This window comes from Sphingomonas sp. QA11, from assembly GCF_028473665.1.
In the GTDB taxonomy this organism is placed as follows: domain Bacteria; phylum Pseudomonadota; class Alphaproteobacteria; order Sphingomonadales; family Sphingomonadaceae; genus Sphingomonas; species Sphingomonas phytovorans.
In genome coordinates, this window is record NZ_CP098774.1 from 4,197,330 (window position 1) to 4,428,015 (window position 230,686).

194 protein-coding genes, 3 tRNA genes and 2 pseudogenes (2 of these 199 only partly in view) are annotated in these 230,686 nt (G+C 65.4%); 88 read left to right on the forward strand and 111 right to left on the reverse strand.

Annotated features, from left to right (window positions below):
- Both NDN01_RS19355 and NDN01_RS19360 read right to left on the reverse strand, forming a co-directional pair.
- Window positions 1–14, reverse strand: partial view of an NAD(P) transhydrogenase subunit alpha gene (locus NDN01_RS19355; RefSeq protein ID WP_272623400.1) — the 5' portion only. 1,108 nt of this gene lie to the left of the window's left edge; only the first 14 of its 1,122 coding nucleotides appear in the window; the start codon lies at window positions 12–14; its stop codon lies beyond the left edge, outside the window.
- Between the two features lie 6 nt (window positions 15–20).
- Entirely contained in the window at window positions 21–149 is a 129-nt protein-coding gene (locus NDN01_RS19360; protein ID WP_272623402.1) for an aa3-type cytochrome c oxidase subunit IV, read from the reverse strand.
- A gap of 143 nt (window positions 150–292) precedes the next feature.
- Between NDN01_RS19360 and NDN01_RS19365 the strand changes: the two genes are divergently transcribed.
- Window positions 293–1,714 (forward strand): sigma-54-dependent transcriptional regulator, encoded by a 1,422-nt coding sequence (locus tag NDN01_RS19365; protein WP_272623404.1) that lies wholly within the window; start codon window positions 293–295, stop codon window positions 1,712–1,714.
- Window positions 1,715–1,750: 36 nt separating this feature from the next.
- Here the strand turns inward: NDN01_RS19365 and folP are convergent, their stop codons facing one another.
- From folP to glmM, 6 genes are all read right to left on the reverse strand, one after another.
- Complete coding sequence (gene folP, locus NDN01_RS19370; protein WP_272623405.1) at window positions 1,751–2,818, reverse strand: dihydropteroate synthase; 1,068 nt, start codon at window positions 2,816–2,818, stop codon at window positions 1,751–1,753.
- 113 nt (window positions 2,819–2,931) lie between these two features.
- On the reverse strand, window positions 2,932–4,068 hold the full coding sequence (locus NDN01_RS19375; RefSeq protein WP_272623406.1) for a site-specific DNA-methyltransferase: 1,137 nt from the start codon (window positions 4,066–4,068) through the stop codon (window positions 2,932–2,934).
- 201 nt (window positions 4,069–4,269) lie between these two features.
- On the reverse strand, window positions 4,270–4,884 hold the full coding sequence (locus NDN01_RS19380) for a ribonuclease HII (RefSeq protein WP_272623408.1): 615 nt from the start codon (window positions 4,882–4,884) through the stop codon (window positions 4,270–4,272).
- Complete coding sequence (thiD, locus tag NDN01_RS19385) at window positions 4,869–5,999, reverse strand: bifunctional hydroxymethylpyrimidine kinase/phosphomethylpyrimidine kinase (protein ID WP_272623410.1); 1,131 nt, start codon at window positions 5,997–5,999, stop codon at window positions 4,869–4,871. Before thiD ends, NDN01_RS19380 begins: the two co-directional genes overlap by 16 nt.
- A 130-nt stretch (window positions 6,000–6,129) precedes the next feature.
- Window positions 6,130–6,360: a DUF1272 domain-containing protein gene (locus NDN01_RS19390; RefSeq protein WP_272623412.1), complete on the reverse strand. Its 231-nt coding sequence runs from the start codon at window positions 6,358–6,360 to the stop codon at window positions 6,130–6,132.
- 50 nt (window positions 6,361–6,410) lie between these two features.
- Window positions 6,411–7,751, reverse strand: a complete 1,341-nt coding sequence (gene glmM, locus NDN01_RS19395) for a phosphoglucosamine mutase (protein ID WP_272623414.1) — start codon at window positions 7,749–7,751, stop codon at window positions 6,411–6,413.
- 132 nt (window positions 7,752–7,883) lie between these two features.
- Between glmM and NDN01_RS19400 the strand changes: the two genes are divergently transcribed.
- Complete coding sequence (locus tag NDN01_RS19400) at window positions 7,884–9,146, forward strand: dicarboxylate/amino acid:cation symporter (RefSeq protein WP_272623416.1); 1,263 nt, start codon at window positions 7,884–7,886, stop codon at window positions 9,144–9,146.
- A 905-nt stretch (window positions 9,147–10,051) separates the two neighbouring features.
- Here NDN01_RS19400 and NDN01_RS19405 read toward each other — a convergent pair.
- From NDN01_RS19405 to NDN01_RS19425, 5 genes are all read right to left on the reverse strand, one after another.
- A complete protein-coding gene (locus NDN01_RS19405) occupies window positions 10,052–10,699 on the reverse strand; it encodes a class I SAM-dependent methyltransferase (protein WP_272623418.1) in 648 nt (215 codons plus the stop codon).
- A 2-nt stretch (window positions 10,700–10,701) separates the two neighbouring features.
- Entirely contained in the window at window positions 10,702–11,946 is a 1,245-nt protein-coding gene (locus NDN01_RS19410) for a DUF3419 family protein (protein ID WP_272623420.1), read from the reverse strand.
- A gap of 258 nt (window positions 11,947–12,204) precedes the next feature.
- Window positions 12,205–12,759, reverse strand: coding sequence for a fasciclin domain-containing protein (locus NDN01_RS19415; protein WP_272623422.1), 555 nt, complete (start codon window positions 12,757–12,759; stop codon window positions 12,205–12,207).
- A gap of 81 nt (window positions 12,760–12,840) precedes the next feature.
- A complete protein-coding gene (locus NDN01_RS19420) occupies window positions 12,841–13,590 on the reverse strand; it encodes an anti-sigma factor (protein WP_272623423.1) in 750 nt (249 codons plus the stop codon).
- A complete protein-coding gene (locus NDN01_RS19425; protein ID WP_272623425.1) occupies window positions 13,587–14,171 on the reverse strand; it encodes a sigma-70 family RNA polymerase sigma factor in 585 nt (194 codons plus the stop codon). Before NDN01_RS19425 ends, NDN01_RS19420 begins: the two co-directional genes overlap by 4 nt.
- 181 nt (window positions 14,172–14,352) lie before the next feature.
- Between NDN01_RS19425 and rpiB the strand changes: the two genes are divergently transcribed.
- The 5 genes from rpiB to NDN01_RS19450 all read left to right on the forward strand — a co-directional run bounded on the left by rpiB (window position 14,353) and on the right by NDN01_RS19450 (window position 18,964).
- Window positions 14,353–14,805, forward strand: coding sequence for a ribose 5-phosphate isomerase B (rpiB, locus tag NDN01_RS19430; RefSeq protein ID WP_272623427.1), 453 nt, complete (start codon window positions 14,353–14,355; stop codon window positions 14,803–14,805).
- Window positions 14,802–16,118 (forward strand): serine hydroxymethyltransferase, encoded by a 1,317-nt coding sequence (gene glyA, locus NDN01_RS19435; protein ID WP_272623429.1) that lies wholly within the window; start codon window positions 14,802–14,804, stop codon window positions 16,116–16,118. The genes rpiB and glyA overlap by 4 nt, the downstream gene beginning before the upstream one ends.
- A 122-nt stretch (window positions 16,119–16,240) precedes the next feature.
- Window positions 16,241–16,702, forward strand: a complete 462-nt coding sequence (gene nrdR, locus NDN01_RS19440; protein ID WP_272623431.1) for a transcriptional regulator NrdR — start codon at window positions 16,241–16,243, stop codon at window positions 16,700–16,702.
- Window positions 16,703–16,826: 124 nt separating this feature from the next.
- A complete protein-coding gene (locus NDN01_RS19445) occupies window positions 16,827–17,915 on the forward strand; it encodes a TrmH family RNA methyltransferase (protein WP_272623433.1) in 1,089 nt (362 codons plus the stop codon).
- Window positions 17,916–18,001: 86 nt separating this feature from the next.
- Window positions 18,002–18,964: a TauD/TfdA family dioxygenase gene (locus NDN01_RS19450; protein WP_272623435.1), complete on the forward strand. Its 963-nt coding sequence runs from the start codon at window positions 18,002–18,004 to the stop codon at window positions 18,962–18,964.
- Window positions 18,965–18,970: 6 nt separating this feature from the next.
- Here NDN01_RS19450 and NDN01_RS19455 read toward each other — a convergent pair whose 3' ends face one another.
- Window positions 18,971–19,276: a chorismate mutase gene (locus tag NDN01_RS19455; RefSeq protein ID WP_272623436.1), complete on the reverse strand. Its 306-nt coding sequence runs from the start codon at window positions 19,274–19,276 to the stop codon at window positions 18,971–18,973.
- A 196-nt stretch (window positions 19,277–19,472) separates the two neighbouring features.
- Between NDN01_RS19455 and NDN01_RS19460 the strand changes: the two genes are divergently transcribed.
- Both NDN01_RS19460 and rpsD read left to right on the forward strand, forming a co-directional pair.
- Window positions 19,473–19,724 (forward strand): hypothetical protein, encoded by a 252-nt coding sequence (locus tag NDN01_RS19460; protein ID WP_272623437.1) that lies wholly within the window; start codon window positions 19,473–19,475, stop codon window positions 19,722–19,724.
- 175 nt (window positions 19,725–19,899) lie between these two features.
- Complete coding sequence (rpsD, locus tag NDN01_RS19465; protein ID WP_272623438.1) at window positions 19,900–20,514, forward strand: 30S ribosomal protein S4; 615 nt, start codon at window positions 19,900–19,902, stop codon at window positions 20,512–20,514.
- A 63-nt stretch (window positions 20,515–20,577) separates the two neighbouring features.
- Here rpsD and NDN01_RS19470 read toward each other — a convergent pair whose 3' ends face one another.
- Window positions 20,578–22,551, reverse strand: a complete 1,974-nt coding sequence (locus NDN01_RS19470) for an alpha/beta hydrolase family protein (RefSeq protein WP_272623439.1) — start codon at window positions 22,549–22,551, stop codon at window positions 20,578–20,580.
- Between the two features lie 162 nt (window positions 22,552–22,713).
- On the opposite strand from NDN01_RS19470, the gene NDN01_RS19475 reads away from it, so the two are divergent.
- Genes NDN01_RS19475 through aguB form a run of 3 tightly spaced genes read left to right on the forward strand, consistent with a single transcriptional unit; the run spans window position 22,714 to window position 26,201 of the window.
- The gene (locus NDN01_RS19475; RefSeq protein ID WP_272623440.1) at window positions 22,714–24,342 is read left to right on the forward strand and encodes a M28 family peptidase; all 1,629 of its coding nucleotides are present in this window, start codon (window positions 22,714–22,716) and stop codon (window positions 24,340–24,342) included.
- A 5-nt stretch (window positions 24,343–24,347) separates the two neighbouring features.
- Window positions 24,348–25,310, forward strand: coding sequence for an agmatine deiminase family protein (locus tag NDN01_RS19480; protein WP_443025259.1), 963 nt, complete (start codon window positions 24,348–24,350; stop codon window positions 25,308–25,310).
- Window positions 25,311–25,352: 42 nt separating this feature from the next.
- Window positions 25,353–26,201 carry an N-carbamoylputrescine amidase gene (gene aguB / locus NDN01_RS19485; RefSeq protein ID WP_272623442.1) on the forward strand — a complete coding sequence of 283 codons (849 nt, stop codon included), beginning with the start codon at window positions 25,353–25,355 and terminating at the stop codon, window positions 26,199–26,201.
- 57 nt (window positions 26,202–26,258) lie between these two features.
- Here aguB and NDN01_RS19490 read toward each other — a convergent pair whose 3' ends face one another.
- Genes NDN01_RS19490 through NDN01_RS19500 form a run of 3 tightly spaced genes read right to left on the reverse strand, consistent with a single transcriptional unit; the run spans window position 26,259 to window position 28,808 of the window.
- Window positions 26,259–26,831 carry a hypothetical protein gene (locus NDN01_RS19490; protein WP_272623443.1) on the reverse strand — a complete coding sequence of 191 codons (573 nt, stop codon included), beginning with the start codon at window positions 26,829–26,831 and terminating at the stop codon, window positions 26,259–26,261.
- Window positions 26,832–26,842: 11 nt separating this feature from the next.
- Window positions 26,843–27,367, reverse strand: a complete 525-nt coding sequence (locus NDN01_RS19495; RefSeq protein WP_272623444.1) for a hypothetical protein — start codon at window positions 27,365–27,367, stop codon at window positions 26,843–26,845.
- Between the two features lie 25 nt (window positions 27,368–27,392).
- Window positions 27,393–28,808 (reverse strand): hypothetical protein, encoded by a 1,416-nt coding sequence (locus NDN01_RS19500; RefSeq protein WP_272623445.1) that lies wholly within the window; start codon window positions 28,806–28,808, stop codon window positions 27,393–27,395.
- A 420-nt stretch (window positions 28,809–29,228) separates the two neighbouring features.
- Between NDN01_RS19500 and NDN01_RS19505 the strand changes: the two genes are divergently transcribed.
- Window positions 29,229–32,369: a thioester reductase domain-containing protein gene (locus NDN01_RS19505; RefSeq protein WP_336298311.1), complete on the forward strand. Its 3,141-nt coding sequence runs from the start codon at window positions 29,229–29,231 to the stop codon at window positions 32,367–32,369.
- Between the two features lie 53 nt (window positions 32,370–32,422).
- Here the strand turns inward: NDN01_RS19505 and NDN01_RS19510 are convergent.
- Window positions 32,423–32,908: pseudogene (locus NDN01_RS19510) on the reverse strand (phosphatase PAP2 family protein); the annotation flags it as partial.
- 215 nt (window positions 32,909–33,123) lie between these two features.
- Between NDN01_RS19510 and NDN01_RS19515 the strand changes: the two are divergent.
- A complete protein-coding gene (locus tag NDN01_RS19515; protein WP_272623447.1) occupies window positions 33,124–33,399 on the forward strand; it encodes a hypothetical protein in 276 nt (91 codons plus the stop codon).
- Here NDN01_RS19515 and NDN01_RS19520 read toward each other — a convergent pair.
- On the reverse strand, window positions 33,396–34,055 hold the full coding sequence (locus tag NDN01_RS19520; RefSeq protein WP_272623448.1) for a uracil-DNA glycosylase: 660 nt from the start codon (window positions 34,053–34,055) through the stop codon (window positions 33,396–33,398). The genes NDN01_RS19515 and NDN01_RS19520 overlap by 4 nt on opposite strands.
- 21 nt (window positions 34,056–34,076) lie before the next feature.
- Between NDN01_RS19520 and folK the strand changes: the two genes are divergently transcribed.
- Both folK and NDN01_RS19530 read left to right on the forward strand, forming a co-directional pair.
- Window positions 34,077–34,562, forward strand: coding sequence for a 2-amino-4-hydroxy-6-hydroxymethyldihydropteridine diphosphokinase (folK, locus tag NDN01_RS19525; RefSeq protein ID WP_272623449.1), 486 nt, complete (start codon window positions 34,077–34,079; stop codon window positions 34,560–34,562).
- Between the two features lie 16 nt (window positions 34,563–34,578).
- Window positions 34,579–34,654, forward strand: a tRNA-Lys gene (locus NDN01_RS19530).
- A gap of 4 nt (window positions 34,655–34,658) precedes the next feature.
- Here the strand turns inward: NDN01_RS19530 and NDN01_RS19535 are convergent.
- Entirely contained in the window at window positions 34,659–35,345 is a 687-nt protein-coding gene (locus NDN01_RS19535) for a LysR family substrate-binding domain-containing protein (protein WP_272623450.1), read from the reverse strand.
- Between the two features lie 161 nt (window positions 35,346–35,506).
- Between NDN01_RS19535 and NDN01_RS19540 the strand changes: the two genes are divergently transcribed.
- The 5 genes from NDN01_RS19540 to NDN01_RS19560 all read left to right on the forward strand — a co-directional run bounded on the left by NDN01_RS19540 (window position 35,507) and on the right by NDN01_RS19560 (window position 43,413).
- On the forward strand, window positions 35,507–39,025 hold the full coding sequence (locus tag NDN01_RS19540; protein WP_272623451.1) for a GAF domain-containing protein: 3,519 nt from the start codon (window positions 35,507–35,509) through the stop codon (window positions 39,023–39,025).
- The gene (locus tag NDN01_RS19545) at window positions 39,022–39,855 is read left to right on the forward strand and encodes a response regulator (protein WP_272623452.1); all 834 of its coding nucleotides are present in this window, start codon (window positions 39,022–39,024) and stop codon (window positions 39,853–39,855) included. The genes NDN01_RS19540 and NDN01_RS19545 overlap by 4 nt, the downstream gene beginning before the upstream one ends.
- Before the next feature lie 461 nt (window positions 39,856–40,316).
- Entirely contained in the window at window positions 40,317–41,222 is a 906-nt protein-coding gene (locus tag NDN01_RS19550; RefSeq protein ID WP_272623453.1) for a sugar phosphate isomerase/epimerase family protein, read from the forward strand.
- A complete protein-coding gene (locus tag NDN01_RS19555; protein ID WP_272623454.1) occupies window positions 41,219–42,370 on the forward strand; it encodes a Gfo/Idh/MocA family protein in 1,152 nt (383 codons plus the stop codon). Before NDN01_RS19550 ends, NDN01_RS19555 begins: the two co-directional genes overlap by 4 nt.
- Window positions 42,367–43,413, forward strand: coding sequence for a sugar phosphate isomerase/epimerase family protein (locus NDN01_RS19560; RefSeq protein WP_272623455.1), 1,047 nt, complete (start codon window positions 42,367–42,369; stop codon window positions 43,411–43,413). The genes NDN01_RS19555 and NDN01_RS19560 overlap by 4 nt, the downstream gene beginning before the upstream one ends.
- A gap of 181 nt (window positions 43,414–43,594) precedes the next feature.
- Here the strand turns inward: NDN01_RS19560 and NDN01_RS19565 are convergent, their stop codons facing one another.
- Window positions 43,595–44,911 (reverse strand): NAD(P)/FAD-dependent oxidoreductase, encoded by a 1,317-nt coding sequence (locus NDN01_RS19565; RefSeq protein ID WP_272623457.1) that lies wholly within the window; start codon window positions 44,909–44,911, stop codon window positions 43,595–43,597.
- Between the two features lie 149 nt (window positions 44,912–45,060).
- Between NDN01_RS19565 and NDN01_RS19570 the strand changes: the two genes are divergently transcribed.
- Window positions 45,061–45,858, forward strand: coding sequence for a hypothetical protein (locus tag NDN01_RS19570; protein ID WP_272623459.1), 798 nt, complete (start codon window positions 45,061–45,063; stop codon window positions 45,856–45,858).
- 32 nt (window positions 45,859–45,890) lie between these two features.
- Here the strand turns inward: NDN01_RS19570 and murA are convergent, their stop codons facing one another.
- Entirely contained in the window at window positions 45,891–47,174 is a 1,284-nt protein-coding gene (gene murA, locus NDN01_RS19575; RefSeq protein ID WP_272623460.1) for a UDP-N-acetylglucosamine 1-carboxyvinyltransferase, read from the reverse strand.
- Window positions 47,175–47,359: 185 nt separating this feature from the next.
- Between murA and NDN01_RS19580 the strand changes: the two genes are divergently transcribed.
- Window positions 47,360–48,058 carry a Crp/Fnr family transcriptional regulator gene (locus NDN01_RS19580; RefSeq protein ID WP_272623462.1) on the forward strand — a complete coding sequence of 233 codons (699 nt, stop codon included), beginning with the start codon at window positions 47,360–47,362 and terminating at the stop codon, window positions 48,056–48,058.
- 36 nt (window positions 48,059–48,094) lie between these two features.
- Here the strand turns inward: NDN01_RS19580 and clpS are convergent, their stop codons facing one another.
- The 3 genes from clpS to NDN01_RS19595 form a co-directional block, all read right to left on the reverse strand.
- Entirely contained in the window at window positions 48,095–48,430 is a 336-nt protein-coding gene (clpS, locus tag NDN01_RS19585; protein ID WP_272628318.1) for an ATP-dependent Clp protease adapter ClpS, read from the reverse strand.
- A gap of 162 nt (window positions 48,431–48,592) precedes the next feature.
- Entirely contained in the window at window positions 48,593–49,429 is an 837-nt protein-coding gene (locus NDN01_RS19590; RefSeq protein ID WP_272623464.1) for a phasin family protein, read from the reverse strand.
- 124 nt (window positions 49,430–49,553) lie between these two features.
- Window positions 49,554–51,287, reverse strand: coding sequence for a PHA/PHB synthase family protein (locus NDN01_RS19595; RefSeq protein ID WP_272623466.1), 1,734 nt, complete (start codon window positions 51,285–51,287; stop codon window positions 49,554–49,556).
- 111 nt (window positions 51,288–51,398) lie between these two features.
- On the opposite strand from NDN01_RS19595, the gene NDN01_RS19600 reads away from it, so the two are divergent.
- The 3 genes from NDN01_RS19600 (at window position 51,399) to NDN01_RS19610 (ending at window position 54,935) form a co-directional block, all read left to right on the forward strand.
- The gene (locus NDN01_RS19600) at window positions 51,399–52,604 is read left to right on the forward strand and encodes an LL-diaminopimelate aminotransferase (RefSeq protein ID WP_272623468.1); all 1,206 of its coding nucleotides are present in this window, start codon (window positions 51,399–51,401) and stop codon (window positions 52,602–52,604) included.
- A gap of 72 nt (window positions 52,605–52,676) precedes the next feature.
- Window positions 52,677–54,455, forward strand: a complete 1,779-nt coding sequence (locus NDN01_RS19605) for a sensor domain-containing diguanylate cyclase (protein ID WP_272623470.1) — start codon at window positions 52,677–52,679, stop codon at window positions 54,453–54,455.
- Window positions 54,456–54,509: 54 nt separating this feature from the next.
- Window positions 54,510–54,935 carry an acyl-CoA thioesterase gene (locus tag NDN01_RS19610; RefSeq protein ID WP_272623472.1) on the forward strand — a complete coding sequence of 142 codons (426 nt, stop codon included), beginning with the start codon at window positions 54,510–54,512 and terminating at the stop codon, window positions 54,933–54,935.
- Window position 54,936: 1 nt separating this feature from the next.
- Here NDN01_RS19610 and NDN01_RS19615 read toward each other — a convergent pair whose 3' ends face one another.
- Window positions 54,937–55,434: a winged helix-turn-helix transcriptional regulator gene (locus tag NDN01_RS19615; protein WP_272623475.1), complete on the reverse strand. Its 498-nt coding sequence runs from the start codon at window positions 55,432–55,434 to the stop codon at window positions 54,937–54,939.
- Between the two features lie 112 nt (window positions 55,435–55,546).
- On the opposite strand from NDN01_RS19615, the gene NDN01_RS19620 reads away from it, so the two are divergent.
- Together NDN01_RS19620 and NDN01_RS19625 are read left to right on the forward strand one after the other, a co-directional pair.
- The gene (locus NDN01_RS19620) at window positions 55,547–55,864 is read left to right on the forward strand and encodes a CC_3452 family protein (RefSeq protein ID WP_272623477.1); all 318 of its coding nucleotides are present in this window, start codon (window positions 55,547–55,549) and stop codon (window positions 55,862–55,864) included.
- An 80-nt stretch (window positions 55,865–55,944) separates the two neighbouring features.
- A complete protein-coding gene (locus tag NDN01_RS19625) occupies window positions 55,945–58,035 on the forward strand; it encodes a RelA/SpoT family protein (RefSeq protein ID WP_272623479.1) in 2,091 nt (696 codons plus the stop codon).
- A 410-nt stretch (window positions 58,036–58,445) separates the two neighbouring features.
- Here NDN01_RS19625 and NDN01_RS19630 read toward each other — a convergent pair whose 3' ends face one another.
- From NDN01_RS19630 to NDN01_RS26020, 5 genes are all read right to left on the reverse strand, one after another.
- Window positions 58,446–59,015 (reverse strand): hypothetical protein, encoded by a 570-nt coding sequence (locus NDN01_RS19630; protein ID WP_272623481.1) that lies wholly within the window; start codon window positions 59,013–59,015, stop codon window positions 58,446–58,448.
- A 146-nt stretch (window positions 59,016–59,161) separates the two neighbouring features.
- Complete coding sequence (locus tag NDN01_RS19635) at window positions 59,162–60,238, reverse strand: IS5 family transposase (RefSeq protein ID WP_272621981.1); 1,077 nt, start codon at window positions 60,236–60,238, stop codon at window positions 59,162–59,164.
- A gap of 177 nt (window positions 60,239–60,415) precedes the next feature.
- On the reverse strand, window positions 60,416–60,757 hold the full coding sequence (locus tag NDN01_RS19640; protein WP_272623482.1) for a hypothetical protein: 342 nt from the start codon (window positions 60,755–60,757) through the stop codon (window positions 60,416–60,418).
- Between the two features lie 129 nt (window positions 60,758–60,886).
- Window positions 60,887–61,411, reverse strand: coding sequence for a hypothetical protein (locus NDN01_RS19645; protein ID WP_272623484.1), 525 nt, complete (start codon window positions 61,409–61,411; stop codon window positions 60,887–60,889).
- Window positions 61,350–61,853 (reverse strand): ankyrin repeat domain-containing protein, encoded by a 504-nt coding sequence (locus NDN01_RS26020; protein WP_443025147.1) that lies wholly within the window; start codon window positions 61,851–61,853, stop codon window positions 61,350–61,352. The genes NDN01_RS19645 and NDN01_RS26020 overlap by 62 nt, the downstream gene beginning before the upstream one ends.
- Window positions 61,854–62,228: 375 nt before the next feature.
- On the opposite strand from NDN01_RS26020, the gene NDN01_RS19655 reads away from it, so the two are divergent.
- Window positions 62,229–63,245 carry a glycosyltransferase family 2 protein gene (locus NDN01_RS19655; protein WP_272623488.1) on the forward strand — a complete coding sequence of 339 codons (1,017 nt, stop codon included), beginning with the start codon at window positions 62,229–62,231 and terminating at the stop codon, window positions 63,243–63,245.
- A gap of 168 nt (window positions 63,246–63,413) precedes the next feature.
- Here the strand turns inward: NDN01_RS19655 and NDN01_RS19660 are convergent, their stop codons facing one another.
- Complete coding sequence (locus tag NDN01_RS19660; protein ID WP_272623489.1) at window positions 63,414–64,145, reverse strand: class I SAM-dependent methyltransferase; 732 nt, start codon at window positions 64,143–64,145, stop codon at window positions 63,414–63,416.
- A 1-nt stretch (window position 64,146) separates the two neighbouring features.
- A complete protein-coding gene (locus tag NDN01_RS19665) occupies window positions 64,147–64,578 on the reverse strand; it encodes a GtrA family protein (RefSeq protein ID WP_272623491.1) in 432 nt (143 codons plus the stop codon).
- Window positions 64,579–64,619: 41 nt separating this feature from the next.
- On the opposite strand from NDN01_RS19665, the gene NDN01_RS19670 reads away from it, so the two are divergent.
- Window positions 64,620–66,452, forward strand: a complete 1,833-nt coding sequence (locus NDN01_RS19670) for an AcrB/AcrD/AcrF family protein (RefSeq protein ID WP_272623493.1) — start codon at window positions 64,620–64,622, stop codon at window positions 66,450–66,452.
- Here the strand turns inward: NDN01_RS19670 and NDN01_RS19675 are convergent.
- The 7 genes from NDN01_RS19675 to NDN01_RS19705 form a co-directional block, all read right to left on the reverse strand.
- Entirely contained in the window at window positions 66,439–67,059 is a 621-nt protein-coding gene (locus NDN01_RS19675; RefSeq protein WP_272628320.1) for a MarC family protein, read from the reverse strand. The two genes, NDN01_RS19670 and NDN01_RS19675, sit on opposite strands and share 14 nt — an antisense overlap.
- Window positions 67,060–67,070: 11 nt before the next feature.
- The gene (locus tag NDN01_RS19680) at window positions 67,071–67,664 is read right to left on the reverse strand and encodes a hypothetical protein (RefSeq protein WP_272623495.1); all 594 of its coding nucleotides are present in this window, start codon (window positions 67,662–67,664) and stop codon (window positions 67,071–67,073) included.
- 13 nt (window positions 67,665–67,677) lie between these two features.
- Window positions 67,678–68,553, reverse strand: coding sequence for a bifunctional methylenetetrahydrofolate dehydrogenase/methenyltetrahydrofolate cyclohydrolase FolD (folD, locus tag NDN01_RS19685; RefSeq protein ID WP_272623496.1), 876 nt, complete (start codon window positions 68,551–68,553; stop codon window positions 67,678–67,680).
- On the reverse strand, window positions 68,550–68,852 hold the full coding sequence (locus NDN01_RS19690; RefSeq protein ID WP_272623498.1) for a DUF167 domain-containing protein: 303 nt from the start codon (window positions 68,850–68,852) through the stop codon (window positions 68,550–68,552). Before NDN01_RS19690 ends, folD begins: the two co-directional genes overlap by 4 nt.
- 3 nt (window positions 68,853–68,855) lie before the next feature.
- Complete coding sequence (locus NDN01_RS19695; protein WP_272628322.1) at window positions 68,856–69,161, reverse strand: YggT family protein; 306 nt, start codon at window positions 69,159–69,161, stop codon at window positions 68,856–68,858.
- Between the two features lie 75 nt (window positions 69,162–69,236).
- On the reverse strand, window positions 69,237–70,136 hold the full coding sequence (gene argB, locus NDN01_RS19700; protein ID WP_272623499.1) for an acetylglutamate kinase: 900 nt from the start codon (window positions 70,134–70,136) through the stop codon (window positions 69,237–69,239).
- A gap of 64 nt (window positions 70,137–70,200) precedes the next feature.
- Window positions 70,201–70,839: a queuosine precursor transporter gene (locus tag NDN01_RS19705; RefSeq protein ID WP_272623501.1), complete on the reverse strand. Its 639-nt coding sequence runs from the start codon at window positions 70,837–70,839 to the stop codon at window positions 70,201–70,203.
- Between the two features lie 129 nt (window positions 70,840–70,968).
- On the opposite strand from NDN01_RS19705, the gene NDN01_RS19710 reads away from it, so the two are divergent.
- Entirely contained in the window at window positions 70,969–72,228 is a 1,260-nt protein-coding gene (locus NDN01_RS19710) for a NupC/NupG family nucleoside CNT transporter (protein WP_272623503.1), read from the forward strand.
- Here the strand turns inward: NDN01_RS19710 and NDN01_RS19715 are convergent.
- Together NDN01_RS19715 and NDN01_RS19720 are read right to left on the reverse strand one after the other, a co-directional pair.
- The gene (locus tag NDN01_RS19715; protein ID WP_272623505.1) at window positions 72,221–72,826 is read right to left on the reverse strand and encodes a DedA family protein; all 606 of its coding nucleotides are present in this window, start codon (window positions 72,824–72,826) and stop codon (window positions 72,221–72,223) included. The genes NDN01_RS19710 and NDN01_RS19715 overlap by 8 nt on opposite strands.
- Window positions 72,827–72,872: 46 nt before the next feature.
- Window positions 72,873–73,313: a winged helix-turn-helix transcriptional regulator gene (locus tag NDN01_RS19720; protein WP_272623507.1), complete on the reverse strand. Its 441-nt coding sequence runs from the start codon at window positions 73,311–73,313 to the stop codon at window positions 72,873–72,875.
- Window positions 73,314–73,386: 73 nt separating this feature from the next.
- Here NDN01_RS19720 and NDN01_RS19725 point away from each other — a divergent pair, with 73 nt between their 5' ends.
- On the forward strand, window positions 73,387–74,205 hold the full coding sequence (locus NDN01_RS19725; protein ID WP_272623509.1) for an SDR family NAD(P)-dependent oxidoreductase: 819 nt from the start codon (window positions 73,387–73,389) through the stop codon (window positions 74,203–74,205).
- Between the two features lie 171 nt (window positions 74,206–74,376).
- Here the strand turns inward: NDN01_RS19725 and NDN01_RS19730 are convergent, their stop codons facing one another.
- From NDN01_RS19730 to NDN01_RS19755, 6 genes are all read right to left on the reverse strand, one after another.
- Complete coding sequence (locus NDN01_RS19730; RefSeq protein ID WP_272623511.1) at window positions 74,377–75,975, reverse strand: rhamnogalacturonidase; 1,599 nt, start codon at window positions 75,973–75,975, stop codon at window positions 74,377–74,379.
- 57 nt (window positions 75,976–76,032) lie between these two features.
- Window positions 76,033–79,143, reverse strand: a complete 3,111-nt coding sequence (locus NDN01_RS19735) for a TonB-dependent receptor domain-containing protein (RefSeq protein ID WP_272623513.1) — start codon at window positions 79,141–79,143, stop codon at window positions 76,033–76,035.
- A gap of 312 nt (window positions 79,144–79,455) precedes the next feature.
- Window positions 79,456–81,681 carry a hypothetical protein gene (locus NDN01_RS19740; protein ID WP_272623515.1) on the reverse strand — a complete coding sequence of 742 codons (2,226 nt, stop codon included), beginning with the start codon at window positions 81,679–81,681 and terminating at the stop codon, window positions 79,456–79,458.
- The gene (locus NDN01_RS19745; protein WP_272623517.1) at window positions 81,678–83,162 is read right to left on the reverse strand and encodes a UxaA family hydrolase; all 1,485 of its coding nucleotides are present in this window, start codon (window positions 83,160–83,162) and stop codon (window positions 81,678–81,680) included. Before NDN01_RS19745 ends, NDN01_RS19740 begins: the two co-directional genes overlap by 4 nt.
- A gap of 28 nt (window positions 83,163–83,190) precedes the next feature.
- Complete coding sequence (locus NDN01_RS19750) at window positions 83,191–83,952, reverse strand: SDR family NAD(P)-dependent oxidoreductase (protein WP_272623519.1); 762 nt, start codon at window positions 83,950–83,952, stop codon at window positions 83,191–83,193.
- Between the two features lie 7 nt (window positions 83,953–83,959).
- Window positions 83,960–84,805, reverse strand: a complete 846-nt coding sequence (locus tag NDN01_RS19755; RefSeq protein ID WP_272623520.1) for an IclR family transcriptional regulator — start codon at window positions 84,803–84,805, stop codon at window positions 83,960–83,962.
- 187 nt (window positions 84,806–84,992) lie between these two features.
- Between NDN01_RS19755 and rhmD the strand changes: the two genes are divergently transcribed.
- The 6 genes from rhmD (at window position 84,993) to NDN01_RS19785 (ending at window position 91,576) form a co-directional block, all read left to right on the forward strand.
- Window positions 84,993–86,177 (forward strand): L-rhamnonate dehydratase, encoded by a 1,185-nt coding sequence (gene rhmD / locus NDN01_RS19760; protein WP_272623522.1) that lies wholly within the window; start codon window positions 84,993–84,995, stop codon window positions 86,175–86,177.
- 13 nt (window positions 86,178–86,190) lie between these two features.
- Window positions 86,191–87,057: a fumarylacetoacetate hydrolase family protein gene (locus tag NDN01_RS19765; protein ID WP_272623524.1), complete on the forward strand. Its 867-nt coding sequence runs from the start codon at window positions 86,191–86,193 to the stop codon at window positions 87,055–87,057.
- A complete protein-coding gene (locus NDN01_RS19770) occupies window positions 87,054–87,803 on the forward strand; it encodes an SDR family NAD(P)-dependent oxidoreductase (protein ID WP_272623526.1) in 750 nt (249 codons plus the stop codon). Before NDN01_RS19765 ends, NDN01_RS19770 begins: the two co-directional genes overlap by 4 nt.
- 57 nt (window positions 87,804–87,860) lie before the next feature.
- Entirely contained in the window at window positions 87,861–88,751 is an 891-nt protein-coding gene (locus NDN01_RS19775) for an amidohydrolase family protein (protein WP_272623528.1), read from the forward strand.
- Between the two features lie 168 nt (window positions 88,752–88,919).
- A complete protein-coding gene (rhaT, locus tag NDN01_RS19780; protein ID WP_272623530.1) occupies window positions 88,920–89,978 on the forward strand; it encodes an L-rhamnose/proton symporter RhaT in 1,059 nt (352 codons plus the stop codon).
- Window positions 89,975–91,576: a glycoside hydrolase family 43 protein gene (locus tag NDN01_RS19785; protein ID WP_272623532.1), complete on the forward strand. Its 1,602-nt coding sequence runs from the start codon at window positions 89,975–89,977 to the stop codon at window positions 91,574–91,576. Before rhaT ends, NDN01_RS19785 begins: the two co-directional genes overlap by 4 nt.
- A 220-nt stretch (window positions 91,577–91,796) precedes the next feature.
- Here NDN01_RS19785 and NDN01_RS19790 read toward each other — a convergent pair whose 3' ends face one another.
- Window positions 91,797–92,192, reverse strand: a complete 396-nt coding sequence (locus NDN01_RS19790; RefSeq protein WP_272623534.1) for a YbaN family protein — start codon at window positions 92,190–92,192, stop codon at window positions 91,797–91,799.
- A 532-nt stretch (window positions 92,193–92,724) separates the two neighbouring features.
- On the opposite strand from NDN01_RS19790, the gene NDN01_RS19795 reads away from it, so the two are divergent.
- From NDN01_RS19795 to NDN01_RS19810, 4 genes are all read left to right on the forward strand, one after another.
- Entirely contained in the window at window positions 92,725–93,057 is a 333-nt protein-coding gene (locus tag NDN01_RS19795) for a hypothetical protein (protein ID WP_272623537.1), read from the forward strand.
- 178 nt (window positions 93,058–93,235) lie between these two features.
- Entirely contained in the window at window positions 93,236–93,652 is a 417-nt protein-coding gene (locus tag NDN01_RS19800) for a PDZ domain-containing protein (RefSeq protein WP_272623539.1), read from the forward strand.
- Window positions 93,642–94,328 carry a winged helix-turn-helix domain-containing protein gene (locus NDN01_RS19805; protein WP_272623541.1) on the forward strand — a complete coding sequence of 229 codons (687 nt, stop codon included), beginning with the start codon at window positions 93,642–93,644 and terminating at the stop codon, window positions 94,326–94,328. Before NDN01_RS19800 ends, NDN01_RS19805 begins: the two co-directional genes overlap by 11 nt.
- Window positions 94,329–95,714, forward strand: a complete 1,386-nt coding sequence (locus NDN01_RS19810; protein WP_272623543.1) for a sensor histidine kinase — start codon at window positions 94,329–94,331, stop codon at window positions 95,712–95,714.
- 2 nt (window positions 95,715–95,716) lie between these two features.
- Here NDN01_RS19810 and NDN01_RS19815 read toward each other — a convergent pair whose 3' ends face one another.
- Window positions 95,717–96,235, reverse strand: a complete 519-nt coding sequence (locus NDN01_RS19815; protein WP_272623545.1) for an RcnB family protein — start codon at window positions 96,233–96,235, stop codon at window positions 95,717–95,719.
- Window positions 96,236–96,847: 612 nt separating this feature from the next.
- Here NDN01_RS19815 and NDN01_RS19820 point away from each other — a divergent pair.
- On the forward strand, window positions 96,848–97,093 hold the full coding sequence (locus tag NDN01_RS19820) for a hypothetical protein (protein ID WP_272623548.1): 246 nt from the start codon (window positions 96,848–96,850) through the stop codon (window positions 97,091–97,093).
- A 79-nt stretch (window positions 97,094–97,172) separates the two neighbouring features.
- Here the strand turns inward: NDN01_RS19820 and NDN01_RS19825 are convergent, their stop codons facing one another.
- Both NDN01_RS19825 and NDN01_RS19830 read right to left on the reverse strand, forming a co-directional pair.
- Window positions 97,173–98,096 (reverse strand): hypothetical protein, encoded by a 924-nt coding sequence (locus NDN01_RS19825; RefSeq protein ID WP_272623550.1) that lies wholly within the window; start codon window positions 98,094–98,096, stop codon window positions 97,173–97,175.
- A 165-nt stretch (window positions 98,097–98,261) separates the two neighbouring features.
- Window positions 98,262–99,524, reverse strand: coding sequence for a hypothetical protein (locus NDN01_RS19830; RefSeq protein WP_272623551.1), 1,263 nt, complete (start codon window positions 99,522–99,524; stop codon window positions 98,262–98,264).
- Between the two features lie 248 nt (window positions 99,525–99,772).
- On the opposite strand from NDN01_RS19830, the gene NDN01_RS19835 reads away from it, so the two are divergent.
- Window positions 99,773–101,074, forward strand: a complete 1,302-nt coding sequence (locus NDN01_RS19835; protein WP_272623553.1) for a cation:proton antiporter — start codon at window positions 99,773–99,775, stop codon at window positions 101,072–101,074.
- Window positions 101,075–101,130: 56 nt separating this feature from the next.
- Here the strand turns inward: NDN01_RS19835 and NDN01_RS19840 are convergent, their stop codons facing one another.
- The 6 genes from NDN01_RS19840 to NDN01_RS19865 form a co-directional block, all read right to left on the reverse strand.
- The gene (locus NDN01_RS19840; RefSeq protein ID WP_272623554.1) at window positions 101,131–102,012 is read right to left on the reverse strand and encodes a phytanoyl-CoA dioxygenase family protein; all 882 of its coding nucleotides are present in this window, start codon (window positions 102,010–102,012) and stop codon (window positions 101,131–101,133) included.
- Window positions 102,013–102,205: 193 nt separating this feature from the next.
- Window positions 102,206–102,565, reverse strand: a complete 360-nt coding sequence (locus NDN01_RS19845; protein WP_272623555.1) for a hypothetical protein — start codon at window positions 102,563–102,565, stop codon at window positions 102,206–102,208.
- 265 nt (window positions 102,566–102,830) lie between these two features.
- Complete coding sequence (locus tag NDN01_RS19850; RefSeq protein WP_272623556.1) at window positions 102,831–103,715, reverse strand: HlyD family secretion protein; 885 nt, start codon at window positions 103,713–103,715, stop codon at window positions 102,831–102,833.
- A 15-nt stretch (window positions 103,716–103,730) separates the two neighbouring features.
- A complete protein-coding gene (locus tag NDN01_RS19855) occupies window positions 103,731–104,444 on the reverse strand; it encodes an ABC transporter ATP-binding protein (RefSeq protein WP_272623558.1) in 714 nt (237 codons plus the stop codon).
- Window positions 104,441–105,592 (reverse strand): ABC transporter permease, encoded by a 1,152-nt coding sequence (locus NDN01_RS19860; RefSeq protein WP_272623560.1) that lies wholly within the window; start codon window positions 105,590–105,592, stop codon window positions 104,441–104,443. Before NDN01_RS19860 ends, NDN01_RS19855 begins: the two co-directional genes overlap by 4 nt.
- Window positions 105,592–106,731 (reverse strand): radical SAM protein, encoded by a 1,140-nt coding sequence (locus tag NDN01_RS19865; RefSeq protein WP_272623562.1) that lies wholly within the window; start codon window positions 106,729–106,731, stop codon window positions 105,592–105,594. Before NDN01_RS19865 ends, NDN01_RS19860 begins: the two co-directional genes overlap by 1 nt.
- A gap of 297 nt (window positions 106,732–107,028) precedes the next feature.
- Between NDN01_RS19865 and NDN01_RS19870 the strand changes: the two genes are divergently transcribed.
- The 11 genes and pseudogenes from NDN01_RS19870 to NDN01_RS19930 all read left to right on the forward strand — a co-directional run bounded on the left by NDN01_RS19870 (window position 107,029) and on the right by NDN01_RS19930 (window position 132,234).
- Window positions 107,029–107,757 carry a hypothetical protein gene (locus tag NDN01_RS19870; protein WP_272623564.1) on the forward strand — a complete coding sequence of 243 codons (729 nt, stop codon included), beginning with the start codon at window positions 107,029–107,031 and terminating at the stop codon, window positions 107,755–107,757.
- Window positions 107,758–107,807: 50 nt separating this feature from the next.
- Window positions 107,808–109,814 (forward strand): polyketide synthase, encoded by a 2,007-nt coding sequence (locus NDN01_RS19875; protein WP_443025148.1) that lies wholly within the window; start codon window positions 107,808–107,810, stop codon window positions 109,812–109,814.
- Window positions 109,815–109,828: 14 nt separating this feature from the next.
- Window positions 109,829–112,993, forward strand: coding sequence for a MupA/Atu3671 family FMN-dependent luciferase-like monooxygenase (locus NDN01_RS19880; protein WP_272628324.1), 3,165 nt, complete (start codon window positions 109,829–109,831; stop codon window positions 112,991–112,993).
- Window positions 112,990–116,418, forward strand: a complete 3,429-nt coding sequence (locus NDN01_RS19885) for a non-ribosomal peptide synthetase (protein WP_272623568.1) — start codon at window positions 112,990–112,992, stop codon at window positions 116,416–116,418. The genes NDN01_RS19880 and NDN01_RS19885 overlap by 4 nt, the downstream gene beginning before the upstream one ends.
- Window positions 116,408–119,593, forward strand: a pseudogene (locus tag NDN01_RS26025) (condensation domain-containing protein); the annotation flags it as partial. The gene NDN01_RS19885 and the pseudogene NDN01_RS26025, both read left to right, overlap by 11 nt.
- A 348-nt stretch (window positions 119,594–119,941) precedes the next feature.
- Window positions 119,942–126,034 carry a condensation domain-containing protein gene (locus NDN01_RS19905; RefSeq protein WP_272623575.1) on the forward strand — a complete coding sequence of 2,031 codons (6,093 nt, stop codon included), beginning with the start codon at window positions 119,942–119,944 and terminating at the stop codon, window positions 126,032–126,034.
- On the forward strand, window positions 126,031–126,978 hold the full coding sequence (locus NDN01_RS19910; RefSeq protein WP_272623576.1) for a TauD/TfdA family dioxygenase: 948 nt from the start codon (window positions 126,031–126,033) through the stop codon (window positions 126,976–126,978). The genes NDN01_RS19905 and NDN01_RS19910 overlap by 4 nt, the downstream gene beginning before the upstream one ends.
- Window positions 126,956–127,981 (forward strand): phytanoyl-CoA dioxygenase family protein, encoded by a 1,026-nt coding sequence (locus tag NDN01_RS19915; RefSeq protein WP_272623577.1) that lies wholly within the window; start codon window positions 126,956–126,958, stop codon window positions 127,979–127,981. Before NDN01_RS19910 ends, NDN01_RS19915 begins: the two co-directional genes overlap by 23 nt.
- Complete coding sequence (locus NDN01_RS19920; protein WP_272623578.1) at window positions 127,978–129,567, forward strand: efflux transporter outer membrane subunit; 1,590 nt, start codon at window positions 127,978–127,980, stop codon at window positions 129,565–129,567. Before NDN01_RS19915 ends, NDN01_RS19920 begins: the two co-directional genes overlap by 4 nt.
- Window positions 129,564–130,271 carry a 4'-phosphopantetheinyl transferase family protein gene (locus tag NDN01_RS19925; RefSeq protein ID WP_272623584.1) on the forward strand — a complete coding sequence of 236 codons (708 nt, stop codon included), beginning with the start codon at window positions 129,564–129,566 and terminating at the stop codon, window positions 130,269–130,271. Before NDN01_RS19920 ends, NDN01_RS19925 begins: the two co-directional genes overlap by 4 nt.
- 154 nt (window positions 130,272–130,425) lie before the next feature.
- Entirely contained in the window at window positions 130,426–132,234 is a 1,809-nt protein-coding gene (locus NDN01_RS19930) for an ABCB family ABC transporter ATP-binding protein/permease (protein ID WP_272623585.1), read from the forward strand.
- A 265-nt stretch (window positions 132,235–132,499) separates the two neighbouring features.
- Here NDN01_RS19930 and NDN01_RS19935 read toward each other — a convergent pair.
- Window positions 132,500–132,574 (reverse strand) — tRNA-Thr (locus tag NDN01_RS19935).
- Window positions 132,575–132,789: 215 nt separating this feature from the next.
- The gene (locus tag NDN01_RS19940) at window positions 132,790–134,586 is read right to left on the reverse strand and encodes an aminopeptidase P family protein (protein ID WP_272623586.1); all 1,797 of its coding nucleotides are present in this window, start codon (window positions 134,584–134,586) and stop codon (window positions 132,790–132,792) included.
- Between the two features lie 184 nt (window positions 134,587–134,770).
- Here NDN01_RS19940 and NDN01_RS19945 point away from each other — a divergent pair, with 184 nt between their 5' ends.
- Genes NDN01_RS19945 through NDN01_RS19955 form a run of 3 tightly spaced genes read left to right on the forward strand, consistent with a single transcriptional unit; the run spans window position 134,771 to window position 138,613 of the window.
- A complete protein-coding gene (locus NDN01_RS19945) occupies window positions 134,771–136,132 on the forward strand; it encodes a hypothetical protein (protein WP_272623587.1) in 1,362 nt (453 codons plus the stop codon).
- A gap of 31 nt (window positions 136,133–136,163) precedes the next feature.
- Window positions 136,164–138,224, forward strand: coding sequence for a S9 family peptidase (locus tag NDN01_RS19950; RefSeq protein ID WP_272623588.1), 2,061 nt, complete (start codon window positions 136,164–136,166; stop codon window positions 138,222–138,224).
- Window positions 138,224–138,613: an acyl-CoA thioesterase gene (locus NDN01_RS19955; RefSeq protein WP_272623589.1), complete on the forward strand. Its 390-nt coding sequence runs from the start codon at window positions 138,224–138,226 to the stop codon at window positions 138,611–138,613. Before NDN01_RS19950 ends, NDN01_RS19955 begins: the two co-directional genes overlap by 1 nt.
- 25 nt (window positions 138,614–138,638) lie before the next feature.
- On the opposite strand, the gene ppc is transcribed toward NDN01_RS19955, so the two are convergent.
- Together ppc and NDN01_RS19965 are read right to left on the reverse strand one after the other, a co-directional pair.
- The gene (gene ppc / locus NDN01_RS19960) at window positions 138,639–141,314 is read right to left on the reverse strand and encodes a phosphoenolpyruvate carboxylase (RefSeq protein ID WP_272623590.1); all 2,676 of its coding nucleotides are present in this window, start codon (window positions 141,312–141,314) and stop codon (window positions 138,639–138,641) included.
- An 89-nt stretch (window positions 141,315–141,403) separates the two neighbouring features.
- Window positions 141,404–141,970, reverse strand: coding sequence for an HNH endonuclease (locus NDN01_RS19965; RefSeq protein ID WP_272623591.1), 567 nt, complete (start codon window positions 141,968–141,970; stop codon window positions 141,404–141,406).
- A gap of 94 nt (window positions 141,971–142,064) precedes the next feature.
- Between NDN01_RS19965 and gluQRS the strand changes: the two genes are divergently transcribed.
- The 6 genes from gluQRS to NDN01_RS19995 all read left to right on the forward strand — a co-directional run bounded on the left by gluQRS (window position 142,065) and on the right by NDN01_RS19995 (window position 147,124).
- Window positions 142,065–142,967 carry a tRNA glutamyl-Q(34) synthetase GluQRS gene (gene gluQRS / locus NDN01_RS19970; protein ID WP_272623592.1) on the forward strand — a complete coding sequence of 301 codons (903 nt, stop codon included), beginning with the start codon at window positions 142,065–142,067 and terminating at the stop codon, window positions 142,965–142,967.
- A 9-nt stretch (window positions 142,968–142,976) separates the two neighbouring features.
- Window positions 142,977–143,210, forward strand: a complete 234-nt coding sequence (locus tag NDN01_RS19975; RefSeq protein WP_272623593.1) for a twin transmembrane helix small protein — start codon at window positions 142,977–142,979, stop codon at window positions 143,208–143,210.
- Between the two features lie 19 nt (window positions 143,211–143,229).
- Complete coding sequence (locus NDN01_RS19980; protein ID WP_272623594.1) at window positions 143,230–143,814, forward strand: cob(I)yrinic acid a,c-diamide adenosyltransferase; 585 nt, start codon at window positions 143,230–143,232, stop codon at window positions 143,812–143,814.
- A gap of 43 nt (window positions 143,815–143,857) precedes the next feature.
- Window positions 143,858–145,117, forward strand: coding sequence for an ergothioneine biosynthesis protein EgtB (gene egtB / locus NDN01_RS19985; protein ID WP_272623595.1), 1,260 nt, complete (start codon window positions 143,858–143,860; stop codon window positions 145,115–145,117).
- Window positions 145,117–146,094, forward strand: a complete 978-nt coding sequence (gene egtD, locus NDN01_RS19990; RefSeq protein ID WP_272623596.1) for an L-histidine N(alpha)-methyltransferase — start codon at window positions 145,117–145,119, stop codon at window positions 146,092–146,094. Before egtB ends, egtD begins: the two co-directional genes overlap by 1 nt.
- 160 nt (window positions 146,095–146,254) lie before the next feature.
- Window positions 146,255–147,124 carry a 3-hydroxybutyryl-CoA dehydrogenase gene (locus tag NDN01_RS19995; RefSeq protein WP_272623597.1) on the forward strand — a complete coding sequence of 290 codons (870 nt, stop codon included), beginning with the start codon at window positions 146,255–146,257 and terminating at the stop codon, window positions 147,122–147,124.
- Window positions 147,125–147,160: 36 nt separating this feature from the next.
- Here the strand turns inward: NDN01_RS19995 and NDN01_RS20000 are convergent, their stop codons facing one another.
- Both NDN01_RS20000 and NDN01_RS20005 read right to left on the reverse strand, forming a co-directional pair.
- Window positions 147,161–147,616, reverse strand: coding sequence for an SRPBCC family protein (locus NDN01_RS20000; protein WP_272623598.1), 456 nt, complete (start codon window positions 147,614–147,616; stop codon window positions 147,161–147,163).
- Complete coding sequence (locus NDN01_RS20005) at window positions 147,609–148,196, reverse strand: NADPH-dependent FMN reductase (protein ID WP_272623599.1); 588 nt, start codon at window positions 148,194–148,196, stop codon at window positions 147,609–147,611. Before NDN01_RS20005 ends, NDN01_RS20000 begins: the two co-directional genes overlap by 8 nt.
- A gap of 196 nt (window positions 148,197–148,392) precedes the next feature.
- Here NDN01_RS20005 and NDN01_RS20010 point away from each other — a divergent pair, with 196 nt between their 5' ends.
- The 3 genes from NDN01_RS20010 (at window position 148,393) to NDN01_RS20020 (ending at window position 152,539) form a co-directional block, all read left to right on the forward strand.
- On the forward strand, window positions 148,393–150,504 hold the full coding sequence (locus NDN01_RS20010) for a transglycosylase domain-containing protein (protein ID WP_272623600.1): 2,112 nt from the start codon (window positions 148,393–148,395) through the stop codon (window positions 150,502–150,504).
- Window positions 150,505–150,546: 42 nt separating this feature from the next.
- Window positions 150,547–151,548: a threonine aldolase family protein gene (locus NDN01_RS20015; RefSeq protein WP_272623601.1), complete on the forward strand. Its 1,002-nt coding sequence runs from the start codon at window positions 150,547–150,549 to the stop codon at window positions 151,546–151,548.
- 73 nt (window positions 151,549–151,621) lie between these two features.
- Entirely contained in the window at window positions 151,622–152,539 is a 918-nt protein-coding gene (locus NDN01_RS20020; RefSeq protein ID WP_272623602.1) for a DMT family transporter, read from the forward strand.
- Here the strand turns inward: NDN01_RS20020 and NDN01_RS20025 are convergent.
- Together NDN01_RS20025 and NDN01_RS20030 are read right to left on the reverse strand one after the other, a co-directional pair.
- Window positions 152,449–153,270, reverse strand: a complete 822-nt coding sequence (locus tag NDN01_RS20025) for an NAD(P)-dependent oxidoreductase (protein WP_443025149.1) — start codon at window positions 153,268–153,270, stop codon at window positions 152,449–152,451. The two genes, NDN01_RS20020 and NDN01_RS20025, sit on opposite strands and share 91 nt — an antisense overlap.
- A gap of 14 nt (window positions 153,271–153,284) precedes the next feature.
- Window positions 153,285–154,955: a M28 family metallopeptidase gene (locus tag NDN01_RS20030; protein WP_443025150.1), complete on the reverse strand. Its 1,671-nt coding sequence runs from the start codon at window positions 154,953–154,955 to the stop codon at window positions 153,285–153,287.
- 125 nt (window positions 154,956–155,080) lie between these two features.
- Here NDN01_RS20030 and pepN point away from each other — a divergent pair, with 125 nt between their 5' ends.
- On the forward strand, window positions 155,081–157,678 hold the full coding sequence (gene pepN, locus NDN01_RS20035) for an aminopeptidase N (protein ID WP_272623603.1): 2,598 nt from the start codon (window positions 155,081–155,083) through the stop codon (window positions 157,676–157,678).
- Window positions 157,679–157,684: 6 nt separating this feature from the next.
- Here pepN and NDN01_RS20040 read toward each other — a convergent pair whose 3' ends face one another.
- The 8 genes from NDN01_RS20040 to NDN01_RS20075 form a co-directional block, all read right to left on the reverse strand.
- Entirely contained in the window at window positions 157,685–158,431 is a 747-nt protein-coding gene (locus NDN01_RS20040) for a DUF72 domain-containing protein (RefSeq protein ID WP_272623604.1), read from the reverse strand.
- The gene (locus tag NDN01_RS20045; protein ID WP_272623605.1) at window positions 158,412–158,783 is read right to left on the reverse strand and encodes a tRNA-binding protein; all 372 of its coding nucleotides are present in this window, start codon (window positions 158,781–158,783) and stop codon (window positions 158,412–158,414) included. Before NDN01_RS20045 ends, NDN01_RS20040 begins: the two co-directional genes overlap by 20 nt.
- A complete protein-coding gene (locus NDN01_RS20050) occupies window positions 158,783–159,460 on the reverse strand; it encodes a glutathione S-transferase family protein (protein WP_272623606.1) in 678 nt (225 codons plus the stop codon). The genes NDN01_RS20045 and NDN01_RS20050 overlap by 1 nt, the downstream gene beginning before the upstream one ends.
- A 227-nt stretch (window positions 159,461–159,687) precedes the next feature.
- Window positions 159,688–164,205 carry a glutamate synthase large subunit gene (gltB, locus tag NDN01_RS20055; RefSeq protein WP_272623607.1) on the reverse strand — a complete coding sequence of 1,506 codons (4,518 nt, stop codon included), beginning with the start codon at window positions 164,203–164,205 and terminating at the stop codon, window positions 159,688–159,690.
- 4 nt (window positions 164,206–164,209) lie between these two features.
- Window positions 164,210–164,968 (reverse strand): DUF2059 domain-containing protein, encoded by a 759-nt coding sequence (locus NDN01_RS20060; protein ID WP_272623608.1) that lies wholly within the window; start codon window positions 164,966–164,968, stop codon window positions 164,210–164,212.
- Complete coding sequence (locus NDN01_RS20065) at window positions 164,965–166,407, reverse strand: NAD(P)-dependent oxidoreductase (RefSeq protein ID WP_272623609.1); 1,443 nt, start codon at window positions 166,405–166,407, stop codon at window positions 164,965–164,967. Before NDN01_RS20065 ends, NDN01_RS20060 begins: the two co-directional genes overlap by 4 nt.
- A gap of 162 nt (window positions 166,408–166,569) precedes the next feature.
- Window positions 166,570–167,379 (reverse strand): undecaprenyl-diphosphate phosphatase, encoded by an 810-nt coding sequence (locus tag NDN01_RS20070; RefSeq protein WP_272623610.1) that lies wholly within the window; start codon window positions 167,377–167,379, stop codon window positions 166,570–166,572.
- 53 nt (window positions 167,380–167,432) lie between these two features.
- Window positions 167,433–168,365: a complex I NDUFA9 subunit family protein gene (locus NDN01_RS20075; RefSeq protein WP_272623611.1), complete on the reverse strand. Its 933-nt coding sequence runs from the start codon at window positions 168,363–168,365 to the stop codon at window positions 167,433–167,435.
- 101 nt (window positions 168,366–168,466) lie between these two features.
- On the opposite strand from NDN01_RS20075, the gene NDN01_RS20080 reads away from it, so the two are divergent.
- From NDN01_RS20080 to NDN01_RS20095, 4 genes are all read left to right on the forward strand, one after another.
- Window positions 168,467–168,553 (forward strand) — tRNA-Leu (locus tag NDN01_RS20080).
- A gap of 164 nt (window positions 168,554–168,717) precedes the next feature.
- Window positions 168,718–169,983, forward strand: a complete 1,266-nt coding sequence (locus NDN01_RS20085) for a tyrosine-type recombinase/integrase (protein WP_272623612.1) — start codon at window positions 168,718–168,720, stop codon at window positions 169,981–169,983.
- Window positions 169,984–170,339: 356 nt separating this feature from the next.
- A complete protein-coding gene (locus tag NDN01_RS20090) occupies window positions 170,340–170,687 on the forward strand; it encodes a helix-turn-helix domain-containing protein (RefSeq protein ID WP_272623613.1) in 348 nt (115 codons plus the stop codon).
- A 3-nt stretch (window positions 170,688–170,690) separates the two neighbouring features.
- Window positions 170,691–172,010: a type II toxin-antitoxin system HipA family toxin gene (locus NDN01_RS20095; protein WP_272623614.1), complete on the forward strand. Its 1,320-nt coding sequence runs from the start codon at window positions 170,691–170,693 to the stop codon at window positions 172,008–172,010.
- An 82-nt stretch (window positions 172,011–172,092) separates the two neighbouring features.
- On the opposite strand, the gene NDN01_RS20100 is transcribed toward NDN01_RS20095, so the two are convergent.
- Genes NDN01_RS20100 through trbL form a run of 6 tightly spaced genes read right to left on the reverse strand, consistent with a single transcriptional unit; the run spans window position 172,093 to window position 176,778 of the window.
- A complete protein-coding gene (locus tag NDN01_RS20100) occupies window positions 172,093–172,293 on the reverse strand; it encodes a helix-turn-helix domain-containing protein (RefSeq protein ID WP_272623615.1) in 201 nt (66 codons plus the stop codon).
- The gene (locus tag NDN01_RS20105; RefSeq protein ID WP_272623616.1) at window positions 172,290–172,502 is read right to left on the reverse strand and encodes a DUF2274 domain-containing protein; all 213 of its coding nucleotides are present in this window, start codon (window positions 172,500–172,502) and stop codon (window positions 172,290–172,292) included. Before NDN01_RS20105 ends, NDN01_RS20100 begins: the two co-directional genes overlap by 4 nt.
- A 1-nt stretch (window position 172,503) precedes the next feature.
- Entirely contained in the window at window positions 172,504–173,727 is a 1,224-nt protein-coding gene (locus NDN01_RS20110; protein ID WP_272623617.1) for a TrbI/VirB10 family protein, read from the reverse strand.
- Window positions 173,724–174,671, reverse strand: a complete 948-nt coding sequence (trbG, locus tag NDN01_RS20115; protein ID WP_272623618.1) for a P-type conjugative transfer protein TrbG — start codon at window positions 174,669–174,671, stop codon at window positions 173,724–173,726. The genes NDN01_RS20110 and trbG overlap by 4 nt, the downstream gene beginning before the upstream one ends.
- On the reverse strand, window positions 174,668–175,474 hold the full coding sequence (trbF, locus tag NDN01_RS20120; protein WP_272623619.1) for a conjugal transfer protein TrbF: 807 nt from the start codon (window positions 175,472–175,474) through the stop codon (window positions 174,668–174,670). Before trbF ends, trbG begins: the two co-directional genes overlap by 4 nt.
- Window positions 175,474–176,778: a P-type conjugative transfer protein TrbL gene (gene trbL, locus NDN01_RS20125; RefSeq protein WP_272623620.1), complete on the reverse strand. Its 1,305-nt coding sequence runs from the start codon at window positions 176,776–176,778 to the stop codon at window positions 175,474–175,476. Before trbL ends, trbF begins: the two co-directional genes overlap by 1 nt.
- Window positions 176,779–177,415: 637 nt before the next feature.
- Here trbL and ltrA point away from each other — a divergent pair.
- Entirely contained in the window at window positions 177,416–178,942 is a 1,527-nt protein-coding gene (gene ltrA, locus NDN01_RS20130) for a group II intron reverse transcriptase/maturase (protein WP_272623239.1), read from the forward strand.
- Between the two features lie 244 nt (window positions 178,943–179,186).
- Here the strand turns inward: ltrA and trbJ are convergent, their stop codons facing one another.
- From trbJ to NDN01_RS20165, 7 genes are read right to left on the reverse strand one after another with little or no spacing between them, the layout of a single operon-like run.
- Window positions 179,187–179,927, reverse strand: coding sequence for a P-type conjugative transfer protein TrbJ (trbJ, locus tag NDN01_RS20135; protein ID WP_272623621.1), 741 nt, complete (start codon window positions 179,925–179,927; stop codon window positions 179,187–179,189).
- A gap of 5 nt (window positions 179,928–179,932) precedes the next feature.
- Complete coding sequence (gene trbE / locus NDN01_RS20140) at window positions 179,933–182,371, reverse strand: conjugal transfer protein TrbE (protein WP_272623622.1); 2,439 nt, start codon at window positions 182,369–182,371, stop codon at window positions 179,933–179,935.
- A complete protein-coding gene (locus NDN01_RS20145) occupies window positions 182,365–182,637 on the reverse strand; it encodes a VirB3 family type IV secretion system protein (protein ID WP_272623623.1) in 273 nt (90 codons plus the stop codon). The genes trbE and NDN01_RS20145 overlap by 7 nt, the downstream gene beginning before the upstream one ends.
- Window positions 182,634–182,960 (reverse strand): TrbC/VirB2 family protein, encoded by a 327-nt coding sequence (locus NDN01_RS20150; protein ID WP_272623624.1) that lies wholly within the window; start codon window positions 182,958–182,960, stop codon window positions 182,634–182,636. The genes NDN01_RS20145 and NDN01_RS20150 overlap by 4 nt, the downstream gene beginning before the upstream one ends.
- A gap of 2 nt (window positions 182,961–182,962) precedes the next feature.
- Window positions 182,963–183,949, reverse strand: coding sequence for a P-type conjugative transfer ATPase TrbB (gene trbB, locus NDN01_RS20155; protein WP_272623625.1), 987 nt, complete (start codon window positions 183,947–183,949; stop codon window positions 182,963–182,965).
- On the reverse strand, window positions 183,946–184,347 hold the full coding sequence (locus NDN01_RS20160) for a CopG family transcriptional regulator (RefSeq protein ID WP_272623626.1): 402 nt from the start codon (window positions 184,345–184,347) through the stop codon (window positions 183,946–183,948). Before NDN01_RS20160 ends, trbB begins: the two co-directional genes overlap by 4 nt.
- A gap of 1 nt (window position 184,348) precedes the next feature.
- On the reverse strand, window positions 184,349–186,370 hold the full coding sequence (locus NDN01_RS20165) for a conjugal transfer protein TraG (protein WP_272623627.1): 2,022 nt from the start codon (window positions 186,368–186,370) through the stop codon (window positions 184,349–184,351).
- A 471-nt stretch (window positions 186,371–186,841) separates the two neighbouring features.
- Here NDN01_RS20165 and NDN01_RS20170 point away from each other — a divergent pair, with 471 nt between their 5' ends.
- Complete coding sequence (locus NDN01_RS20170) at window positions 186,842–188,353, forward strand: glycosyl hydrolase family 28-related protein (protein ID WP_272623628.1); 1,512 nt, start codon at window positions 186,842–186,844, stop codon at window positions 188,351–188,353.
- A 385-nt stretch (window positions 188,354–188,738) separates the two neighbouring features.
- On the opposite strand, the gene NDN01_RS20175 is transcribed toward NDN01_RS20170, so the two are convergent.
- The 5 genes from NDN01_RS20175 to NDN01_RS20195 form a co-directional block, all read right to left on the reverse strand.
- Window positions 188,739–189,371, reverse strand: a complete 633-nt coding sequence (locus NDN01_RS20175; RefSeq protein ID WP_272623629.1) for a tyrosine-type recombinase/integrase — start codon at window positions 189,369–189,371, stop codon at window positions 188,739–188,741.
- Between the two features lie 287 nt (window positions 189,372–189,658).
- On the reverse strand, window positions 189,659–191,131 hold the full coding sequence (locus NDN01_RS20180) for an MFS transporter (RefSeq protein WP_272623630.1): 1,473 nt from the start codon (window positions 191,129–191,131) through the stop codon (window positions 189,659–189,661).
- A 1-nt stretch (window position 191,132) separates the two neighbouring features.
- Complete coding sequence (gene psrA, locus NDN01_RS20185) at window positions 191,133–192,239, reverse strand: iron-containing alcohol dehydrogenase PsrA (RefSeq protein ID WP_272623631.1); 1,107 nt, start codon at window positions 192,237–192,239, stop codon at window positions 191,133–191,135.
- Window positions 192,236–193,081, reverse strand: a complete 846-nt coding sequence (gene phnX / locus NDN01_RS20190; RefSeq protein WP_272623632.1) for a phosphonoacetaldehyde hydrolase — start codon at window positions 193,079–193,081, stop codon at window positions 192,236–192,238. The genes psrA and phnX overlap by 4 nt, the downstream gene beginning before the upstream one ends.
- Before the next feature lie 120 nt (window positions 193,082–193,201).
- Complete coding sequence (locus tag NDN01_RS20195; RefSeq protein WP_272623633.1) at window positions 193,202–194,104, reverse strand: LysR substrate-binding domain-containing protein; 903 nt, start codon at window positions 194,102–194,104, stop codon at window positions 193,202–193,204.
- Window positions 194,105–194,293: 189 nt separating this feature from the next.
- On the opposite strand from NDN01_RS20195, the gene NDN01_RS20200 reads away from it, so the two are divergent.
- Window positions 194,294–197,524, forward strand: coding sequence for a TonB-dependent receptor domain-containing protein (locus NDN01_RS20200; protein ID WP_272623634.1), 3,231 nt, complete (start codon window positions 194,294–194,296; stop codon window positions 197,522–197,524).
- Window positions 197,525–197,578: 54 nt separating this feature from the next.
- Window positions 197,579–198,838, forward strand: coding sequence for an alkaline phosphatase family protein (locus NDN01_RS20205; RefSeq protein ID WP_272623635.1), 1,260 nt, complete (start codon window positions 197,579–197,581; stop codon window positions 198,836–198,838).
- 286 nt (window positions 198,839–199,124) lie between these two features.
- Here the strand turns inward: NDN01_RS20205 and NDN01_RS20210 are convergent, their stop codons facing one another.
- Entirely contained in the window at window positions 199,125–199,757 is a 633-nt protein-coding gene (locus NDN01_RS20210; protein ID WP_272623636.1) for a tyrosine-type recombinase/integrase, read from the reverse strand.
- A 282-nt stretch (window positions 199,758–200,039) separates the two neighbouring features.
- On the opposite strand from NDN01_RS20210, the gene NDN01_RS20215 reads away from it, so the two are divergent.
- The gene (locus NDN01_RS20215; RefSeq protein ID WP_272623637.1) at window positions 200,040–200,546 is read left to right on the forward strand and encodes a YfbU family protein; all 507 of its coding nucleotides are present in this window, start codon (window positions 200,040–200,042) and stop codon (window positions 200,544–200,546) included.
- Window positions 200,546–201,064 (forward strand): hypothetical protein, encoded by a 519-nt coding sequence (locus tag NDN01_RS20220; protein ID WP_272623638.1) that lies wholly within the window; start codon window positions 200,546–200,548, stop codon window positions 201,062–201,064. The genes NDN01_RS20215 and NDN01_RS20220 overlap by 1 nt, the downstream gene beginning before the upstream one ends.
- Before the next feature lie 529 nt (window positions 201,065–201,593).
- Here the strand turns inward: NDN01_RS20220 and NDN01_RS20225 are convergent.
- The 13 genes from NDN01_RS20225 to NDN01_RS20285 form a co-directional block, all read right to left on the reverse strand.
- Window positions 201,594–204,542 carry a DUF6493 family protein gene (locus NDN01_RS20225; protein ID WP_272623639.1) on the reverse strand — a complete coding sequence of 983 codons (2,949 nt, stop codon included), beginning with the start codon at window positions 204,540–204,542 and terminating at the stop codon, window positions 201,594–201,596.
- Entirely contained in the window at window positions 204,539–205,735 is a 1,197-nt protein-coding gene (locus NDN01_RS20230; protein ID WP_272623640.1) for an SWIM zinc finger family protein, read from the reverse strand. The genes NDN01_RS20225 and NDN01_RS20230 overlap by 4 nt, the downstream gene beginning before the upstream one ends.
- Window positions 205,736–206,172: 437 nt before the next feature.
- A complete protein-coding gene (gene rlxS / locus NDN01_RS20235) occupies window positions 206,173–208,137 on the reverse strand; it encodes a relaxase/mobilization nuclease RlxS (RefSeq protein ID WP_272623641.1) in 1,965 nt (654 codons plus the stop codon).
- A gap of 255 nt (window positions 208,138–208,392) precedes the next feature.
- The gene (locus NDN01_RS20240) at window positions 208,393–208,749 is read right to left on the reverse strand and encodes a hypothetical protein (RefSeq protein ID WP_272623642.1); all 357 of its coding nucleotides are present in this window, start codon (window positions 208,747–208,749) and stop codon (window positions 208,393–208,395) included.
- 220 nt (window positions 208,750–208,969) lie between these two features.
- Window positions 208,970–209,563: a lytic transglycosylase domain-containing protein gene (locus tag NDN01_RS20245; protein WP_272623643.1), complete on the reverse strand. Its 594-nt coding sequence runs from the start codon at window positions 209,561–209,563 to the stop codon at window positions 208,970–208,972.
- Complete coding sequence (locus tag NDN01_RS20250) at window positions 209,551–210,141, reverse strand: S26 family signal peptidase (protein WP_272623644.1); 591 nt, start codon at window positions 210,139–210,141, stop codon at window positions 209,551–209,553. Before NDN01_RS20250 ends, NDN01_RS20245 begins: the two co-directional genes overlap by 13 nt.
- Entirely contained in the window at window positions 210,138–210,365 is a 228-nt protein-coding gene (locus NDN01_RS20255; RefSeq protein WP_272623645.1) for a helix-turn-helix domain-containing protein, read from the reverse strand. The genes NDN01_RS20250 and NDN01_RS20255 overlap by 4 nt, the downstream gene beginning before the upstream one ends.
- A gap of 106 nt (window positions 210,366–210,471) precedes the next feature.
- On the reverse strand, window positions 210,472–210,771 hold the full coding sequence (locus NDN01_RS20260) for a DUF736 domain-containing protein (protein ID WP_272623646.1): 300 nt from the start codon (window positions 210,769–210,771) through the stop codon (window positions 210,472–210,474).
- Between the two features lie 408 nt (window positions 210,772–211,179).
- The gene (locus NDN01_RS20265; RefSeq protein WP_272623647.1) at window positions 211,180–211,332 is read right to left on the reverse strand and encodes a hypothetical protein; all 153 of its coding nucleotides are present in this window, start codon (window positions 211,330–211,332) and stop codon (window positions 211,180–211,182) included.
- 120 nt (window positions 211,333–211,452) lie between these two features.
- Window positions 211,453–213,237: a ParB/RepB/Spo0J family partition protein gene (locus NDN01_RS20270; RefSeq protein ID WP_272623648.1), complete on the reverse strand. Its 1,785-nt coding sequence runs from the start codon at window positions 213,235–213,237 to the stop codon at window positions 211,453–211,455.
- Between the two features lie 101 nt (window positions 213,238–213,338).
- A complete protein-coding gene (locus tag NDN01_RS20275; RefSeq protein ID WP_272623649.1) occupies window positions 213,339–213,737 on the reverse strand; it encodes a DUF2958 domain-containing protein in 399 nt (132 codons plus the stop codon).
- A complete protein-coding gene (locus tag NDN01_RS20280) occupies window positions 213,734–214,699 on the reverse strand; it encodes an ArdC family protein (protein WP_272623650.1) in 966 nt (321 codons plus the stop codon). The genes NDN01_RS20275 and NDN01_RS20280 overlap by 4 nt, the downstream gene beginning before the upstream one ends.
- Window positions 214,700–215,227: 528 nt before the next feature.
- Window positions 215,228–216,742, reverse strand: coding sequence for an ArnT family glycosyltransferase (locus NDN01_RS20285; protein WP_272623651.1), 1,515 nt, complete (start codon window positions 216,740–216,742; stop codon window positions 215,228–215,230).
- Window positions 216,743–216,919: 177 nt separating this feature from the next.
- Here NDN01_RS20285 and NDN01_RS20290 point away from each other — a divergent pair, with 177 nt between their 5' ends.
- Together NDN01_RS20290 and NDN01_RS20295 are read left to right on the forward strand one after the other, a co-directional pair.
- Window positions 216,920–217,162, forward strand: a complete 243-nt coding sequence (locus tag NDN01_RS20290) for a DUF7662 domain-containing protein (protein WP_272623652.1) — start codon at window positions 216,920–216,922, stop codon at window positions 217,160–217,162.
- A gap of 168 nt (window positions 217,163–217,330) precedes the next feature.
- Entirely contained in the window at window positions 217,331–220,585 is a 3,255-nt protein-coding gene (locus NDN01_RS20295) for a restriction endonuclease (protein ID WP_272623653.1), read from the forward strand.
- Window positions 220,586–220,604: 19 nt separating this feature from the next.
- On the opposite strand, the gene NDN01_RS20300 is transcribed toward NDN01_RS20295, so the two are convergent.
- Both NDN01_RS20300 and NDN01_RS20305 read right to left on the reverse strand, forming a co-directional pair.
- Window positions 220,605–221,147, reverse strand: a complete 543-nt coding sequence (locus tag NDN01_RS20300) for a DNA -binding domain-containing protein (protein ID WP_272623654.1) — start codon at window positions 221,145–221,147, stop codon at window positions 220,605–220,607.
- Between the two features lie 34 nt (window positions 221,148–221,181).
- On the reverse strand, window positions 221,182–221,394 hold the full coding sequence (locus NDN01_RS20305) for a transcriptional regulator domain-containing protein (protein ID WP_272623655.1): 213 nt from the start codon (window positions 221,392–221,394) through the stop codon (window positions 221,182–221,184).
- Window positions 221,395–221,605: 211 nt separating this feature from the next.
- Between NDN01_RS20305 and NDN01_RS20310 the strand changes: the two genes are divergently transcribed.
- From NDN01_RS20310 to NDN01_RS20325, 4 genes are all read left to right on the forward strand, one after another.
- Entirely contained in the window at window positions 221,606–222,349 is a 744-nt protein-coding gene (locus NDN01_RS20310) for a LuxR family transcriptional regulator (protein WP_272623656.1), read from the forward strand.
- Between the two features lie 77 nt (window positions 222,350–222,426).
- The gene (locus NDN01_RS20315; protein ID WP_272623657.1) at window positions 222,427–223,035 is read left to right on the forward strand and encodes an acyl-homoserine-lactone synthase; all 609 of its coding nucleotides are present in this window, start codon (window positions 222,427–222,429) and stop codon (window positions 223,033–223,035) included.
- Complete coding sequence (locus NDN01_RS20320; protein ID WP_272623658.1) at window positions 223,035–223,922, forward strand: phytanoyl-CoA dioxygenase family protein; 888 nt, start codon at window positions 223,035–223,037, stop codon at window positions 223,920–223,922. The genes NDN01_RS20315 and NDN01_RS20320 overlap by 1 nt, the downstream gene beginning before the upstream one ends.
- A 4-nt stretch (window positions 223,923–223,926) precedes the next feature.
- Window positions 223,927–224,523: a GntR family transcriptional regulator gene (locus NDN01_RS20325; protein WP_272623659.1), complete on the forward strand. Its 597-nt coding sequence runs from the start codon at window positions 223,927–223,929 to the stop codon at window positions 224,521–224,523.
- A gap of 139 nt (window positions 224,524–224,662) precedes the next feature.
- On the opposite strand, the gene NDN01_RS20330 is transcribed toward NDN01_RS20325, so the two are convergent.
- On the reverse strand, window positions 224,663–225,799 hold the full coding sequence (locus NDN01_RS20330; protein ID WP_272623660.1) for an HNH endonuclease: 1,137 nt from the start codon (window positions 225,797–225,799) through the stop codon (window positions 224,663–224,665).
- A 242-nt stretch (window positions 225,800–226,041) separates the two neighbouring features.
- Here NDN01_RS20330 and NDN01_RS20335 point away from each other — a divergent pair, with 242 nt between their 5' ends.
- From NDN01_RS20335 to NDN01_RS20350, 4 genes are read left to right on the forward strand one after another with little or no spacing between them, the layout of a single operon-like run.
- Window positions 226,042–226,239, forward strand: a complete 198-nt coding sequence (locus NDN01_RS20335; RefSeq protein ID WP_272623661.1) for a CopG family transcriptional regulator — start codon at window positions 226,042–226,044, stop codon at window positions 226,237–226,239.
- Window positions 226,226–227,386, forward strand: coding sequence for a DNA cytosine methyltransferase (locus NDN01_RS20340; RefSeq protein ID WP_272623662.1), 1,161 nt, complete (start codon window positions 226,226–226,228; stop codon window positions 227,384–227,386). The genes NDN01_RS20335 and NDN01_RS20340 overlap by 14 nt, the downstream gene beginning before the upstream one ends.
- A gap of 33 nt (window positions 227,387–227,419) precedes the next feature.
- On the forward strand, window positions 227,420–228,361 hold the full coding sequence (locus NDN01_RS20345; protein WP_272623663.1) for an Eco29kI family restriction endonuclease: 942 nt from the start codon (window positions 227,420–227,422) through the stop codon (window positions 228,359–228,361).
- Entirely contained in the window at window positions 228,333–228,797 is a 465-nt protein-coding gene (locus NDN01_RS20350; protein ID WP_272623664.1) for a very short patch repair endonuclease, read from the forward strand. Before NDN01_RS20345 ends, NDN01_RS20350 begins: the two co-directional genes overlap by 29 nt.
- 33 nt (window positions 228,798–228,830) lie before the next feature.
- Here NDN01_RS20350 and NDN01_RS20355 read toward each other — a convergent pair whose 3' ends face one another.
- Window positions 228,831–230,686 carry the 3' portion of a DEAD/DEAH box helicase gene (locus NDN01_RS20355; protein ID WP_272623665.1) on the reverse strand. It continues 4,039 nt past the right edge of the window, so the window shows 1,856 of its 5,895 coding nt (coding positions 4,040–5,895); its start codon lies off the right edge, out of view — the gene reads right to left on this strand; it ends in the stop codon at window positions 228,831–228,833.

A 230,686-nucleotide genomic window follows, 5' to 3' on the forward strand; every position in this document is an offset into this window, starting at 1 on the left:
ACCGCGATCTTCACCCGGCGCTACTTGCCGGAGATCAGCCAGATCACCAGCGCGGCGATCAGGAAGCAGGCAATGGCGCCCCATTTCAGGAGACCGATCACCTTGTGATACGTCTCTTCGTGAAACTTGATATCGCCGTTTCCGGCCATCGGTCGTCCCCTGCCTGTAACTCTGTGCAGGCTGCTTAGCGGGCAGTGCGCTGTCCCTCAAGTCCCGCCTTGGGGCGTTTAAGGCCGCTTTTACACCTAAGGCCTATGGTTACCGCTTGGACCGGGACGATTGGACAAGCGGAATGACGCGCAACGGACAGCGGCTGTTGATGCTGATCGATGACGAACCGGCGCAGCGCCGCCTTGTCGCGGCGCTCGCCGCGCGGCGTGGATGGCGCGCGGTGTTCGCCAATGACGGCGAGATGGCGATCGCCATGCTCGGCACGCAGGACGGCATGCAGCTCGACGCGATCCTGCTCGATCACTGGGCGCCGGACGCGGACGCGACCGCGCTGATCACCGAGATCCGCCAGCGCCGCCCGGCACTGCCCCTGCTGATGCTGACCGCGAACGGTTCCGTGGCACATGCCGTCGCGGCCATGCGCGCGGGCGCCAGCGACTTCCTGGTCAAGCCGCTCGCGCCCGAACGCCTGCTCTGCGCGCTCGACGCCGCCGTCGCCGGCAAGGCAGCCGGCGAGTTGCGCCCGCTGACCGAGAAGATCCCCGCCCTGCTCGCCTTCGACGAGATCGTCGGCTCGGCCCCCGATTTCCGCGCCGCGCTCGCCATCGCCGCCAAGGCCGCCCGCGCGCGTGTTCCGGTGCTGATCGAGGGCGAAAGCGGCGTCGGCAAGGAAGTGGTAGCCGAAGCGATCCACGCCGCCTCCCCGCGCGGCAAGAAGCCGATGGTTGCCGTCAATTGCGGGGCGATCCCCGCCAACCTCGTCGAATCCGAATTGTTCGGGCATGAAAAAGGCGCCTTCACCGGCGCGTTCGAACGCAAGATCGGCCGGTTCCAGGAAGCTGACGGCGGCACCCTGTTCCTCGATGAGATTGGCGAGATGCCGCTGGAGGCGCAGGTCAAGCTGCTCCGCGTGCTTCAATCGGGTGAGATTCAGCCGATCGGCGCGCGCCACACCCGCGAGGTCGATGTGCGGGTTATCGCGGCGACCAACAAGCGCCTGATCGAGGAAGTCGAGGCCGACCGCTTTCGCGAGGATCTCTATTACCGCCTCAACGTCGTCCAGGTAACGATCCCGCCCCTGCGCGAACGCACCGGCGACATCCCGGCGCTCGCGCGCCATCTGCTTGCGCGAATCGCGGAGCAGCCGGGCCTGCGGGAACTGGGCATCACCGATGACGCGCTGGCACTGCTGGGCAAATATGACTGGCCGGGCAATGTCCGGCAGCTCCAGAATGCCCTGTTCCGCGCCGCCGTTCTCTGCGACGGCGACGCGCTGACCAGGCTCGATTTCCCGCAGATCGCGGCGCTCGGCTCACAGCGCCACACCACGCCCGGTCCGTCGCCCATGGCGACCAGCGGCGGCGTCACCCTGTTCCACGCCGACGGCAATCTGCGCGCGCTCGAGGAGATCGAGGCAGATGTGATCCGCCTCGCCATCGGCCATTATCGCGGCCGCATGACCGAAGTGGCACGGCGGCTGGGGATCGGCCGGTCGACGCTGTACCGCAAGCTCGGCGAGCTTGGGATCGACAACGCGGCCTGAGCAGCCGCGCCTCCTCCAGTCCGCTATCCGGTCGTGTCAGCGTTGCGCCACCAGCGCCGCGTCCTTCAGCCCGCGCCACACCCGCAGCGCCTGCACCGTTTCCGCAACGTCATGAACGCGGAGCAACTGGATGCCTGCCTCGACTCCCCTGAGCGCCAGCGCGATCGACCCGCCGAGCCGCTGGTCGGCCGGGGCCTCATTCGACAGCGCGCCGATCATCCGCTTGCGGCTCGCGCCGAGCATGATCGGGCAACCCAGGCCGTGGAACAGCGCCAGTCCGTTAAGCAGCGCCAGATTGTCCTGCAGCGACTTGCCGAAGCCGATACCGGGATCGACGATGATCCCCGCCCGATCGACGCCGGCCGCGGCCACTACCGCAACGCGCGCCTCCAGCCAGTCGAACACCTCGGTCAGCACGTCGCGATAGCCTTCGCCGCCATGTGGCCCCTTTTTCGGGTCGGGCGAGTGCATCAGGATCACTGGACACCCGGCGCGGACGACGACATCGAGCGCACGGTCGTCCCACAACAAGGCCGCCACATCGTTGACGATCGCGGCACCGGCGGCAAGCGCCGCCTCCATCACCGCCGCCTTGCGGGTATCCACCGAGATCAGCGTGCCGCTCTTCGCCAGCCGCTCGATCACGGGCACCACGCGCTTAGCCTCGTCGCCTTCCCAGACGAGCGGTGCCCCGGGCCGGGTCGATTCGCCCCCGACATCGATCAGCGCGGCACCTTTGATGGCGAAATCGAACCCGGCTTCGGCGGCTGTCTCATCGACATTCCTGCCGCCGTCCGAGAAACTGTCCGGCGTCACGTTCAGGATGCCAGCGACCGAAGGCTGGTCGAAGCGGAGGACACGCTCGCCCAGCGTCAGGGCGGGGCGCGGCGCGGTAATCCGCGCGTGGAGTTGCGCTGCGCGTTCACTCTGCCCGGCGAGGGTCGCCTCGAACTCGGCGATCGGCACCGTGCGGCGCTTGCCGACCTCGATCACCTCATAGGCCGAGAACCACGTCATCCCGCCCGCCAGCCGCGCCACCTCGCCGTCGCGACCGACCGGCGTATCGACGAACTGGACGGGGCGGAGGTGGAGCGCGTTGGTCATGTCTCTTCCTTCCTCATGCCGGACCTGTTCCGGCATCCGCCGTTCCGCAAATAATGCGCGATCGATTCTTGCGGCACGGTGGCCCCGGAACAAGTCCGGGGTGACGGAGAGGATCAGGGTTGCGTCGCCAGCAGATATTCCTGCCGCAGCGCGTCGATCGGCTTCAGCCCCTCGGGCGTCTCATAGTGCCAGAAAGTCCAGCCATTGCAGGCCGGCGCGTTCTGCAACGTCGCGCCGAGCTTGTGAATCGATCCGGTCGCGTCGCCGCTCATGACTGAACCATCGGCGCGAACCGTCACGCGGAAGCGGCGTTTCGCATCGGTGAGCACCGCCCCGGCCGTCAGCATGCCGTTCTCGACGATCGTCCCGAACGCGACGCGCGGGGCGGCCTTGGGCGACTGCATCGTCACCAGCGCTGATTCATCGAGCGGCAGCGCCGCCTCGATCCGCTCGAGCGCGGCGGCGCAATAACCCGCCTCGCGCTCGATGCCGATCCAGCGCCGGCCGAGCCGCTTCGCCACCGCGCCCGTCGTGCCGGTGCCGAAGAACGGGTCGAGCACCACGTCCCCCGGCTTGGTGCAGGCGAGCAGGATTCGGTAGATCAGCGCCTCGGGCTTCTGGGTCGGGTGGACCTTCACACCGTCGCGCTTGAGCCGCTCCTGCCCGCCGCAAATCGGGAATTCCCAGTCGCTGCGCATCTGAAGCTCGTCGTTCAGCGTCTTCATGCTGCGATAGTTGAAGGTGTAGCGTGCCTTCTCGCCCATCGACGCCCAGATCAGCGTTTCGTGCGCGTTGGTGAAGCGCGTCCCCTTGAAGTTCGGCATCGGATTGGCCTTGCGCCACACGATATCGTTGAGGATCCAGTAGCCCAGATCCTGGATCGCGCTGCCGACCTTGAAGATGTTGTGATAGCTGCCGATCACCCAGATCGCGCCATTGTCCTTCAGGATGCGCTTCGCCTCGGCCAGCCAGGCACGGGTGAACATGTCATAGGCATTCAGCGAATCGAACTTGTCCCAGTCGTCGGTGACGGCGTCGACATGACTGCCGTCCGGCCGGCTGAGATCGCCGCCGAGCTGGAGGTTATAGGGCGGGTCGGCGAAGATCAGGTCGACCGACTTCGCCGGCAGGGCGCGCATCGCGGAGATGCAATCCTGCATGATGATGCTGTCGAGCGGCAGCCCGGCATGCGCCCGCTGTTCCGTCGCCGGCTCAGCCGCACGCGCCTTAACCTTCTCGATCACACCCATCACTAGCTACCCCCGTTGAAGAGCGGCGCATCCCTGCGGATGTACGGACTCGGGTCAAGCAGAGTTTAGTTAACGAGAATGCCTGCCAAATCGTTAACAAACCGGAACATTTTAGGAAGTTGCCCAGATATTGAGTCGAGTTATCCACAGGGGCTCAATCCATGGTGTGTGGCCTAAAAGACTCACAAATCCAGATACGGGCTAAAAATCGAGCCAGGCCTGGGCGACCGGGGCGAAGCTGCGCCGGTGAAGCGGTGTAGGGCCATGAGCACGCAGCGCATCAAGATGCGTGCGGCAGCCATAGCCCTTGTTCGAGTGCCATCCGTACTGCGGATGCGATTCGGCATGAGCGATCATGATGGTGTCGCGGGTGTGCTTGGCGATGATCGACGCAGCGGCGATCGACAGCGAGATCGCATCGCCCGAGACGATCGCGGTCGCCTGGTGTGTCCAGCGCGGCAGGCGATTGCCGTCCACCAGCACATGACCGGGCGACTGGCCGAGCGCCTCGACCGCCAAGGTCATCGCCTTCATCGTCGCCCAGTAGATGTTGAGCCGGTCGATCTCGTCAGCCTCGACGATTCCGACCCCGACCATGGCACAGGCGCGCAACCGGTCATGCAGCCGGCCGCGCTCGGTGGCGCTAAGCTTCTTCGAATCATCGATCCCGCGCGGAATGCCCTTGGCAGGCAGGATTACCGCCGCCGCCACGACCGGCCCGGCCAGCGGCCCACGTCCTGCTTCGTCCACGCCGGCGACCGGCGCGAGGCAGAGCTTTTCATGCTTGAGCGAGGGCCGCGTCACGGCAGCCGCCATGCCGGAAAGCGGCGATTCTCGCCAGCCTGGTAGAGGCAGAGTGCATTGCCGGCGGGATCGGCGAGCCGCGCCTCGCGCCAGCCCCAGCTCTCCGCCACGGGATCGGAAATGACGATACCGGCTTCGCGCACCCGCACGACCATCGCGTCCAGATCCACGCATTCGAAGAACATCACCGGCCTGCCCGCGATCTCGTCAGCCGTCTCGATCGACAGGGTGCCGCCGCCAGCACTCTCGAACCGGGCGTAGCGCGGCGCTGACTCAACGATCTGGCGCAGGCCGAGCAGGCGATAAAAGGCAGCGCTCGCCTCGTAGTCCGCAAGCGGCACGGTGATCTGGTTGAGCATCGCCCCGCCGAGATCGCCGTCGAGCCGCACCGCCTGATGTCCCATCGGACCATGGCCGCCGCCGAAGCCGGGCGCCTCACGCAGGGCAAGCCTGACGAACACCCGTGCCCGCGCGACTGAATCCGCCAGCGTCATACCCCGCCCCAGGCCGGTCGCGATGGCGCTCGCCAGGGTGCAACCGGTGCCATGGCTATGACGCGTCTCGATTCGCGGATCGGCCCAGCGGATTTCGCCGCCATCGGCGAGCAGCAGGCGGTCGACCACCTCGTCGCCGTCGCCATGCCCCCCTTTCACCAGCAGCGCGCCCGTGGCCCGGCGAACCGCGGCCTCCCCGCCCAGCACCTCGAGCTCGGGCAGGTTCGGCGTGGTCACGGTGGCGATCCGCATCAGCCGGGCGAACGCCGCAATCGTCGCCGCGTCGGAGAGGACGGCACCGCTGGTCGCCACCATCACCGGATCGAACACGATCGACGCGCCCGGCATCGCCTCCAATCGGTCAGCCACCGCGTTCGCTGTCTCGGCCGATCCGATCATCCCAATCTTCACCGCGTCCACGCCGATATCGGAGACGACGGCATCGATCTGCGCCAACACCATGTCGGTCGGGACCGGGTGAACGCCCTGCACGCCAAGCGTGTTCTGCGCGGTGATCGCGGTGATCGCCGTCATCGCATGCCCGCCGAGCATGGTGACGGCCTTGATATCAGCCTGGATGCCGGCACCGCCGCCCGAATCGGAGCCGGCAATGATGAGGATGCGGGGGGTCACGCCGCGGCGCCTGCTTCACCGTCACCCCGGACTCGTTCCGGGGTCGGTCCCGCAGGCCAGCAGGCCGAAAAGCAGATGGAACGGTGGATGCCGGAACACGTCCGGCATGACGTTATGGCGTGGGGCAACATCACGCCCGCCCCTTGAATTTCCGCTCCGTCGACGCCGGATAGCGCTCCAGCGCCTCGTCCACCCGTGCCGGCCGGTCCATCAGTTCGCCGCCGCAATTGGGGCAGCGATCGTCCATCGCCTCGGCGCACGGCGCGCAGAAGGTGCATTCGAACGAGCAGATGAACGCGCCTGCCTCGTCGGCGGGCAGCTCGGCGCCGCAGCGTTCGCAATCGGGGCGCATCTCAAGCATCGGAACTCCTCTCTCCGGTCATTTCGAACGAAGGGTTGGTACGATTCACCTTACGCAGCCGCCACGCGCACCGCGTCGCAGATCCGGTCAACCACGCGCTCGACTTGCGCCGGATCGTCGCCCTCGGCCATCACCCGGATCACCGGCTCAGTCCCGGAGGGCCGGATCACCAGCCGGCCCTTGCCCTCAAGTTCGGCCTCGACCTCGGCGATCACTGCCTTCACCGCCTCGGCTTCGAGCGGCTTGCCACCCTTGAAGCGGACATTCTTCAACAGCTGCGGCAGCGGCTCGAACCGGTGCAGCAGCTCGCTCGCCGGGATGCCGCTCTCGACCAGTTCGGCCAGGATCTGCAGCGCCGCGACCAGGCCGTCGCCGGTCGTCGCATAGTCCGACAGGATGATGTGGCCCGATTGCTCGCCCCCGACATTGTACCCCTGCGCCCGCATCGCCTCGAGCACATAGCGGTCGCCGACCTGGGTGCGAATGAGCTTGATCCCCTGAGTCGCGAGATGCCGCTCCAACCCGAGGTTCGACATCACCGTCGCGACCAGCCCGCCATTGGCCAGCCGGCCCCGCCGCGCCCAGCCGCTCGCGATCGTCGCCATCAGCTGGTCGCCGTCGACGACACGCCCCTGCTCGTCGACCACGATCAGCCGGTCCGCGTCGCCGTCCAGCGCGATGCCGATCGCCGCGCCCGAGGCCACCACCGTCTCGCACAGGACCTGCGGCGCGGTCGAGCCGACGCCGTCGTTGATGTTCTTGCCGTTGGGCGTGGTGCCGATCGCGATCACCTCGGCGCCGAGCTCCCACAGCGCCGAGGGCGCGACTTGGTACGCGGCGCCATTGGCGCAATCGACCACGATCTTGAGGCCGTCGAGCCGCAGATGTTCAGGAAAGGTCGATTTGGCGAAGTGGATGTAGCGCCCGCGCGCATCCTCGACGCGGCGGGCCCGGCCGATATCGGGCGACGGTGCCAGCGGCACCTCGCCGTCGATCAGCGCCTCGATCGCCAGTTCGTCGGCATCGGACAGCTTGTAGCCGTCGGGCCCGAACAGCTTGATGCCGTTATCGGCATAGGGATTGTGGCTGGCCGAGATCATCACGCCCAGATCGGCGCGCATCGACTGAGTCAGCATCGCGACCGCCGGCGTCGGCATCGGGCCGACCAGCACCACGTCCATGCCAACGCTGGTGAAGCCGGCGACCATCGCATTCTCGATCATGTAACCCGAGAGGCGCGTGTCCTTGCCGATCACCACGCGGTGCTTGTGGTCGCCGCGCACGAAATGCGCGCCGGCCGCCATGCCGACCTTCATCGCCATCGCCGCCGTCATCGGGGAGACATTGGTCGCCCCGCGAATACCGTCGGTGCCGAAATATTTTCTTGCCATGCCCGCGTGTCCGATCCGCCTGTGTGCCCCGCGCCTCCCGGTATCGAAAACCGGTTCCCACTTTTCCGGGAAGCGCTATGCCGTCTGTTTGTCGTAGCGGCGTGATAGCGCCGGATAGATCGAAGGGCGAGCATGTCGCAAGCAACCCGCATTCTCCTTGCCCTTGTCCTGGGTCTCGCCATCGGCGTCGGTCTCGCGACCTTGTCGCCGACCACGGCCGAAGACGGGCTTGTCGTGGCGCAGCCGATCGGCACCGCCTGGCTCAACGCGCTTCAGATGACGATCGTCCCGCTGGTCGTATCGCTGCTCATTACCGGTGTCGCCGCGACCGCCGAAGCGGCCCGCGCCGGACGGGTCGCCGGCCGCGCGCTTGGCCTGTTCATCGGCCTGTTGTGGTTCTTCTCCGCCTTCGCCGCGATCCTCACGCCCTTGCTGCTTGGCTGGTTCCCGCTTCCGACCGATGCCGCGACCGCGTTGCGGGCCGCGCTCGGCGCGACGGCGCCGGTCGGCCCGGTGCCGCCCTTCGCCGATTTCATCGTCTCGATCGTGCCGACCAATCCCGTCACCGCCGCGGCCACCAACGCCTTCCTGCCACTGATCGTCTTCACCATGGTGTTCGCCTTCGCGCTCACCCGACTGCCCGCCGAGTCGCGCGAATTGCTGACGAAATTCTTCCAGGCGGTCGCCGATGTCATGCTGATCATCATCGGCTGGATATTGTGGCTTGCCCCGATCGGCGTGCTGGCGCTGGCCTATGTCGTCGGCGCGAAAGCCGGCACCGCGGCGTTCGGCGCGCTGCTTCATTATGTCGTGATCATCTCGTTGATCGGCATCCTGGTGTGGATCGCGGCCTACCCGATCGGCGCGATCGGCGGGCGGATCGGCCTCGTCCGCTTCGCCCGCGCGACCGGCCCGGCCCAGGCAGTGGCGATCAGCACGCAATCCTCGCTTGCCTCACTGCCCGCGATGCTGCGCGGCGCCGAAGGACTTGGCGTGCCCGTCGCGACCTCCGGCGTCGTGCTGCCGCTCGCCGTCGCGATCTTCCGCGTCACCGGGCCGCCGATGAACCTCGCGGTGGCGATCTATGTCGCCTACTGGTTCGGCGTGCCGCTCGGCCCGGCGCAGCTCACCGCCGGAGTCGCCGTCGCCGCGATCACCACCATGGGCGCGGTCAGCCTGCCCGGCCAGATCAGCTTCGTCACCTCGATCGCGCCGATCTGCATCGCGATGGGCGTGCCCGTCGCCCCGCTCGGCCTGCTGGTGGCGGTCGAGACGATCCCCGACATCTTCCGCACGCTGGGGAATGTGACGATGGACCTGGCGACGACGGTGACCGTATCGGCACGCAGCGGCAAAGTCCCCGAGACGGAAGGGGATGCGTTGCTTCGGGCATAGACGGAACCGATCCTCCATAAGGGCTGTTTCATGCCCGATACGAAAATGCCCGATACGAAAATGGAGGTCACGACGTGGGAAAAGGCTGTCTGCTCTGGGCGATCGGCGTACCGATCCCCGTCATCATCATCCTGTACCTGCTGTTCGGCCACTAAGGCGGATCGACATTCAGAACCGACCCGTCGGCCGCCCAAAGATGATGGTTCGCGCAGAGGCGCGGAGGACGCTGAGAAGCTGCAGCCAGCAGTTCGGGCGGTTTGCAATGACAAGCAGGTTCGCAAACAGACAGAGTACGAGCGCCCGATGATCGAGTTCATATCAGCTCAGCGTCCTCCGCGCCTCTGCGCGACCCTTCTCCGCGCCAACGGGAATGTCGACCCGACGTAGAACACAGCCGCCGGGGTCGAGGATCGACGCAGCGAAACCGACAAGTCGCGCCGTTTTTCCCCATCGTTGCGCCAGAAATTTTTACCGCTGTTATGTTGGATTTCGAGTCAGAATTTCTGATTGTTTTTCAATATCTTGCTGGCCACTTTCCCTGTTATCGAATAATGAGGTGGAACAGGGGTAAATCGGGACGATAACAGCGGACTATTCCGCTGTTATCGCCGGAAACGGAGACGCGAATTCCCCTGCGATCTTCAAGCTGAGAAAGAGCGAGACAGTGCCGGAACTGCGCGCCGCCCGATGCTACGCTGGCATGGTCCGACGCGTCATTGAATCGAACGCCCCAGCACCGGTCCGGCGCTGGACCACCCTGTGTAAACCCGTTCCGTTCTTGCCAAGCAGCCATCGAGCTTGTGGAGTGGCGTATCGAGGGACAAGTGTCATGCGCTCAACCGTACCTCGATACGAGCCCTCCACTCGGCACGAACGGATTGGGTGGGTCCGATGCGCTCGGCGGGCTAAGCCCGGCTCAGCGCCGCCGACCAGGCATAGCCGCGATACAGTGGCTGGAATGTCGCACTCAGCCCTTGCGCGGCAGCGGCGGCCTGCACCGCCGACCACAGCTTCGCACGCGGCGACACATCGAACTTGGCCAGCCACGCGAGCAACAACCTGTGGAAGGCGCGTGGCAGCCCTTCCTGCTGGCCGAAATCGACGATGTCGAGCCGCCCGCCCGGCGCAACCTTTCCCGCGCCCTCACGGATCGCGCCAAGCCAGTCGGGGATCATCGACAGCGTATAGCTCTGGAACACCCGGTCGAACTGCGCCGTGCCGAACAGCGCCTGCGCGTCGAACGCGGTCGCATCGCCCTGCGCGAAGACGATCCTGTCGGCGAGCCCGGCCTTCGCAACGTTCTTGCGCGCCGTCTCAAGCATCGCCTCCGAGATATCGATCCCGAAATAGCGTGCGTTCGGCCACGCCCTGGCCGCGACGATCAGGTTGCGCCCGGTGCCGCAGCCGATCTCGATCACGCTGCCGCCCGGCGGGGGCGCCAGCTCGCGGATCAGCCGGTCGCGGCCGAGCAGATAATATTTGCGGGTCAGGTCGTAGAAATGGCGCTGCGTCCGGTAGATCGCATCCATATGCCCCGCATGGCCGCCGTCCATGCTCAGGCTGCGTCGCCCAGCACGTAGAGATGCACGCCGCCATAAATCGAGGAACGATCGCGCCGGGTGTAATCCAGCGAATCCTCGGCGCGGTAGTCCCAGCGGCCCAGCACCGCGTCCGGCACCCGGCCGGGCAGGATCGTCGCGGTGCCCGCCGTGCGGAACAACACGCGCGCGCCGGGCTTCGCCGTCCGCGTGATCTCGGTCCACAGGTCGGTCAGCTGCTCGTCGGTCATCCAGTCCTGCGCGTCGAGCAGGATATAGCGGTCGAGCGAGGCGTTCTGCCGGCCGCGCAGATAATCGGTGAAGTTGATGTGGCGCACCTCGATCCGGTCGACGCGCTCGACGATCTCTTCGTAATGCTCGCGCTGGAGATAGGGCGGCAGCGGCGCCGAAGGGCCATCGCCATAACCGCGGTTGAACGCCTGCCAGGCGAAATAATTGTCCTTCAGGTCGAAATCGCAGGCGAGCTTCTCAAGCCGCTCGCGCAGCACCGTCGCCATCTTCTCGTCGCCGGCCAGCGCCTCATATTGCGCCGGCGGGATGCCAAGGCCGAACAGCGACGCCGGCTGGTCGGTAAGCCAGCGGATGAAGCCCTTGTCGAACATCGGCGCAAAGTGGCGATCGAAGATCTCGCGCTGCTCCTCGATCGAGTTGGCCTTGAGCAGCACTTTGGGGTTCAATCCGTTCAGCCGCGCCAGGATATGGGCGACGCTGATGAAATTGCCCAGTAGCCCGCGCTTGTACACGCCGCGCGCGAAGCCTCCGATGCGACGGCGGCCGATCATGTCGCGCCCCTCCCAGTAGCGCCGCGTCGTCTCGTCGAGATGCGGTCGCACATGGGTGCGATAGGCGAGGATGTTGGCGCGGCTGTTAGCGTTGCCGAAGAAGCGGTGGAACGCCTCATATCCGGGCAGGCGCCGCGCCGCGACCAGCTTGAGCTTGTTGAGCGCGATATGCGCCGTGTTCAGGTCGACCGCGGTGATCGCGCGCGGATTGGCCGTCAGATACGACAGGACGTTGCAGCCGCCCGAGGCGATGGTGACGACATGGCTGTCGGGCGTGATCGCCAGCGCCTCCATGTCGACCGCCGGGTCCTCCCAGATCTGCGCGTAGACGAGGCCGCGGAACGCGAAGGTGAAGGCGCGTTCGAGCAGGCCCTGCTTCGACAGGTGATCGTGCCGGTGCACGGCGGCGCGCACCGCATTGTTCTTGGACGCATTGGGCGATCGATCGGCGATGGCCATGGGAATACTCTCCTGCGGACCTGAAACAGGCGGGGCCCACGCCCCGCTAGGACAATCCGATGACGCTTCCATGACGAGCTTGCGTCGAAATGAAAAGGACCTGCCGGCGAAGGGGGCCGGCAGGTCCGGTACGCACGGCACCGCAAAGGAGGGGGAATGGCGGCGCCTGGTTACTCGCCTTTCGCTTGGGAAGGAAAGACAAAGGCTAATACGCGCGTGGAGTCCGCTCGGATGCATACCCGCGCATATTTTTTCTGATCAGGGCATCATCACCGTGTCGATGACATGGATCACGCCGTTCGACTGGATCACGTTCGCGATGGTGATCCTGCCCTTATGGCCCTTGGCGTCCTCGATCGCCCAGCCCGTGCCGCTCTTCATGAAGGTCAGCGTGCCGCCCTGGACGGTGGCATAGGTCGCCTTGCCCATATGCGCCCTCGCCTTGGCCGCGATATCGGCCGCGGTGATGCGGCCGGGCACCACATGATAGGTCAGCACGCTGGTCAGCGTGCCCTTGTTCTCGGGCTTCAGCAGCGTCTCGACGGTACCCTTCGGCAGTTTGGCGAAGGCAGCGTTGGTCGGCGCGAAGACGGTGAAGGGGCCAGGCCCGGACAGGGTGTCGACCAGCCCGGCGGCCTTCACCGCGGCGACCAGGGTAGTGTGATCCTTCGAATTGACCGCGTTCTCGACGATGTTCCTGGTCGGATACATCGCCGCCCCGCCAACCATCGGATTGGTCTGGGCACTGCTTATTGAAGCGCCACTCACCGCGACGGCGGCAGCGACGATGGCGATTCGGACGGATCGGTGCATGGATGCTCTCCTGTACGGGCGCCCGGCTGGGGCGCGGTACAGATACGGCCGGACTCCGATAAGGACGCAGGCGCGCCGGTATCAAACTTGCGAGAGGGCACCCGTCGCGACGACCGGGCCGGTCGGCAAGCCGGTCGGCGAGCCGCCGATCGGCTCGAGCGACACCGCTAGAGTCGCCCCCGCGGCAAGCCGCGCGCGATTGGCGCTGTTGACCGCGAGGGAAGATCCGCCGGCCGAGCGCAGCAGGCCAAGCGAATGCGGCACGCCGTCGCCGCCGATCACCCACAATTCGGCGCTGCGATTGGCGTCGGCAAGCGCCGCCGCGGTAAGGCGCAATGCCCCCGAGCCCGGATCATAGACCGCGGTCACCGGCGTTCCCTTCTCGACCGGATCGATCGAGGCGACGAGCATCTTCGCCGGCACCGCGGCGACCGGCGCGGTCGGCGTCGCAGCCGGCCGGACCGGATGCGGCACATAGCTGATCGGACGCAGCACCACGAAGAGCAGCAGGGCGGCGGCCGCGACGCTTGAGACGCCTGCTATCGCCGGCCAGAAGAAGTGGCGCCGCGGCGGCGTCGGGACGGCCATGGCGGCCGGCCCGTCGATCGACCATTCGACCCGCTCGAGCACGCCAGCGGGCGCGGGGATCGCCGGCCAGAGATCGAACAATTGCGCAAGATGGCCGCGCCACCGCTCGACATCCTGCGCGAAACCGGTCTCGGCAAGCACCCGGCGCAACGCGCGCGAGCGCTCCTCGCCCTCGAGCAGTCCCAAAGCGAGTTCGGCCGCGGCCATGTCGGGCGTGTCGTCCAGGGTGCGATCGTCGCTCACCGGTCGAGACACTCCCTGAGCTTGGCAAGACCGCGCCTGACCCAGCTCTTCATCGTGCCGAGCGGCACGGATTCACGTTCGGCGAGTTCGGCATAGGTCACGCCGTCGAAAAAGGCGGTACGGATCGCGCCGCGCTGGCGCTCCTCAAGCCCTTCGAGGCATCCGTGGAGCCGGTGCGCCTCCTCGTCTGCCGCCAGCGTCTCGCTGACCAGCGGGGCTTCGTCCGCAATCGGCGGCGCGTCCTCGATCGGGGTCGACCGGCGGATGCCCTGCGCGCGGCGCCAGTCGATCGCGCGGTTGCGCGCGATCGTGGCGAGCCACGTTATCGGGCTCGCGCGGTGCGGCTCATAGGCGCCCGCCCGTTTCCAGATCGTCAGATACACGTCGTGCAACACATCTTCAGCCGCCTGCCTTTCGCCGCAGATACGGTAGCAGATGCCGAAAAGCTTCGCGGAGGTGAGCGAATAAAGATCGCGAAAGGCACCGCGATCCTCATGCCCGGTAAGGACCAGCGCCTCGACCAGCCGAAGGCGGGCATCGCCTGCGGACCGTAGCTGGGGTACTTGGGGCAAATCCGTCACATCCCGAGGCTAGCCTGCGCGGGAGGGCGCGGCAATCCCACGCTCTCCCAATCGGTTATTTCTCGGCTGGCGCTGATAGCTGAGCTTCGCGCCGCAACCGACTCTAGCCTGTAGCGTTCGCCGCGCGCTTTGCGTAAAGGGCCCCGCATCCGCTTTCGCCGAGTAAAGGAGCGCGTCGTTCATGCGCATCGCCATAGCATCCGATCATGCCGCCTTCGCGCTGAAGGAGATGCTGGTCGCGTGGCTGGGCGAACAAGGGCATGAGGTCGCCGATCTCGGTCCGCATTCGGATGCGCGGGTGGACTATCCCGATTATGGCTATGCGCTTGCCGGCCATGTCGCGGCCGGCAAGGCCGATCGCGGCATCGCGCTGTGCGGCTCGGGCATCGGCATTTCGATCGCGGTCAATCGCCATCCCGCCGCGCGCTGCGCGCTGGTCGGCGAGCCGCTGTCGGCCGCGCTCTGCCGCGAACATAACGACGCCAATATTCTTGCCATGGGGGCCCGCCTTACCGGCGAGGACATGGCAAAAGCCTGCGTCACCGCTTTCCTGACCACCGAATTCGCCGGTGGCCGCCACACCCCGCGCGTCGAGATGCTCGGCGCGCCCAGCTTCGCGAAGGAACCCGCATGAGCACGAACCCCCGCAGCCTCAACGACGTCCAGCCCGACGGTTTCTTCACCCGCGGCCTCGCCGAGGCCGACCCGGCCGTGTTCGGCGGCGTCGCCCATGAACTGAAGCGCGAGCAGACCCAGATCGAGCTGATCGCGTCCGAGAACATCGTCTCCAAGGCAGTGCTTCAGGCCCAGGGCTCGGTCTTCACCAACAAATATGCCGAAGGCTATCCCGGCAAGCGCTATTATCAGGGCTGCGAACCGTCGGACGAGGTCGAGAGTCTCGCGATCGAGCGCGCGAAGAAGCTGTTCAACTGCAACTTCGCCAACGTCCAGCCGCATTCGGGCGCTCAGGCTAACGGCGCGGTGATGCTCGCCCTGGTCAAGCCGGGCGAGACGATCATGGGCCTCAGCCTCGATGCCGGCGGCCATCTGACTCACGGCGCCAAGGCGGCGATGTCGGGCAAATGGTTCAACGCGGTGGCTTACGGCGTCGACCCGGTCACCCACCTGATCGATTTCGACCAGGTCGCCGCCCTCGCGCGCGAGCACAAGCCGAAGCTGATCATCGCCGGCGGCTCGGCCTATCCGCGCCAGATCGATTTCGCCAAGTTCCGCGCCATCGCTGACGAGGTCGGCGCGATCTTCATGGTCGACATGGCGCATTTCGCCGGCATCGTCGCGGGCGGCCTGCACCCCTCGCCGATCGAGCACGCCCATGTCGTGACCACCACCACGCACAAGACGCTGCGCGGCCCGCGCGGCGGCATGGTGCTGACCAATGACGAGGCGATCGCCAAGAAGATCAATTCGGCGGTGTTCCCGGGTCTCCAGGGCGGCCCGCTGATGCACGTCATCGCCGCCAAGGCGGTCGCGTTCGGCGAGGCGCTCCAGCCCGAGTACAACAGCTACATCGCCGCGGTGGTGGAGAACGCCAAGGTGCTGGCCGCGACGCTCAAGGAGCGCGGCGCCGAGGTCGTGTCGGGCGGCACCGACACGCATCTCGCGCTGATCGACCTGACCCCGCTCGGCGTGACCGGCAAGGACGCCGACGAGGCGCTGGAGCGTGCCGGCATCACCTGCAACAAGAACGGCATCCCCAACGATCCGCTGCCGCCGACCAAGACGAGCGGCATCCGCGTCGGGTCGCCGGCCGGCACGACGCGCGGCTTCGGCCCCGCCGAATTCCGCGAGATCGGCAACATGGTCGCCGACGTGCTCGACGGCCTGCGCAAGAATGGCGAGGCGGGCGACGGACAGGTCGAGGCAGCCGTGCGCGAGCGGGTGCTGGCGCTGTGCGCGCGCTTCCCGATCTACCCGGAAGGCATCTAGCAACTTCCGTTCGCGCGGGGTAGCGAACGAGCGACGTCGAGCGCGGGTATCGAGGGCATGTCCCTCGATACGACGCCTCGACGCGCCAGACACCACCTCGACACGAACGGGATATTGATCCGATGCGTTGCCCCTTTTGCGGCCATGAAGACAGCCAGGTAAAGGACAGCCGTCCGACCGATGACGGCGCAGCGATCCGCCGGCGCCGCCAGTGCGAGGGCTGCGCCGCGCGTTTCACCACCTTCGAGCGCATCCAGCTCCGCGAGCTCCATGTGATCAAGAGCGAGGACAAGCGCGAGCCGTTCGACCGCGAGAAGCTGCTCCGCTCGGTCTCGATCGCGGCGCGCAAGCGCCCGATCGACGCGGTGCGGATCGAGAAGCTCGTCTCCGGCATCCAGCGCCAGCTCGAGACTCAGGGCGAGAACGAAATCCCCTCGAAACGTATCGGCGAGATGGTGATGGAGGGGCTCAAGGGCCTCGATTCGGTCGCGTACATCCGCTTCGCCAGCGTCTACAAGGATTTCCGCGAGGCCAGGGACTTCGAAGAATTCGCCGGCAATGTGAACGAGGTGGCCAAGGGGTGAGGCTCCCCCACCATTCTGCCAGCCGTTGCCTTTCCTTTACGCTACTGCCATTCGCCCAACCCGTTGCCGTTCGTCCTGAGTAGCGGCTGAGCGAAGTCGAAGACGCGTATCGAAGGACAGGTTCTTGAGCTTCTACGCCTACATCCTCCGCTGCTCTGACGGCAGTTATTATGTTGGCCACACCGACGGTCTCGAACAGCGCATGGGCCAACATGATCGCGGCGAAGTCGCCGGGTACACGCAGAACCGGCGGCCCGTGACTCTCGAATGGTCGCAGGATTTCCCGTCCCGGATCGAAGCGCTCGAAGCTGAACGCCAGATCAAGGGCTGGACCCGCGCCAAGAAGGAAGCACTGGTCGCTGAAGACTGGGACACCATTCGCTCCCTGGCGCGCAAATCCTTCGATACGGGTCTTCGACAGGCTCAGCCCCTACTCAGGACGAACGGGGAAGGGGAAACAGAACCTCACGCCCAATCCTCCGCCCCGCCCCCGATCATCGTCCTCGTCCGCCCGCAGCTTGGCGAGAATATCGGCAAGGCAGCGCGCGCCATGCTCAATTTCGGGCTGACCGAGATGCGCCTCGTCACCCCGCGCGACGGCTGGCCGAATCCTTCGGCCGGCCCGGCCGCGTCAGGCGCCGATATCGTGCTCGAACGGGCGCAGGTGTTCGACAGCGTTGCCGAGGCGGTGGCCGATTGCACCCAGGTCTATGCGACCACCGTGCGCAAGCGCGGCGTGACCAAGCCGGTCATCACCCCCGACGAGGCAGCGACCGCGATCCACGCGAGCGCAGGCCGGACCGCGATCCTGTTCGGCCCCGAGCGTTCGGGGCTCGAAACCGACGATGTCGCGCTGGCGCGCACCATCATCACCGTGCCGATCAATGCCGAGTTCGGTTCGCTGAACCTCGCCCAGGCGGTGATCCTCGTCGCTTACGAATGGTCGAAGCGAATCGCGCTCGCCTCCCCGCCGGAGACCGACCTGCCCGAGCCGGCGCCGCAGGAGGAGCTCGAGGGAATGATCCTTCAGCTGGACGCGATGCTTGAGGATGCCAACTTCTTCTTCCCGCCCGACCGGACACCGGTCACGCGACGGACGTTGCGCACGCTCCTGACCAAGCCCGGCTGGTCGAGCCAGGAGGTACGGACGCTGCGCGGCGTGCTATCGGCGCTGGCGGGCGCGAAACGGCCCAAGCCCCCGCGTCAGCACTGAGAGCATGACGACACACCGGCTATCCCGTGCCACGGATTGCGATTATGCCGGTGTGGTTCACCCCAGCGAGAGCCCGACACCCGCCGATGGCCGACCTGATTCCGCCCGCGGCGGGCATCCCCTATCTCACCATTCGGGCCAGCGGCGAGAAGAGCCCGCTCGAGATTCCGGCCGACACGATCATCCAGGCCTATAAAAGCTACGGCGCGCTGCTGCTGCGCGGCTTCACCACCGATCTCGGCACCTTTGCTCGGTTCGCCGAGCAATTCTGCTCGAGCTCGGTCTTCAACGAAAGCCGCAGCCGCCAGGTGCTCGACGATTTGCGCAACATCCAGTCGGTCGACCTGGGCACTGCGGCCTTCCCGCTCCACCCCGAATTGTCGCGCGAGCCGTGGAAGCCCGATGTCTGCTTCTTCGCGTGCCTCAATCCGCCGCGCCGGTTGGGCGCGACCACGGTCTGTGACGGCAGCGACCTCGTCGACCGCCTTCCGCCCTCGCTTCGCGAGGAGATGGCCGCGCGGCGCCTGCGCTACACGCGGCATACGACGCCCAACGAACTGCTCACCTGGTTTGGCGACGCAGAGCCGTCCGATGCGCAGCTTGCCGATCCGCCCGCCCGCTGCCCCTTCACTTTCCGGCGCAACGGCGACCAGATTCAACGCAGCTTCAGCCGTCCCTTTCTACACAAGCCGATGTTCACTGATCGACTGGCCTTCGGCAATTTCCTGCTGTTCGCCCGCTACGGGATCGATCGCTGGGATTTCCCGCTGTTCGACGATGGCTCGCTCGTCCCGCCTGCCTGGACTCATGTCGTCAGGGATGTGGGCGACGAGATCACGGCGACAGTGTCGTGGCGGCGTGGCGATATCCTGATGCTGGACAATACGCGCTTCCTGCATGGCCGGACGACGGTGGTGCCGCGCGACGGACGGCTGATCGCCTCTTATTTCGGCTATCTCAGTTTCGCGCGCGCCAACGAGGAGGATCCGCCGGAAGCGTCATGGCGGCACGGCGGATTCTGGCCGCCGCGCCCCGTATCGGACAGCTGATGGCGATTATTGGCGGTCGAACGCCGCCATCTCATAGGCGATCGAGACCTCCACGAGCCGGTCCCACAAATCCGCGATCTCCGCGCCGGGCAGGCCGGCCGCCTCGGCCGCCGCACGCGCATTGGCGATCACTCTTGCCTTTCGCGCCTCGTCGCGCACGGCACCACGCTCGGTCTTGATGCGCGCGGCGGCATCCATATAGGCGAAGCGGCGGGCGAGCAGATCGATCAGGTCGCGATCGACCTGATCGACCCCCGCGCGCACCTCGATCATCGTCGTACAGTCAATGCCGGGCAGGATCGTTTCAGTCATGCCGCCTGATAGCGTCGTCGAAACGCGTGTCCAGCACCGGCACGCCCGGCGATTGGAACCGCCACGCCGAAAACGGCAGAGTCGTTATTTAAACGCCGTTTTTTCAACTCTTGCGGCCATTCACGCGTGACGATACCTCCTGTCGCCATGCTGCCTGGCGGCGACTTTCGACTCTTTCTTGAAACTGGGGATAATCATGCGGACCTTTGCCACCCTGGCCCTCACCTGCGTCATGCTCTCGTCGGTTCCGGCGTTTGCCAAGGGCGAGGAACCAGTCAACGCCGACAAGAAGATCTGCCGCCGGGACCAGGCGACCGGATCGAGGGTGCGCAGCAAGCCGCAATGCCACACCGCGGCGGAGTGGAAGGCAATCGACGACGCGAACCGCGATTCGTCGCGCTGGTATGCCGACCGGCGCGGGGGCAGCGCGTCAAGCGACCGCCAATAGAAGGTTGACCGCGGCGGCGCTTTCTGCAAGAGGCCGCCCCTTCGCAAAAGGCCCCGCACTCCGGTGAAGCGGCGGCCCTGCCTGATTTCCGAATCAACCGGGCAGAGCGATGACCGGATATCGATCGGCACCGCCAGGTGCTGGTCTTGTTGTTGGCACTTGCAAAGGAATACACATGTCGAAGCGCTCCAGCGCCAAGTACAAGCTCGATCGCCGCATGGGCGAGAACATCTGGGGTCGTCCGAAGTCCCCGGTGAACAAGCGCGAATACGGCCCCGGCCAGCACGGCCAGCGCCGCAAGGGCAAGGTCTCCGATTTCGGCATCCAGCTCCGCGCCAAGCAGAAGCTCAAGGGCTATTATGGCGACGTGACCGAGAAGCAGTTCCGGGCATGCTACCATGAGGCCGCCCGCATGAAGGGCGACACCGGCCAGAACCTGATCGGCCTGCTCGAGCAGCGCCTGGACATGATCGTCTATCGCGCCAAGTTCGCCCCAACCGTTTTCGCCGCGCGCCAGCTCGTCAGCCACGGCCACATCAAGGTCAACGGCGTGAAGTGCAACATCGCGTCGCGCCGCGTCTTCCCGGGCATGGAGATCACGCTCGGCTCCAAGGCGCAGGAAATGGCGCTGGTGATGGAAGCGCAGAGCCTCGCCGAGCGCGACATCCCCGATTACGTCGCGCCGGACGGCAGCGCGAAGGTGACTTTCACCCGCGTGCCGACCCTGGACGAAGTGCCCTATCCGGTGAAGATGGAACCGAATCTGGTCGTCGAGTTCTACTCGCGCTGATCCACCGGCCTTACGACAAGAAACAAAGGGCGGTCCCGCGAGGGGCCGCCCTTTTTCTGTCGGTCAGAACTTCATCGATGCCCGAAGGAACGTGTCCATCTTGTCGAGCATCCCGGTGCGGACATTGCTGTCGTCGAGATAATGGTCGAGATTGTGGAACTCGACCAGCTCGACCGGCTTCCCCGCCTCCTTCAGGCGCGATGCCATCATCCGCGATTCGCGGATGCCGACATTCCGGTCGCGGTCGCCGTGGAACATCAGCACCGGCGCGACGATTCGATCGACATTCTGGGCGGGCGACCCTTCCCGCACATGGAGACCGTGGCCGATAAAGGCGTCGACCCGGTAATAGTTCGTGAAACTCTGCGATTCGGACCGGAGGGTCTCAAGATCGGTGACCGGCGCCACCGCCACGATCGCCTTGAACAGCCTCGGATCGAGCACCGGGGATTGCAGAGCGGCATAGCCGCCATAGGACCAGCCGACGATCCCCAGTTTCGCCGGATCCGCGATGCCCTGCTTGATCAGCCAGCGCCCGCCATCGTTGACGTCGCCGACGGCGATCTTCCAGGATTTGAAGCCGTTCTGCTTGAACCAGGCTGAACCATAGCCGGCCGATCCACGGAAATTCGGCTGAAGCACTGCATAGCCGCGATTGGCGAAATATTGCGACAGCCAGTCGAAACCCCATTCATCCCGGTCGCCCGGCCCGCCATGCGGCATCACGATCGCTGGCAGGTTCTTGCCGTCGCTGCCCGGCGGCAAGGTCAGATAACCCGGAATCTGCGTCCCGTCGGCGGCGGGAAAGCTGATCGGCTTCACCGTGGCCAGGGTCGTCTTGGCAAGCTGCGGCCTCTTGGGAAGAAGCTCCTCGAGTTTACGCGTCTTCTTGTCGAACAGATAATAGCGCCCGGGATCGACATCGCTGCCGGCGAACAGGAGCAGCCTGCTCTCGTCAGCACTGGCATCAACGACCGACACGAGCGGCAGGCCGGGCAGCGCCTTGGACAGCGACGCCGAAAGCTTCTTCAGTTCCGGATCGAAGAATTCCACCTGGCGCCGCTCGGTCGCATAGCTTGCGCCGACGACACGCTGTTGCCGGCCGATGCGGATCAGGTCGTCGACATCCACATCGGGCCGCGCCAGGACCAGATTGCGCTGCAGCGTTCCATCGAGGGCGATCGAATAGAGCGCCATATGCCCCGCATTGTCATCGAAACCATAGACGACGTTGAGGTCACGATCGACTGCATAGGGATCGAATCCATTCGCGGGACCGGACGAATCCTTGACCGAACCGAGCGGCGACCAGTCGCGACTGCCCGGTTTGCGATACAGATAGTTGATCTTCGTCTGATCGTACCCGTCAGCCGTCTTGGGGCGCATGCCCATGATCCGCACCGTGCCATGACCGTCGGAAATATACTCGGCCGCGTCCACCCGCGGAGTCTCCACCATGGCCCGCTTCAGGCTGTTGGTATCGACTCGCTCGATACCGAGCCCGTCGTGCGAGTTGGCAAGCCTGGTGCCCGTGCTCTCCTCCGGGACAAACTGGCGCGTCATCAGCACGCTGCCATCGGCACTGTCGCTCAGCCAGTCGATGACGGTGCCGCCATTCTGCGTGATGTCCAGCGCCCTTGATGAATCGCGTGCGCTGAGCACTTTAAGATTCTTGCCGTCGGCGTCGATGCCGATCATCCGCGTGAAGCCCAGCACGCCGATCCCGCTCGGCACGATCATGTAGATGCCGCAGATGAGACGCTTGCTGGTCGACCAGCGACAATAGCTCAGCCGGTCGGGATCGCCCGACGAATTCAGGATACCCACCGGCTGGGCAGTCGCCAGATTGACGATGTAGAGCGAGGCGCCCCGCCCGGCGGTCGGCTGGATATAGGCGATGCTGTTGCCGTCCGGCGACAGGCTGATCTGCTGGACACCCTCGCGCGCGCCAAAGCTGGCCGCCGCCTCATTCGCGACAGGCGCGGCCTGTGGCGCGGCGAGCACGCCCGCGAGCGCCCCCAATATCCAGAATGTCACCAGCCTTATCCCCCAAACTCACTATGCTATACTTCATAGTACCGGCGGATATGGCGGGAACAATCGAGCAATTCATCCGAATCGGTTGCATTTCCGGATCGCTTGCGCCCGCCCCGGCGCGCTGTCAGAAAGCGGCCCATTACGAAATCCCGAGGAGCCGTCATGCGCCCCCTTCTCCTTCTGTCCGCTGCCGTCATCCTCACCGCGGCTGCACCCGATTCGCCCGAGATCCCGCTGCAGACGCTGAAGGACGTGACGAAGACCCTTTCGTCCGACGCGTTCGAGGGCCGCGCCCCGGCCACCCCCGCCGAGGACAAGACCACCGCCTATATCGTCGAGCGCTTCAAGGCGGCCGGGCTGAAGCCGGGCAACAAGGGCAAGTGGTTCCAGGACGTGCCGCTGGTCGAGATCACGGCGCAGAATGTCGGCCCGCTCGTCTTCACCGGTGGCAAGGCGCCGGTCAGCCTCGCCTACCGCACCGATATCGTGATCGGGACCTATCAGGTGGTGCCGAAGGTCGATCTCAAGGACAGTGAGGTCGTCTTCGTCGGATACGGCGTCAATGCGCCGGAGCGGGGCTGGAACGACTATGCCGGGGTCGATGTGAAGGGGAAGACCGTCGTCATCCTGATCAACGATCCCGACTGGCAGACCATGACGCTGAACGGCGATTTCGGCGGACGCGCCATGACCTATTATGGCCGCTGGACCTATAAATTCGAGGAAGCCGCGCGGCAGGGCGCGGCTGCGGCGATCATCGTCCACGATACCGAACCTGCCGCCTATGGCTGGGGCGTCGTCCAGTCGAGCTGGACCGGGCCGCAGCTCGAACAGGATACGCCGGGCAACCATATGGATCAGTCGAAGGCGATCGGCTGGATCCAGAAACCGGCCGCCGAGGCGCTGTTCGCCAGCGCGGGCAAGGATTTCGCCGCCCTTGCCGCGGCGGCGAAGGTCAAGGGCTTCAAGGCAGTGCCGCTGGGGCTGAAGGCCAATGGGAGCTGGACCAACACCATCCGCCGCCAGGCGTCGAAGAACGTGGTCGGCGTGCTGCCGGGCACCGAACGGCCCGACGAGGTCGTGCTCTATTCGGCGCATTGGGATCATCTCGGCCGCTGCGACGCGGTCAATGGCGACGATATCTGCAACGGCGCGGTCGACAACGCGTCGGGCGTCGCCGCCCTGGTCGCCCTGGCCGAGGCCAACGTCAAGGCGGGCGCCGCGAAGCGTTCCCAGGTGTTCCTCGCGGTCACTGCCGAGGAATCGGGGCTGCTCGGTTCCAAATTCTACGCCGAGAATCCGGTCTATCCGCTCAACAGGACCGTCGGCGGCGTCAACATGGACGCGCTGAAGATCTACCCCGAGGCGCGGGACTTCGTGATCGCGGGTGCCGGCAAGTCAGAGCTCGAGGACATGGTCAAGCCGATGGTCGCGGCACAGGGCCGGCACATCGCGCCCGAGCCGTCGCCTGAGCGCGGCTACTATTATCGCTCCGACCATTTCAGCTTCGCCAAGCTCGGCGTACCGATGCTCGACGGCAGCGCGGGCGAGGATCTGGTCGTCGGGGGCCCGGCCGCCGGCAAGGCAGCGTCGGACGATTACAACACCAATCGCTATCACAAGCCGCAGGACGAATATGATCCCAACTGGAACTGGGGCGCCGCGCTGCAGGACGTGAAGCTCTATTACACGATGGGCCGTACCCTTGCGGACGGCACTGCATGGCCCAACTGGTATCCGACCGCCGAATTCCGCGCGGTCCGCGACAAGAGCCGCGCGGAGGCAAAGTGAAACGCATTACCCCGCGCGCCGAATGGGCCCCGCACAAGGCGGTCTGGATCGGCTTTCCGAGCCATCCCGATCTTTGGGAGGAGGATCTCGACCCCGCCCGCGCTGAAGTCGCGGCGTTCGCACGCGCGGTCCATGCCGGGGGCAAGGGAGAACGCGTGCTGCTCGTCGCCGCCGACGAGGAAGCGGCCAGGGCCGCCAGGGCGCTGGCGGGCGACGCGGCGCAGGTCGTGGTTGAACCGTTCGGCGACATCTGGCTGCGCGATACGGCGGCGATCGTCACCGGAGACGGCCATGCGCGGGATTTCCGGTTCAATGGCTGGGGCGGCAAATACGACTTGCCGGGCGACGACGATATCGGCCTGCGCCTAGCCGCGCGGCGGCATATCCAGACCGAGACGTGCGGCTGGATCCTCGAAGGCGGCGCGATCGACGGCGACGGCACCGGCCTGGTCGTCACGACCGAGCAATGCCTGCTCAATCCCAACCGCAACCCTGGCCTGTCGCGTGCCGATATCGAGGCGCGGCTGGCGGAGGATCTCGGCTATTCGGAGGTCATCTGGCTCGGCGACGGGCTGATGCACGATCATACCGACGGCCATGTCGACAATCTCGCGCGCTTCGTCGCGCCCGGAAAGCTCGCCATTCCCGAGCCCGACGACAATGACCCCAACTGGCTGGTCTATCAGAACGCAGCGCGCGACGCGGCGCGCCACGATGTCGAGATCGTGCGCATCCCCTCGCCCGGCCGCGTCCTGCGCGACGAGGAGATCATCCCCGCGAGCTACATGAACTTCTATATCGGCAATGCCGCGGTGGTCGTGCCGCAATATGGCGCCGCCAATGATTCGGCGGCGGTTGCGGCGATCCAGGCCCTGTTCCCCGACCGGCACGTCGTCGGCCTCCATGCCGACGCGATCCTGACCGGCGGCGGCAGCTTTCACTGCATCAGCCAGCAGATTCCGGCCTGAACGGGGTGCCGTTTCCCCACGAAAGCCGCTAAGGGGCAGCGCATGACCGAAATCACCGTCGCCGCGCTCCAGCTCGCCTTTTCGAGCGATATCGACGCGAACATCGCCCATGTTTCCGAGCTCGTCCGCGAGGCGGCGTCGAAGGGCGCGCAGGTGATCCTGCCGCCCGAGTTGTTCGAGGGCGAATATTTCTGCCGGGTCGAGGACGAAGGCCTGTTCGCCAACGCGAAACCGGTCGGGCAGCACAAGGCGGTGCTCGCCATGCAAACCCTCGCCGCCGAACTCGGCGTCACCATCCCGACCAGCTTCTTCGAGGCTGACGGGCCGCATCATTACAACAGCCTGGCGATGATCGGCCCCGATGGCGGCCTGATGGGCGTCTATCGCAAGAGCCACATCCCGGATGGCCCGGGCTATGAGGAAAAATTCTATTTCCGCCCCGGCAACACTGGCTTCAAGGTCTGGCCGGGTCCGTCGGCGACGCTTGGCGTCGGGGTGTGCTGGGATCAATGGTATCCGGAGACCGCCCGAGCGATGATGCTGATGGGCGCCGAGATCCTGTTCTATCCGACCGCGATCGGCAGCGAGCCGCACGACGCCGATCTCGACACGAGCCGGCTATGGCGCCGGGCGATGGTCGGCCATGCCGTGTCCAACGTCGTGCCGGTGGTCGCCGCCAACCGGATCGGCACCGAGCATGGCCAGCATTTCTACGGCCACAGCTTCATCACCGACGAGCGCGGCGACCTGATCGCCGAGTTCGGCGCGGACGAAACCGGCGTTCTGGTCGCGACGCTCGATCTCGACCGGGTCAAGCGCCACCGCGCGGCCTTCGGCTTCTTCAGGGACCGGCGGCCCGACCTGTACGGACGGCTGGCCGAGGATATCTGACGCCTCGGCGCGCCAGCGCCCGCTTGACCCCGTTCCTCCGCCGATCGGCGGAGAGCGTCACTTCGGCCGCGTGTCGCCCTTGGGCTTGGGCAGATCGGGCAGCCTTGGCTGGCCGACCGGCTTTGGCCTGGGGCACGGGACATAGGAACAGGCCGGGGGCGTGGTTTCCGGCGGGCAGCAACGATGAATCTCGGCGCGCAGCGCGGCAAGCCGCTCGCTTTCGAGCGCCGCCGCCGGGTTGGTGGTCTCGGCGATCGCCAGCAGCGCATCGAGATCGTTCCGCATCCCGGTCTGGAGCCCGGTCTGCACCGTTGCCTGGGTAAGGATTCCGCAGGTGTTCTGCGAGATATGCTCAAGCGCGCAGATCATCGTGTCCGCCTGTTCCGTCAGATGGAACATGAGCTTCACTTCCTCGACCTCGATCGCAGCGATCACCGATAGGACGGCGACTGCCTGATCGAGCGCGGCGACAGTGGCGGCAAAACCCGATTTCACGTCGGTATCGAGCTTGTCGACCGATGCTTTCACCGCGTTGGTGGCGCTGGTTCCAGCGATGACATTGGTGTTGATGCTTGCCAGCGCCGAATTGACGGTGACCAGCTGATTATAGACGTCGTTGATCGAGGCCATGTCGAACTCTCCTATTTGCGGCTTGTCGGCCGGGCAGGTTCCGCCTTCACCCGGGCGGAAAAGGTTTCGCTGCCGCTCAGGGCGCGGGCGCGATATTCGGTGCCGGTTTCATGCTCTTTCACCGCGGGCAGCGGGTCGGCGCTGTGCTGTACGCGGATGTCGACGGAATCGACCGGCCCGATGGGATCCTCGACCCAACCCACCCCATTGGCCGCAGGCTTGCGGATCACCGAAGGGATGAGGGCCTGCAATGTCGCCTTGCCGCCCGGCGCGACCTCGACCTGCTTTGGCGTACGGGGATGGTCCGAAATCATGATGAGGCCAGGCGGCAGCGCCGGCGCCTTTTCTTCGAGATGGACCGTCAACACCCGGGTCGCCGCATCATAGGCATAATATCGGGGAGTGCTGTTCGCGTAGCGCCGGGTGGCGCTGGTGTTCTCGACCGCCACATCCAGGGCGATCGGGGCGCGCGAGCCCGCGGCCACGTCCGGAGCGGTTATCGCGATCTGGTTCACCTTCACATCGTTGCTTGCCATGATGACTGTCCGCCTTCTTCGCCGATCAGGAAATGAAACCGTGACGGCACAGCGCGTCGCGTTTTCCGGGCCATGCCGCCGCGAGACGCATGCCCAGCCGCTGCCGCGCATGCGGCGCAAAGGCGAGCAGGTGCGCGAGCGCGCCGATCTCATCGTCAGCCGGGTCGCTCACTGTCTCGAGCCGGTCGATCGGAGCAGCGGCGAGCCAGGCGGCGACTTTCGCGATCAGGCCATCCTCCGCGCCCGTGCTATCCGCGGGGATGCGCCACATCGCCGCCAGCGGCTCAAGCAATGCCCAGCGCGCGAACGGCAGTCCCGCGAGCTGACGAAGCTCGGGCGCAAGGGCAAGCAATGCGGGATCGATCTCGCCCCGCGCCGCCCGTTCGAGCAGCGGTGCGAACAGCACCGCGCCGTCGGTGTCGCGGGCCCTGCCCGCCATGTTGAGCCATTTTCCTACGGCGGCGGGGTCAGCCGGATCGCGCGTCAACTGGTCGGCCAGGTTGAACCAGGCGAAGAGCGGGCTGACGACCAGGTCTCCCACCGCGCGCTGCGCCGCGTTCGCCGTCGCGATCCGCGCGGCGATGCCGATGCTGAAACGAAAATATTCGTCATAGACCGCGCCGATCAGCGCCGCGGCGATTGCCGAACGCGCCGCCAGCCCGTCGCGAAGCGCCCGGAGTGCCAGGATTTCCGGCGCCTGGCCTGATCCGGCGGCGGCGGTGACGATGAAGCAGCCAGTGTCCTCGTCGGGCGCATCGCCATCAGCCAGCGGCGGGCCGGTGGGCGTCGCCCGCCCGCCGCACGCCTTGCCCCAGCCGATCCCGCCATTGTGGTTGCACACGTCGCGCTGGCACAGGCCGAGCTGAGTCCGCAGCACATTCTCATCGATTTCCGCCGCCGGTTCGTCGGACGTGTTGCCCGGACAGGCACTCTGCGGAAAGGGAATCTGGTTAAGCGCGTTGTGAAAGGCGTGGGACATTTCGTGGTAGAGGATCACGGCATTGGGTGTCTGGATGGCGTGGCCGCCTACGTCATAGAGCGCGAGGCCCTGTCCGTTCGCCTGGCTGGTATCATAGGCGATATGGATGACGTTCGGGGTGACATTGGTGTCGACATAAGTGAGGCCGTTGCCGGTGATATCCTCGCCGGAATAGGGATCGATCCCGCCAAACAGGCCGGTGATCACGATTGGGTCGGCCCAGTTCAGGCCGGTGGCGGTGGTGACCATCTGCGACAGGCGGCTAGCCGTGGCCATGCCCGTCGTCACCCCGCCGGCATAGGTTACCGGCGCGACCGGAATTGAGCTCACGCCGCCGAGGCCACTGGCAACGGTGGTGTTTGTCCCCTGGCCGAGATTGCCGTCGTTCCACGATATCGTGAACAGATCCATCGTGACATTGCCGGTATCGGCGCCCGACGACTGATCGACAAATACACTCATATTCGCCACCCGCGCTGAAGATATTCATGAATCTTCCGCACCTGAAACAATATCAGGCACAGACCATGAAGTATCTGCTGGAGATACTATCTATCTTGCGACCGGAGATATGTCGTTTCTATACAACAAACTATATTGCAGAAACGATCTGAAACTTAGATACAAATCGCATTTCTGATTCGCAAGCTTGATTATTAAGCCGATTTTCGTTGCAAATTGAGTTTTTCCAGCAAAATCAAAAAGATATTTATTCACGCTTCGATAAGAATGCGACGAAGCAGTTTTTCAAATGCTCAATCTCGACAATTTTCGAATTTTCTGTCGAAGATGATCATCAATATCTCGATTCGTGAATTACACCCATATTGGATTAATGCCCCGTTATACAGAGATCGAAATACCGGAGACCGCAGACGATTCATGGGAAACATTCTATCATGCCTGGATGATCGGGCGCGCCAGCAAGGCGACGCACTGCTGTTCGCCTTTCACGATGGTGCCGGCCATGAAACAGCGCGTTATGATTATGCCGGCACCGCCGAACGTTCGAAACGACTGGCGGCGCATCTGCGCCGACACGGGCTGAAACGCCTGCAACGGACAATATTGCTGCATCCGCCAGGAATCGAGCTGATCGTCGCCCTTCTCGCATGCTGTCGGCTGGGAGCGATCCCGGTGGTGGCGCCGGTTTCCTCCCCGCGCGGCTGGCGCAGTCCGGCGGTGCGCGGGCGTATCGCCGCGATCCTCGGGGATTGCGCGCCGGCGGTCGGCCTGGCGCTTCAATCGCAGATCGCTGAGCTGGCCGATGACGCTGCTTTGGGACTGTCCCTGATGCTGCTGGCCAGCGATGGGCCGCTCGAACCAGCGCCCGCCTGGTGCGACGAACCGGGCGAGATCGCCCTTCTGCAATATACGTCGGGTTCGACGAGCACACCAAAGGGCGTGATCGTCACTCACCACAACATCATCGCGAACGCGCGCGCGCTGCTCGATCATGCGCCGGTCGGCGTGTCGTGGCTGCCGCAGTTTCATGACATGGGCCTGATCGGTTTCGGCCTGTTTCCCATCGTGATGGGCGGCCGCTCGCACGGCTTCGCGCCAGCGGATTTCCTGCGCCGGCCCGCATCGTGGCTGCGGCTGCTCTCCACACAGCGCGCAACCTTCGCGGCGGCGCCCAATTTCGCGTATGAGCGCGCGCTCGCACCGGATTCGATCGACGAGGAAGAGTTGGCGGATATCGACCTGTCGGCGCTGCGGGTAATGATCAACGGTGCCGAACCGGTTCGGCCCGAGACCTGCCGGCGCTTCAGGGCGCGCTTCGCCGCGCAGGGCCTGCACCCCGATGCGCTGGTCGCTGCCTATGGGCTGGCCGAAGCGACGCTGGCGGTGACTCGCGGGGGGCGTGGAAGCCGGACGGTCGATGCGCACCAAATAGCCATCGGGAAAGTGGAATCTCCAAGAGCAGCCGACGGACCGAGCGTCGAACTGGCCAGTTGCGGGGCCCCGCTCCCCAATCTGGACATCATCATCGGGACCGTCGGAGATCGCTGCCACGCGGGGGAAGTGGGCGAAATCCATGTCCGTGGCCCAAGCATTACCCCGGGCTATTGGAACCGGCCGGCGCGGACGGCGGAGGAATGGCTTGCCACCGGCGACCTGGGTTTCCTGTGGGACGGCGAGCTCTATGTCACGGGGCGCGCGCGCGAGCTGATCATCCAGGCAGGCCGCAACTTCCATCCACATGACATCGAAGCGTTGCTCGGCAATGATCCGCGCGGGATCGCGGTGCAGGACGACGACGGAGACGTCCTGTTATTGTGTGAGCCGTCGCGCAGCACGCCGCCGGTCGATGCTGCCGCCCTGGCCGACCGGATCGCGGCATCGAGCGGATTGCTGATCGACCGGGTGATCCAGTTGCCGGCGCGCAGCATTCGCCGCACCACTTCGGGCAAGCTCGCGCGGCGACGCATGCTGGAGGAATTGCAGGCCGGGCTGCTTCGACCGGTTTTCGACCATCGTGTGACGGCGGGCACGTCACGCGAGGCACGGGAATCAGCGCTCGACTGGCTGAGGCGTCGCGTGAAGCACGCGCCGGAGCTAGCCGGACAGTCGCTCGAGTCGGCCGGAATCGACTCGCTCCGGCTTGTCCAGCTTCAGCTCGAGTTCCAGGATATGGTCGCGCCGGATGCCGGGGAGGCCGGCGATGGCCTTGATGGCCCTCAGCTTCAACAGGCCTGCTGCGGCGAGCTTCTCGAGCTTGCCGACGCATTTGCCGGGGGGCACGCAGCTCGCGCCCATAGTGCCGCCGCGCGAATAGCCTCGGGCGCGGCGCTGGGCCGGGCGGCTGAACAGGAGCGGATGAGCAGCGATGCCGCGATGCCGCTGGCGCGCGCGACGCCGCGTCCGTCCGTTGCCGGGCGTAGCGAGGCAGTGTTGCTGACCGGCGCGACCGGCTTTCTCGGCCCGTTTCTGCTGGCTGAGCTGCTCGAACAAAGCCCCTTGCCGATCACCGTCCTGGTCCGCGCGGAGGATCGCGACATGGCGCGGCACCGGGTCATCGCTGCGCTCGACCGCGCCGGCCTGACGCACCGGGCAGTCGCCGCCGGGGTCGCGGAACGGCTCACCGTCTGGCCGGGCGACCTGACCCGTCCGGCGCTTGGCCTCGACCCGGTGCAGCTCCAGGGCATCGCCGGGACTCGATACGACATCGTCCATAACGGCGCGATGGTCGACTATGTCCGCACGTATGACGCGCTCCGCCCGGCGAATGTCTGCGGCACGCGGTCATTGCTCGACCTTGCCGCGCGCGGTGCCCCAAAGCGTTTTCACCATGTGTCGTCGACCTTCGTTTTCGGCTGGACTCGCGCCGGGGTGCTGCGCGAAACCGACTGCAACGAGACGATGGAGGCGCTCGACTTCGGCTATTCGCAGACCAAATGGGTCGCCGAGACGCTGGTCCGCCGGGCCGGCGCGCAGGGGCTACCGGTGGCGGTCTACCGACCATCACTGATCTCGGTCGGCGCCGGATTGCAGGGCGACAGCCACGACGTGGCGGCCCGGCTGCTGGCCTTCATGATCCGCCATGGCGTGGCGGTCGATACGCCGAACCAGGTCAGCCTGCTGCCCGTCGACGTGGTCGCGCGCAACCTGGTGGCGATCAGCCAGCGGCCGATCAGGACGACGGCGAGCCTGCACCTTACGGCGGATCGCTATTACAGCCTGACCGAACTGGTACGCCAGATCGAGCGGGATTTCGGTTTCCGCTTCCACTATTTGCCGATCCTGCCCTTTGTCGCGCGGTTGAACGCGCTGGCGACGCCGGACGAACCGGTGTTTCCGCTGCTCGATTTCTTCAACCGTTCAGCACCGCACATCGCGGCGATGAGCCTCAAGCGCTACGACAGCACCGCCTATCGCTCAGCGCGGGCGACGATCCCCGGAACCTTGCCCGATCCGTCGCTTGAAGTGATCGCCGGCCGCATGGTCGGTTTTCTCGAACGACAGGGCTGGCTGTCCGATACCCCCTCCCGCCCGGCGGAACCGATGGCGGCGAGCCGATAGGCAATCAGCGCCAGCAAGGCGCCGGCAGCCGCATCGGCGAGGAAATGCTGCTTGGTGAGGCAGACCGCCACCATCTGCAGCGCCGCCATGGCCACCGCCAGCCACCGCCAGCGCGAGCCGGCATGGCGGAGCCACAAGGCGGTGAGCACCGCATAGCCGACATGCAGCGAGGGCATCAGATTGACCGGCGGGTCGAGCCGCTCGACAAGGCCGAGAACCCCGCCGCTCTCCGCGGCGCATTGCGCGCGGAGAGCGCTGCCGTCGGTCGGAAAGGCCAGGAAGAGAATACCGGCCATGGCGCTCAGCACCACGAAGGCTGCAAGGCCGCGGTCGACCAAATATCGCGGCAAGAGAAACGCCAGCGTGAACGGCCACAGCACCCCGACGGCATAGACCCACGCCATGGCGGGGATGCAGGGAAGCCGCCAGTCGATGGGCAACGCGGGATTGACGCGGGTCGCAACGGGGCCAAGCGCCTGCACCCCGTAATAACAGGCCACGAAACAGGTCGCGCCGATCGCGGCCCGCCCCGCCCTCATCGACAGATCATAGGGCGACAGCGTCGCGCTCCAGATCGGGCGCAGTGGCCATTATGACGGGCAAGGCGAAAAGCGCGACGACAAGCATGAATCCACTCCATCGACGACGAAGCGAGCTTAGCATGCGCCGCGCCGAAAATCGAACTGGAGTGTCCTATACATTGGGCAGGCCGCGTTTCGGCTGAGTTCAGACAGGCCCGTCCATTTGGCGGGCAATGCCGAAAACCACGCACATCCTGAACGCCGCGTCGAATCTGCTCGGGATCACCCTGCTGATCATCGCCGGGCTGCACATCACCGACCAGGCCCAGAAATCCTTCGCCGACGAGATCGCCTGGTTCAGCGCCGTTTGCTTCAGCATGAGCTGCGGCCTCTCCTACCTGTCAATCCGCGCGACGCCCGAGATCGACCGGTGGGAAGTCTGGGCCGATCGAATCTTCCTCCTCGGGATCGTCACCCTGCTCGGCGCGGTCCTGGTGCTGGCGCTTTAGCCGGGCATGAGCTCGAGCGCCCGGGCGAATACCGCGTCGAACATCTCGTCGGTCAGCCGGCCGGTATTCTGGTTGTAGCGCGAGCAATGATAGCTATCGATCAGGATTCGCCCGTCGGGAACGCGGTGCTGGGCAAGATGCGCGAAGCGGCATTTCGGCAGTTTGCCACCCAGGATCTTCACCGCAGACTGGTGCGCGATCTGGCCGAGCGCGACGAACACCCGTGCCCTGGGCAATGCGGCAACCTGGCCCTCGAGAAAATCGCGGCACGTACGGATCTCCTCCGGCACCGGCCTGTTCTGCGGCGGCAGGCATTTGACCGCGTTCAGGATCATCACGCCGTCCAACTTCAGTGAATCCTCCGGCGTCCCTTCATAATCGCCGCTGGCGAGCCCGTGCGCGGCGAGCGTCCTGAACAGCAGCGTGCCCGACCCGTCGCCGGTGAAGGGCCGGCCGGTGCGGTTGGCGCCCTGCCTGCCCGGCGCCAGCCCGACGATCACCAGCCAGGCGTCGGGATCGCCCCAGGCAGGCACCGGCGCGTTCCACCAGCCGGGCTGCTCAGTCCGAAGGGTTTCGCGAAAAGTGGCGAGACGTGGACAGCGCGGGCAATCGCGCGGCGGCTCGGTATCGGGGATCGGGCTTGGGGAGAAGATCATGCCGCGCTAGTGCACGTCCCGGTGCCAGTAACAAGATATGCCATCGCGATCGGATCGAACCGCCCCGGGCGCCACGGCCCCCCCGAGGCGATGGTGCGCGCGGCGATCGCGGCGCTTGGGCCGGTCGTCGCGGTATCGCGATTCTTCGCCACCGCCCCGGTCGGCCCGTCGTCGCGTCGCTTCGTCAATGCCACGCTGATCCTCGATTCGGCCGAATCACCCCGCGCCCTGCTCGACCGGCTCAAGCGCATCGAGCGGGATTTCGGGCGCCGGCCCGGGCGCCGCTGGGGTGCCCGGGTAATCGATCTCGACATCGTCCTCTGGTCGGGCGGCGTGTGGACCGATTCGGCGCTGACGGTACCGCACCGCGCCTTCCGCGCACGCCGCTTCGTGCTCGATCCGATGGCGACGCTGGTGCCTGCCTGGCGCGATCCGGTCACCGGTCTGACGGTTCGTCAGCTCCTGGCACGCGCACGCGCGGTTGACCGGCGCCCGCGTCGCTCGTAACGCGCGTCCCTGGTCGGGGCCCGTAGCTCAGTTGGTAGAGCAACGGACTTTTAATCTGTAGGTCTCGGGTTCGAATCCCGACGGGCCCACCACATCCTAACAAGCATCGGCGCTGAACGTGTCTGATCGCTCCTTCAGGCTCCGGATCAGCCCTGCCAGCGGCTCGGCCGGTTCCTCCGCGATCCAATAGGCGCGCACCGGGAACAACGCGCCCGGCGCGTCGACCGGCCGCACCACGATCCCGTCGCCGACATGGTCTTCATGGCTGCCGCTGATCAGCGCGACGCCGGCACCCTGCGCGACGCGGTCGAGGATTTTCGGGGGGCCGAGATCGATGATCGTCGCGTTGAGCGCCGACCCGGGCGGCAGGATGCGCCGCGCGAGAAAGCGGTGCATGTCGCCGCCGAACTGCTGCTGCGACGTCAGGAAGAGTTCGTCGCGAAGCTCGGACGGCTCGACCCCCGCCGACGCGGCCAGCCTGTGCCCCGCCGCCATCGCGACCAGCACGCGGTCCTGCCACAGCCCGATCGACTGAGTCCCTGGCTCGGGCCCGCCGGGCAGCACGGCCAGCGACAGGTCGCCGCCGCGTAGCGCGGGCAGGAGGGCGCCGCGCGGCATCTCGTGCACGCCGATATCGATGTCGGGACAGCGCCGCGAGAACAGGAGCAATTCGTCCGCCAGCCGGTCGCGGCAAATCGAGGCGAAGCAACCTACCGCAAGACTTTGCAACGATTCCGGGCCCTTGGGTGCAGTGGAGCCGGATGCGGCGGATACGCTTTCCATGCTATTAATCCTGCGCGATCCGGCGGCCGGGTGGCCACGGCTTGCGACGAAAGCGACGAAGCTGCGACGAACGCTACGCGGCCAGCGACCGGGCCGCGACCGCGCCCTTCTGCAAGCCACCGAAGTGGCGCTATCATGCGGCGCAGAGGGGCAGAGCAACCATGCAGGACCGACACGGCGTCGACGCCAATCCCGAATCCGATTCGGCGGGCAGCGCGGCGCCCGACGCGCTCGGCGGGCATCGTACCGTCGCCGAGCTGCGCGAGAGCGAAGAACAATTCCGCATGCTCGCGGAGAACCTGCCCGGCCTGTGCTGGGTCGGCGACGAGAATGGCGTGCTGCGCTGGGCGAATCGCCAATGGCACGAGATGTTCGGCGGCACGAGCGCCGAGCAGGGCGATCCGAGCGGGATCTGCCATCCCGACGACCTGCCGCTCGCGCTCGAGACCTGGAAACGATCCTGGGACGAGGGGGAGACCTCGACCCTGCTGCTGCGGATGCGCTGCCCCGACGGGAGCTATCGCCCCTATCTCAGCAAGGCAGTCCCGATCCGCGATGCCGATGGAACGGTCGTGCGCTGGTGCGGCGTGCAGATCGATTTCAGCGACAAACAGGCGCACGACCGGCGCCAGGCCGTGCTGCGCACCTTTCACGACCAGTCGCGCGACTTGGCCGACACCGATGCGATCCTGATCATGCTGTCGCGCGTCCTCGCCGAACATCTCGGCGTCGCGCGCATGCTCTATGGCGAGATCGGGGACATCGGAGCCGACCCACCCGACATCTTCCACGCCGCCGGTGGCGTGCGCCAGCACGACGCCGCCAGGCTTCTGGCGCTGGGCGAGGCCCTTGCCGGCCTCGCCGGACGGCATAACGTAAGCGAAAGCCGGGTGGTGGAGGACAATCACGGCCCCGGCCGAGATCCCGCCGATCCGGTACGGCGCGTCGCCGAACTGATCGGGGTGCGTTCGAGCATCAACGTCCCCATCGTCAAGGAAGGCAGGCCGGTCGCCATGCTGGCAGTACTCGACACCCTGCCGCGCATCTGGACTCGCGACGAGATCGAGCTGTGCGAGGAACTGGCCGAGCGAGTCTGGGCAACGCTTGCCCGCGCCCGCGCCGAGACGGCCCTGCAGGAACGCGAGCGCAACCAGGCCTTCCTGCTCGCCTGGAGCGACAAGGTGCGCGGCGAGGCCTCGCCCGACGCGATCATGGCGACCACGCTCGAATGGCTGGGCAGGCATCTCGGCGCCACCCGCACCACTTATGCCGAAGGCGATGCGGCAGGCCGGATGGTCACCGTGACAGGCGAATGGCGCGACGGCGTCGCCAGCCTCCACGGCAACAGCTTCCTGCTGGAAAGCATCGGCGCGGCGGCCGATCGCGAATGGAACGCCGGCGAGATCATCCGGTACGAGGACGTCGAGGCCGATCCCCGGCTCGAACCCCGGGCGGTTGCGCGCTACCTGGATGCCGACATCCGGGCCTTTGTCACCGCGCCGATGGTTCAGGGCGATCGGCTCCACTCAGCCCTGTCAGTCCACCACCATGAGGCGCGCCGCTGGCATGTCGGCGAGATCCAGCTCATGCGCGACATCGCCGAGCGTACCTGGGTCGCGCTTGAGCGCGCTCATGCACAGGCGGCGCTGCAGGAACGCGAACGCAACCAGGCCTTCCTGCTCGCCTGGAACGACCGTATTCGCCAGCAGGCGACCGCGCGCGACATCCTGGCGCAGACGCTGGCCGCGCTCGGCGAGCATCTCGGCGCGATGCGCACCAACTTCGCCGAGAGCGAGGATAACGGGATCACGCTCTGCATCCTGCAGGAATGGACGACTGGCCGGCCAAGCATCGTCAACCAGCGCTACGCCTCGGCGGCGCTCGGCACGAGGCTGGCCGCCGCCCACATGGACGGGCAGCCGGTGCGCGTCGACGATGTCGCCACCGATCCCCGTTTCGACGAGCGCAATCGCCCCTTGTTCGAATCCCTCGGCATCGGCGCGGTGCTAACCCTGCCGATGATGCGCGGCGGGAAGATCGTCGCCGTGCTCTCGGTCCAGCACGGCAGCCCGCGGCGGTGGACCGACAGCGAGGTCGATCTGGTCCGCGATCTCGCCGACCGAACGCTCGCGGTGCTCGAACGCGCCCATTCGGAGGAGCGGCTTGCCGAAAGCGAGGCGCAACTCTCCGCCTTCCTGGAGAATGCACCGGTCGCGATGCATCTGAAGAACGGGGACGGACGCTATGTCCGGGTCAATCCCGAATTCGCCAAGACGCTGGGTCGCATGCCGGAGGATCTGCACGGCGCGCATTCCGACGAGATCTTCCCGCCGGCGATCGCCGCCGAGCTCGCCCGGCTTGAAGAGCTCGGACGGGACGGACAGGTCGCCAGCGCCGAGATCGCCCTTGAGGGCATGGGGGAGAATGGAGACCGGGCCGCCAATGGCGACCGCCACGTGCTCTCCATGGTCTTCCCGATCACCGGCGCTGGCGTCGCCCGGACCGGCGGCTTCACCCTCGACCTGACCGAGCGCAAGCGCGCCGAGGCAGCGCTCGCCCGATCGCGCGAGGCGCTCTACCAGACCGAGAAGCTGTCGGCGCTCGGCTCGCTGCTCGCCGGGGTCAGCCACGAGCTCAACAACCCGTTGTCGATCGTCGTCGCCCAGGCAGTGATGATGGAACGCCAGTCGCGCGGCAGCGAGCTGGCCGAGCGCGCGCAGAAGATCCGCCGCGCCGCCGATCGCTGCGCGCGGATCGTCCAGACCTTCCTCGCCATGGCACGACAGAAGCGGCCGGAGCGCGAGCCGGTCGATCTCAACGCGGTGGCCAACGCCGCCTACGACCTGGCCGAATATGGCCTGAGGAACGACGGCATCGCCGCGACCCGCGATCTTGCCCCGGCGCTGCCCGGCATCTCGGCCGATTCGGACCAGCTCCACCAGATCATCATCAACCTGATCGTCAACGCCCAGCAGGCATTGGTCGAGGCGCGCGTGCCCGACCGCGCGTTGACGGTCCGCACCGCGATCGGCGACGATCCGGGCACCGTCATCCTCGAGGTCGCCGACAACGGCCCCGGCATTCCCGAAGAGGCGCGGCGCCGGATCTTCGAACCCTTCTTCACCACCAAGCCACAGGGCCAGGGCACCGGCGTCGGCCTGTCCTTCTCCCAAGGCCTGGCCGAGGCCCATGGCGGCCGGCTTGACCTGGTGCCGGCCGCGCGCGGTGCCTGTTTCCGCCTGACGCTCCCGATCGACGCCGGCCCCGTGCTGCCGCCCGCCGCGGCCGAGCCCTTGCCGCAGGTCGAGGCGCCGGTGCGCAAGGCGCTGGTCGTCGACGACGAGCAGGAAATCGCCGAATCGCTCGCCGACTTCCTCTCCATCGAGGGGTTCGTCTGCGATATCGCGGTCGGCGGCGGCGCCGCGCAGGAGAAACTGGCACAGGGCCAGTACGACCTCGTCGTCAGCGACCTGCGCATGCCCGGGATCGACGGCCCGCATCTCCATGCCTGGATCGCGGCGGAGAGGCCCGACCTGCTCGACCGGGTCGCCTTCGCCACCGGCGACACGCTGGGCGTCTCGGCGGCGCGCTTCCTCGAGGAGGTGAAGCGCCCGGTCCTCGAAAAGCCCTTCACGCCCGACGCGGTACACCGATTCCTCAAGCAGATGGATCTCGCATGACCTCCTCCGCCAATCCACGCCCCATCAATCCGCATCCCGCCAGTCCGCACGCCGCCAATCCGCACAGTGTCCCCCACATTGTCGTGGTCGATGACGAGGAAGACCTGCGCGAGCCGGTCGCCGCCTATCTGCGCGAGCAGGGCATGGATGTCGACGAAGCCGGCGGTGGCGCCGATCTCGACATCATCCTCGGGCGCGGCATGCCGACGCTCGTCGTGCTCGACGTGACCATGCCCGAGGAGGACGGCTTCAGCATTGCCCGCCGGCTGCGCGCGCTGAACCCGACCATCGGCATCGTCATGCTCACCGCGCGCCGCGACGTGATCGACCGGGTCGTCGGGCTCGAACTGGGCGCCGACGACTATATCATGAAGCCGTTCGAGCCGCGCGAACTGCTCGCCCGCATCCGCTCGGTGCTGCGCCGCCTGGGCGCCACGGCGCCGTCAGGAACCGCCGACGAGACGACGGGCGACGCTGAAACCGCCCCGCCCCTGCGCAGCACCTATCAGGAAGAATTCTGGATCCCCACCTCGCGCGGCGAGATCCGCGTGCCGGTCGATACGATCGAATGGATCGAGGCGGCCAAGGATTACGCGCTGCTCCACACGCCGGAACGAAGCCATATGATCCGGATCACCATGGCAGCGCTCGAACAGGGGCTCGATCCAGCGCACATGATCAGGGTGCATCGCTCCGCCTTTGTCAGGCCCGAATCGGTCCTGCGAATCAGCGCGATCGGGCGGCACATGGTGCTTGAGCTGAAGTCAGGCGCGGTCGTCCGCGTCGGCCCGCGCCACTGGGGCGAGGTGCGGCACCGCCTCAAGGCTTAGACCGGAGGTTTCGCCGCACCGCAGCAGATTCGTCGCGCTCCTGTCGCAGCGCGACGGACAGCGCGGGACGAATGAGTCACAAGACTCCGTGTACCGTCACTCCAAAAGCCCCCCCGGCGACGGCGGTACGCCCGGCCCGTCTTTGCCCCTCACTGACGGGCCGGTATCGACCATCCGGACCTCGTGTCCGGATGGCCGATGTGCACCGATCCCGTCCCCTTGGGTGCCAGAGGAGAAACCCGTGAAGCGGATCGTCCCGCTGGTTCTGGCCAGCTTTCCCCTCGTCATCATGATCGGACTGTGGAGCGGCGGCATCTGACGGCGCGCCGAGTCGTCCAGCGCGGCCAATGGCTGTTCTTGCGGCTTGCATCGCCGCGCCTCCCGGTCAATCATATAGGATGGGAGCGCACCACATGGTGCGGCAACGGCATAAGTCCGTGGCTCCCGACAGGAGGGGTCCGATGCTCGATCGCCGTATGTTTCTCGGTGCCGCAGGCGCTGCTGTTGGTACTGCATTGCTGCCGGTATCCGCCGGTGCCATGCCGCTCGGCCTGCCGCCTGGCCTCCAGCTCTGGACGGTCAAGGAAGACCTCGCGAAGGATTTCGCGGGCACGCTGAAATCGTTGAAAGCGATCGGCTATGACAGGGTCGAGGCAGCCGGCTGGACCGGCCTGTCGCCGGCCGATTTCCGGAAAGGCGTCACCGCCGCCGGGCTCGACTGTTTCTCCTGCCACTATTCGATGATGGAATTGATGGGCGAGGTCGATGCGCGGCTCGCCGCTGCGCGCGATGTGGGCGTGCGCTATTTCGTCGCCTCCTCCCCTGCCTGGCGAAAGCCGCTGGCCCCCGGCCGCCCCTGGGTCCAGGCAGTCGCCGAGGCGATGACGCTCGACGACTGGCGCCGCAACGCCGCACGGATGAACGAGGTCGGCGCCCGGGCAAAGGCGCTCGGCATGCGCTTCGCCTATCACAACCACCCGGCCGAATTCCTTGCCTATGACGGCAAGGTCGCGTTCCATGAGCTCCTCGAGCATACCGATCCGGCGCTTGTCGCGTTCGAGCTCGATCTCGGCTGGGTCGCGGCGGCCGGATATGATCCCGCGCATGTGCTGAAGGAGCATGGCGCGCGGATCGAGCTGCTCCACGTCAAGGATATCGCGACGAAGGAACGCAAGACCGGCACGATCGCCAGTGACCTGACCACCGTGCCGATCGGCAAGGGCAGCATCGACTGGCCGGCGGTATTCGCGGCGGCCCGCGCCGCGCCGATCAAAAGCTGGTTCGTCGAGCAGGAAGCCCCCTGGGTTCAGCCGCAACTCACCGCTCTCACTGAAAGCCTCGCCTATCTGCGGACGCTTCCCGCGTGACGGCCGATCCAGTCAGATACGCCATGATCGGCGGCGGCGAGGGCGCGTTCATCGGCCCGGTTCACCGCACCGCGGCGGCCATCGCTGGCAATTGCCGGCTGGTCGCGGGCGCGCTGAGCAGCGATCCCGAGCGGGCGAAACGCTCCGGCATCGCGACGGGTATCGCCCCCGACCGGAGCTACACGAGCTACCGGGCGCTGATCGACGGCGAGAAGGCGCTGCCGGAAGACGAGCGGGCCGAATTCGTCGCGATCGTCACGCCCAATCATGTCCACGCGCCCGTCGCCATCGCCGCGCTCGAGGCCGGTTTGCACGTCCTCACCGACAAGCCCCTGACCGACACGCTCGACGCGGCGCTCGCGTTCGAGGCGGCCGCCATCCGCACCGGCGGGCTGGTGGGCGTCACCCATACCTATCTCGGCTATCCGATGGTGCGGCAGGCGCGCGCGCTGATCGCGGCGGGCGATCTCGGCGCGGTGCGGCGCGTATCGGTGCGCTACACCCAGGGCTGGCTTGCCCAGGCCGACGACGCGGTCGGCAAGCAGGCCGAATGGCGGATCGACCCCGCGCGCTCCGGCCTGGCCGGGGCGTTCGGCGATATCGGGACCCACGCCTTCAACCTGGTCGAGTATATCACCGGCGATCGCATGACCCGCCTCTCGGCCGAGTTGCGCGCGGCGGTGCCGGGCCGGGCGCTCGACGATGATGGCGCCGCGATGTTCCACCTCGGCGGTGGCGGTCGCGGCACGCTGGTCGCCAGCCAGATCTGCACCGGCGACGCCAATGGCCTGGAGATATCAGTCTGGTGCGAGCATGCCGGGCTTCACTGGCATCAGGAACATCCCAACCATCTCCGCGTCGCGCGGCGCGGCGGGCCCGAGGAGATCTGGACCCCCGGCGTCGACCGCTCCTACCTCGGCGAGGCCGCGATGCGCGTCACCCGCGTGCCGTCGGGCCATCCCGAGGGTTATCTCGAGGCGTTCGCCAACATCTATCGCGATTTCGCCGACGCGGTGCGGGGCAAGACGCCCGACCTGCCCTGCTATGCCAGCCTTGCCGACGGCGTCGCCGGCATGCGCTTCATCCAAGCGGCACATGACAGCAGCGCCGGCGACGGCGCGTGGACCAATCTGGGAGAACATGCATGAAGGGTCCCGCCATCTTCCTCGCTCAGTTCGCCGGCGACGCGGCGCCGTTCGATACGCTCGGCGGAATCGCGCAATGGGCCGCCGGTCTCGGCTATGTCGGGGTGCAGATCCCGACCTGGGATTCGCGCCTTTTCGACCTGAAGCAGGCAGCGGAAAGCCAGGACTATTGCGACGAGGTCGCCGGCATCTGCGCCGAGGCCGGGGTCGCGATCACCGAGCTGTCGACTCATCTCCAGGGCCAGCTCGTCGCGACTCACCCCGCTTATGACGAGCTCTTCGACGCCTTCGCCCCTGCCGAGGTGCACGGGAAACCCACCGAACGCACCGAATGGGCCAGGGACCAGGTCCGCATGGCAGCCCGCGCCAGCCGGCGGCTCGGGCTGACCGCCCACGCCACCTTCTCCGGCGCGCTGCTCTGGCACACCATGTATCCCTGGCCGCAACGCCCCGCCGGGCTGGTCGAAGAAGGTTTCAGGGAGCTGGCACGGCGCTGGACGCCATTGCTAGACGTCTTCGAGGAAAACGGCGTCGATGCCTGTTTCGAGATTCACCCGGGCGAGGATCTGCACGACGGGATCAGCTGGGAACGCTTCCTCGCCGCGGTGAATCATCACCCGCGTGCCAACATCCTCTATGATCCAAGCCATTTCGTGCTGCAGCAGCTCGATTATGTCGAGTTCATCCACCTCTATCACGACCGGATCCGCATGTTCCATGTGAAGGATGCCGAGTTCAGGCCCAATGGCCGCGCCGGCGTCTATGGCGGCTATGCCGACTGGGCCGACCGCCCGGGCCGCTTCCGCTCCTTGGGCGACGGCCAGGTCGATTTCGGCGCGATCTTTTCCGCCTTCACCAGGCACGACTATGCCGGCTGGGCGGTGCTCGAATGGGAATGCTGCTTCAAGCACCCCGAACAGGGTGCGGCCGAAGGCGCGCCGTTCATCGAGGCCCATATGATCCGCAAGGCCGACCGCGCCTTCGACGACTTCGCCGGGACGGCACCGGATGCGGCGCGCAACCGTCGCATTCTGGGGCTGGACTGATTCCGCTTCCTGAAAGGAAGGAGTGCGTGGCGCCGGACGCGATCTGAGATCCTCTTCCGTCCTGCCGGACTCGTTCCGGTATCCACTGCTCCGCGCACCTCGCGCTCGCTGGATGCGCGGCGCGATGGGGCCCGGACAAGTCCGGGATGATGGCAGCGGCTGGGGCAAACGCCCCGGCTCGTCAGTGCAGCTTCAGCCTCGGCCGGATGATGGTGTTGACCCGGCCGATCACGATCAGCCCGATCCCGCGCAACCAGCCGTGGATCGCGATCAGGTGCATGCGGTAGAGCGAGACATAGACGAATCGGGCCAGCCGCCCCTCGATCGCCATGCGCCCGCCGACGAGATTGCCCATCAGGCTGCCCACCGTCGAGAAGCGGCTGATCGACACGAGCGAGCCATGGTCGTGATAGGCGAAGGGCACCATGCCCCGCCCGTCCATCAGCCGGACGAGGTTGCCGAACACGCTCGACGCCATCTGGTGCGCCGCCTGAGCGCGGGGCGGGACCGGGCGACCGGTCGCCGGATCGAGACAGGAGCAGCAATCGCCCATTGCAAAGATGCGGTCGTCAAGCGTGGTCTGGAGGGTCGGCCGCACGAGAAGCTGATTGGTGGCGTTGGTTTCAAGCCCGCCGATATGATCGAGCGTGGCGGCACCGCGAACGCCCGCCGCCCAGACGCGCAGCTCGCTCTCGATACGTTCGCCGGTGCCGGTGACGATCGCCCCGGCGGTAACCTCGGTCACCCGCGTGCCGGTCAGCACGCGCACGCCAAGCGCTTCGAGCTCATCCTGCGCCGCCGCGGCAAGCTTTTCGGGAAGTGCCGGCAGGATGCGCGGGCCGGCCTCGATCAAAGTCACCTGCAGCCGGCTCTCGTCGAAAGTCTCCAGCCCGTAATAGCGCAGCGCGGCCGCCGAGTTGAACAGTTCGGCGGTCAGCTCGACGCCGGTGGCGCCGCCGCCGACGACAGCGACGCGGACATGCTCGTCCGAGGCCGGATCGAGACTCATCGCGCGGGAAACGCGCAGGCAATGGTTGAGCAGGCGGTTGCGGAACCTGTCCGCCTGGGTGCGGTCGTCGAGCACCATGCAATGCGCGCGGGCGCCGGGCGTGCCGAAATCATTGGTCTCGGCGCCGACCGCAATCACCAGATAGTCGTAGCGGATGGCGTGGCGCGCGATCAGCTCGCTGCCGTCCTCGTCGAGCAGGGGCGCGACGACGATCTCCCCCTGTTCGCGATCGATGCTTTCAAGCGTGCCAAGGAAGAAGCGATAGCCCCAGCGGTGGCAATGGCTGCGATAGCCGACCTCATCGAGATTGGCGTCGAGCGATCCGGCCGCGACCTCGTGCAGCAGCGGCTTCCAGATATGGGTGCGGTTGCGTTCGACGAGGATGATGTCGTGGCGCCTGCGTCCATATTTCGCGCCGAGCCGCCGCGCGAGCTCGAGCCCGCCCGCGCCGCCCCCGACGATCACGATCTGGATCTTGCGCTCGGCCACGTTGCCCCCCCGGATATCCCGCTGCGGCGCACGATAGCAGCGGCCGGAAACTTGGCGAGCGGAATTGGCCGCGATGCACCCGGGCGCTTGAACTCCATCGCAAAGTCGATACCCGTGCGCCATCCCATCCCCTTCAAGGCGAACCCCGGATGACATCAGCCGACGACGCAGGAATCGACCCTCGTCTTCTCCTGGGCGATTTTTCCAGCAGCCTGTGGATTCCCCGCTACCGCGCCGGCACCTGGGGCCCCTGGACACTGAGCGTCATCCTGATGACGGGCGCGCGAGGCTATTGGGGCAAGACCTATGGCATGGCCGGCACCACGATCCTGACGGGACCGTCGGAGGGCAGCGATGCGAGCTGGATGTCGATCGTCCCCGCCGAGATCGAGAGCCAGGAGATCGGGATCGCGGCCGCCTATGGCCATACGGCGGTGCTGGGCATGGGCATGGGCTGGTGCGCCGCGAATGTGGCGCTCAACCCGGCGGTCGAGCGCGTCACCGTGGTCGAGCGCGATCCGCACATCATCGAGCTGATCGACACGCTCGGCATCCTCGACCAGCTACCGCCCGAGGCCAGGGCCAAGATCACCGTGGTGGAGGACGACGCGCTGGCATGGCGCCCCGACAGGCGGGTCGACAGCGTTCAGGCGGATATCTGGGCGAAGTTCGTCGAGCCGCAGAAATGGGACGATGTCCGCCGCATCCAGACCAATACCGGCGCGACGTCGCTCTATTTCTGGGGCCAGGAGATGGAGCTGTACCGGCTCGCCTGCCGCGAGCTCGGCCATGAACCGGAGCGGCTCGACCGCGCGACGATCATACGCCTGGCCGAGTCGACGGGCCTTCCGCTGGTGCATCCGGACTGGCCCGATTATGCCGACCGAATCGTCGCGGCAGCGCCGTGGTGGACACCGAAGGACGGAAAATGGTGGCGGGCTGAATAGAGCGCCCGGCGTCGGAACGCCGGTGGCCCCGGTCAGCCGTCGCTGACGCGCTCGATATCGGCACCGACCGCGCTGAGCTTTTCCTCCAGCCGCTCGTACCCCCGGTCGAGGTGATAGACTCGCTGGACCTGGGTCTCGCCCCCGGCGGCGAGCCCGGCGAGGATCAGGCTCATCGAGGCGCGCAGATCGGTCGCCATCACCGGCGCGCCGACGAGCTTGTCGACGCCGCGCACCACGGCGGTGCGCCCGCGCACCTGGATGTCCGCCCCCATGCGGGCCAGTTCAGGCACGTGCATGTAGCGATTCTCGAAAATCGTCTCGGTCAGCACGCTCGCACCATCCGCCAGCGCCAGCATCGCCATGAACTGCGCCTGCATGTCGGTCGCGAAGCCCGGAAAGGGCGCGGTCGACAGGGTCAGCGGACCGAGCCGGCCGGTCGCCTCGACGAACAGGCCGTCGCCGCGTTCCTCGACCGTGACGCCCGCCTCCATGAGCGCGGCGACGGTCGCGCGCATATCGTCGATCGCGACACCGGCCAGTTCGAGCGCGCCGCCGGTGATCGCCGCGGCGCAGGCATAGCTTCCTGCCTCGATCCGGTCGGGCATCACCCGATAGGTCGCGCCGTGAAGCCGGTCACGCCCTTCGATCTCAAGCGTTTCAGTGCCGATGCCATTGATCGACGCGCCCATCGCCACGAGCATGTTGCACAGATCGACGATCTCCGGTTCACGCGCGGCGTTCTCGATGATCGAGCCACCCTTTGCAGTTACCGCCGCCATCACCGCATTCTCGGTCGCGCCGACCGAGACGATCGGGAAGGTGACTCGTCCGCCCGGCAGCCGCCCGCCCGGCGCGGTCGCCTTCACATAACCAGCGGCGAGCTCGATCTCGGCGCCAAGCGCTTCCATCGCCTTCAGGTGAAGGTCGATCGGCCGGTTGCCGATGGCGCAGCCGCCCGGCAACGAGACGGTCGCCTCGCCGGCGCGCCCGATCAGCGGGCCGAGCACCAGGATCGAGGCGCGCATCTTGCGCACGATGTCATAGGGTGCCTCGGTCGCGGTCAGCTTGCCGGCGCGGATCGTCATCACCCGGCCGAAATCCTCAGGGCGCGCACCCTCGATCTGGGTCGAGCAGCCGAGCTGGTTGAGGAGATGTCCGAAACTGTCGACATCGGCCAGCCGGGGCAGGTTGCGGAGCGTCACCGGTTCTTCGGTGAGCAGGGCGCACGGCATGAGGGTGAGCGCTGCGTTCTTGGCGCCGGAGATGGGCAGGCGGCCCGAAAGACGGTTGCCGCCGCGGATGAGGATACGGTCCATTGGCGGCTTCTATCGCCTGCGCGTGGCCACGCAAGTAGCCCCTTCGCGTAAGCCGAAGATGTTGCGTGTCAGTGACAGCGCTTGATCGACTTTAATGCACTGATTCTCCTGCAATGCTCTGGCTCGTCGGGGTTGGGGGGAATGTTTGCGTGCCGGGTAGCTGCTTCGCCGAAAGATTGAGCGACATGGTCGCACTGACGCCTGGCGAGCACCACGCGCTGGGGCAGCTGGAGGAGCGCGAGCGCCAGCTCCGCCGTGGCGCCACCCTGCAACGGGAGAATGATCGCTGCAGCGAGTTGTTCGTCCTGCGCAAGGGCACGATGATGAGTTCGGTGCTGCTCGACGACGGCAGTCGCCAGATCCTCCGCTTCCTGTTTCCCGGTGACATGATGGGGGTCTCCTCGCTGGTCTATCGCGAGGCGCCCGAGACGATCACCGCGCTGACCGATGCCGTGGTCTGCCCGTTCGAGCGCACCGCGATGAGCAAGCTGATCACTGACCATCCGCGGCTCGCCGCGCTGATCATGGTCTATAACCAGATCGAGCGCGCGGCGCTGACCGACCGGCTGGCGGCGCTCGGCCGGACCTCGGCCAAGGCGCGGGTCGCGGGCATCCTGCTCGAGATGCGCAACCGCATGCGCATGCTCGACAAGGCGACCAACAGCAGTTTCACGCTTGGCCTGACCCAGGAGGAGATCGGCGACGCGACCGGCCTGACCGCCGTCCATGTCAACCGAATGCTTCGGCAACTCGAGGAAGAAGGCATCATCGCGCGCGAGGCGGGACGGGTGACCCTGACCGACGAGCGGGCGCTGCAGCGCGCGGCGAATTTCGTCGATCGCTATGCCGGGCTCGACCTGGGGTGGTTGCCCGAGGCGCGGTGAGCCTTTGCTCCTCCCTGTGCCGGGAGGATTAAACGATCACGCCTTTTCCAGCGTGCATTGCAGGGGGTGCTGGTTCTGCCGGGCGAACTCGATCACCTGGGCGACCTTGGTTTCCGCCACTTCGTAGCTGAACACCCCGCATACCCCCACGCCCTTCTGGTGGACGTGAAGCATCACGCGGGTCGCCGCCTCCATGTCCATGCGGAAGAAGCGCTGGAGCACCAGCACGACGAATTCCATCGGCGTGTAATCATCGTTGAGCAGCAGCACCCGGTACGGCGTCGGCTGCTTGGTCCGCGTGCGGGTGCGGGTCGCGATGCCGAGGCCGGTGCCTTCGTCATCGCCGCCTTCCCCGTCGCGGCGCTCGGCCATTGCCGTCGGTGTAAGCTGATTGATCATGTGAAGCGAAAATATGGCAAGCCGCGCCCCAAGGGCAAGAGGTAGCGCGCCATCAACCTTGAATGTGGCGCAGATAAACGAAAAGGGCGGCCCCGAAGGACCGCCCTTTCCTTTTCCCGACGATCGTGCGCGAGATTACGCGGCGATCTTCGCCTTCTCGGCGGCAAGCGCGACGCGGTTCGAGATCGGCTGGGCGACCTCGCCGGCCAGCTTCAGCACTGCTTCGGTGTTCTTCGAGGTCTGCGCGACGATCGAGTCGAACGACGAGCGGACATAATCGCTGTGCAGCTTGAAGAAATCGGTCGGCGACTTGACGGTCGACAGGCTCTTCAGCGCCGCGGTCGCGCCTTCGAACTGCTTGCGGCTATACTCGGCAGCGTCCTGGCCGAGCGTCTCGAAGCCCTTGGCTGCGATCTTGCCCGATTCGACGAGGGCTTCGATGTTGCCCTTCGAGAATTCATTGGCTTCCTCGAACAGCTTGGTGCCCTTCTCGACGGCGGCCTTGGCGCGCTCGTTTGCTTCGGCGAACAGGGTCTGGGCCTTTTCGGCGGCGTTCTTCAGATTGGCTTCCATGGTGTTCACTTCCTTCTGGATGATGGCGACCGGCGCTTCGACGGCGGCGGGCGTGACGGTTTCGATGATCGCTTCGGGGGTCTTCACTGCGGCTTCGACTGCCTTTTCGATCACCGGCGCTGGCGCCGCTTCGGCCTTTGCGACCACCGGCTCGGCCGGCGCCTTGACGGCGACGGGAGCAGGTTCGGGCAGTTCGATCTTTGCGGCCACCGGCGGGACTGGCTTCGTCACGACAGGAGCCGGGGTGACCGGCGCCTTGGCGGCGACCGGCTTGGTGGCTGTCTTTGCCACAGGCTTTGCGGCAACCTCCGGCTTGGCTGGTGCCTTGGGAGCCGGCTTCGGCGTCGCGGTTGCCGGGGCCTTGGCCGACGTTTCGGGCTTGCGTCCGTTGCTGGCCATGAAGGGCCTCCTCATGCTACTTGCTGCACTGCAATATAGTTGCATGCTGCGCGGAGCGCAAGCTTTTTTGTTGCACCGCAACATAAGCGTCATGCTGCGGACATAACGCCGCAATTGCTGCCCCTTAGCGTGCCCGGACGTAGCTCCCCGGCGCGTCCTCGACCGCCTTCAGCGCGCCCTTGCCGGGCTGGCGCGCGCCTTTGGCCGGCGCGCTGGAATCATCCTGTCCGCGCAGCCAGCCGACCCAGTCGGGCCACCAGCTTCCCTTTGTCTCGGTCGCGCCGGCAACGAAATCGGCAAGCGTCTCGACCTGCCCGGGATTGAGCCAATATTGATATTTGCCCAGTGCCGGGGGATTCACCACGCCGGCGATATGGCCCGAACCCGCCAGCACGAACTTCACCGGCCCCGAGAAGATATGGGTGATGTTCCAGACGCTTTCGGCGGGCGCGATGTGATCCTCGCGCCCGGCCTGGATATAGGACGGGGTCTTCACCCTGGTCAGGTCGACCGGCGTGCCGCCGACCGAGAGCATGCCCGGCTTCACCAGCAGATTGTCGCGGTAGAGATCGGTCAGGTAGCTCAGATGCCATTTGGCCGGCAGATTGGTCGTATCGCCGTTCCAGTGGAGCAGGTCGAACGGCGCATAATCCTGGCCGAGCAGATAATTATTGGTGACGTAGTTCCAGATCAGGTCCCGGCCGCGCAGCAGGTTAAAGGTCAGCGCGAGATAGCGGCCATCGAGAAACCCTTCCGGGGAGAGGGTAGCGATCGTCTTCAGCTGCTCGTCATCGACGAAATTGAGCAATTCGCCGGCGCGGGAGAAATCGACCTGGGCGGTGAAGAAGGTCGCGCTCTTCACCTTGTCCGCCATGTCCCGCGCCGCCAGCACCGCCAGCGTCGCGGCAAGCGTGGTGCCGGCCACGCAATAGCCGATGGTATGGACGGCATCGACCTTCAGCCCCGCGCGCACCGTATCGATCGCGTCGATCTGCGCCTCGACATAATCGTCCCACACCACCTCTTTCATGCCGGCGTCGGCCGATTTCCACGAAACCATGAACACGGTGATGCCCTGGTCGACCGCCCAGCGGATGAAGCTCTTCTCCGGCGTCAGGTCGAGGATGTAGAAACGGTTGATCCAGGGCGGGAAGATGACCAGCGGCACGGCGAGGACATTCTCCGTCGTCGGCGAATATTGGATCAGCTCGTAGAGCGGAGTGCGCTTCACCACCTTGCCCGGGGTGGTCGCGAGGTTGCGACCAAGCTCGAACGCGCCGGGATCGGTATGGGTGAGCTGGCCCTTGGCGATATCGGCCAGCATGTTCTGCAGGCCCTTGAGCAGGTTCTCGCCGCCCGTCTCGATCGTCTTTTCGAGCACCACCGGATTGGTCGCGGCGAAGTTGCTCGGGCTCATCGCCTCGAGGAAACCGCGAGCGGCGAAGCGGAGCTGCTCCTTCTGCCGCTCGTCCACGCCCTCGAGCGCGTCGATATTCGCGAGCAGATGGTCGGAGATCAGGAAATAGCTCTGGCGAATCCAGTCGAACAGCGGGTTGTCGCGCCATTGCGGCGCCGCGAAACGCTTGTCGCGGGCATGCCTGCCGTCGTCGGCCGGCATGGCCTTCGGATCGAGGAAGCGCTGCCAGAGACCAATGCTGTCGGTCCAGAACGCCTCGGCGCGCTGGATCGTCGCCGGATCGTTGAGGCCGGGAATGACCGGCAGACCAAGATCGCTCCGTTCCGCCGCAGCGGTGGAGAGGCCGCTCTCCAGCATCATCTGCTGCGCGCGGCCCATCACCCAGGTCCAGTGCTGCAGTTCCTCGAGGCTGGGCAGTGCGGGAGCGTCGGACTCGGCCATGGGGATCCTTGGGTGGCGAATTTCGACCACCCTAACGCATCAACGCATGTCCGTCATTCACGTGCGTGCCGGAATCACGTAAGGACAGGCTTCCTCTAACCGGAAGTAGCCATGTCCGACGATTTCTACCGCATCAAGCGCCTGCCCCCCTATGTCATCGCCGAAGTGAACGCGATGCGAGCGGAAGCGCGCGCGGGCGGCGAGGACATCATCGATCTCGGCATGGGCAATCCGGACCTGCCGCCGCCGCCGCACGTCATCGAGAAGCTGTGCGAGGTCGCGCGCAAGCCCGACGCGCATGGCTATTCGGCATCGAAAGGCATCCCGGGGCTGCGCAAGGCCCAGGCCAATTATTACCAGCGCCGTTTCGGGGTCGAGCTGAACCCCGATAGCGAGGTGGTCGTGACGCTCGGGTCGAAGGAAGGCCTCGCCAACCTCGCCCAGGCGATCACCGCGCCGGGCGACGTCGTGCTCGCGCCGAATCCGAGCTACCCGATCCACACCTTCGGCTTCATCATCGCCGGCGCGACGATCCGTAGCGTGCCGACCACCCCTGACGAACAGTATTTCGAAGCGCTCGAGCGGGCGATGGCCTTTACCGTGCCGCGCCCGAGCGTGCTGGTGATGGGCTATCCTTCCAACCCGACCGCCGAGGTGGTCGATCTCGCTTTCTACGAGCGGGTCGTGGCGTTCGCGAAGGAGCACAAGCTGTGGGTGCTGTCCGACCTCGCTTATTCAGAGCTTTATTACGACGGCTGCCCGACGCCCTCCATCCTGCAGGTGCCGGGCGCCAAGGACGTCGCGGTCGAGTTCACCTCGCTCAGCAAGACCTATTCGATGGCCGGCTGGCGGATCGGCTTCGCGGTCGGCAACCCGCAGCTCATCTCGGCGCTGACGCGGGTGAAATCTTATCTCGATTACGGCGCCTTCACCCCGATCCAGGCAGCCGCGGTCGCCGCGATCAACGGGCCGCAGGACATTGTCGAACAGAACCGCCAGCTCTATCAGCGCCGCCGCGACGTGCTGATCGAAAGCTTCGGCCGCGCCGGCTGGGATATCCCGCCGCCGCGGGCGTCGATGTTCGCCTGGGCACCACTGCCGCCGGCGCTGGCGCATCTCGGCAGCCTGGAATTCTCCAAGCAACTGCTCACCCATGCCAAGGTCGCTGTCGCGCCCGGCGTCGGCTATGGCGAGAATGGCGAAGGCTTTGTGCGCATCGCGATGGTCGAGAACGAGCAGCGGCTCCGCCAGGCGGCGCGGAACGTTAAGCGCTATCTCCAGAGCATGGGCGTCAATACCCCGGCGCGCACCGGCTGACGCCCGTCGCCGCTCGGCCGGGGGCAGCTCTGCCCTAACCTGCGCTTAAGGCTTTGGCCCTATGGCGGCGGGATGGGTCGCGCTTCCCCCGCCGCGCCTTCTCCGGTCGCGATCATCGTCGTCGGACTGAGCTATTTCGCGCTCGCTTCGGGCGCGATCCTGCTCACGCGCCTGAGCGACGGCATCGCCCTCTTGTGGCTTGCGAATGCGCCGCTGATCGCTGCGCTGTGCATCACGCCGGTGCGGCGATGGGCCCCGATCCTGGCCGCGGCAGTCCTTGGGACCTGGACCGCTTCGCTGCTGTTCTCGCCGATTCCCGCCGCTGCGCCGCCCTTCGCGCTCGTCAATGTCGGCGAGGGGGCGCTGGCGACGTTGCTGCTCAGGCGCTGGGGCGTCGACCGGACCCAGCTCGAGCATTCCCGCTCGATCGCGCTGTTCGTGCTGGCGGCGGGGATTCTCGCGCCGACCGCGAGCGGCCTGCCCGGCGCATGGATGGCGAGCCAGTTGCTGCCGATCGGCTTCCTGCCGGCGCTGTTCGACTGGATCGTCGGCCACGGCGTCGGCACGCTGATCGCGGCGCCGCTTGCGATGCAGGTCACCCGCCGCGATATCGACTGGCCGCTTTTCCACGCGCGGCGCGGCACGCCCAAGGCGGTCGGCGCAATCGCGCTGCTTTCAGCCGTCACGTTCCTCGTCTTTTACCAGAGCATGCTGCCGATGCTGTTCCTGCCGATCGTGCCGCTGCTGATCGGCACCTTCGCGTTCCAGCGGTTCGGCGCGGCGGTCGGCATCCTGATCGTCGCGCTCATCGGCGGCGTGCTGACCACCAACGGCCACGGGCCGATGGCACTGATGCATGTCGACCAGGCCGGCCGGCTGCAATTCTTCCAGTTCTACCTGGTCGTGCTGTTCGTGACGGCGCTGCCCGTCGCCGCCGCGCTGGTGCAGCGCGACCGGCTGATGGCGGCGCTGCGCGAGAACGAAACCCGCTATCGGCTGATGGCGGAGAACGCGACCGACATCATGATGACCCTCGAGCCCGACGGCACGATCCGCTTCATCTCGCCGGCCGTCCGCGAGCTCGGCTATTTCGAGCCCGAGAACATCATCGGCCTGAATGCCGCGATCCTTGTCCATCCCGAGGACCGAGAGAGGGTCAGCGCCGTACATGTCGAGGCCCTGGGCGCGCCGGAACGGGTGTTCACGGTCGAATATCGCGCGACCAAGGCCACCGGTGACGTCGCCTGGTTCGAATCCAACATGCGCTCGGTCCGCGACCAATCCGGCCGGATCACCGCGGTGTTCAGCGTGATCCGCGATCTCGACGGCCGCAAGATGCGCGAGGACGAACTGCTCCGTGCCGCCAATACCGATCCGCTGACCGGCCTGCTCAACCGTGGCGCTTTCCGACGGCAGGTGAAGGAGGCGATGCCCCATCTGCGGCCGGACCGTCCGTCCACCCTCGCCCTGCTCGATCTCGATCATTTCAAGCGGGTCAATGACGAGCACGGCCACGCTGCCGGCGATGCGGCATTGCTGATGCTGGCCGATCTGCTGCGCGAGAATCTCCGCCCGGTCGATTCGGTCGGGCGGATCGGCGGCGAGGAGTTCGGCATCCTGCTAGCGGGGCTTGCGGTAGTTGACGCGGGCATCGTGTGCGAGCGCCTGCGCCGGACGCTTGCCGAACGGCCAGTGCCGGGCATCGAACCCGCCCTGCACATCACCGCCAGCATGGGACTTGAGGCTCTGGCCCCGGGGGACAGCATCGAGGATGCCTTCCGTGCCGCCGACAACGCGCTTTATGCGGCCAAGGCCGCCGGCCGCAACCGGATCGAGCTCGCCGCGGCCTGACCGTTATCGGCGCGCCGGATTGACGGCGCGCCCGACGCAGGCCATCGCCGCCGCATGATCCGTCCCGGCTTTGCCTTTTCCACCAGCCTCAAGGTCCGCTATGCCGAGATCGACGGGCAGAAGGTCGTCTTCAATTCGCGCTATCTCGAATATGCCGATGTCGCGGCGACCGAGTTCTGGGACTGGACCGGCATCGGCGCCGCGCTCGGTCCGGTCTGGACCGAAACCGAATTCCATGTCCGCCGCACCGAGATCGACTATCTGAAACCGTTCGTGTTCGGCGACACGCTCGACGCCTTCGTGCGGATTGGGCGAATCGGCAATTCGAGCATGACGCAGCGGTTCGAGCTATGCCATGCGCAGACCGGCGACCTCCACACCGTGATCGACATGGTGATCGTCAACGTCCACCTGCCGACGGGAAAACCGGTCCCGATCGATCCGGCAATCCGTGCCTATCTGGAAACGCTGCCCGGCTGACCTACTCGGCCGCCCGCATCTCGGGTTCATGGACGACATCCTCGGCCAACGCCCAGAGCAGGTCGTGTTTCGTCAGCACCCGTCCGTCCCAGGCGCGCACCTCGATCGGGCCGATCGGCCGCATGTCGCGCGCGTCGACCAGCACCGGCGTCGCCGGCATGCCGGTCTCCCACCGTTCGCCCCACTGGCGCAGCGCGATCATCGTCGGCAGCAGGGCCGCCCCCTTCTCGGTCAGGCGGTATTCGATCTTGCGGCGATCCTCCGGCATTGCCTCGCGAGTCAGGATGCCGTGCTCGACCAGCCGGGCGAGCCGGTTGGCCAGGATGTTGCGCGCGATGCCGAGTTCCGACTGGAACTCCTCGAAATGGTGGAGGCCGTTGAACGCGGCCCGCAGGATCATGAAGCTCCAGCGTTCGCCCATCGCCTCGAGCGCGGCAGGCAAACTGCATTCGCTCAGCTTCTCACGGATATGTCCGCCCATCTCAGTCCTCTCGACCATGGGAGCGTATCGCAATTCGCCCGTCATGGAAATGCCATATAAGTTTTCAGTTGCAACCTAAGACTTAATACACTAGGTAGTGTTTCGCAACTGGTTTCAAGGAGGACAAACAATGACCCACATTCTTTCGATCGCCGCCGCGCTCGCCGCTTCCGTCATGATGCTCGCGCCCTTCGCAAGCAGCGCGCAGGGCCCCGATGGCTACTACACTGCAACTCCCGTCGCGCAACCGACGAAGACGAGCTTCATCACCAGCAATCTCATGTGGAAGTGGCGTGACACCGCGTTCACCGCCAACAAGGCGCCAGCGCGCGACAACATCGTGTGCCAGATGATCGTGCAGCGCGCCGGCGCGCTGACCGCGTTCACCGCCGGCGGCCAGGCATTCGACGCCGACGCCCTCGCCAAGTGCAACGCCCGCGCGAAGTGATCTCCCCTTGCCGGCCGCGGTTTCACGACCGCGGCCAGCTTTTTGTTGCAAAGCAATACATCGCGGCCCCATCTTAAGGCGTGCTGCGCCAATATGAACTTGTAGACCGGGTCCTCGACTATGACCCGCAAGCCGACGAGGCGCTGCTCAACCGCGCCTATGTCTTCTCCGTCAACGCCCATGGCACCCAGAAGCGCGCCTCGGGCGACCCCTATTTCAGCCACCCGATCGAGGTGGCCGGCATCCTGACCGAGCTGCATCTCGACGACGAGACGATCGCCACCGCGATCCTGCACGACACGGTGGAGGACACCGTCGCCACGATCGAGGAGATCGAGAAGCTGTTCGGCCCCGCCGTCGCGCGGCTGGTCGACGGCGTCACCAAGCTTTCCAAGATCGAAGCCCAGACCGAGAATGAGCGCGCGGCGGAGAATCTCCGCAAATTCCTGCTCGCCATGTCGGACGATATCCGCGTGCTGCTGGTCAAGCTGGCCGACCGCCTGCACAATATGCGGACGCTCCACTACATCCCCAATCCCGACAAGCGTCGCCGCATCGCGCGCGAGACGATGGACATCTATGCCCCGCTCGCCGAGCGGATCGGCATGTACGAGTTCATGAAGGAGATGCAGACGCTCGCCTTCAAGGAACTCGAGCCCGAGGCCTATGATTCGATCAACAAGCGCCTGCTCCAGCTTAAGGAGGGCGGCGGGGACCGGATCGCGAAGATCGGGTCCGGCCTGAAGCTGCTTCTCTCCCGCCACGGCATCGACGCCGATATTTCGGGCCGCGAGAAGCACCCCTATTCGATCTGGAAGAAGATGGCCGAACGGCACATCAGCTTCGAGCAGCTTTCGGACATCATGGCGTTCCGCGCGATCGTGCCGAGCGAGGAAGCCTGTTACCAGACGCTTGGCGTGATCCACCGCCGCTGGCCGATGGTGCCGGGACGGTTCAAGGATTATATCTCCACCCCCAAGCGCAACGGCTATCGCTCGCTCCACACCAGCGTGATCCATGCCGACAATACCCGGGTCGAAGTGCAGATCCGCACCGGGGAGATGCATGAGGAGGCCGAGCTGGGCCTCGCCGCGCACTGGGCCTACAAGCAGGATAAGGTCCGCCCCGAGACCCAGGTCAGCTGGATCCGCGACCTGGTCGAGATCCTCGACAATGCCGAGAGCCCGGAAGAGCTGCTCGAGCATACCCGCATGGCGATGTACCAGGACCGCATCTTCGCCTTCACCCCGAAGGGCGAGCTTCACCAGCTGCCCAAGGGCGCGACGCCGATCGACTTCGCCTATGCCGTGCATACCGATCTGGGCGACCAGGCGGTGGGCGCGAAGATCAACGGGCGCGTCGTGCCGCTGAAGACCAGCATCGAGAATGGCGACCAGGTGCAGATCCTGCGCTCCAAGGCGCAGGAGCCGCAGACCAACTGGCTGAGCTTCGCGATCACCGGCAAGGCGCGCGCCGCGATCCGGCGCCATCTGCGCCACAAGGAGCGCGAGGAGACCCAGTCGCTCGGGCGCAAGATCTATGACGAGATCGTCCAGCGCCTTCCCGCGCCGCTCGCCGCCGACGCGATCGACGCGGCGCTGAAACGGGTGAAGCTGGCCGACGAGGCGGCGCTGATGGAAGCGATCGCCCGGCGGCGCATCACCGATGCTGAGGTGATGGAGGCCCTGATGCCAGGCTCGGCCAGTGCCGCCAAGGCGCGCGAGATGCCGCTGCAGACAAGCGCGATCTCGATCAAGGGGCTGACCCCGGGTGTCGCGTTTGACCTCGCCGAATGCTGCCATCCCGTGCCGGGCGACCGGATCGTCGGCCTGAGGCGGCCGAACGAGGGGATCGAGGTCCACACGATCAACTGCCCACGGCTGGCCGAAAGCGACGATGCCGACTGGGTGGATCTCGCCTGGGGCGACAAGACGGAGGGAGCCACCGCGCGCATTTCCGTCGAGGTCAAGAACGAACCCGGCGCGCTTGGCGTGATCGCGACGATTATCGGCGCGCAAAAGGCCAATATCGTCAACATGCGGCTCGACAACCGCGACACCGGATTCCACACCAACACGATCGATGTCGAAGTGCACGACCTCCACCATCTGACCCGCCTGATCGCGGCCCTGCGCGCGGCCGATGCGGTCAGCATGGTGGAGCGGGTCTGACGCGCGGCGGCACTGATCCGCATCGTTACCGGGCACGATGGAGACCCGATCAGCGACCTGCCAGCCGGCAGCCGGCTGGATATGAACGATGTCGCTTGGGCCGCCTGACCAAACGACGTTCGAAACTCGTTACCTCAAATATAGGCGGGCGTCGTAGCGACTGCGCTTCCCTCACACACCCTGTAGGAAGGAAGAACGCTTGCGGTCTTCGCCAAGCTCAGGCCTTGCACGTGGCGCACGGCTCCGCGCAGCTTCGGCGCGATCTGCCACACCATCGGCTCAATCCTCTTAAAGTTCAGTGCGACTGAATACCCAAACTACATCAATCATGCCGGATATGTGCAGATATGATCGAAGCTGAATTCACGGATCGGACGGGCGTGGCGTGAATGCACTGCTTAGGTATAATTTTAGGCGCCAAGGGGTCGCGACGGTCTTTGCCTTGAAGCGCGGCCCACGATCCGCCGGATATTGAGCAATGCCGCGCCAGCCACATATGAATCTCCCACATAGGACGGTATCGTTGTCAGAGTTCCAGCGCGCGCCATTCTCTGCAGACTGGCAAGAGCAAACGTCGCCTCAATGCTGCTCTCCTCAATAAAATTATCAAATAAAACCTGAATGTTCCCCGGGCACCCCTCTAGATAGCTCAGGCCCTTAATGAACAGAGGCCTCGTGTCGCCAGACATCAAATTCACTGCCCCCTCAAGGGTAACTAAATTAGCGGCCCCAATGAATACCATCACTTTTTCTCGCACCAGGTCTTCCGAATCGTTCGCCAGCTCCAGTACCTGGCGCGTCTGATCAAAATTCATTTCGCAAGGACAACTAATAACGCCGTCCATAATATAAGATCTTACGTTCCTGCTAGGATCTCGTATTAATTTCAAAGCCGAGTCCATCAGAGAAATCGCGTCGCGTCCAAGGAAAGAAAACGCTCGCGCACCCTCAAGCCTCGTCGCCGATTCCGAACTGGCCATCGCGACGGCGATTGGACACCTCGAAGAACGCCTTTGAACGGTGATGACGGCGTCGGCATGGTCTGGATGGCGGGTTTGCCGGCATCGACAAGGGCGTATTGGCCGGTTCGCTGCCCCTGAGGGTGCCTGATCTGGCGCAAATCCGGTCAAGCAGGCGCAACTCGGGCTTCGAGCCAGGCGAGGCGGCTGAAGTTGTAGGCGAGGTTGACCATGCCGATCTTTACCTTGGCGCGGGCGATGCCGATGGTGCGCACGAACAGCTTCATGCGGTGCTTTTGCCCGGCAAAGACGTGCTCGACGGCCGAGCGGACTGGTGACCTTGCGGCGTTGGCGCGGGCATGATGCGCCGGCAGGTCCTTGTTCTTCGGCTTGCGGAAATGGACCTTCGAGACAAGCCCGCGCTTCGCCATCGCGGCTTCGTTGCGCTTCGAGCGATAGGCGGTGTCGGCCCATACCGGCGATGCGGTGTTCCTCGGATCGAGCAGCCCCTCGAACGGCCGGCTGTCGTGCGCGGCGGCACTGGTCACCTCCCATCGTCGGATCAGGCCATGGCGGCGGTCGATCCCGGCGTGGTTCTTGTAGCCGAAAACCGGCACCGCGATCTCGACACCTTTGGCCTTCATCTCGCTCGCCTCGCTGCGCTTGCGGCGGCCGCGCTTTATCGTCCAACGCGCGTCGGTGTCCTTCTGCCGGCGCTTGGCTGGCGACCAATGTCCCGGCGTGCCGCCGCCCTTGATCGTGACCTTCTCCTCGTCGCTCAGCTTCTGGCGTGGTGCCGCCACGACGGTCGCGTCGATGATCTGCCCTCCCATCGCCAGATAACCCGACCCGTGCAGCGCATCGTCGAAGCCCGCGAACAGCTTCTCGATCGCCTTCGCCTGGACGAGTTGCTCGCGGAACAACCAGATCGTCTTGGCATCGGGCACCCGGTCGCCAAGCCCAAGCCCCAGGAAGCGCATGAACGACAGCCGGTCGCGGATCTGGAACTCGCACGCATCGTCCGACAGGCTGTACAGCGCCTGCAGCACCAGCACCTTGAACATCAGTACCGCGTCATAGGGTGGCCTCCCGCCGCGACTGCGATCCGACCGCGCAAGCGCTGCATCCAGCACCGGCCGGAACAACGCGAAATCAACCACCGCGCTCAGCCGTTCCAGTGGATCCCCCGCCGCCGACAGTGCCGCAAGCCGATCATCAACATCGAAGAAACCGCGTTGTACCATCGCTGCCTCCCGTTCTCACGGGATGCAGTGAATCATCTCACGCCCTCAAACGCCATAGGTTTTTAGAGGCGTCCGATCACCTTCATGGCCTCAGCACCTCTACTAGGAAGACGACCCACGGCACGTTTACTCCTTGTAAGAAAAACCATCAGCCCATTCATCACACACGGCACTACGTTATAGCTTTCCCGCCTTTTCAAGTTCATCGAGCCGCATTGAGACATCCTGAAGTTCATTTTTCTCTTGCTCTATTCGATGCTTATGCACCACCCATTTTTTAGCATCTTCTTTTTCGTCATCATTCCCAGACGAATCTCCAAGATTATGGTTACCTTGCTCAAGCTTTCTTCTTTCTATACTTTCAAGGATTTGCTGTTCGCCTTTTAGAGTCCGTTTGAAAATGCGCGAAGAGCGCATTTCGGCGCACAGAAGGAGAATATCGTCAACATGCGGCTGGACAACCGCGACGCCGGATTCCACACCAACACGATCGACGTCGAGATGCACGACCTTCACCATCTGACGCGCTGATCGCGGCGCTGCTGGCAGCAGGTGCGGTCAGCATGGTGGAGCGGTCGACGCACGGCCCACCAGGCAGATGGCACAATAAAAAGCTTCTAGATCAACATCATACTGCAAAATCAGCGATCATAGGACGGTGGCGATAGCGCGACGGGGCCGGGGTTCAGCGCCACCCATGCCACGGCGAGCTCGCACAGGCGCCGCGCATCCCCGCTCCGCCGCTTTACCTCCGCAATGACCTGCGCCGCGCTGTCGAGTTCGGGCCGGGGGCAGCGCCTTGCCGGAACCGACATGCGCGAGCCATGCGTCAGCCATCGCCCGATACTGCGCATCCCAGTTCGCGCCGCCATTGCCGTCGAGTTCGTCAGCGATCCGACCGGATATCCGGATCACTTCGCCCTGGACGCTCGCCGCGGCGCCGCTTGACGGCACCAGCAACACCCAGAGCTGCTGGTGCCGGTCCTGCCAGCGATCCGCCGTGGCAACGATCGGCGACCTGCCGTCATGCAATGCCCGGCACCGCACCGGCGACACGTCGAACAGCGCATAGAGCCGATCGGGCGCGGTGCTGGCCGCATCGCGGCTGTCCTTATTGAAATTGGCGCGATGAAATTCGAAGTCGGTGCCGATCCGGGTCACGAAAGCCCGCATGCGCTGCGTCGTGCGGGCTCCGGCATCGAGCAGCACCGCCGCAAGTGGCGCTATCCGTTCGATCTGCGCATTGCTGCATCGCCGGAGCGCATATTTCGAGTGGCGTAAAGCCGTCCTCGTCGAGCGCATCGACGCCCGCGCCATGCTCCAGAAGCTGCCTGACATTCTCGAGGTGGCCGGCGTCCGCCGCGCCATGCAGCGGTGTGCCGCGTCCGCCTTCGCCCCGATTCACATCGGCGCCGAGATCGAGCAGGACACCGATACGACCTTGCCAGCTCCGCGCGCGGGAATGCAGCGGGGTTTCGCCATAGGTATCGCCGGCGGAAATATCCGCACCCTGCTCAACCAGCCAGAGCGCCAGATCGTCCGGGCACGAGGCAAAGGCGAGCGCGGTCTGTTTGAACACGCCGCCGCGCGCATCGAGCTCGCAGACATCGAACACCGCTTTCAGCCGGTCGAGATCGCCCTGGTCGAGCAGCGCCTCGAAATCCTGTGGCAGGAGTTTTTTTCTTCTTCGCCACCGTCCAGCTCCCGTACTTCTCCGAGCCCGGCGTCAATCCCGCGCCCCGAAGTACCGGTCAACCGGCCCCGGGCGTGCATGTCGAAGGGCGGTCGCATGAAGGCCATGGACCGGTACATTCCGGGCGATCGCGGACAGGCCCTACCCCAGCCCCTTCCTCAAGCGGGAGGGGAGAAGAATCGGCGCACCGGCGATCTCCCCCCGGGCCGCGTCACGGCAATGCTCTCGCCGGCAACGGGTTGATCCAGCGCAATCTCCCGATGACGGGGGCACGACTTGCCGCTAAACAGCGCGCCCATGCATCGCCCCGCGCTCTCCATCGTCGTCCCCTGCTACAACGAGGCAGCCTGTCTCGACATCCTGCATGCCCGCGTTTCCGCGGCGGCGCGCGCGGCGGTGGGCGAGGATTTCGAGATCCTGTTTGTCAATGACGGGTCGCGCGACGACAGCTGGCCGACGATGCAGCGCATCGCCGCCGCCGATCCGCACCTCGTCGCGATCAACCTGTCGCGCAACCATGGCCATCAGCTCGCGCTGACCGCCGGGCTCGACCTTTGCGCGGGCGAGCAGATCCTGATCATCGATGCCGATCTGCAGGACCCGCCCGAACTGCTCACCAACATGCGGGCGGCGATGGCCGAGCAGCAGGCCGACGTGGTCTATGCCGTGCGCCGCAAGCGCGAGGGCGAGAGCATTTTCAAGAAGGCGACCGCGGCGATCTTTTATCGCATGCTCGACCGGATCACGGACACGCCGATCCCACTCGACACCGGCGATTTCCGCCTGATGACGCGGCGGGCGCTCGACGCGTTCCTGTCGCTGCCGGAACAGGCGCGCTTCATCCGGGGCATGGTCGCCTGGATCGGCTTTCGCCAGGTGCCCTTCATCTACGACCGGGCCGAGCGGCATGCCGGCGAGACCAAATATCCGCTCGGCAAGATGGTCCGCTTCGCGCTCGACGCTGTCACCGGCTTCTCGACCGCCCCGTTGCGCTTCGCCAGCCATGTCGGCCTGGCACTGACCGGCGCGTCGCTGCTGCTGTTCGTTTATATCGCGGTCGGCTTCCTGACCGGGAGCGCGGTGCAGGGCTGGACCTCGACCATGCTGGTGGTGGTGCTGCTCGGCGCGGTGCAGATGTTCGTGCTCGGCATGATCGGCGAATATCTCGGCCGGCTCTATGTCGAATCGAAACGGCGGCCGCTGTATCTCGTCGCCGATATCGCGGGCCCGGTGCAGGGGCGGGCGACGCTTGGCTATCGGGCAGAGGCGGCTGACGATACCGTCAGGAGCGACGCTCCCTCGACACCCACGTAAGGCACCTCGAAACCAGGATTGGTTCACGCGAAGGCGCGAAGGCGCAAAGATGTCGTGTGCTGGTCAACCGCCGGCCTTCGATATGCAGCTATCGTCGGGCAGTGCGGATGGTCTTGATCAGCTTTGCGTCTTCGCGCCTTCGCGTGACAATCAAACGCGGACCGTTGGTTACCCGGCCGGCGAGGCGAGCGTGATGATCGACACGCCCGGCGACAGTGGGACGCGCCCGACCAGGTGACGTTCCAGGCGGAAAATCGCCTCGAACAGTGAATTGACGATCTTCGGCGGCGGCGAATCGTCGCTGTCGTCCTTGCCGGTCAGGCGGCCGGCCAGCCGCGCCGCCGCGGCCAGCGGGAAGAGCAGCGAATTGAAATAGCCGAGCTTCCTCGGCTCAAGCCCGGCCGCGCGGATCGCCTTGTCGAGCGACGCCTTGGAATAGCGGCGATGATGGTGGTTCACCACGTCGTGCGCGCTCCACATCCATTGATGCGCCGGCACGGTGATCAGGATCTTGCCGCCCGGCTTCAGGCACTCGGCCATCGCCTTCAGCGCGGCGACATCGTCCTCGATATGCTCGACCACGTCGAGCACGGCGATCAAGTCATAGCCGCCGCGATCGACACCGGTGAGTTCCGGCAGCGGCGCGGAGCCGACCGGCTTGCCCAGACGCGCGCTTGCTATCTCGCGGGCGGCCGGATCGATCTCGATCGCATCGACCGTGCCGAAAGCAGCCAGCATCGGCAGATTGTGCCCGGTGCCGCAGCCAATCTCCAGGATACGCGCGTTCTTCGGCAGATTGCCCTCGCGCACCAGATAATCGGCCAGAATGTCGCGCCGCGCCGTGTACCACCAATGGGTGGAATCATGCGCCGCCATGCGATCGTAAACGATACGGTCCATCTTAGCCGAACACCCATTGGCGGTTGAGCGCGAACGTCGCCAGCGGCGTCACCGTGAGAACGGGAATCATCGGCAGCCAGACCGGCCCGTGAAACAGCGGCCCGGTGATGATCCAGGTGAACGCGGCGTTGAGCAGCAGGCCGAAGCTTTGCACTAGAAAGAATTTGAGGTGCTGCCGGCCGCTCTGGTCACGGGTACCGTGCCCCTTGAAGCTCCATGCGCTGTGCAGGAAGAAACCGGCGACCACCGCGACCAGGAACGCGGGCGGCACGGCGAGCACGGCGAGGTGCCCCCCGAAGACATAGAGCGCGAGCGGCATATAGACCGCGAAATAGATCACGCTCGAGATTCCGCCGGCGATGCCGAATCGAATCAGCTGTTCGAGCAGCCCGCTCGCCCGCCAGGTCTCGATCTGTCTCAATATCGCCGTCACGCGTGCCTTGCCCTTTACGCGCGCCGCACTAGAGCGCGAACGTGACCGAGGGAAGCCCTTTGCAAAACGCCGCCACCCATCCGCTCGTCCGGGAACTGGACCGATACTGGCTCAGGCTGACCCTGCTTGCCTGGCTCGCGGTGGTGATATGGTTCCTGTTCGACCGGTGGAACGCGATCCAGTGGCTGTCGCTTGGCGACACGGACGACAATATGCGCCTCGCCCAGGTCCGTGCGCTGCTGCACGGGCAGGGCTGGTACGATCTGCGCCAGTACAAGCTCAATCCACCGGGCGGCTTCGATATCCACTGGAGCCGAATCGTCGACCTGCCGATCGCCGCGCTGATCCTGATCCTGAAGCCGTTCGTCGGCATCGCCCAAGCCGAACGCCTTGCCTGCGGCATCGCGCCGATCCTGCCGCTCAGCATCGCGATGGTCGGCATCGCGGCAACGGCGCGGCGGCTGGTGGGCGGTATGGCCTGGACGCTCGCGCTGGTGTTCCTGCTGGCGGGTTGCACCTCGACCATCCTGATGTTCATGCCCGACCGGATCGATCATCATGGCTGGCAACTCGCCATGCTGAGCCTGACCGTCGCCGGCCTGGCCGATCCGAAAGGCGCACGGGGCGGCGCGATCGTCGGCATCGCCAGCGCCGTCTCGCTGACGATCGGGCTCGAGCTGCTGCCCTATGCGGCTATGGCCGGCGCGATCATCGCGCTGCGCTGGGTATGGGACAGGGCCGACGCGCCGCGCATGACGGTCTATGCCCTGTCGCTCGCCGGCGGCAGCGCCCTCGGCTTCGCCCTGTTCGCCTCCAACGCCAATCAGGTGCTGCGCTGCGACGCGCTGACGCCGGTCTGGCTGAGCGTGATGATCGCGGCCGGCGTGCTGCTGTTCCTGCTTGGCCGGCTCAGCCCCGAACAGCGCTGGGTCCGCCTCGCCCTCGCCGTGGTAGCCGGCGCCGCGATCGTCATCGGCTTCGTCCTTCTGTTCCCGCAATGCCTCGGGCGGCCCGAACAGGTCTCGCCCGAGCTCGCGCGCGAGTGGCTCGACAATGTCCGCGAGGCGCGGCCGATCTACCGGCACGCGTTCCGCACCGCCTTCCCGATCGTGGTCCTGCCAGTGATCGGCCTGATCGGCGCGCTCATCGCCACCTGGCGCGCGCGCGGCACGGCGAGGGCAAGCGACTGGGTACCGGTGCTGCTGTTCTGCAGCTTCGCCGCCGCGATGCTCCTCTGGCAGGCGCGTGCCGCGCCCGCGGCGCAGCTTCTCGCCGTCCCCGGCGCGACCGCGCTCGGCTGGATCGTCCTGCCCTGGTGCCTCAACAGCCGGCTGCTGGTGGTGCGCGTGGTCGGCACCGTCATCGCGTTCCTGACGGTGTCGGGACTCTTTTCGGGCCTCGCGATCAAATATCTTCAGATCGACCAGCCAAGCAAACGAGTCCAGATCGTCAACAATGCCAGCGGCCGCTGCCCGACGATTCCGGCGCTCGCCCCGCTCGACAAGCTACCGGCGCAGACCATCTTCACCTTTGTCGATCTCGGCCCGCGCCTGATCACCGTGACTCACCACAACGCGATCGCCGGTCCCTATCATCGCAATGGCGACGCGATCCTCGACGTTCAGCACGCCTTCAAGGGCACGCCGGAGAATTTCCGCGCGATCGCGAAGCGCCACGGCGCGACTCTGTTGCTGATCTGCCCGAACATGGCCGAATCGACCATCTACCGGTCGCGCGCGCCGGGCGGCTTCTACGACCAGCTCGCGCACAACAAGGTGCCCGACTGGCTCGAACAACTGCCGCTGCCGAAGAAGTCGCCGCTGCGCCTGTTCCGGATCAATTACGACGAGAAGCCGGAGCCTACAGCAGGCTGATCCGCACCCCGTCGATCACGAACTGCACGGCGAGCGCGGCGAGGAGCACGCCGAGCAGGCGGGTGATCACCGCCTCGATCTTCACGCCGAGCACCCGCATGATCGGCCCCGCCGCCAGCAGGGCGAGCAGAGTCAGCGCCAGGATCGTCGCCAGCGCGGCGAGCACGACGAGCGACTTTTCCACGCCGTCGTTGCGGCTCATCAGCAGCATGACGCTGGCGATCGATCCGGGACCTGCGATCATCGGCATCGCCATGGGGAAGATCGAGACATCCTCAACCTCGGGGGTCCCGGCGACCTTGGCAGCGCGATCCTCGCGCCGCTGGGTGCGTTTCTCGAACACCATCTCGAGCGCGATGAGGAACAGCATGATCCCGCCCGCGATGCGAAAGCTCGCCAGGCTGATGCCGAGCGCGCGGAGGAGGTCCTCGCCGAACAGCGCAAAGACGAACAGGATCGCGGCGGCGACCAGCACCGCGCGGATCGCCATCGCGCGGCGATGCGGCGGCGACGCCCCCTTGGACAGGCCGGCATAGATCGGCGCGCAGCCCGGCGGATCGATCACCACGAAGAAAGTGATCAGCGACGAGACGTAGAGCGCGATCAGGTTAGACGCGGTCATTGGGCAGCGATCCGGTCGGCCATGACCGGCTTCATGGTGCGGCCGTCCCACAGCCAGACGTCGAAGGTGCGGGCACCGTCGGGTGCGACATGCCACCGCCAGGCGAGCGTCCGGTCCTCCGACTGGCCCTCGGCGCTCTCGCCGTCGCGATAGCGCACGGCAGCGACGGTCGCCGGGCTGCCCTTGCACGAGGCATGGCTGATCTTCGGCGTGTCGCCGGCCGGACGCGGCACGGCAAGGTCGTCGCCGCCGTCCATCGTCCATTTCCAGCCGCCGTCCGGCTGGCGCTGCCATATGGTGGAGAAATAACCGAAGGCATCGCCCTTCGGCCTGGCCCATGGGCCGGTATTCACCGCCAGCGCCCCGTCGCACGACACATAGCTGTCAGCCGCCCACCACATCAGCGCGGCGGGCGGATCCTTGCGATCCTTCAGGAACGCCTGCGCCTTGACCGGTCGCGGCGTGAACATCACCGCGTCCTCGGTCGCGAACCGACGAAACGCGGCCCATTGCCCCTCCGTCTGGGCGGCGCCGGCAAAGGCACGCTCGGCACCAGCGGCGCTCTGCGGCACGGCGGCGGCGAGAATCACGCGGCGTCCTTGGTCACAAGGCATCCCTGTCATAGGGAATTTGCGCCCGGCGATGCGCCGACAGCAACGTATTGCGCAGCAACACGGCGATCGTCATCGGCCCGACCCCGCCCGGCACCGGTGTGATCGCCCCGGCGACGCTGGCCGCCCCGGCGAAATCGACATCGCCGACCAGCCCGTCCTCGGTGCGGTTGATGCCGACATCGATCACCGTCGCGCCCGGCTTGATCCATTCGCCCCGGATCATCTCGGGCCGCCCGACCGCCGCCACGACGATATCCGCCCGGCAAACGATGCTCGACAGGTCCTTGGTCCGCGAATGGGCGACGGTGACGGTGCAGCTTTCCCTGATCAGCAATTGCGCCATCGGCTTGCCGACGATGTTCGACCGCCCGATCACCACGGCATCGAGCCCGGTCAGGTCGCCCAGCCTGTCCCTGAGCAGCATGACGCAGCCAAGCGGCGTGCAGGGGACGAAACCTTCAAGCCCCGTCGCGAGACGCCCGGCATTGACCGGATGGAAGCCGTCGACATCCTTGTCCGGATCGATTCGCGTGGTGACCGCGCGCTCGTCGATATGCGAGGGCAATGGAAGCTGGACCAGGATGCCGTCGACATTCACATCGGCATTGAGCGCGTCGACCAGCGCGAGGAGATCATCCTGGGAGACGGTGGCGGGAAGGCGATGTTCGAACCCTTCCATGCCCGCCTCCTTCACCGCCTTGCCCTTGGAGCGGACATAGACGGCGGAGGCCGGATCATCGCCGACCAGCACCACCGCCAGACCGGGCGGGCGGCCAGCGGCGGCGGCAAATGCCGTCACCTGGTCCGCGATGCGGCCGCGCAGGGCCAGGGCAAAGGCTTTTCCGTCGATGATGTCAGCGCTCATGGCGCTGCGTCATAGTGGCTGGCCGCGATTTCCGCCAGCGATGCGGCATCGCCCGATATCGAGAGGCGTTTCAGCCGCGACGTCTCGCCCGCCGTCAACCTGACATCGCGCTTCGGCACGCCGAATGTTCTGGCGACAAGCGCGATCAGCGCCTCATTGGCGGCACCCTCGACCGGCGGCGCCGCGAGCCACACGGCGAAATGCTCGTCCGTGCCGGCCGCGAGCCTGTCGCGGGAGGATCTGGGCGTGACGCGAACCGCGATCGCAATCCCGTCCGGCCGGGGCACCCAGGCTGGCACGGCTCAGATCGTCGGCGGTGCCTGGAGCTGCACGGCAATCGCCGGGACGATGATGTTCGACAGGATGTAGAGGATCAGCAGCACGACCAGAGGCGACAGGTCGAGCGCGCCGAAATCGGGCAGGATCCGCCGGATCGGACGATAAAAGGGTTCGGTGATCTTTTTCAGTGCTTCCCAGATCTGGCGCACCGTCTCGTTATAGGTGTTGATCACGTTGAACGCGATCAACCACGACAGGATCGCCTGGATCAGGATGATCCATGTGGCGACGCTGAGCAGCACCTGAACGATCGAGAGAAGGACCATCAAAAAGGCCAAGGTAGATCTCCGGGTCGAGTGGAAAGCCGAGCCTAGCGAAACGCATCCGTTTCGAACAGGCCCGTTTCAGCGGCGAACGAGCGTGCCCGCACCGCGCTTGGTGAAGATTTCCAGCAGCATCGCATGAGGAACCCGGCCGTCGAGGATGACGGCCGCGTCAACCCCGCCCTCCACCGCGGCGACGCAGGTCTCGAGCTTCGGGATCATCCCGCCGGTGATCGTGCCGTCAGCGCGCAGATCGGCGATGGCGGCGGGATCGAGATCAGTCAGCAATTCACCCGACTTGTCGAGCACGCCGACCACGTCGGTCAGCATGAACAGGCGCTGCGCGCCGAGCGCCGCGGCGATCGCGCCGGCCATGGTGTCGGCATTGATGTTGTAGGTCTGGCCGTCTGTGCCCTGCGCGATCGGCGCGACGACGGGGATGATCCCGGCCGCTGACAGCGTGTCGATGATCCGCCGGTCGACCCCCACCGGCTCGCCGACGAAGCCGAGATCGACATGCCGTTCGATGCCCTGCAGCCGGTCCGGCGTGTTGCGGCCGACCTTCTCCGCCGTCACGAAGCCGCCGTCCTTGCCCGAAATGCCGACCGCCCGGCCGCCGGCCTGGCCGATCCAGCTCACGATTTCCTTGTTGATCGAACCGGCCAGGACCATCTCGGCGATCCGCGCGGTCTCCGCATCGGTGACGCGCAGGCCGTCGACGAAGCGTGATTCGACCCCAAGCCGCTTCAGCATCGCGCCGATCTGCGGCCCTCCGCCATGGACGACGACCGGGTTGATCCCGACCGCCTTCATCAGCACGACATCCTCGGCGAAATCGCGCGCCGCCTCGGGATCGCCCATGGCGTGGCCGCCATATTTCACGACGAAGGTCGCACCGGCATGAAGCTGCATATAGGGCAGCGCCTCGACAAGCGTTTCCGCCTTGGCGAGCAGCGCGGGATCGGGGGAATGATCGGTCATGCGGGCCCCATAGCCATGAAGGCGGCGCGGTGAAAGCTACTACCCCTCTCTTAAAGAAGCGAGATCAGGTGCGCGCGTCCAGCCGGCGGCCGAGCCAGACGAAGAAGGTGATCAGGAACGGCACCAGCACGATCGACAGGACGACCTTGGCCAGCATCTGCCCGCCCATCAGCCCGAGGATCGGGCGCTCGCCATAGAAGGAGATCGAGATGAACAGCACCGTATCGACCACCTGCGAGACGATGCTGGCGATCATCCCGCGCAGCCAGAGCAGCTTGCCCGTGCCCTGCCGGAGCCGCGAGAAGATGAAGATGTTGAGCGTCTGCGAGATGCCATAGGAGATCAGCCCGGCGACCATCATCCGCGCGCTCTGCCCCACCACGATCGGAAAGGCGTCGACCGCCGGGGGATACATGCCGGGATCGGTCGGCAGCGCCAGCACCAGCTGGATCAGCGCGGCCGAGACGATCAGCGGCACGAAGCCGAAGCGGACCAGCATGTCGCCGGCCTTGCGGCCGTGCAGCTCCGTCACCGCGCTGCCCATGACGACGAGCAGCAGAAAGCCGAAGATCCCCGCCTCGACCGCCAGGGGACCTAGCTTGACCTGCTTCACCCCGAGCACGCCGGCAATGCAGACCATGCCGCCATAGAAGATCGAATAGACGAAGAGGGAACGCGGGATCGCGGGAGAGGTCTGGTTCATCGCGGCGACGCTACCGCCTTTTACGCACACGTCAAACCGCCACTAGCCCAAATTCTTGTGACCTGTATGGTGGGTCCCCGCATGCCTATGGGGCGGTACTAGTAGTTTTGGCAGGGCGGGGCGCCACGTATGAATCATTTCCTTATCGGCATCGCGGGCATCGCGGTGATCCTCGGCATTGCCTTCGCGCTGTCGAGCAACCGCCGCGCGATCCGCCCGCGCGTCGTCGGCGCCGCGTTCCTGCTTCAGGCCGGCATCGCCGTCCTGGTGCTCAAGGTGCCGGCGGGCGTGCACGCGCTCGAATTCATGTCGACCGGCGTCGCCAATCTGCTCGGCTACGCCAATGCCGGCACCAGCTTCCTGTTCGGCAGCCTTGCCGCCGATCCGCTGGGCAAGAATTTCGCGATCCAGGCGCTGCCCGTCATCATCTTCTTCGCCGCCCTGGTCTCGATCCTCTATTATCTTGGCATCATGCAGCTCGTGGTGCGCTGGATCGGCGGCGCGATCGAGTGGGTGATCGGCGTGTCGAAGGTGGAATCGCTGTGCGCCGCGGCGAACATCTTCGTCGGGCAGAGTGAATCCCCGCTGGTCATTCGCCCCTATCTCGCCGGCCTGACCCCGGCCCAGCTCTTCACGGTGATGACCAGCGGCATGGCCGGCGTCGCCGGCACCATCCTCGCCGCCTATGCCTCGATGGGAATCCGCATCGAATATCTGCTCGCGGCGAGCTTCATGGCGGCGCCCGGGGGTATCCTGATGGCCAAGATCATGATGCCAGACGTGAAGGAAGCGCCGTTCGACCAGCTCCCGCTCGGCGACGATCCCGAGGCCGAGGTCATCCATATCGCCGAGGCGAGCCATGATGAGGAAAAGCCAGCCAACATCATCATGGCGGCGGCTCAGGGCGCGCAAACCGGCGTTAAGCTTGCGGTCGCGGTCGGCGCGATGGTGCTCGCCTTCGTCGCGCTTGTCGCGCTGGCCAACGGCATCCTGGGCGGTATCGGCGCCTGGTTCGGCTATCCGACACTCAGCTTCCAGGGGCTGCTCGGCTATGTCTTCGCGCCGGTGATGTACCTGCTCAACGTGCCGTGGAACGAAGCGCAGATCGCGGGCGGTCTGTTCGGGCAGAAGATCGTGCTCAACGAATTCGTCGCCTATATCTCGCTTGGCGCGCAGCAGGGGGCGCTCAGCCCGCGGACCATCGCGGTAATCACCTTCGCGCTGTGCGGCTTCGCCAATTTCTCGTCGATCGCGATCCAGATGGCGGTGACGGGCAGCCTCGCGCCGAACCAGCGCCCGATGATCGCCAGGCTCGGCATCCGGGCACTGATCGCGGGCAGCCTGGCCAACCTGATGAGCGCAGCACTGGCGGGCATGCTGATCAGTTGAGCGAGACGCGCGCAGACGCGCGCGCGCACCGGTCGGCATAACGATGGTGCGACCAGCGCACGATCTGCGCGACGCCGATGAGCAGCACGATGCCGACCGCAGCGATCGGGACGAGCCGGCCGGCGGACAGCGCGCCGCCGAACAGCCGCTCGATCCCGCCGCCAAAGCCATAACCGATGCCGGTGAACAACGCCGCCCAGATCGCGGCCGCCAGCGCGTTGAGCGACAAGAAGGTCCGGGTATGGATGTGCGAGGTGCCGATCGCAATCGGACTGACCGTGCGCAGGCCGTAAAGGAAGCGGAAGCCCATCACGAACAGGACTGGATGCCGTTCGAGCGTCACCAACGCCTTGGCGAAGCCGGGCTTCGCCGCCATGGCGCGGACACGGGGATGGTCACGGAAATAGCGGCCGCCGGCGAAGAAGAGCTGGTCGGCGACGAACGAGCCCGCCGCCGCGGCGAGCCAGACGCCCCACAGAGGCAACAGGTGTCGGTGCGCCAGCACACCCCCGGCCAGGACGCAGGTCTCGCCTTCGATCCCCGCGCCGAGGAAGATCGCGGCCAGGCCGTAACGGGCAATGAGCGCTTCGATCGCCATCCGACGAAACCTGCCCGATAGCGTCGGGCCTGACCAGCCTTCCCGATCAGGCGCCCGGCTGTTCGACCCGCAGGTCAAGATCCGACAGGGCTGTGCCGCTCGCCTTGTCGACCACGATCGCCTCGACCGGCACGCCGCTGCCGGCTTCCACCAGGCGGGAGACGGGCGCATCGCCGAAATGCCGGGCGCCCCAGGCACCGAAGGCGAACAGCACCGGCAGGAAATCGCGCCCGGCCGCCGTCAGCAGATATTCGTCACGTGGCGGATGATCGCTGTAGCGCCGGCGTTCAAGCAGCCCGCTTTCGGTCAGCGCGGCCAGCCGGCGGGTCAGGATGTTCGGGGCGATACCCAGATTCTTCTGGAACTGGTCGAAGCGCGTCGCGCCGCCTCCGGCATCGCGCAGGATCAGCATGCTCCACGCGTCGCCGACATGACAGAGCCCGCGCGCGACAGGGCAGGATCCGTTGGAATATTTTTTAGTGTCCATTGCATAATGATAGTGACATTCGTATCATTATGCAAGTCACTCGGCCGCAGCCGGGAAAGACTGGAGACACAGCATGACGAATTCGACGTTGGGCACTGCCCTCATCACCGGCGCATCGACTGGCCTCGGCGCTGTCTATGCCGACCGCCTCGCGCATCGTGGCTATGACCTGCTCCTGGTCGCGCGCGACGCCGGACGGATGGAAGCGCTCGCCGCGAGGCTCAGCACCGAGACGGGCCGCACGATCGAGGTACTGCGTGCCGACCTCACCAACCGCACCGATCTGGCGAAGGTCGAGGACCGCTTCGCCTCCGATCCGACCATCACGCTTCTGGTCAACAATGCCGGCATGTCATTGAATGGCGGCCTGCTCGACAGCGAGGTGGCCCAGGTGGAGCGGCTGATCGCGCTCAACATCACCGCGCCGACCCTGCTTGCCAGGGCCGCGGGCAAGGCCTTCGCTGCGCGCAGGAGCGGCGGGATCATCAACATCGCCTCAGTCCTGGCGCTCACGCCCGAACTGTTCGACGGCGTCTATAGCGGGTCCAAGGCCTTTGTGCTGAACCTTAGCAAATCGCTGGCCAAGCAGCTTGAGCCGCAGGGCGTGCGCGTCCAGGCCGTGCTGCCCGGCGCAACCCGCACAGAAATCTGGGAACGCTCGGGCAAGGACGTCGACAGCTTCCCGGCCGAATGGGTGATGGAAGCCGGCGACCTGGTCGACGCATCGCTGCTCGGCTTCGATCGCGGCGAAACAATCACCATTCCGCCGCTCGCCGACGAGGGCCAGTGGGAGGCCTATGAAGCAGCGCGCCTGGCGATGGACGGCAAGCTTTCGAACCGCGAGGTCGCGCCGCGATATCGCGAGGGGATCAGGGAAGCGGCGGTCGCATAAACGTCCGTTTCAGCCATCCCCTTCCTTCGAGGGAGGGTGGAGGGCTCGGCGCGTCCGCGCGCTCACAAAGACCGCTCCCCCAGTCCAGCGCGTCGTGCAGGGGATTGCCCCCCGACGCTGCCGCCTCACTGGGCAGGGAAGAGGTTGAATTCAGCGGCGCCCGATCCTCAGTTAAAAGCGGTCGGACACCAGCCCGTCGACCGTCCGGTCCTTCAGCCACCGGCTGCCGAAGCTGCGGAAGTTGGTCACCCGGTCGAGCACGAAGCTTTCCCCCCTAGGCACGCGCAGGCGGAAGAAATCGGCTTCCTCCACGTCGTTGAGGTAGAAAGCAGCGCGCGGATCGGCCTTCTCCACCGCTATCTCGATATTGCTCATCTCGATATTGCGCACGTCGCGGATGAAGAACCCGGTCGCTGGCACATCGCCGAACATGTTGGGCTCGGGATACGCGAGCTCGTTGAGCGGCGGGCGCAGTGCGGCCATCGCCGCCGGAGCGCCGCCGATCTGGTGGAGGAAGACATCGCTGATCTTCACATCCTCGATCGGATGGCCGGGAATGCCCGCCAGGATCGAGGGCAGCCAGCCGGCGCCCGAGCTGACCATGTTGCTGATCAGCACCCGCTTGAGCGTGCCGACCGGCGTACCCTTCGGCCCGCGCATGCGCCGGCCAAGCCGCATGAAGATCGGCGAGCTGAAGCTGCCGCGCATCGTGACGTTGGTGACCGTCACATCCTCGAAATTGGCGCCGTCGACCGTTTCCAGCGCCAGCCCCTGGCTGTCATCGAACACGCAATTGGTGATCGTGATCTTCTTGAAGCCGCCGTTCGATTCAGTGCCGAACTTGATCCGGCCGTGCACCGTATTGGCGAAGGACGCCGGCATCTTCTTCCAGGTGCCGTCGATGACCGATCCGATCACATAATTGCCGGTGACCAGGCAATTGGCGATCATCAGATCCTCGGTATCGCGCGGATAGCCGAGCGCGAAGCTGCTCTTCGGGCAGATGGCGTCGTCCCAGGGCGAATTGATCGTGCAGTTGGTGATGCGCACGCCGCGGCAGCAATCAATGTCGAAGCCGTCGCGATTGGTGTCGACCAGCAGGTTGTCAATGGTGAGATTGTCGACGCCGGTCGCGAGCAAAGCGAACCAGCCGCCCTCGAGCACCTGAAAATCGCGCAGCAACACGTTGCGACAGAGTTTCAGCGCGATCGCCTTGTTGCCAGTGCCGGGGCCGTTGGGGTCGCTAAGATAATTGTCCTTCCCGTCCCCCCGGCCGAGGCCCTTGCCCCAGATCAGGCCGGAGCCGGTGATCGCGATGTCGTGCAGCCCCTCGCCCCAGATCAGGCTGTTACGCCAGTGGCTGTGGCCGAAATCCTGATAGGCGCCATGATCGCCGATCGGCTCGGCATGGTCGTAGCCGCCGCTGCCGCTCGCCGGCGCGGGCGCCGCGAGGATCGTCGCACCCGGGTCGAGGTGGAGGGTGATCCGGCTCTTCAGGCGGATGGTGTAGCAGGCATAGGTGCCTGCCGGGAAAAACACGGTGCCGCCACCGCGCGCGGCGGCATGGTCGATCGCCTTGTTGACCGCGATCGAATCGATCGTGGTGCCGTCACCCCTTGCGCCGAACTGGCGGACATCGACCCAGCCGCCCGTCCCGGCGATAGGCAGGGACGCGCCCTGGCGATCAGCGGCGAGCGCCGGACTGGCCCCCGCCGTCGCGGTCAGGGCGGCCGATCCGCCCAGGATCATCGAACGGCGATCGAGCGTCATCGGGCCTCCCTGTCGTCGAAATGAAAGGGGCAGCCGCCGGAACGGCTGCCCCTTTCCTCAGAATTTCACCGTGGCGCCGAAGAAGACCTCGGTGCCGATCACATCATAGGTCGCGGCGAAGGTATTCGCGCCGGGACCCTGGGTCGAGACCGGGGGCTGCTTGCCGAACACGTTGTTCGCCCCACCGTAGAATTGCAGGTTCTTCATCACGCCCAGGTTGAACGAGAGGTCGAAATAATTCTGCGCGCCAAGCTTCGGATAAGCGAAGCTGTTGAGCGCCGGCGCATTGGCCGCGCCTGAGCGCAACGGCAGCAGATAGCGGTCGGTCGTGACCGAACCGATATAGCGATGCCGAACGCTGAGGCTGAGATCCCCGAGATTCCAGGTGACGCGCGACGTGCCGCGCCATGTCGGCAGCGGCTGGCCGCAGACAGTGCCGAACGCCCCGTCGCAATGGTTCTTGATGTTGGGGAAAGCAGCGACCGGGGTCGAGGTGAAATCGTTGAGCCAGGTCACGTTGGTGCCGAAATCGAACGAACTCGTCTCGCTGAGGCCCGGGAAGCCGAAGCCGACATTAAGGTGATAGCGCGCGGCGAAGTCGATGCCCGAGGTCTTGAGCGAGCCGGTATTGGCGTTGCGGATCTGCGCGACATAGGGATCCTGGATCGCGCCCGAATTCGGGTTGCGCTTGATCGCCTGGCAATAGGCGCTGTTGGCGTCCTGGAGGATGTTGAAGCAGAGGTTCATCGTGTTGGCGAGGCCCCCGCCAAGCTGCGAAATCGCCCCGTCGAGCGTGATGTTGAAATAGTCGACGCTGATATAGAGCCCCTTGGCGAAGCTCGGGGTCAGTACGACGCCCGCCGTGAAGGTATCGGACTTTTCAGCACCCAGATTGGCGTTGCCGCCCGAATCGACCGGAATGATCGGCTCGGGCTGGACGGCGGCGGTGAACACCGCAGCCGCCGGCACGCCGTTCGCGATGCAGACCGCACGGACCGCCGCCGTCTGCTGCGCGACCGGTGCGCGACTGGAGCAGGGATCAGTCGCCGTCTGGACCGAGCGGCTGCTACCGCCGAACAGCTCCGCCACGTTCGGCGCGCGGATGGCGCGCTGATACTGGCCGCGGAAGGCGATATCCTTGTTCACGCGCCAGTCCAGCCCGCCGAGATAGGTCCACACGCCACCGACGCCCTTCAGGCTGTAATCGGAATAGCGGAACGCGGCGTTCGCGGTCAGGTTCTGGATGAAGGGCGTGTTGTGGATCAGCGGCACGCGGATTTCGCTGAACACCTCCTTGGCGGAGACCCGGCCGCTGGTCGGCAGGCCTGCGTTGAAGCCGGCCACGTCGCCCGAGGCAAGGAAGGTGTCGGGGCTAAACGTCGCGCTCGATTCGCGCCACTCGACACCGGTCGAGAAGCCGATCGGGCCGGCAGGAAGCGAGAAGAGGTTGCCGGTGATGTTGGCCGAGGCGACCTGAAGCTCCGCCGTGGTCGAGTTGGTCGCGCTGATCGAGATCGCCGCTGCGCAGGCAGCCGAGATGTTCTGGCCGAAGATATTGCACACCGGCGCCGCGCCGCCGACCGACAGCAGGGATGCCTGCAGGCGGCTGCGCGAGATCGCGTTGCTGAGCCGCGTCGTCTCTTCGGTGCGAGCATAGCTGTAGTAGACGTCGTACGACAGGTCGGTCAGGAAGCTGTCCGACGCGTTGCCCAGATCGCCCCGGAAGCCCCAAGCGCCGCGGAAGGTGTTGCGGCGGGAATCGGATCGGCGCGGGCCGAGTTCTAGATAACGTCGCCCTGCCGTGATCACCGCGAGGCCGTCACCGGCAGTGGTGGTCCGCGTCGTCGAACCGCTCGTCACCGTCGTCGTGCCGGTCTCGGCGAGATCGAGCTGGCGGAACACCTCCTGCAGCTGCGGCGTGAGATAGGGATTGTTGACGTTGAACAGCGTTGGCACGCCGACATTGCTCGGCGCGAGCCGGGCGCTCACCAGGTTGTTGGAATAGTGCAGCTCCATGTAGCCGGTGATGTTGTCGGTGAAATCATAATGGCCGAAGCTGTTGATCATCCAGCGCTCCTGCGGGACGATCAGATAATTGTCGGGGCCGAGATTGAAATCGTCCTGCGGGGTGAGTGCCGGGCGCGCGGCCGTGCCGCCGTTGTTGAAGGTGAAGCCGCGCGAGCCAAGCGCCCCCAGGCCAGCGGCGGTGTAAGCAGCGTTCAACGCCGCATTCGTGCCGCCGAACGCCGGGATACCGGAGAAGCGGCCATTGGGGATGTCGCCGCTGCCGCCGGCGATGAAGCCGAGCTGGCCGCCCGCCGAGGTGCAGGTCTGGCCCGACGGTACCACGAAAGGCGTGCCGGCACGGTTGGCGTTACCGGTGCCGGGAGCGACGCAGCCGTCCGAGAGCGAATCATAGGCGAAGTCGCCGCGCTCGCCGCGCGTGATCGCCTTGCGCCGCAGATAATTGCCCGAGACGACGAGGTTGCCGCGGCCATCAGCGAAATTGCCGCCGAGCGTGACATCGAAATTATAAGTTGGCGTGCCGGTCGGCGTGGCGAGGTTGAGCTGGGCCTTGGCCTCAACCCCCTCGAAATCGTCGCGCATGATGAAGTTGACGACACCGGTGATCGCGTCCGACCCGTAGACCGCCGAGGAGCCGCCGGTGACGACCTCGGTCCGCGCGATCAGCGAGGTTGGGATGGTGTTGAGATCAGTGATCTGGTCGGGGCCGTAGATCGCGAAGCGGCGGCCGTTGACCAGCACGAGATTGCGCGTCGGACCGAAGCCGCGAAGGTTGACGTTGGCGACGCCACCAGGCGCCGTGTTATCGGTCGCACCGCCATTCTGCGATGCGACGAACTGCGGCGAATCGCTCAGCAGCTTCTCGATATTGACCGTGCCCGCGAGCTTGACATCCTCAGCGCTGATCACGCTGACCGGGGTCGAGGCATCGAATTCGGCGCGCTTGATGCGCGAGCCGGTGACGACGATCTCCTTCTCGTCCGCATTCGCTTCGTCCGGCGCGGCAGCCAGCGAAGCGCCCTGGTCGGTAGCGGGCGCTGCGGTATGCGCCGAGGCGACCGAGGCGAGGCTCAGGCCGGCGGCGACGAGCGCCGATCCGCACAGGAAGCGCGCGCGGTGGCTGATGATCCGGGTGTCTTTCATAGGTTCCATCCCCTCTTGCGGCCTCCCCGCGGGAGGCGCTTCGTTTGTGTCCGTCCGCTTGCGCGGCCCTGCCGTTCGCCGATTACCGGTCTGGTTAGTCCGTTCGATCCGCGATGCCGCCCTGTTGTGTCGAACCTCGAAAGCAGCTTTCGAGGTAGCGCTACCACTTTTGGACGGCATTATTTCTCATATTGTGGGACTGCATTTTATAGAGTGAGAAGTGATGCGTCAATCACCGATTGCGATCCGTGGAATACATGTTCAAGATTTGGAATTGCGTGCCCCTCGGGGCACTGGCGGCACGTCCCGCGATCAGGGCAAATGCCTGATCCCCTCGGCGCGTACCGTCCACCCCTGTTTCGGGAAACCCGGCGCCTGGCCGCTTGATCCATCCCATCCGGCCGCCATCATCCCGGCTGCCAGCAAGAGGCTGCCATTGGAGGGAAAATAGGTTTCCGCCACCCTGGTATAGCCCGGCCCGTCCGGCCCGCCTTTGGACGTAGGATCGAGGTTTACGCGTGACGTCATACCATTCACGCCCCATTGGTTGTTCGCGACATCGCGGAACAGCCAGTCGACCGCCTTTTCCGGCTCGCCAAGCCGCGCCGCGGTCATCGCGATCATCGGATAATCCCAACCCCAGGTCTGGCGGAGGTCCCAGTCGGCCTCCACCGCGGCAAGCGTCCGGCGCATCGTGGCACGATCGATCCGGTCGCCGCCGATCATGCCGAAGGCCATCAGGAAGGACGGATGATCGCGGTTGAGGCAGGGCGCAGCCACCGCATTGCGTCGACAGGCGGGCGACGAGGTGTTCAGCCAGAAATCGGGCTCGGTCGCGACCGGCAGGTACAGGCCGTCGCGTTCAGGCACCGGGCCGAGCCCTTCGATCACCTTGTCCCAGCCCACTTCGCGCTTGAGCCCGCGCCGTTCGCGCCAGACCTGGGCGGTCTTCAGTCCCCAGCGGAAATATTCGATCTCGAACGCCGGGTTCACCGTCGTCATCGGATCGTGATTCTCCTGGACCGGGACGATCGGCGGCCCGAGCACGAAGCGTTTGCCCGCCGCGTCCCAGCGCGGCCAGGTTGCGAGCAGCCGCGCGGTCTGGTCAACCAGGTCGCCATAGCGCGCGAGCGTCGCTGTGTCGGGATTCGCGCGGTACAGCAGTTCCGCCAGATAGATCGGGTGCGGCTGCTGCCACATGATGAAGGGGTTGATCGGGCTTGGACTGTTATAGCCCTCCGGCCCCGACATCTTGGTCCACCACGCGCCCTGCACGCCGTGGCGCGCTGCCTCGGCCCGGGCCTGGGGCAAATGATCGAGATACCAGCCCATCGACCGTTCGAGCAGCGCGGGCCGGCCCCAGAGCGCGAAATGCCCGGCATGCCAGGGATGCATTTCGAGATGGAACTTGCCGTTCCAACTGTTCGAGAACAGCCCTTCCTCCTGCGGGGGCACATCGCCCGCCTGGTTGATCGCCGCCAGATATTGCGACAGCACGATGCGCCGTTCGAGTTCCGGCGCGCGCGGATCGGTGCTGCCGGTGAAGTCGATCATGCCGCCGTTCGACCAGTAATCGCGCCAGTGCTTCGAAACGGCGGCACTGACCGCGGGATAGTCGGCGCGGGGCGCGGGTTTGCGCGTCCGGTCAAAGCTGACGAACACCACCATCCGGTCGCCGCTCCTTGCGGCGACATGGATGACGTGAGGCCCTGCCCGGGTGATGGACGCCCCGGTGGCCGCTATGGCCGAATAATAGACCGTGTCGTCGATTCGATTGCTCAGCAGCAGCGCGCCGGGGCCGCGCGCCAGCACGGTCGTCTGCCGGCGCGCCGTGGCGCCATAGTCGGACGGGTCGGGATTAAGGACCCGCGACACGCCAGGATAGGCGACATCCACGCCGATCCGGCCGTTCGCGACCATGGGCGAACGAATCTCGACCATCAGCATGTCGCGATCGGGATGAACGCGCGTCGTCACCGCCACTGGCTGGCCATCGAAGTGGAAGCTGCTGTTCAGCGCCCCGCTCCACAGGTCGAGATGCTGGCGCGTGGCGGACAAGGCCTCGAACCGGGCAAGCCTGCCGTCCCTGCCCTTCAGCGCCAGCGCAACCCGGCCGAGCGAGAAGCGGTGGGGATTCTCGCGCAGCCAAACGAGCGCCGGATTAGTCTTCAGCGCGTCGAAATCGCGCATGTACGAATAGGGCTGCGTGCCGCCGCCGGGTACTGGCACCTGCACCAGCCCGTTCGCCTCGGTATAGCCATGCGGATTGGGGAAGCTGTGCCACGCCCATTGCGCCATGGTCAGCAACGGCGCGACCGTCGAATATTGCTCCGGGAAGGTCTGCAGGCCGGTGATGTCGGCGGTGAAGCCGAGACTGCCATTGCCCAGCATCAGCGGGGCGTGGGGATCGACCTTCGTCAGCGTCACGTCGTGGCGCTTGACCAGTGCCACCCGGTCGATCGGCCGGTCAGTCGGTTGCGCCGCGACGGACGCCCCGGCGGTCAGCAGCAGGGCGACCGCGAGCAGCTTCGCCCTCACAAGGTCACGCCCCGCTTCCAGATCGCGATCTCGCGTTCGCCATTGCGCTCGGACGCGGTCTGTTTGCCCGACGCGATCGCGCGGATCGTGTCGAGCAGCGCCTCGGCGGCCTGATCCATCCCCTTGTCGAGCACCTGCCCGGCATCGAAGTCGATCCAGTTCGGCTTGCGCTCGGCCAGCGGCGTGTTCGAGGCGATCTTGATCGTCGGGGCGGGAAAGCCGAGCGGCGTGCCACGCCCGGTGGTGAACAGGATGATGGTCGCGCCAGCCGCGGTCAGCGCGGTCGAGGAAACGGCATCGTTGCCCGGCGCCTCAAGCAGCGTCAGCCCGGTACGGCGCACCCGCTCTCCATAATGAAGTACGTCGGTGACGGTCGCGTGCCCTGCCTTCTGCACCGCGCCGAGCGATTTTTCCTCAAGCGTGGTGATGCCGCCGGCGATGTTGCCGGGCGAAGGGTTCTCCGACACCGGCTCGCCATGTTCAGTGAAATAGCGTTTGAAGTCATTGACCAGCGCGCCGATGCCGTCGAACACCTGCTCGTCCAGAGCCCGGTCCATCAGCAATTGTTCCGCGCCGAAGATCTCGGGGATTTCGGTCAGGATCGCCGTGCCGCCCGCCCGCGTGACCGCGTCGCTCATCCGCCCGACCAGCGGATTCGCGGTCAGCCCGGAAAAGCCGTCCGAGCCGCCGCATTTCACGCCGAGCACCAGATCCGAGAGCGGCACTGGGGTGCGCTCGACCTTCGCCGCTTCCTCGACAAGGGCGTCGACCAGGACGAGCCCTTCCTCGATTTCGTCGCCGGCAACCTGTGCCGCGACCGTGCGGATCCGGCCATGCAGCGCCGGATCGATCTCGGCGAGGAGCCGGTCGAGCTGGTTGGATTCGCACCCGAGCCCGACCAGCAGCACGCCGCCGGCATTGGGATGCGCGGCCAGGGCAGCGAGGATCGATCGGGTACCGTCCAGGTCGCCACCAAGCTGCGAGCAGCCAAAGGGATGGGCCAGCGCCAGCACGCCGTCGACCCGTCCGGCATGGCGGCGCCCGGCGATCTCCGCGATCTTCTGCCCGGTGCGCCCGACGCATCCGACGGTCGGGATGATCCAGATCTCGTTGCGCGTGCCGACCCGGCCATCGGCGCGGCGATAGCCGGCGAAACCGGTGGCGGGCACCATCGCCTCCGCCTCATGGACGTGCGGGCGCCAGACATAGTCGCCGCTTGTCGCAAGAGCCGTCGCGACATTGTGGACATGCACATGGTCACCCGGTGCGATGTCGGCGATGGCGACACCGATCGGGAAGCCGAACTTCAGCACCGGATCGCCGGCATGAAGCGCATGGACCGCGATTTTGTGGCCACGGCCGATCGGCCGAGTCAGCGTCACTTCGACATCGCCGACGGTCGCGACAGTACCGGCATCCAGATCGTGGAGCGCGGTCGCGACGCTGTCATGGGCATCGACGCGGAACAGCGACAGGGTCATGGATTCTCCATCGGTGCCCTGACGGGCCTTATTGCAGGTTCACGAACGCGCCGCCGTCCACCAGCAGCGCCGCGCCGGTCACATATCTGGCAAGATCGGAAGCGAGGAAGACGATCGGCCCGGCAAGGTCGTCAGGCTGGCCGAGACGACCGAGCGGGATGCGCCCCTCCATATAGGCTCGCTTCGCCGGATCGGCGAGATCCTCCTTGTTGATGTCGGTCAGGATCGTGCCGGGCAGCACTGAATTGCAGCGGATGCCGTGCCGGCCGAGCGCGATCGCCGCCGACTGCATCAGCGAGTGCACGCCAGCCTTGGTCGGCGTGTAATGAGTCTGATATTCGCCGCCGACCAGGGCCGAGATCGAGGAGACCGCGACGATCGACCCACCGGTCTCCTGGGCCACCATGCGGTTCGCCGCGGCCTGGACCATGAAATAGGCGCCGTGGAGATTGACGCGCATGGTGCGCTCGAACGTCTCGACCGGCATGTCCAGAAAGGCGTGGAACGGGCAGATGCCCGCATTGCTGACGAACACATCGACCTTGCCGAGCGCCGCCACGGCCGAATCGACGAACGCGGTCGCGGTTGCCGGATCGGCCACATCGCCGTGCATCGCGAACGCGCGCCGCCCGAGCGCCTCGATCTCGGCGACGCAGCTCGCGGCGCCTTCATCGTCATGCAGATAGTTGATCGCCACGTCGGCGCCGTGCCGCGCTGCGCCGATCGCCGCAGCGCGGCCAATCCCCGCGGATGCCCCGGTGACGAGCATCGTCTTGCCTTCGAGCAGCATATTCCTCCTATCGACGCGATCGTGGTGCGGGGCGCCGGGCAGCCCCTTCGGACCAGCCGAGATCCCGGCTGATGGCGACGGCCGTCGCACGGACATCGTCCGACAGCGCCTGCATCCGATCGTCAGCCATATATTGCGCGGCGCTCGACACGCTGATCGCCGCGACGATCTGCCCGCCGACGCCGCGGATCGGCGCCGCGACGCAGCGGATCAGATCCTCATTCTCCTCAAGGTCGAACGCGCGGCCGACCTCGACATAGCGGCGCATCCGCTCCTCCCAGACCGCATAGTCGGCAGGGGGCGAACCGGCCGAGCGATCCTCCTCGAACAATCTGCTCCAATGGCGGGGATCGTCATCGAGCAGCAAGGCCTTGCCGAGCCCGGTCGAGGTGAGCGGCTGGCGGTCGCCGACCCGGCTGCTGATCTCCACCCGGCGGCGGCCGGGAATCTTGTCGAGATAGAGCGCCCGCTCGCTGTCGAGCACGCCGAGATGAACGGTATCCTCGGTCGCGGCGGCGAGATCCTCCAGATGCGGCCGCGCAACCTGCACCAGGTCGGTCTGCTGTTGCGCGTGGAAACCGAGTTCGAGCAGCTTGGGCCCGAAATGATAGCCGAGGCGCGGCACGAAGGTCAGGTAGCGCCGGTCGATCAGCGCGGTCGCCAGCCGGTGCGTGGTCGACCGGGTGAGACCGAGCTTCGCAGCGAGATCGGCGAGCGTGATCGGGCCGTCGATGACCGCGTCGATCACATCGAGACCGCGCAACAGGGTCTGGCTGCCGGGCTGCGATTTGGCATCGCCAGCCGATTCTACCGCCTTTTCGGCTAAATCAGCATTTGACGGAGCGTTTCTCATCTAATAATATTCTTTCCCATATTATGGAATTTATCAAGCGATAATTCGCAGAGAGGAATGCGGGGAGCGTGCAATCTGATCCGCTACGGGCGGCATGGTTGCGTACCAAATGCTGGTATGCCGTGCCTATAGCTATGTATGTGTCCGCCATCGCGGATGCCGGCCCTTCCCTCCTGGTGGAAGTCGCATGACCCTGCCCCGTATCAAGCATGTCCGCGCCTTCGTGCTGCGCGGCGGCGGTGCCGATTATCACGACCAGGCCGATGGCCACTGGATCGACGATCACATCGCCACGCCGATGAGCCGTTACCCCGAATATCGCCAGTCGCGGCGCAGCTTCGGCATCAACGTGCTCGGCACCCTGGTGGTCGAGATCGAGGCCGATGACGGCACGATCGGCTTCGCGGTGACGACCGGCGGCGAACCCGCGGCCTTCATCGTCGAGAAGCATCTGGCCCGCTTCCTCGAAGGGCGCAGCCCGACAGAGTATGAGAAGATCTGGGACCAGATGTACTTCTCGACCCAATATTATGGTCGCAAGGGGCTGGTGGTGAACGCCATCTCCGGCGTCGATCTCGCGCTATGGGACCTGCTCGGGCGGCTGCGGCAGGAGCCGGTCTATCATCTGCTCGGCGGCGCGGTGCGTGACGAGCTGCAATTCTATGCCACCGGCGCGCGGCCCGATCTCGCCAAGGAAATGGGCTTTATCGGCGGCAAGCTGCCACTCCACCACGGCCCGGCCGAGGGCGAGGAGGGGCTTGAGAAGAACATCGCCGCGCTCGCCGACATGCGCGCGAAATGCGGCCCCGATTTCTGGCTGATGCTCGATTGCTGGATGGCGCTTAACGTCAATTACGCCACGCGCCTTGCGATCAAGGCGCACGAACACGGCCTGAAATGGATCGAGGAAGCGATCAGCCCCGACGATTATTGGGGCTATGCCGAGTTGAAGCGCAACGTGCCCAAGGGCATGCTGGTCACCACCGGCGAGCATGAGGCGACTCGTTGGGGCTTCCGCATGTTGCTCGAGATGGAGTGCTGCGACATCATCCAGCCCGATGTCGGCTGGTGCGGCGGCGTGACCGAATTGCTCAAGATTTCCGCGCTGGCCGACGCTGCGGGCAAGCTGGTCGTGCCGCACGGATCGTCAGTCTATTCCTATCACTTCGTCATCACCCGGCATAACAGCCCGTTCGCCGAATTCCTGATGATGCACCCCGGCCCAACCGAGGTGGTGCCGATGTTCGCGCCGCAACTGCTCGGCGAGCCGATCCCCGAAAAGGGCCGAATCCGCGCCTCGGCGCTCGACAAGCCCGGCTTCGGCGTCGAGCTCAACCGCGATATCCCGCTCCACCGCCCTTATACCCACTAAGGAAACGCCTTCGATGAAATTGCTGCGTTACGGCCCCGCCGGCCAGGAAAAGCCCGGCTTGCTCGACGGCGAGGGGAATATCCGCGACCTTTCCGGTCATGTCGCCGACATCGCCGCCGCCGAGCTCTCGCCCGAGGGCCTGGCGAAGCTTGCGGCGATCGATCCGGCGTCGCTGCCGCTGGTCGAGGGATCGCCGCGCTACGGCACCCCTGTCGCCGGGACGCGCAAATTCATCGCGATCGGCCTGAACTTCTCGGAGCATGCCGCCGAATCCAACCTGCCCGAGCCGCCCGAGCCTGTCTTCTTCACCAAGGCGATCTCGTGCCTGCAGGGACCGAACGATCCGGTGATGATCCCGCGCGGTTCAGAAAAGACCGACTGGGAGGTCGAACTCGGCGTCGTGATCGGCACCCGCGCCTCCTATGTCACCGAGGACGCGGCGCTCGACCATGTCGCCGGCTATTGCACGATCAACGACGTGTCCGAGCGCGCGTTCCAGCTCGAGCGCGGCGGCACCTGGGACAAAGGCAAGGGTTGCGACACCTTCGGGCCGGTCGGCCCGTGGCTGGTGACCAAGGACGAGGTCGGCAACGTGCAGGATCTCGGCATGTGGCTCGAGGTCAACGGCAAGCGAGTCCAGGACGGCAGCAGCAGCACGATGATCTTCAGCGTGGCGAAGATCGTCTCCTATCTCAGCGAGTTCGTGACGCTCGAGCCGGGCGACATCATCACCACCGGTACGCCAAAGGGGGTTGGCATGGGGCAGAAGCCCGACCCCTGGTATCTCAAGGCGGGCGACGTAATCGAACTCGGCATCGAAAAGCTTGGCCGGCAGCGCCAGCAGGTCGTCGCCTGGAACCGGAACGGAGCCGCCGCGTGACGTTGTACCAGGGACGTTTCGAAGGACGGACGGCGATCGTCACCGGCGGCGCATCCGGGCTCGGCCGCGAGGTCGCGCGTCGGATCACCGCCGAGGGCGGGCGTGTGATGCTGTGGGATCTCCATCCCGGGGGACTTGAAGAAGCCAAGGCCGATGTCGGCACCAGCGACGCGATCGCGTTCGACGTGGCCGACAATGCGGCGGTCGAGCGCGCCGCGGCTGAGAGCCTGGCGCTGCTCGGCCATATCGACATCTTGGTCAATTCGGCTGGCATCACCGGCGCCACCGCGCCGGTCGACAGCTATCCGGTCGAGAGCTGGCTGAACGTGATCAACGTCAACCTCAACGGCCTGTTCTATTGCTGCCGCGCGGTCGTGCCGCACATGGTGGCGAGCGGCTATGGCCGGATCGTCAACGTCGCCTCGGTCGCCGGCAAGGAAGGCAACCCCAACGCCTCCGCCTATTCGGCGTCCAAGGCGGGCGTGATCGGCCTGACCAAGTCGCTCGGCAAGGAACTGGCGACGCGCGGCGTGATCGCCAACGCCATCACCCCCGCGACCTTCGAAAGCCCGATCCTCGACCAGCTCCCGCAGAGCCAGGTCGATTATATGCGATCGAAGATTCCGATGGGCCGGCTCGGCGAGGTCCACGAAACCGCGGCAATGGTCTGCTTCATGGCGTCCGAGGAGTGCAGCTTCACCACTGCCTCAACCTTCGACACCTCGGGGGGCAGGACCACCTTCTGATCGACGGCCTCAGCAGCCGCCACCGGCAACGGCCGGGACGGAACCGGGAGAGAATGATTGCGCGACCTGCCGTTCATCGATGCTCATGTGCATCTCTGGGACCTGTCCCGGGATCGCTATGCCTGGCTGTCGCCGCCGTTCGGCGACGCAGGGCCCAACGGCAATACGCAGTCCATCGCGCGAGACCATCTGCTCGACGACTATCTGGCCGAGGCGGCCGGCTGGAATGTCGTCGGCATGGTCCATCTCGACGCAGGCGCGGCCAATCCTCTCGCCGAGACCGACTGGTTGCAGGACATGGCGGATGTGCGCGGCATGCCCAACGGCATCGTCGCAAATGCCTCGCTGGACGATCCTAGCGTCGGGGCGCTGCTGGCCGACCATAGCCGCCGCCGCAACGTGCGCGGCATCCGCCATATCGTGAACTGGCACAAAGACCCGAATCGCACTTATACGCCGCGCGACCTGACCGGCGACGAGGCCTGGGCGCGCGGGTTTGGCCTTCTCGCGAAATATGGCCTGTCGTTCGACCTGCAGGCCTATCCCGACCAGGTCGCCGGGCTTGCCAGGCTGATCGAGCGACATCCCGAAACGCCCGTGATCGTCAACCACACCGGCATGGGCGTCGACGGCGATGCGAACTGGCGCGCGGCGATGAAGACGATCGCGGCATTGCCCCATGTCTCGATCAAGATTTCCGGCCTGGGTTTCGTCTATCGTCCGTTCACCGCCATAGCGGTGCGCGACCGGGTCCGCGAAACGATCGACCTCTTCGGCACCGGCCGCGCGATGATCGCGAGCAATTTCCCGACCGACCGGCTGTTCGCCGATTTCGACACGACCCTGGATGCGCTGGCGGATGCGATCGCTGATTTCAGCGAGGGCGAGCGACGCGCGCTGTTCGCGCGGAATGCCAACCGTATCTACCGGCTCGGGCTGGATGTTTAGAGCCGGACTCGCCCGCGCCCGTCACCCCGTACTTGTTCCGGGGTTCACCGGTGTTCGAGCGCCGCTTTCACGGAACAAGCGCTGCGCCGCGCCGCAGAGTGGATGCCGGAACAAGTCCGGCATGACGCCAACAGACAAGCTCGCTGCACCAGCCCCCGGGAGAAACACATGAACGCCAATCCGCTGCTCGGTGTGCTCTTCCACTGGCTGGGCGGCCTTTCCTCCGCCAGCTTCTACGTCCCCTATCGCTCGGTGAAGCGCTGGTCGTGGGAGATCTACTGGCTGACGGGCGGCATCTTCTCCTGGCTGCTCGCGCCGTGGTTCTTCGCCAGCATCCAGACCAGCGACCTGCTCGGCGTGCTCGGCGCCGCGCCCCTGCCGGTGATCGTCTGGCCGATCGTCTTCGGCATGCTCTGGGGCTTTGGTGGCCTGACCTATGGCCTCACCATGCGCTATCTCGGCCTGTCGCTCGGCATGGCGGTGGTACTGGGCCTGTGTACCGTGTTCGGCACCCTTATTCCGCCGCTGTTCCAGGGCGATTTCGCCGCCAAGCTGCTCGACACGCCAAGCGGCAACATCATTTTGCTCGGCTTGGTTATCACCATGGCCGGGATCATCGTCGTCGCCATGGCCGGCGCGCGCAAGGATGCGGCGCTCTCCCCGGAGCAGAAGGCAGCGGCGGTCGCCGAGTTCGATTTTCGCAAGGGCATCGCGGTCGCTGTCTTCTCCGGCATCATGTCGTCCTGCTTCGCCTTCGGCCTTGCCGCGGGCGAGCCGATCAAGGCGCTGTCGGCGGCGGCCGGTACCGGCCCGCTCTGGACCGGCCTGCCCATCCTCTGCCTCGTCATGTTCGGCGGCCTCATCACCAATGCCATCTGGTGCGCCTGGCTGATCGTGAAGAACCGCAGCGCCGGCCAGTGGGTCGGCGGCGGCGCCGCGGCCGGCGCCCCCCTGCTCGCCAATTTCCTGCTCTGCGCGGTCGCCGGCACCGCCTGGTATTTCCAGTTCTTCTTCTACACGATGGGCGAGAGCCAGATGGGGCGCTTCGGCTTCTCCTCCTGGACGCTGCACATGGCGTCGATCATCATCTTCGGCACGCTCTGGGGCTTCGCCTTCCGCGAATGGAAGGATGCCGCGCCACGGGTCCGCGCCACGGTATGGGCCGGCGTCGGGCTGCTGGTGCTCGCCACTATCGTCATCGGCTATGGCAACGGCATTGCGCTATGAAAGGCGCACTGCTTTCCCTCGCTGCGATCGGCCTGCTCGCGCCAATGACCAGCGCGGCCGCACCGGAACGGGCGACCTATAGCAACCCGATCCTGTTCGCCGATTATTCGGACCCGGACATGAGCCGGGTCGGCCGCGACTATTATATGGTCGCCTCGAGCTTCCATTTCTCGCCGGGCATTCCGATCCTGAAGTCGCGCGACCTCGTCCACTGGACGATCATCGGCCATGTCCTGCCGAAGCTCGATTTCGCGCCCGAATACGACATGCCCGGTCCGCACATGCTGACCGACAAGATCTCCAAACCGGTCGGCGGCACGCGCTATGCCGGCGGCGTCTGGGCGCCCTCGATCAGGCATCATGAGGGCAGATTCTACGTCTATTGGGCGACGCCGGACGAAGGCATCTTCATGTCCACCGCGGCACGCGCTGAAGGGCCATGGGCCAAACCCATCAAGGTGATCGACCAGCCCTTGCTGGAAGATCCCTGCCCGATCTGGGATGACGACGGCCAGGCCTGGCTGGTCCATTCGCGCCATGGCGCGGGGCCGCTGATCCTTCACAAGATGAGCGCCGACGGCACCCGCGTGCTCGATGCCGGCACGGTGATCGTCGAGGACAAGGCCAATCTGCCGATCCTTGAAGGCCCCAAATTCTACAAGCGGAATGGCTATTACTATATCTTCGCGCCGATCGGCGGGGTGGAAAAGGGATCGCAGGTCGCGCTGCGATCTCGCGACATTCGCGGCCCCTATGAATGGCGCGTCGTGCTCGAACAGGGCAGCACGAAACTGGAAGGCCCGCACCAGGGCGGCTGGGTCGAGACGCCATCGGGCCAGGGCTGGTTCGCGCATTTCAACTCGACCGGCGCGTTCGGCCGCATCGTCCATCTCCAGCCGGTCAGCTGGGTCGACGACTGGCCGGTGATGGGCGATCCGATCCCCGGCAAGACCAGCGGCCAGCCGGTCGCGGCCCATGCCATGCCCGATACCGGCACCGCGCCGACCAGCGACCGGCTGCAGGATTCGGACGAATTCACCGCGCGTACGCTCGGCCCGCAATGGGAGTGGAACCACAATCCCGACAATACGGCGTGGAGCCTCGCCCGACGTCCCGGCTATCTCCGCCTGACCGCCGGCCACGCCGAGCATCTCGTCACCGCGCGCAATACCCTGACCCAGATATTGCAGGGCCCGAGCCGGATCACGACGCGGATCGACATCAGCGGCATGAAGGACGGCCAGCGCGGCGGTCTGTCCCTGTTCGGCGTTCGCCCGAGCTGGATCGGCGTAGTGCGCGACAAGGGTATCGCCCGGATCACCCTCGCCTCCGAAGGCGACGAGACGCCCGGCCCGACGATCGCGGCAAAGGCCCTCCAGCTCCGCGCCGAGATCGGCACCGGGCAGACCGTCCGCTACAGCTACAGCCTCGACGGCAAGGCCTTCACGCCGATGGGCGACGCGATCCAGCTCGCGCGCTTCTCCTGGTGGAAGGGATCGCGCCCGGCACTGTTCACCTTCACTCGCGCCGCGCCGGACGCGCAGCGCGGCTGGATCGATGCCGACTGGTTCCGCGTCGAGCCGCTGCCCGCCGACTAATTCGGATCGACTTTCACGTCATTGGCCCGATTGCAGCAACGAAAATGGTTCGCGCAGAGAACACGGAGTTCATTTCCGAATTCGACCATCGCATGCTGGTAAGCTGCCTGTTGCGGGCAGGCTGATTGTCGCAAGCTGGCCGGACTGGCTCAGCGTCCTCCGCGCCTCTGCGCGAACCATAGTGCGCTGCCGACAGGCCGATGATGAACGTCGATCCGTCTTAGCCAGCCGGGCGAGTCACGATCCACGCGGCGCACAGCAGCAGCGCGATCGAGACCAGGCAGAGCACGACCATCCCGGGGTGTACGCCGATGGTGAACAGCACCAGCCCCACGGCCATGCCGATACACGCCCCGATCTTGCCCCGTCGGGGAATCGACCGATCCGCGCGCCAGGCACGCAAGGTTGGACCGAAGCGGGGATGGTCGAGCAGCCTCGCCTCAAGACGCGGCGAGGAGCGCGCGAAACAGCCCGCCGCCAGGATCAGGAAGATGGTGGTCGGCATCAGCGGCAATAGCGCGCCGATGATGCCGAGGGCGACGAAAAGGAATCCAAGCAACAGCCAGCCGATGCGCAACGCACCGGAGGATTGTGGCGAAGGTTCCCATGCACTCACAACGCCTGTCCATCCATTCGGCCCCAGCGCTCGGGCATCCGCACCGCAGGCGATTCACGCCCCGGTGAGCCGGGCCGACGCCTCCGCCTAGGTTATTTGCGACTCGCTCGCAACGATATCGGCGATGGCTCGACCCGCAGCCGACGGCTCCGGCCCCCTCCATGGAGAGATACAGGGCCATCAACGGCCATATGGAACGAGCGTCTTCCCTTGTGCAGGAAATAGAGATTCCTCAGTTTCTCTACGCACACTCTTTTTTTAGTGCACGCCGTCATTGTCCATTCAATATTATTGAGCATAGCAATTAATGCTATAGCGAAAATGCAGACAAAACCGCACAAATCTTTCTCAAATACTGTAAGATCAACACAATATATCGAAGCAATCCATAGATTTTTTGTCAAATCCGCAGGCCGAAATTCCATTAATCAATCATGACCAAAGGTTAATGTGACTGAAGTACTGAAAACGATCATACATCCCGTGCGATCGGGGAGGCCCCGCCTCCCCCGCAACTGAGATGGAGAGTGAGATGAAATTGCTGTTGATTCTCTCGGCATTGTCCCTCGGCATGGCGACGGCGGCCAGCGCAGCCCCGATGGCGCTACAAGCCAGCCAGGCGGAAGCCCCCGCTGCCGGCAACGTTCCGATCTGCTCGAAAACCGTGACTGACGGCTGCATGCAGCGCAGCGCGACCGGGATGCGCCACGATCGCTCGGCACGACACCATCGCTGGGGCAGGCACCATCACCGGGCGGGAAGACATCATCGTCGCATGAGGCATCACCACCACCATCGTCATCATCGCCACCATCATCGGGCGGCGATGGCGACGACTCCTCCGGTGGCAGCACCCGCGAAGTAATAGAGGCTGGGTCGGAAGTACGGCTCGGAGGTACGACCCGTCCAGGGGCTCATCCACATGAGCCCCTGGACGGGTCGCGGGATCAAGGCGACGTGACAAATAGCGACATGCATCCTCCAGCGACCGCCCCGCTCCCTCGCGATGACGCAGCGGATTCTCCGGCCGACCTGTCCGTGACATGACTCACCAGCACACGCGCCTTTCCGTTCGGTGGCTGATCGGCCTGCTCGGCCTCGTGCCGATCGCAGGCGCGCTCATGCTGCTCACGACCCATGTCGGGCGCCGGGCCCTCAAGAACTTAGCTCCCGCGTCGACGACGGTCAGCGTGCTGCCTGGCATGACCGTCGAGGAGGCAGTACCGCCCGCGCATGGCCTGGTCGTCACCAGCCGCCGATCGAACGGAGCAGCGGTCGAGGCCGGCATTTCGGTCGGCGACAATATCACCGCGATCGATTACCATCCGATCAAAGGCTTGAATGACGCGGTGGCGTATATGCGGCACGACCGGAGGCCAATCGTCACCCTGACGATCCTGCACGACCGCCATATGCGCCGCATGGCATTGAAGCGATCGGGAGAGAGCCATGGGGCATAAATTGTTGCTGGTGGAGGACGACGAAGCGACCGCGGCCTATATCGTCAAGGGCATGACCGAGGAGGGCTTCACGGTCGACCGTGCCGGCAACGGCCGCGACGGTTTCTTCCTCGCCAGCGACGGAAGCTACGACGCCGTCATCCTGGATCGCATGATTCCGGGCATGGACGGCATGGCCGTCTTGCAGGCCTTGCGCGCGGCCAGGATCGAAACGCCCGTCATCATCCTGTCGGCGCTCGGATCGCCCGAGGACCGGGTGAGCGGATTGACCGGCGGCTCGGACGACTATCTCGTGAAGCCTTTCGCCTTTGCCGAGCTGCTCGCGCGGGTGCGGCTGCTCGTGCGCAGCCGCGGCACCGGCGTCGCGATCGTCACCAAGCTCAGCTGCGACGATCTCGAGATGGAGCTGCTGTCGCGCAAGGTCCACCGCGGCGACAGGCCGATCGAACTGCAGCCGCGCGAGTTCCGGCTGCTAGAATATTTCCTCCGCCACATCGATCAGGTCGTGACCCGCACCATGCTGCTCGAAGGTGTCTGGGATTATCATTTCGATCCGGGCACCAACGTCATCGACGTCCATATCAGCCGCCTGCGTCGCAAGATCGACGACGGCAGCGAGCGCCCGCTGCTCCATACCGTGCGCGGATCAGGCTACCGGCTCGGGCTGGGCGCCTGAATGGCGGCGTCCTGGCACCTGATCCCCCGATCGACGGTTGCCCGGTTCGTCCTCCTCGCCTTCGTCTTCCAGATCGCCATCATCGGGGGCAGCCTCCTGTTCGTCCGGCAGGCGAGCGAAGGGGCGCTTGCCGAGGAGCAGCGCCAGTCAGTCTACGACCTTCGCGACGAGCTTCTCGACGCCTATCGCGACGGCGGGCAACTCGGCCTGACCCGGCTCATCAGCAGTCGCCTGCAGTCGCCCAGGCACAGCATCGCGGTGATCCTGCTGGCTACGGCGGACGGGACGCCGCTGATCGGGAATCTCGGCGACTGGCCGACCACCGTCCCCCCGCGCACCGACTGGCGCGAGATCGAGCTATACCGCACCGGCAGCGACCGGCCGGAGCGCATGGGGATAAGCACGGCACCGCTACCCGACGGCACTAGGCTGCTGATGGGCCATGTCAGCGAGGCCAATATCCGTCTCGCGCGGATCAACGAGGAGGTCATCGGGGCCGCGCTGATAGGCGGCCTGTGCCTCATTCTGATGAGCGCGCTGCTCCTCGGACGAGTCTTGTCGCGCCAGATCAAGCGCATCACGTCAACCACCACAGCCTTTGTCGATGGCGCGCTCGCCGAGCGCGTACCGATCCGCGGCAGCGGCGACGCCTTTGACGACCTTGGCCGCGCGATCAACGTCATGCTCGATCGCATCGAGAAGCTGATCTCCGAATTGCGAGTTCTTACCGATGGCCTGGCGCACGACCTGAAGTCTCCGGTCACCCGCCTCAAATCAGTCCTGGAGCGGGCCGTGCTCGAAACCCGCGATCCCGACGCGCTCGCCGCGCTCGATCGGGTGGCGTGCGAAGCGGATACGCTGCTGTCGATGCTGACGACCGCCCTGTTGATCAGCCGGGCCGAGGGCGGGATCGGCAGGGACCATTTCGTCGCGACCGACATCGGTGCCCTGCTTGACGACCTTGCCGAGATCTACGGCCCAGTGGCCGAGGATCGCGGGTTTGCGATCGAGACCCGCGTGGAAATCGCGGCAAGGGTCTTCATCCACAGGGAATTGATCAGCCGGGCTATCGGCAATCTCATCGACAATGCCCTGAACTATGCCGTTGGCGGCACCAGGATCCTGATCCACGCCTCTGCGTTTCCAGGCGGCCTGACCATCGCCGTCTCGGACGACGGCCCCGGAATCCCCCCTGAGCGGCGCGCCGATGCGCTGCGCCGGTTCGGCCGGCTCGACCCGGCTCGCAACATCGGGGGCTCGGGCCTCGGGCTCGCACTGGTCGAGGCGACCGCCGGGTTGCACCATGGCGACCTTGCCCTGGAGGACAATGCGCCTGGGCTGCGCGTCGTCCTCCGGCTCAACGTGTCGCTCGCGCAAGGCGACTGACCCTACAGGAAATTGCCATAGACCACCTGCACGATCTGGCCGGTGTCCAGATCGATGAGCAGCGCATCCGGGCCGTAGCGAATCCATTCATAGCCGACCGGTGGAATGTCGAGCCCGAACAGCCAATAGTCGAGCAGCCGGTATTCGGGCGCCCAGAAGATCGCGGGAAGCACCTGCCCGGAACGGAATCGGCGATATTGCCAGCCTTGCGGCCCATGATAGGGCCCGACATGAACCGGGCGATCGGCCGTGAAATTGTGGCTCAAATAGGCCCGGTCAGGACTTTGCGGCCGGATTTCGGCGCCGGCCGGTTGAACCGGTCGCGCATAGCCGCGCGGTTCACGATAGCGTTCCGCGGCGAAGCTGCCGCCGTCGCGACTCTCACCCCCGCGCTGGATCGACATGCTCCCCGCGCCGCCCTCGCGCCGCTGCTGGGCATCAGCCGCCACGGTCTGCGCGCCCAACCCGAGCACGAGGATCATCGCGGCGATATGTGCCTTGCGGCCAAACGATATCACCATGACCATTTCCTTTGCCAACCGGCAGCCTTGGCGGTGCGGATCGCATCGCCGGACTGTCGGTCGCCACTATCGGACACGGCATTCGTCCGGAGGGTGGCCCCCGCGTGAATTGTCGTTAACCCGCAGGCTGGCGGGATGAACTTCCCTGCACCAGCGGGCGCATGAAGGCTATCCCATCGTCCCGGACTGATACCATCGCCGAAGCGTCGGGACCCGAGTCAACGAACATCCACAATGCCGGCACCGGGCATGGTCGATCCCGCGCTCATCCTGAGTCACGATTCCATCCGCCAGGTGAGCACCATGGGCGCATGCGGCAATCCCGCGCGGGGAGACGGCACGCCTCGGCCGACCTTCCTTGAGAGTGAGCATCGAGCGCCTCCATCAGCCGGACCATGAACCGCGCACAGCCGCGGCGAGGTGACGGGTATCTTAATTTCTCTCCATATTGCCGGACATTGGCGAAAAGCGGACCGTTGTAAGGCGCGTGTCAGGTCCCGGGTCGATTCTATGCCTGCTGCATTGATGCAGCGAGTCGTGAAGGACGGGTCACGAGCCGCAGACATGTCTGCCTGAGACTCGCGCAACACCTCCTGAAGAAGGAGTAGTTCCATGTTGAACCATCGCAACACCACACGTCGGGCCGCCGCCCTGGTCGGCGCGATCCTGCTGACCGGTGCCATCGTCGACGCGGCGTGCATCACCCCCGCCGCCGCCCGGCCAAGAGACACCCGCGAATATCCGGTATGCACCAGGATGCGGGTCGACGACTGCCGCCAGATGCGGCACTCACCGCGCCCGACCGGAGCGCATGAAAAGGCGCTGGTCGAGCGGGCAAACCAGCAACAGCAGCAATAAGGCACCCTAAGAACCACCCCCGCCGATCATCTCCCCCCGGGAAGGGGCGGGGGATAGGGGGTCATCGAACCCCCGGTTCTCAATAGCCTGTGAGATTGGGCGCGACCCAGCGTGCGCTGCCATGCGGGGTGGCGAAGATCGTGATGCCAGGGAAGGCATGGGTCAGTGCCGCCTCGAACGCAGCACGTCGCGGCGCGAGTTCGGCATCGCCCCATGATCTGCCGAACACGGCGTGATAGGCGGTCGCCCCCGGCGCCCCGCCGTCGACGATCGCCTTGGCGGCGGCGATGCCGGGCTCACTGGGCACCAGCCCATACTGCATCTCGCCATCCTCGTCTTCCTGGCCGTCGTCCATCTCGAACGCACCACCCCCGGTGTTCCAATGGTAGAGGCATGCCAGCGGCGTTTGCGGATCATAGGCAAGCAGCGCAATGCAGTTGAACAGGCTGGTGGTGTACATCGGCCCGTTGGCGGCGAGATGCGCGCCAATGCCGACCTCGAGCCCATGGCCGGCATGCAAATTCGGTACCGGAGGGGCTGCGACCGCGGCTACGCCGCCGCCCTGAAACGGACCCCATTCATCTTCGGCAATCTGTTGATCGCCCGCGCCCTGAAACGGACCCCACTCGTCTTCGGCAACCTGTTGATCGCCCGCGCCCTGAAACGGACCCCACTCGTCTTCGGCAACCTGTTGATCGTCCGCGCTCTGAAACGGACCCCATTCCTCCTCGTCGGGTGGCTGAGCGTTCATCAACTGGACTGGCGCAACGGCGGTCCTGGGGACGGCCATGCTATCGACCTCGCGCGGTTGCCGCGTGAGAGTGCCGGCCATGGCCCGCAGCGCCACGACCGCGGGACGCGCGTTGAGCAGCCGACTCGTCGCGACGAGGGACTCGACCGATCGCGCGCTATCGAGTTCGCCGGCAATGAGGTTGCCGGTGGCGGACGATGCAGCGCCTGAGCCAGCCATGCCCTTGCGTTGCGGATCAGCATAGCCGCTCATCCCGCTGCCGGCGTGCGGTGGGGATCGTGCGCTTCGGCGCGGGCGATCATCTCAGCTGACCAAGCGGATGCAACATGCTGTCGGATAAAAAGAGGTCTGCCATGGTGCATCCTGCAATGGGCGATCCACAATATGCGCCGAGTCCGGAGCACTGCCAAGCGCCCGCTATTTGGCGAAGATGGCGGGAATCGCCTTTTCGCCGAGAAGCTCGCGCACGATCGCCTCGACCTCCCCCCGTTGCTCCGCGGAAAAGGCGAAGCGATTTTTGGTGGCGAGGACGATCAATGCCTCGATGTCCTTCGGCCGCTTCCCTTTTATCCGGATACGATGGTTGATCCCCTTGATTGCCTCGAACGGCGACAGAACCGTCATGCCGTCCATGTCCTCGCGGCCGAGAGATTTGATGGTCGGCCCGATTTCGCCTTCCATCACCAGATCTACCGTCTTGCCCGTCGGGCCGTGTCTGAACTTGCGCACGACAAGGCTGCCGCCTTCGGTCTTTCCCGTGGCGACGGACACAGCGGCCCGCGCGCCGGCGCTGTTGCCGGCGGCGCCTCCCGCTGCCCCGGCTGCGGCGGCGTTCTCCTTCATGTCATCCATCAGTTCGACGAATCCGGCGGCACGCAATGCCTGGCTGCCCGCCGCCATATTGCTGACGATGATGTCGACATCGTCGGGCGCGGTATAGGGCGCGGCGCCGAGCAGCATCTGCGCGCCGCTGCCCTGGACCACGAACGTCACCTTGGCGGCGTGCAGAGCGCTTGACGCTGCATCGATGACGCTGCCCACGGCCTGGCGCCCGGCACTCACCTTGTTCAACGCCGCCGGCAGGCGGATCGTGCCGAGAATGGCCTGCTCGGCCATGACGCCGATGTCGACCCGGACATTTTCCGGCACGACATAGTCAGCATGGAGATGGGGGAAACTCTTCTCGAACTCTTCTATCTTCGCGTCGCCATAGCCGAGACGACCGGCGAGATCGGTATAGATCTGATCCTTGTCGTCGAACCTGTCGAGCTTCCAGCCTGGGCGTTTCGCATCGATCACCACGCGCTGCACCGGTTGACGCGGCGCGCTCTGGAGGAGCCGGGCGGCAGCCATGGTTCGTGCGACCGACGGTGCCGCGTTCAGCGCCGTCGACAATTGCACGAGCGAGGCGTGCCGCGGGCCTGTCGCCAGCGTCGGGCAGGCGAACGTCTCGCGATCCGTCGGCGACGCGTGCCGCTGTTCCTGGTCCTGCATGGCAAGCACCCCCGGGAAGGTCGCGATCCTATCATCGTGGCGGTCAATGTCACACCGCCATCGGTATTGAGTCCCTGCCGCCGCGGCGAGGCCCGGGAGATATTGCCCGTCGACGAGATGCTCGCCGAAGCGCGGCTCGAGCGCAGCCCAGAGGAACGCCTGAACATGCGCTTCTGAATCGATCAACCAGCGCACCGGGCCGATGCCGCTGCGATTGGGCCTTACATCCCATACCCAGCGCCGGAAGGCGGATTGCGTCGCCTCTATGTGGCGATGCTGACTTCTGCGTCGGTTTGTCGGTGGAGGGGTGTGGGCTCGGAAGCTCGCCGGGATAGGTCCGCGAACGCAAAGCAACGGCAAGGAAATCTCTGCCGGCTAACCTTGCCGGTCGGCGTCAAACTGCTAATGAAGATATGCTAGGAAGGAAAAGATCTTTGACGCCGGCAGAACTGAGCATCGCCTTCTTCATCCAGCTATTCGTAATTGTTGCGGTAGCGCGCATGGTGGGCTGGTTCTGCCAGCGCTTCCTGGGTCAGCCACAGGTTGTCGGTGAGATGATCGCCGGCGTTCTGCTTGGGCCCTCGCTCCTAGGATTGGCGCTACCGGGTCTCAGCGCGCTGCTTTTCCCCGCTCAGTCGAAGCCGATCCTCTTCGTCATCGCCCAGCTGGGAATCGGTCTCTATATGTTCCTTGTCGGACTCGGGTTCGACCGCGACCATTTCCGCAGCAACCTTGGCAGTGCCGCCGCGATTTCTCTGTCGGGGGTGGCGGCGCCTTTCGTGATGGCAATGGGGCTGGCGCCATGGCTCCTGAGCGAAGGGCTGTTCGCGCCCCGCATATCGAAGGCCGAGGCGACGTTGTTCCTGGGCGCGTGTATGGCAATCACGGCTTTTCCGATGCTGGCACGCATCATTCACGAACGTGGCGTCTCGCGATCCCCGCTCGGCACGCTGTCGTTATCGGCGGGAGCTATCGACGACGCCTGCGCCTGGGCCGTGCTGGCGGTCGTGTTGGCGACGCTCGGCGCGGGTGCGGGCGTCGCGATCAAGGCGATCGGCGGTGCACTGGCCTTTGCGGCGTTCATGGTTCTTGCCGGGCCGCGGCTGTTCGCCCGTTTCGCACCGGCAGTCGAGGCGCGGGGCGGGGTCGACAACGGGTTGCTCGGCGCGGTGCTGATGCTGTTTCTGCTGTCCGCTTTCGCGATGGATTCGGCGGGAATGCATGCCGTGTTCGGCGGGTTTCTACTGGGCACGGCCATGCCGCGCGGCCGTTTCGTCCAGGAAATCCGTGCCAAGCTGGAGCCGGTCACCACCGTCCTGCTCGTGCCGGTTTTTTTCACCTATTCCGGGCTCAACACCAAACTCGATGTGATGAGCGATCCCGCGCTGTTCGTGATCGCCGTGGCAATACTTGGGGCGTCGATCTCGGCGAAGTTCGGCGCCTGTTGGGCGGCGGCGCGGCTTACCGGTCAGGACAATCGCACCGCGCTCGGCATCGGCGCGCTGATGAACGCACGCGGACTGATGGAGCTTATCATCATCAATATCGGCCTTCAGCAGGGACTGATCGGGGTCGAACTGTTTTCGATCCTGGCGCTGATGGCGGTCGTGACCACCTTCATGGCCTCGCCACTGTTCGAGCTGGTCTATGGACGGCAAGCGCGCGCAGCTGGCCAGTTGGGCCAGCTGGTCGACGACGCCGAGCCGCCGACAAAGGTCCCTGCGACCAATCGATAGCTCCGTAGTTCCGCGACCTACGACAGGTGCCGACTGCCTTTCATCGCGGGTTTTCCTCAGGTATAGACGAGACGGAGGAGCAGCCGGTCAGCCGACTCCGGGGTCGTCGCGCGATGATAGGTGGAGTTGTCCATCAAGAACCCGCTTCCCGCCTTGCCCTCTATGATCGTCTCGTTCTCGCTTCCATAATATCGCTGCAGCACTTCCACCGGTTGCGAATAGCTGAACAGCATGGGCCAGGTTTTTTTCTTATGCGAGTGCTTGAACATCACGTGCGCGCCTGACGTTCGATCGGTGTCGGTGATGTAGAAAGCGACCATTATGAAGTTGTGACCGTGAAGATCGAAGTGATAGTCGATCGCATTTCCCTGTCTCATCTGCTCTTCCGGGCTGAGCTTGGTCGCGAAGCTCCAATATAGCTCCAGGTCGCTTAGTCGTCTGGGCGAATATCCCAGATACTGGCTGACGATCTCAAGGATCAGGGGATCGTTGACAATCCGGGAGACGCACTCATGCTTGAGAAGCTGGCGCTTTCTTCGTTTGTAAGCCGTGCCCAGGGTCACCATCTCACCGTCTGCCAGACGCCCGCCCTCCGCCACCTCGGATTTGAGGAACGGTCTCGACCGAACCGAGTTCTGCAACGGGAGCCGACCTGCCAGACTATGGATCTCCGTGACCAGATCCGCGGGAAGATCGAGGCCCAGCGAAACGCCGTCTTTTCGAAGCTCTTCGACGCTGCGATCTGCATCGAATCCGTGGAAGATGCTATCATGCCGTGGCCGGAACGACGTTTCGCGCTCGCGGTCCCATTCGCGACCGAACAGACCGGCAGATTGGCGGAAGCGCTGCACGCGGCTGTAGGCGATACGATAGGTTCGGAAGCGGGCCAGCACGAACATCGGGCCGATCCGGAAGATTCGCCGGATGACCGTGTTCATCCGGATGGCCAGCTTGGCCTTATGCTTACGCCATGACCTGGGTAGCATGGTCACCTCAATACGATCGCCGTATGCGAAGTCGATTGCCGCAGAAGAGCGACGGCCGCAAACCCGCTTCGCCGCTCTCCAGGACAATGCTCATTACATGGCGTGCCTATGGCGCGCCGCGGATCACCCACGAATGGAGCGCGAATTACCCACGAACGGCCATCCCATGATCTTGAGCGAGGCGCGCAGTGTTCGGCAACACCAGGTCCAATCGTTCCACCTCGGAGAAAAGCCTCACTATATCGATCTCACAATCGATCTCGGTCAGCGGCAGTTCGGTGTTGCGCTCCAGGCACGCGTTCACTGCATCGGCGTCGGTGCCATCGATATCGACATAATGGAGCTTGCCAGCCAGGCGACCATTCTTGCTCGCCCCGCCAATGCTGATCTTTGCAGGCCAGCCTTTTGCCGGCATCTTCGCATCGATGAAATCCAGGATGTTCAAATCGCCAAAACCGGACACCTCCACGGTGCCGGTTTTTCCTGCGTTCGAGGAACCAGTCATTTGCCTCTCCTCTGTTATCGGAATCACACTAAGGATACCGCAGGTTCAGTGCGGCCACACCACACGTCGGCCAAGAACAAACGCTCAATTTTGGGAGATTAGCCTATTCTCTCCAGAACTCTATCACCATAACTGCAACAGCATCCTGATGCAATAAGACGACCTCGTTAGACTGGACAGACCCTGGCCGGCGATACGCGGACTCTCTGCTCACCGTCCTTTACCGATCCGTGTCTCGCGCTGGCGCCTCGGCCGTGCCCGCGGATCATTCGAACCGCACGAGCACGCGCTGGCCGATCAGCATATCCGTGCTCCTGGTCTGGACGATCACCTCGACCACACGTTCGTCGGTGAGCTGGCTGGCCTGATCCGATTGCAGGCGACGCGCTCCGAATATCGGCGCGATCCGCTTTACCGTGCCGGAGATGCTGGCCGACCGCTCGTTCTCCGGCGAGATTTTGACTGCCTGCCCGGCGCGGATGGATCGCAAGGCCGTTTCCGTGACTTCGGCGCGCACGATGCGCGGCGTGTTCGGGACGATCGTGAAGAGGACCGATACGTTGAGGGTCGAGACCCCCGTCCCTACCGATGCGAAGCTCTGTGCAACGGTTCCGTCGGCCGGGGATCTGACCAGCCTCTGATCGCGCTCGAAAACCGCTCTGCGCATAGCCGCGCGCGCCTTGGCCAGCGCGGCTTCCGATTCGCGCACGCGCAGCCGGGCCAGATTTGCGTCATCCCTTGCCAGGTCGGCGGTGACGCCGGCCACGGCGCGCTTGCCCCGCAGGCTGTCCAGTCTGGAATATTCGCGAGCCTTGGCCGTCGCTTCCAGCCTCGCCTGGTCGAGCTTCGTCCTGGCAAGCGCGATGTCGGCCTCGCTTTCGGTGACCGCGATCGCCTGTCCGTCGAATTCGAGCTGCGCCAGGGGCTGGCCTTTGGTTACCCTTTCGCCCTCCTGGACATAGATGGCGGAGACGGTTCCCGGCGTCTTGGCGGCCGCCGCGATCAATCCACCTTCGACATCGACGCGGCCATTAGCCACGGCGGCCGACCGGCCCATGGTCTTGGCCGGCACGAAAGTCCCTTCACCAGGCACCTCGTTCGAGCAGGCGCCGAGAATGCAGAGTGCCGGGAGGATCGCGAAAGCTCTCATTCTCCGACAGTGGCTTCAGGCGGGAAAGCGCTTGGTTTGAACGACTCGGCCGTCGGCCATTTCCACGATCCGGTCGGCGCTTTGCTGAAGCTTGGTATCATGAGTGACGACTATAACGGCGGCGTTGCGGTTTCGCGATGCAACGCGCAGCAATTCGATGATCCGGGCGGCATTTTCCGAGTCCAGGGCCGAACTCGGCTCGTCTGCGAAGACCAGGCTCGGCTCCTTCACCAATGCGCGCGCGATCGCCACCCGCTGCTTCTCGCCGCCGGACATCTCCGCCGGACGGAGGGCGAGCTTGCCGCTCAGGCCGACTTCGTCCAGCGCCGCGCGCGCGCGCTCGCGCGCGTCTGTTCGGCTGAAGCCGAGATAACGTACGACGAGTGCGACCTGTTCGACGGCATTCAAGGCGGGAAACAAATTGAAGCCCTGAAAGACGAAACCGCAATGTCGAAGGCGAAACGCATCGATGCGGCTAGGCGGCATACGCCAGAGGTCTTCGCCGAGCGCATTCACTTCACCGCTCTCCGGCCTGAGCAGCCCGGACACCGCCGCCAACAGCGTCGATTTCCCCGACCCGGAGGGGCCAATCACCATCGTCATCTCTCCGGCCATGGCCTCGAAGTCGACCCCGGAAAGCACGACGGTACGCTCTCCGCCCGTCGTGTAGGACTTCACTAGGCCGGTTGCCCGGATGGCAGGCTGCCGATCGGAATTGGCCGCGGTCATCTCAGCAATTCCGCAGGGTCCGACCGCTTTAGCAACTGGATCGACATAACGGCGGCAATGACGGCGATGACCAGCGACACCACGAAGATGATGAAAAACGGCCACACGGGATAGGCCATCGGCAAACCTATCCGCTTGGCGATCAGCGACACCGCCAGGAAAATCGCCACCGCCGCAAGATATCCGAACGCAACCAACCAGAGGCTGAGCTCGATCACGATCAACCGCAAAGCGTTCATCGGCACCCCGAGCGCCAGCAGCGCTCCGAACTCGGCGAGCCGCGCGGCGATCGCTCCCTTGAGCGTCTGCCAGGCGATGACGGACCCGACGAGCGCGCCGAAGCTTACCAGGAATATCAGGACGATGCCCAGAATGCCGCCGTTCAAGAACAGATCGGACTGATTGGCCCGCGCCAGTTCATCCTTTTCCCACGCGCGCACCGCACCGTCGACCTGGCGCTCGATCCGTTCACCCACGGTCCCGAGGTCCGTGCCCTGAGCCACTCTGACCAGCAACGCGTTGACGTGCAGGTCCGCAGGATTCAGCAACCCGATCTCCTCCGCCGTACGGCGCGAAGCGAACACGATCGCCCTGCCGTTGGCGTTGGGGAATCCGTCCGCAATCCCGGCGACGGTCACGACCCGGCCGTTGATCGCCGCCTTGCCGCCGAGCCTGGCATCAAGCTTGCGGAAACTGGTCCGGTCGATGGCGACGGTCAGCGGCATTTGCAGCCCGGCGATCGTCCGCTCGCTGAACGATTTCGGCATCGTCAGCGAGCCGGCCGCGACATCGATCGCTGCGACCAGAACGCCGGTCCGCGATCCGCCCTCCTCGATCCCCTCGTCGGAGACGGCGCTCCAATCGGCGCCGTGCACGGGAAGGTCGGCCACCTCCGTCACACCCGGCGCCGTCATAATGGCGGGCAGCAAGCGCTTGGGTATGTCGCCTGCATCGAACCAACTTTTCGCGTTCCGGTCCAGCACGACAAGATCGGCAGGGGTCGAGTTCGTCAGCCGCGAATACGATTCCGAGACGCCGCTGAACAGACCAGTGAAACAGATGATCAAGGCGCAGCAAAACGCTATGGAGAGTATCGCCGCAGAGTAACGCCGCCACTCGAAGGTGATCATGCGCAAGGCGAGTGTCATCAAATCCCCACGCTCGCATATTCGCGCTGCTGCAGGCCAGCGGATCCCGCCCCATCGCCGGAATGGGCTTTTGACCGCGCATGGATCCGCGGCAGCATCTCGGTGAATTCTGCTGCCGGGATCAATCCGCACGCTCCATAGAACACCGTCATTGTGGACAGCCAGGAGAAGAAATCCGCGTGGCTGGCGAGGTGCTTCTCCATCGCCATGCCGATCCACGAGAGATGCGCCCAGACGTCGAAGCACGTGCTGCAATCACGCGAATCACCGACGCAGCACCGCCGCGGTTCGCCGAGATCAGGGCCATAGGCGTTGAAGAAAGGGTTGTAGCTCTTGCCGTTGCGCAGGCGGCCAGCATTCTGCGGAGCATCAACCGACACGCTGCCGCACACGTCATAGCCCCAGGATTCGCCTAGCATCCTGCCGCTGGTCACGACCTCATTTATATAGCGCGACATGCAGATCGCCTGAGGATGGCGATCGATCATCCGGTCGACGAAGCGATACGCCGGATCGAAACCGCCGGCGTGGCTCAGATCGTCCCCAAGACCCTGGAGATCGCCATAAAAGTTGAATGCGACCAGCTGGCCATTGGCCACGCAGGCATCCACGACTTCCACGGTTTCTGCCGGCGGTTTCGCAGGCAGGGTAATGTACCAGCGCGCCCGGTCGTCGCCGGCGAAATTTTTCAAAGCGCGATCGAAGATGTCGATCTTTCCATAGCCGCGCAGTTCGCGATCGGTGGCCCGGTCGCCCCACATCGAAACGGCGATCGTAATGTCTTCCAGCCCCTCGCGCGGAATCGAACGCAGGCCGTTGGTGACGACCATGATCCGAAACGCTTTGGCCAGTTTCCTCAGACGATCGGGGCGCAGGCTCGGCTCGCCGCCGATGACGGTTACGAAGTTGATACCCCTGGATTTCTCACGCTGGATGAATTCGGCCAATGTGTCGTCGTCGGCCTCCCCGACATCATCCAAGGCTTCGGCGAAGAAATAGCATCCTTTGCACCGCAGATTGCAGATATGCGTTATATCAACCGAAATGGATCTAACGGACCCCGCCGCCTTAGTTGCGGCCCACATCCGCGCGGTTAAAGGGTCTTTCAGATACCCATCAATTGTTGCGCGGATCGACAAAAATGCCTCTAATGAAGAACAGTAGTTGCAAAGCACGGCATACGCGTACGCCTGGAGTACCGCAACGGAATTTTGGGCGCGGCAGCGCTGCCAGATGAAAAGATGACCCGCGCGCGTGTATGCGAAGTAAACATGCACTCCGTTGCAACCCTGCGGCTACGGGCAGCCGTCCAAACTCTCTGCCAACTCTTTTTGCATCGGAATCTCGTCCTAAAAACGGTTGAGGGCTGACTGGATCCTTGTTACTTCGATGAAACCCACGTGATGGGTTTATCTCACCAAGCCAGGAGAGAATTTATGAGAATCAAGGTCAAAAGAAGTGTTTCCGTCTACGAGGAGCACAGAAAGCCTTTCCTCACGCTCCTTCTGAACGCGTGCGAGGGTGCCCGTGAAGCTGTGGGCGTAAATCCCCGGCCGTACGTGAAGGCGGAGAGCGACGGCAAGACGTTCGACGTGATCATCACCACCGAATTCGACAGCATGGCCGAGTATGAAGAGAAGTTCCTTCATCAGCTGTTAAAGAACGACAGTTTCCTCGATGGTGCGGAATCCGCGGTCGGCATGATTGTCGATAATCCGCGCGACGAAATGTATGTCCGCCTGGAGCCGGACGACTACTTCATGCATCGCAAGGGCGAGTTCGAGCTCGAGAGGCTGGGTGACAGCGCGCCGACCGAGCAAAAGAAGTACCTCGTCGAACGGATGTTCCGCGCGAAACCCGGTAAACTGCGCGAGATCATGGCGCTGAACTTCAAGTTGATGGAAGAAGAACTCAAGAAAACCGGCGTTATGCCGAAATATTACTGCACCCGCTTCACCGCTGGTCGTATCGGCGCTTCCGAGCAGGAGCGGATGTTCAACGACGCGAACGAGCTGGACCGGCAAGTGCTCGATTACGATGACAAGTTCGATCACTCGTTGCTGAACAGCCCGATCGAAGATACCTATTATCGTCGGGTGGACGCCGAACTCATCGAGAGTTTCCAGAAGGAAAAGAAACCGGAAATTCTCGTTCCGCACATCTGATAGTCGAGCCGTAATCTGCTTTCATGCCTCAGGAAATCGCAATCATCGGGATGGCATGCAAGGCTCCGAAGGCCAATAGCTATCAGGATTTCTGGCAGTTGCTCGTGGCTGGTGAAACAGCCACGGGCGGCTGGCCGGAAGATAGGCGCTACCTGTCGCGGCTCTGGTCCGGGCCGGATGCCGGTTTCGCGGGCAAGGTGCGGAATTTCACCAATTCCATGCGCGGCGGCTATTTGGACGATGTCGACATGTTCGACGCGCGCCTGTTCGGCATCTCGCCGCGTGAAGCCCGTCTCATGGATCCGCAGCACCGATTGCTGATGGAGCAGAGCTGGCAGGCCCTGCTTGATGCCGCGATCGATCCGCGCAAGCTCGCGGGATCGCAAACCGGCGTCTTCTTCGGATTGTGCTCCTACGATTACGGCTTGATCGGTCACGAGATGCCGGACCGGGTCAGCCCGTATTCGGCGCTGGGCGTGGCGCATTGCATTGCCTCCAATCACGTTTCCTATTCGCTCGGGCTCCAAGGGCCCAGCATCACCGTTGATGCAGCCTGCGCCGCCTCGGCCATGGCAATCCATCTGGGGGTGCAGTCGCTGCTCAGCGGAGAATGCGACTTGGTGCTCGCTGGAGGGGCGAACCTGGTGCTCTCTCCGGTCGTGAACGTCAGCTTCGAAATGGCGGAAATGCTCTCTTCCCAGGGTCGCTGCGCCACCTTCGATCGCGCTGCGGACGGCTACGTCCGGGGCGAGGCGATCGGCGTGATCGCGCTCAAGCGCCTAGAGGATGCCGGCGACGATCCGATCCATGCGGTGATCAGCGCGACCGCGTCCAATCAGGACGGAAGGACCAGCTCGATCACCGTCCCTTCCGGCGCGGCGCAAGAGACCTTGCTGCGCAGGTGCTATGACAAGGGCGGCATCACGCCCGATGCGGTGACCTTCGTCGAGGCGCACGGCACGGGCACGCCCGTCGGCGATCCGATCGAGGCGAACGCGCTTTCGCGGGTCTTTTCCGGCCGCGAGACACCGTGCAGGATCGCGTCGCTAAAGGCGAATTTCGGACATTCCGAAGCCGCGGCCGGGATGCTCTCGACGATCAAGACCGCGCTGGCCCTGCGGAACCGCTTCCTGCCTCCGCATGTCGGTGCCGCCGCTCCGATCACACCCTTCGCCGACGCGGGGGCACCGATTGCCCTTGTCACGGACGGCGAGCGGCTGCACGCCGCCGCCGGTTCGCCGATCTTCGCCGGGATCAGCGCGTTCGGCTTCGGCGGGACCAACGTCCATCTGCTGTTACGAAGCCACGAGGCGGAGGACGATTGGCAACCGCCTGCCGATGACGGGCCGGCGACGATAACATTGTCGGCGCATAGCGTGGACGCCCTCGATCAAGCGAGGATATCTTGGGCGGACTATTTCGCTTCGCTCGACGCACCGGATTTCCAGCTCGCCGCCGCGATGACGCGGCGCGCATGCGGCGGGGAACGCTTTCGGATCGAGGTGGCGGCCACGTCCGCTCCGGAAGCTGCCGCGGCGCTCCGCGACGCCCCGATCGCTCCGAACCCGCCCGAAACGAAGGACGAATTCTGCGACCTGCCGATCCGCCGGCGGCCGGCCAGCCCCCCTCCGGCCTATCCGTTCATGCGCAAGCGCTACTGGGCCTATGACTACGACAAAGCCCCAAGCTCGAACGGTAGGGATCCGACAGACTCCGCGTCGGCAGCCAGCGCTGCGTTTCCGGAGGCGATGACGCTCGATTTCAGCGCCGGTTACATCGCCAATCATCGCATCGCGCAGACGGTTATAGTGCCGGGTGCATCGATCATGATGGCGATACGCAGCGCACTCCTGCCCTATTGCAACGGGGATGCCTTGGAAATTCGGGACATGCGTTTCCGTTCGGCAATCATCATCGACCCGGCTGCTGCTGCCGAAGGCTCCAGCACGACGCTGCGGCTCGCGAAGGAGGCCGAGGACACCTACCGCGTCACCGTCGTCAGCGACGCCGACGGCGTGGTCCGCGCGGAAGGCTTGGCAGTCAGAAAGGCGCTGTGATGGATTTCAGCATCATGTTCTTCTCGGGCGGCGCCAACGACGATCTGGCGGCGGGCCGTTACGGGCAAATCCAGCAGGCTGCGCGTCTTGCCGACCAGGCCGGTCTGAAGCGGATCTGGCTGCCCGAACGCCATTTCGTGCAGTTTGGCGCGCTGCATCCCAATCCAGCGCTGCTCGCCGCCCATCTTTCGGGCATGACCAGCACTATCCGGCTTGCCGCCGGCAGCGTCGTTGCGCCGCTCCACGATCCGATCAGGATCGCGGAGGAATGGTCGATGGTGGATAACCTCTCCGGCGGTCGGGTGGATGTCGCCCTCGCCTCCGGCTGGCTGCGATCCGATTTCGTTCTGGCCCCCGAATGCTATGCCACGCGCAAAAGCGAATTCCGCAAGCGCGTCCGCCAAGTGCGGGAATTGTGGAGCGGTGCAAGCTTGACCCGGCAGGTCGAAGGCCGCAGCCATTCCGTCGCCATTCGCCCGGCCCCGTTGCAACCGTCGCTTCCGCTCTGGATAACGGCGGCCAGATCGATCGACACCTTCCGGTACGCTGGCTCGGTCGGCGCGAATGTCCTGACGTATCTTGTCGATCTGGGTTTCGAAGGATTGGAACCCGCCATTGCGGCTTATCGCAAGGCCCGCGAGGACAATGGCTACGAACCGGACGAGGGCGTCGTGACCGTCATGGTCCATTGCTGCCTCGGCGACGACAGCGCCGAAGTCCGGCGAGCCGTTGCCGGCCCCTATCGTAAGTACCTGTTCGACAATCGCGAGCTGATGCTGCAGCTTGACCGCCCGGCCGATGCCATCGACGACAAGACCTTTGGCGAGATGGCCGATATCCAGTTCGAGCGGGTATTCGAAAACCTCTCCCTGATCGGATCGTTCGCCGCCGCGCACCGGACCCTCGACCGCTTGGCGGCGATCGGTATCGGCGAAGTCGCCTGCCTGATCGATTTCGTGGAAAAGGATTCCATGACGATCGATGCGGTGACGGACATCGCCTCGCTCCGGCAATCCTATCGCGAACGCGTGCCCAAGCCGATGGCCGGCGGCGGCCCGGACCTGATCGCCGAACGGAGCCAGTTCTACGATTATATCGGTACGCTTGGCGGGTTTTATGGAGATGAGTTTCGCCTGGTCGAACGGGTTCGGCTCGATGGTGATCGCGCAGAAACCGAGTTGCTGGTCGAAGATGCGAGCGAACAGGGCAAGGCCATTCTGGTCGACGCCGTCATCTCCACGGCGCATGCGTTCGCGTTGCGGCCCGGCCTGCGCGCCGCAAGCGTCCCGCTTGCCATGCCCGCGGGGGTCGGCTCGATGTCGATCGGAGATGTCGAGCCCGGCGTCCTGACGGTCGTCACCGACGCACGAGGCCGCGAAGGAGACATTGATTATTTCGATGCCGTCGCCCGCGACGGGCAAGGCCGGGCGGTCGTGCAACTCGGCCGGATCGCATTCAACCGGTTCAAGGTGCCGCCGAGCGATCCGCGCGTGATCACGGCCAGAAAGGTCGCGCACAGGATCACGTGGCATGAAGCTGCACCGACGGCTGCCGCGCCGAAATCGATGTCATTCATCGTCCAAGCATCGGAGCCGTCAGGCGCGTCGGCCTGGATCGAGGCATTCCGGGCTGCCGGGTTCGAAGCCACGCGGGCGGGCGATGAAAGGAGCCGGCGCGCAGACGGTGCGCAGGAATGGCATATTTTCGTGGCTCAGACGCCCGCCGACGGTACCGATGCCGGGCTGGCTCAGGCCGCCACCCTCGAAATTGCCAACTGGACGAGCGCGCTGCCGAAGCAGGGACGCGGCATCAAATGGGCGGTGCTGACGCGTTCGGCCCAGGCCGTCCTGAAAGATGACGGGCTTCCCGATCCGGTAGCGGCTGCGGCTTGGTCAGCCGCCGCCTCGCTCACGCAGTTCGGAGGGCAGACACCGCAAGGCGTCCTCGACGTCGATGATACGGGCGAGCGCACGGCGCAGGCGATAGCAGCCAGTCTCGCCAGCGAAACATTGCCGGCCGCGATTCGCGGCGGCGACGTTTTCCGGATGGAGCTGGAGCCGTTCGGGGAGTCGTCCGGCTCCGCTAAGCCAACCGGGGATCTGCTCGCGGGCGGTCGGGCGGTCGTGCTGGGCGGCAGCGGCGCACTCGGACGCGAGCTCATCTCGTGGCTGGAAGAGGAAGGGGCTTCGGCCATTACGAGCGTTTCCAGAAACGGGATGCGCGGCCCCAGGGCGGGTATCGCTCGCGTGGCGGTGAAGGACTGCCGCGCGGACGTCGCCGTGGACCCGATCGAGGACGCATTGCGGGACTGCGACCAGGACCCCGACGCTTTCGACACGATCTTTCACCTGGCGGGAGTCGACCGATCGGAAGGGGACGGCGTCACCCGGGAGAGCGTCGCATCGGCCTTCGCCCCCAAATTGGGCGCGATCGAGAACCTGCGCGGTCTGCTCGATCACGCCAAGAGACCGCTGCACATCATTCTGTTTTCGAGCCTGGCGGCGTTGCGCGGGTCGCAGGGGCAGGTCGCTTATTCGGCCGCCAACGCGGCAGCGGCCGCTGCGCTCAGGCGGATGGTTCGCGGCACACCGCATCGCGCGACGATCGTCCATTTCGGCCCATGGTGTGGCGCGGGCATGGCCGCTGCGCCGGAACTCGACGCGATCTTCGAATTGAAGGGGATCGAGCGCCTGGCCCCGGAAAACGCCCTGCGGGCGCTCGGGCTGGTGCTGTCCGGCGGCCATGACGAAGTCGTGATCGCCCAGTTTCCCGAACAGCGCGCGCGATCGGCACCGGCGGCAGCGGATCTGGCCGGACCGAAACAGGAGGGACAGCGGAGCAAGGATCTGGACACGCTTCACCACATCGCCCCCAAAGAACGCAGGGCGGCGTTGGTTTCGCGTTTACAAGTCCTGATCGCGAAGGCTTTGGAAATCGAAATCGACGAAGTCGACGCCCGAACCAATCTTTACGATCTCGGCTTCGATTCGCTGATGGCGGTAGAGCTGCGCAACAAGCTTTCCGAAGTATATGACATCGAGGTCGGACTGGTGGTCTTGATGGATGCGCAAACCATCGACAGCGTCGTCGATCGCTTGATGCCGATCGTCGAAAGGGCGCTGGACCAGGCAGTTCCGGAAAAACGCGAATCGCTGACAGAGGAAGCGGAAACGCTGTGAACGCCGCCCACGCGATCCTGCAACTCGACACTGCCGGCATCGACCTTGGTGTTCTCGGCGATGATCTGGTTCTCATCGGAAATACGAAATCGCTTCCGGACTCGCTTCGGACGGAATTGTCGTTGCACAAGGCGAAACTCCGCCATGAACTGAACGGACTGCGCGCGCCGTCCCTGCGCGGAGAGGCCTGCGTTGAGCGGTGCCGATTCTACCTGCCGTCGCATGGGCAGCAGCGCCTGTCCTTTCTGGACGCGTTGTATCCGAAGAGCGCCGCCTATGTCGTTTCAGCCTCCGTATTCTTCCGCGGCGTGACCGATCAGAACCGCCTGGTCGATGCACTGCGCAATGTGGTGGGACGGCACGACGCGCTCTATACGCATCTGATCCGAACGGACGACATCGATCTCGCCGCGATCGACCGCAATGTGCCGGTCGATCTGCCGCTGATGGACCTGTCGGGCCACCCCGACCAAGCGGAGAGGCTGAGCGCCCTTTGCGAAACTATCTCGACCACCCCCTTCGATCTGACCGATCCGCCGCTGTGGCGCTGGCTGCTGGTCCGTACGGGCGAGAGCTCATTCAACCTTATCGTCGCGATCCATCATTTCATCAGCGACGGTTGGTCCCTGGCGGCGGCGTTCCGGGAGCTCGCCACCGAATATCGCCTTGGCGCGCCCAGAAGCGAGGCGCCTTCGGCAGGCTATTCGCTCTTTGCGCGCCAGCAGCGCAGGCGATTGGCCGAGCCGGATATCCCCGCCCTGATCGAAGACGCGCGCAATGCGCTCTCGGCTTGCCGCCTCGAAAGCTCGACCTTCGATGGAAAAGTCCGTCCCGAGCTGGACAGTGATCGGGCAGGCAGGCTGACGTTCAGCCTTTCGCCCGAAGTCGCCCGGGCCGTGCGAGCGCTCGCCGGCGAGCTCTCGCTGACCGTCTCAAGCATTCTTGCGGCGATGTTCGCGCTCACCATCGACCGTTTCACTGAGGGGGGGCCCTTCGCGCTTGGCATCGCAGCCTCCAACCGTCCCGGCAGCAGGTTCGAGAATATATTCGGCTTCTTCGTCAACTGGCTTGCGGTTCCGGTCGATTGCGGCAGGCAGGAGACCCTCGCTTCGCTCATCAAGCGCTTCCACGCTGACAAGCTCGCCGCGATCGACCGCGTCTGCATCCCGTTTGACGAGATCGCGCGAACGTCGGGCGCGTCGCGTACGCCATTCCTCCATCCAGTATTCCAGTTCATGTTCGTGTCCCATGTTCCGGCGCGCGCGGTTTCACTTCCCGGAATCGAGGTCTCCCTTCTGCCGCTCCCCAACGGCAGAGCCAAGCTTGATCTCACAATGTTCCTCACAGACAGTCTGGCTGCTGTTTCGGTGGAAGGCGAAGGAGAGCTTTTCCTCGAGATCGAATACAACGCCCAGCTGTTCAATCCCGATCTCATCGATCGTTTCTCCCAGGATTTTCGGTCACTGGTAGAAACAGCCGCCGCGGTAGGCGACACGACTTTGGCGCAGCTTGCGCCGCGACGGCAACCTTCCATCGCAAAAGGCAGGATCGTCAAAACCGCGCCCGACGTGGTGGCGATGTTCGAGCGCGTCGTCGCCCGAACCCCCCATGCGCCGGCGGTCCTTTATTCGGGAGAATCCCTGACTTACCGCGATTTGCGGGACCGCGCCGCCCAGATCGCTGCCGCGCTCCTGCAACTGGATTGCGGCGAGCGGAGGATCGCGCTTCTCGTCCAGCGTGGTTTCGAACTGCCGGCCGCGCTGATCGGATCGGCGATGGCGAATGCTACGTTCGTGACGCTCGATCCCGAGGCTCCGCCCGAGCGGAATCGGCGGATCATCGCGGATGCGAAACCGGGACTGATGTTATATTCCGGCGACTGCGTCGGCGATGCCGCGGCGCTGGCGCCGGATACGGTTTGTCGAGCCATCGAGGAGTTCGGTTTCCCCCCCGCTGGTGGTGACCCGTTCGACACGCGCGTCTGTCGGCCGGATCACGCGGCCTATCTGCTGTACACCTCCGGCAGCTCGGGCGTGCCGAAGGGGGCCCTGATCCCGCACCGCGCCGTTGCGAATTTCGCAGCATGGATGGGTGACGCCCTGAACTTGTCGCAAGCGGATCGGGTGCTGGCGAAGACACCGATCAGTTTCGACGCATTCTTGCGCGAAACGCTGATGTCGCTGTGCCACGGAACGTGCGTCATCATGGCCGATGACCGTCAAGCGCTCGACGTGAACGCGCTCGTCGAGTTGATCGACGACAACGCAGTGACGGTCCTGCACGCGACCCCCACCCTGTACGACGAGTTGCTCGGGATAACGGAAGGACAGGGGAGCCCGGCCTTGCGTTCCCTTTCGCGCGTGATGTGCGGCGGAGAAGCCTTGCCGCGGACACTGGTCGAACGGCATTTCCGCTTGCTGCCCGATTGCAGGCTGTTCAACGTCTATGGACCAACGGAGTGTACAGTCGACGTCACCTGCAAGGAGATCCGGCCCGAGACCGGCGCGAGGGTCACGCTGGGACGCCCGATCGACAATTGCATGATCATCATCGCCGACGAGCAGCTCGAGCCGGTAGAGCGTGGCAGAAGCGGAGAGATCGTGATCGCCGGCACGCCGGTCGGTCTAGGCTATCTCGGCGCCGCGGCCGGGTCCGCCTTTCTTGATCCTTTCCCGCATTCCGGCGGGCAGCGGGCATATCGTACCGGCGATATGGGCCGAATGCTGCCCGACGGGGAAATCGAATATCTCGGCCGCCGCGACCGCCAGATCAAAATCCGCGGCATGCGGATCGAGTGCGGCGAGGTCGAGCAGCAGATCGAGGCGCATCCGGTGGTGGAGCGATGCGTGGTGGTCGCAAGCGACGGTGCCGGCCAGGGCGCCGAACTCCTCGCAGCCGTCCGGCTCGTCCCCGGTGCGCGCCAGGACGCGCGGACGTTGACGCGGCTCATGCGGTCCTACCTGTCCGACTATCTGCCGCTGGCGATGATCCCGAACCTCGTCGCGCCGATGGCGGCGTTTCCGCGCACGGCGCACGGCAAGCTCGATGCGAGCGCGCTCGCGCGCGAGCTGAGAGCGTGCCGCGAGGACGCGAACGCGCGCACGCACGCCCCTTCGCAACCGAACGCGATCGAAACCGAAATCATCGCGATGGCGGAGGCCTTGCTGGGACAGACGGGCATCGCCGTTCACGACAATTTCTTCGATCGCGGCGGGCATTCGCTCAACGCCATAAGATTGATCAACCAGGCCAATAAGCGTTTCGGCACCACGCTGACCGTCAAGGAGCTCTTCAACGAGCCGACAATTTCCGCGCTCGCCGCCGCGATCGCGGCAAGTGCCGGCCGGGAGACGGGAGCGGGCACGGTCATTCGTCCGATCCGTCGGCGGCGGCGTCCGTCGGCAATGTTGACCGATGCTGACTGACGCGACGCGGGAACGCCCCGATGCCGGTGAAGCGCCCGGGTCGGGCGCGTTGCGGGCGCGCGTATCGCGCGAACAGCGGCGGCTATGGTTCCTGGCAGCCAAGCATCCCGAGGAAGCCACCTACAACATGGCGTATCGGCTCGATTTCAAGGGGCCGCTGGATGCCGCCCGAATCGAGCGGGCGATCGCCATGCTGCAGGATCGGCACGAGACGCTCCGTACGCGCTTCATCTTCGACGGCGAACAACCGCTCCAGGTGATCGAGGACAAGGCGCCGGCTGCATTCGAAAAAGTGAGTGCGCCGGGGCGGACCTCGCAGGAGCGCCAGACCGCCGCTGCGCAGCTCGCCGCCGAATTCGCGGCCGAGCAAATTCCGCTCGATCAGGCGCCGCTCTTCCACTGCCGCCTGATCCGCATCGAACGGGATCATCACGCGCTCGTCTTCGTGATGCATCACATCGTGGGGGACGGATGGTCACATTCGGTCCTCACCCGCGATTTCTGCGAAGCCTATGAGTTGCTCGGGACGGGCGATGCCGGCCCGCTCGCGCCGCTTTCCCTGCAATTCGCCGACTTCGCGGAGTTTCAGAGCGAGTCGGCGTCGGCCGAACAGGTGCATTTCTGGATCGATCGGGTCGCCGGCCTGCCGCCGCTGGATCTTCCTATCGGCGCCCCGGCCTCGCGGCGCCGACCGGCCCACCACCTGAGCTGGCTCGCCGGGCCGGCCGACACGCGCCTGCTGAGAGAATTCGTGAGAAGCCGCAAAATGCTGCTTTCCGCAGTGCTGCTCACGGCCTTCGAGCGCGCGCTCGGCCTGATGAGCGGCCAGAACGACTTCTTTCTCGGCACCGTGGTGGCCAATCGGAGAAATCCCGACGTCGCCGAAATGATCGGCTTCTTCGCCAACACCGTCCTCCTTCCCGCACATCACGTGCTCGATCGCCCGGCGGAAATGCAGCTGGCGGACAATCAGTCGCTCATGATCGAGCTCCAGGACAATCAGGAAGCCCCGCTCGATGAAGTCATCGACGGGTTGCATCTGGAGCGGCATGAGCATGAAGACGCGCCGATCCAGGCGCTCTTCGTCCTGCAGAACGCGCCCTATGAAGGCATCCGGATCAGCGATGTCACGATCGAGCTCGAACGGCTGCGCGTCGGCGAAGCGAAGGTCCCGGTGACGCTGTTCGTGACCGAGGGCATCGAATCGGTCGAGTTCGAGATCGAATACGACCCCGCCCGGGTCGGCGCGGCATTCGCCCGGGATCTGCTGGCGCTGTTCCGCGAGGAATTGTCGGCGCTCGCCAGTACCGGCATCGCCGAGCAGGACCGCGGTAGCAGGATCGTCAGCGGCCGGGTCCGGCCCGAAAATCTCGACCGGACGATCGTCGACCTGATCTGGAACCAGGCCCGGAAACAACCGCAGGCGGTGGCGCTCAGCCACGGGGAAGCGGAGCTGACCTATCGCGAGCTGACGATGCGGGCCGACGCCCTGGCCACGGCTTTGTCGATCCGCGGAATAGCGCCCCAGTCGCGGATCGCCACCTGCCTGCCGCGCGGGATCGAGCTTTACGTCAGCCTGATCGGCATCATGCGCGCCGCCATGATCTGGGCGCCGATCGATCCCGACGCCCCGCCCGCCTATCGCGCCGCGGTTCTCGATGCGCTGAAACCGGCGCTGGTCATCGGCGAAGAGGTCCCCGCGGAGCATGAAACGTGCGCGTTCGAAGCCTTGACCGCGAGCGGCCGTGAGCATCCCGCTGCCGCCTTCCCGTCTCTCGATCACACGGCCTATGCCATTTCGACGTCGGGCACGAGCGGCACGCCCAAAACGGTTCTGGTCGGGCATGCGGGCCTGGCCAATATCAGCCGCTGGGTCGCCGATACCCTGGAATTGACCGCGGCGGATGTCGGCATCTGGAAGACCACGATGATGTTCGACGCGGTGTGCCGCGAGCTGTTTCCGATCATGATCGCAGGCGGCCGCTTGGCGATCGCGCCGCCCGATGCCGAGCGCGATATGGAATTGCTCGGTGAGCACATCGCGAGGCACGGGGCGACGACGCTCCATTGCGTGCCGACGCAATTGCGCGCGATCATCGATCTACGCCCGCTTCCCGAAACCGTGAGAGCGGTCATGTCGGGCGGCGAGCCCCTGCCGACCGACCTCGCGCACCGCCTGATCGCCGAAGCCGGAATCGCCCTGTACAACGTCTATGGGCCGACCGAGGCGACCGTCGACGTGACGTGCCACCAGGTCACCGGCACCGAAGTCGGCACGAATGTCCCGATCGGCGTTCCGGTCGACAATGTCCGCTTGGCGCTGACCTGCGGCGAGCGCTTGCTGCCCATCACGGCACGGGGCGAGATCGCGATCGGCGGATGTGCCGTCGCCAAGGGGTATCTCGGCGGCGAGGGGGGCGGGTTCGGTTCGCTCGCCGGACTTGGGCGCTCCTACAGGACGGGCGATCTGGGGACTTTCGACGCGAGCGGCGGTTTCCATTGCGAAGGCCGTCTCGACAGGCAGATCAAGGTGAACGGCGTGCGGATCGAGCCGGGCTCGATCGAAGCCGCCTTGCGACGCCACCCGCAGGTGGGCGACGCCCAGGTCACGGTGCTGGACGGTGAGCGCAGCGAATTCGTGGCGCTGGTTTTCCCCGCGGAAGCAACGGAACAAGCGCCCGACGACGCGAGCGGGACGGCGGGCGAATGGCAGCCGGTGTTCGACGACAGCTATGCCGATCTCGATTGGAGCGTCGCACCCCACGAAAACACGCTGGGCTGGGTCGATAGCGGAACCCGCCAGCCGATCCCGTCCCGCGAGGTGCTCGCCGCCACTGACGACGCCGCTTCGAAAATCCTGCGCTGGAAGCCGCGCAGCGTGCTCGAACTGGGATGCGGCATCGGCACGTTGGCATTCCGCCTGATCCCGAACGTGGATGCTTTCCTCGGAATCGATTTCGCCGCGAACGCCATCGAATATTGCCGTCATCATGCGACGCGGATGAAATCGGCGAACGCGCGGTTCGAGACCGGCGACATCGAATCCTTCGATTTCGGGATCGGTCAGAGGTTCGACGCGATCATCCTCAATTCCGTCGTGCAATATCTGCCCGACGAGGCGGCGCTGGACACGCTGCTCTCACGGGCTTCATCGCTGCTCAGCGAAGACGGCTATATATTCCTGGGGGATATCCGGGACGCACGGCTACGCGATCTTCACGCGTTCTGGAAACTGCGTCGGCGCAAGGGCGCCGATACGCCGTGCGAGGATATTCTCCTGGCGGCGCTCGGCGAAGCGCTCGCCGACGAGGAACTGCTGCTTCATCCCGACACGCTGGCCAGGTGGTCGCAGGCGAACGGCTTTGCGCCACCGCTGGTCGAACCGAATTGCGCGCAGGGCGACAACGAGCTCGTCAACTTCCGCTTCAGCGCAACCTTGTGCCGTGCGGTGGAAGTCGACGTTGCGGCCATGTCGGTTCGCGATGGCGAGCTTCGCAACGCGCCGGTTGCGCGAGAGGCCGCATTGCTTGAAGCCGCGTCGCGGGCCCGGCCGAACCAGCCGATCTTCCGCCGCCTGGCCCGGCTGCCCGAAGAACCGGCTGCCGGTCAAATGCCCGACGGAACCAGCCTCCGGACAGCCCGGGCGCTGGTTCTCGTCACGCAAGATCCGCGCAAGCTGCGGGTACATCACCTGGACGGCGCCGTCGGTCTGGCGATGTGCGCGGCCGCTTTCGGCTACCGCTCCTCAGATCGATGCGATACGCTGCCGGTCCTGCCGAACCCGGGACGGCTCGATCCGCCGCGATGGAAACGTTTCCTGTCCGCGGTCGGGACTATTCATCAGCAACTGCGCGGGCAGGTTCCGCTGCAGATGCTGCCCCAGCGGCTCGTCCCGCTTCCCTACTGCCCGAGACTGCCGAGCGGGAAGCGAAACCAGGGCGCCCTCGAACGGGCAGCCACCGGTGGCCGATCCGCGGAACGGTCCGAATATCCGGAACCGGGCAGCCCGGAAGCCCGGGTCGCCGCGATCTTCCAGTCACTCCTGGGCAGTCCGTTCGCACGCGACGACGATTTCTTCGCCATGGGCGGCAATTCCCTGATCGCGACGCGGGCGCGCAATCGGCTCGAACGAGAGTTGTCGATCAAGCTGCCGCTGCGAGCCCTGTTCGAGGCGTCAACCCCACGGCTGCTGGCTCGCGAGATCGCGCGGACGCAGCAGGAGGCGGAGACCGGCCCGCGCAAGCGGACGCAAGGGACGGTTCCGATCATCAGCCACGCGCAGCGTCGCTTATGGTTCATCGAGAAGCTCGGCACCTCGGGCGCGGTCTACAACATCGCCCATTCCGTGAGCCTGGCGGGTCAAATCGATCTCGGCGCGCTCGACCGGGCGGTCGGCAGGCTCTGCAAGCGCCATGTCACCCTGCGTTCGACCTTCTATGAGCAGGACGGCGAGCCGCAGCTGCGGATCATGCCCCCCCGATCGGTCGGAAATATCGAGCTGATCGAAACGTGCCGGTCGCAGGATCAGGCGATCGGTCTGCTCGATCGCGAACAGCGGAACCGCTTCGATCTCGAACAAGGCCCGCTGCTTCGCATCCTCGCCCTTCCGATCGGTCGGGACGAAACCGTTCTGTGCATGATCTGCCATCACATCGTTTCGGACGGATGGTCGATGGGCATCGCCCTGAATGAGCTGGCGGCGTTCTACGAAGCCGAGCGCGCGGACGAAGATGTCGTGCTGCCGGAGCTCGCGATCGATTATCTCGATCTCGCGCTGCATGACGAGCAACCCGCGCAGCAGCGGAAATTCGCCGATCAGATCGCCTATTGGCAGGACGAGCTGGCCGGCGCCGCGCCGAACATGGATCTGCCGTTCGACCGCGTTCTTGCCAAGCGCAAATCCTGGGCGGGCGACGTCGTGTCGTTCGATCTCGACGCGGCCACCGCAGCGCGGATCGAAACGCTCGCAGCGCAGGAACGCGCCACGCCGTTCATCGTCCTGCTGTCGGCGTTTCATCTGGTTCTGCGAACCTTTGCGCAGCAGGACGATACGGTCATCGGCACCGTGCTCGCGAACAGGAATCGATATGAGTCCGAAGGGTTGGTCGGCTTCCTCGTGAACCCGCTGCCGCTGCGCGTCAGAAGTGAAGACGGTGACAGTTTCCGATCCCTGTGCGCGCGGACCCGCGAAGTGTCGCTGCGCGGGTTCGACAATCAGGATGTGCCGTTCGATGTCCTGGTCGAGCATCTGCCGAACGGGCGCAACGCGGATTCAGAAGCCTTTTTCCAGGTTCTGTTCGCATTGCAGAACAACGCGGCGGCCCAGCTGCGTCTCGGCGGTCTGGACGCGACGCGCCTTAGCCTGCCACCGATCGGGGCCATGTTCGACCTCAGCCTCGAACTGCGCCCCCGGCCCGAGGGTTATCGCGCGGTGCTGGAATATTCGACCGAACTGTTCGATCGCGAGACGGTTGCGCTTGTCGCGCAGCTGTTCGATCACACGTTGCAGGCGTGCCTGGCCCGGCCCGATGTTCCGCTTAACGAGACCGCGTCATTGCCCGAAGGCGAGCGCCGACGACTGCTGGCTTTCGGCCGGGGCGAGCCACTGGCCGAGCTTGCGGGCGACACGATCTGCCGCCGCGTGCAATCGATCGCGGGCACCGAACCCGACCGACCCTGTCTGAACGACGGCGCTATCAGGCTGACGTACACCGATGTGCTGGAGCAGGCACGCGCGCTGGCGGGAAAACTGCGTTCGGCCGGCTGCGGCGACAAGGACGCCATCGCGATCTCGGTCTCGCGCGGTGCCTCGGTGGTGGTGGCGATGCTGGCGGCGCAATGGGCGGGCGGCGTCCCGTGCTATATCGACCCGGCCTATCCCGAAAAACGCCAGCGCCAGTTGTTCGGACTTGCGGGCTGTGTTCTCATGATAGCCGGAGATAATCGCGGCTTGCGGGTCCTCGATGCGCAGGGATCGGAGCATGCCGACGCGCTGAATGTCGACACCCCGCTCTGCAGTGCATATCATCCGGCCTTCCTCGCCTTCACCTCCGGCACCACCGGCACGCCCAAGGTCGTGCAGGTTTCGCATCGGGCGGTCTGCGCGCGGCTTCGCGCGAACGACATCACCCTTGGCGCACTGACGCAAGCCGACACCTTCGCCCACTGCTATTCGTTCAACTACGACGGCGGCCTGGTTTGCACCTTCTGGCCGCTCACCCGCGGCACCCCCATCACCTTCGTGCCGTTGTCGCATCTGGGTGAACGAAATGCGCTGATCGCATGCTGCCGCGATGCCCGTGTGACCGTGATCGATGCGATCCCGCTGGTGATCGCGACCCTGATACAGGAACCGACCGACCTGCCCAACGTGCGCCTGGTCGTCACCGGCGGCGACAGCTGCCCGACGGATCTGCATCGTCGGCTGCGTCAGGCTCTGCCGGACGCCGACTTCGCGAACCAATACGGACCCTGCGAAGGCGTGTTCAACGCTACCACCGCCTTCTATCCGGCGAACGCTCCGCCCGCCGAGAGCGTAACGATCGGCAAACCGATCGCCGGCTGCGACATCGCGATCGTTGGCCCGACCGGCGGGCTTGTTCCGACGGGAAGCTACGGCGAACTCTGGATCGGCGATCCCTATCTCGCCGACGGCTACCTCGACGATCCTGCAGCAAACGCGGCCAAATTCGTCGAGGCCGACTTTTTCGACAGCCCGCAGCGTTTCCTGCGAACGGGAGATCGCGCGCGCTGGCTGAAGAACGGCGAGATCGAGTTTGCGGGACGCCTGGATCGCCAGGTCCAATTGAACGGCATGCGGGTCGAGCCGGACGAGATCGAAGCCGTGCTCAGGAAACTTCCCGACGTGAAGGAAGCCGCGGTCCTGATCGCCGACGAGCCATCCAGCCGGGTGTTGAGCGCTTTCATCGTGCCGAGCGACCCTTCCGACGACAGTCGGACTGCGACCGCCACCCGAGAATGGGAAGACGCATTCGATGCGCTCTACCGTGAAAGCCGGAGCGACGAAGAAACGTTGCTGGACTTTACCGGATGGACCAGGACGGCGGACGGGGAGCCGATTCCCGACAATGAAATGCGCGCCTGGCTGGCCGATACCGTCGCCATGCTCGAGACGGAGCAGCCGCGGCGCGTGTTGGAAGTCGGAAGCGGATTGGGGCTGATTGCGCTGTCGCTGGCGCCATCGTCGCAGACCTATGTGGCGACGGATATATCGAAGAATGCGATCGAGGTCCTGACCGCAAAGGCGGCGGCGAACGGCATATCCTTGCGCGCGGAACGGGCGTCCGCGCGGGAAGCCGCCCAACGCTTCGGCGCGGAGCGCTTCGACCTCGTCATTCTCAACTCGGTCGCTCAGTATCTTTCCGGCTATGATGAGCTAAGCGAACTCGTCGCCGATTTGTCGCGGCTGCTTTCGCCGGGCGGATCGATTTTCGTCGGCGACGTCAGGGATCTGCGAAAGGCGGATGCGTTCTATGAGGCCGTCGAGCGCAGCAGGCATCCCGCACAGAGTCCGGAAGACTTGGCTGAACGCATGCAACGTGCGCGCCTGCACGATGAGGAGGCGCATTTCGATCCGGAAGCCTTCAGCGCCATAGCCGAGCGGATCGGCATGGAATCGCCGGTCGTTCGGCTCAAGCCGCTCGCCATCGACAACGAGATGGTGAATTTTCGCTACGATGTTCTGTTTCGCTCCGGACATGGACCGGCCACGAACGATGACGGCTGGATGTTGGACTGGAGCGCGTGCGACCGATCGGGCGTGCCGAAGCTGTTGTGCGCCGCCGATGGCCCCCTGACGATAGCGAACGTCCCGTTTGCGGACGATGATCGCCCCGAAGCCAAGTCGCCGGCATTGCAAAGCCTGCTATCCGTCGCCGAGGCCCGCGGCTGGCACAGTGCGCTTTTCCCCTCCGCGCGCGATCCCAAGCTCTGCTTTTTCGCGATGGCCGAAGGAGCGTCCGACCCGGCGCTTTGGCGTTCTTACGACTGTGCAGCCGGCGAGCGCGGTCGGCGGTCGAACTATCCGGGCTTTTCGATCCGCATCAGGTCGCTCCGGCAGACCATCCAGGCGTCGCTGGAAGCCAGCCTGCCTGCGCATATGGTCCCGGCCGTGCTCGTCTTCGTTGACGAATTGCCGACCAAGCCGGGCGGGAAGATTGACGAAGCGCGATTGCGAAAGCTCTTGTTCTCGCAGCGCGCACGGTCTCACGAGAGTTCCGAAGACGATATCCTGCTGGCCGCGATGACCGATGTCTGGCGGGCGGTGCTCGAGGTGGACGTCCTGCCGCCAGATGCCGATTTCTTCGCCTTCGGCGGTCACTCCCTGCTCGCAACGAAGCTAGTCGCAAGAATCCAGCAGGAATTCGCGGTGAAGCTGCCCGTCGTGCGCGTCTTCGAATTACGCACTTTGAAGAATGTCACCGGGGCGTTGTTCGGCGATGCGGCTGCGCCGGATCCCGGGACGGACGAACTGCACCGGTCGGCTCTCGACAGGCTTACCACCAACCACAACCAGCTGCGGGCGTGGAATGCCTGTATCGCCGGGCAACCGACGCATTTCGGCGCCGCTTTCGAAATCCGCATGCCCGTCAGCTTCGACGAACTCGTCGCGGCGACGGCGGCGCTTCCCGAAATCCATCCGGTGCTACGCTGGCGATTCGACGAAAACGCCGATCTCTCCGATCCGGAACCCGGGCGGCCGCTTGTCTGCCTGCATCGGCTGGAGCCGGGGCACGACGCCCGCGCGCGCCTTCATATGCAGTTGGAAAGCGGCGACGGCGCGTTCGCCATCGATGCGTTCGAGCGAAGCGGATCGGTACGCGAAATCGCCGTCCGCGCACGGTCCGACCTGCTCGACGGCGCGTCCGTGCAGCAAATCTTCTCCGCCATCCTGGCAAATATCGGTCGTGATGGGGAACGGCAGACCTTGGTCGCTCCGTACCCTTCGCGGCAAGAGTGGCGCAAGAGCGCCGCGGTAACCCGTCCGACGCTTACCGGCGAAAATGGTGACATGCCGGAATATCCGACACAAGCCCGCCTCGTGACGACGAAGTTCGACCTGGGCCGCGAAGAAACCGCCCGGCTGGAGCGGCTTGGTCATGCGTGGAGCGTAACCACTCCGGCACTGCTGATGGGCGCTCTCGCGGCGCAGGCGCGGCAGGAAGACCGGGTCGTGCATATCGACTGCGCAACCGATGGCCGCCTGCGGCAAGGGGATCCAGCATTCTTCCCGATCGGTCCGCACAGCGAGGAGCTGCGTTTTCGTTTTATCAGGACCGAGCTCGAAGACGTTCGGGCATATGCGGAATGCGCGGCCGACCAGTTGATGAACGCATTGCGGCAGGGCCCGGCGGATATTGCCGAGCGGGCGCTTCGACCCGCTGCGATCGCATTCTCCTACCGCTTCGTAGCGGGGGCGGAGCATGGCCGATTTCGGCATGAGGTCCAGGCCAGCCACAGCTTTGCGCCCGACTGGCATCGGATCAAGCTCTCCTGCTTCCGGGGCGCGAACGGCCTGCGCATGGTTTTACGCGCGGCGGATCGTCCGGGCCCGGCGATCGACCTCCAGGCGATCCTGAAGGACCTGCTAGCATGAATGCCCATGGCAGCTTCGAAGGGCTGGAGCGGTTGCCGCGCGACGCGATCAACGAGCTTCCGCCCCAGGACGCTCCTGCCGGCCTGATCGCGGCCCTCGATCGCAAGGGCTGGTGCGTGATACGCAAGGCTGCCGACTCCTTGCCAGGATTCAGGCAGTTCGTTTCGTCGCTACATGTGCCGATCGCCGAACGGTACGGCGATCTGCCGCGATCGGGTGCGGCGGATGTTTTCCGCACGACGCCCTATCCTCCCGAAGAGGACCTGCTGTTTCATAACGAGGCTTCGCACACGTCGAAGGTGCCGAAATATCTCTTCTTCTATTGTCACCGGGCCGCCGAGACCGGCGGAGCTACGCCGATCAGCGATGGCGTGCGTGCGCTGGACCTGCTCGATCGGACGATAGCCGACACCTTAAGGCGGCATGGGCTCACCTATCGCAGGCGTTTCGTCGACGGGCTGGACGTCGCGTGGCAGGATTATTTCGACACCGACGATCCGGCGGAAGTGGAACGCCATTGCCGGCGGGACGGACTGGTTTCGTCCTGGACCGACGACGGGGTCCTGCAGGTCGACTATTCGACCTTGGCGATCGGCTGCCTGCCGGACGGACGGCAATCCATGTTTCATCAGGTCGCGTTGCATCATCCCGCATTTCTCGCCGACGAGATCCGCGAGTATTTCAGCGCGTACGATCCGCAAGGATGCACGCCCCGCAACGTTCTTCTCGGCGATGGCACGCCTTTATCGGACGAGTGGGCGCGGGATATACTCGCTGCGCAAAATCGTGCCGGGCAGTATTTCGTGTGGGAACGAGGCGATGTTCTTGCGCTCGATAATCGCGTTTACGCACATGGCCGGATGCGATTTTCCGGTTCGCGTGAAAACTATGTAATAATGAGTGCGCTGGAGGCTGTGAAAGATGTCTGCTCAACTGGGTTCTGAGGAATTGGACGTCGGCGAAGCCCTAGAACGCGACGGTTTCTGCGGCCCGCTCGATGCCGGTGCTTCGCGCGAGAAATGCACCGAACTCGCGCGTTCGATCTGCGAAGGCATCGAAAACCGCGAAATGCATCCGCTTTACGGGCGCTTTTCCGTAAGGGACTGGCATCTGATCAATAGCGACTTCCTGGAACTGCTCACCGGGCCTAAAGTTCTGGATGCGGTTTCGTTGGTGCTTGGCGATCGTTACAAGATGTGGCGGTCCAAGATATTCCACAAATCACCCGGCGAGGGCCCGCTGGGCTGGCATCAGGAATGGGGAGCCTTCAACGGGGAAGAGATCGGCAACGATCGCCCCGCCCTGATACCCGCGCCCGCGCGCAGGGATAGTGCTTGGAACGTCACGGTGTGGATGCCCCTGACTGACGTCACCCCCGACATGGGACCGATGCGGTTCGCCAGGGGCTCGCACAAGCGACGCTTTCCGATCAGGATGGGCCCCTTGGCGGAGACCGAATTCTACGTCGATCCCTTCACCGAGGTGACAAGCAAGGACGCCTTGATCCGGCGAGTGAAGACGGACAGCCTCTGCATTGACATCCACACTGCGCACTATTTTGATGACGTCTCGCTCGACGCCTTGTCTTTCGAGGAACTTCGCGAGCTGGTCGAAGCGAAGCTCCGGGAAGAGCAGGGCGCGATCACGCTCGATTTTCACGAAAGCGAGCACGAGATCGTTTCGATGCCGATGTCGGCCGGGCAGTTCGTAATTTTCACCGAGCGCTGCATGCACGGGTCTTCGGCCAACACCTCGGCCTTTCCGCGCATCGGGATCAACGCGCGCTTCACCTTCGACGACACGCAAGTCTATCCTTTCCGTCACTCGAAAGTGCCGATCGATGGCTCCAACCTCGACATAAGCCTGCATCGCACCGTCCTGATTCCGGGCTGGGAGGACGCTTCGGACGGAGCGTCGATCACCCTTGCCGACCTGAAGGCGGGATGAGACATCATATTGTGCGGAAACTCCCACAAGATCCGGCTTCCTTCGGCGCCGGCGACAACTGGACAGAAGCAAGGCGGCGGGACTTTCAGGGCCAGCTCGGAACGGCGGTCGAGGCCTGCAAATTGTTCATCGCCGCAATTCCTTTGGGCATCGTCTGCGCATGCGGTGTTTCACCGCCGTCGACCGTCATGCCGCCGACTTCCCTGCCAAGCTCTTTCCCAGGCGAGCTCAGTCCTGAAGGAAATATTTCGGCGGGACGCCTCTGTTGGCGTGATTTTCTCCCCGCGGACCTGACAATCGGGCCACTGGTCGAGCGCGCCATCGATCACAACCGGGATCTGGCAATCGCTACCGCCCGCATAGACGAAGCGCGCGCGTTATTGCGGCAACGGCGAATCGAGAACGGGTTGAACGTCCAGTCGAATGTCGAAGCGACGATCAACCGGACCACGTCCGGCGCGACCGCAGCGGGCGCGCTCCTCGAGAAACTCTTTCCGGAGGTGAGCGAGGGGATCGGGCTCCCGAACACCGCCACCTACCCGCTCTATCGGTCGACGCTGGCGATTTCGAGCTTCGAACTCGATCTGTGGGGCCGGCTGCGCAACCTGAGCGCTGCGGCGCGAGCCCGTGTCCTGGCAAGCGAATGGAACCGCAAGGCGGTGCAACTTGCGCTCTTGCGTGAAATCGTTTCCCAATCGTTGCGAAAGCTGGAAATCGGTGAACAACGGCACGTCACCCAACGGCTCCTAGCCTTCGAGAACGAGCGTCTCGACATTCTCGAATTGCGGGAAACAAAGGGTCTTTCCGCTCCCCAGGACGTGCTGGCCCAGCGCGAACGGATCACTGAAGTCGACATCGCTCTGTCGCAATTCGCTTTGGACGAAACCGGTTTGACCAACACGCTGGAATTCCTGACCGGCGGGAGCGGATGGACCGCGCCCGATCAAGCTGCCGGTTCGCCGTGGGCGAGCCGGGCGAGGATCGACGCCGGCCTGCCATCGCGGCTCCTGCTGCTGAGGCCAGACATCAGAACTGCCGAGAGCAATCTGCTCGCGATGCGTGCCGACCTTTCCGCGGTCAGGGCGCGCCTGTTCCCGAGCATAAACCTCACCGGCCTATTCGGGTTTGCTTCGTCGGATTTGGGCTCCCTGTTTTCCGGCAACGCTATGGTCTTCAGCGGTGGCGGGATGATCGACCTGCCGATCTTCGACCGGCCGGCGCGGCTGGCCAACATCGACTTGACGAAGGCGCGCGAACGCCAGGCCGTGGCCGAGTATCAGAAGGCCGTCGAAAGTGGTTTTCGAGAAGTGAAGGACGCTTTGGCCGCTCGCCGCTGGTACGCAATCCACGCAGAAACTATCGCACGACAGGTCGCGGCAATCAGCGCGCAGGTCGAGATTGCGAAGGAGCAGGAGCAAGCTGGCTTGACCAGCGGCCTCGATACCATCGCGGTCGAGCGTCGCTTGTTGGAAGCGCGCGTGCGTCAGGTCTCGAATTCCGCCCGTTTGGCCGAGGCGGATTTTGCCGTCTTTGTCAGTCTGGGCGGCGGCGATCAGATGTGTGGAAAGTCGTCGACAGGAAGATGACCCGCTCGACGCCAAATCCTTTGGATGACGAAAGACTGGCGCTTGTCGACGCCATGCATGCAATCGTTCCGCACGGGATTCGGCACGATATCCGCCGCATCTCCGGCGCGTGGATCGAAGACCTGCTTCCCGAAGAGCGGGCGATCGCCGCGGACTTCACCGATGCGCGCCGGACCGAATTCGCAACCGGCCGAACGAGCGTGCGCCGCCTTCTTCGGGAGCTGGACTCGGCCGATCCGCCGATCTTGATCGGGGCGCGGAGAGCGCCGATCGTACCGCCTGGCCTTCACGCGAGCATTTCGCATTGCGAAACCTTCGTGGCGACCATCGCATCCAAGGCGACCCATATCATGGGGCTGGGCGTCGATATCGAGTTCCACGACCGCGTGACGCCCGATCTCGCAGACGCAGTGCTGTCTCGTACCGAAAAGGCGGATCTGAAGCGTGACCGGGGTACCCGCTCGCTCGCCTGCTATTTCAGTGCGAAGGAAGCAGCATTCAAAGCAGTTCACGGGTTGATCGGGAAGTATATAGATTTTTCCGATATCGAGCTGACGATTTGTTGCGATCGCTTCGTAGCGCAGCCGCTTTTTGTTGATCGTGCGCTTGAGGACATCCGCGTGGAGGGTCGGGTCACCGAGCGCGAGCGCTATGTCCTGGCCGTTGCGTGGGCATCGCCCGTACGCGCGTCCGCCCAGATATGAGCGCAAGAACGAATATCGCCGGGACGTTGCCCATAATGCTTTCGGTGCGGCCTGCGCCGAACCGTCGAGGTGCAGCCTGGACACGGCATCTGGATGCGGCACATTCCGGCGGTGGTTCTAGAATTCAGGACCACGCACATCGATACGAGTACGTGTGATCTCCGCTAACGCTGGCCCCGCGCAAGATGATATCGGCAACTGGAGGACGCTCAGACGCTTTCTGCCTTACCTATGGTCGCGCCGCAATCCTACTTTCAAGCGACGGATTGTCGGCGCCCTGTTGCTCGTGCTGGCGGCAAAGGCGACGAGCCTTGCCCTCCCCTTTGCATACAAGCAGGCCGTAGACGCTCTCGCCGGTCAGTCCGACGACGCGGGCACGGTCGCCCTCGCCCTCGTCATCGCTTACGGAGCCGGCCGGTTCGGCGCCGTTCTTTTCGATCAGCTGCGCAATATCGCGTTTGAGCGCGTCGGGCAGGAGGCGACGCTGCATCTGGCGAGCGATGTTTTCCGCCAGTTGCATCGACTTAGCCTGAGCTTCCACCTCGAAAGACGGATCGGCGAGATCTCCAAGATTATGGAGCGGGGAGCAAAAAGCATCAATGCATTACTCTATTTTCTTCTGTTCAATATTATTCCTACCCTGCTTGAGCTGATTGCGGTCGCGATCATCTTTTATTTAAATTTCGGTTGGGAACTGGTGTTCGCGACAGCGCTAAGCGTCACGCTCTACATTCTCGTGACGCGGTTGATCACCGATTGGCGCACAGGGCTGCACGTCAATATGAATACGCTCGACGAACAGGTGCTGGGCAATGCGATGGATTCGCTGCTGAACTACGAAACGGTCAAGTATTTCGGGGCGGAGGAACATGAACAGGCGCGCTACACGACTGCCGCGCGGGCCTATGCCGAAGCCGCGATCAAAAGCGAGAATTCGCTTGGCTGGCTGACCATCGTCCAGGCTCTTATCACCAACGCGCTGCTAACCGGCGCCATGGCGTGGACCGTGTGGGGCTGGGATAGGCACCGGCTGACCGTCGGCGATCTCGTCTTGGTCAACACCTATCTGATGCAGCTGTTCCGGCCGCTCGATATGATCGGCATGGTCTACCGCCTGCTCAGGCAAGGAATAGTCGACATGGCGGCGATGTTTCGCCTGCTGGATAGCACGGAGGAGGTCAAGGATCAGCCTGGCGCTCCGGCGCTGAAGATCGATCGGCCGGTCGTTACGTTCGAAGATGTATTTTTCGGCTATCGCGATGGTTTTCCCATTCTGCATGGCCTGAGCTTCGAAGTACAGGCCGGTCAAAGTATCGCGATAGTCGGACCCAGCGGTGCCGGGAAAAGCACCATCACGCGGCTGTTGTTCCGTTTCTACGACCCTTGGTCCGGGCGGATCCTGGTCGACGGGCAGAACATTAGCCATGTCTCTCAGGCCAGCTTAAGACAGCATATCGGCTTTGTCCCGCAGGACACAGTGCTGTTCAACGACACGATTGCCTACAACATCGCGTACGGACGCACGGGGGCTGCTTTAGATAGCGTGGTGAAGGCGGCACGCGACGCCGCGATGACGCCCTTTATCGAAAGATTTCCCGATGGCTTCGCCACCCGGGTGGGACAGCGCGGCTTGCAGCTTTCCGGCGGAGAAAGGCAACGCCTCGCGATCGCCCGCACGTTGATCAAGGATCCGCCGATCCTGCTCTTGGACGAAGCCACCAGCGCGCTGGATACCCGCACCGAGCAGGAGATACTCGCGACGCTGCGTAAGCTGACCGCAGACCGCACGAGCATCTCGATTGCGCATCGGCTTTCCACCATCGCGGATGCGGATGCCATCCTGGTTCTTGACCAGGGCGCTTTAGTCGAGCGGGGGACGCATAATGAACTACTCCGCCAACGCGGATTATACGCGGATATGTGGATGAGGCAGCGTAACGACGAGCGGGGACCAGCGGCCTAGACTAGTGACGGCCGCTCTGTCTGGAGACTCTATTCTTCGGGCGGAAGCCTCGCAATCGCGGCCGAATCGGCCCTCTGACGGTACTCGTGGAGAGTGCTCTTAAAGATCCCTCTAGTACCCAATCCGTTGCTTCGGACGCCACCGAAAGCACGCCAGAGCCGCCTGCGTTTTCGTGCCGCTTGTGTCCAATACGTGTCCAACCGCCGGAGAGGGGTCCGGAAGCCCCCGAGGGGGTTGGCTAAGCCATTAATTTATAGAAAGAAAATGGTGCTGCCGGTGAGGATTGAACTCACGACCTCAGCCTTACCAAGGATGCGCTCTACCACTGAGCTACGGCAGCATTACCGGTCCGGAGCCCTTACGGCCAACGGCGGAGCGCGCCTAAGAGACGAGGGCGGCGGGATTGTCAAGGCGAAGCGGGCATCGGATAAGGCATTATGGCCGACAAGGACGAGAAAGCCGCACGCCTCGCCGCTGCGTTGCGCGAGAATCTGCGGAAGCGGAAGGCCCAGGCACGGGCAGGCGATACACCGCCCGCGCCCCGCGAGGACGATTCTAGCCGATAGGGGCGCACTTCGCCTGAAGCCATTCCGACTCCTCGCCCAGCATTTCGGGGCCCAGGATTTCCAGCACCTTGGCGTGATAGGCATTCAACCAGTCACGCTCCGCCACCGTCAGCAGGTCCGCCACGATCAGTGACCGCTCGATCGGGCAGAAGGTCAGCGTCTCGAACCCAAGCATCGGCTCATCGCCGCCGGGGATCGCGCGTTCCTCGACCAGGATCAGATTCTCGATTCGAATGCCGTATTCGCCCGCCTTATAGTAGCCCGGCTCGTTCGAGAGGATCATGCCAGCACGCAGCGGCTCGGACGGACCACCACCCGGATAGTTCGGCTTGGCGATACGCTGCGGCCCTTCATGCACCGACAGATAGGCGCCGACGCCGTGGCCGGTGCCATGCGCGAAATCGAGCCCCGCCTCCCACAGCGGCCGGCGCGCGAACGAATCGAGCTGGCCGCCATTGGTGCACGGCGGGAAGACCGCTGTCGCCAGTCCGATATGCCCCTTCAGCACACGGGTGAATCGGTCGCGCATCTCCTCGCTCGGCGCGCCGATGGGGATGACACGCGTCACGTCGGTCGTACCGTCGGCATATTGCCCGCCCGAATCGACCAGATAGAGCTGGCCGGGCTCGAGCGGCGCATTCGATTCGGGGGTCGAATGATAATGCGGGCTCGCCCCATGCGCGCCGGTCGCCGAGATGGTGTCGAACGAGGTGTCGCGCAGCACGCCGGTCGCCTCGCGATATGCCTGCAATCTGGCGACGCAGGACAATTCGGTCTGGCCGCCCTTGGGTGCTTCCTCCTCGACCCATTTGAGGAAGCGCGCCAGCGCCGCACCGTCGCGCACCGAGGCTGCGCGGTGGCCTGCGATCTCGACCGGATTCTTCATCGCCTTGGCCAGCACCACCGGATCGCGGAAGCTCAGCACCGTCGCCCCGCCTGCCTCGAGCCCGCCGAAGATCGCCGACACCGCCCGTTCGGGATCGGCCGCGACGCGCTTGCCGGCATAGGCGGCCAGCGCCGCCGGGAAGGCCGCGCGATCCCGCACCCGCACCGCATTGCCGAGATGCTTGAGCACGTCGTCAGCCACTTTCTCCGGCGCAACGAACAGGTCAGCGGTGCCATCGGCATCGATGATCGCATAGGCCAGCGCGACTGGCGTATGCGCCACGTCCTGCCCACGCACGTTGAGGGTCCAGGCGATCGAGTCGAGCGCCGAGAGCACCACCGCATCGGCCTTGTGCTCGGCCAGCCAGTCGGCGATCGCCGCACGCTTCTCCGCCGAGGACTGGCCGGCGCTGGCCTCGTCCTGCACGGCGAGCTTCGCATCCGACGGTTGCGGCCGGTCAGGCCACACCGCATCGACCGGGTTGGTGTCGACCGGGACCAGCGCCGCGCCGCGCCCGGCCAGGGCCTTGCCCGCTTCCTCGACCCAGCCGCGCGTGTGCAGCCATGGATCGTAGCCGATCCGGGCGCCCGCCGCCGCATGGGCGCCGAGCCACATCGAGATGCTCGTCGCCGGCACCGAGACATAGTCCCATTGCGCGCCGTCGACCTGCTCGCGCACCTGCAAGGTGTAGCGCCCGTCAGTGAAGATCGCTGCCTCCTCCGGCAGCACCACCGCGCTTCCGGCCGAACCCTGAAAACCGGTCAGCCAGGCAAGGCGCTGCGCATAGGCGCCGACATATTCGCTCATATGCTCGTCGGTCAGCGGGACGACGAATCCGTCGAGCCGGTCACGCTTCAATTGTTCGCGAAGAGCGGCGAGGCGGGCGGCATGGGTGGACATCAGCGATCTTTCACAAAGAGACTTGAGCCCACGAAAACGTGACGCCCGGCATCGGCACGTGATGCCAGAAACGCCGCGGACAGGACAAGGGTCGCGCGCGCCGGCGGCTTGATTGACATCGCGCGCCCGGCGCGCCTAGCCTTGATCCGGCGCCCGGTAGCGACAGGCGCCGAGGGGAGCAGCCGTGGCGGATCTGGCAAGTCAAACCCGGCGTCCCGTAACCGAGGATCGTCACGCGGCGGCCTTCCAGGCTGGCAGTCCCTCCACGGACAGCGCGCCGCTGGCAGGCGGCCAGCGAGTGGCCTTGCTCGTCCGCCAGCACGAAATGCTCAACCGGGGCCCGCATATCCTCGCCTTGCAGAGGGTCGCAACCATGCTGCGCGGCCCACAGACTGCATCGGTGTCGAGGCGCCCGCCCCCGCCCGTCAGTCCCGCGGTTCAGTTGAAGGCAGTCGTGCCGATCAATGACGATGCAGCGGTGGTGCAGCGAATCCAGATCGAGGCGTTGCTGGGCGACGCCGAGGACGCCGGGCAAATCAACACACAACTCGGCGATCTCATCGTGAACCGGCCGGGTGACGACGAAGCCGAGCAGGCCGAATTTGCCGATGCCTTGGTGCAGGCCGCCGGTTTCTGGCAGGGGCTTGGCGCGAACGAGATCGGAGATGTTGCCGCCGACCAACGCCTGGGTCTGATCGCGGCCTTGCTCGAAGGCGACGCACCGGCGGGCCTGCAGCGTTTGATGCGCTATTTTTTCGGCCTCGCCGGGCGGCCTCACGATGCGGCGCGCGGGATCGGCACGCTCGGCTTCGCGCGCAACGAGGCAGGCGGCATTGCCGGCATCGTTGGCCGCCCCGGCCTGTTCGCCATACCGACGGGCGCTGCCTCCCAGGCGCGTCGCCACATCACGGCATGGCACACGTTGCGCAACCTGATGAACCGCATCATCGCCAATTTCGACGCGCACGACCTTTCCGAAATATCCCGGGGAATCGTCGACGTGGTCGATCCCGAGATCGCGCGACAGGCAACGGATATCGCGCAGCGCGAAGCCGGAGAGGACGGCGTTGAATTTCGCATCCTCTGGCTGGCGATCGTCCTCAACAATGTCCCGCACAATCTCTGGCTTGGTGCGGCACGCGAGAATATCTCGATCAACACGCTGGCCGGGTTCATCGTGCGATGGACCGACGAGCTGCGCGCGGGAGACATCTCCATCGAGGTGTATCGTGATCGGCTTACCCGGTACAATGCCGGCTCTCCGATGGCGCGGCGGATCATCCAGCAGTTGCTCCACGAGATGGACCAGCCCCATGTCACCGAGCCGCCGGAAACCAGCCACCTCGCCATCTACGAGATCGTCCAGCGCGAGATCAGGCCCCAGCTCGAGATCGACCCGCGACGGCGCGAGCATATCTCACCTTTGCAATTGTTCCTCCATGAGGCTGGCGAGGGCGCCGTGGTCGTCGAGGAAATAGGGCATCTCTCGCGCGCGCTGCGAGACTTTGTGCGCGATCCGGCGGAAGACGATGGAGAACAGGCTTAGACAAGCCCGGCACGGGCACTAAAGGGAGCATATGACCGCACCCAAGCCTCCCGTCGCCGACCGGCGCCCCCACAGTTTCACCGCGCACGGCATCACCATCGAGGACCCCTATGCCTGGATCAAGGATCCGGGCTATCCCGAGGTCACCGACAAGCAGGTGCTCGCCTATCTCAAGGCCGAGAACGCGTATTTCGAGGCGGTGATGGAACCGCACAAGCCGCTCATCGACCGGCTCTATGAAGAGATGAAGGGCCGCATCAAGGAAGACGATTCATCCGTTCCCCAGAAGGATGGCGACTGGCTCTACTGGACCGCGTTCGAGACCGGCGGCCAGTACCGCAAATGGTGGCGCAAGCCCGTTGCCGGAGGACCGGACGAACTGATCCTCGACGAACCGGCGCTCGCCGAGGGCAAGGAATATTTCCGCCTCGGCGCCTTTTCGGTCAGCAATAACGCGAAGCTGCTGGCCTATGCGATCGACGACAATGGCTCGGAGCGGTTCGAGGTTCGCGTCAAGGACCTGGAGACGGGCGAGCATCTGCCCGATATGATCCCCGGCATGCTTTCCGAGATCGTCTGGACCGCCGACGACAGCGGCTTCCTCTACGGCCTCGCCAACGAGCAATGGCGCACCGACAATGCCCGGCTCCATCGGCTCGACACGCCGATCGACCAGGATATCGAGCTGTTCAAGGAGGCCGACGAGGGCTTCCGCGTCGGCGTCAGCGAGACGAGTTCGCGCAAATGGATCGTGATCGCGAGTGGCGACCATGTGACCAGCGAGGTATATCTCCTCCCGGCGGACAATGTGTTCGCCACGCCGCTCTGCGTCTCGCCCCGGAAGGTTGGCCGCGAATATGACGTGGACGAGCATGACGGCACACTGTTCATCCACACCAACGACACCGACCCGAACTTCCGCCTTTGCACGGCATCGATCGAAGCGCCGGGCGAATGGACCGAGCTGATCGGCCCGTCGAAGCATTTCTACATGACCGGCGTGGACTGTTTCCGCGATTTCTTCATCGTCGACGGGCGCGAGGACGGTCTCGATCAGATCGAGATCCACCGCTATGATTCGTCCATCGCGCCGCAACGCATCGTCTTCCCCGAGGCAAGCTATGACGCCGGCCTCGGCAACAATCCCGAATATGCGATGGACGTGCTGCGCGTCGGCTATGAATCGATGGTCACGCCAGGCACCGAATATGACTACGACGTCACCACGGCCGCGCTGACCACGCTGAAGGTACAGGAAATCCCCTCGGGCTATGACGCCGACAAATACCGTACCGAGCGGGTGAAGATCGTCGCGCGCGACGGGACCGAGGTACCGGTCTCGATCGTCTATCCGAAGGATTTCCCGAAGGACGGCTCAGCGCCGCTCTTCCTCTACGCGTACGGCGCCTATGGCTATGCCATTCCGCCAGGCTTCTCGACCGGGCGACTGAGCCTGCTCGACCGGGGTTTCGCTTACGCCATCGCGCATATTCGCGGCGGCGACGATCTCGGCCAGCAATGGTATCTCGACGGCAAGCTGGAGAAGCGCGAAAATACGTTCAACGACTTCGTCGACGTGGCGAAGGGCCTGATCGCGGGCGGCTGGACCAGCCCGGGCAAGATCGCGATCGCAGGCCGCTCGGCTGGCGGGGAGCTGATGGGTGCGGTGGTCAATTCCGATCCCGGCCTGTGGGGCGCGGTGATCGCCGATGTACCGTTCGTCGACGTGCTCAACACCATGCTCGACGCCGATCTCCCGCTCACCCCCGGCGAATGGCCCGAATGGGGCAACCCGATCGAGGACAAAGCGGCGTTCGAGCTGATCAGATCCTATTCGCCCTATGACCAGGTGAAGGCGCAGGCCTATCCGCCGATGTTCATCTCCGGCGGCCTCAACGATCCGCGCGTGACCTATTGGGAGCCTACCAAATGGGCAGCGAAGCTCCGCGCGACCAAGACCGACGACAATATGCTGCTGCTCAAGACCAACATGGGCGCAGGGCATGGCGGCAAATCCGGCCGGTTCGAGAGCCTGCGTGAGGCAGCCGAGGAGCATGCCTTCGTCCTGTGGCAGATGGGCGTCGAGGACTGATGGCCTTCAGGCTCACCAGAACCGCGACTGACGCTGACATCGACGAGCTCGGTCACGTCAACAATGCGGTCTGGGTGAGGTGGATTCAGGACATCGCGGTTTCGCATTGGGAAGCGATCGCGTCGGCCGAGCAGCGCCAAGCCTATATCTGGGTCGTGACCCGGCACGAGATCGACTATCGCGGCAATGTCGGTCCGGGGGAGATAGTGACGGGCGAGACCTGGGTTCCCGAACCGCCCAGGGGTGCCCGGTTCGACCGGCATGTGCGATTCACCGGCGCCGACGGCAAGGTGAAGGTTGAAGCGGTATCGACCTGGGCGCTGCTCGACCGCGCGACGGGGCGGTTGCTGCGGGTGCGGCCTGAACTGGCCGCGCCTTTCCTCACTTGATCCTCCCGTGCCGGGGAGGAATTGATCAGCCCGAATTCCTGAGGGCCGTCGCGATCGCGTTGATCGACAGCAATATCCCTTCGCCGATCCGCTCATCCGTCTCGCCCGCGCGATGGCGCTTCATCAGTTCGATCTGCAGCAGGTTGAGCGGCTCGATATAGGGCAGCCGCAGCCTGATCGATGCGTCAAGCGCGGGATGCTTCTCCAGCAGGCGCGACTGGCCGGTGATGTCGAGCAGCCCGTCATGAGTCTGCCGCCAGCCGTCCCGGATCGCTCCGAACACCTTGTCGGCCAGCGCCCGATCCTCGACCAGGGCCGCGTAACGTTCGGCGATGTCCATGTCGGACTTCGCGATCACCTGCTCCATATTGTCGAGCGTCGCCGCGAAGAACGGCCAGCCCTGCGCCATTTCCGCCAGCAGCCCCTTGTCCTCGAATCCCGCGATCGCCTGACCGACACCATACCAGCCCGGGAGCATCACCCGCGCCTGCGCCCAGCTGAACACCCAAGGGATAGCACGAAGATCCTCGATCCGGTCGGACTTGGTGCGGCTCGCCGGGCGCGAGCCGATCTTGAGCCCCGAAATCTCGGCGATCGGCGTCATCTGGCGGAAGAAGGTGCGGAAGCCTTCAGTACCGTAGACCAGGTCGCGATAGGCCTTGAAGGCACTGCCCGACAAAGCATCCATCGCAACGCCGAAGCGCGCCTGCTCGGCCGGGGACAAGGCATCCGGCTCCAGGCTGGCGAGCAAGGTGGCCGCGGCCATCGCCTCCAGATTGGTCATCGCGCTTTCGCGCGTGCCGTATTTGCCGGCGATCACCTCACCCTGTTCGGTAATCCGGATACGCCCCTGCACCGTACCGGTCGGCTGCGCGCGGATCGCGGCAAAGGCCGAACCGCCGCCGCGCCCGACCGCGCCGCCGCGCCCATGGAAGAGCTGCATGCCGACGCCCGCCTTGTCGAACACCGGCTTCAGCGCGGTCGAGGCCTTCGACAGCGACCAAGTCGAGGTAATATAGCCCCCATCCTTGTTCGAATCCGAATAGCCGATCATCACTTCCTGGAATCCGCGCGCCCGGGTGATCGTGCCGGCCTCAGGCAGAGCGAACCATTCGGTCATGATGCCCGGCGCCGCCTCCAGATCGCCGATCGTCTCGAACAGCGGCACCGCCATGATCGCCGCGCCCGGCGTCTCGCCCGGCCGGTAGAGCCCGACTTCCTTCAGCATCACGTTCACTTCGAGCAGGTCGGACACCGACTGCGCCATCGAGACGATATGCTGGGTGATGCAGGCCGGGCCGTATTTGGCGTGCGCATCCGCGGCGGCCCGGACGATGGCGAGTTCGGACGCCGTCTCGTCCGAATAGGTCGCGAACTGGCTCGACAGCGGCCGCGCATTGGACAGCTCGTGGCGCAGTAGCGACACACGCTGCGATTCGTCGAGCGCGAGATAATCGCCTTCCACCCCCGCCACCTTGAGCAGCTCAGCGACCACCCGCTCCAGCACCGCGCTGTTCTGACGCAGGTCGAGCGTGGCGAGATGGAAGCCGAAGGTCTCCACCGCGCGGATCAGCCGCCCCAGCGCCCCGCCCGAGGCGAGCGCCCCGCCCCCGCCATCGCGCAACGCCCGGGCAATGGTGACGAGATCGGCACGGAAACTCTGCGGATCGGGATAGGGCTCACCGTGGAGCGGGCCCGGCCGGGGCGCCGCTTTGCCGGTCAGCGCCAGATGAGTCGCCGCGAGCCGGGCGTAGATGCCCGACAGTGCGCGACGATAGGGCTCATCCTCCCGGCTCGCCGCATTGTCGCCGCTGGCATCGGCCAGTGCCTGCACCCCCGCATCGGCCGCGGTGATGCCGGTCGAGATCGACAGTTCGGCACCCAGCGCGTTCACCGCGTCGAGATAGTGGCCGAGCACCGCCTCGCACGCCCTGGCCAGTGCGGTCCGCAGCGAATCCGCCGTGACGAAGGGATTGCCGTCGCGGTCGCCGCCGATCCAGCTCCCGGGCCGCAGGAAGCTGGGGCTGCGCTCGCCAAGGGCACGGTCCCAGCGCTGGTAGAGCGCGGGCAACGCCGGCAGGAACACGTCGCGAAGATAGCTGAGCGCGGTCTCCACCTCATCGGCGACGAACAGCCGCTCCTTGCGGAGCACGCGCGTCTGCCAGAGGAGCGCGATCTGGCGAAGGATCGCCTCGTCCACCGCGTCGCCTTCAGGCGTCTCCGCCAGCCCCGCATCCTTCAGGGCCATCAGTTCGGAGATGCGGTTGCGATGGTCGATCATGCTCTTGCGCCGCACCTCGGTCGGGTGGGCGGTGAGCACCGGGGCGATCAGTGCATGATCGAGCAGCGCCATCACCGCTGAATGATCGATCCCCTGGTCCGCCAGCCGCTTCAGCGCGGATTCGACATCGGCGCCCTTTTCGGCCGCGACGCCCTGCCGGTCCTCGGCGAGGTTCGCGAGCATCGAGAACAGCATGAAGCCGCGCACAAAATCCAGCGTCTCGTCAAGGCTCAGCCGGTCGAGCCCCAGATCGACTGAATCCTTGCCCGCGACGCCACGATGCCGGTCGACCGAGGCGGCACGGATATATTCGGTTCGCCTGAACAGCGTGTCCCCGCCATAAGAGCGGATGACGTCGCCGAGCAGCTTGCCCAGGAAGCGGATGTCGGGGTTGTTCGCGATGGAAGGAAGATCGGCCATGGCATGATGCTGCAGCGCAGTATCGTTCCGGTCAACCGACGATCGACGCGAATTTCAGATCCCCCTCCCGCCGGAAGAGGGAAATTCCCTCAGGCCTCCAGCTCGACGTCCCAGTAGAGCCAGTCATGCCAGGTATCGTGCAGGTAATTGGGCGGAAACCGCCGGCCATGTTCCTGCAGATGCCAGTTCGTCGGCCGGATCGCGCCGATATGCAGCGGCATGCCCGCCTGTTTCGGCGTCCGCCCACCCTTTTTCAGGTTGCATGGCGCGCAAGCGGTGACGACATTTTCCCAGGTCGTGCGCCCGCCCTGCGCGCGCGGCACGACGTGATCGAAGGTCAGGTCATGCCCCGATCCGCAATATTGGCATTCGAACTTGTCGCGCAGGAACAGGTTGAACCGGGTGAAGGCGGGGAAGGCGCTTGGCCGCACATAGGATTTCAGCGCGATCACCGAGGGCAGCTTCACCCGGTGATTGGGGCTGCGCACCTCGCGCTCATATTCGGCGACGATGTCGACCCGGTCGAGGAACACTGCCTTGATCGCCGTTTGCCAAGGCCAGACACTGAGCGGATAATAGCTGAGCGGCGTATAGTCGGCGTTCAACACAAGGGCCGGGCAGCTGTCCGGATGGCGGATCAGATCGGGATGGTACACGCGAACGACCCCCTTTGCTTCCTGGCGCGGCAATCGCCGACTAGGATGACGCCGTGATGACAGCACAGCGCGCGACTCGCGGTCAAGAGCCGGTTTGAACGAGGTGATCACCCGGTTCGCGCCCAGCCCTACGGGACTGTTGCATATCGGCCACGCCTGGTCGGCAATCCTCTCGCACGACCGCGCGAAAGAGATAGGCGGGCGCTTCCTCCTGCGCATCGAGGATATCGACGGCACCCGCAGCCGCCCCGACTTCGTCGAGGCGATCCTTCGCGACCTCGCCTGGCTCGGGCTCGAATGGGACGGACCGGTCTTGTTCCAGGCCGAACGGCTTGGACTCTATGCCCGGGCGATCGATCGGTTGAAGGCGCTTGGCCTGCTCTACCCCTGTTTCTGCACCCGCGCCGAGATCGCCGCCAGCCTCTCAGCGCCGCATGGCGATGCCCGACCTCTCTATCCCGGCACCTGCCGACACCTTGCTCCCGACCTGCGAGACCGGCGGCTGGCGGGCGAGCAGCATGCGTGGCGACTGGATATGGCGCGTGCGCTCGATCTTCTCTCCCCCGCTGCGGAGGAGATGCCGGAACAACTCCGCCATGACGGCAAATTGATATGGCATGACGACATCGTCGGCGATGTCGTCGCGACGCCCGAGATGCATGGCGACGTCATCCTGGCCCGCAAGGATGCGCCCGCCAGCTATCATCTCGCCGTGACAGTCGACGATGCCGCGCAGGGCGTCACTCATGTCGTGCGCGGCCGCGACCTGTTCGCCGCGACTCATGTCCACCGGTTGCTCCAGGCGCTGCTCGGCCTGCCGACGCCGGTCTATCGTCACCACGCGCTGCTCGCCGACGAAACGGGCGAGCGGCTGGCGAAACGCAATAAGGCACCGACGCTGCAGGCGATGCGGGAGGCCGGTATCGACGGACGCGCCCTTGCCGACGACCTGCGCGCGGGGCACCTGCCCATTGGCTTTCGGCTGTCGGAGGTTTAAATACCTGGCATGAACACCTTCCTCTTCATCCTCCTGATCGCGGCGATGCTCGCGACCGTCGCCATGCTGGTCCGCGGCCTCGCGGTTTTCCTGCTCAACGCGAGCAACGAGGTGAAGGGCGAGGGCGGCGGCCCGACCGCCTCGGCATTGAAGTCCAACAAGATGATGCAGTACCGCATCTTCTTCCAGGCGATCGCCATCGTGATCGTCGTGCTGATCCTGTTCCTCGCCGGCAAGAACTGACCCTCGGGTCGGTCCGGCCATGGTCAAGCTCAACAAGATCTATACGCGTACCGGCGACAACGGCACCACCGGCCTGGTCGACGGATCGCGCGTCGCCAAGAACGATCCGCGCATGGCCGCGATCGGCGATGTCGACGAGGCGAACAGCGCGATCGGCGTGGCGATCGCAGCGTTCGGGCCCGGCAGATCTGCCAGCGCGCTGACGCGAATCCAGAACGACCTGTTCGATCTCGGCGCCGACCTGGCCACGCCCGGCGAGGATTTTGCGCCGTCCGACATGACGCTGCGCATCGTCGCCGCACAGGTTGTACGACTCGAGAACGAAATCGACGCGATGAACGCCGATCTGACGCCCCTCACCAGCTTCATCCTTCCCGCCGGCACTTCTGGCGCCGCCGCCCTTCACCTCGCCCGGGCCATTACCCGCCGCGCCGAACGCACGGCGGCCGCGGCCGCGCAGGTCACCCCTTTGAATCCGCTCGCCCTCTCCTATCTCAATCGCCTCTCGGACTATCTGTTCGTCGCCGCGAGGCGCGTGAACAAAGACGCGGGTGGCGACGTTCTGTGGATTCCGGGTGCGTCCCGGGACCTGAAGGGACCGTAGCTTGGCTTGACTTTGGCCGGCGCGTTCTGGAAAAGGGAACAGAATGCGAACAAAATCGGACCCTCATCCCGGAACGGACCTGCTCGCGACGCGCTTCGCGACCGTTCGCGCGCTGACCGAAGCACTGGTCGCGCCGCTTTCCGACGCTGATGCCACCGTCCAGTCGATGGAGGATGCGTCACCCGCCAAATGGCATCTGGCGCACACCACCTGGTTCCTCGAGACCTTCATCCTGCGCGATTTCGTGGCAGGTTACGCACTCCACGACGACCGCTTCCCCTTCCTGTTCAACAGCTATTACGAGGCAGAGGGACAGCGCCACAGCCGGGCGCGGCGCGGCATCGTGACCCGGCCCAGCCTGGCCGAGGTGCTTGCCTATCGCGCCCATGTTAATGACGGGATCCGTGCCGCCCTGCCCCACCTGCCCGATGCGGCGATCGAACTGGTCGCGCTCGGCTGTCATCATGAGGAGCAGCATCAGGAACTGCTGATCACCGACATCCTCCACCTCATGTCCCTGAACCCGCTCGAACCGGCGATCTGGCCGGCCGAGCGCAAGGTGCCCGTCGCGATGCCGGGGCCGATCGGCTGGATCGAAGGCGAGGCCAGCATCGCCGAGATCGGCCATGAGGGGAATGGTTTTGCCTTCGACTGCGAAGGCCCGCGCCACGCGACCCTGCTTGCCCCGCATGCCATCGCCGACCGCACCATCACCAATGGCGAATGGGCGGCGTTCATCGCCGATGGCGCCTATGCCGATCCGCGCCACTGGCTGTCAGACGGTTGGGCCTGGGTGAAGTCGCAGGGGATCGTCGCACCGCTTTACTGGGAAAAGCAGAATGGCGCGTGGACTCGCTTCGGTCTTGACGGCCGCCGTCCGATCGACCCTGCCGCGCCCGTCACTCATGTCAGCTTCTATGAAGCGGATGCCTATGCGAGCTGGGCCGGCGTGCGCCTGCCGACCGAGTTCGAATGGGAAGCCGCCGCCGCCGCGCACGACCCGGATGGCGGCAACCAGCTCGACACGGCCGGCCCGGTCGAACCGCGTCCCGCAGCTGACGGCCCGGCCTTTTTCGGCAATGTCTGGCAGTGGACCGGCAGCGCCTATCGCCCCTATCCCGGCTTCAGGCCGGCCGAAGGCGCGGTCGGCGAATATAATGGCAAGTTCATGAGCGGGCAGTTCGTGCTGCGGGGCGGCTCCTGCGCGACCCCGCGCGGCCATGCGCGCGCGAGCTACCGCAACTTCTTCTATCCCCACCAGCGCTGGCAGTTCACCGGCGTGCGCCTGGCGAAGGATCTCTGATGCTCAAGCCCGAAATCGAGGACGGCGACGTCACTCTCGCCGATCCTGCCTTCCGCGCCGACGTGCTGCGTGGCTTCGAGACGCGTCCGCGCGCCATTCCCGCCCGCTGGTTCTACGACCGGCGCGGGTCGGAACTGTTCGAGGCGATCACCGAACTGCCGGAATATTACCCCACCCGGACCGAGACCGAGATATTACGCCATGCCTGCCCAGAGGTCGCGACGTTGGCGGGCGAAGGCCGGGCGGTCGTCGAATTCGGCTCAGGCTCGTCGACCAAGACGCCGATCCTGCTCCGCAGTGTTGGACCGGCCGCCTATGTGCCGATCGACATCTCGGGCGATTTCCTTCGCGAATCCTCGGCTGGCCTCGCGGCTGCCTTTCCCGGGCTGCCGGTGCTGCCGGTCGAGGCCGATTTTCTCCGCCCCATCGCCTTGCCTGCCTCGGTCGCGAGCCTCCCGAAGCTCGGCTTCTTCCCCGGCTCGACCATCGGCAACATGATCCCGCATAGTTCGGTCGACCTGCTCCGTGCGATGAAGGCGTCGCTCGGCGAGGGATCGATGCTGCTGATCGGCATGGACCGGATCAAGGACGAACGCGTGCTCGTCTCAGCCTATGACGATGCGCAGGGCGTGACCGCCGCGTTCAACCTCAACCTGCTCGAACGGGTCAACCGCGAGCTCGACGGGACCATCCCGATCGATGCCCTGCGCCACCGCGCGATCTGGAACGATGACCGGTCACGGATCGAAATGCACCTTGAGGCGCGCGAGGATATCGCCTTCACCATCGAGGGACGTCGTTTCTCCATGGCGGCGGGCGAGACGATCCACACCGAGAACAGCCACAAATATGGCCAGCGCGACGGTCGCATCCTGCTCCGCGCGGGCGGCTGGACCCCCATCGCCGAATGGACCGATCCACAAGGCCTCTTCGCGGTGATCCTGGCGGAAGCGCAGCCGCCGCGGCACGCGCCGTGACAAGCTCTCCCCTTCCCTAAAGCGAGGGGAGGCAGCTTCAGCGAACCGGCGTCGCCCGCCAGATAATCAGCCAGCTGTTCAACCTGCAATCGCGATCCTAGCCCAGCGGCTTCCAAGTCGATAGGAGCGGCCCGACTTTGAAGAGCAACGGAGCAGGGCAATGCAGACGGTAGGCGTGATCGGGGCGGGGCAGATGGGCGCGGGGATCGCACAGGTCTCGGCGCAGGCGGGCTTCCACGTGCTGCTCACCGACGTGTCGAAGGAACGCGCCGAGGCCGGCAAGGCGGGAATCGCCAAGGCGCTCGACCGGCTCGTCGCCAAGGAGAAGATCGATCCCGCCGCGCGCGACCAAGCGCTGGCCCGGATCGAGCCGATCGAGGGCGTCCATGGCATGTCGTCCTGCGGCCTGGTGATCGAGGCGGCGACCGAGCGCGAGGAGATCAAGCGCTCGATCTTCGCCGAGGTCGGCAAGGTGCTGGGCCATCAGGCGGTGCTCGCCTCCAATACCTCGTCGATCCCGATCACCCGTCTGGCCCAGGCCTCGCCCGACCCGAAGCGCTTCGTCGGCGTGCATTTCTTCAATCCAGTGCCGGTCATGGGCCTGATCGAGCTGATCCGCGGCCTCGCCACCTCGGACGAGACGGTCAGGCTAGTCGAGGACTATGCGAAGGCACTCGGCAAGAAAGTGGTCCGCGCCAATGACGCGCCGGGCTTCATCGTCAACCGCGTGCTGATGCCGATGCTCAACGAGGCGTGCTTCGCGCTGGGCGAGGGTGTCGCGACCATCCCCGACATCGACCTTGCCTGCCAGCTCGGCCTCAACCACCCGATGGGGCCACTCACCCTGGCCGACTTCATCGGTCTCGATACCTGCCTCGAAATCACCCGGGTACTGTTCGAAGGCACGGGCGACCCCAAATTTCGTCCCGCCCCGCTACTGGTGAAATATGTCGAAGCCGGCTGGTATGGCCGCAAGACCGGCCGGGGCTTCTACGATTATACCGGGGACGAGCCGGTTCCGACGAGGTGATCTCCCCTAATCCCCTCCCTGTCAGGGAGGGGAAAATCAGGCCGCCAGCGCTTCCAGCCATTTCTGGTGCCATCGTTCCATTCGCGTCGGAAAAAGCAACCGCCCGACCCGGGAGACCGGTCCATACTGTGTCTCCTCGGTCAGGATTGAGCATCCGCTCGCAGCCGGTACGATCAACCAGGCGTGATAGGCCGTCACGCCGATCCCCTTCGCCAGCCACGCGATGCACGTTTCGGGCTCGAATTCCTTCACCTCGCTCTTCAACGCGACGCCAAAGGTCTTCCAGGTGAAGCGGGCCCCGGCGAACAGATCGGCACCATCGCCCTCGATCGCCACGTCGCTGGCATTGGCATAGATCGCCGGCCAGCCAGCCGCGTGGACCAGCCGCCGCCACACGATCTCCGGCGCGGTTCCCGTTTCGATTCGATTGACGACATGGATCGGCGCCTCGGTTGGCCCGAAGCCTTTCGGCCAGTGGATCTGCTCAACCATCCTGGCCGATCGGCGCGAAGCGCGCGACCTGGCGCCCGACGAGGCAGAGCTGTTCATGCACCGCCGGGTCGCTGCTTCCGCCGTCATCGTCGAACTTGGTGAGCTGGGTATTGATCGCCGCGGCGAATGGCGTCGGCCAGCCACGTAGCGCGTGGACGATCGACCTGAGCGCCGCGATCGTGCTGCCGGTCGCCTGCCAGCCATAGGCCGTGGCGATCAGCCCAACCGGCATGTCGGCGAGATAAGGCCGCTCGTCCTTCGCCGTCTCCTCAAGCAGATCGAGTGCGTTCTTGACCACGCCCGAGATGCTGCCGTGATAGCCGGGGCTGGCGATGATCAGCGCCGATGCCTGGCGCACGGTATCGACGAATTCGCGCTCCTGCTCGGTCCGGCAGGTCGCGCGCGGATCGTAGAGCGGCAGGCGCGCCATGTCCGCGCCGCCGAACATGCGCGTGCGGAATCCCTCCTTGCACGCAGCATCGAGCGCGATGCGCAGCGCCCGCTCGGTCGAGGAGGTGCCGCCGATCGTGCCACCGATCCCCACGACGAGGGGCGTAGCGGCGGTGGCGTTGTCAGTCATCGGGGGTCCTCGTACGTGCGGTGCTGCACCATATCCAGATAGACGCTGCACGGCATCGCCTCAATGCCTCGCGGTCTCCGCTCGCATGGCGACCCCGCGCCTGCTAGGATGGCGGCATGTCAAATGCTTGCGGCAACTGGTATAGTACGCTAATACACCTCCGGGCGGCGTAACCGGGGACGGACTGACAGGAGCCATGCGTCCTTATCCTTTCGAGCCCGCCACGTCGCAGGGCAAATCTCCCCTGGACCTGACCGAGGGCCTGCCGCCGCCGGCCTTTTCAGGCCGCTTCGACCACGCGCCCGCGCCGCCCGAACCCTATACGACCAACCTGCCCGTGGTGCGACGGCGCAATTACTGGGGCTGGCTCACGCGCGGCATCGGAATCCTCATCATCCTGTTCGTGATCGCGGTCGGCTGGCTCGCGGTGACCGCCCCCCTGTCGCAATCGCTCAAGCCGCTGACCCCACCCAGCATCACCCTGCTCGCCGACGACGGATCGCCGATCGCGCGACGCGGCGCGATCATCGCTGCGCCGGTCGATGCGGCGAAACTGCCCAAGAACGTCACCAACGCTTTCCTCGCGATCGAGGACCGGCGGTTCCGCTCGCACTGGGGCATTGATCCGAAGGGAATCATCCGCGCCTTCTTCCACAATATGAGCCGGGGCCGGGTGCGCGAGGGCGGCAGCACCATCACGCAGCAACTCGCCAAGAACGCCTTTCTCGATTCGGACCGGACCGCCGCGCGCAAGGTGCGCGAGGTGATGATCGCCTTCTGGCTCGAGGCATGGCTGTCCAAGGACGAGATCCTGTCCCGCTACCTGTCGAACGTTTATTTCGGCGACAATGTCTATGGCCTGCGCGCCGCGGCGAAGCATTATTTCAACCGCGACCCCGAGGAACTGTCGATCGGCCAGGCGGCGATGCTGGCAGGTCTGGTCAAGGCGCCGTCAAAGCTTGCGCCGACCGTCAACCTGAAGGGCGCGCGCGACCGGCAGAAGCTGGTGGTCGGCGCGATGGCCGCCGCCGGCTTCATCGACAAGGGCACGGCAGAGGATGTCAGTCCCGCGCGCCTCGCCGTGGACCGGATCAAGTCGCTGCCCGACGGCACCTATTTCGCTGACTGGGTCCTGCCCGAAGCGCGAGACCGCGCGGGCGAAATCGCCACCGAGACGACGGTCAAGACCACGCTCGACCGCCGCCTGCAGAACGCCGCCGAACGCGCGGTGAGGCGGGCTGGCCTCCGCCAAGCGCAGATCGCTCTGGTCGCGATGCGCCCCGACGGCCGAGTCGTCGCGATGGTCGGCGGCAAATCCTATGCCGACAGCCCGTTCAATCGCGCCACCCAGGCCCGGCGCCAGCCAGGATCGGCCTTCAAGCTGTTCGTCTATCTCGCGGCGCTGCGCAGCGGCATGACCCCGGATTCGATGATCGACGATTCGCCGATCACCATTGCCGACTGGTCGCCGAAGAACGCCGATGGCCGCTATCTCGGCGAGATCACCCTGCGCCAGGCATTTGCCCGGTCGAGCAACGTCGCCGCGGCCCGGCTGATCCAGAAGGTCGGCGTGGCCAATGTCATCAAGGCAGCGCGCGATCTCGGCATCACCACACCGATCCCGAGCGAGGCGACGATCGCGCTCGGCACGTCGAGCATGTCGCTGCTCGAGCTGACGTCCGCCTATGCGGCGGTGGCAGCCGAATCCTATCCGGTCGCCGCCCGCGGGCTGGAGGAAGTGCGTGACCAGAGCTGGTATGCGGCGCTGACCACGCGCTCCCGCCCGCTGACCGGCCGGATCCGCGACGACATGCTCGACCTGCTCTCCGCCTCGGCCGAATCAGGCACGGGGCGCCAGGCGGCCCTGTCGGTCGACACCTATGGCAAGACCGGCACGACTCAGGACAATCGCGACGCGCTGTTCCTCGGCTTTGCCGGCGGGCTCGTCACCGGCGTATGGGTCGGCAATGACGACAACACCCCCAATCCGGGCCTGTCGGGCGGCGGCATTCCCGCGCGAGTGTGGCGCGACTTCATGCAACAGGCACTGAATGTCGGTCCCGCTCACGCGGCTGAGCCGGCAGCGGTGGAGGTCGACCCGGATGCGGAGAACATGATCGACCCCGACGCGGTCAGCCTTCCCGTCGAGGGCGACCTGCAGGGACTTGGCCTCAACCTCCATATCGGCCGGGACGGCAGCATCGAGATCAACCGTTCGAACCGCGAAAGCCCGGATCCGCGGCCCGATCCCCGGCCCCGCCGTGACGACCGCGCCCCGCCACGCGTCCCGGCCGGCGACGAGCAATAAGGCGAGTTGACGTTCGCCGCGACGCGCAGCAAGGCGAATCGCATGCGCTTCTTCTCCGACAACGCCGCCCCGGTCCATCCGGCCGTGCTCGCCGCGCTGGCCGAGGCAAATGTCCTCGATACCGCCTATGACGGCGACGCCTGGAGCAAGCAGCTCGACGGGTTGTTCTCGGACCTGTTCGAGACCGACGTCAGCGCGTTGTGGGTGCCGTCGGGCACATCGGCCAATTGCCTAGCGCTCGCAGCGCTCTGCCCGCCCCATGGTGCGATCGTTTGCCACCGCGAGGCACACATCCAGAACGACGAATGCGGCGCACCCGAATTCTATACGCATGGCGCCAAGCTGCTGCTGGCGGAAGGGCTGGGTGCGAAGCTCGATCCCGCCGCGATCCGGACGGTGCTCGATGCGACGCGCAACGACGTGCACCAGGTCCAGCCGCACGCCATCTCGATCACCAACGCTACCGAATATGGCCTGGTCTATTCACCCGACGACGTCGCCGCGATCGGCGACCTGGCGAAGGCGAAAGGCCTTGGGCTCCACATGGACGGCGCCCGCTTCGCCAATGCCGTCGCGCATCTCGGCTGCTCGCCAGCCGATGTGACATGGCGTGCGGGCGTCGATGCGCTCAGCTTCGGCTTCGTGAAGAATGGCGGGATGAGTGCCGAGGCGCTGATCTTCTTCAAGCCCGATCTGGTGGCCGCCACCCTCTATCGGCGCAAGCGCGCCGGGCTGCTGCTGTCCAAGGGGCGCTATCTCGCGGTGCAGATCCTCGCGCTGCTCGATGACGACCGCTGGCTCGACAATGCCCGCAGCGCCAATGCCGGCGCGACGCTTCTCGCCAGCGCGGCGGGGGATCGGCTGGTCAATCCGGTCGAGGCGAACGAGGTGTTCCTCCGCGTCTCGCCCCAAGAGGCAGCAAGCCTGCGCGCGCTCGGTTTCGACTTCTACGACTGGGGGCCTGGCGAGGCGCGACTGGTGATCTCGTGGAACCAGCGCGAGGAGGATATCCGCCCCCTCGCCGACGCGATCGCGGCGCTTTGATAGGCTCAGCTTATCATCCGACAAGGAAATCGCCCGTCCCGTCCCGCGCCGCCCGGCGCTAGGGCGAAGGCTGATGTCCGACCAGCCCGCACCGCCATCGACGCGCCTTGCGGTGCTGATCCCGTTCGGCATCGTCACCCTGATCTGGGGATCGACCTGGATCGTCATCACCGGCCAGCTCGGCGTTGTGCCGCTCAACTGGTCGGTCGCCTATCGCTTCACGATCGGCGGGCTCACCATGCTCGCTTATGCCGCGTGGAAACGCGAGACAGTCACGCTCGACAGGCGCGGCTGGCTGTTCGTGCTCGCTCTGGCGTTCACCCAGTTCTGCCTCAACTTCAACTTCGTCTATCGGGCTGAGACCTACATCACGTCAGGCCTCGTCGCGGTGGTGTTCGCGCTGCTGCTCGTCCCCAATGCGATCTTCGGCCGCATCTTCCTGGGCCAGAAGCTTGGCGGGCAGCTAATCGTCGGATCGGTGGTGGCGATGGCGGGTGTCGCGCTGCTGTTCGTCCATGAGGCGCGCTCCGATCCGCATGGCCCCCAGGCAGCGCTCGCCGGGGTCGGCGTCACCTTGCTCGCGGTATTGTCCGCCTCGACCGCCAACGTCCTGCAGGGAACCCAGACAGCGCGTCGCTATCCGATGGCGCCGACGCTCGGCATCGCCATGCTGCTCGGCGCGGCGATGGACGCGACGATCGCCTGGACGATTGCCGGCCCGCCAATGATCGAGCTTCGGCTCGGCTATATACTCGGCCTGCTCTATCTTGGCGTGATCGCCTCGGCGCTGGCGTTCACCCTCTATTTCGGGGTGCTGCGCATCATCGGCCCGGCCAAGGCAGCCTATTCCAGCGTGATCATCCCGGTGATCGCGATGCTGCTGTCGACCATCTTCGAAGGTTATCGCTGGTCGTTGCTTGCCGGTGCCGGCGCTGCGTTGACTGGCGTCGGGCTGGTCATCGCGCTGAGGGCACGCAGGCCGGCCCGGTAATCCGGATAAAAGGGCCGCCAGCCGAGCACCCGCTTCGCCTTGCCGTTCGCAATCCGTCGATTCTCGTCGTAGAAGGCGCGCGCCGCCGGCGACAACGTCTCAAGCGGAACGAAGGGCGGCGGATCGCGGCCGAGCAGGCGCGCGGCGCACGCCATCACCGCATTCTGGCAGGCCGGCAGATCGTCCGAGAGGTTGTACGCCCCGGCCGGCGCGTCGAACCCGGCGATCACGCCCGATACAAGATCATCGACATGGATCCGGCTGAACACCTGCCCCGGCAGGTCGATGCGATGGGCGCGCCCTTGCGCGATCCGGTCGAGGGGCGACCGGCCCGGGCCGTAGATGCCCGGCAGGCGAAACACCCGCGCGCCCATCGCCAGCCACGCAGCATCGGCCTCTGCCCGTGCGCGCCGTCGTCCGCCGCCGGTCGGGGCGCTCTCGTCAACCCATGCCCCTCCGGCGTTGCCATAGACACCTGTCGAGGAAAGATAGCCGCACCATGCGCCAGCGGCCGCGAGCGCCGGTCCGTATGTCGCCAATACCGGGTCGACCTCCCCCTCGGGCGGCACCGAAGAGAGAATGTGGGTCGCCCCTGCGATCGCGGCCGTCACGGCGGCCCGGTCGCCGAATGCGATCGTGCCGGGCCTGCCGTCGCGGCTGGTGCCGGCCACCCGCCAGCCCTCGCCCCGCAGCCGGGACGCCAGCGCCCGGGCCGAATAGCCCAGGCCCAAGACGAGTAGATCGGCTATTTCGCGCCGTACCCATTGTAGAGCAGGCCGAAGAAATCGCCCTTGTTCCAGCGCGGCCGCGCGTCGCCATCGGCAATCTCCCGCGCGATGGCATAGTTCGCATCGACGAAACGGATGCCCTGGCTCCAGTCGATCGGCTGCGACAAATCGTCCGAGGGCTGGTGATAGCGCTTGGCGAAGAACTCAGCCGTCGCGGCCTTGCCGGGCCCGGCCTGGCCCGGCCACAAGAACACCGATGGCACGCCCTGCTGGACGAAGCGATAATGGTCCGAACGGACGAAGATGCCCTGCGCCGGATCGGGATCGGGCGACATGGTCACCCCGAGCGTCGCGACCGCCTTGCTGACGATCGGCCCGAGCGTCGAACGGTCGGCGCCAAACACCGTCATGTCCTCGAACCGGTAGCTCAGGATCGGCATGTCGAGATTCACATCGGCGACGATCCGGTTGATCGGCACGGTCGGATGTTTCGAGAAATAGTCGGAACCGACCAGCCCCTTCTCCTCGCCGGTGACCGCCAGGAACATCACGCTACGGCGCGGTGGCTTGCCGCTCGCCTTGAAGCGCCTGGCCTCCTCGATCAGCGAGGCGATGCCGACCGCATTGTCCTCCGCCCCATTGTAGATATTGTCGCCTTTCATGTCGGGGCGCACGCCGAGATGGTCGAGATGGGCCGACAGCACCACGACGTCCGACCCGAGCTTCGGATCGCTCCCGGGGATCATGCCGGCGACATTGCTGCTCATGCCCTGCCGGAACGTCGTCCTGACCGCGACCGCCAGGCTGCCGGGCAGCTGCTCCGCCTTGAACTTCGCTTCGGCATTGGTCGCGCGCTTTAGGACGCTTTCCCAGGGCATCTTCGCCCCGGCGAACAGCTTGGCCGCACCGATATCGCTGATCGTCGCCAGCTGTGGCGCACCCGGAGAATCGCCGGTACCGTCTGGCCGGGCCCAGGTCACGCGCGGGCGATCCCAGCCTTGCACCGCGTTGCCGAGCGGGCGCGGCTGGATGAGGATCGTGCCGACGGCGCCGCGCGACTGGGCGTAGATCGCCTTGGTCGTACCGCCCGAGAAATGCGCGCGCTCCTCGCTCTGGAAGCTCGACGGCGCGCCGCCGAGATAGGCGACGATCTTCCCCTTCACGTCGACCCCGGCATAGTCGTCACGCTTGTATTGCGGCGCGACGATGCCGAAACCAACGAACACCACCGGCGCGTCGATGACCGTCGAGGCGGCGCCGGCATGGGCACCGGGGACATAATCTTCCCCGAAGACCAGGCGCTGCGGCAGCGCGCCATCGCGGGTCACCACGAGATCACCCTTGTCGCCGGCGCGATAGGTGACCAGCGGCACCTTCTGCAGATAGCTGCCATCATCGCCCGCCGGGCGCAGGCCGGCCGCATAGAATTGCGCCGCGACATATTCGGCCGCGATGTCATATTCGGGGCTGCCAGCCTCGCGCCCGCGCATCGCATCCGAGGCGAGGAACATGACATGCGCCTTCATCGCCGCCTGATCGTCCGGCAGCACCGCGTTGACGAGATCGTTGATGGCCTTCATATCCTTCACCACCGGCGCGGTTGGGGCCGGGGTCGGGGCTGGGGCCGTCTGGGCCAGCGCAGCGCCCGCGAAACTCATCAGCGCGATCGCGCCAACCGAACGAAACATGCCTTTTCCTTGTGCAATCCGGATCATGGCGGACGGCGTAGCATCGCCGCGCGCGCGCGCAAGTGCGGCGACCGGGGCGGCGATTTCGGTGGCACGAGGGGAATCTCCACCCTACATCCATCGACATGCTCGACGTCCAGACCGCCACCGCCCAGCCCCATGTCACGCGTCGCGAAGACTATGAGGCGCCCGACTGGCTTGTCCCGGAGATCACGCTCGATTTCGACCTGGCGCCGGAGGCGACACGAGTCCGGGCGGTGCTGCACATCATCCGCAACGGCGCGCATGATTCATCGCTTCGTCTCGACGGCGGCGGCCAGACCCCGCTTTCGGTGAAGGTCGACGGCGCGGCGATCAACGACTGGTCGCTGGAGGACGATGCGCTCGTCATCCCACTCACCGGATCAGCCCATGTGATCGAGACCGAGGTTGAGATCACGCCCGATCGCAACACCCAGCTGATGGGTCTCTACGCGTCCGGCGGCAATCTCTGCACGCAGTGCGAGGCGGAGGGTTTCCGCCGGATCACCTTCTTCCCCGACCGGCCCGACGTGCTCAGCCGCTACAAGGTGCGCATGACGGCGGACAAGGCGCGCTTCCCCGTGCTCCTCGCCAATGGCGACCCGGTCGGCGAGGGCGATCTGGGCGAAGGGCGCCACTGGGCGGAGTGGCACGATCCCTTTCCCAAGCCCTGCTATCTCTTCGCGATGGTCGCTGGCGACCTCGTCGCCAACCGCGGCACCTTCGTCACCGGATCGGGCCGCGAGGTCGCGCTCGGCATCTGGGTCCGCGCCGCCGACGTCGTCAAGACCGGCCATGCCCTCGAAGCGCTCAAGACCAGCATGGCCTGGGACGAGCGAGTCTATGGCCGCGAATATGATCTCGACGTGTTCAACATCGTCGCTGTCGACGATTTCAACTTCGGCGCGATGGAGAACAAGGGCCTCAACATCTTCAACTCGCGCTACATCCTGGCCGATCCCGACACAGCGACCGATTATGATTTCGACGCGATCGCTGCGGTGGTGGCGCATGAATATTTCCACAACTGGTCGGGCAACCGGGTCACCTGCCGCGACTGGTTCCAGCTTTCGCTGAAGGAAGGTTTCACCGTCTTTCGCGACCAGAGCTTCTCCGCCGACCAGGGCTCCGCGGCGGTCAAGCGGATCGAGGACGTGCGTGGGCTGCGTGCCGCCCAGTTCCCGGAAGATGCCGGCCCGCTCGCCCACCCCATCCGCCCGGACGAATATCTCGAAATCTCGAACTTCTACACCGCGACGATCTACAACAAGGGCGCCGAGGTCATCCGCATGATGGCGACGATGCTCGGGGCAGAGCGTTTCCGCGCCGCCACCGACCTGTATTTCGAGCGGTTCGACGGCACGGCGGCAACCTGCGAGGATTTCGTCGCCTGCATGGAGGAAGCGGGCGGGATCGAGCTCACCCAGTTCCGCCGCTGGTACAGCCAGGCCGGCACGCCGCGCGTCACCGCCTCGCTGGCGCATGAGGCCAGCAGCGGTAGCGCCACCCTGACCCTGTCGCAACGCATCCTGCCTACACCCGGCCAGCCCGAAAAACTGCCGATGGTCCTGCCGCTCAAGCTGAAGCTGTTCGGGGCGGAGAGCGCCAGCCCGATCGGCCCGGAACAACTGATCCTGCTGACCGATGCCGAGGCGCGGATCAGCTTCGAGACAGTCACCGAGCGTCCCGTCCTCTCGATCAACCGCAGCTTCACCGCGCCTGTCGTGATCGAGACCGATCGTTCGGCGGCCGATCTCGCCTTCCTGTCGGCGCATGACGACGATCCCTTCGCCCGGTACGAGGCGATGCAGCAGCTGATGCTCGACACGCTGGTCGGCGCGGTCAGCCTTGGCCGCGCCGACCATGCGCCAGTGATCGCCGCCATCGCCAATACGCTCGACAACCCTCATCTCGACCGCGCTTTCGTGGCGGAGGCGGTATTGCTGCCGTCGGAAAGCTTCGTCGGCGACCAGATGAAGATGGTCGATCCGGAAGCGATCTACGCTGCGCGCGAAGCGCTGCGGCGGGATATCGGGCGCACGCTGGAAGCGAAATGGCGTGCCGAATATGAAGGCGCCCGGGCCGCGCATTTCGAATATTCGCCGCTGGCAAAGGGACTGCGCCGGCTGCGTACCGTCGCGCTCGGCTATATCGCGGCGAATGGCGGCGACGAAGCGGCAGCACTTGCCTTCGCCCAGTTCGAGACAGCCGATAACATGACCGACCGCCAGGGCGCGCTCACCACGCTGGTCAACGGCAATTCGGATCGGCGGATCGCCGCGCTCGACATCTTCTACAACCGCTATTCGGACAACGGCCTGGTCCTCGACAAATGGTTCTCGACCCAGGCGCTGTCGTCGCGCGACGATACGCTCGCCACCGTCAGCGAGCTGGCACGGCATCGCGACTTCACCCTGGCCAACCCGAACCGCGCACGATCGCTGGTGGGCGCGTTCAGCGTCAACCAGCGGGCGTTCAATGCAGCCTCCGGCGAGGGCTATCGTTTCGTCGCAGACCAGCTCATCGCGCTCGACAAGCTCAACCCGCAGACAGCGGCGAAACTGATCCCGCCGCTCGGTCGCTGGCGCCGCTTCGACGAAGCCCGCGGCAGCCTGATGCGCGCCGAGCTCCAGCGGATCGTGGCGACGCCGGGCTTGTCGAAGGACATGTTCGAACAGGCGACCCGAAGCCTGGACGGCTGATCCCGGTCAGTTGCGGATCGCGTTGACGCGATCCAGCATCTCCAGCGCGTTGCCGAGCGCAGCGCCCGACGCGGTATTGTCGTAGATCGTCCAGCTCTCGACGTCCGCTGCACGCGCCGCGCCGGCATGCCGTCCGATCGCCACCGCATCATAGTGCGACCAGTAGATACGCGGTGATCCATGGAGGCGGGCGTACCGCAGGCCGTGCCACCCGCCCGGCTCTGCGGCACCCGGCACAGGCGCGGGATCGGCGGCAACGCGTGCCACCCGATGCTTCGCAAGCAATGCATCCGCCTCGGGCACGAACCAGGAGGCATGGCGCGGCTCGCACACCGTCATGCCCCCCAGTATTTCACGGGCGAGGCCGAAGAACCGGTCGGCGCGCGGCGGATCGAAGACGAGACTGGGCGGCAACTGAACCAGGGTCGGCCCGCGTTTCTTCTCGAGGTGTCCGACCTCCCCGGCGAAACGCTTCACCAACTTCTCGCAGTCGACCAGCCGGTGCTCGTGCGTGATCGTCCCGGGCAGTTTGACCGCAAAGCGGAAATCCACCGGGACACTCGCCGCCCAGCGTGCATAAGTCTCGGGCTTGTGCGGGCGGTAGAAGCTGGAGTTGATCTCGACCGCGTCGAACGTCGCCGCATAGCGCTCAAGATGGCTACCTTCGTCAGGGAAGCGGTCGGCCGATGGCTTGTACAGCGACCAGCCCGCCGTCCCGATGCGAATCCGCTGCCTAGAAGAGTCTGCCGCCATTGGGGACGGTAACGCTCGGGCCGATCAGAACGACCCGGCCCTCGGCATCAGGGAAGCCGAGCGTCAGCACTTCGGACATCATCGGCCCGATCTGGCGCGGGGGGAAGTTCACCACCGCTGCGACCTGTCGGCCGGGCAGTTCCTCAAGCGTATAATGCTCGGTGATCTGCGCCGAGGACCGCTTCACGCCAAGGACCGGCCCGAAATCGATCGTCAGCTTGTAAGCGGGCTTCCGCGCCTCGGGAAAAGGCAGCGCCTCCACTATCGTGCCGACACGGATGTCGACCGCGAGGAAGTCGTCAAAGCCGATCTGCGCGGCAATGTCCGCGGCTGGATCAGGAACCTTGTGCATCAGAAGTCGAAATCCACATCGTCATATTCCTTGGGCGGCGTGATCCCTGTCATTCGTTCGGACAGCAATGGCCGGAAGCTGGGTCGGCTCTTGAAGCCGCGATACCAGCGCGCGGTCTGCTCATGGCCCTTCCAGTCGATCCCGCCGAGATAGTCGGCGACCGAGATCTGCGCCGCGGCGGCGAGATCGGCCAGGCTCATCGTCGCACCGGCCATCCAGTTGTGATGGTCGAGCAGATAGTCGGTATAGTCGAGATGGCGCTCGGCCGCCTTCATCGCCTCGCGCAGCACCTTGGCATCGGGCGAATCCCGGGTCACGATCCGCTTCATCATCCGCTCGCCGAGCAGTGGAGCGGTCACGTCCTGGAAGAATTGCGTGTCGAACCAGGCGACCAGCCGGCGGATCTCGGCGCGGTTGACCGCGGTGCCGTTGATCATCGCCGCTTTGTCGACCGTTTCCTCGAGATATTCGCAGATCGCCATCGAATCCATCAGGAGGATGTTGCGCCTGGGATCGGCCATCACCGGCACCTGGCCGGCGGGGTTCATGTCGAGGAATTCGTCGCGACGGTCCCACGGGTTCTCGCGCACAAGGTCGTAGCCTACGCCCTTTTCACCGAGCAAAAGGCGGACTTTCCGCGAGAAGGGGCACAGGGGGAATTGATAAAGCTGCCACATAAGGCCCTGTTAGGCTGAGCGGGCGAGCGGGGGAAGGCATGATGGCCGACGATTCGTTCGAGACGGTCGCGATCAAGCCACGGCTCGCGCGATCGGATCGAGCCCCCTCCCGTCACCCCGGACTTGTTACAGGGTCCATCGCTCCGCACACATGCGACTGCGGCGCTAGCGGAACCATGGATGCCGGGACAAGCCCGGCATGACGCGTGTGTGTGGTCGAGCATGCCCTATTCGGCCGCGACCATCTCCGACCGGTCATCCAACGGGTGCGCCAGACGTGTCAGCATCTCGTTGGGTACCACCTGCCAGAAACGGTCGATTACCCGTCCCCAATCGTCGAGCAACGCCGCCGACCATTTGCTGTCGGTCGCCGCATGGTGGGCCCGGACGAGGTTGAGCAGCACCGCCTCCCAGTGCATCGAGGACAGGCGCTGCCACACGATGTTCTCCGGGTTGGCGCGGCGTTCGAAGCTGCCGTCCGCGTCATAGACGAACGCCATGCCGCCGGTCATGCCGGCGCCGAAGTTCGCGCCGACCGCCCCAAGCACCACGGCTGTGCCGCCGGTCATATATTCGCACCCGTTCGCGCCGCAGCCTTCCACCACCACGGTCGCGCCCGAATTGCGCACCGCGAACCGCTCGCCCGCCTGGCCGGCCGCGAACAGGCTGCCGGAAGTCGCGCCGTAAAGCACGGTGTTGCCGATGATCGTGTTGTCCTGGCTGGCGAGCGGTGAGCTGACCACCGGGCGCAGCGCGATGATGCCGCCTGACAGGCCCTTGCCGACATAGTCGTTGGCGTCGCCGAACACCTCGAGCGTGATGCCCTTGCACAGGAACGCGCCCAGCGACTGACCCGCCGAGCCGCGCAGGCGGACATGGACATGCCCGTCCGCCAGCTTCGACATGCCGAACTTGCGCGTGATCTCGCTCGATAGCCGCGTGCCGACCGCGCGGTGCGTGTTGCGCACCGAATAGGTCAGCTGCATCTTCTCGCCACGCGAGAACACCGCCGCCGCATCCTTGATCATCTGCGCATCGAGGCTGTCGGGCACTTCGTTGCGCCACGCCGACAGGCTGAAACGCCGTTCGGCATCGTCAGCGTCGACCTTGGCGAGGATCGGGTTGAGATCGAGATCGTCGAGATGCTCGGCGCCTCGGCTGACCTGGCGGAGCAACTCGGTGCGCCCGATCACCTCGTCAAGGCTGCGGAAGCCGAGCCTGGCAAGGATGTCGCGCACTTCCTCCGCGATGAAGGTCATCAGGTTGATGACCTTTTCCGGCGTGCCGGTGAACTTCGCGCGCAGGCGCTCGTCCTGCACACACACACCGACCGGGCAGGTGTTGGAATGGCATTGCCGCACCATGATGCAGCCCATCGCCACCAGCGACAGCGTGCCGATGCCGAACTCCTCCGCGCCGAGGATCGCGGCGATGACGATGTCGCGCCCGGTCTTGAGCCCGCCATCGGTCCGCAGCTTGATCCGGCCGCGCAGGCCGTTGAGCGTCAGGGTCTGGTTAACCTCGGAGAGGCCCATTTCCCATGGCGTGCCGGCATATTTGATGCTGGTCTGGGGCGAGGCGCCGGTGCCGCCGACATGGCCGGAGACGAGGATCACGTCGGCATGCGCCTTGGCGACGCCCGCCGCGACCGTACCGATGCCGGCCGAGCTGACCAGCTTCACGCAGACGCGCGCGACCGGGTTGATCTGCTTCAGATCATAGATGAGCTGGGCCAAATCCTCGATCGAATAGATGTCGTGATGCGGCGGCGGGGAGATGAGCATCACCCCCGGCGTCGCATGACGCAGCTTCGCAATGAACTCTGTCACCTTGAAGCCGGGCAACTGCCCGCCCTCGCCGGGCTTGGCGCCCTGAGCGACCTTGATTTCGATCTCGTCACAGGCGTTGAGATATTCGGCCGTCACGCCGAACCGGCCCGACGCGATCTGCTTCACGCCCGAATTGGCGTTGTCGCCATTCGGATAGGGCGCATAGCGTGCCTTGTCCTCGCCACCCTCGCCCGACACCGCCTTGGCGCCGATGCGGTTCATCGCGATCGCCAGCGTTTCATGCGCTTCAGGGCTCAGCGCGCCGAGCGACATGCCCGGCGTCACGAAACGCTTGCGGATTTCCGTGATCGCCTCGACCTGGTCGACCGCCACGCCTTCGTTCGGGTAATTGAACTGGAACAGGTCACGCAGATAGACTGGCGGCAACGCCTCCACCCCGCGCGAGAATTGCAGATAGGTCGAGTAGCTGTCGGTCGCGACCGCCGTCTGCAACAGGTGCATCAGCTGCGCCGAATAGGCATGAGTCTCGCCGGTATGGCGCTGGCGGTAGAAGCCACCGATCGGCAGGTTCACCACCACGTCATCATAGGCGGCTTCATGGCGCAGCGCCGCGTTGAGATGAAGCGAGGCATAGCCCTCACCCGAGATCTTTGCCGGCATGCCCGGGAAAAGATCGTTGACCAGGCTGCGTGACAGCCCGACCGCCTCGAAATTATAGCCGCCACGATAGCTGGAGATCACCGCGATCCCCATCTTGGACATGATCTTGAGCAGCCCCTCGTCGACCGCATGGCGGTGATTGGCGAGACACTTCTCCAGGGTCAGGTCACCGAACAGGCCGCGCTGATGCCGGTCGACGATCGATGCCTCCGACAGATAGGCATGCACCGTCGTCGCGCCGACGCCGATCAGCACCGCATAATAATGGGTGTCGAGGCATTCGGCGGTCTGGATGTTGATGCTGGCATAGGAGCGCAGGCCCCGCCGCACGAGATGCGTGTGGACCGCCGCCGCCGCGAGCACGCCGGCGATGCCGACGCGGTTCGCACCGATATTCATGTCGCTCAGGAAGATTTCGCTCTTGCCCTCGCGCACCGCCTGCTCGGCCTCCGCACGGATTCGCGCGATCGCGGCGCGGAGCGTCTCCGGCCCACCGCCGTTTTCGAAAGTGCAATCGATATCGGCGACCTTGTTGCCGAAAAACGCCTTGAGCCGCGCCCAGTCGGTGCCGGCCAGCACGGGCGATTCGAGCACCAGCACGCCGTCGCGCCGGTCCTCGGTATCGAGGATATTGGCGAGATTGCCGAAGCGGGTCTTGAGCGACATCACATGGCGTTCGCGCAAGGGATCGATCGGCGGATTGGTGACCTGGCTGAAATTCTGGCGGAAGAACTGGCTGATCAGCCGGGGCTTGTCCGAAATGACCGCGAGCGGCGTATCGTCGCCCATCGATCCGATCGCTTCCTTCGCGCCCTCGACCATCGGCGACAGGATCAGCTCCATGTCCTCGAGCGTCTGCCCAGCCGCGACCTGGCGGCGGGTCAGGTCGGCACGGTCGAAACGCACGGTCGCGTCGGCCGGCGCATCCGGCAGGTCGTTCACGCCGAGGAAGTTGCCGATCATCTTGGCATAATCGGCTTCGCCCGAAATCCGGTCCTTGATCGCCCGGTCGTCGAGCAGCACGCCCTCATCAAGGTCGACGGCGATCATCTGACCCGGCCCGAGCCGGCCCTTTTCGATGATGGTCGATTCGGGGACGACGACCATGCCGCTCTCCGATCCGACGATCAGCAGGCCATCGCTGGTACGGGTATAACGCAGCGGGCGGAGCGCGTTGCGGTCCATGCCCGCCACCGCCCAGCGGCCGTCGGTCATCGCCAGCGCCGCCGGGCCGTCCCACGGCTCCATCACGCTGGCGAGATATTTGTACATGTCGAGATGCGCCCTGGGCATCTCGCCCTTCGGCCCCCAGGCCTCGGGCACCAGCATCAGCTTCGCGGTCGGCGCGTCGCGGCCTGAACGGCAGATCGCTTCGAAGGTGGCGTCGAGCGCGGCGGTATCGGACGCGCCGGCCGGGATCACCGGCTTGATGTCCTCCGAATATTCGCCGAACGCGAGGCTCGCCATCTTGATCTCGTGACTGAGCATCCAGTTCTTGTTGCCGCGGATCGTGTTGATCTCGCCATTATGCGCGAGGCAGCGGAACGGCTGGGCCAGCCACCATTGCGGGAAGGTGTTGGTCGAATAGCGCTGGTGGAAGATCGCGACCCGGCTCTCGAAACGCTGGTCGATCAGGTCGGGATAGAAGACCGACAGGCTCTCCGCGAGGAACAGGCCCTTGTAGATGATCGATCGGCACGACAACGAGCAGATGTAGAAACCCTGGATCTGCGCCGCGATCACGCGCTTCTCGATCCGGCGGCGGACGAGATAGAGATTCTTCTCGAACTCGGCGGCGCTCTGTTCGTCCGGCAGCGGGCCGGCGATCATGATCTGCTCGATCTCCGGGCGCGTCGCCTGTGCTTTTTGCCCGATCACCGAGACATCGACCGGCACCTGACGCCAGCCATAAATGGTATAGCCTTCCTCGATGATCACGCTCTCGACGATCGTGCGGCAATCCTCCTGAGCGCCGAGATCAGTGCGCGGCAGGAAGATCATGCCGACCGCAAGCCGGTTCGGCATGGTCTTGTGACCCGAGGCGCTGATCGCGTCGTCGAAGAACTTGACCGGCAGGTCGACATGCAGGCCGGCACCGTCGCCGGTCTTGCCGTCGGCATCGACCGCGCCGCGGTGCCACACCGCCTTCAGCGCATCGATCGCCGACTGGACGACGCGACGCGACGGCCTGCCGTCAGTCGCGGCGACCAGGCCGACACCGCAGGCATCGGATTCGAATTCTGGGCGATACATGCCTTCCGCAGCGAGGCGGAGGCGTTCGGCGTGCATATCCATGGCTTTACTCTATTTCTTCTTGCCGTCGGGGGGCGTCATTGTCCCCCTCGAACAAGGCCGCGAGATCGGCTTTCTGTTTGGCGGTCATTTTGCCCGGCTTGGGCATATCGTCCGTGACGGCTTTCACTTTAGCCATGATGACCGGCATCGCGGCCATCATTTTCGGCATCATGTCTTTCATGCGCGCTATCACCGCCGGGTCTGTGAACATCAGCATGGATTGGGCCGCATATTCGGTACCCACCGGAGTGGAGAAGAAGCGATTCATCTCGACAAGCTGGGAGGTCGCGAAATGCCGCTCATAGGCCTCGACGACACCGACACGAACGTCCGGTTCCATTGTATCCATCAGATCGATCATCGCGGGCATCATGACATCCATCATTTTCTTCATGCGCTGATCGAAGACCGGATCGATGATCTTCATCGCCTGGCGCAGCGTTGCCGGCTTCAGATTGTGGAGCTTGTCTTCCGGAATGCCGCCCATGCGGGCGAGATCAGCAACGGGAATATCCATCATCCGATCCGTCATCGACGACATCATCTGGGACAGGGTGCCGTCCATCATGCGGCGATAGGTCCCGGGCGGGAAAACCTTGTCGACGACCGCCTGGGCGATGGCGTGGCGTTCCGGATCGATGGACGGAATGGGAGCGCTCGTCGCGGCGGACGCCGCCGGCACCGTCTTTTGCCCCGCCGCGGGAACCGCGGCCAGCATGAGCCCGGCAGCCAGACAATGCCGATATCTCATAAAATCAATCATGCCGCTTTACGCCCCTTTTGCGCCTTTGCCTTCAGCCAGCCATGCATCGTCGCCGCCACATCGCGGCCATCGCGGATCGCCCAGACCACCAAGCTTGCGCCACGGACGATGTCACCCGCAGCGAAGACGCCGTCGAGCGACGTCATCAGCGTCTTGTTGTCGACCAGCAGCGTGCCCCAGCGCGTCACGCCAAGCTCCGGCGCGCCGAACAGCACCGGCAGTTCCTCGGCGTCGAAGCCGAGCGCCTTGATGACGAGGTCAGCCGGGAGCTGGAAACCGCCATCCGGCTCAGCCTCGGGCGCGCGGCGGCCGCTGGCGTCGGGCGCACCTAGCCGCATTTTCGTCGCATGCACGCTTGTCACCACCTCGCCCGCATCGAACGCCTGGGGGGCGGAGAGCCAAACGAATTCGACGCCTTCCTCTTCCGCATTGGCAACCTCGCGCTGCGATCCCGGCATGTTGGCGCGGTCGCGGCGGTACAGGCACTTTACCGAACTCGCGCCCTGCCGGATCGCCGTGCGGACGCAGTCCATCGCTGTGTCGCCGCCGCCGATCACCACGACATTCTTGCCGGCGGCGTCGAGCTTGCCATTGTCGAAGTCAGGCACCGCGTCGCCAAAGCCCTTGCGGTTCGACGCGATGAGATAGTCGAGTGCTTCGACCACGCCGGCGCTGCCGACGCCAGGCGCCTTGATCGCGCGCGGCTTGTACACGCCCGTCGCGACCAGGATTGCATCATGCCGCCTCCGAAGGTCGTCGAGCGTCGCCTCGCGGCCGACCTCGAAGCTTTCATGGAAGACGATGCCGCCAGCCTTCAGGCGGTCGATCCGGCGGGTGACGATATGCTTCTCCAGCTTGAAGCCTGGGATGCCATAGGTCAGCAGGCCGCCGGCGCGATCGTACCGGTCATAGACATGCACGTCATAACCCATCGTCCGGCAATATTCGGCGGCGGAAAGCCCAGCCGGCCCGGCGCCGATCACGCCGACCGACTGGCCGCGCGCCGCGCCCGGCACCAGCGGCTCGACCCAACCCTCTTCCCAGGCGGTGTCAGTGATGAACTTCTCCACCGAGCCGATCGTCACCGCGCCATGGCCGGAGAATTCGATCACGCAATTGCCCTCGCACAGCCGGTCCTGCGGGCAGATGCGGCCGCAGATCTCGGGCATGGTCGAAGTGGCGTTGCTGAGCTCATAGGCCTCGCGCAGCCGGCCGTCAGCGGTCAGGCGCAGCCAGTCCGGGATGTGATTATGCAGCGGGCAATGCACCGAGCAATAGGGCACGCCGCATTGCGAACAGCGCCCGGCCTGTTCCTCGGCCGCGATGGGCGCGTAGCGATCGGCGATTTCGCGGAAATCCTCGGCGCGCGGCTTGGCCGCGCGCTTGCCCGGATAGGCTTGCGCTCGATCCACGAATTTCAACGTGTTGCCGTCAGCCATCGTCGCCCGCCTCATGAAATCGAGGGTGCGCTAGCGTTTTTGCCGAGGGTTGTCACGTCGAATCGGCAATATAGGTAAGCATACCTTACCTATATTGCCGTATTTATGCCTCCAGCCGCCTTGTCCTGCCGCTCATTCTTTCATACTAATACCGAATCGGTCCTATATAAGCAGCCACGCCAGCGCCGCGGCACCGACCATGATTCGGTACCAAGCAAAGGGTGCAAAACCGTGCTTGCCGATAAAAGCGACGAACCAGCGGATCACCAGCATCGCGACGATGAAGGAAATGACGAAGCCGATCGCGATCGCGGTCAGGTGCGCGTCGCCCAGTTCGTGCCGCCCCTTGTAGAGCGCCAGCGTGGTTGCGCCGAGCATGGTCGGCACGGCGAGGAAGAAGCTGTATTCAGCCGCCGTCTCCCGATCGACGCCGAGCATCAGCGCGCCCATGATGGTCGCGCCGGAACGGCTGACCCCGGGGATCATCGCAAGGCACTGGAGTACGCCGATGCCGAGCGCGGTGCGCCAGGTGATCGCCTCGACCGAGTTGGCGGTGATTCGCTTCGACAGCCGCTCGATGACCAGGATCAGCACCCCGCCGACGATTAGCGCGATCGACACCACGATCGGCGCGATCACCGGTGCCTCGAGCACCGCCTTGATCGCGCCATAGGCCAGCGCGCCCACTACTGCGGACGGCAGGAAACCGAGCAGCACGTTGCGGGTGAAACGGATCGCCCCGGGATCGCGCTTCAGCAGGCCGCGCAGCACGCCCATGAAGCGCCCCCAGAACAGCACCACGACCGCCAGGATCGCGCCGAGCTGGATCACGATGTCGAAGGTCGCGTCCGCCTGAGGCAGGCCGAACAGCCGGCCGGCGAGGATGAGGTGTCCGGTCGAGGAGACGGGCAGGAATTCGGTCACCCCCTCGACGATGCCGAGCAGGATGATGATGATCAGGTCCACGCGCATTCCCCTTTTGCGGCGGAGTGCCGCGACTGATTATCCGGCGATACCGGACGAGATCACGCGGCGGCGCGTGTCCCGAAACGTCCATGGCTGCGATACTGGACCAGCCAGCCCGGCGCGACCGCATCGAGCGGCGTCGGCGACATGCCGAACGCCGTCAGGCCCTCGGCCCCGGCAGCAACGATATTGTCCGTCTGCAGCATGCGCCACTGGTCGAGCGTGATCGGCGCGCCAGGCAGGAAACCGCCCGTCGCGATCAGCCGGCCGATCGCATCGGGAATCTCCACGATCGACGGCTCCCGTCCGATCGCACCTGCGATCCAGCGGATCAGCGCCCCCATCGACAGAATATCAGGACCGCCCAGTTCGAACGTCTTGCCCTGCGCGGTCTCGTCGCCGAGCGCCTTGACCACTGCCTGCGCGACATCCGCGACATAGACTGGCTGGAATTTCGTGTTTGCGCGCAGCACGGGCACCACCGGCGCCGACGCGATCATGCCGGCAAATCGGTTCACGAACCGGTCCTCGCGCCCGAAGATGATCGACGGCCGAAGAATCGTCGCGGCGGGAAAAGCCGCGCGCACCGCCGCTTCACCCTCACCCTTGGAGCGACCATAGGCCGATGAACTCGCGAAATCGGCGCCGATGGCCGAGATATGCACCAGCGCCGGGACGCCTGCCGCTGCGGAGGCCTCGGCGACACCCCGCGCACCATCAACGTGCAGCGCCTGGAAATTGCCCTTGAGCACGCCAACCAGATTGACCACCGCATCAGCGCCCCGGACCGCCCGCGCGATGCTGTCGGGCTTGCGCACGTCGACCGCGACGAACTGAGTCTGGCCGAGCCCCCCGAGCGGTTTCAGGAAGAGCGCCTCGCGCGGATCGCGCTGAGCGATTCGGAGGCGCGCGCCGGCCGCGAGCAATTCCTGCGCGACATATCGGCCGAGAAAACCCCCGCCGCCGATCAGCGTAACCAGCCTGTTCTTCATGCCTGCGTGCCTTGCCTAACGTGAGCCGTCGTCCCCTTGCCGCGCGACGCCCGTGTTGACAAGCCGCACAAGCGTCCCCTAAGGGCCGCCCCCTACCCCGTGCCCAGATGGCGGAATTGGTAGACGCACCAGCTTCAGGTGCTGGCGGTCGCAAGGCCGTGGAGGTTCGAGTCCTCTTCTGGGCACCATTTTCCCGGTCCATTGACGTTCATCAGCGTCGCGTAAGTGGCTGGGTAAAAAGCCTTTTTCCAAATATCTTTCCGACGAGATTTGGGCGCATCCGCCGACATACCACCAGTTTTGGTGGCACATTTCGGCAGTGGATTCGCCCGTTTTCGGACGGAGATACCCCATGGCTCTTACGGCCCTTGCGATCAGAAATGCGCAGCCTCGAACAAAGGCCTACAAGCTCAGTGACGAGCGCTCCCTCTTCCTCCTGGTGATGCCGAATGGCGCCAAGTACTGGCGCTTTCGCTATCGCTTCCTCGACAAGCAGAAGACGCTCGCGATCGGCGTGTGGCCTGAGGTCAGCCTTGCCGATGCCCGCGTCAAACGCGACTCCGCACGCCGGATGGTCGCGGACGGCATCGATCCGATGGTCGAGAAAAAGCGCCGGAAGCTTCGGGCGCATTTCGATGAGAACAACACATTCCGGGCTGTCGCGGAGGAATGGTTCGTCAAGATCACCCGCGAGGAACGGGCAGAGGTGACGCTCAGCAAGGTGCGCTGGCTACTCGATAAGGTCTATCCGTTTCTCAGCGACATCCCGATCCATGAGATCGAAGTGCAGGAAGTGTTGGCCGTGCTCCGAAAAATCGAGGCGACGGGCCGCTATGAGAGCGCACGGCGCATGCGAAGCGTGATCAGCCGCGTCTTTCGCTACGGCATCGCCACGGGGCGGGCGAAAGTCGACCCTGCGCGCGATCTGCGCGGCGCGATCATCGTTCCCAAGACCAAGCACTTCGCCGCGATCACGCGGCCGAAGGAAGTGGGCAAGCTGCTCCGGGACATCGACGATTGCCCTGGATACGCGATCACCAAGCTCGCGCTGCGCATGACGCCACACGTCTTCGTACGCCCTGGAGAGCTGCGCCGGGCCGAATGGAGCGAGTTCGACCTGGAGCGCGCGGTGTGGTCGATCCCGGCTGAGAAGATGAAGATGCGCTGGCCGCATCAGGTGCCGCTGTCGCGACAGGTGCTGGACCTGCTCGACGAGATACGTCCGCTGACCGGCCACAGCCCCTATGTCTTCCCGGCCTCCCATACCTGGAAGCGCCCCATGTCGGAGAACACCGTCACCTTCGCGCTCCGGCGGATGGGTTACAGCGGCAGCGAGATGACCGCGCATGGCTTCCGGGCGATGGCGGCGACCCTGCTCAACGAGATGGGGCTATGGAACCCTGACGCCATCGAGCGGCAACTCGCGCACATGGAGAATAACGGCGTGCGGCGAGCCTATGCGCGCGGACAATATTGGGAAGAGCGCGTGCGCATGATGCAACACTGGTCCAATTATCTCGACCAGCTCCGCGGCGGGAACGGCAGCGACAAGTCTTCCGATGACAGCAAGGTGGTCACGGTCGATTTTGGGAGTCGCTCGAAGCGGGCACTTCAATGAGCGAGCGTCGCCATTGCCGCCAGCGCGGGTCGGTGGTGGCTTCGCGTCCCATCTCGGTCGTTCGTTCAGTCGCGTCGCCGCTATGCGTCCTAAGCTCGCATATACCTACGCATCGGAACGATCCCGATAACGAAACGAGTGATGGACCGTGTCAGCAACATTGAGGGTCGCGGCGAGGCGGTTGAGCATGGCCCGGCTTATTAATAGGTCCCGCAAAAATGATAATGTACGCTTATGCACTCATTGTTGGTCCGCTTAAGGCTTAACGTATGCGAAAGCGGACCTTATTGATAAACCCGCTATGAGCGCTTATACAGGCCTTAAGCCCCTCAAACTAGGATAAGGATCGCATTTCCGTGCCTAATGAGGATAGTAAGCAGCAACCTATCGCCAATGTGCTCGTGATGCTCGGCGAGCGGATCGAGAAATATCGTCTGTCGCGCAATCTGCGTCAGCAGGATGTAGCAGAGGCAGCCGGAGTCCGGCGGGGAACCGTTAGCAAGCTCGAAAAGGGCGGCGGTACGATCGAGACGCTGGCACGGGTGCTGCGCGCGCTCGATATCGGGGATCGCCTGCTGGACATCGTACCCGACGCGCGCCTGAGCCCGATGGATGCGCACACGACGCGAGGCACCGAGCGAGCGCGCGCCCGCCCGCAAGACCCCGATCAGGACGATGGGCCCTGGTCCTGGGGGGAGGAATAGTCGATGCCGGATGTCATACGCGCTGAAGTCTGGCTATGGGGCCGGCAGATCGGTGCAGTCCTCTGGGACGATCAGCGCCAACTCGGATCGTTCGAATATGATCCGAAATTTCTAACCTCACGGATCGAGATCGCGCCGCTCACGGTGCCGCTCCGCGCGGGCGTGTTCGACTTTCCCAACCTGTCGCGCGATACGTTCAAGGGCCTGCCGGGATTTCTGTCGGACAGCTTGCCCGACAAGTTCGGTAACCTGCTCATCGATCGCTGGCTCGCCGAGCAGGGCCGGACCGCGAGCAGCATGAACCCGGTCGAACGACTCTGCTACACGGGCGTACGCGGGATGGGCGCGCTCGAATTCCGTCCAGCCAAAGCCGATGTCGATCGCAAAAGCGAGCATGTCGAGATCGCGCACTTGGTTGACCTGGCCTCGACGATCCTGACCCAGCGAAAGGCGCTCAAGGGCCAATTGGATGGTACGCATGATGCGGCCGCGCTCCAGGAGATCCTCAAGGTCGGCACCTCGGCCGGTGGCGCGCGCGCCAAGGCCGTGCTGGCCTGGAATCCGACGACCGGTGAATTCCGATCGGGTCAGGTGGAGGTAGCCGAGGGGTTTGAATCCTGGCTGCTCAAATTTGATGGCGTCGCCGACAATAGCGACAAGGAACTGGCCGACCCGAAAGGCTTCGGTCGCCTGGAATATGCCTGCTACCTTGCCGCGCGCGACGCCGGCATCGAGATGATGCCATGCCGGCTACATGAAGAGGGCGGGCGGGCGCACTTCATGACCAAGCGTTTCGATCGCACCGCGAGCGGCGGAAAGATCCACATGCTATCGCTCGGTGCCATGCGACACTTCGATTTCAACTTGGCGCGTGCTTATTCCTACGAGCAGGCGATCGAGACGATCCGCAAACTCGGCCTCGGACAGAAAGCGATCGAAGAGCAGCTGCGCCGGGCTTATTTCAACATCCTGATTCGCAACCAGGACGACCATGTCAAAAATATCGCCTTCCTGATGGATCAGCAGGGCGCGTGGCGCCTGTCGCCCGCTTTCGACGTCGCCTATGCGCATAATCCGTCCGGCCCGTGGACGAGCGAGCATCAGATGTCGCTCAACGGCAAGACCACCGACTTCACCCTCGACGATCTGCTCGCATTCGCCAGCTTCTGCGACGTCAAATCGGCCCGCGCGAAATCCATCCTCGAGAAGGCCCATAAGGCCGTCGCCGACTGGGATCGCCATGCGCATGCCGCGGCTGTCCCGGCAGGGCTCTCCAATCGGGCCAAAGCCGCGTTTCGCACCACCATCGCCACAGCTGGCTGATTCACGCCGCGCACCATTTACCGTGTTCGGTTCTGTGGAGACTGCTCGCGAACGCTTCGAGCGAGGCTGAATGCGACCGACGTCAGCTCCGCTCGAACAACCGCTTCAGGCTCGGATAGAGAATGAAGGTCGACCGACCGATCTTCACCGTCTCTATCGTCCCGTCGCCGATAAGCTCGTAGATCGTGGAACGACAGATGCCGGTGATCCTCACGGCGGTGGAAATCCGAACGCTGATCGGCTCGATCGCCACTTCTTCTGGCGGCAAAAGGCGTTCGCTCATTTCGTCCTCGCTTTGCTGAAGGCGCGATCGCTCTCAAGAAATGCGGAGAGCATCGCCGGGATGAGATCCGCGACCGGCTCTTCGCGCCCATAGGTCTGGGCATAGAGGGTCGCGTAGTCGTTGAGTGCATGATGGAGGTCCGGTGTCGCCGAGAAGGTCAGCTTGACCGGCGTGCGATCCGGCAGTTGCGCGAGCTTGAGGTCCGGCATCCTATCGCTCCCCACTTGGCCAGGGCGCGAGGACGATGTCCTTGTGCACCACGACGCGGAGCGGCCAGCCGGGCCGCACCTTGATGGTCGGCTGGACGTTGAGGTTCTTGGTGACGATCTGGTCGCCGGCGCGCGATGTGCCCTGCTGGGCGGATTCGCGGATCGCGCGGACGAGGTCGCTTTCGCGGTCGCCCAGGCTCAGCTCGGTGCCGACGCCGAGCAGCGTCGACAGCGCCACGCCCTTGAGCAGCTGCCAGGTGTGCGTGTCGACCTTGTCGGCAAGGCCGGCATAGCCGGCCATGTCGGTCGCGGGCACATTGTCGATCCGGATCGAGCTGCCGTTCGGCAGGACGATGCGCTGCCAGACGACCAGGGCCCGGCTTTGCCCATAGGCCACGACGCTGTCGTAGCTGCCGATCAGCCGCGCACCTTGCGGAACCAGCAGGATATGGCCGGTGACGCTGTCATAGGCGTTCTCGGTCACCTGCGCAGTCACGAGCCCGGGCAGGTCCGAGTTGAGACCGGTGATCAGGCTGGCGGCGATGATGCTGCCGGCGCTCAGCGTGTACGGCGAGACCTGTGCCACCAACGCGTGCGGGTTGATGTCGCCGGTCTCGTCCTTGCCGGCGAGGAAGTCGGCCTTGCGCTGCTGGTTGCCCCGGTCCCGCACCGGATCGACCGCGATCGTCGCCGATGGCGCCTCCCGTGCCGGAACGGCGGCCGGCGCAGAGGCGGGCGCAGCCGTGTTCACCGCATGCTCGGTGGCCCCGAGTTGCGTCATGATTCCGGATTCGCGCGCCGCCTTGCGCTCGGCGAGAAGCCGCTGTCGCTCAGCTTCGGCCGCCTGCGCGGCTTGGTCCGGGGAGCCTGCAGGCGGCAGTCCGCCGAACGCCTCCTGCCGGCGCAGGATCGGACGCCCGAGATCGCCGGGGAGTGGCGGCCCGAGCCTGGGCACATCGCCATAGCTTTTCGGCGCGCCGGCGAGGGCCTCGTCGTGCGCATGGTTGGCGATATCCTTCTGGTCCTCGGCGCCGGCGACGATCCGGAAGGTCGCGGGCTTGAGCGCGATCCAGGTGACCCCGACGATCGCCGTCGATCCCAACGCCGCGATCGCGATGATCGCGCCGCGGCGAAAGCGGATAATCCGGTTCGGGCGGCCGCGCAGCACCAGCGTCTCGGGATCGACCTTGGGCGAGGTCGCGGCATCGGGCGCGGTCTCGCTCATGATACCTTCCGCTGCCGCCGGCTCCGGGCGGCGCCGACCCGGACGATACGGACCACGGCCTGTTTCTTCGTGCCCAACCGAAGCTCGGCGGCGTCGAACAGCCGGTCGACCACATAGAAGCGGCCGGTCATCCGGTAGTTGACGAGCTGCGCATCGCCCCTGTCGCCGATGACGAACAGCGGCGGCGCCTCGCCGACGCCGACGCTCGCCGGGAATTCGACGAACGTCTGCCGCCCGTCGTCGAATGCACGCAGCGGCCGCCAGGCAGGCCTGTCGCCGGTCACCGCATAGCCGAAGTTCAGCTGCTCGACAGCGAGGCCCGAAGCGACCGGCCTTGCCGCTTCCGCCGACGCCTGCTGGCGGCGGATCGCGATCATCTCGTCCTGCGGATAGGTCCAGGACAAGGCGGCCATGGCGGTGGCCGGCGTGCTGTCGAGCTGCAGATGATAGGCGCGCCGATCGGTCGTGATGACGAGGTTGGTCGAGAGCCCGGCGGCGAACGGCTTCACGAGGATATGGACGCGCCTGCTCTCGCCGGAACCGCTGGTCGTGTCGCCGAGGGTCCAGCGCGCCGTGTCGCCCGCCGCCACCGAGACGATCGCCTCTCCGGGCTGTAGGGCGATGTCGCTGACCCGCTCGGGCGCGGCGAACAGGCGGTACAGGACGCCCTCGCCATAGGGGTAGACCTGCACGGCGTTGACGAAGGCCGGGGCCGCAGGCTCCTGGGTCGCTTTCGCATTCGCCGTGCGAACCCGAAGCTCGGCCGGCGACGGCTTGTGGTGACGGGGCGCCACGGGAGGCACTACCGACGGGGCAGCGATGGTAGTCGCGACCGGCGGCGAGCTGGGACTCGCCGTGGCGGCCTGAAGCGGCTGGGGCGGCGAGGTTTGCGCGAAAGCGGGCACAGCGACGAGCGCGCTCGTCGCAAGCAGGATGCGGTTCATGGGCGGTTCTCCAGTTGGGCTTGGGAGGGCTGGCCGAGGCGGGGATCGAGTGGCGATCCGCTGGGCACGCCGGGATCCGGCACGGGCGTCAGCGCCGTGCCCGACGCATGGTCGGCAGGCGTCTCGAGCTCGCGGCTCCAGTCGATCGCATCGACATAGAGGCCGAGCGGGTTCCTGCGCAGCGTCTCAGCGTCGCGCGGCGGCTTGAGCAGGACCGTGACGATCGCGGTCCAGCGCGACGTGCCCGCGAGGCTCCCGCGGTCATAGGCGCGCTCGGCCCATTTCACCTGGAAGCTCGTCGCGGATGCGCGGACCACGCTGGTCACCTGGACCGAGACGGTCTTGTCGCCGACATCCGCGAACGGGTTCGCCGAGCGGGCATATTCGCCCAGGAAGATGGCGCCGCGCTTCGAGGCGAAGTCATAGGCCTGGAGCCAGTTCTCCCGCATCAGCACCGCGTCCAGCGACCGGCCCCGGATGTCGGTGACGAAGCGCGCGAGGAACCAGGCGAGTTGGGGATCGGTCGGCCGGTATTCGGCGGCGGCGGGGGACACTGCCTGTGCCTGGCCGAGGCTGTCGACCGCGACGACATAGGGGACGACGCGGCTCTGCATCGACTGCCAGACCAGCGCGCCCGACAGGCCGGTGGTGAGCGCCAGCCCCCCGAATGCCATCAGCCGCCAGTTGCTCGCCTGGGCCCGGGCGGAGCCGATCCGCTCGTCCCAGAGCTGGCCCGCGCGGCGGTACGGTGTCTCGGGTTCGTCCGTGCGCCCGTAGCGCTGGACGGCACGTTTGAAGCGCATCAGTCCTTCTCCTTGATGTCGGGGGTCGCGCCGCCGCCGCCGCGATCCGAACCCTGGAAGGCGTGGATCGCCGCTTGGCGATGGTGACGGCGGGATTGCGTGTTCTGGAGGTCGCGCGCCCAACCCGGCATGGCGTTAGACGCAGGAGCGGACGCTCCCCCGGGGTTGGACTGCGCGCCCGTCGTGCCGGCATTCCAGGCGGCGCGCTGGCCGTCGGCTGCCGCCGCGCGGAGCCCGAGCCCGCCGCCCATGCGCTGCGCGAGCGCGCCGCAGGCGGCGGTCGCGACACCGCCCATGCCGGCTGCGACCGATTTCGAGCCGGAAGCCTCCTGGCCGAGCTTGTACGCGGTCGAGGCTCCCGACCCCATCGAGGTGCCGGCGCGGATCGCGCCGAGCCCTGCACCGGCAAGCCCCTTCGCCGCAGCCATGCCCGCGCCGCCGGCGACCGCGAAGCCGCCCGCCGCAAGCGCCGTGGTCGCGACCGCCGAGCCGGCGCCGAGTTGCGGCGCGCCGGAGACGAGCCCGGAGGCGATGCCCGGCCCGAAGATGCCGAGGCCGAACAATGCGAGGCTGGCGAGCACGAGGCTCATCGCCTGGCCGATATCGGGCTCCTTGCCCTGGAGCGCCGAGGCGAACTCGGTGAAGAAGCCCGAGCCGATGCCGACGATCACCGCCAGCACCATCACCTTGATGCCCGAGGAGATGACGTTGCCGAACACGCGCTCGGCCAGGAAGCTGGTGCGGTTCCACAGCGCGAACGGCACGAGGATGAACCCAGCGAGCGTCGTCAGCTTGAACTCGAGGATGCAGACGAACATCTGCACGGCGAGGATGAAGAAGGCGACGATCACGATCACCCAGGCGATCAGGAGCACCATGATCGTCATGAAGTTCTCGAAGAAGGTCGTGAAGCCGAGCAGGTCGCTGGCCTGGTCGAGCAATGGCCAGGCGGCCTGGAAGCCGGTGCCCGCGAGGCGGCCCGGGCGGAGCAGGTCGTCGGCCGAGAGCGTGCCCCCGCCGGCGGTCAGGCCTGCCTGCGCAAAGGAGCGGAAGATGATGTCGGCGAGCGTCGAGAAGCGATTCAGGATCAGCGCGAATACGCCGATATAGAGGATCTTCTTCAGGAAGCGGCCGATCATGTCGTCCTCGCCACCCATCGCCCAGAACAGGCCGGCGAGGGTGATATCGATGCCGATCAGCACGGATGTCAGGAAGCCGACATCGGGCCCGAGCAGGCCGAACCCGCTATCTATGTAGCGGATGAAGTCGGCCATGAACCGGTCGATCACGTTAAGGTCGTTCACGTGCGTCAGGTCCTAATCAAAGAAAGGAGTGCTTTGATTTTATTGCTGTTTTTGATCTCGCAGGGTGCAAGGCCCTGCGCACCGTGTGACGCAACATGCGGTGACGAGCGGTGGGTGAGTCGCGCCGGGTGCTTCCGGTGAGGCGTAAATCAGCAGAACCCATAAAAGTCGGGCAGACGGGGACTTCCGACCCTGTGGCTGGCCCGGCGAGCGAGCTTGCCATGGCAAGGGAAACCGAACCGATGGTGGAAGCCCCGGCAGACTTGAACATCCGCCAACTCGGAAGTGGGCGGGTCGATCTGCGGCGCGAGCGGCAGATCGGCGGAGCGTTGGTCCGTGGTGTGGATGCACGGACTGGGGGTGCGCGGCGTGCCGCGCGCCAGCCTCGACACAAGCTTGCGGTGTGCCGTGGCCCGAATCCGCACGGGGTAGAGTCGGTGCCTAAAGCAGGCGAGAGATCAATTACGGAACCTGAGAACCCTGCCATCGCTCCCGGCGTCTCCAAACGTCGGGTGACTGAAGCGACCAGCGATCGCGGTGATGGGGGGCGGAGCCTTCGTAGTAGTCCGAGGACGGGAAAGCCGTCCACATGGCGAAGGGAGGCAGTGGATGCAGCGAGCAGGCAGGAGGCGGACCTATGTCCGATGGGGTGAATACCTCGTTCGTCCTCGACATGCAGCGCAAACTGTATCGGTGGAGTCACGAAGACCCTGACAAGGTCTTCGCTGATCTGTTCAATATCGTATGCGACCGCAGAATATTGACCGCAGCTTGGGAAAAGCTTGTCCGCAACAGCGGCAGCAAGACACCGGGCACGGACGGTATGACGCGGCGCAAGGTCGAGGAGCGTCCGGGTGGCGCGGCAGCGCTGATCGAAGAAGTTCGTGAGGCGCTTCGCAACGGAACCTATCAACCGCAACCGGTCAGGCAACGGCTCATCCCGAAGCCAGGCAAGCCGGGGAAGTTCCGCCCGCTCGGCATTCCAACGCTCATCGACCGTCTGGTACAAATGGCTTTGAAGCTGGTCTTGGAGCCCATCTTCGAGACGGATTTTTATCCGACCTCGTATGGGTTCCGCATAGGCCGGAGCACCCACGACGCACTCGAAAGGATCGTGAAGGTCCTTCACCCGACGAAGCGCGGACCTTCGGTCTACGCTTATGTCATTGAGGGCGACATCAAGGGATGCTTTGACGCCATCGATCATCATGTCATGATGGAACGGGTGCGAAAACGCATCGGCGACCGCAAGGTGCTGAGGCTGATCCTCGCGTTCCTGAAGGCCGGCGTGATGGTCGAGGGAACCGTTCGTCACCCCGTTACCGGGTCGCCGCAAGGCGGTATCATCTCGCCAATGCTGTCGAATATCTACCTGACGGCACTCGATGAGCGATACGGGCGATGGTCCCAGTGCCCTCGCGAACCATATATCAATGCCGCTGCCCGCCGGGTCAAAGACCATAAGCGGCGCAGGACGGTGTTCTATATGGTCAGATACGCGGACGACTTCGTCGTCCTCGTGGATGGCACGAGGGAGCAGGCGGAAGCGGAAAAGCGCGCGCTGGCGGAGTTCCTGAAAACGGAGCTTCGCATGGAGCTGTCGGTCGAAAAGACCAAGATCACCGACGTCCGGGAAGGCTTCGACTTCCTCGGATATCGGGTGGCGCAGACCAGAGCCCGCAACACGGGTCGCCGTGTCGGCAACCTCTTCATCCCGAGGGGCAAGCTGAACGACCTGCGCCACAAGATCAAGGTCCTGGTGAAGCGAACTTCCACCGGGAGTATGCTCACCACCCTGATCGACAAGCTCAACCCGATCCTGCTGGGTTGGCGGAATTACTACCGATACGCCACTGGCGCATATCGGGCGTTCCACCAACTCGACTTCTGGATTTGGGAGCGCGTTGGGCGCTGGTTGAGAAAGAAGCACGGAGATGCGTCGTGGCCTGTGGTTCGGCGCAGCTATCATCACAGCGCACCGGGAAAACGGCGGCAATGGACCGAGGGCGCGATACGCCTGCGGTTCCTCACCGAAGGGAATACCCGTCGCTACCCGGCCCAGCTTATTACGAAACCGAACGGATGGGATGCGCCCCGTGAAGCCCGGCACCGCGCAAGCACGCGGAGCTTCTGGGATGCGTTCCACAGCCTCAGACATATCTGAGGCCCACCCCTGCCCGGTCGTCCGTGCAGGCATGGAGAGCCGGATGCGAGGAAACCCGCACGTCCGGTTCGGAGGAGAGTATGGAGAAACTTGTCTCCGAGAGGGGATGTAGCGTTCCATACTTATCCTACGGGTTCTTCCTTGGATCTGGGTGCCGCGGGGCCCGGCCAGGGGGAGCGGGTGGCTGGGCCCCGCGGGCTGCGACCGCGTCGGCAGAGGGCTCGTTCCGCCGCGGCCGGTCTCGCTATCGCTGGGGCGTGTAGGCAGTGCCGCTTCCGAGGAACCTGCGCGTCGCGGCGCGCGACGCCTCGGACTCGGTCAGCTGGCGCTGCTTCTCGAGCGCGTCGGCGCGGAACTGCGCGGCCATCATCTGCTGGAGGGCCATGCCCTGCTTGGCGGTGAACGCGAGCAGCTGGTTGGTCGCCTGGCCGATAGCGAGCGCGCCTTCCGCGCCCTGGCTGCGCGCCGCGATCTCGGCCAGCGCCTCGGCATCCTCGCGCGCCTGCTGAACGATCCCGCTCTGGACGGTGATCGTCCGGCGCAGGGCGTCGGTGCTCGCGTCGTAGCGCTCCCGGGCCGCCTGCAGCCGCTGGTCGCGCGTCGAGGCGGGATCGAAGCTGCGCGGATAGAGCGCCTTCAGCCTGGCCTCGAGCTGGTCCACCTCGAAGTCGACGCTCTGGGCCTGCTTCATCAGCCGGTCGATGCCGTCGAGCTTGTCGAGCAGCGCCTGGAGCTGCGGAAAGGCGATGCCCTTCAGGTTCCTGTCCAGCCGGAGCAGCATCTGCGCCTCGTTCTGGAGCGACTGGATCTGGTTGTTGACCTGCTGGAGCGTGCGCGCCGCGGTCAAGACGGTCTGGCTGTAGTTGGTGGGGTCGAACACCGTGATCTGCGCGTGTGCGCTGGTAGCGAAGCCCATCGTCAGCGAGCCCAGGGCACCGAGGCCCAGCGCCGTCGCGATCAGGTTCTTGCGGGTGAGGATACGCATCACTTCTACTCCTTCGCTTGGGGATCCGGGAATTGGGCGAGCAGCGCCGCGGCCCAGTCGAGCCCGGCGTCCTCCAGGAAGCGCGCGGCGAATCCGGCCGGGCCGTGCGCGGCGAGCAGCGCGTCGATGCGCGCCTGGGTGGCGGGATCGGAGGCGCCGCACAGCGCGAGCGCGATGGGCCCGAGGCCCAGCTCGAAGAGGCGGTTGCCGGCGGCGGACTGGAGGTAATAATGCCGCTTGGGCGTCGCGCGGCTGACGAGCTCGATCTGCCGGTCGTTGAGCCCGAACCTCTGATAGGCCGCGCGCCCCTGCGGCTCGATCGCCGCGGCATTGGGAAGCAGGATGCGCTGGGGGCAGCTCTCGATGATGGCGGGTGCGATGCCGCTGTCGGCAATGTCGGCGAGGCTCTGGCTCGCGAAGATCACCGCGACATTCTTCTTGCGCAGCGTCTTCAGCCACTCGCGGATGCGCGCGGCGAACAGCGGGTGGTCGAGGAACTTCCAGGCCTCGTCGAGGATCAGCAATGTCGGGCGTCCGGTGAACCGCGCCTCGAGCCGGTGGAAGAGATAGGTCAGGACGGGCGCGACCACGCTGCCGGCGCCCATGAGTGCCTCGGTCTCGAAGCACTGGACGTCCGCCATGCGCAGATCGTCTTCGGCCGCGTCGAGCAGCCGGCCGAACGGGCCTTCGAGCGTATAGGGCGCGAGCGCCGAGCGGAGCGCCATCGACTGGAGCAGCAGCGAGAGGCCAGTGAGCGTCCGCTCCTCGATCGGCGCGCTCGCCAGACTGGTCAGCGCCGACCAGACGGCTTCCTTCACCTCCGGCGTGACCACGACCTTCTCGTGCGCGAGCAGCGCGGCGATCCATTCTGCCGCCCAGGCACGCTCGCGGGCGTCGGCGATCCCGGCGAGCGGCTGGAACGCGATCGTATCGCCGGCGTCGCCGCCGAGCCCGAGGCCGTGATGCGCACCGCCCATCGCCAGCGTGGCCGCGCGCGCCGAGCGGCCCATGTCGAAGAGGTAGAGCTGGCTCCCCGGATAGCGGCGGAACTGGAGCGCGATCAGCGCGAGCAGGACCGACTTGCCGGCACCGGTCGGCCCGATGATCATCATGTGCCCGACATCGCCGACATGGGTCGACAGCCGGAACGGAGTCGAACCGCTGGTCTCGGCATGGAGGAGCGGCGGCCCGTCGAGGTGCCGGTTGCGCGCAGGTCCCGCCCAGACGCTCGACAGCGGCATCAGGTGCGCGAGATTGAGCGTATGGACGAGCGGCTGCCGGACATTGGCATAGGCCTGCCCGGGCAGGCTCGAGAGCCAGGTCTCGACCGCGTTCAGCCCCTCGCGGATGCAGGTGAAGCCGAGCCCGTTGACGATCCGCTCGACCGCGCGGACCTTGTCCTCGACGCGGGCCCGATCCTCGTCGGCGACGGTGATCGTCGTAGTGAGGTATCCGAAGGCGACATGGTCGCCGCCCAGCGCCTGGAGCGCGAGATCGGCGTCGGCGGTCTTGTTGTCGGCGTCGCTGTCGAGCAGCTGGACCGGCTGGTTGTAGATCACCTCGCGCAGCATCGCGGTGACCGACTTGCGCTTGTTGAACCATTGGCGGCGCAGCCGGGTCAGCGCCCTGGTAGCGTCGGTCTTGTCGAGCGCAATGAACCGTGTGACCCAGCGATAGCCGAAGTCCTGGTGGTTGAGCGCGTCGAGGATCCCGGGCCGGCTGAGGCCGGGGAAGCCGAGGATGGTCAGCGTGCGTAGGTGCAGTGACCCGAGCATCGGCTCGAGCCCGCCGGTCAGCGGTGTGTCGGCGAGCAGCCCGTCGAGATACATCGGCGTCTCGGGCACGCGCACGCCGTGGCGTCGCGTCGAGATGGTGCCATGTAGGAATGCCAGCGTCTCCGCGTCGTCGAGCGCCGCGATCTCCGGCATGAAGCCCGAGAACAGGTCGAGCGCGCGATCGGTCTCCGCGACGAACCCGGCAAGCGCCTGGCGCCAGTCGCGACCCTGTGGCGCATCGGCACGCTCGACCAGCGCGCGGCCGGCGCTGTCCGCCTGGTCGGGCGGCGGCAGGAAGGTCAAGGTGAGATGGTAGCGGCTCTCGAAATGGGCGCCCGCCGCCTCGAACGAGGCGCGACGCTCCTCGTCGACGAGCCAGGACGCCGCGTCCGGGAAGCTGCTCGCCGGATAGCCCGGCGCCTCGCGGCGCTCGGCCTCGATGTGCAGCGCCCAGCCCGACCCGAAGCGCTTGAGCACATTGTTGGCGCGCGCGCAGGCGGAGACAAGCTCGGCCTCGGTCGCCGATTCGAGGTCGGGGCCACGGAAGCGCAGCGTGCGCTGGAAGCTGCCGTCCTTGTTGAGCACCACGCCGGGCGCGACCAGCGCGGCCCAGGGAAGGTGATCGGCCAGTCGGTCGGCGCGGCTGCGATATTCGCGCAGGTTCAGCATGCTAGATATCCCCGCTGCCGCAGGTGGCGCGCGAGCACCGCGGCGAAGTCCGGGTCGCGCTTCGCGGCGAACACGGCGATGGTGTGCCCGACCGCCCAGACCAGCACGCCCGCGATCCATTGCTGGAGGCCCAGCCCCAGCGCGGCGGCGACGGTGCCGTTGACGATCGCGATGGCGCGCGGCGCGCCGCCGAGCAGGATCGGCTCGGCGAGCGAACGGTGCAGCGGCGCCTCGAACCCGTCGAGATGCTGGCCATCACCGATCATGCCAGCAGCGCCCCGCCGCCGAACGAGAAGAAGGACAGGAAGAAGCTCGAGGCCGCAAAGGCGATCGACAGGCCGAAGACGATCTGGATGAGCCGGCGGAAACCGCCGGCCGTCTCGCCGAACGCCAGCGTCAGGCCGGTCACGATGATGATGATCACCGCGACGATCTTGGCGACTGGACCCTGGACCGACTCTAGCACCTGCTGGAGCGGCTCCTCCCACGGCATGCCGGTTCCGGAAGCCCAGGCCTGGCCGGCGGCGAGGACGGCGACTGCGGCGCCGGCCAGCAGGCGCGGCTTGGTGGGCAGGTCTATGGTCTTCATGGTCAGGCTCCTTGGCTGGTGGGAAGGTGGAAGGGGGCGAGCGCGTAGGCGCCGGTGTCGGGATCGACGCCGACGACGCGCGCGATCGCGTCGACCGAGCGGTGGGCGCCGCGTCCGGCGATGAAGACGACAAGGTCGATCGCCTCGGCGACGAGGCGGCGGGGCACGGTGACGACCGCCTCCTGGACGAGCTGTTCGACGCGGTAGAGCGCGGCCTCGGCCGAGTTGGCATGGACGGTCGCGATCCCGCCGGGGTGTCCGGTGTTCCAGGCCTTGAGCATGTCGAGCGCCTCGGGGCCGCGGACCTCGCCGACGATGATCCGGTCCGGTCGGAGACGGAGCGTCGAGCGCACCAGGTCGGTCATCGACACGATCCCCGGGCGGGTGCGCAGCGCCACCGTGTCCGGCGCCGGGCTCTGCAGCTCGCGCGTATCCTCGATCAGGATGACACGGGCATCCACCCAGCGCATCTCGGCGAGAAGCGCGTTGGCGAGCGTCGTCTTGCCCGAACTCGTCCCGCCGGCGATGAGGATATTGAACCGCTGGGTGACCGCTGCCCGCAGCGCGCCCGCCATCGCGGCTGACATGATCCCGTCCGCCGCATAGTCGTCCAGCGTATAGAGGCGCTGGGCGGGCTTGCGGATCGAGAAGCAGGGGCCGGTCGAGACCGGGGGCAGTACGCCTTCGAAACGCTCGCCGGCCCGGCCATCGAGATGCGGCGGCAGCTCGGCCGAGATGATCGGCTGCCCGGCATGGACCTCGGCGCGCGCATGGCTCGCGACCAGCCGGAGGATCCGCTCGACCTGCGGAGCCTCTAGGACAACGCCCGTGTCGATCCGGCCTTCGCCGAGCCGGTCGAGGCGCAGCGAGCCGTCGGGATTGACCATTACCTCGATCACCAATGGATCGGCCAGCGCCGAGGCGATGTCGGGCCCCATCGCGGTGCGCAGCATCGCGCGCCGGCGATCGGACGAGAGGATCTCGCTCATCGCTCCTCCTCCGCGGGAAGGAGCGTGCGCCTGCCGGTCGCGACGGCGCGGCCGACCTGGGTGACGAACGCCTCGAAGCGCTCGCGCGCGAGCGCGCGGCCCGCCGCATCGTTCTCGGCGAGCGGTGCCTGGATCGCGAGCTCGAACCGGATGAACAGCGCGAGCGTCTCGAGCACGACATGGCTGTCGCGCTCGATTCGGCCCAATGCGTTGGACATCCGGTCGAGGCGGAGCGCGAAGCGATCCTCGAGCTCGGAAGCGCCGCGGCGGTTTAGCCAGGCGGTCACCGCGTCGGCGAGGATCGCGGACTTGGTCGCGCCGGGTGCTGCCGCAAGCGCCTCGAGACGGTCGCTGGTCGCCTTCGGCAGGAACAGCTGGTGGCGGACGCGATCGACCATCTCAGAAGTCCAGTTCGAGATTGGCGGGCCGCTTGTCGGCCATGTCGAGGGCATAGGCGCGCCGGGCAGTGCCGACGGTGGCCTGGTCCATGGCGCGCTTGTCGGCGGCAGGGTCGCCCTCGTCCTCCCCCAGCCCGAGCGGGTCGGCGGGGGCCAGATCGACAGGTGTCGCGGCCACGAGCTCCTGGGTGGGATGGCGCGCTTGCTCGAGGCCGCCGGCCTCCTCCCCGTCTTCGGTCGACGCCTCGGCGAGCCGCGCATCGACCGGGCGGACACGGTCCTGCCAGTCATGGGCGCGCTGGGGCGGCAGATCTGCCGTCCCGCCGCGTCCCAGAGCGGGAGGCGGCAGCACGCGCGTTTTGAATGACGCGTCCTCGAAATAGCGCAGCTTCCGGGCGCGGACCGGCGGGTAGCCCGCGACCAGCACGACCTCGTCGGTCGGCGGCAGCTGCATGACCTCGCCGGGCGTCAGCAGTGCGCGAGCCGTCTCCTGGCGGCTGACCATGACGTGCGCGAGCCAGGGCGCGAGGCGGTGGCCGGCATAGTTGCGCATGGCGCGCTGCTCGGTTGCGGTGCCGAGCGCGTCGGAGATCCGCTTGGCCGTACGTTCATCGTTTGTCGCGAAGGCGACGCGGACATGGCAGTTGTCGAGGATGGCGTTGTGCTCACCGTAAGCCTTCTCGATCTGGTTCAGGCTCTGCGCGATCAGAAAGGCACGGACGCCATAGCCAGCGAGGAAGGCCAGGCTGGTCTCGAAGAAGTCCAGGCGGCCGAGGGCCGGGAACTCGTCGAGCATCAGCAGCAGCTTGTGCCGCCCCGGCACGCCGGCGGCGTGCAGCTGCTCGGTTAGGCGCCGGCCGATCTGGTTCAGTACCAGGCGGATCAGCGGCTTGGTGCGATTGATGTCCGAGGGCGGGACGACGAGGTAGAGCGATACCGGGTGCGGTGCTGCGACCAGGTCCTCCACGCGCCAGTCGGACGCGGCCGTGACCGCGGCGACGGTCGGGTCGCGGTAGAGGCCGAGGAACGACATCGCCGTCGACAGCACGCCCGAGCGCTCGTTGTCGGACTTATTGAGCACCTCGCGTGCGGCCGATGCCACCACCGGATGCACCAGCGGCATCTCCTCGGTGCCGAGGTGGTTGGTCGTCATCATCGCGCGGAGCGTGGCGACGAACGGGTGCTGCGGGTCCGAGAGGAAGGTCGCGACGCGGGCGAGCGTCTTCTCCTCCTCGGCGTAGAGCACATGGAGGATGGCACCGACGAGCAACGAGTGGCTGGTCTTCTCCCAGTGATTCCGACGTTCCAGCGCGCCTTCGGGATCGACCAGAATGTCGGCGATATTCTGGACGTCGCGAACCTCGTGGGTACCGCGGCGGACCTCCAGCAGTGGGTTGTAGCGTGCCGAGCGGACATCGGTCGGGTTGAACAGCAGGCAATGCGAGAAGCGCGACCGCCACCCGGCGGTCAGCTGCCAGTTCTCACCCTTGATGTCGTGGACGACCGTCGAGCCGGTCCAGCCGAGAAGGGTCGGCACGACCAGGCCGACGCCCTTGCCCGAACGCGTCGGCGCAAAGGCCATGACATGCTCTGGACCATCATGGCGCAGGTAACGCGAGGTCGCGCGACCGAGGAACACGCCGGCGTCTGCCGCCAGGCCAGCCGCGCGGATATCGCGGGGGTTCGCCCAGCGCGCGGAGCCATAGGTCGTGACGTTGCGCTGCCGGCGGGCGCGCCAGACGGAGCCGCCGATCGCGGCACCGCAGGCAACGATGCCGCTTCCGGCGGCGATCCCGCCCGCCTCGTCGAACACGACCGGAGCATAGGCGTCGAAATGGAACCACCAGGGGAAGATGGACCAGGGCGCGTATACGGGCGTGCCGCCGAGCCGGAACCAGGGTGTGCCGAGCGCGGGCTGATATGCAAGAGACGCGGCTGCCCATTGGGTCGCGAACCAGATACTCGCGACGATGATCGCGGCGACCACCAGCATCTGGCCAATTAGGAGCTTCGTCGGTGTCATGCGGGCCTCCGCCCGCACGACTCAATGGCGCGGGCTCGACATCAAGACTCGCTGGATATCGATCAAAGCGTCAGGCTCTCGCTGGTGACAAGGAGTACGTATTTGGGGGCACCCGGCTTATTGGCGGCATATGGGCCGGCAGTTGCCAGTCCGGTTCTGGATAGGGCACGTGGGATAGCTGCCATACCCGATGGCGACGCCGCAGAGGCGGCTCGCGACCAGACGCGGTCTCTGAGATCGGCTAACATGATCGTCTGCTCATGACAGAAGCTGCCGATGGAACGCTCTGCGGCGGACTGTCGGGAAGGAGCCCTAAAACCTACCAGTTTGAACGTTTCACACGGTTTCCTGGAAGCCGCCATTTGCCCCCCAAGCCAAGCCCTTCAATACGATTTTCGATTCCACCGTTGAAATGTAGGATTTTGAATGTTCTCACTATGTTCCCAATGGTTGGGAATGAGGAGAATATTGATGACAAGCGCTGTTAGCGTGCTGGATTTCGGCGCGGTGGGAGACGGGATTACCGACGATTATCCCGCCATTCAGGCAGCACTCGACGCCGTGGGAAATAGCGGCGGCAGTACCGTGATCCTGCCCAAGGTATCCGGGCGCTATCTGATCAGTCAGGGGTTGAAAATCCCGAGCCATGTGACGCTGGAAGGGTGTGCTCCAGCTCGTTATCCGTTCAACGCGGGGAATGCCAACTCCTCGGCGCTGGTGGCAAAATTCAGCGATCCGTTTCAGTGGATCATCGAGCCCAAGACGCAGGTGGCCCAGCAATCGGTGCCATACAATGTCATGGTGACCGGGGGTGCGCAGAACGACTTCACAATTAATTGCTGCGTGCGCAACCTGGTCATCACGTCGCTGGAATTCGACGAGAACGGCGATCGTCGCGTAGTGCCTTATGGTGGCATCCGTATGCACGGTTGCCCCGGCTCGATCGTCGAGAATGTCGCTATCGACAATGTTGGGTGCGGGCTCCTGGTCAATTTTTCAACTGGAGGAAGCTATGTCGTACATACGCTCACCCATTATTACGGCGTGGCCTGCTGGGAGGATGCAAACGCCAACAGCTTCGACGTCTATGCAACCCGGAAGGACCCGTCGCTCGGACAGATCATCCCAAACGCATATCTGATGCCCTTCATGTCTGCGCTCGACGGCGGCCTGATCTCGGAAGGCCTGAGCACCAACTCTCATTACAACAGGCCGTTCGGCCTTGTGGTTGGCGCGACAGGTGATCGAGCTTCCGTGAACAGCAGCTTTGACGTGACCATTGAGAACTTCTCCGGAGGCGTATTCCAGCGACGTGCCTTGGCGATGACTTTCGGGCGACTCTACGTGGAGGGCGCTCCTCCGACGGTCGATATCGTCGTTGTTGCAGCACGGTCGGCGTTCAATGCCGCCACTCTGCACGCCTATATTTCGGCGGCTCCCAGTCCGCGATGGGGCTCACTTTTCGACATCGGGAATGAAGTCACCGCACGTATCGCCCCGAACGGCATGATCTTTCCGGAAAGCTTCGGTACGGTTTCATTGAGCGACACCACCAGCATCGTACTCGAGGGCGTAAAGCCGAGCGATGGGACGCAGGCAGTGGACACTGGTTTCACTCCGGGTGCCCCGCTTCAGCAGAACATCTTCTACGGAGAATCTACCCCTTGGCATCCCCTGGCGAATGCAGTGATGGCCGGGACGACAACCATGTTCCTGAATAGCTGGTCGAATGTGGGCGGCATTTCGGTGGATGCCGCATATCGCCTGCAGGGCAATACCGGTGCCGTACAGCTTCGCGGCTTCATTACCGGCGGCCCGTCCGGTACGGCAGCCTTTACCTTGCCGATGGGCTTCCGGCCGTTCAAGCGCCGGGCCTTTACTACCGTTGGCGGAGATGTCGTCATCGACATGGACGGCACTGTAACCGTCTATACTACCGGGGGTACCGTAGGCCTAGATGGTATCGGTTTTGATCGCGTCTAAAGCATAGGATTAGCAGGATATTTTGGTGTCTCCTGCTTCGGCTAAATCCGGAGCGGGAAACACCGGCAGTGAGCCAGACCGACGTCAGCTTTCGCTTCAGATGCCTCATAGATCTGCCAGTCAGCATTCGGCCCAGCTTCTGTCGCTATGCGACGCTGTTCGGGTAAACGATGAACATTAGCTTCTGGCAAAAGCTGTCATTCGACCTGTTGCAAGAGAACGACCGCTTTGTCCCAAAGCCTGGTCATCCATCGGGTTACTGAATGGCTATTATTGGGCGGCAACTTTCGGGATCATGGCGGACGCCGCGCTATGACCGATTCTGGGGCGCGTAGCCGCCCCGCTTGAGAGCGGGCCTTTCCGCATGCGGAAAGGCCGCTCCACCTCATATTTCAGTTCGCTCTGCCAGGGTCAGGGCATCTTCGATATCGACACCGAGATATCTGACAGTGTTCTCGATTTTGGTATGGCCGAGCAATATCTGGATCGCACGGAGATTGCCTGTAGCCTTGTAAATCATCGAGGCCTTGGTTCGGCGCATCGAATGCGTGCCATACTCGGCGCGCCTCAAACCGATTGCGGTCACCCATTCATCGACCAGCCGGGCGTACTGCCTTGTGCTTAGATGACCAGCGTGATCAACCCGGCTTGGGAAGACGTAGTCACCAATCGTGCCTCCTCGGCGTTCCAGCCATGATAGGAGGCTCGCCCGCACATCAGCGGTTAGTTCAAATTGCACTGGCCGACCGGTCTTTTGCTGGACGACTATCGCGCGGGTTCTAATTTCTGCGCCCGAGACGACGTCGTCGATCTTGACCTTCACCAGATCGCAACCGCGCAGCTTGCTGTCGATCGCGAGGTCAAACAACGCTCTATCGCGAAGCCGCCCCTCGCGTTCTAGGAAGAAGCGAACTGCCCAGATCTGCTTCTGTGTCAAAGGTCGTTTGGTGCCGACCATCTTGCCTGCATTCCATGCCGGTCGCGCCTGCATTGCGGGATCGTATTTCGAATATCCCATGATCATTCTCCTCGGCCATGATTGGCCGCGGAGAGCATCGCGGTAATGTCTTTGAATTCCGGATTGAGCGCTACCGGCGCTCGCGACTCAATCCCAGCCGTTCCGACCACCGGCTCTTGTATCCTGAAACCTGCCATCCGGATCGAGAATGCACCGGGATGCCAAGAATATTCCTAGCCCTTCGCGTCGAGGGTTTGGTACGGAAAACTGCCCCTTCCCGATCGTCTCAGCGACAATGGTAACAACCTTCGAATGAAGTCTGCAGCCCAGCACAAAACGGCCCGCCCCTAAGCCGAAAACAGCGGAAACCGGACCGGACGGGTTCGCGGGATACGCTGATCCGGCGGGTTCGCGCTACCCTGCTCGAGCGACACGTTCCGGGTTTCTTCGCCCCAGAGCCACCAGAGTAGCGCGGCGATCGGACCAGGCAGGGCCAGCACGATGAGCACGAGAAGCGCGGACGATGGCGCTCCGCTGGTCTGGTAGGCATAGGTGAGCATCAGCGGCGCCAGCATCGCCCCTACCCGGCCGATCGCAACGGAGACACCGAGCCCGGTCGCGCGCAGGCGGGTCGGCAGGATCTCCGCTGCAATCACATAGGCGGTGATATAGGCCCACGTCACGCCAAACTGCATCAGGCAGTAGCTGAAAACCATGCCCGGCAGGCTGGTGAGCGCATAAAGTGGCAGTACGGCAAGGACGGTGAGGCTGTAACTCGCGAGCAGCGAATTGCGCCGCCCCAGCGCCTCGACTGCATAGGCCCCCATCATGCCGCCGAGCAGCGCGGCAGCATTACCCCAGAAATAATAGAGCGGCAGATCGGCGGCGGGCACCTTCATTTCGGGAAGGATCACCAGCGCCATCAGCGCGAGCGCGCCGTAGACTATGGCGGCCTGCGAGAAGTTGAGCGCGCTCGCCAGGCCGCAGCGACTGCGATAACGCGTCGCCAGTTCCCCGATATTGCGCAGGAAGGAGGGTGTAGCGGCGACGAAGGAAGCCGGCGCAAATCGGCGCGCGGCCCGCTCCGAGGCAGCAGAACCGGTTGCCGTGGCCGCGATCGAGGCCACGATCGCTTCGACTTCGGCCACCCGCCCCTTCTGCAGCAGCCAGCGCGGAGACTCCGGGATCGCCCGGCGGACCCAGAGGAAGAACAGGGCCAGCACCGCGCCCAGGCCGAAGCCGATGCGCCAGCCGATCTCCGGCGGGAACCAGCTGAACAGCAACCAGGAAGCCCCCGCCGAGGCCATCGCGCCGACCGGGAAGCCGGAAAGGATCAGGGCATCGGTGCGGCCGCGATGCGCCTTGGGGAAGAACTCGCCCATGGTGGCGGTAACCGCCGAATATTCGCCGCCTACGGCCAGTGCCGTCATAAAACGGAAGAACAGGAACGACTCGTAGTTCCAGGAGAAGGCGGTGCCGGTTGCGAACAAGGCGTACCATAGCAGCGTGCCGAGGAAGAGCCGCTTGCGCCCGAACCGGTCGGCCAGATAGCCGAAGCCGACCGCGCCGATCAGCATGCCGACCACCCAGATGCTCACCGCGATCGAGCCCTGCGACGCCGACAAGCCCCACTGGGTCTTCAGCACGCCGAAGGTGCTGCCGATGATGTTCGTCTCGAATGAATCCAGCGCCCAGCCCACGCCGAGTGCAACGGTCAGCACGGTATGGAAACGCGTCCACGGCATGTGATCGAGGCGTTCGAGCGCGTCGGTCTGCACTGCGGATTGCATGGTCATCGCAGCCTCATCTGCCCGCGTCATGTTAAGCCTCCGCGACGGTGGGAAGGGGAAAGCGGCTTCGCGCGCCGACGAAGTTGCGCCCGCGCGGTCCCGCAAAAGCCGCATCCACGATCTCGTGCCATTCGTCCGGCCCGATACCCAATGTCTCCGGCCCCGCCGCGACACCGAGGCCAGCCAGGAAATGCCGGAGCCGCGCGGGCGCCTGGTCCAGATCGTCGAACAGCTCGGCGAGCGCGGCATCGCACGCCGCATCTGCGCCGATCGCGGCAATCATCACTTCCGGCAGGCAGAAGGAGCAGGCGATGCCATGCGGCACGCCATGCTCGAGCGTGATCGGATAGGAGATGTTGTGCGCGAGCGCCGTCTGGGTGTTCGAAAAGGCCAGGCCGGCGAGAGTGGCGCCTAGCGCCATCTTCTCGCGTGCGGTGCCGTCACGTGGATCCTCGTGGAGGCGGCGCAGCCCGGCCATGATATCGCGCACCGCCGCAACGGCGAAGCTGCGGGTGACCGGCGTAGCATGCCGGTTCCAGATGCTCTCCAGCGCATGCGACAACGCATCGAGGCCACTGGCCAGCGTGACCGGCCACGGCAGGCTCTCGGTGATCCGGGGATCGACGAAGACGGCCTCGGCATAGAGATCGTCGCGATTGAGCGAGAGCTTGCGCTTGCGCTCGGGGTCCCAGACCGTCGCCCATTTGGTCAGGTCGCTGCCGGTGCCGGAGGTGGTCGGGATTGCGACGATCGGCAGGGCGCGACGGGCGAGGCGCTCCCCGGTTTCCATGTACTGGACCACCGGGGCATAGCGGCCGCGACCGGCCGCCAGGAACTTGGCGGTGTCCATCACCGATCCGCCACCCAGCGCGACGATCAGTTCCGGCTCATGGGTGGCCGCGCCAACCTGGGTGCAGATGCGCCGGAGCATGGCGAGCGACGGGTTGGGCTCGACATTGTCGATCGCCAGCAGCGGCTCGCCCGCCAGTTCGGCCAGCCGCGCACGCCAAGGCTGCAGCGGAGCATCGGGATGGGTGACGAGGATGAACGTCCGACCGCCAATCGCGTCGGCCAGCGCATCGAAAACGCCGCTACCGAAATGCAGCCGCACCGGATTGTGGTAGGCCCAGCCGCTCACGGCCTTTCCCCCGAGCGCAGCCGGGCGTCGATCACATCGATCACCGGCAGCAGGTCGGCCACCGTATCGATGACATAATGGGCGCCCGCCGCTTCCAGCTTTGCCCGCGCCGGCTCGCGCAGCCGATCCCGGGCATCGGCGCCCAGCGCCAGCCATGCCTCGAGCGTCAGCCCCACTTCATTGCCGCTGGCGACGACCCCGATCGCCCACGTGCCTGCGGCGCGGCCGGATGCGAGACCGGTCGGGCTATCGTCCACCACCACGCAACTCCGCACATCGGCGACGCCCAGCGCCAGCACATTGGCGAGCGGCATGTCGGGCCAGGGCCGCCCCCGCTCCACATCGCTCACGGTGACGCAGCAATCCGGGACATAGCCCTGCGCAGCGGCGAGCGGCGCCAGCCCATCCATGACACTGCGCGGATAGCCGGTGGTGCTGCCGATCGCGATGCCGCGTGCCCGAAGCGCCGCGATCGTCTCTAGCGCGCCCGGGATCATCGCACTGTATTTCGCGCAATTGACCGCATCGATCCCCAGGAACGCGCGGTAAAGGTCATCGACATCGGGCTCGCCCGAAGCCTGGCCCTTCGCCGCCTGCCAGCGCGCCTGCACGCCCGGCTGGGCAAGGATCAGCTGGACATGCTCGCGCTTAGCGGCACCCATCGGAAGCCGCGCCTCGGCTTCGCTGATCTCCACGCCGGCCAGCGCAAAGGCTTCGCGGAACGCCGCCACCGGCGCGATGCAGCCAAAGTCGAGGACGGTCCCGGCCCAGTCGAAGATGGCGGCCGATACCGGGCCGCGAAACGCGCGCGCGTCTTGGGAAAGCGTGAAAGGCAAGGTCATGGAAATCCGCTTGAAACCGGGAAAGACGGCCGGTTTCTAGCGGGGGTTGATGACAGTGATGCCATCTAAAGAACCGCGTCGTATCGATCCTTCAAACGAAAATTCCGTTACATAAAAACACTAGTTGCTCCGCGCACTAGCCTTGCGGGCCTTGGTCTGGCGCAGGGCCTCGAAGAAGGCGGCGATCATCCGGCTGCGTCGACGCTCGCGCAGGCAGCAGACATAGATATGGGTCAGCACCGGTGCGCCAGCGATCGGCAGCAGGTGCAGCTGCGCGTCGGGAACATATTCGGATTCGGAGACCGTCCCAATCCCCAGCCCGCGGATCACGGCCTCGCGAATGGCCTCCCGACTGCCGATCTCCATCGAGACCCTGGCCGTCGCGCCGATCGCCGCCATGCCCTCTTCCAGCGCGCGACGCGTCGTCGAGCCGCGCTCGCGCATCAGCAATTTCTCTTTCGCGAGATCAGCCAGCTCGATGCTCTTGAGCGCCGCCAGACGGTGATCGCGCCGAACGAAGGCGGTTATCGGATAGCTGGCATAATGCTGGACATAATAGCGGTCGTCATCGGTATCGCGGGCGAGCACCCCGACATCGCAGCCATAGCTGCTTAGTTCGCTCAACACCGCTTCGGAATTGCCGAGCGCGGTGGAGAGATAGACGTCGGGATAGCTGGCATTGAACGCCTCGATCATCTCGATGACCTGGAACGGGCTGACCGCGCCTATCTTCAGCGAGCCGCTCCGCAGGTCCGCGCTGTCCTTCAGCATCATCGCGGCATCATCTTCGAGGCCAACCATCTGCCGCGCGATCTGGAGCAGTTTCTCACCCACCTGGGTCAGCTCGATGCGCCGGCCCCGCCGCTCGAACAGGCGCACGCCATGCTCTTCCTCGAGCGTCTGGATCTGCGAGGTGATCGTCGTCTGGCTGGTCTTGAGCGCGCGCGCGGCCGCGGTGAAGCCATTGTAGCGCGCCACGGCAATGAAGCTGCGAAGCTGGTTGAGCGTCATCGGCTGATCCATCGAAATTATCGTTCGATTTATCGATAGAACACGGCGCATCCCACAACAATAGCGTCATGCGGGCTTCCTATCCGGTCTCTCGACAGCAACGAGACCAGAGTCGCCAAGACGCAATGCGTCCTAGCTACCGGATGCCGGGCAGCCGGCTCCCTGGTCGAATTCACGTGTCCAGAGATTCAGGGGGATAGAATGAAGTCTCGTAACGCAATCCTGTGCGGCACCGCGATCCTTGCCGTGCTCACGGCCGGCGCAGCGCGCGCGCAGACCGCTTCGAACGCCACGGTGTCGACCGAGCAGGAGAGCGCCGCCGGGCGCGACGAGATCGTCGTCACCGGTTCCAACCTGCGCCGCGCCGAAGGGGAAGGTGCGCTGCCGGTGACGGTGATCGACCAGGCCGACTTCGACCTGCGCGGCGGATCGACCGGCGCCGACCTGTACGAGACGATCGCAGCCGCCGCCCCGCCGGAGATCAACGAAGGCACGATCGCCTCGCAGGGCGCGCGCGGCGACGTTTCCTCGATCGACCTGCGCGGCATCGGCGCCGGCAGCACGCTGCTGCTGATCAACGGTCGCCGTATGGCACCGCACCCGCTTTCGGGAACCGACCAGGGCGTTCCCTCGCTCTCACCCAACGCCAATGTGATCCCGACAGCCCTGCTCTCGCGCGTCGAAGTGCTCCGCGACGGTGCGTCCGCGATCTACGGCGCCGACGCCGCAGCCGGCGTGGTCAACAACATCTTCCGGCTCGACAAGGAGCGCGGCAAGATCGCGCTCAACTCTTCGGTCACTCAGCATGGCGGAGCTGAGGAATTTCGCATCACCGGCGCCAAGACCTTCAAGTTCGGCCATACCTCGGTGGGCGTGGCCGCCGACTATTTCGAGCGCAACCTGCTGACCTTCGCCCAGCGCGAATGGGGTTCGCAGTCCGACCTCCGGCGCACCCGTGAGCTGCCGGCGCCCTGGAATGGCCTGCCGGTGATCAACCCAGCGACGGGCGCGGCCTTCGCGCTCGACAACGACCTCGATAACGGCAGCACGATCAACCACTACGGACAGTATCGCCGCGGCTTCATCCAGTCCGACTATCTGACCTTCAACGGCGGCCGGCCCGACGGCAATCGCGGGATCTCGACCTCGGCCACGCCGGCCAACGGAGTCGCCACCGTCGCGACTGACGGCACCTTCTTCCTCTATCCCACCGCCAATGGCTCGGTCGGCTTCAAGCAGACCACGCCTTCGCGCAACCTGGGCACCGCCGAGGACGATTATTACGACAACCGCCTGATCCATCGCGCGATTCTGCCCGCGCTGAAGCGCGCCAACCTGGCGGTGTTCGCCGAGCACGAGCTGAGCGACAGCGTCACGCTCTTCGGGGACGTCGTCTATTCGGGTTCGCGCGCGAACAGCCAGCGCGAAGAAGCCAATATGCAGAACGTCAACGAGCCCGGCCTCTACATCCCGGCCTCGAACCCCTACAATCCGTTCGGCGTGCGCTTCTACGACCCGCAGGGCCGCCCGAATGCCGACGGCACGCCGCGCATCCTGGGCACCCCCGCCGACGTCACCATCGTCTCGGGCCTGATCCCTGCGGGCACCCGCGATCGCTACATCCAGGTCAATTCGAGCTTCTATCGCGCGCTCGGCGGCGCACGCGGCCGGCTCGGCAATGGCTGGAACTGGGAGAGCGGCCTGCTGATATCGGGCGCCTATAGCCACGAGACCGAGCAGAACATCTACCGGGAATCGCTGCTGCGCATGGCGCTCAATCGCACCGATGCGACCGCCTACAATCCCTTCCCGGTCACCTTCAAGGTGGTCGGCAACCAGGTGGTGGTCGACCAGGCCTATGTGAACCCGGCCTCCGTCACCGACCCGATGTACGATACCGATAATCGTTACGGTAAGACCCAGCTGATCACCTGGGACGGCAGGCTCACCGGCGAACTCTGGCAGCTGCCCGGCGGCGGCGGACGCATCGCGTTCGCGACGGGCTTCGAGGCGCGCTGGGAGAAATATGATGCGTGGAAGGCCCCCTATGCGGGCCTGAACCCGGCAGGATCGGGCGCCTATTTCCCCTATCTGCGCGACGACGACAACGACTTCATCGCAATGAGCCCCAATGCAGATGTGCATGCGAGCCAGAACGTCCAGTCCGCTTATGCAGAAATCGCGTTGCCGCTGGTGACGCGCGCCAATCGCTTCTTCCTGTTCCAGCAGTTCGAGCTCGGTGCCGCCGTGCGCCATGAGCGCTTCTCGATCCATGGCGAGAGCACCACGCCGAAGTTCAGCGTGCTCTGGGGTCCGACGCCCTGGCTCAAGCTGCGCGGCTCGTACAACGAGTCCTTCCGCGCGCCGAATCTGGCCCAGACCAACACCACGCCGCTATTGCGGGTGAACTACACCGCCGACCCTTATCGCTACGACGTGACCAAGGCGGCGGTGGATAATAGCGGCCCGCGTCGCACCTTCCGTCAGGGCAACGACCTGCTCAACCCTGAGCGCTCGAAGAACTGGAGCGCGGGCTTCATGCTCGACGTGCCGGGCATCTCAGGCCTCTCGCTCACCGCCGATTACTGGAGCCTCCATCAGCGCGACGCGATCACTGCGCTGGGCAACGACCAGGTGCTGGCGGCGGACGAGCTGGCGCTCGATCTCGCCACCCAAGCGGCGTTGGAGGCGGGCAAGTCGATCGATCAGATCGATCTCGGCTCGGGCACCGGGAACTATGTCGGCAACAGCCGCGTGACCCGCCGCGCGCCCACTGCCGCCGATATCGCCACCTTCGCTGCCTATAACGCCGCCCAGCCGACCAACGCGACCAAGCGCGCCGCGGTCGGCGAGATCACGAGCATGATCAACGACTACATCAACCTGGGCTCACGCAAGCTCGCCGGCATCGATTTCGCCCTGCAATATCATGTGCCCGATTTCGGCATCGGCCGGTTCAGCGTCCGCGTGGAAGGCACCCGCAACCTGAAGCGCGAGGAAGAACTGGCCGATGACGGCATCGTTAGCGACGGGCTCGGCAAGGACAAGCGCGCCAAGTGGAAGGGCAATCTGACGGTCAACTGGAAGAGCGGCCCCTGGGCCGCCGGCTGGTTCACCAGCTATTACTGCGCCTATGCCGACAGTTCGGCCTCGACCACCGAAGCGATCTACGAAGCGCTGGGCAGGCCGAAGAGCATCATGGTGTTCAACGATAACGGCATCAAGCGCTTCTATATGCGCGTGAAGCCCACAGTGCTGCACAACCTCAACATCACCTATACCCTGCCTGACAAGGACACGCGGATCACGCTTGGCGTGAACAATATCTTCGACAGCTGGCCACCGGTAGCGGACGAGGACGAAGGCTTTGTCGTCGGCACCGCCAATCCGCGCGGACGCCAGTTCCGCCTGAAATTCGACCATAGCTTCTGATCCCTGCCCCGCCGCGCGGCGGGGCATCCCCTTGTCTGACCTCCGGAGCCGGGCATGAAATCGCCATTCCCATTGCTGTTGTCGGTACTGCTTGCCCCGTCCGTTCCGGCGGCTGCCCAGGAGGTCGCGGCTCCCGCGGCGCGCCAGCCCGTGTTGATGATCTCGATCGACGGACTGATGCCCGACGCAGTGCTGCAGGCGGATGCACACGGACTGAAGATCCCGGTGCTGCGCAGCTTCCTCGCGAAGGGAAGCTATGCGCGGGAAGTGATCAACGCGAACCCGACGGTGACCAACCCCAACCATACCAGCCTGGTCACCGGGGTGCTCCCGCTCGAACACGGCATCTACAACAACCGCCCCTTCACGCCGCTGGAGCAATCGCCGGGGACCTACCGTCTCTATGCGCAGATCAAGGCCCAGACGTTGTGGGGCGCGGCGAAGACGGCCGGGCTGACGACCGGCAGCATCTTCTGGCCAGTGACCGACAAGGCTGCCGATATCGACTTCAACATCACCTCTGGGGCCGATGAAGACGAGGCGGGCATCGCGCGCAGCGCCGCGGTGATGATCCGGGATCATCGTCCACAGCTGCTGACAGTGCATTTCGTCTCGCTCGACCACCGCGCGCATGAGACTGGCCCGTTCAGCGCAGAGGCGAATGCGGCGCTGGAGCGGATCGACGGTGCGATCGGCACGCTGATCGAAGCGGAGCGCAAGGCCTATCCCGACGCGGCCATCCTGATCGTATCCGACCATGGCTTCGCCCCCGCCTCGACGCAGGTGCATCTCAACACCGCCTTTGCCGATGCCGGCCTGCTGACGTTAAGCAGCGGCCCCAAGCCCGTAGTGACCAGCTGGCGGGCGACCGCCTGGTATGTGGGGGCGATGGCAATGATCGTGGTCAGAGATCCGCGCGACCATGCGATGGTGCGGCAGGTCAAGGCACTGCTGGACACGCTCGCCGCCGATCCCGCGAACGGTATCGAGGGCATCCATGACCGCGCGGCGATCGCAGGGCTGGGCCTGCCGCCCGTCGATTTCGTCGTCGCCTTCCGCCCTGGCTATCGAATGGGCACCGCGCTTGCCGGACCGCTGCGAACGCCTTTCAAGGGCGGCGCGCACGGCGCCTTCTCGACGCGGACGCTGCGCCCGGACATGCACTCCGCCTTCTTCGCGGCTGGCCCGGGAATCGCTGCGGGCCGAGACCTGGGCACGATCGACATCCGCCAGATCGCCCCGACCGTCGCGGTTCGGCTTCGGGTTGCGCTGCCAGCAGCGAAGCTGCCCCCGCTCCGGCTGCGAGGCCGATAGCTACCCACCTGTAGACGCCGGGCTGGAGTGCAACTCGCCCGAAATAGCAGCGGCTTCAGGTCGCCAACGCGTATAGCCACCGTGAATGCCGGATTCCGATCCTATTCCCACTCAAAGACGGGCAGCAAAGTCCTCGATGTTGGCCGTTCGGCCTGCCGTTTAGAATCGGGTGAACGGATGGCAGGTTTTCGGGGACGGCGCGCGATCGCTGAACGACCGAGAATGGGGCGCATAGCCGTCCGGCGTCGGAGCGGCCCATCTTGAGCGCGGATGGACCGCCCCAGCCTTAGATCTCCGTTCGTTTAGCAAGGGTGAGAGCATCCTCAATGTCGACGCCGAGATATCGGACAGTGTTCTCAATCTTCGTGTGACCTAGCAGAATCTGGATCGCGCGAAGGTTGCCGGTGGCCTTGTAGATCATCGATGCCTTCGTGCGCCGTAGCGAATGCGTGCCATTTTCGGCACGGCGAAGTCCGACTGCCTCAACCCACTCATCGACAAGTCGAGCGTATTGGCGCGTGCTGAGGTGGCCCACACTGTCGACTCGGCTCGGAAAAGCATAGTCGTGGCCCCTGCCGCTGCGACGTTCGAGCCAAGCGAGCAAGCTCGCTCTGACATCAGCCGTCAGCTCGAACTGCACGGGTTTTCTGGTCTTCTGTTGGATGACGATCGCCCTGGTCCTGATGTCGACTCCAGATACGAGATCGCCAATCTTGATTTTCACCAAGTCGCAGCCGCGCAGCTTGCTGTCGATCGCCAGGTCGAACAGCGCCTTGTCACGAACGCGGCCTTCGCTATCCAGGAAGAAGCGAACGGCCCAGATTTGCTTCTGCGTCAGCGGTCTCTTGGCGCCGACGGCCTTGCCCGCGTTCCACGCGGGTCGGCCCTGCGCGGCAGGGTCATAATATGAGTGTCCCATTGTTCGCCTCCACGGCCGTAATTGACCGCCGAGTGAACGCGTTGACCGACATTGGCTTCGCAGCCGCGATGCTGCAGGTTTCGCCCCAGAGCCGGCCGTTCAAATTAGCTCCGTTGAACGTCCGCTTCTCCCGGAAGCCGACCTTCGTCGCCGGGCCTTCGAAGGGCGGCTTCGCCCCAAGCAGCGTCGCTGAGAATCGACGAAGGCACGCTCATTAATTTGCTGCATCGTTCCCGGGTTGAGGCTAAGCCCAAGAAACTTACAGAAGCGGTTGGGGTAGCAATGGAACTAACGAAGAAAGAGCGGCTGGGGTACATCTATCAGCTTAGAATTCTGGAAGCCCTATACCCCGACGAGGCGATTGATTTTGCACGCAAACGCACGGCACTGGAAGATGGATACTCCCTTCATTATGAGTGGCTGACCGAAACCCTTAGCGATGATATGAGTGCGGAAGAGTGTCGCGAGGTTCTCAATATCTTGGACATGTACCGCGCCATTACCTTCGCGCTGCAAAAGCTGGATGAGGGAGACGCTTTACGCGGGCATCGCCTAGCAAAATTCCTTGGATTTGACGGGAACAACGAAGGCCAGCTTATGGCTTACGTCCGGTATTTTATAATGGATCTGGACAGGTTTGACGAACTCAAGGAAGGAAAATTCCCTAGCTTCAACAGTCACATGCCTATGCTTGATACTTATCGGGCCATGCTTGAGCGCTGGAACCTGATCGAAGACAGGTTTGAACCGTCCCGCGCTCAGATCGCAGCTGTTCTAGGAGCAGAATAGTGTCGTGGACCGATGGAGCCACTTGGGTCGGCACGATCGTCTCAATCATAGCCGGTTTTTTTGCTTGGAGGCAGGCTCAAAGCGCTAAGTCCGAGGCGGAAAATGCAGAAAATTCTGCATCTCTTGCTGAGCAGATGCGGGATCAGATTGCCCATAGAAAAGCTCAAAGTGATTTAGGTGAGCTAAATAATACGCTAATGTCTTCCCTTCAAGCTATGCATAAGTATGGCCCAGGTGCCAAGTCTGTCACAAGATTGGGATATAACGCCAGTAAAGACGCGTCATCCGTTAGGGATTTGACCACGGAGATGGGCCTCAAAAGAGCTATGCTGGAAAAGATTTTTGGTAACAAAATAGATGGTTTCCAAAATAATCTAGTATCCTTGCTGCAGGTTTTTGCAAACTCTCAAACTGAAGATCAATATGTAGCGGCTGGTTGCAGCATACATATCGAGCTTACCGAGCTCGGTGGGAATTTTCGAGATGCATTGGACAAAGATATCTTCGGTCATACTTAACCATACGGCAATCTGCCCATAAACTACTTCACCGGCGGCAATTTGAGATTTCTGCTTCGAACTAGGATTTATCGTGTCGGTCAGCTTTTCCCATTCCCCGCCGCTGTTCGCTGCCCTTCAGAGAGTCCGGTCTCATCTAAAGGCCGCCCTTTCGACGCCTACCTGCGAACGACTACTTTGGCCCAATGGCGGTCGTTCACACGGCCATCTCGACCATATGAACGAACGGCAGCTTCCGGGCATTCTGGAGGAAGCGGCGAACGACCGGAACGAGGGCGCAAGGCTGACTTGCGGCTTTGTCAGGTGTCGAGGGCTGATATCGAAGACCCCGCCCTTTCAGTCGGGCGGTACAGAATGACCGACTTTAGGTGGTCGATGTTCAACTAAGGCAAGCTGGAAGTGAAAAAACTGAAGGCTCGCGTGAGAGGCCGATCTCGCTAATCAGCTTGGTTTGAGAATCCGACGAGGGCACCTCCCGCAACTCGCCAGGGAATGCTGACTGGCGTGCTCTCGGAGGAGTTGCACGTCCCTACGAATGGCCAGCCTCGGCAAGTAGCTTGGCAACTTTCACAAATTTTCCATTGCCTGTTGCCGTCAAGAGTACATCGCGCGCTTCCTCAGCAAGCGCTTGTCCTGTTATTGCCCGCGCTTCAACGATGACCTCAAGCAAGCGAAACGCATTGTTCGCTCCAAAATCCAGTTTCGGCAGCCATAGCTGAAGCGCATCGCTGACCACCTTGGCGTGGAGCGGCGAGATCTGAACGACCTGCATCAACGTGTCGCCCAGCCGGTTCAGCTTCATCCACTCGCCTTCAGCCAGCCGGGCGATCGTCGATGCGAACAGCTCCGGATCGAAGAGCCGCACATCGATGCCATCGATCAGCGCATCGACCGCGAGCCCGCCGGCATCGGCGTCCTTGCCGACGAGGCCCAGACACAGCAGCAGATGGCCCGTCTCTCGCCACGGCCGGCCGTGCTGGAACAGCGGCTGGAAATAGCCATGGCTCGGGGTCCAGCTGCTGCTGTTGTCGTCGGTCCTCAGCATCAGCCTCGTGACGCCGCGCATACAAGTGGCGGTCGGATTCTGCGGCCAGACAAACGCGAGCCAGTGCGCCACCCACGGCGAGTTCATCTCTCCGGACCAGTAGCGTTTTGTGTCCATGCGACGGTTGAGAGCGGCGGTCGGCAGTTCGCTCCAATCGGTGCGGGTGCGCGCGCCGAACGCCTCAGTGACCCGTCGAAGCAGTCCAGCCCGCCGCTCGGCAGCTTCGTCCCGCCCCTCGCAGGTCACGGAAATCGTGAACTCCGGAATCTTCCAGCGCGTCTTGTCATACTGATGAGCCTTGTGGGACGAACGCCAGACATAGCGTGCGGGCCGAACGCCGTCGGGCAGCGCATCGTCCAGATTCAGCGGCGCCAGTTCTTCGGTCCAGTCCCGGTACGGATCGCGGCACCGTGCCGCCGTGATCCAGGCTGCGGAGTGGGAGCGATCCGACCGCGCCGGGCGCGCTTCTCCGCCCAGGGCGAAATCGACGATCCCACGCAATGGAGCAGGAAGCCCAGCGGCACGCTCCAGCGCTTCCCGCCGGTGATCCGGGGCCAGCCGGAGCAACGACAAGCGAAAGTCCATGCTGTCGGCGGAGGCGCCGCCATGCGCTTGGATCAGCCGCTCGACCCAGACTAACGGATCGATCCATCCGCCCTTGTGCGTGGGCGCAGAGAGGAGCGGCCGCCTTTCGCCGCGATGGATGGCCTCGGCAATCGCATGAAGATGCGCCCTCACTGGTACGAAGCCGTCCTCGAGCGTGTAATATTGCGATTCCTCGCTGGGCGTTCGATAGTGCCGCCCCGTCAGCCAAGTGTACAGCAGATCGAGCAGCGCGCCGCCGACGCCCACGGTTCCCAGAACAATGCTGGTCGTCCCCCGGCCGGTCTTCAGGCGGTGCAGCAGTGGAGCGACCTTCGCATCGAAATCCGTGGGCCGGTCATTCGCGAGCCGCGAAATCGCATCGATGATTCGCTCCACCTCATCGGGGGAATCCACGGTCTCCACAGTATGCAGGACGGCTTCGATCAGCGCTTCTGCGGTTTCGATGGGAGCGATCTTATCTTCCGGCAGGAGGATCGGCTCCGCGAGCCGATCGCTCGCGATCGGGTGATAGTCGAACCTGGTTTCGGTTGCCTCCGCGACCAATCCGCCCGGTTCGGTGCCTCCTGCCTCTGGATCGGCGGGGTCCTGGTCGTTGGTCGTGACCAGCTGCGCAAAACGAGCACGATTGCTTGCCGCCACGAACGGCTCCTTGTCGCGCAAGTTCGCCAAATCCTCGGATGCCAGCTGGGCGGTATTCGCGCCCAGGATGTCGAGGGCCAGCGCCTGTACGTCGGCTTGCGCATGCTGCAGTGCTTCCCCAACGACCGAAAGTGCTGCCCGCGCATGGCGCTCCTGCCGCGCGATGATCCGCTTGAGCAACTTCAGCGCCGCGACCGCATTTCCCTTACCGTCGCTCGAAAAGACCAGCGGCAGCTCACGGAGCGCCGGATCGATATCCAACGCGCTCTTCTTCTCGACCTCCGAGAGCATCTCGATCGCGAATTTCACGACGTGGCCGACGGGATGGCAGAGCAGGTCGATATAGTCGGACTGGTGCCGGCGGAGTTCGGCCTCGCTCGGCCCCATCTTCTTGTAGAAGCCGTGGAAGCCCGAAAGCTGATTCTGCTTGAGGTCGCGCTTCAGTCCGTCGAGCGCCCACTGAAGCAGGTCCGCACGATCGAGATGGCCCTCGGCGGACAGCTTCAGCAGCGCCTCCGTCCAGGTCTCATAGTCGGACGCGGCGCCCTTGGTCAGCCAAGCGTTGGTGTTGAAGGCAATGCTCTCGACCCGGAAGAGGCCCTCGACGTCGGCCAGCAGGTCAGGATCGGCGAGCAACTGGGTCGTGATCGGCGGGACGACTTCATCCTTGCGATAAAATCCTGTCCGCATGAGATAGCCCGCGAACATGCGGTAATAGCCATCCACTTCGGGCTTCGCGCAGACACCATCCCGGATCCATTCCCGCAACGCGGCGAAATTCAGATGCGTGAAGTCAGCCTCGAGTTCATGGGTGATCCATTCGTTCAGCCATGCCGGGCGCCGATCACGCAGGATGCGGTCGAGCAACGGCACCTGTTCGTGCCACACATGAACCTGACGCTTCTTGACGATCGACAGTGGCCCAACCGCGAACAGCGCCAGCATGGCATGGCGCGTTTCAGCCGCGTTCCAGTAATTCCATTTGTCGCCCTTGCGGCTAGCCAGAACAGCCTTCAGTCGGTCTGATGCACCCTTGTCCGTCGCGCTGCTGTAGAGCTGCTTGTAGAGCTTCTGAACCGGTGCCGACAATTTGGCGCGCGCCTTCTCATCGAGCGGTGCAAGCGCGCGCTGCAATGCCCAGTCGCCCTTAGGATCGAGGACCAGCGCTTCCAGCTCGTCATAGGTCATCCGGCCACCGCTTCCGCGTCTTCCGCGACGATTGATGCCGCCAGGATATGTTTGCACGGGCCACGCTGGCCCTGATATTTGCTGAACCAGGGGCAGGTGCAGCTCTGATGGTCCTCGCAGATACGGACGCGGTGGAGCGTGCCGGTGCCCTGCACTTCGAAGGTCGCGACCGCACGGTTGTCATCGGGCAGACGCCGAACTAGTCCGCCGTCGACCAGCTTGCGCGCATTGCCGAGCCGCGGCTGCATTTCCTCCACCTTGTCGAGATCGAACGGCAGTTCGCGGTGGAAATATCGCTGGGCTGCAGCGTCGAACCCAGCCATCCCCCTGCTCCCCAGCACCGCCAGCGCCGCCTCGACCTCCGCCGTATCCAGGCCGAAGCTGCCGGCCATTACATCAGCGTCCACCCGTGACTGCCATCTCAGTCCGGCGCGCACCTTCGCGATTACCGCGTCCTCCGGCGGTTTTGCGAGCGTCGCGAGAATCTGCCCCTCGCCGGAAAAACCGCGAAAAACCTCGGGGCTGATCATCAGGAAAAAGGAGCCGACCGCGTAGCGGACTTCCCAGGCGCTGGCGCCGCCTTCCTCGTCGCACCAGATCCGCACGCTCTGCGCGCGCGGCAGTAGCGGCTCGATCACCTTGACGCGATGCGTCCCCAAGATCGGCACGGCGCCCTTTTGCGGCCGCTGGCTCAGCCGGATCGACCGAGCGGCCGAGACCGCATAGCTCGGCATCCTCGGCTTGGCCGCTTTGGGGAGCGTCCGGACAAAGCGCAGCGCTTCGACCGCGCTGACTTCCATCATCAACTGCAATCGCGGCTGATAGGCCTGCACCTCGCTGAACCCCTTTATCCAGCGCAGCGGTAGTTTGACCTTCTTCTCGACGGTCTTCTCATTGCCCTTGCTGAGCACCACCTCATCGGCACCAACCGCGAACTGCACATCCTCTTCGTCACGCAGTCGGAGAAGCGCGTTACGCATCGGCTGGTTGAAATCAACGTTGGTCGTCCCGCGCCCATGGCATTCGCCGTCGAACGCCTCCGTTGGCAGGTCGACGCGCGCATAGACGCCGCAGCAACCGCTGAAGCCCTCCAGCCGCAGCATCTCCTCATTGCTGGTCAGCACGGGGTCGAGAATGGCGGGCCGGGGCAGGAAGAAGTGCGTTCGCACGACATCGCTCAGCGTATAGAGCATCTCGCCGAGTATCCGCGGCTGTCGGACACGGCCGTCGAAAAAGTAGGGGCGCTGCTGGTCCGCGTTGCAGGTCGCAAGCGAGAGCTGGGGGCGCCCGGAGGCAGCAGCTACGCCTGACGGGAACGCGTACTGATATGTGAAATCGATCGCAGCCGACACAGCCCTTCCCCCCACGCATCTTGGATAGATGCAATTGGCTACGCAACAGTTCGATTGCACGTGGTGAAAAATCTATTCTTGAAATAGTTCGTTGCGGCAGCCAGCGGATCGCGCAGGTTCCTTGCCAGATCAGATCACTCTCCGAGAACCGACCGAGAGCCGGCGGACCGAATTCCACAGAAAGTCATGGTTGGCACCGTTCGAACAAACGGCGGCTCTTAGGATCGGCGACCGGACCAGTGAACGACCGAAACTGGGGCGCAAAGCGGTCCTGTAGATCAAGATATCTGGGGGGCGGCACGATGTCGCCCGAACTGCCAGCTGATCCCATCGGACCTCATCACACCAGCCACCGGCTTGCCCAGTTGCCGTTCCAGGACCGCTCGCCACGGCACCAAGCTGAACTCGCGACCACGCTCGACAAGGCCATAGCGCCCGCTCGCCAGCTCAAGCTTCCGAGTCAGCCGGCCCTCGATCCTCTGGCCCCGAACCGGCTCGGCGAATACCTTGCCAAGCTCCTCTTGCAAGGTTCCCGCGACGCGGAGCAACTCGCGCCGCCGCAGTGTTGCGAGTAGCCCTCGCCTGAGCCTGGCGACACCATCGCCTTCGACATCGGCAAGGCCCTGCTCGACCAGCCATTGCCGGCGCGCGGCAAGCGCGCGCCGCACCTCGCGGCCGAACCCGGCGTCGCGTGCCGTCAACGGCTCGTCCCCCGCGAGCGCCTGGTCGAGCCACGTGGCGGCGTCGGCGCCGGGCAGCCGGTCGAGCGGCACCGCGGATAGCGTCTCGATCGCGACCGGCCGGTCGCGAAACTGACGCCCCCCATAGGCGGCCGCTCGCTCGACATGGTCGCTGGCGATGCTCCAGCTCCCATCCGCCTGCCGATCAACGACACCCGCCCGCCGCATCGCCTCGAGGCGGCGGACATGCGTCTCTGCGAACGCCCGGCTTGCCTGCGGGTCATGCTCGAGATGGAGCGCTACCGAATAGTTCCCGTCCTGCGCGCGGGCGACTGCGGCGATCGTCCGGTCGACTTCGCGGACCCCGGCGCTGCGTCCCTCCACCCGGACGATCGCGCCTTCCGGTGTCGGGTCGGTCGCGGTGGCGCGGCCGATGTCGAGATAGTGCACGCGACCGTCGATCCCATCCACGATCAGGTAATGGCGGTCGCGATGCTCGTCGGAGAAGCCGCGCCCGACGACGCGGCCGACGATCGGCGCCCGCAGTTCGCCCTCGATGACGCGATCGGCCTGCGCTCGCTCGAGCCGGCGCGCGGTCAGCTCGCGCTGCATCAGCCGGACGATGTCGCCGCGCTCACCCATGCGCCGCAGCGTGTCCTCGAGCCCCTGGGCGAGCCGCCATCGCCCGCCGCCCAGATCCTCGGCCAGACCCATCGCGCCGAGCTTGCGCAGCCTGCCGGTGGCGATCGCCTGCTGGAACGGATCGTTGTGCGCGGGGCTGGTGATGCGGTCGGCGTCCATCCGGCGGAGCAGCCGGCGATCGATCACGGTCAGCCGCTCCTGCTCGACATCGTGCCGAAGCCGACGCTCGATCTCCTGGTCGGTACGCGGCCCCAGGTCGAGCGTGGCGAGCTCGGCGGCGCGCTCGCGCAGGCCGTGCGCGATATACTCGCGAGCGATGACGAGGTTCTGGCCCTGGTCGTCGACACCGCGCAGCATGATGTGGGTGTGCGGCTGGTCGGTGTTGAAATGGTCGACCGCGACCCAGTCGAGCCGCGTGTCGAGGTCGTGCTCCGCCTGCGCCATCAGCCGGCGGACAAAGGGTTTGAGATCGGGATATTCGGCGCCGTCCTCGGCCGAGAGGATGAAGCGGAACTGGTGGCGATCGTCGGCGCACCGGTCGAGGAACGCCTTGCCGTCGGCGGTGTCGCCATCGCGGCCATAGAGTTCGCCAGGATTGCCCTCGCGGGTGACGCCGTCGCGCTGGATGTAGCGCAGATGCGCTCGGGCTGCGGCGAACCCCTTGCCGCCCATCCGCACCAATCGCACCTTGACCATCGCGCGCCGGGCCCGCGACCCGGCGAAGCGGTCGCGGCTCGACAGCAGGCGGCCGATGCTGGCGCCGCGTCCGATCCGGCTGCCGTCGAACCGCCGCGCCCCGACACCGGTCTTGCTGCCGGCCAGCCGGGCGGCGGCGAGCACGCGGCCGGCATAACGGACGAGCTTCCTGCCATCCTTGCCCTTCGATTTGCCCAGCTTCGGCTTGAACGCGTCGTCGCTCACCGGCGCTCTCCGCGAGTCTCGCGAGAACCGGCCGGAAACCACGCATTTCCGCCGCTCCAGCGCGATCTGTCTCGCGCGCCCAGCGGCCTGTCTCCCGAAAAAAGGATGTGCAGACAAAGGCTTGAACAGGGTCGCGAGACGCTGCCTTTATCTTGTTTTCCCTGTCTCTCCTGCCTGCCTCCATACCGGCGTAAAAAGAAGGCCGGGACACGCCGCCTGCCTGGCAGCGCATCCCGGCCCGAATGGAGGCGGTCTTCACGCATCCGCGAACGCCCGCCGCGCCTGGTCATTCTCCACGAAACGGCGCTTCCCGAGCATCCCGACCGCGTCGCCATCGCCGTCGACCACCATCACCGCGACGAACCAGCGCCCGTCGATCCGGCCCATGATCCGCACCCGGTCGAGCTCGATGCCGGCATCCTCGGTGCCGTGATAGCTGCCGAGCCAGCGCTCCTCGACGCGTGCATCCCAGAGGAAATCGACCTCCTCGGCATCGAGGAACCGTGCCGCCAGGGCCGACCCTGCGCTGCTTCCGAACTCGATCTCGAGCCCCGAGACCAACGCCGCCATCACGCGATCGGCCGCGTCCGAGAGCGATTGCACCTGTGCCATGACCTGTCTCCGCTTGCGGTCCCCACCATCGAGGACAAGGCCTTCGGGACGGGTGGCGGAGCGGCGGTCAGGGCCGCCGCAGCGCCAGCGGAGGCGCCGCGGAGCGGACATGGGGGGAACCGATTTGCGGAGCAAATTGGGGGGCACCCATGGGCCTTGAGGGCCGGTCCGCCGCCCGTCATGCTGGGACTTCACGACGCGCCCTACCACCCTCGCCACGTCACCGGTCCTCGCGGCGAAGGACGAACAGGCCGGTCGATTGGTGGGGCGAACCGGCAGCCGCGGGACCTTCCGGCGATGCCCGGCGCACCACGAACAGCGGCTCGGGCGCGGGCGTCGCAGCCGGGGTTTCGATGACGCTCGATCCGCCGAGACCGCGCAGATAGGCGGCCGTCTCGGCGGGAAGTCCGGCCCTGCCGGCGAGCCAGTCGGCATAGCGGGCGGGGCCGGCATTGTAGGCGGCGAACAGCCCGGGATAGCCGAAGCGATCATACATCCGCCGCAGATAGCAGGCGCCTGCGACGATATTGTCGGCGGGCAGGTCCGGATCCTCGCCGAGCCCGAGGTCCCGGCGCAGCTCGGCCCAGGTCGCCGGCATCAGCTGCATCAGCCCGATCGCGCCCTTTGGGCTGCGGATCGGGCGACCGTCGAGTATCGTCCGCCCGCCGCTCTCCGCCCGCATGACGCGCGCGATCCAGTCGCCCGACACGCCGCAGCGAATGGCCGCGGCCTCGATCTCCGCTGCCCAGCGCCAGGTCTCGTCCTGGCCGGGCGAACCGGCGACGAGCAGCGCGGCGAGGATCAGCGGCGCCATATCAGCCTCGCCCGGCCGACCAGTTCGGCGCGCGTGCTAATCCCGAAATAGCGGCCGTCGAACGCGCCCCGCGCATCGGTCAGCAGCAGATACTCGCCCGCGCCCAGCCGTCGGCAGCCCCGCCACCAGGGCAGCGGCCGGCCGCTCGGATCGCGCGCCAGCCGTATCGCGACGAGGCCGCCATCGACGGTGATCCGGGGTCCATCCGCACAGACCAGCGCGCCGCGTGCGGCCGCTACGCGCTTCACCAGCGGCACGTTCGCGGGGAGATAATGGCGCCGCGCGGCAACCATCCGCCATCGCTGCGGCACCCGGGCGACGGCCATCTCGCCGCGCGCGGGCGCATCGCCGGGCCACACCCAATAGAGGCCGGTGGGCGCGCTGGCGCTGGCATTCCAGACGAGGCGCGGCGCCGGCGCATAGACCGGCGGCGCGGCGAGCAGCACCAGGCCGGCGCCGCCGAGGATGCCGAGCCTGAGCCGCCGCAGTTGCTCGAGGCGGTGGCTGTGCCGGGCCTCGCCCCAGGCGAGCAGCGGTGCCTCGCTCCCGGCCCCGCGCCCCTTCACGGGCGGCTTCATGGGCGGATCCCGGTCGCGCTGTGCGCCCGGCTCCATGCGTCGAGGTCGTCGATATGATATTGGACATAGCGGCTGTGCCGGCGGAACACCGGCCCGTCGCCGCGCACCCGCAGCCGCTTCAGCTGGCGCGCCGAGATCGCGAGATAGGCCGCCGCCTGCTCGGTGTTGAGGAAGGGCGAGCCGCGCTTGGCGCTGCTTGCCCGGTCGATATCGTCACCGTCCATGATCCTGTTCCTCGTGCCGTCGAACGGCACCGGGGATGGCGGGCGGGACACCGCGCGAAGAGTGTCGAAAACGGCACCTGCCGAATTCGACACCCCCGGGCCATGCTCAGCGCGACCAGATCAGGTTGTGCGTGCCGTGCTCGCCCTCGACCAGGGTCGCGTAGATCGGGGCGGGGAAGGACGGATCGTCGAGCTTGACCGAGACATAGGGCCGGTCCTCGCGCGAGGTCTTGGTCCAGCCGGCGCCGAACTCGACGCCGCCCGAGGTCGTGACCCGGTGGTCGGGTGCCTTGTCATTGTCCTTGGCCGAGGGCTTGATGCTCGCCTTCACGTTGAGGGTCAGGGTCCGGATAGTGCCGGTGAACACGCCCGAGTCGTCGCGGGTGAAGCTGCCGATGGTGGCCATGATGCGTCTCCTTGTGCTTCGACGCCGCGCCAGTGCGGCCTCGATGGCGACGCCCGGGCACCGCAAGCGGCCGGCATGCACCCGGGCCCGCAGGGCCGGGCCGCAGCGCAGCGAAGGGCGGCCAAAGCCGGCTTTCTTGCCTCGCGAGGAAGGCGCGGGGGCGAAGCCCCAAGCCGGGGAAGAAAGCCGGCGACGCCGTTGCTGGCCCAGGCCGCGCGATGCCAGTCGGCCATCGTGGAGAGGCCGCATGCGGCGGCGATCGGATCAGGAAGGAGGGTCGGTCCGCGATAGGCAGAACCCGTGCCGATCGCCATCGGCACACCGCATTCCGGCTATGCGACGCGCTGGCGTGCCGGGTCCGACAGGGCAGACGTCACGGCACCGGACGAGGTTCGGGCGGTCACAGGGTTAGGTCGTGTCACGCCGCGCGGCCAGCATGGTCGCATAGTGCGCTGCGAAGTCGCGGTGGATCTTGGCGATCATCGGCGTCCTGACGCGCTCCGCATTGGCGAGGGAGGCCGCGCGACGGCGCTCGTAATAGGCACGGTCCTGGTTGGTCATGCTGCGTCTCCGGGCGTTCCGGCGAGTCGTCATGCACCGATATACCAGCCCCGGCGGGGGCGATCCAAGCCGGACCGGACGCGAGGAAAACGGGGCGGCAGGACGCCGCCCCGTGGGAAGTCAGGCAGCGAGCGGCTGAGGCTCGGGCAGCGGCTCGGGCGCGTGCGCGGCGAGCGCGGCCTCGACCTTGGCGCGCGCCTTGAGCGTGCCGACGCCGCCGCGCGCTGTATAGGCAGCAGGCGGGAACGCCATCCAGCGCGGCACCCAGTGCTCGACCTTGGCACGGCCCCTGGCACCGGCGAGATGGTCGGCGACGATCCTGCGCAGTGTCTTGCCGGTCTCGCCGGCATTGGCGTCGGCGACGGTCGTGCCGGCCACGTCCGCGACGATGCAGGTCAGCACTTCCCTGTCGCGGACCAGCTCCAGGAACGCGTCGTCGGTCTGCCACCACTCGGCGATGCGAACGCCCATCTCGCCGCCGACCGCCTCGACCGCCACGCTCCCGGCGGCAAGCGTCTCGCCCATCAGCACCGCGATCACGTCCATGACCTTGGAATCGGGCAGGTCGAGCAGGACCAGGAAGACGCCGACCACGCCATGCTCGCCATGCCCGCCGCAGATCGTCGGCGCCTCGGGATCGAAGCCGAGGACCGCCAGCATCCGCCGCCGCTTCGCGTCGAACAGGGCCTCGCCCCGGCAGGTCTCGACCGACTCGGCAATCGCGTCGCTGCGCGCCTGTTGCGGCTCGGCCTCGACCCGCCAGAGATGCGAGCCGGCGATGGCGTGCGCCACCATCAGCCTGAGCGCGACCTTGGGCCGCGACAGCAAGGCGGCGCGGACGGCGGCATGGCGATGCAGGTCGATATAGGTCTGCATCGGGCCGCTGACCTCGGGCCGCACGACCTTGAGGAGCTCGGCCTCGGGCAGTTCGCCGCGCTCGATCCGCTCGGCACGCGCCGCTTCCTTGGCGGAAAGATAGCCTTCGTGGAGCACCACCTCGCCACTCGCGCGCACGTCGATATAGACGCGCCCGCCCTTGCGCTTGGGCGTCTTCACCTGCTCCCAACCCTGATATCGTTCGGACGGCCCGACGATCTCGACGCCGCTCCAGCCCGCCTCCAGATAGGCGACACGCCGGGCCTCGATCGCCGCGTTCTGCGCGGTCCAGAAGGCCTCGGCATCGGTCACGAAGCGCTGCTCGGCGAAGAGGTCGGCGACCAGCGCGAGCCCGCTCGCCTCGATATCGAACAGCGCATGATGCGCGCTGATCGCCTGCCCGCCGAGCAGCCAGCCGCGCAGCTGCCAGCCGATCGGGCAATGCGTGTCGGGCGCATCCCACAGCGCCAGCCACTCCTTCTGCTTCGACTTGCTGGCGAGAGTCAGCTGGCGGACGGTCTGCGCGTCGATCTTCTCGCGGGCATAGAGGTCGCGGACGCGCGGCAGGAGGTTGCCCAGCGCGAGCGTGCGCCGCACGGCCAGCACCGGCAGCGCGAAGGTGTCGGCGATCTCCTCCGGCGAGCGGCCTTCCTTGACCAGCCGCACGAAGCTTTCCCAGCGCGTCACCTCGTCGGGGTCGAGCCGCGCCATGTTCTCGATCAGCGAGGCTTCGACGGCGGCGGCATCGTCGCCGTCTTCGAGGATCGCGCAGGGGAACACATAGGGTTCGGGCAACGTCTCGTCCTCACTCGACCGCTCTCCGGCGACGATCTCCCCGGCGTGGAAGCGGCGCGCTCCGGCAAGAATGCCGAACCGACCCTCCGCCCCGGGGCGGATGACGAGCGTCTGGAGGATGCCGCGCTTGCGGATGCTCGGCAGAATGTCGCCGACATCCGGGGCCTTCCGGCCATAGCGCATGTTCGCCTTGTCGACATAAAGCTTGTCGAGCGGGATGAAGTCGAGTTTCATGGCACTGCTCCTTGTGAGCGTCGGCCCCGTCTATCGTGAGAAGTGCGCGGGACCGGTTTTCGGGATTGCGGCGAAAGGCGCGCCGCGCGCCTTTCCCGCTGTCACTCGGGCGGCGGAAACCGGTCGGCCAAGTCGCTGGCGGTATTCCTCGCGCGCCGGATCAGCACTTCCGCTGTGAGGATCGACCCGGCCTTGCGCGCCCATGCCGCCCAGTCGGTGAGGCTCAGGTCCGTCGAAAAGTTCAGGTCGCGCTCGATGCGCAGGCCGAAGGGCAGGCGCAGCGCCTCGATCTCGGCAATCGAGAAATAGCCAAGCTCCGGACAGCCGAAGCCAAGGTCCGCCAGCCCGAACAGCGCGTCGCCGTCCTCGGCCAGCTCGCTCGCCAGCCATGTCGCGGTGGAGAGCGGATGGAACAGCTTGACCAGGGGGCGCTTGTCCATCGCATTGCCGCGGAACTGCTCGCGCAACGCGGCGCGAAGCTCGGGGGTGAACAGGCTCATGCGGCGTCCTCCATCGCGGAGGGCTCGCGACAGGCGAGCAACCAGTCGGCGGCCTTGGTCGCGAGGCTCGCGGCGCGGAAGATCGCGCGATTGTCGGCGCGCAGCACCGCCAGCCACGATCCGAGATAATTGGCATGGCGGACGCTCGGCACGATCCCGAGCGCGGCGCAGAGAAAGGCCGAGGCCAGCTCGGCGACCAGCTCCTCGCGGGCATAGCCGGCGCTGCCGAACGGGTTCGACAGGTCGCGCGCCAGCCGCGAAGGATGGCCGGTCCAATGGCCAAGCTCGTGCTGCGCGGTGCGGTAATAGTCGATCTGGTGCCGGAAGGCCGGCTGCGGCGGCACCCGCACATAGTCGTGGGAGGGCGAGTAATAGGCCTCGGCCCCGCCGATCCGGAAGTCGGCCCCGGTCGCGGTAATCAGCGCCTCGGCGACCGGCACCAGCTCGCGCTCGGGCAGCGGTGCCGCGCCCGCGACCATCCGCTCGGGCAGCCCGTCACATTGCGCCACGTTGAACAATGTGAAGCGCTTGAGAAAATGGATTGCCTTCTCGGGCGGTTCATCCCCGTTCGGCGGGGTGACGCTCCCCCGGAGCGTCCCCTTGTCCGCCTCCTTGGGGATGAACCGGTCGGCATAGACCACCCCGACGCCATGCTCGCCCCTGCGGACGCACCCGCCCGCCTCGAGTGCCTGCTTGAAGGTCAGCCAGCCCTGCGAGGCATAGCCGCGCGCGATGACCTCGCCCCACAGGATCAGGACGTTGATCCCCGAATAGGCGCGGTTCGAGACGGCGTTGCGCGGCAGCCCCGGCGCGGCGACGGCGGCGTCCCAAGGCTGCACCCAAGGGAAGCGCCCGGCCTCAAGCTCCGCGACGATGCGCGCCGTCACCTCGTCATAGAGCGAGGCGCGCGACACGCCCCCGCCAGCCTCTCCCCCGGCACGACGCCCGCGACCCTTGCCCATGACCCAGCCTCCTCGATCCCAAAAACCGCACCCGGCCCCGGAAAGCGGGGTGGGCGGCGAGGAAGCCCTGGAAGGCCCGCGACCAGGGGCGGGGCGCACCCGAAGGGCGGCAACGAAGAGGAGGACCCGGTCCCGCAGGGCCGGGTTGCGCCCCGCCCCAAGCGGGCCTAGAAGGGCGCGCCGACCACACCGCTTGCCAAGGCCGGACCGGCAACGCCGGCGCTACCAGCGCCGACAAACTCCAGCGCCAGCGATCGTCACCCGAAGGGCCGGGACGCAAAAGCGGCCCGGCGGCGCAGCCGTAGAGCGCGGTCGCAGGCACGCGATCCAACAGGCAACGCACCCTTGCCGACACCGCAGGCGGGGCGGCGTGCGCGCGCAGGCATGTGCGCCAGCCGCCGCACCGTCCCCGGTCCAAGGCAAGTGTGCCGCGCGGTCGAACAAGACGCGCGAACCCTGTCGCTGCGCAGCAGCGCAGTGTGCGCCCAACAGACCCGCGCCCTCCAGCGATCGCGCCGCGAGGCGTCCTCAAGAATATTGTTTGAGCTGCGGCCAGAGCTTGTCGAGCGGAGGCTTCACGCTGCGGCACAAGGCGATGACCTTGTCGTTCTCGAAGGACATCGCATAGCGGGACCAGGTCTTGCCCAGGAGCGTCACGCTCTCGCAATAGGGCCGCATGTCCTCCAGGCTCTCCTGGACGGAGAGGACGTTGACCGGTCGCTGCCCGCGCAGGCCCCACAGGAAATACTGGTTGTGGCCGCTGACCACAGGCGGAAGGCCATTGGCATAGAGATCGAGTGCAGCCGCCTCGCCGTAATTGTCGACCTTGATTGCGGTGGCCGCGCGCTCGGGGGCAGGGATCCGGTTCCACGCTGCCTCGACCTGCCCGGCGAAATCGTGCCAGCCCAGCTGGTCGGCCACGACCTGGGGCAGGGTCGTGCCCTCGAAGCTGCGTTCCTGCTGCTGGGGCGCGATGCCGACGCGGTGCATATAGGCCTCGAGCATCGGCGGCGAGAGGATCGGCAGTGCCAGCGGCGCCGCCAGCGCCGAGAAGCCCAATGCCGCCGCCACGCCGATCCCGGCTGTGACCCTGCCCATGGCACCGCGCGCCAGCGGCGCCAGCGCCACCGCGCCGATCACGAACAGCATCGGATAGAGCGGTGCGAGATAATAGTCCTTGCCATGGCCGAGGCGGACGATGACGACGACCACCGCCGCCGCGATCACCAGGAAGCGAAGATCCCTGAGCGGCCTGGCGACGAAGGGCGCGACGAGCCCGGCGATCCACAGCGGCGCAAAAGCCGGGTTCATCACGAAGACCTGGTTGGCGGCGAACGGCAGGAGCGGGATATCGGCATTCTTGCCCTTGGCGGCCGCGCCGAGCTCCAGGAACGGGAAGCCATGGGCATATTGCCACAGGAAGGACGGCAGCGCGATCGCCGCCGCCAGCGCCGCGCCGATCCAGAAGGCCGGGCGCGACAGGATACGGCGCTCGGGCGTCGCGACCAGGCCGATCGTCAGGCCGAGCATCCAGAACAGCATCGAATATTTGATCTCGAGCGCGATCCCCGCCACCAGCCCCGCCAGGACCAAAGCGCGATCGTCCCCGTCGCGGCCCGCCTTGACCAGCAGACAGGCGATGGCGGTCCAGGCCAGCGGATCGAACGCCGAGGTGTTCAGCGTCGCGACCAGCCCCATCAGCATCGGTGCGACCGCGCAGGCGAACCCGGCGAGACCCTGGGCGAGCCTGGCACCGCCGAGCAGACGGACGAAGCGCATCGCCAGCCACACCAGCGCGCCCGCCGCCAGCGCGGTCGGCAGCCGCAATCCAAAGGCACCGAGCCCGAGCTTGTAGAGCGACGCGGCCAGCAGCGGCACCAGGGGCGGCTGATCGACATAGCCGAAGGCCGGATGCTGACCGCAGACGATGAAGTAGAGCTCGTCGCGGAACAGGTCGTAGCGGCCGCCCAGCGCCAGATGGCAGGCGACGACCGCCAGCGCGGCCATGAGCGAAGGCCGGTCAATGCGGCGCGGTCGATCCATCCTTGCCTCCACCCTGCATCCCCGCCTTCGATCCCGACGATCCGTGTTGCATATGCAATACACGTGTCAATGGTGTCGTTCCCAAGGAGCAATCACCCGGTACGGGAGCCAAGCTGTCGATCGTGCCCGCCGAACCATACAGGCTTCACCGGGCCGCTAGCCGCGCTATCAGGCTGCATGGCAAAATATGATCCCCTGCGAGACCATCTCGAAGCCAATGGCAGCCCGCTGATCAACCTCTCGTTCGCCACCATCGCGCACATGGTCGACGGACTGCCGCAATCGGCATCCGACTATCGGGCCTGGTGGTCCAACGAACGGGCCAGCACGCGTCATGTCCAGGCACGGGCCTGGACCGAAGCGGGCTATGCCGCCGAGCCCGATCTGGCGAACCAGATGGTGCAGTTCCGCAAAGGATAGCCGGGACCCGTTACAGTTATCGACGAGAGAGAATTTCTTGTTAGAAAACGGAAATGGGTGGAGGGGCATGTACGCTGATCATGTCATATCATGATCGAGTGCTGTGTGCCGCTTTTTCAAGAAGCCGCCGGAGGCCTTCATCGGGAAGCGGAGCAGGGCCAAAGCGAAATGAGCGCGCGCGAGTACGCACCGGACGACGAAGCGCTGCGCGCCGAGCTCGGTCCTCGCGCCGGGCTGACGCACATCGCGGCGCAGGCACCGTTGCTCCCGCTGACCGAGTTTGATCCGCGTCATTTCGAGATCCTCTGCTACTATCTTCTGTGCGAGGAAGCCGGCGGCGAAAGCTTCTTCGACAGCGTGACATTACTGAACGGCGGGGCGGACAAGGCCCGTGATATCCTGCTGCGGCGGGGCGCGGTGACCGGCATCGTGCAATGCAAGCGGTACGCCAAGCGCATTGGGCCGAGCGCCATCGCCACTGAAATCCTGCGATTCGCGCTGTACGCGGTACGTGATCCCAGCCTGTTGCCCCAGGCGGCCACCCAATATCAGTTCTGGACCGCCTCCGGGCTGACCGATGAGGCCCGGCAACTCATCGAAGCGGACGATAGCGGGGCGAGGCTTCGTGCGCTCCTCCCCGATCTGTTCACCGACGCCCGTGGCAAACACGTCACGCTTCGCGCACTGGCCGACGAAGCGGCGAACCGTGCCGAGGAGCTCGAGGCGCTCGAGATCGCGGCACGCCTCCGTCTCGGGCATGTCGGCCCCGAGGCGATCGCGCGCAAGTTACATCGACATCCGGGAATAAGACGCCAGTTCTTCCGTTCTCCCGAAGATGGTCCGCTACTCGCCTCGAACGCCGAAATCGATCATCTGGTGGATCGCCTGCGCGAAACCGAACTCGCGCGGATGCGCGCGGACCGGCGTCTCGATGCGCAGGCCTATGTCGCGCGGACCGGGCTCGAGGCGGCATTCACCGAATATCTCGAAGCACCGACTCGACTGTTCAGCGCGGTTGGCGGATCAGGCCAGGGCAAGACCAGCTGGATCGCCCAGCTATTGAAAACGACGCCAGGCGGGCGGGCCATGCTGATGATCCCAGCCGAGAGAATCGCGCCAGGCGATCGCAACCCCGTCGATACCATGGTGCGCCTACTCACGGCCCAGCGACTGGAGGGAATAGCGCCAGAGCGTTTCGATCAAGCGCTCTGGTCCTGGCTCGACGCGGATAACCGTCTGCTGGCGGTGGATGGACTCGACCGGGTGATATCGGATGTACGCGAGACGCTGCCAGGCTGGCTCGAGGCCGCGCTCGATCTCACCCAGGACGCCTCGGTTCGACTTGTCCTGACGGCGCGGCGCGAGGCCTGGACGCACCTCACCTCGCGAGTGTCACGTCTGAAGAGCCTGGCATTTTCCGGGGAAAGCGGAAGCGGTTTCGCGAGCTTCGAGCTGACGGCGCTCGAGCACGAGGAAGCGGAACAGGTCTACGCGGCTTATGGCGTCGCGCCTGACCAACATCGCGGCGCCCGGCTGCATTCGGCGGCACTGATCGCCCTGTTCGCGAGGATGCACGCGCCTGGTGGCGAGATCGTGACCCGGTACGAGATTCTGGCGCGTGAATATCAAAATCTCCTGACCGAAATCAAAGCGGCCGGGATCGGGGGCGTCTCGGCGGTTCAGACTCTGGATTGGCTGGGTGACCAGCTGTTCGCCGTGGCGGATGGCTGGGTCACCTCGGTTCCACCGGCGCATATGGTCGCCGTCCTCGACGTGCTTGTCGACCGGGATCGCCTTATCCAGCGCGAGAGCCGGCTTCGGGTCGACGCCGATGATATCGCCGAATTCCTGCTCGCGCGACGCCTGGATATCGATGCCGCCATCGAGGCGCTCGACGTGGGTCGCGACGATCCGCTGTTCATCGGGGCGGTTTCGCTCCTCATCGCGCGCCAGGAGGCGGAAGGCGGCGCGGATGCCGCGCTTGAGAAACTTCTCAGCGACGCTCAGCCAGGCCTATCGGCGCGGCTTGATGCCACCGCGCGCGCGCTGCTTGAACTGCGCGACCCCGCGGCGGTGTTGAATCGAATCACCCAGGCGATTGGCCTGTGGCAAGACAAGAACTTCATGCTGATCGCCAGCAATCTAGGTGAGATGCTGATCGAGATCGCTTTGCCTGGCCGCGCGCGCTTCGACCTGATCCGGCCGCTGCTAGACGGTGAGGAGGCCGATGACTGGCGGAGCAAATATTGGCGAGGCAATCAGGTCGGCCGATGGGTCTCGCGCTGCGCGATGGCCGCCGAACGGGCGGTACGCGAGGATCCTATCGGCTTGCTCGGGCCGATCCTTGCCCTCGCCGGCGAGAAAGATGCCCTGCACGAGGCGGTCGGTGAGTTCCTGCTATTCCGGGCGGCTCAGGTCGCACCCGAAGCGGCCCTTCGCGAAAGCTGGGCACAGCACTCGCAGGCGCCTGGCGCCATGCTAGTAGCGATCGCCGCCGCACCGCTGGCGGCGGCGACATTCCTGCCGCGAATCGAGCTCACCACCCCGCATGTCGAGGCCTTCGTGGTCGAGCGCCTGTGGGAGATCGCCGCGAAAGATGAGAACGTGACGGATCCCGCGGCGCTTACCGTAGCCCTGGGCGGGGCGGCGAGCGCTTTGCTCGATCAAATCAGCGCACCGCCACTACGCGCGACATTGCGCGTGATTCAGCTTCGTGCCGGCAAGAACGGAGACGCGATCGAGGAGCTCCAGCGGCTATGGTCCGCAGTACCGGAGACAGTCTTCTGGGAAGCCGTCGCGGCGCTCGGCGAGCATGGCCTCCCCCGTATCCGGGACCTGCTCATGGAAGAGCCGGCCACACCGAGACGCAAATGGCTGCTTTCGATCATGCCCGGTCACATCTTCGATACAATAGAACCAGCGCCGGTGCTTGAGACGCTACGGACATTGATCACGCGCGCGCCCGATCACGCATCGGTCGCGGCGGACGTTCTGGAGATCATGCTCTATCGGTTCAGCCCCGCGGATCTTCCCTCGCTCGAGGATCTGGCGCTGGAGGTCGCCCGGAGCCCGATCGATCAGGCGCGATCGAAGCTACTCTATTACGCCGGCTCGCCAAATCATGGTGAGGACGATCCAGAAGAGGAAGAAGTCGCGCGCCGCGAGCGCCTCCTCGACGTGCTGGTGGCGCATGAGACCGGCGGCACGCTCGACCAGTTGGTGTGGAAGATCATCGAGTCAGCGAGCGAGCGTCCGGACCCGCTGGCGAGGCTGGTCGATCTTGTCGCCCGCCTCGGCGAAACAGCGCCCCTCGCCTCGGTCGACAGTTACGCGTTCCTGCCAGGCGGTGAAACCCTACGTGAGGCGCTCAGGAGCCATCTGGGCCTGCCGAAGGACCAAGGACGCCGACGACGCCCTCTGTAAACGCGGCTCCCAACCATCATCAATTTCCGAGCAGCGCCCGCCAACCGCCGGCGGCCATCGCTCGCGCCTCCGCCGCTCGTCGGCGGACTCGCGACATCAGGAAATCGGACCGCCCTTTCCACTCCGCACGGACCCGCTCCTCGCCATAAAGGGCGACGGCCATCTCCCGGTACGATGCGCCTGCCGCGATCGCATCCCCGACCCGAAGTGTCTCCAAACGCCGCGGCAGGCCTGGCTCCGTCGGATAGAGCAGCCGCGCGAAGCGACCGGTGCGCCATAAGCCCAGCATGCGCCGCAAGGTCAGCACCGGTGCATCGACGCGGGTCAGCCCGGAAAGGAGATAGTCGAGCCGCGCCGGACCTTCCTCGATCAGTGTCCCTTCGACCACGTCAATGCGGATGCGGTGCCAGCCATCCGACAGTGCGACATGCTCGCGGCCGCCGCCGCGCACGATTGTCGCCCAGCGCATCAACCGGGCCAAGTCGATCGCCTCGGGATCCGAACCATCGGCCGGCACGGCGCGAACCTGAAGCACGAAGGGATCGAGGTCCGCATGCCACAACAGGCGCGCCTCAGGCGCCGGCCGGCCGGCATCCTCAGCGAAAGCAAAGCCCGAAAGCCCGGGCGTCCGCCTCCGTCTCGAGATGCGGCGCCGTCCCGGCGCCGACGCGCCGCAACCGCGCGCTGATCGCCGCATAAGCGGGATCGCGGCGCAGCCATTCCCAGGCGAGGCCCGCGCGATCGATCCCGGCCAGCGCGCGGTAGGGCGCGCTGTCCCGCCAGTCGGGACGGCCGTCAGGCCGCCCCATCACCGGCGCGCCGGGTCAATGCGCAGGTGGGGGGAGGGCCTAAGCGCGATAGCTGGCACGTAAATTTGCGCCGCCGACCACAACCGACTAAACCCGCCAACCTATCGATCCGACCGCGGCGCCGACGGGAAAGCGACGCACGCGGCCATGGCATGGCTGGAACGAGGACGCCGCGGCCTGGGGTGCGTCCCGCATCGGCATGGCATGGGACATGGTACTCGCGACAGCGCAACAATTCGCCTATGCGGTCGAGGCCGCGGGGAGCATCCGAGAGCTCGGCGACCTCCTCGACGCGATCGGCCGAGAGATGGGCTTTCGATATTTCGCGCTGACGCATCATGTCGATATCGCCTGCGCGCCACAGCCCGCGATCCGTATCCACAATTATCCCGGCGAATGGGAAGCGTTCTTCGATGCGGAAGGGCTGGGCCGCTCCGACCCGGTGCACCGGGCCTGCCACATGACGAGCCTGGGCTTTGCCTGGACGGCGCTGCCCAGGCTCGTCATGCTGACGCGGCGCGACGACGAGATCCTCGCGCACTCCAGGCGCGTCGGGCTCGCGGACGGCTTCACCGTGCCGGCGCATATCCCGGGCGAGTTGGCGGGATCCTGCTCCTTCGCGACCGCCCGAGGACAACCGCTCCGGATGGAGTGGCTGCCGCTGGCGCAGTTCATCGGCACCGCGGCGTTCGAGGGCGCGCGCCGACTGTCGGGCATCCGCGGCGCCGAGCAGGATCGCCCCCGACTCAGCGACCGCCAGCGCGACTGCATCTACTGGGCGGCACGCGGCAAGTCCGATTGGGAGATCTCGCAGATCCTCGGCATCGGGCATGATACGGCGATCCAGTACATGAAGGAGGCCCGGGGCCGGTACGGGGTCGGAAACCGGACCCAGCTCGCGATCCACGCGCTCTATGACGGAGCGCTCACCTTCACCGATGCGCTCGGGCGTTGAAACTCCCCATTTCTGGGGAATAGCCAGCACCCGCCGCCGGGCAGACGATCGGGGCTCCACAGCCAGGGGAGCCGATCATGTTGTTCACACAGGGCGATGCCGGCGCCGCGAGCGACGCAGCGATGCGCGCGATGTTTGAGGCGAGGAAGCGCGTCTTCGTCGACTTGCTGGGCTGGGACCTGCCGGTGCTGGCAGGCCGATACGAGATCGACCAGTTCGACGACCGGCATGCCCACTACCTGATCCTCGCCGACGCCGATCAGAGCCATCTCGCCTCGGCGCGCCTGCTGCCCTCGATCCGGCCGCACATCCTCGATACGCTGTTCCCCGAGCTGTGCGACGAGGCGCCGCCGAGCGGCCCCGACACCTGGGAGATCACGCGCTTCTGCCTCGACCGCAGCCTCAGGGCAGCCGAACGCCGCCTTTGGCGCGACGCGTTGGTCCAAGGCCTCGCGCACTACGCGCTCGAGCACCACATCACCACCTATATCGGCGTCGCCGAGCAGGCCTGGCTCCAGCAGATCCTCGCGTTCGGCTGGCACGCCGAGCCGCTGGGTCCGCCCAGGCGGATCGGCACGACGATGCTCGGCGCGCTCAAGATAGACATCACCCCGGCCACGCCGGCGCTGCTCGCCGCCAACGGCATCCACCCGGCGACTTCCATCGTCCAGGCGGAGGCGGCGTGATGGCGACACAGCTTCGAGATCCCGTGCCAGACGCGCCGGCCATGTTCGACGCGACGCAGCAGCTGCTCGACCAGGGCTATCTCCTCCTGCGCGGCGCGCTGCCAACCACCACGATCGCCAGCCTCGACGCCGATCTCGCCGACGCGTTCGAACAGACGCCATTCTGCCAGGGCGGCTTCTACGGCGAGCGCACCAAGCGCTTCGGCCGGCTGCTCGCCCGCAGCACCCATAGCGCCGAGCTGGTCATGCACCCCGAGATCCTCGACATCACCACCCAGATCCTCAGCCCGTGGTGCGACTGCCTCCAGCTCAACCTGACCCAAGCGATCGCGCTCTATCCCGGCGCGCTGCCACAGCTGCCGCACCGTGACCAGGACATGTGGCGCGGTCCAACCGGCACTATCGAATATCTCGTCAACGTGATGTGGCCGTTCACACCCTATCACGAGGAAAACGGTGCGACGCTGGTCTGGCCGAGCAGCCATGGTGCCCATGCCCTCGAGCCAAACCCCGACACCGACCCGGTCGCCATCGACCTCGACCCCGGCGACGCTCTCCTCTTCCTAGGCTCGACGCTGCACGGCGCCGGAGGCAATCGGACCGACACCGTCCGCCGTGGCGCGATCGTCAGCTACTGCCTGGGCTGGCTCAAGCCCTATGAGAATCAGTGGCTCGCCTATCCGCCGGACGTCGCCCGCCACTTCCGGCCCGAGCTCGCGGCGCTGGTCGGCTACCGCCAGCACCGTCCCAATCTCGGCAATTATGAGGGGCGGTGCCCGTCGATCCTCCTCCGGGATCGTCACGGCCAGCCGATCGGCGCGATCGATGCGCTCCGACCCGACCAGCAGGTGCTGATCGAAGCGCATGTGGCCGGACAGCGCGGCTAGCGCGATGAGTCCCGGCGCCACATTCGAGCGGGTCTATAAGGAGCTGAAGCGCATGCTGGCCGCAGGCGAATTGCCGCCAGGCGCGCCGATCGAACCCGCGCTGATCGGCCAGCGGATCGCCTCCAGCATCACGCCCATCCGCGACGCGCTGCACCGGCTCACGGGCGAGGGGCTGGTGGAAGCACCGAACCATAACGGATTTCGCGCACGGTCCCTTAACGAGAAGGCATTGCGCGATCTCTATGGTTGGAATTGGCAAGTGCTGGAGCTGTCCACGCGGCATTTGAGCACAGCTATCCCGATCATTGTCGAGGATGCGACCGGCGAGGACGTCGCGACGGCCTCGGCGAAGCTCTTCGAGAAGCTGGCCCATGGGACCCAGAATAACGAACATCCGCGAGCCGTCCGCGCCTTGAATGGCCGCCTCGCGCCGTTTCGTCGATTGGAAGCGGTCGTGCTTCAGGGTCTCGATGAGGAATATCAATCGCTTGTCAGCGCTATTCTAGCAGGGAACGGGCCAGACCTCCGCCGTCTGCTCGCTTCCTATCACCGCCGTAGGCTGGGCGTGGTACCCGCTCTCCTGGCGGCAGCTTCACCGTAACCCCTGATGCGACCGCGCCCGGCCAAGCATTCCGTGGTCTCGAGCGCGGTCGACTCCGCGATCCACCCTTTTGAGCCGCATCGTGGCACCATCACCGGCGATGGCGGTCGATTACATGGGGCGACAAAGCCGCCCATTGTCAGTCATACCCATGCTCGGCTCGATGCCAGGCGAGCGCTTTCGTGCTCGGGCTGTCGCCAGCCGCGACCGGAGATCTGATCGATGTCGCGGAAAGGCCAGCATACTCGGTGTTGATGAGCTTCTCGGACGTGAGGATACCGCCATCGGCCGCGACCGAGATGAGACCTAGATCGAACAGGGTATGGATGTCGGCGCGCAGGAGAAGGCCATTCTGTGTGACGTTGGTGTCCTCTCCGAGGAATGGGCGAATATGCGCGGCTTCAAGCAACGCCTCGATGCCGCAGCCGGTCACCGCGCACTTACCGCCATAGGCCGCCAACAGGTCGCGCCGAAAGCGCGGCTGTCCTTGCCGACGCGTGACCGCGCGCAGGATCTTCTCGCGCCCATCCTTGAGGTTGTTGGGGTCGAACTCCTTATCCGGCACCTCCAGGCTAGCCTGGCCGGTCCAACGCTGGAGCGTGAAGTTAGTCGGCTTGCCGCCGGCGTGCGCGACATAGCGAAACCGCCCCTCATAGCGGAAGCCGGCCTCGGGATATTGGCGTTTGCTCTCGCGATAAAAAACGATCAGCTCGTCGCCATTCACTTCGTGATCAATGATCATGCGATCGGTGCGGCCCTGAATCTGGCCTTGCCACTGGAGAATGTCTCCCTCCAGCCGGTCCTTATATTGCGTCCGATCCTTGGTTTTGTCCCTGGTGACGAACAGCCAGATCGAATTCGTGTCCTTCAGGCGGAACACCCCGTTATCGAAATTGGCATCCACAATGCCGAAGCGCTCACGCATCGGGAGCCGCGCGTAGACGTCTCCCTCAACGAACGCGGGCGACATCCAGCGCGAGACCTGGAAGCCGAGCGCGTTCATGCGCGCGATGACCGGAGCTCCGCCGGTGAAATCGTCCGAATGAAGCGCGTTGGCGCGGCCGTGCTGAAACCCATAAGCGGCGGCGGCCAGGGGCTTGCTGTCATATCCCACCCCGTCCTCGACGACGAAATGGTCCCTGGACCGATCGAAGCCCGCCTCCGGGACGCTGTATTCCGCGATGAACGCATCGCGACCGAGTTCGCGGAAGCGCGCCATCGCCAAACGGACCGCGCCTGGATCCGTCAGATCGGCCAGCTCTCCTCCAGTCGCCATTCGTCCCCCTTATTCGCTCCCAGCATCCACGACAGTCCATGAATGTCCAGGGCTGTCGCCGGTCGCGAGGATCCGGAGGGCACCGCTGGCGACGCGCGGCCAAAAATAGTTGTGGGAAAGCCAGTCCGTCGCCGCCGCTGGTATTGATTGTCGTTCGCAGTCTGTTCTTTCTGTTGCAACGCGCCGAATCGCGCTGTAAAACGATTCAATCCGCGGCATTCCGCGGTAATGGAGATCGAGCGATGGGACGTGACGGAGTGAACGCGAAGCGCGTGACGACGACACTGACCTTGCAACGCAAGTCGCAACTGGAACGGCTCGCCGAGCGCGAGGGCGTGAAGGAGGCGTGGCTGGTTCGGCGCGCCGTTGAGAAATACCTGGACGAGATCGGAGCTGGGTCGGTGCTTGGGACGAAGGGCGGCGAAGATGCGCGCGGCTGAACTGTTCGCCGGTTGCGGCGGGATGGCGCTGGGCATGGCGCGCGCGGGCTTCGATCACGCGCTCATGGCCGAATATGATCGCGACGCGGTCGGCACCGTGCACCATAATCGCGACCGGGGTCTTGAGCACATCGCCCATTGGCCGATGGAGCTCACCGATGTTCGCGATATCGACTGGGCGGCGCATCGCGGCCAGATCGAGGTCATCTCCGGGGGGCCGCCCTGTCAGCCCTTCGGGATCGGCGGCAAAAAGGCCGGGCATGAGGATCGGCGCGACATGTGGCCCGAGGCGATTCGCGCGATCCGCGAGACCGGGCCGAAGGGTTTCCTATTCGAGAATGTTCGCAATCTCGCGGGGCCCCGCTTCGCGCCCTATCTCGATTGGATCAAGCAGCACCTGCGCCATCCCCAGGATGAGCGGCGCGACGGCGAAGGATTCCATGAGCATCGCGAGCGCCTGCGCGCCTCGAGCAAGCCGCCCAAATATGAGGTGATCGCGCAAGTCGTGAACGCGGCGGACTATGGCGCGCCGCAGATCCGTTTCCGCGTGTTGATCTTCGGCCTCGCGACATCGCTTGGCGTCGCGCCCTCGCTGATGACGCCTACCCATTCGCGCGATCGCCTGCTTTGGGATCAGTTCGTGACCGGCGATTATTGGCGCCGTCACGGCATCGCGCCGCGCGCGCCGGTGTTGGAGCGCGACCGCGCGCGTGTGGCCTGGCTGCGCGCGAGCGAGCGGGAACCCGAGGGCCTGCCCTGGGTGACAGTGCGGGACACACTCGCCGATCTCGGCGGACCGACGGGCCGCGACAATCATGTCTTCCAGCCCGGCGCCCGGATCTACAAGGGCCATACCGGCAGTCCGCTTGACCTGCCGGCCAAGGCTCTCAAGGCCGGCGATCACGGCGTGCCGGGCGGCGAGAACATGATGGTCCTCGACGACGGATCGGTGCGCTACTTCACGCTTCGCGAAGCCGCGCGCCTCGTCGGACTTCCCGATGACTTCGCCTTCCCGCGTTCCTGGTCCGAGAGCATGCGCCAATTGGGCAACGCCGTGCCCGCTCAACTGAGCGAGGCGGCCGCGCGCTGGCTTGACGAGATGATTAGAAGCGGTGATGTCGATCCGGTAGGCCAGGCCGTCGCGTGACGAGCGACCTGGCTCGACAGGATCGGGCGAGGCGTGGCGAAGAAGTCGGAAGATTCCCTAGCGTTCGAAAGCCTTTCGCGCACGCTCGCCGAGGTTGTCGCTCTGGTCGACGCTGGGGTTTCGCCGCCGGTCTCCAGGCGCATTCGCAAGGGACTGGCCGAACACGCGGAAGCGATCGAGCGGGCGCGCGCCGCCACCGATCCGATCCGCATGCCGCTCACCAGCTTCGACCCCTCTGACCCCAAGACCATCGGCCGCGTGGTCGCGCTCGCGTTGCTGGCCCAAGCCCGCGTGCCACTGCGATCGATCGAACCCGCTTATGGTTCGGGCGTCTACGCGATCTATTATGAAGGGGATCATCCCCTCTATCGTCGGATCTCGGGTACCGAGACACCCATCTATGTCGGCAAGGCCGACCCTTCCGACAGCGACGCGAGCACGCCGCGCGAGCAGGGTCCCCGGCTGACGGGCCGCTTGATCGAGCATGCTGGCACCATCGCGACCGCCGAAGGCTACACGGAGCTTCCCGAGGGAACGCACCGCATCCGCCTGGCGGACTTCACCTGTCGCCGACTGGTCTGCGCGACCAACGCCCAGCTGGTGGCGGAGAAGCATCTCATCGGCATGTTCTGGCCGCTCTGGAACTCCGAGACCAAGGCGTGCTGGGGCATGAGCAAGCACGGGGACGCGGCCAAGACGCGCGCCAACAAGCGCTCGCCCTGGGACGTGGTCCATCCGGGCCGGGCCTGGGCGCTCGATCCGGTGCTCGAGGACTCCTTGTCGCTCGACCAGATCCGCGCGCGCGTCGAAGAGAATTTGGACGACGCGCCGCCGCGCACCGACCATGCCTCACTGCTCGAGGAAGTGCTCGCCGCCTTCCGCCAGGAGCATCCTGATCTCTCCACCCCGCTCGTTCCGCCGCTCGGCGATATCCCGGGTCCTGGCGATGACGAAGCGGGTGGCCAGGACGACTGAACCGGTCGATCCCGCCCGAAGCGCGCAGATGGCGAAGGTGCGCGGGCGGGACACCAAACCCGAGATGCGCGTGCGGCGGGCCTTGCACGCCGCCGGAGTTCGGTACCGGCTACACGCCAAGGATCTGCCCGGACGCCCGGATATCGTTCTCCCCTCACGAAGGGTCGCGATCTTCGTGCATGGCTGTTTCTGGCACCGTCACCCCGATCCGAACTGCAAGCTGGCGCGGCTCCCCAAGTCGCGGCTCGACTTCTGGGTACCGAAGCTCGAAGCCAACCGAGCGCGCGATCAGCTGAAGGAGGCGGCCCTTCTCGACGCGGGTTGGACCGTGCAAACAATCTGGGAATGCGAGCTCGATCGCGACGGGCTCGAACGCTTCACGCGGGAAATCGCGGAAACGCCGAGGGTAGGAAGATACCGCGCGCGACGGCGGTGACCGGGCGAGGCTGTTCCTCGCCCGGCCACGACTTCAACCGGCCCGAACCAGATTGGAGATCGCCACGAACGGACGGCGCGCGAGTTCGAAACTGTCGATCCAGCGACCGCCCGGCCCAAAGCGCGCCACGGCCTCGTCGATGAGCGGCGGCACATCGGGCCCTTCGATCCGCCACATCGGGTGGTGCACCTGAACCACCAGCGGCTGGGCGGGGCCATGGACCCTGAGCGCCGGCACCGGTCCATCCGACACCACTTCCATATCGCCGCTGCGCGCGACCCGACCGAGCGCCTCCAGCGCGCCCGCTCGCCAATCACGCAATTCCGGCGCGGAGAAATCTCCATCGCCTCCCAGCCGGTGCGAGGGATCGAGCATCGCGCGGGCATAGGACAAGCCCAACCGCCAATCCAACAGGCCATGATAGGCGCGATTACCGTAGCGCTGCAGGCATTCGTAACAGGCCTGGTCACATCGCGCCCGGTGCCCGTCGCGCATGAAATCCGCCAGCGGCCAAGCGGCCTCCTCCCGCACCATCGACGCGAGCAACTCGATCGCCCAGGGCGCATCGGCGGGAAGGGATAGCTGCCGCGATAAGCCCGACCCGTTCACCAAAGTGTCCGCGATCTGAATGATAGGCCACTCCCGACCGCCGGCATGCGCGACGCGCGGCGGCAATATCTCGAATTCACTCGGATCGACGTCGAGCTCAAGCGCGGCGCGGTCGATGAGTAGGAAGGCCATGGTGAAGGCCGATGCCCGGATCGAGGTCACCGTGTTCGGGCCAGCGACCGAGGCGATGTTCAGCTCCGGCCGCATCGCCACCGGGGAAAGGAACAAGCTATCGGTCACTTTGCGCGACGCGAGCCAGGTTCGCCCGGAGCGACCGGTATTGATCCACGACCCGCGCAAGGCGGCGGCGGTGTCATCGAGAATGGATTGGTTCTGCATCTCGAAGCGCGGGTTGTCCGGGCCCGGGCGCCAGAAGCGCTGCGTGCCTTCGTTCAAATCGAAGCCGCCATCGAAGAGCTCGGTTCCTGTCGCGCCGGGATTGAGACGGATGATGTTCGCCGACCGCTCAAGCGCGAGCGCGAGGTTCTCATCAGATACCGGCACCGTCGCCACTGGCGTCGCCTCGGCGCAAACCACGCGCGCGCGGACCACACGTAGATCATCCTCGCCGATCTTCACGGGGGTGAAGTCAGTGCGAAAGGCCGCTGGGGTGATGCAATGACGGAAGCTGTCGGCGACGATCGCGTTTCCGCAAGCGGCGCATTCCGTCGCCTCGGCGGTCTCGCGCCGCGTCCAGCCGCCGCACGCGGTGCACGCGCCAATCCACCAATCCTCGGAGACAGCCTCTCGCGTGTCCTGCCGCGGAAGCACCCAACGCCTGCCCCACTGCTGGGGATCGGGCAGCGTCGAGGTAATTCCCACCGCGCGATGGAGCCGCTTGTCTCGGACCAAGGTCGAGCCCGGAGCGAACTCGTAAATGGCTAGGTCCGCGTCGCGGTCAGTTGAATCCCAACACCAATCGCCTCCACCTTCATGTTCGAGACCAAGATAGAGCGGTCGGGCTCGGGTTGGCATGCCGTACATGGGCAATAGGCCACCCTCCGCGAGGGAATGCGCGACGCCAATGCCATAGCGCGTTTCATGGTCGATCACGGTCGCGATCGCGTCCATCAGGACATCGACATCGAGCGCGTTTCGCACCTGTTCGAGCAGTGCTTCGGTCTGTCCAACCATCACCACGGCGATCGCTGCGTCCCGAGCATCGGTGGTCGCGCTCAGCGCTTCACGCAGCGCTGTCGGCCATCGCGATCCCTCGGCCTTATAGAGGTCAACAACGATGAACTCGCCGTGGATGTCCGGCGGCGTCAAATCATAGCCTG

Excerpts from the sequence above, each read along its gene's own strand:
- NDN01_RS19360 (WP_272623402.1), bottom strand. The coding sequence starts at position 149 with ATGGCCGGAAACGGCGATATCAAGTTTCACGAAGAGACGTATCACAAG.
- NDN01_RS19365 (WP_272623404.1), top strand. The coding sequence starts at position 293 with ATGACGCGCAACGGACAGCGGCTGTTGATGCTGATCGATGACGAACCG.
- folP (WP_272623405.1), bottom strand. The coding sequence starts at position 2,818 with ATGACCAACGCGCTCCACCTCCGCCCCGTCCAGTTCGTCGATACGCCG.
- NDN01_RS19375 (WP_272623406.1), bottom strand. The coding sequence starts at position 4,068 with ATGGGTGTGATCGAGAAGGTTAAGGCGCGTGCGGCTGAGCCGGCGACG.
- NDN01_RS19380 (WP_272623408.1), bottom strand. The coding sequence starts at position 4,884 with ATGGCGGCTGCCGTGACGCGGCCCTCGCTCAAGCATGAAAAGCTCTGC.
- NDN01_RS19390 (WP_272623412.1), bottom strand. The coding sequence starts at position 6,360 with ATGCTTGAGATGCGCCCCGATTGCGAACGCTGCGGCGCCGAGCTGCCC.
- glmM (WP_272623414.1), bottom strand. The coding sequence starts at position 7,751 with ATGGCAAGAAAATATTTCGGCACCGACGGTATTCGCGGGGCGACCAAT.
- NDN01_RS19400 (WP_272623416.1), top strand. The coding sequence starts at position 7,884 with ATGTCGCAAGCAACCCGCATTCTCCTTGCCCTTGTCCTGGGTCTCGCC.
- NDN01_RS19405 (WP_272623418.1), bottom strand. The coding sequence starts at position 10,699 with ATGGACGGCGGCCATGCGGGGCATATGGATGCGATCTACCGGACGCAG.
- NDN01_RS19410 (WP_272623420.1), bottom strand. The coding sequence starts at position 11,946 with ATGGCCATCGCCGATCGATCGCCCAATGCGTCCAAGAACAATGCGGTG.
- NDN01_RS19415 (WP_272623422.1), bottom strand. The coding sequence starts at position 12,759 with ATGCACCGATCCGTCCGAATCGCCATCGTCGCTGCCGCCGTCGCGGTG.
- rpiB (WP_272623427.1), top strand. The coding sequence starts at position 14,353 with ATGCGCATCGCCATAGCATCCGATCATGCCGCCTTCGCGCTGAAGGAG.
- glyA (WP_272623429.1), top strand. The coding sequence starts at position 14,802 with ATGAGCACGAACCCCCGCAGCCTCAACGACGTCCAGCCCGACGGTTTC.
- nrdR (WP_272623431.1), top strand. The coding sequence starts at position 16,241 with ATGCGTTGCCCCTTTTGCGGCCATGAAGACAGCCAGGTAAAGGACAGC.
- NDN01_RS19450 (WP_272623435.1), top strand. The coding sequence starts at position 18,002 with ATGGCCGACCTGATTCCGCCCGCGGCGGGCATCCCCTATCTCACCATT.
- NDN01_RS19455 (WP_272623436.1), bottom strand. The coding sequence starts at position 19,276 with ATGACTGAAACGATCCTGCCCGGCATTGACTGTACGACGATGATCGAG.
- NDN01_RS19460 (WP_272623437.1), top strand. The coding sequence starts at position 19,473 with ATGCGGACCTTTGCCACCCTGGCCCTCACCTGCGTCATGCTCTCGTCG.
- rpsD (WP_272623438.1), top strand. The coding sequence starts at position 19,900 with ATGTCGAAGCGCTCCAGCGCCAAGTACAAGCTCGATCGCCGCATGGGC.
- NDN01_RS19475 (WP_272623440.1), top strand. The coding sequence starts at position 22,714 with ATGCGCCCCCTTCTCCTTCTGTCCGCTGCCGTCATCCTCACCGCGGCT.
- aguB (WP_272623442.1), top strand. The coding sequence starts at position 25,353 with ATGACCGAAATCACCGTCGCCGCGCTCCAGCTCGCCTTTTCGAGCGAT.
- NDN01_RS19490 (WP_272623443.1), bottom strand. The coding sequence starts at position 26,831 with ATGGCCTCGATCAACGACGTCTATAATCAGCTGGTCACCGTCAATTCG.
- NDN01_RS19495 (WP_272623444.1), bottom strand. The coding sequence starts at position 27,367 with ATGGCAAGCAACGATGTGAAGGTGAACCAGATCGCGATAACCGCTCCG.
- NDN01_RS19500 (WP_272623445.1), bottom strand. The coding sequence starts at position 28,808 with ATGAGTGTATTTGTCGATCAGTCGTCGGGCGCCGATACCGGCAATGTC.
- NDN01_RS19505 (WP_336298311.1), top strand. The coding sequence starts at position 29,229 with ATGGGAAACATTCTATCATGCCTGGATGATCGGGCGCGCCAGCAAGGC.
- NDN01_RS19515 (WP_272623447.1), top strand. The coding sequence starts at position 33,124 with ATGCCGAAAACCACGCACATCCTGAACGCCGCGTCGAATCTGCTCGGG.
- NDN01_RS19520 (WP_272623448.1), bottom strand. The coding sequence starts at position 34,055 with ATGATCTTCTCCCCAAGCCCGATCCCCGATACCGAGCCGCCGCGCGAT.
- NDN01_RS19535 (WP_272623450.1), bottom strand. The coding sequence starts at position 35,345 with ATGGAAAGCGTATCCGCCGCATCCGGCTCCACTGCACCCAAGGGCCCG.
- NDN01_RS19540 (WP_272623451.1), top strand. The coding sequence starts at position 35,507 with ATGCAGGACCGACACGGCGTCGACGCCAATCCCGAATCCGATTCGGCG.
- NDN01_RS19545 (WP_272623452.1), top strand. The coding sequence starts at position 39,022 with ATGACCTCCTCCGCCAATCCACGCCCCATCAATCCGCATCCCGCCAGT.
- NDN01_RS19550 (WP_272623453.1), top strand. The coding sequence starts at position 40,317 with ATGCTCGATCGCCGTATGTTTCTCGGTGCCGCAGGCGCTGCTGTTGGT.
- NDN01_RS19560 (WP_272623455.1), top strand. The coding sequence starts at position 42,367 with ATGAAGGGTCCCGCCATCTTCCTCGCTCAGTTCGCCGGCGACGCGGCG.
- NDN01_RS19570 (WP_272623459.1), top strand. The coding sequence starts at position 45,061 with ATGACATCAGCCGACGACGCAGGAATCGACCCTCGTCTTCTCCTGGGC.
- murA (WP_272623460.1), bottom strand. The coding sequence starts at position 47,174 with ATGGACCGTATCCTCATCCGCGGCGGCAACCGTCTTTCGGGCCGCCTG.
- NDN01_RS19580 (WP_272623462.1), top strand. The coding sequence starts at position 47,360 with ATGGTCGCACTGACGCCTGGCGAGCACCACGCGCTGGGGCAGCTGGAG.
- clpS (WP_272628318.1), bottom strand. The coding sequence starts at position 48,430 with ATGGCCGAGCGCCGCGACGGGGAAGGCGGCGATGACGAAGGCACCGGC.
- NDN01_RS19590 (WP_272623464.1), bottom strand. The coding sequence starts at position 49,429 with ATGGCCAGCAACGGACGCAAGCCCGAAACGTCGGCCAAGGCCCCGGCA.
- NDN01_RS19595 (WP_272623466.1), bottom strand. The coding sequence starts at position 51,287 with ATGGCCGAGTCCGACGCTCCCGCACTGCCCAGCCTCGAGGAACTGCAG.
- NDN01_RS19600 (WP_272623468.1), top strand. The coding sequence starts at position 51,399 with ATGTCCGACGATTTCTACCGCATCAAGCGCCTGCCCCCCTATGTCATC.
- NDN01_RS19605 (WP_272623470.1), top strand. The coding sequence starts at position 52,677 with ATGGGTCGCGCTTCCCCCGCCGCGCCTTCTCCGGTCGCGATCATCGTC.
- NDN01_RS19610 (WP_272623472.1), top strand. The coding sequence starts at position 54,510 with ATGATCCGTCCCGGCTTTGCCTTTTCCACCAGCCTCAAGGTCCGCTAT.
- NDN01_RS19615 (WP_272623475.1), bottom strand. The coding sequence starts at position 55,434 with ATGGTCGAGAGGACTGAGATGGGCGGACATATCCGTGAGAAGCTGAGC.
- NDN01_RS19620 (WP_272623477.1), top strand. The coding sequence starts at position 55,547 with ATGACCCACATTCTTTCGATCGCCGCCGCGCTCGCCGCTTCCGTCATG.
- NDN01_RS19630 (WP_272623481.1), bottom strand. The coding sequence starts at position 59,015 with ATGGCCAGTTCGGAATCGGCGACGAGGCTTGAGGGTGCGCGAGCGTTT.
- NDN01_RS19635 (WP_272621981.1), bottom strand. The coding sequence starts at position 60,238 with ATGGTACAACGCGGTTTCTTCGATGTTGATGATCGGCTTGCGGCACTG.
- NDN01_RS19640 (WP_272623482.1), bottom strand. The coding sequence starts at position 60,757 with ATGGTGAAGGTCGTGCATCTCGACGTCGATCGTGTTGGTGTGGAATCC.
- NDN01_RS19645 (WP_272623484.1), bottom strand. The coding sequence starts at position 61,411 with ATGCGGGCTTTCGTGACCCGGATCGGCACCGACTTCGAATTTCATCGC.
- NDN01_RS19655 (WP_272623488.1), top strand. The coding sequence starts at position 62,229 with ATGCATCGCCCCGCGCTCTCCATCGTCGTCCCCTGCTACAACGAGGCA.
- NDN01_RS19660 (WP_272623489.1), bottom strand. The coding sequence starts at position 64,145 with ATGGACCGTATCGTTTACGATCGCATGGCGGCGCATGATTCCACCCAT.
- folD (WP_272623496.1), bottom strand. The coding sequence starts at position 68,553 with ATGAGCGCTGACATCATCGACGGAAAAGCCTTTGCCCTGGCCCTGCGC.
- argB (WP_272623499.1), bottom strand. The coding sequence starts at position 70,136 with ATGACCGATCATTCCCCCGATCCCGCGCTGCTCGCCAAGGCGGAAACG.
- NDN01_RS19705 (WP_272623501.1), bottom strand. The coding sequence starts at position 70,839 with ATGAACCAGACCTCTCCCGCGATCCCGCGTTCCCTCTTCGTCTATTCG.
- NDN01_RS19710 (WP_272623503.1), top strand. The coding sequence starts at position 70,969 with ATGAATCATTTCCTTATCGGCATCGCGGGCATCGCGGTGATCCTCGGC.
- NDN01_RS19715 (WP_272623505.1), bottom strand. The coding sequence starts at position 72,826 with ATGGCGATCGAAGCGCTCATTGCCCGTTACGGCCTGGCCGCGATCTTC.
- NDN01_RS19720 (WP_272623507.1), bottom strand. The coding sequence starts at position 73,313 with ATGGACACTAAAAAATATTCCAACGGATCCTGCCCTGTCGCGCGCGGG.
- NDN01_RS19725 (WP_272623509.1), top strand. The coding sequence starts at position 73,387 with ATGACGAATTCGACGTTGGGCACTGCCCTCATCACCGGCGCATCGACT.
- NDN01_RS19730 (WP_272623511.1), bottom strand. The coding sequence starts at position 75,975 with ATGACGCTCGATCGCCGTTCGATGATCCTGGGCGGATCGGCCGCCCTG.
- NDN01_RS19735 (WP_272623513.1), bottom strand. The coding sequence starts at position 79,143 with ATGAAAGACACCCGGATCATCAGCCACCGCGCGCGCTTCCTGTGCGGA.
- NDN01_RS19745 (WP_272623517.1), bottom strand. The coding sequence starts at position 83,162 with ATGACCCTGTCGCTGTTCCGCGTCGATGCCCATGACAGCGTCGCGACC.
- NDN01_RS19750 (WP_272623519.1), bottom strand. The coding sequence starts at position 83,952 with ATGCTGCTCGAAGGCAAGACGATGCTCGTCACCGGGGCATCCGCGGGG.
- NDN01_RS19755 (WP_272623520.1), bottom strand. The coding sequence starts at position 84,805 with ATGAGAAACGCTCCGTCAAATGCTGATTTAGCCGAAAAGGCGGTAGAA.
- rhmD (WP_272623522.1), top strand. The coding sequence starts at position 84,993 with ATGACCCTGCCCCGTATCAAGCATGTCCGCGCCTTCGTGCTGCGCGGC.
- NDN01_RS19765 (WP_272623524.1), top strand. The coding sequence starts at position 86,191 with ATGAAATTGCTGCGTTACGGCCCCGCCGGCCAGGAAAAGCCCGGCTTG.
- rhaT (WP_272623530.1), top strand. The coding sequence starts at position 88,920 with ATGAACGCCAATCCGCTGCTCGGTGTGCTCTTCCACTGGCTGGGCGGC.
- NDN01_RS19785 (WP_272623532.1), top strand. The coding sequence starts at position 89,975 with ATGAAAGGCGCACTGCTTTCCCTCGCTGCGATCGGCCTGCTCGCGCCA.
- NDN01_RS19795 (WP_272623537.1), top strand. The coding sequence starts at position 92,725 with ATGAAATTGCTGTTGATTCTCTCGGCATTGTCCCTCGGCATGGCGACG.
- NDN01_RS19800 (WP_272623539.1), top strand. The coding sequence starts at position 93,236 with ATGACTCACCAGCACACGCGCCTTTCCGTTCGGTGGCTGATCGGCCTG.
- NDN01_RS19805 (WP_272623541.1), top strand. The coding sequence starts at position 93,642 with ATGGGGCATAAATTGTTGCTGGTGGAGGACGACGAAGCGACCGCGGCC.
- NDN01_RS19810 (WP_272623543.1), top strand. The coding sequence starts at position 94,329 with ATGGCGGCGTCCTGGCACCTGATCCCCCGATCGACGGTTGCCCGGTTC.
- NDN01_RS19815 (WP_272623545.1), bottom strand. The coding sequence starts at position 96,235 with ATGGTGATATCGTTTGGCCGCAAGGCACATATCGCCGCGATGATCCTC.
- NDN01_RS19820 (WP_272623548.1), top strand. The coding sequence starts at position 96,848 with ATGTTGAACCATCGCAACACCACACGTCGGGCCGCCGCCCTGGTCGGC.
- NDN01_RS19825 (WP_272623550.1), bottom strand. The coding sequence starts at position 98,096 with ATGAGCGGCTATGCTGATCCGCAACGCAAGGGCATGGCTGGCTCAGGC.
- NDN01_RS19840 (WP_272623554.1), bottom strand. The coding sequence starts at position 102,012 with ATGAACACGGTCATCCGGCGAATCTTCCGGATCGGCCCGATGTTCGTG.
- NDN01_RS19845 (WP_272623555.1), bottom strand. The coding sequence starts at position 102,565 with ATGACTGGTTCCTCGAACGCAGGAAAAACCGGCACCGTGGAGGTGTCC.
- NDN01_RS19850 (WP_272623556.1), bottom strand. The coding sequence starts at position 103,715 with ATGAGAGCTTTCGCGATCCTCCCGGCACTCTGCATTCTCGGCGCCTGC.
- NDN01_RS19855 (WP_272623558.1), bottom strand. The coding sequence starts at position 104,444 with ATGACCGCGGCCAATTCCGATCGGCAGCCTGCCATCCGGGCAACCGGC.
- NDN01_RS19860 (WP_272623560.1), bottom strand. The coding sequence starts at position 105,592 with ATGACACTCGCCTTGCGCATGATCACCTTCGAGTGGCGGCGTTACTCT.
- NDN01_RS19870 (WP_272623564.1), top strand. The coding sequence starts at position 107,029 with ATGAGAATCAAGGTCAAAAGAAGTGTTTCCGTCTACGAGGAGCACAGA.
- NDN01_RS19875 (WP_443025148.1), top strand. The coding sequence starts at position 107,808 with ATGGCATGCAAGGCTCCGAAGGCCAATAGCTATCAGGATTTCTGGCAG.
- NDN01_RS19880 (WP_272628324.1), top strand. The coding sequence starts at position 109,829 with ATGTTCTTCTCGGGCGGCGCCAACGACGATCTGGCGGCGGGCCGTTAC.
- NDN01_RS19910 (WP_272623576.1), top strand. The coding sequence starts at position 126,031 with ATGAATGCCCATGGCAGCTTCGAAGGGCTGGAGCGGTTGCCGCGCGAC.
- NDN01_RS19915 (WP_272623577.1), top strand. The coding sequence starts at position 126,956 with ATGTCTGCTCAACTGGGTTCTGAGGAATTGGACGTCGGCGAAGCCCTA.
- NDN01_RS19920 (WP_272623578.1), top strand. The coding sequence starts at position 127,978 with ATGAGACATCATATTGTGCGGAAACTCCCACAAGATCCGGCTTCCTTC.
- NDN01_RS19925 (WP_272623584.1), top strand. The coding sequence starts at position 129,564 with ATGACCCGCTCGACGCCAAATCCTTTGGATGACGAAAGACTGGCGCTT.
- NDN01_RS19940 (WP_272623586.1), bottom strand. The coding sequence starts at position 134,586 with ATGTCCACCCATGCCGCCCGCCTCGCCGCTCTTCGCGAACAATTGAAG.
- NDN01_RS19950 (WP_272623588.1), top strand. The coding sequence starts at position 136,164 with ATGACCGCACCCAAGCCTCCCGTCGCCGACCGGCGCCCCCACAGTTTC.
- NDN01_RS19955 (WP_272623589.1), top strand. The coding sequence starts at position 138,224 with ATGGCCTTCAGGCTCACCAGAACCGCGACTGACGCTGACATCGACGAG.
- ppc (WP_272623590.1), bottom strand. The coding sequence starts at position 141,314 with ATGGCCGATCTTCCTTCCATCGCGAACAACCCCGACATCCGCTTCCTG.
- NDN01_RS19975 (WP_272623593.1), top strand. The coding sequence starts at position 142,977 with ATGAACACCTTCCTCTTCATCCTCCTGATCGCGGCGATGCTCGCGACC.
- NDN01_RS19980 (WP_272623594.1), top strand. The coding sequence starts at position 143,230 with ATGGTCAAGCTCAACAAGATCTATACGCGTACCGGCGACAACGGCACC.
- egtB (WP_272623595.1), top strand. The coding sequence starts at position 143,858 with ATGCGAACAAAATCGGACCCTCATCCCGGAACGGACCTGCTCGCGACG.
- egtD (WP_272623596.1), top strand. The coding sequence starts at position 145,117 with ATGCTCAAGCCCGAAATCGAGGACGGCGACGTCACTCTCGCCGATCCT.
- NDN01_RS19995 (WP_272623597.1), top strand. The coding sequence starts at position 146,255 with ATGCAGACGGTAGGCGTGATCGGGGCGGGGCAGATGGGCGCGGGGATC.
- NDN01_RS20000 (WP_272623598.1), bottom strand. The coding sequence starts at position 147,616 with ATGGTTGAGCAGATCCACTGGCCGAAAGGCTTCGGGCCAACCGAGGCG.
- NDN01_RS20005 (WP_272623599.1), bottom strand. The coding sequence starts at position 148,196 with ATGACTGACAACGCCACCGCCGCTACGCCCCTCGTCGTGGGGATCGGT.
- NDN01_RS20010 (WP_272623600.1), top strand. The coding sequence starts at position 148,393 with ATGCGTCCTTATCCTTTCGAGCCCGCCACGTCGCAGGGCAAATCTCCC.
- NDN01_RS20015 (WP_272623601.1), top strand. The coding sequence starts at position 150,547 with ATGCGCTTCTTCTCCGACAACGCCGCCCCGGTCCATCCGGCCGTGCTC.
- NDN01_RS20020 (WP_272623602.1), top strand. The coding sequence starts at position 151,622 with ATGTCCGACCAGCCCGCACCGCCATCGACGCGCCTTGCGGTGCTGATC.
- NDN01_RS20030 (WP_443025150.1), bottom strand. The coding sequence starts at position 154,955 with ATGTTTCGTTCGGTTGGCGCGATCGCGCTGATGAGTTTCGCGGGCGCT.
- pepN (WP_272623603.1), top strand. The coding sequence starts at position 155,081 with ATGCTCGACGTCCAGACCGCCACCGCCCAGCCCCATGTCACGCGTCGC.
- NDN01_RS20040 (WP_272623604.1), bottom strand. The coding sequence starts at position 158,431 with ATGGCGGCAGACTCTTCTAGGCAGCGGATTCGCATCGGGACGGCGGGC.
- NDN01_RS20045 (WP_272623605.1), bottom strand. The coding sequence starts at position 158,783 with ATGCACAAGGTTCCTGATCCAGCCGCGGACATTGCCGCGCAGATCGGC.
- NDN01_RS20050 (WP_272623606.1), bottom strand. The coding sequence starts at position 159,460 with ATGTGGCAGCTTTATCAATTCCCCCTGTGCCCCTTCTCGCGGAAAGTC.
- gltB (WP_272623607.1), bottom strand. The coding sequence starts at position 164,205 with ATGGATATGCACGCCGAACGCCTCCGCCTCGCTGCGGAAGGCATGTAT.
- NDN01_RS20060 (WP_272623608.1), bottom strand. The coding sequence starts at position 164,968 with ATGATTGATTTTATGAGATATCGGCATTGTCTGGCTGCCGGGCTCATG.
- NDN01_RS20065 (WP_272623609.1), bottom strand. The coding sequence starts at position 166,407 with ATGGCTGACGGCAACACGTTGAAATTCGTGGATCGAGCGCAAGCCTAT.
- NDN01_RS20070 (WP_272623610.1), bottom strand. The coding sequence starts at position 167,379 with ATGCGCGTGGACCTGATCATCATCATCCTGCTCGGCATCGTCGAGGGG.
- NDN01_RS20075 (WP_272623611.1), bottom strand. The coding sequence starts at position 168,365 with ATGAAGAACAGGCTGGTTACGCTGATCGGCGGCGGGGGTTTTCTCGGC.
- NDN01_RS20085 (WP_272623612.1), top strand. The coding sequence starts at position 168,718 with ATGGCTCTTACGGCCCTTGCGATCAGAAATGCGCAGCCTCGAACAAAG.
- NDN01_RS20095 (WP_272623614.1), top strand. The coding sequence starts at position 170,691 with ATGCCGGATGTCATACGCGCTGAAGTCTGGCTATGGGGCCGGCAGATC.
- NDN01_RS20100 (WP_272623615.1), bottom strand. The coding sequence starts at position 172,293 with ATGAGCGAACGCCTTTTGCCGCCAGAAGAAGTGGCGATCGAGCCGATC.
- NDN01_RS20105 (WP_272623616.1), bottom strand. The coding sequence starts at position 172,502 with ATGCCGGACCTCAAGCTCGCGCAACTGCCGGATCGCACGCCGGTCAAG.
- NDN01_RS20110 (WP_272623617.1), bottom strand. The coding sequence starts at position 173,727 with ATGAGCGAGACCGCGCCCGATGCCGCGACCTCGCCCAAGGTCGATCCC.
- trbG (WP_272623618.1), bottom strand. The coding sequence starts at position 174,671 with ATGAACCGCATCCTGCTTGCGACGAGCGCGCTCGTCGCTGTGCCCGCT.
- trbF (WP_272623619.1), bottom strand. The coding sequence starts at position 175,474 with ATGCGCTTCAAACGTGCCGTCCAGCGCTACGGGCGCACGGACGAACCC.
- ltrA (WP_272623239.1), top strand. The coding sequence starts at position 177,416 with ATGTCCGATGGGGTGAATACCTCGTTCGTCCTCGACATGCAGCGCAAA.
- trbJ (WP_272623621.1), bottom strand. The coding sequence starts at position 179,927 with ATGCGTATCCTCACCCGCAAGAACCTGATCGCGACGGCGCTGGGCCTC.
- trbE (WP_272623622.1), bottom strand. The coding sequence starts at position 182,371 with ATGCTGAACCTGCGCGAATATCGCAGCCGCGCCGACCGACTGGCCGAT.
- NDN01_RS20145 (WP_272623623.1), bottom strand. The coding sequence starts at position 182,637 with ATGATCGGTGATGGCCAGCATCTCGACGGGTTCGAGGCGCCGCTGCAC.
- NDN01_RS20150 (WP_272623624.1), bottom strand. The coding sequence starts at position 182,960 with ATGAAGACCATAGACCTGCCCACCAAGCCGCGCCTGCTGGCCGGCGCC.
- trbB (WP_272623625.1), bottom strand. The coding sequence starts at position 183,949 with ATGAGCGAGATCCTCTCGTCCGATCGCCGGCGCGCGATGCTGCGCACC.
- NDN01_RS20160 (WP_272623626.1), bottom strand. The coding sequence starts at position 184,347 with ATGGTCGATCGCGTCCGCCACCAGCTGTTCCTGCCGAAGGCGACCAGC.
- NDN01_RS20165 (WP_272623627.1), bottom strand. The coding sequence starts at position 186,370 with ATGACACCGACGAAGCTCCTAATTGGCCAGATGCTGGTGGTCGCCGCG.
- NDN01_RS20170 (WP_272623628.1), top strand. The coding sequence starts at position 186,842 with ATGACAAGCGCTGTTAGCGTGCTGGATTTCGGCGCGGTGGGAGACGGG.
- NDN01_RS20175 (WP_272623629.1), bottom strand. The coding sequence starts at position 189,371 with ATGGGATATTCGAAATACGATCCCGCAATGCAGGCGCGACCGGCATGG.
- NDN01_RS20180 (WP_272623630.1), bottom strand. The coding sequence starts at position 191,131 with ATGACGCGGGCAGATGAGGCTGCGATGACCATGCAATCCGCAGTGCAG.
- phnX (WP_272623632.1), bottom strand. The coding sequence starts at position 193,081 with ATGACCTTGCCTTTCACGCTTTCCCAAGACGCGCGCGCGTTTCGCGGC.
- NDN01_RS20195 (WP_272623633.1), bottom strand. The coding sequence starts at position 194,104 with ATGGATCAGCCGATGACGCTCAACCAGCTTCGCAGCTTCATTGCCGTG.
- NDN01_RS20200 (WP_272623634.1), top strand. The coding sequence starts at position 194,294 with ATGAAGTCTCGTAACGCAATCCTGTGCGGCACCGCGATCCTTGCCGTG.
- NDN01_RS20205 (WP_272623635.1), top strand. The coding sequence starts at position 197,579 with ATGAAATCGCCATTCCCATTGCTGTTGTCGGTACTGCTTGCCCCGTCC.
- NDN01_RS20210 (WP_272623636.1), bottom strand. The coding sequence starts at position 199,757 with ATGGGACACTCATATTATGACCCTGCCGCGCAGGGCCGACCCGCGTGG.
- NDN01_RS20215 (WP_272623637.1), top strand. The coding sequence starts at position 200,040 with ATGGAACTAACGAAGAAAGAGCGGCTGGGGTACATCTATCAGCTTAGA.
- NDN01_RS20225 (WP_272623639.1), bottom strand. The coding sequence starts at position 204,542 with ATGACCTATGACGAGCTGGAAGCGCTGGTCCTCGATCCTAAGGGCGAC.
- NDN01_RS20230 (WP_272623640.1), bottom strand. The coding sequence starts at position 205,735 with ATGCTCTATACGCTGAGCGATGTCGTGCGAACGCACTTCTTCCTGCCC.
- NDN01_RS20240 (WP_272623642.1), bottom strand. The coding sequence starts at position 208,749 with ATGGCACAGGTGCAATCGCTCTCGGACGCGGCCGATCGCGTGATGGCG.
- NDN01_RS20245 (WP_272623643.1), bottom strand. The coding sequence starts at position 209,563 with ATGGCGCCGCTGATCCTCGCCGCGCTGCTCGTCGCCGGTTCGCCCGGC.
- NDN01_RS20250 (WP_272623644.1), bottom strand. The coding sequence starts at position 210,141 with ATGAAGCCGCCCGTGAAGGGGCGCGGGGCCGGGAGCGAGGCACCGCTG.
- NDN01_RS20255 (WP_272623645.1), bottom strand. The coding sequence starts at position 210,365 with ATGGACGGTGACGATATCGACCGGGCAAGCAGCGCCAAGCGCGGCTCG.
- NDN01_RS20260 (WP_272623646.1), bottom strand. The coding sequence starts at position 210,771 with ATGGCCACCATCGGCAGCTTCACCCGCGACGACTCGGGCGTGTTCACC.
- NDN01_RS20265 (WP_272623647.1), bottom strand. The coding sequence starts at position 211,332 with ATGACCAACCAGGACCGTGCCTATTACGAGCGCCGTCGCGCGGCCTCC.
- NDN01_RS20270 (WP_272623648.1), bottom strand. The coding sequence starts at position 213,237 with ATGAAACTCGACTTCATCCCGCTCGACAAGCTTTATGTCGACAAGGCG.
- NDN01_RS20275 (WP_272623649.1), bottom strand. The coding sequence starts at position 213,737 with ATGAGCCTGTTCACCCCCGAGCTTCGCGCCGCGTTGCGCGAGCAGTTC.
- NDN01_RS20280 (WP_272623650.1), bottom strand. The coding sequence starts at position 214,699 with ATGGGCAAGGGTCGCGGGCGTCGTGCCGGGGGAGAGGCTGGCGGGGGC.
- NDN01_RS20285 (WP_272623651.1), bottom strand. The coding sequence starts at position 216,742 with ATGGATCGACCGCGCCGCATTGACCGGCCTTCGCTCATGGCCGCGCTG.
- NDN01_RS20290 (WP_272623652.1), top strand. The coding sequence starts at position 216,920 with ATGGCAAAATATGATCCCCTGCGAGACCATCTCGAAGCCAATGGCAGC.
- NDN01_RS20295 (WP_272623653.1), top strand. The coding sequence starts at position 217,331 with ATGAGCGCGCGCGAGTACGCACCGGACGACGAAGCGCTGCGCGCCGAG.
- NDN01_RS20305 (WP_272623655.1), bottom strand. The coding sequence starts at position 221,394 with ATGGGGCGGCCTGACGGCCGTCCCGACTGGCGGGACAGCGCGCCCTAC.
- NDN01_RS20310 (WP_272623656.1), top strand. The coding sequence starts at position 221,606 with ATGGTACTCGCGACAGCGCAACAATTCGCCTATGCGGTCGAGGCCGCG.
- NDN01_RS20315 (WP_272623657.1), top strand. The coding sequence starts at position 222,427 with ATGTTGTTCACACAGGGCGATGCCGGCGCCGCGAGCGACGCAGCGATG.
- NDN01_RS20320 (WP_272623658.1), top strand. The coding sequence starts at position 223,035 with ATGGCGACACAGCTTCGAGATCCCGTGCCAGACGCGCCGGCCATGTTC.
- NDN01_RS20325 (WP_272623659.1), top strand. The coding sequence starts at position 223,927 with ATGAGTCCCGGCGCCACATTCGAGCGGGTCTATAAGGAGCTGAAGCGC.
- NDN01_RS20330 (WP_272623660.1), bottom strand. The coding sequence starts at position 225,799 with ATGGCGACTGGAGGAGAGCTGGCCGATCTGACGGATCCAGGCGCGGTC.
- NDN01_RS20335 (WP_272623661.1), top strand. The coding sequence starts at position 226,042 with ATGGGACGTGACGGAGTGAACGCGAAGCGCGTGACGACGACACTGACC.
- NDN01_RS20340 (WP_272623662.1), top strand. The coding sequence starts at position 226,226 with ATGCGCGCGGCTGAACTGTTCGCCGGTTGCGGCGGGATGGCGCTGGGC.
- NDN01_RS20350 (WP_272623664.1), top strand. The coding sequence starts at position 228,333 with ATGACGAAGCGGGTGGCCAGGACGACTGAACCGGTCGATCCCGCCCGA.